This is a genomic window from Streptomyces sp. CB00316 (assembly GCF_001905595.1).
GTDB lineage: Bacteria > Actinomycetota > Actinomycetes > Streptomycetales > Streptomycetaceae > Streptomyces.
Genome location: NZ_LIXI01000006.1, coordinates 113275 through 339709 on the forward strand (window position 1 = coordinate 113275; position 226435 = coordinate 339709).

Genomic DNA, 226435 nt, shown 5'->3' on the forward strand with positions numbered 1-226435 from the left:
TCGGCGGCCTGGGGCACGATCGGACGGCCCGCACCGCTGTCCTGGACGATGAAGTCCGCGCCGACCGACTTGTCGAGCTCCTCGGTGGCCGAGGCCACCATGGAGGACCCGACGACGGAGAGGCAGGCCACCAGGGCGAGCCCGATCATCAGGGCCGCGCCGGTCGCTCCCGTACGCCGGGGGTTGCGCAGCGCGTTGCGCTCGGCCAGTCGGCCGACCGGGCCGAAGAGCCGCAGGAGGACCACGCTGAGGACCCGGACGACGACACCGGCCAGCAGCGGGCCGATCACGATGAACCCGATCAGGGTCAGCAGCACACCGACGGCGAGGAACCCCGAGCCCTCGGTGGCCTTGTCGGCCTGCGTCGTCGCCCACAGAGCGGCGCCGCCGGCCCCCGTGAGGACCAGGCCGATCGCGGCCCTGACCCAGCCGGACTTGGCATCGGCCGGGGTCCCGGCGTCGCGGAGGGCGGCCATCGGGGAGACCCTGCCGGCCCGGCGGGCCGGGATGTACGCGGCAAGGACGGTGACGACGACGCCGAGCACGAGGCCGGTCACGGGGGTCGTCCAGGCGACGGTGAGGTCCCTGGTGGACAGCTCCATGCCCACGGCGCCCATCAGCTTCATCAGCCCGACGGCGAGTCCGATACCGGCGGCGACACCGAGCACGGAGCCGACGATGCCGAGGAGGACCGCCTCCAGCAGCACGGACCGGTTGACCTGCTTACGGCTGGAGCCGATGGCCCGCATCAGGCCGATCTCGCGGGTGCGCTGGGCGACCAGCATCGAGAAGGTGTTGACGATGAGGAAGATGCCGACAAGGAAGGCGATCCCGGCGAAGCCGAGCATCGCGTACTTCATGACGTCCAGGAAGGCGCCCATGGAGTCCTTGTTGGCATCGGCGGCCTCCTGCTGCGTCTGCAGCTTGTACGCGGCGGAGCCGTCGAGGGCCGCGGCCACGTTCTGCTTGAGCCGGGTGTCGCTGACGCCGCTCTCGGCGGTCACCAGGATCTGGGTGAAGACGTCAGGGGCGCCCAGCAGGTGCTTCTGGGCGGTGGCGGTGTCGAGGTAGACGACGGCCGCGCCCGGGTTGGTGACGGTGAAGGACGCGATACCGCTGATCTTCGCCCTGATGTCACCGGTGACGGCTATGGTGCGCAGCTCGTCGCCGATCTTCAGCTTGTGCTTCTTCGCGGTGTCGCCGTCGACCATCACCTCGGTGGGACCGCGGGGTGCGTGGCCGGAGGTGATCTCCATCGAACGCAGGTCGTTGTCGGTCCAGTTGCTCGCGATGGTGGGGGCGCCGGTCTCGGAGCCCATGTTCTTGTTCTCGCTGTCGACGACGGTCACCGCCATGGAGAAGGCGGCACCCTCCGCCTTCTCCACGCCCTCGGCCTTCTCGACCTGCTGGACGAGCGAGGCGGGCAGGGAGGCGGGCTTGCCGTTGTCGGGCTGCTCGTCGTTCTCCTGGGCCTCCTTCGGGCTGACCGTGACGTCCGGGGAGGACACGGCGAAGAGCTTGTCGAAGGTGGTGTTCATCGTGTCGGTGAACACGAGCGTGCCGCAGACGAAGGCCACGGAGAGCAGCACCGCCACCGCCGAGAGGGCCATCCGGCCCTTGTGCGCGAAGAAGTTGCGCATCGAGGTCTTCCAGACAGTCATGACGTCCGCCCACGTGCGTCGAAGTGCTTCATGCGGTCGAGGACCTGGTCCGCGGTCGGGTTGTACATCTCGTCGACGATGGAGCCGTCGGCGAGGTAGAGCACCCGGTCCGCGTAGGAGGCGGCGACGGGGTCGTGGGTGACCATGACGATGGTCTGGCCCAGCTCGTCGACCGACTTGCGGAGGAAGGAGAGCACTTCGGCCCCGGCCCGGGAGTCCAGGTTCCCCGTCGGCTCGTCACCGAAGATGATCTCCGGCTGGGCGGCTAGCGCCCTGGCGACCGCGACGCGCTGCTGCTGACCGCCGGAGAGCTGGGTGGGGCGGTGCTTGAGGCGCTCGGCGAGCCCGACGGTCTCCACGACCTGGCGCAGCCAGTCGGCGTCGGGCTTGCGGCCCGCGATGTCCATCGGCAGGGTGATGTTCTCGATCGCGTTGAGCGTCGGGAGCAGGTTGAACGCCTGGAAGATGAAGCCGATCCGGTCGCGCCGGAGCTGGGTGAGCTTCTTGTCCTTGAGTTTGGTGATCTCGGTCTCGTCGAGGAAGATCTCGCCGGACGTCACCGTGTCGAGCCCGGCCAGGCAGTGCATCAGCGTCGACTTGCCGGAGCCGGACGGCCCCATGATCGCCGTGAACTGCCCGCGGGCGATGTCCACGTCGACGTGGTCGAGCGCGACGACCCGGGTCTCCCCGCTGCCATAGGCCTTGACGACCTGCCGCGCTCGCGCCGCGACGGCCGTACGCCCTCCAGTGCCCCCGTGCCTGGGAATGGTTACAGCCGTTGTCACGGTGTGTCTCCTATGCCAATTGATGACGTGCCGGTCGATGCCCTGCCGGTTGTCGGCCGGACCATGTCGATGGATGACGGGACGTCGTTGAGTACGGTCCAAGTCTGGGTTCAGCAAGCTGTCCGGCGCGATGGTGCCCAGCGCAGTTTTGAGGTGGGGTTTTCCCCACCTTCCCCCCTGCTGCCGGCCCCAGGCGCGACGTAAGAACAGGTTAAGGAAACGCCCCCGCTCTCCACGTCCTCCGCCGGGAGGAAGAGGCCCTGGCCACTATGAGGGGGTGCCCCCTAGGGGGAGTCGTCCTCCGGGGGGAGGCGGGGTCAGGGTCGCTCTCCGGGAACCGGGGCCGGAAGCGTGGCGTCCACCGATGGACATGATCACCAGCGGCCCGAAGGGGTGGGAATGACCGCCACAGCCACCCGCTACCTCCACCTCGTCCGGCACGGCGAGGCGACACCGGACGAGAGCGGACTGACGGAGAACGGCCGCCGCCAGGCCACTTTGCTCGGCCGGCGCCTCCAGGGCATCCCCTTCGCGGCGATCCACCACGGCCCGCTGCCGAGGGCGAAGGAGACAGCGCGCCTGATCGGCGACGAGCTGGAGGGCGTACCCCTGCACCGCTCGTCACTCGCCGGCGACTACGTCCCCCACGTCCCCCACCGGGACGAACTCCCGCCGGAATCCGCCGACCTCTTCCTCCGCTTCCTCGAAGGAGCCGGTGAGGAGGAGCGGGAGCACGGCCCCGCCCTGGCCCACCGGGCGCTGGACCGGTTCACCGGCCCGGTCGACGGCGAACAGGACCGGCACGAACTGGTCGTCACCCACAACTTCCTGGTCGCCTGGCTCGTCCGGGACGCCATGTACGCCCCCAAGTGGCGCCGGCTCGGCCTCAATCACGCCAACGCGGCCCTGACCGTCATCCGGTACGCCCCCGACCGCCCCGCCTCCGTCCTCCTGACCAGCGACATGCGCCACCTCCCCGCCGACCTGCGCTGGACCGGCTTCCCGCCCGAGCAGCACCTCTGACCCCGCCGCTTCGGCGGGCACGCCCTCGCCGCTGTCCCGGGCACCGCACCCGCCTCTCCCACAGGCCCGACCTCACCCGAACAGCCCCACGCCGCCGCCCGGGATGAGACAGTGCCCCGGGAGATACGTGCACAGGGAAGGAAAACCGGTGGGCGGCACGGAAGCCAGGGACGGCAAGGGGGCCGCGGGCAGCGCGGGCGGCACAGGTGACGCGGACAGGACAGGCGGTACGGACAGCCCGGGCGGCCCGGCCTCCCCGGGCGACGCCCCCGTGACGGCGGCCGGGCCGCCCCCCGACGCCCTCACCACCCCGCGCGGCCGCCGCCCCGTCGTCGCGGCCCTCATGCTCGGCATGGCGCTGGCCGCCATCGACGGCACCATCGTCTCCACCGCCGTACCCCAGATCGTCGGCGACCTCGGCGGCTTCACCGTCTTCTCCTGGCTCTTCTCCGGCTACCTGCTCGCGGTCACGGTCACGCTCCCGGTGTACGGGAAGCTCTCCGACACCTTCGGCCGCAAGCCGGTCCTGATCGCCGGGATCGTCCTCTTCCTCATCGGCTCCCTGCTCTGCGCCGCCGCCTGGAACATGGGCGCGCTCATCGCCTTCCGCGTCATCCAGGGCCTCGGCGGCGGCGCCCTCCAGGGAACCGTCCAGACCATCGCCGCCGACCTCTACCCGCTGAAGGAGCGCCCGCGCATCCAGGCCAAGCTGTCCACCGTCTGGGCCACCTCGGCGGTCGCGGGGCCGGTCGTCGGCGGGCTGCTCGCCGGGTACGCCGACTGGCGGTGGATCTTCCTCATCAACCTGCCGGTCGGCGCGATCGCCCTCTGGCTGGTCGTGCGCCACCTCCATGAGCCGGCACGCCCCCGGCCGAAGACCCGTCCCCGTATCGACTGGGCGGGCGCCCTGGCCGTCTTCGCGACCGGCACCCTGCTGCTCACCGCCCTCGTCCAGGGCGGGGTCGCCTGGCCCTGGCTCTCGGCACCCTCGCTCGGCCTGTTCGCGGCGAGCGCGGCGCTGGCCGCCCTGACCGTCGTCATCGAACGGCGGGCGGCCGAGCCGATCATCCCGGGCTGGGTCTGGCGCCGCCGCACCATCGCCTCGGTCAATCTGGCGCTGGGCGCGATGGGGCTGCTGATGGTCGCGCCGACCGTCTTCCTCCCGACGTACGCGCAGTCGGTCCTGGGCCTCGGCCCGATCGCCGCCGGATTCGTGCTCTCGGTCATGACTCTGAGCTGGCCGGTCTCGGCGGCCCTCTCCGACCGGGTCTACAACCGCATCGGCTTCCGGCTCACCGCCATCATCGGCATGAGCGCCGCCCTGCTGATCCTGCTGGCCTTCCCGCTGCTCCCCTACCCCGGTGAGCCCTGGCAGCCCGCCCTGATCATGCTGCTGCTCGGCGCGGCCCTCGGCCTCTTCCAACTCCCGCTGATCGTGGGCGTGCAGTCGACGGTGGGGTGGGCGGAGCGCGGTACGACGACGGCGTCCGTCCTCTTCTGCCGCCAGGTCGGCCAGAGCATCGGAGCGGCCGTCTTCGGGGCCGTGGCGAACAGCGTGCTGGCCGCCCGCCTCCTCGGCGCCCCCGTACCCGGCCTCCCCGACGACCTGGACGCGGTCGCCCGCACCCTGGAGGACCCGGGCGCGCTCTCGGCGGCGGCGACGGACCACCTGCGGCGGGCGGTGGACGCGGCGGTGGACTACGTCTACATCGGCGCGGCCGGGGCGGCGGCCCTGGCCCTGCTCGCCCTCGTCGCCCTCGCCCCGCGCCGCTTCCCGGTCATCACCGAGACGGTCAACACCGAGGCGGGCGGGCACCCGGGCGGTTCCCCCGACGCGAGGTAGGAACCGGACCCCCGGCCGGCGACGACACCTCAGGCGCGGCGGACCCGCCACAGCCATGCCGCCGTAGCGGCCGTCAGGACGAGCGCCGCCAGGTTGACCACGAGGGCCGGGCCGGCACCAGGGCACGGTCATGGATGGGAAGGGAGGCCTCACTCCGCCTAAGCCCCTCGGGTCGTGCGGCGGCCTCTTCCTGGGGCCGCGCCGCCGCCACCTCCGCCCACACGGTCTTTCCGATCGGGTTCCGGGGCTCCCGCCCCCACCGCCTCGCCAGGGCCCGTCCGCCCACGCCGTGCGGCCCGATCGCATCGAACGCACCTGGCCGTATGCGGGCCCCTCTCCTCGCGCGGTGCCGGGCAGCCCGTGCGGCCCCTCAGTCCTCCCCCGCCCCCGCCGTCACCCGGCCTGTCAGCGTCGCCAGCGAGCTGCGGACGTGCGCCATGTGCGCCTGGACCTCCTCGCGGCCCTCCTCGTGCTCCCGCAGTACGCGCTCGGTCTCGCGGACGATCCGCTCCTCGCGCACCCGGGCCTCCGACAGGATCTCGGCCGCCCGCGCCTCCGCGTCCTCCTGGCCGTGGCGGGCCGCCTCCTGGGTCTCCGCCAGGCCGCGGGCCGCCTCCGCGAGCAGGGCCTCCGCCCGGTCGGTCAGCTCCTTGTGGCGCGCCTCCGACTCCGCCTCGGCGGCGGCGATCTCGGCCTCGGCGGCCTGGTGGCGCTCCGCGTGCTCCTGCTCCTGGTGGGACAGCACACTCGCCGTACGGCTCCGGGTCTGCGCCATCGCGGTCTCGGCCGCCCCGCGCACCTCCTCGGCCTCCTTGCGGGCCGCGGCGATCACGCCCTGCGCCTCCCGGACCGCCTCGGCGACCCGCTCCTCCGCCGCCGCCACGGCAGCGGCCCGCACCGCGTCCGCCGCCTCCCGCGCCGCGTCCGCCAAAGCCCGGCCGTCGGCGTCGGCCGCGTCCGCCAGCTCCTGGCCCGCGGCCTCCGCGTCCGCCCGCAGGGCAGCGGCCTGCTCCTGCGCCAGCGCCAGAATCCGCTGCGCCCGCTCCCCCAGCTCCGCGTAATCCTGCTCGGGCAGCCCCGCCACGGTCTCCGCCAGCCGGGCCGCCTCCGCCGCCAGCTCCTGCGCCAGCCGCTCCAGCCGCGCCGTCTCCGCGAGCGCCGTGTCCCGCTCGGCCGACCTGGCCGCCACCACCCGGTCCACCTGCTCCGGACGGTAGCCACGCCCCCGCACGCCGACGACGTCGAACGCGGACACCGGTCCAGCACTCATAGCCTGAAGCCCCTCTACGACATAGGGAATACGGACACACGGACACGCAGGCGCACACGGGTCTCCCCGCGATACGTCAAGGATGCGGCAATTGAGGCCGGAAGTCGGAATCGATCAGGCGCTTTCAGGACGTAAAGCGACCGGCGTCACACGCCCGGAACGCGGTGAGGCGCCCGATCCGTCCCGGACCGGGCGCCTCGTACAACGCTTCTCAGCCAGGGGTACGGATCAGAGCAGACCGTCCCACATCTGCTCCAGCAGCACCGACCACCAGCTCTCGGGCGACGCCAGCGCCGCCGGATCCAGCGCCACCAGCTGTGCCTGGAAATCGACGGTCCACCGCCCCGCCTGCTCCGGGGTCAGCCCGAACCGGAGGCGCCACATCCGGCCCAGCAGTGCCATCGACCGCACGAACTCCGGCAGCCCCGAGTTCACGAACTGCGGCGCCACCGACTGACCGCCCGGACCCGCCTCCACCGGCACGGCCACGATGTTCGCCGTCCCGTACTGGACACAGATCGCCCGCCCGAAGTCCGTACCCATCACCAGGTACGACCCCGCGTCCGGCGCCGCCCGCACCTGCCGCTGCGCCGCCAGCTCGCCCAGCGTGGGCACCACGGGCTGACCCGGCTGCGCCCAGAAGAACGGCCCGAAATCGGCGGGCAGCCCCGCCCACACCAACGTACGGGCGACGATCTCCGGCACACCCTGACGCGACACCGCACGCTGGTCGAACCGCAGGATCCCCTGCGGACCGAACGCCTGCAGCACCTCCTCGGCCACCGCCTCCGGCGGCAGCGCCGGGGCGGGCGGCATCTGCGGCAGCGGCGCCCGCAGCGGAGCCGGCCGCGCCGGGCCGTCCGCCACCTGGTGCAGCTCACCCTGATGGGTGAGCAGGTGCTGCATGCCCTGCTGACGGCTCGCGTGATCGGTGCCGTACGGCGCCACGCTGGTGATCCGCACCTGCGGCCAGGTCTCCCGGATCATGCGGGCGCAGTACCCGCCCGGCAGCTCGCAGGACTCCAGCTCCGTGTGCAGCTCGATCACCTGCTGCGGCGGCACGTTCATCGCCCGCAGCTCGTGCAGCATCTGCCACTCCGGGTGCGGGGTACCCGGCGCCGAACGCCGGATCAGCTGCTGCTCACTGCCGTCCGGCGCCCGGAACCGCAGCACCGCCTGGTAGCCCGGGCCCACGGTCGGCAGACCGCTCGGCTGCTGCGGATAGCCGTACGCCGGGGGCGGCGGGGTGTGCGGGCCTGACGGCTGAGGCGCCTGGGGTACGGGAGCGGGGGCACCGCCCTGCGGAACACCGGGCGGACCGGGAGGGCCCGGAGGACCGGGGGGACCCGGGACCGGGACCGGGCCGGAGTTCGCGAACATCGTCTCGGCGTGGTGCATCCCGCCGCCGGGGGGCGGTGTGGAGCCGGGCGGAGGCCCGGGGGGACCGGGCGGACCGGGCGGCTGCGGGGCGCCGGGGACACCGGGAGGGCCCGGCGGGCGGGGCGCGCCCGGGGACGGGACGCCCGCACCGATGCTGCTGCCGTCGGCGAGCATCGTCGCCGCCTGGTGCACCCCGCCCGGCGGGGGCGTGGAGCCCGGCGGCGGACCGGGAGGAGCGGGAGGCTGCGGGGCGCCGGGCGGCGGGGTGGCGCCGGGCGGGCCGAGCTGGGAGACGAGCTGCGTCGGGATGTACCCGCCCGCCGGAGCGCCGGGCGCACCCGGGCCCGAGGGCGGCGGCGTCGCACCGGGGCGTACGCCGGGGGTCCCGGGCGCACCGGGCGGGGGCGGGGTCGTCGGACCCGCCCCACGCGAACCGCGCGGCGGCACCACGGCCTTGCTGGTGGCCGCGTCCGCGATGTCCCCGGCGCCCTGGGAGGACGAGGAGGACCGGTCGGCGGGCTTGAGCGCGGGGGCCACCTGCGTACGCGGAAGCTGGCTGCCGCCCGACATCAGCGCGGTGGGCGCCTCCGCCGACACCACCGGCGGCGGGGCCTCCTCGTCGTCCGTCCCCGAGAGCGGCGGAGCGAACACCGTCGCGGGCAGCGGAACGGCCCCGTCGTCGGAGTCGGCGGAGTTGGTGTCCGTGCCGGCCCACGGGGTCGCGTGGGCGGGCACGCCGTCGTTGGCGGTCGGCTCGTAGGCCCCGCCCGCTCCGCCCGCGCTGCCGCCCGCGGCGGGCCACGAGGGGGACGAACCGCCGGTGGACGAGGGCGGCGGGGCATCCGCGGGGGCGGGCACCGGCTCATCGGCAGGGGCGGGAACGGGGGCGGCGGCAGAAGCAGGAGCAGAACCGGAAGCAGCCGCGTCCGCCGCCTCCTCCGCAGCCCGGCGCTCCGCCCGGTGGTCCGGGATCCCCAGCTTGTCCGCCGCCTCCTGGAGCCACTCCGGGGGCGTCAGCAGGAACGACGTCTGGTTCAGGTCCACCCGCTGCGGCGGCTCCGGCACGGCGGCCGGCGCACCCACCGGGGTCCCGTACTCCTCCTCGTACCGCCGGATCACCTCACCCACCGGCAGCCCCGGCCACAACGTCGCCTCTCCGCTGTCCCGGGCGATCACCAGCCGCTGGCGGCCCCCGTCCGAGACCGGGCCCTCCGCCCGGTCCTCGGCCCACACCACGAAACCCAGATCGAACTCACGGACCCGGACCTCACGGTGCTGGTACGCGGGCACGTCACCGTTGACCCACTCGTCCGCCCGCTCCTGCGCCTGCGCGAAAGTCACCACCGCGCTCACCCCTCCACCGGGACGGCGCGTGCGAAGCCGCCGTCCACCATCAGGTTCGCCACCGTCTCCAGCTCCGGCGGGTTGCCCGCCAGTCGCTGGAGGAAGTCGTCGAAGTCCGCACCACAGGGCAGCAACAGCCGCTCGACGCGCTCCCGCACGCTCCAGCCGTCCTGGTCCCGGGCATCGTCGTACGGGCAGAACCACACCGAACCGACGTCCTGCCCGCGCACCTTCACGGCCAGGATCCCGCCCTGGACGAAAGCCACGCCCAGGTAGTCCTTGGTGAAGTGGTCCCGCAGACACTTGTTCACATACACCAGGTCGTTGACGGCCGCCTCGTCACGCACCGTGAAGAACGGCTGGTCCACCAGCAGCCCCAACTCGGCGTCCAGCGCGGCCCCCACGGGGGCCGAACCGCCCGCCGCTTTGAGGAAGGAGCGGTAGGCGCCCGGCAGCCGGTAACCGAGGTCCTCCTCGACGCCCTGGATCTGCTGCTCGCTCACCGCGACCGCGCCCTTGGGCAGCCGGAAGTGCACGGGGCGGGTCTCCTGCAACGGACGCGTACCCCGCCGGTTCTGGTCCACCTCGGTCGTCGCCAGGCCGCCGTGATGACGCAGCAGCGCCTTCACCTCCACCGGCACCAGCTCCATGCGCCGGCCACCCGCCACGTGGTGCCAGGTCCAGCCGTGCGGCGTCGCCACCGCCGGAATCGTGTCCCACAGCTCATGGCCGGAGGCCGCCATCGCCGCGTTCGCCGACACGTAGTCGGTCAGCCGCAGCTCGTCGACACCGAACCCCTGCGGGGGATCGGCGATCTCGGCGGCGGCCCGCGCGTACGGCGAGAAATCCGGATGGCCGCTGCCGCCCACGCGCACACCTCTGGGATGGCGGGACGCCCGGACCGGGTCCGGGAAGTGCACGACCTGACCGGCATAGGCCGCGTTCGGTGGCGCGGCTTGCTGCCCGAGCCGACCTGTCGTCATGGCGGTTGCCCCCTGCTGCGTCTGGTGGTTCCGCACAGCCTAAGCGGTGGGGCAACAGGGGGTCCCGCCCCGCCGGTTCCGTCACGAACGGTCACATTCGCGTGACGGTGAGGCGACGGTCCGGCACCTTCCGGCGACACGCGCACACGTTTCCCCCACCCAGCTTCCCCACGACGCGGCACATTTGGCAGGCTGTCCCCGCAACTCGGGGGATTGCAGGGAGGGACGACCGCACCATGCATTCTGCACAAACAGTCACAAACGGACCATCAGGGGACCCGCGACTCAACTGGAGCAGCACCGAGACCAGCCGCACGCCTCACCTGCTCCACCGCCGCGACGGGATCCTCCCCGCCGTGGCCGCCGCCCTGTCCGTACGCGGAGAGACACTCACCTGCACCGCCGGCAAAGGGGACCAGCCGCCGACCCTGCACCCGCTCGTCCAGGACTTCCTCGACACCCTCACCAGCGGCCAGCGCGAACGCTTCACCGGCCGCTGCCCCGAGGCCATACTGCTCTCCCGGCAGCTCACCGCCGCCGAGAGCGGCCGCTCCAAACGTGCCCAGCGAAAACCCCTGACCAACGGGGAAGCCCGCCGCGCGCTCAAGCACTCCCGGCTCACCGCCCGCCGCATCCGCGAGGACGGCGACCCGCTCCACGGCAGCTACGCACCACCGTGTCGATCCTGTTCGGCGCTCCTCTCCCACTTCGGCGTACGCCCCGTCGACCTCACCACCACCGGCGCCGCGACCACCGCCGAGAAGGGCTGACCGCCCACCGATGCACGACCAGCAGCCGCACCTTCCGCATCAGCAGCAACCGCCGCACAACTCCACCCGCTTCCCCGTCGCCGTCGACGCCGCCCTGCGCGCGGCGGGATGGCAGCCCGGGCGATGGGACATCCGGCAGGCCGAGGAGTGGGCCGACGCCCTGCGCGCCCACACCTCGCCCGCCGGGCACCGGCACGCGGTCTTCCCGGCCGCGGTCGAGGCCTGGGCGGAGTTCGGGGCCCTGCACATCACGGCGACCGCACCGGGCCGGCAGATCGCGCCCGCCGCCGTCCACATGGACCCGCTGCACGGGCTGCACCTCGCCCGGACGCTGGGCGACCTGGGACGGGCCCTGGAGACGGAGGTGGCCCCGCTGGGGGCGGAGGGCGAGGAGCAGGCGGTCCTCGCGATCGACACCGAGGGGCGGGTCTACGGCATCGACCACACGGGCGACTGGTTCCTGGGCCGGGACATCGACGAGGCCCTGGCGACGCTGATCACGGGGACGCAGCCGGTGCGCCTGTCGAGCCCGTCCGGCTGACCCGGCCCGTCCGACCGGCCCAGCCCCTCCGGCCGCCTCAGCCGGACGGGCCGGAGACGTCCGGCAGCACCGCCGACACCCGGAACCCGCCCGCGTCAGTAGGACCGGACACGAACACACCCCCCAGCCCCAGCACCCGCTCCCGCATCCCCACCAACCCGTTCCCCCCGCTCGGCAGCCCCGCATCCGCCACCGCCGCGTCCGAAGGACCGTTCTCCACCTGCATCGCGACCTCGGCCCCCCGGTGCGCCAGCCGCACCCACGTCCTCGCGCCCGCCGCATGCTTGTGCACGTTCGTCAGGGCCTCCTGCACCACCCGGAACGCCGTCTGCTCGACCTCGGGCGCGTACGGGCGCAGCTCCCCGTCCACCGACAGCTCCACCACCATCCCCGCCTGCCGCGACTGCGCCACCAGAGCCTCCAGCTCGCTCAGCCGGGGCCCGTCCTCCGACGCCGCCGCGGCGGCCGCCGCGGCCGCCTGCCCCACCGCCGCCAGCGGAACCGCACCGCCACCCGCCGCGACCGGCGCGATCAGCGCGTCCCCGCTCCGCAGCACCCCCAGCATCTCCCGCAACTCCGTCAGCGCCTGCCGCCCCATGTCCCCCACCAGCGCCGCGTTCCGCACCGCCTTCGCCGGGTCCTTCGGGGCGACGGCCTGAAGCGCCGCGGCATGGACCACCATCAGGCTCACCCGGTGGGCCACCACGTCATGCATCTCCCGCGCGATCCGGGTCCGCTCCTCCGTACGCGCCCACTCGGCCCGCTCCTCCGCCCGGTCCGCCAGCAGCGACAGCTCCCGCTCCAGCGAATCCGCACGCTCCCGCAGGCTCTCCATCAGACGGCGCCGCGCCCCTATGTAGAGGCCGAACAGCACGGAGGGGGCCGTCAGGCCCACCGACATGAAGACGGACACCAGGGGCACATACCAGTCCCCCGGCCCGAAATCAGCCTGCTCGGCAACGCTCTGGCGCAGCCGTACATAGGTGACGATGAACGTCCCCACCAACGACATCCCCGCCAGGACGACGGTGATCCGGCGCGGCACCTCGGACGCGGCCAGCGTGTACAGGCCCACCAGGCCCATCAGGAAGCCCATCTCGGCAGGCGTCGTCGCGATCGACACCAGCACCACGGCGATCGGCCACCGCCGCCGTACGAGCAGCACCGAACCCGCGAGCAGTCCGAACACCACACCCGCCGGCGTCGGCAACCCGGTGTTCCCGGCGAAATCAACCCCCTCCAGGCCACACTCCAGCGCCGATACCAGCGCCAGTCCCACGTCCAGGGCGACACCGCGCCGCCGTTCCCACCACCAGTAGCCGCGGGTGGTCGATCCCGCCGCCTCCCGGTCTGCCCCCGTTGCGGTCATGGCATCCAGCCTACGGGCGGCCGCATCCCATTTTCCGGTGACCGGCAACAGCACGTTCCGCGTTCGAACGAGCACGAAACACGCGCCGATCGCCTGAAATGGCGAATCGACCGCGTTTTCGACCCGAGCGTCCGCATACCGGACGACGCTCTCCGTATGACCGAGACCACAAGCAAGTACGCCGACCTCGAGGGCCTCCGACCCAGGCGGTGGCGCTGCGCCGGGAGGGGCTCAGCGTGCGCCAGATCAGGGACCGCCCGAACGCCAAGGACGACCTCAGGGAGAAGGCCCGCGCGCTTCGGCTCCAGGGCATGACGTACGACCAGATCCAAGTGGAGCTGGGGTGGTCGAAGAGTTCGATCTCGCTCTGGGTACGGGGCCTGCCGAAACCGGAGCCGCGCTACACGGAAGAGGAGCGCATCTTCTGGTCGGAGCTCACCGGGGTGCCCCGCAGTGACTTCATGAAGGCGACACTCAAGAAACACGCCCCGAAGACCAACCGCAAGAACACAGGCGAGGCCTACCGCGGCCGCCTCGTCATCTACGTGACCAAGAGTGCGGAGCTCTATCGTCGCGTAGAAGGCGCTTGGTACGGCATAGTGTTGGGTGCCGATCCGGCGAACCGACTCAATGTCCGGTTTAGCAGGGATTAGTCCCCCATGGTGTAATCAGGCAGCACTGCGGTTTTTGGTACCGTCTGTTCAGGTTCAAATCCTGATGGGGGAGCTCGGCACGCGGGCCCCGACCACACCGGTCGGGGCCCGCCCCCGTTTCCGCCGGAAACACCCCCGGTATCCTGCGGATGACCACCACCCGAAGCCGAAGGGCACATCCGTGAGCGCAACCAGCCCGGCAGCCGTCGTCGTCCTCGCAGCGGGTGAGGGCACCCGCATGAAGTCGAAGACACCCAAGGTCCTGCACGAGATCTCCGGGCGCTCGCTCGTCGGACATGTCGTCGCCGCCGCCCGTGAGCTGGACCCCCAGCACCTCGTCGTGGTCGTCGGGCACGCCAGTGAGCAGGTCACCGCGCACCTGAACGCCGGCGACGCCCCTGTGCGCACCGCCTTCCAGGCCGAGCAGAACGGGACCGGGCACGCCGTCCGTATGGGGCTCGAAGAGCTCGGCGGGTCCGTCGACGGCACCGTGATCGTCGTCTGCGGCGACACCCCGCTGCTCTCCGGCGAGACGCTCGGCGCGCTCGCCGCCACCCACGCCGCCGACGCCAACGCGGTCACCGTCCTGACCGCCGAGGTCCCGGACTCCACCGGCTACGGGCGCATCGTGCGCGACGCGGCCTCCGGCGCGGTCACCGAGATCGTCGAGCACAAGGACGCCACCGACGAGCAGCGGGCGATCTCGGAGATCAACTCCGGGGTGTTCGCGTTCGACGGGTCGCTCCTGGCCGACGCGCTGGGCAAGGTGCGCACCGACAACAGCCAGGGCGAGGAGTACCTCACCGATGTGCTCTCCATCCTGCGTGAGGCGGGGCACCGCGTCGGGGCGTCCGTGGCGGGCGACCACCGCGAGATCCTCGGCATCAACAACCGGCTCCAGCTCGCCGAGGCACGCCGGCTGCTGAACGAGCGGCTGCTGGAGCGGGCGATGCTCGCGGGCGTGACCGTCGTCGACCCGGCGTCCACGCTGATCGACGCGACCGTGACGTACGAGCGTGACGCGGTCGTGCACCCGGGGACGCAGCTGCTGGGGACCACCCATCTCGCTGAGGACAGTGAGGTGGGGCCGAACTCCCGGCTCAAGGACACCGTCGTGCACGCCGGGGCCCGGGTGGACAACTCCGTGACGGACTCGGCCGAGGTCGGCCCGGGGGCGTCCGTCGGGCCGTACGCGTACCTGCGGCCGGGGACGCGGCTGGGGACGAAGGCCAAGGCCGGTACGTACGTGGAGATGAAGAACGCCACCATCGGGGAAGGGACCAAGGTCCCGCATCTCAGCTACGTCGGTGACGCGACCATCGGCGATCACACCAACATCGGTGCCGCCAGCGTCTTCGTGAACTACGACGGGGTGGCCAAGCACCACACGACGATCGGCTCCCACTGCCGTACCGGTTCGGACAATATGTTTGTGGCACCCGTCACGGTCGGGGACGGGGTCTACACCGCCGCCGGTTCGGTCATCACGAAGGACGTCCCCGCCGGTTCGCTCGCCGTGGCGCGGGGCCAGCAACGGAATATCGAGGGTTGGGTGGCCCGGAAGCGTCCGGGCAGCGCGGCCGCTCAGGCTGCTCAGGCATCCTCGCAGGGAGCCGACGGCGAAAGCTGACCGGAAACAGGTGCGTCGGTGACGGCGTACCGTGATAGATGCTCACCCATTTCGGCTGGCTCGTTGCACATCGGGACCTATGCGTGCAGCGCCAGATACACGTCTGAGGAGACTGTGCTGTGACCGGGATCAAGACGACCGGCGAGAAGAAACTGATGCTCTTCTCCGGCCGCGCCCACCCCGAGCTGGCCGAGGAGGTCGCACACCAACTGGGTGTCGGTCTCGTGCCGACGAAGGCCTTCGATTTCGCCAACGGTGAGATCTACGTGCGGTTCCAGGAGTCGGCACGTGGCGCGGACTGCTTCCTGATCCAGAGCCACACGGCTCCGATCAACAAGTGGATCATGGAGCAGCTGATCATGCTGGACGCGCTGAAGCGCGCGTCGGCCCGCTCCATCACGGTGATCGTGCCCTTCTACGGGTACGCCCGCCAGGACAAGAAGCACCGTGGCCGTGAGCCGATCTCGGCCCGTATGGTGGCGGACCTGATGGCGACGGCGGGCGCGGACCGGATCCTCACGGTCGATCTGCACACGGACCAGATCCAGGGCTTCTTCGACGGTCCGGTGGACCACCTGTTCGCGCTGCCGATCCTGGCGGACTACGTGGGCGCCAAGGTCGACCGCTCCAAGCTGACGATCGTGTCGCCGGACGCGGGCCGCGTGCGGGTCGCCGACCGCTGGTGCGACCGGCTGGACGCGCCGCTGGCGATCGTGCACAAGCGCCGCGACAAGGATGTGCCGAACCAGGTCTCCGTCCACGAGGTCGTGGGCAACGTCGAGGGCCGGGTCTGTGTACTGGTCGACGACATGATCGACACGGGTGGCACGATCTGCGCCGCCGCGGACGCGCTGTTCGCGCACGGTGCGGAGGACGTCATCGTGACGGCGACGCACGGTGTGCTGTCGGGTCCGGCGGCGGACCGGCTGAAGAACTCGAAGGTGAGCGAGTTCGTGTTCACGGACACGCTGCCGACCCCGGGTGAGCTGGAGCTGGACAAGATCACGGTGCTGTCGATCGCGCCGACGATCGCGCGCGCGGTGCGCGAGGTGTTCGAGGACGGTTCGGTGACGAGCCTCTTCGAGGAGCAGGGCTGACCGGAGGAGCGGGGCCGGCCGCCTGAGAGCGGCCCCCGCTGATCCACTTTGGGGTACGGCCTCCCCGCCGGGTAGACTCACCGAGTTGCTCGGCGAGGGAGGCCGTACCTGTGTGTACGGTGCTCCGTTATCGACGCGCTCTTCGTAGCAGGCCTGTCGTGGGCCGGGTGACCGTTCGAGATCCGTTTCCGACGGTTCCGTCACCTGACGAGGAGTGCAACCATGGCTGAGATCAAGCTCGCCACCGAGGTCCGTACCGAGTTCGGCAAGGGCGCCGCCCGCCGTATCCGTCGTGCCAACCGGGTCCCCGCGGTCGTCTACGGCCACGGCGCCGAGTCGGTCCACATCACGCTGCCGGGCCACGAGCTGCTGCTCGCGCTGCGTACGGCCAACGTGCTGATCGGTCTGGAGATCGACGGCAAGGACGCGCTGGTCATCCCGAAGGCCGTGCAGCGTCACCCCCTCAAGGGCACCATCGAGCACGTCGACCTGCTGACCGTGAAGCGCGGCGAGAAGGTCAACGTCGAGATCGCGGTGCACGCCGAGGGCGACCTGGCGCCGGGCGCCAACCTGCTCGAGTTCGTGCTGAACACGCTGCTCGTCGAGGCCGAGGCCACCCACATCCCCGAGTCCGTGACGGTCTCCGTCGAGGGCCTGGACGCCGGTGACTCGATCGTCGCCAAGGACATCCCGCTGCCGAAGGGCTCCGTGCTCGCCGGTGACGAGGACGCGATCGTGATCCAGGTCGTCGCCGCGCAGGCCGAGGAGCCGTCCGCCGAGGGCGAGACCGAGACCGTCGAGGCCTGAGCCCTCGCCGCTCCCGTTCGACCCGCTTGACGCTTGACCTGCTTGACGTTCCACCTGCTTGACTGACGGGGTGGTGGTTCCCTTCCGGGGGAGCCGCCGCCCCGTTTCGCTGTGCCCCCCGCGTACGACCCGTGACTTCCGCATACGAGGAGACCGAGCGCTGATGTCCGACGCCACCGACCCCTGGCTCATCGTGGGCCTCGGCAACCCCGGCCCCGAGTACGCGGCGAACCGGCACAACGTCGGGTTCATGGTGGCCGATCTGCTGGCCGAGCGGATCGGCGGGAAGTTCAAGCGGGCGCAGAAGGCGCAGGCGCAGGTGGTGGAGGGGCGGATCGGTCCGCCGGGCCCGGGGAGCCGGCGGGTGGTGCTGGCGAAGCCGATGTCGTACATGAATCTGTCCGGCGGGCCGGTGACGGCGCTGCGGGACTTCTACAAGGTGCCGACCGATCACATCGTGGCGATCCACGACGAACTGGACATCGACTACGGGATGCTGCGGCTGAAGCTGGGCGGCGGGGACAACGGGCACAACGGGCTGAAGTCGATGACGAAGTCGATGGGTCCGGAATATCACCGGGTACGGTTCGGGATCGGGCGGCCGCCGGGGCGGATGCAGGTCGCGGACTTCGTGCTGAAGGATTTCGGGTCGGTGGAGCGCAAGGAGCTGGCGTTCTGGGTGGACCGGGCGGCGGACTCGGTGGAGTGTCTGCTGGCGGAGGGGCTGGAGCGGGCGCAGAGCGCGTACAACTCCTGACCGGCCGCGCGGATGGGTGCGACTGTACGATCGCGGCTCATGACACACGTCCGTAGCGCCGCGGTGGTCCTGGTCATCCTGCTCCTGCTTGGCGCGGGAGCCTGGGCCTCGTGGGAGTCGGCGCACCACGTCCTGCTGCCCAAAGGGCGGCAGCACGGTGTTCTCACGGTGGCCGCGTGCGGTGAGCAGATGTGCAACGGCCGCTATGTCCCCGACGGCGAAGGTCCGCCGCGCACGACGGTGACCATCGAGCGGTCGGTGGCGGTTCGGACAGGCCGGGGGCTGCCTGTGGTGGTGAAGCCGGGCACGGAAGTGGCGGTCCGGACCGGGTGGAGTGGAGGTCTGCACGCCTGGTTGCCGCTGGGCGGGGCGATGCTGCTGGCGGCCCCGCTGGCCGCGGGTGGTCTGCGGGCGACGCGGACGGCGTGGTCACTGGCGGGCGCCGGCGGGATGCTCGTGGTGGCGACCTTCCTCGCGGTGTGACCGTGGTCCCCGGGGGGGGCCACGATCGTTATGAACCGGCGGGGCGGGTCGGGTCGGTGGTGCGGCTAAGATGCCCCTTCGCCGCCCTCCACGGCAAATTTCACCTCTCAGATGGACGAGTGCCCATGCAACGCTTCCTGACTCCGTTCGGTGCCCTGGTCGCTGCCGTGACGACCTGTCTCGTGCTGGCCCCGGCCGCCGCAGCCACGGACGGCCCGACCCACCCGACCCTGCGCCAGCAACTTCCTTTGACTGCAGCCGAGTTCGCCGACGGGAAGGCCGCTGAGGAGTGCCCGGGCGTCCCCACCGACAAGGACGGCTGGCACTTCATTCTCCCGGGCAACACCGCGACCTTCACCAAGCTGACGGTCACTTTCGAGCCGGGCGGCGAGCAGGAGATCACGGTCTTCGGTCCGCCGAAGGACGACCACGCCTACGCCATCTCCGAGCCGGGTGCCGAGCTGACCGCGATCAGGGCGGAGATCAAGGGCACGGTCAAGCACAACAAGTTCAACCTGTCGCACACCTGCCCGGCCTCGGTGACCCCGACGCCGTCGGGCACCCCCACCGACACCCCCACCGACACCCCGACCGACACCCCGACCGACACCCCGACGGACACGCCGACGGACACGCCCACGAGCACCCCGACGGACACGCCCACCGACACCCCCACGAGCACCCCGACCGACGAGCCGGGCTCGACCCCGTCGGCCACCGCTCCGGCCACGACCACACCGGAGTCACCGGGTGTGGCTCCGTCCGCCTCGGAGAGCACGGGCACGGGCACGGGCACCGACAAGGGCACCGGCGACCTGGCCGAGACCGGTTCCAGTGTCCCGGTGGGCGTCTTGGCCGCCACCGCCGTCGCCCTCGCTGGTGCCGGCGCCTTCCTGGTGACCCGCCGCCGCAAGACGCAGCAGTCGGCCGCCCAGGGCTGATACCCGGGGCCGAGCACCGCACCGCACCCCACGCGAGGCGCCTCTGAGGCCCCACCGGAGACGGTCTCGAACCGCTCTCCGCCTGCCGGTCCCCTGCCGAGGCGGCACGGGACCGGCCGAGACGCGAGTGCCCCCGCCGACCGGGTCGGCGGGGGCACTCGCGCGTTCCCTGGGTCAGCCGGTGTTGCGCAGGCCCGCCGCGACGCCGTTGACGGTGAGCAGCAGGGCGCGGGCGAGGAGCGGGTCAGGCGCTTCGCCGCGTTCGGCCGCCTGGCGCTGACGGGCCAGCAGCGAGACCTGGAGATAGGAGATCGGGTCCAGGTAGGCGTCGCGGATGGCGAAGGTCTGCTGGAGCGCCGGGCTGGTGCCGAGCAGTTCGGTGGAGCCGGTGACCTTGAGGACTTCCCTCACGGTGAGCGCGTGCTCCGCCTCGATGGCGTCGAAGACGTGCTTCAGCTCGTCGGGGACGAGGGTGTCGACGTAGTGCCGGGCGATGCGCAGGTCGGTCTTGGCGAGCGTCATCTCCACGTTGGAGAGGAAGTTCCGGAAGAAGTGCCACTGCTCGTGCATCTCGTCGAGGACGGTGCCGAGTCCGGCTTCGCGCAGGGCCTTGAGGCCGGAGCCGACTCCGTACCAGCCGGGCACGATCTGGCGCGACTGGGTCCAGCCGAAGACCCACGGGATGGCCCGCAGGCCGTCGAGCGAGACGCCGGAGCCGGGGCGGCGGGAGGGCCGCGAGCCCAGGTGCAGGTCGGCGAGCTGGTCCACCGGGGTGGAGGCGAGGAAGTACGCGGGGAGGTCGGGGTCCTCGACGAGCTTGCGGTAGGCGCTGTGGGCGGCGTCGGAGACGGTGTCCATGGCCGCGTCCCAGCGGGCGAGGGCCTCGTCGGACTGGCGGGGCGCGGTGTGCAGGGCGGAGGCCTGGAGGGTGGCCGCGACGGTCAGTTCCAGGTTCTCGCGGGCGAGGGCGGGGATGAGGTACTTGTCGGAGATGACCTCGCCCTGCTCGGTCACCTTGATCTCACCCTCCAGCGTTCCCCAGGGCTGGGCGAGGATCGCGTCGTGGGAGGGGCCGCCACCGCGGCCGACGGTGCCGCCGCGGCCGTGGAAGAGGCGCAGGCGTACGCCGTAGCGGTGGGCGACGTCGCGCAGCCGGCGCTGGGCGCGGTGGATCTCCCACTGGGAGGTGGTGATGCCGCCGAACTTGGAGGAGTCGCTGTAGCCGAGCATGACCTCCTGGACATCGCCGCGCAGGGAGACGAGGCGTCGGTAGGAGGGGTCGGCGAGCATCTCGTCGAGGATGAGGTCGGCGGCCTTGAGCTCGTCGGTGGTCTCCAGGAGCGGGACGATGCCGATCTTGGCCCAGCCGGCGTGGAGGTCGATCAGTCCGGCCTCGCGGGCCAGGACGGCGGCGGCGAAGACGTCGTCGGCGCCCTGGCACATCGAGATGATGTAGGACTCGATGACTTCGGGGCCGAAGCGCTCGAAGGCTTCCTTGATGGTGTGGAAGACGCCGAGGGTCTTCTCGCCGGCCGCGTCGAGCGGGGCCGGGGTGGGCGCGAGGGGCCGGCGGGAGCGGAGCTCCTTGGCGAGGAGCTTCTGCCGGTAGTCGCGGGGCATGTCGGCGTAGCGCCAGGACTCCTCGCCGAGGCGGTCGAAGAGCTGGCCGAGCGCGTGGTGGTGGGCGTCGGCGTGTTCGCGTACGTCCATGGTGGCGAGCTGGAGGCCGAACGCGGCGAGCGTACGGATGGTGCGGTCCATGCGGCCGTCGGCGAAGAGGCCGCCCTTGTGCTCGCGCAGGGAGGTCTGGATGAGGGCGAGGTCGGCGATGAGCTCGGAGGTGCCGAGGTAGTCGCAGCCGGGGCGGTGGGGGGTGCCCTTGGCGAGGCGCTCGCGGGTGTTGACGAGCTTCTGCCGGATGCAGGTGGCCTTGAGGCGGTAGGGCTCCTCGGCGTTCAACCGCTTGTAGCGGGGGCTGATGTCGGGGAGGCGCTCCAGGTCGGCCTGGAGGGAGGTGAGGAGCTCGTCGGTGGCTCCGGTGTAGCGGATGGAGTTGGAGAGCAGGCCGCGCAGGTAGTCGATGAGTTCGAGTGCGTCGGTGATGCCGTGCTCGTGCTGGAGGATCAGGACGTCCCAGGTGACGGCGGGGGTCACGTTGGGGTTGCCGTCGCGGTCGCCGCCGATCCAGGTGCCGAAGGTGAGGGGGCGGGTGCCGGCGGGGAGTTCGACGCCGACGCGCTCCAGCTCGGCGGCGAGGTCTTCGAGGACGTCGCCGACTGCGCCTGTGTGCAGCTCGTCGAGGTAGTAGATGGCGTTGCGGGCCTCGTCGGCGGGCTCCGGGCGGACGACACGGAGCTCGTCGGTCTGCCAGATGAGGTCGATGTTCTCGGCGAGCCGGAGGTCGTGGCGGCGGCGGTCGGCCTCGATGACCGGCGTCTCCAGAAGCTCGGCGATGCGGCGGAGCTTGTTGAGGACCGAGCGGCGGGCGGCCTCGGTGGGGTGGGCCGTGAAGACGGGCCGGACGTTCAGGTTCTTGACGGTGGCGCGCAGATGCTCGGGGTCGGCGTCCTTGAGCCGGTCGGCGGTGCGGGCCAGGAGCCCGCCCTCGGCGGCGCGGCGGTCGCGCATCTCGTGGGCGCGGTGGACCTGCTCGGTGACGTTGGCGAGGTGGAAGTAGGTGGAGAAGGCGCGCACGAGCTGTGCGGCGGTCTCCAGGTCGGTGTCGCCGAGGAGTGCGGCCGCCGCTTCGCCGTCGGTGCGGGTCAGGGCGCGTACCCGCTCGACGAGGTCGAGGAGTTCCTGGCCTTCCTGGCGTACGAGGGTCTCGCCGAGGAGGTCGCCGAGGCGGCGGATGTCGGCGCGCAGCTCGGGGCTGGCGGCGGGGGTCTGGTCGGCACTGCTCACAGTGTGCGGCTCCTTGCAGTGAATGAGGAGGTGCGTCGCTTCGGCGTCTCCCGGGTGACGGTGCCGATGGGCGGTGGGAGGCGCGTGGCGGGGTACGGGGCCCTGCGGCAGCCAGCGGTGCTGTTGCCACGCCCCGACGAGCGGGTGCGGACCGCGCTGTCCGACCCTTCCAGGATAGGTGTCGTCGCCTTCGGCGTGTCCGCAGCCCTGGTGGGGGCGGAGAACAGCGTCGGCACCGAGTGCCCTACCCCTCGGGCAGGCGGACTACCGCGTACGACGGGCTGGACCGGGTTCTCGTGTTGTGGGTCCCGTCACTGCCATACTTACCAAGCCGTAGGTTACGGAACCGTAGCCATGGCCGTCCGAGCACCACTTCCTCACCCTCCGGGGGACTCCTCTATGCCGTCCACACCCGACGTGATCGACGAGACCGGCCCGTCCACCTCCAACGCCACCACCTCTCCCCTCCCGCCCGCCACGCTGGGCGGGGACAAGAAGAGGTCGATCGAGCAGTTCGCGCTGCTGGCGTTCATCGTGGTGCCGTTCGTGGCCCTGCTGGCGGCGGTGCCGCTGGCATGGGGGTGGGGGGTGAGCTGGTTGGACGTCGGGCTGATGGTGGCGATGTACTTCATCGGCTGCCACGGCATCACGATCGGTTTCCACCGGTACTTCACGCACGGTTCGTTCAAGGCGAAGCGTCCGCTGCGGATCGCACTGGCCGTGATGGGTTCGCTGGCGGTGGAGGGGCCCCTGGTGCGGTGGGTGGCCGATCACCGCAAGCACCACAAGTTCTCGGACGCGGAGGGTGACCCGCATTCGCCGTGGCGGTTCGGGGAGAGCCTTCCGGCCCTGATGAAGGGCCTGTGGTGGGCGCACATCGCATGGATGTTCGACGAGGAGCAGACCCCGCAGCAGAAGTACGCCCCCGATCTGATCAAGGACCCGGCGATCCGGGGCATCTCGCGCCACTTCCTGACCTTCACGATCGTCTCGCTGGCGATTCCGCCGCTGGTGGGCGGTCTGGTGACGATGTCGTGGTGGGGTGCGGCGACGGCGTTCTTCTGGGGTTCGCTGGTACGGGTCGCGCTGCTGCACCACGTGACGTGGTCGATCAACTCGATCTGCCACGCGGTGGGCAAGCGCCCCTTCAAGTCCCGTGACCGTTCGGGGAACGTGTGGTGGCTGGCGGTGCTGTCGTGCGGCGAGTCGTGGCACAACCTGCACCACGCGGACCCGACGAGCGCGCGGCACGGGGTGATGCGGGGGCAGATCGACTCCAGTGCCCGGCTGATCCGCTGGTTCGAGCAGCTGGGGTGGGCGTCCGACGTGCGGTGGCCGGACGCGGCCCGTATCGATGCCCGGCGCACGACCGTACCGGTCGACCCGGCATGATTGACGACGTGGCGACCGACGGCAGCAGCGAGAAGAGCAGGCCCACCGCCTCCCGGCGGGCCCGGCGCGTCCGGATGACCGGCAAGGAGCGCCGCGAGCAGCTGCTGGACATCGGTCGTGCCCTCTTCGCCGACAAGGGGTTCGAGGGCACGTCGGTGGAGGAGATCGCGGCCCGCGCCGGGGTCTCCAAGCCGGTGGTGTACGAGCACTTCGGCGGCAAGGAGGGCCTGTACGCGGTGGTGGTCGACCGCGAGATGCGCCGACTGCTGGACATGGTGCAGGGGGCGCTCACGGCGGGCCATCCGCGGGAGCTGCTGGAGCAGGCGGCCTTCGCGCTGCTGGACTACATCGAGTCGTACACGGACGGTTTCCGGATCCTGGTCCGGGACTCCCCGGTGGCGCAGTCGACGGGCACGTTCGCCTCCCTGATCAGCGATATCGCCACGCAGGTGGAGGACATCCTGGGCCTGGAGTTCAAGGCCCGCGGTTTCGACCCGAAGCTGGCCCCGCTGTACGCCCAGGCGCTGGTGGGGATGGTGGCGCTGACCGGCCAGTGGTGGCTGGACGTCCGCAAGCCGAAGAAGGCCGAGGTGGCGGCACACCTGGTCAACCTGTGCTGGCACGGGCTGGAGAACCTGGAGTCGAAGCCGCGGCTGATAGGGCACCGGAAGAGCTGACCTCAATCACCCCTTCCCCGGCACGTGACCCGCTGTGATGACGGCTGCGGATTCCCCGCCGTAGTGGTCGGCAGGGCAGAGAATCCCGTCCATGGGAGGAACCATGACCGCCGAGCCGACCACCGCGCACAGCTCCCGCTGGCCGGTGCCCCCGCAGGACGGATACACCGTGGACAGCACCGCCGGAGGTGAAGATCCGTCGGGAGATGACCGTGGTACTGGACCGGCTCAATGGACCGGAGCCCGACGTCTCCGTCATTCGCAGCGAGGCTGACACCAAGGGGATGGAGCAGACGTCGTACTCACGCGGCGTCGGCGTCCGGCTCCAGGAACTCCAGGCGGTTGCCCGCCGGGTCGTGGGCGTGGAAGCGGCGGTGGCCGGGGAGGTCGTCGTCCCATTCCGTGGGGATGCCGTGGGCCTCCAGGCGGGCCGCGTACTCCACGATCCCGGTGACGCGCAGGCCCGGGTGGGCCTTCTTGGCGGGGCGGAAGTCCTCCTCGATGCCCAGGTGGAGCTGGACGGGACCGGCGGCGAACCAGCAGCCGCCGCGGGCGGCCAGCACCGGGGGCTTCGGGATCTCGGTCATGCCCAGGGCGTCGGCGTAGAAGGCGCGCAGGGCGGCCTCGGAGCCTGGTGGGGTGGCGAGCTGGACGTGGTCGACGGCGGCGAGGCCTGCGGGGGCGGTCATCGGGTCTCCTTGCGGGCTGGGGCTCGGTCTACGGCTTGCGGGCGACGGCGAAGATGCGGCGGAACGGGAAGACCGTGCCGTACGGGCCCGGGGGGTACGCCTCGTGCAGCAGGTCGCGGTATGCGGTGACGAACGCGTCGCGGGCCTCGGCGTCGTCGGCCAGCGCGGTGAGGACGGGGCGCAGGGCGGTGCCCTTGACCCAGTCGAGGACGGCGTCGTCGCCGTGCAGGGTCTGGAGGTAGGTGGTCTCCCAGACGTCTGCCGTGCAGCCCAGGTCCCGCAGGCGGGTGAGGTAGTCGGCGGGCTCCAGGACGGCGGCGGTGCGCTCGCCGGTGCCGTGGAGGCGGGGACGCCAGCGGTCGGAGTCGCGGAGCTGGGCCAGGAGGGTGTGGCTGGGGGCGGTGAAGTTGCCGGGTATCTGGAAGGCGAGGGTGCCGCCGGGGGCGAGGGCGTCGATCCAGCGGGGGAAGTACGCGGCGTGGCCGGGGATCCACTGGAGCGCGGAGGTGGAGACGATCAGGCCGTACGTCTCGGTGGGCGTCCAGGTGGCGGCGTCGGTCTCGGCGAAGTCGAGGAGGGGCGGGCGGGCGTGTGCGGCGGCCTCGGCGAGCATCTGCGGGGAGGTGTCGTAGCCGGTGATACGGGCCTGCGGCCACCGGTCGGCGAGGAGGGCGGTGACGTTGCCGGCGCCGCAGCCGAGGTCGGCGATGCGGGGCGCGGGGTGGCCGGGGAGGTCGCCGATCCGGGCCAGGAGGTCGTGGAAGGGGCGGGTGCGGTGGTCCGCGTGGCGCAGGTACTGCCGCGGATCCCAGGTGGGTTCGGCCGCGGGCGTCGTGGGTGTCATGGGAGACAGGATCACGCGCAGAATATCTTGATGTCAAGACACTCGAATTCAAGAGACTTCATGTCGACAGACCCTCTACACTGATCCACATGGAGGACGAGGTCGACCGACTGGTCGCAGCATGGCGCCGGGAGCGCCCCGACCTCGACGTGGAACCACTCGAGGTGCTCAGTCGCGTCTCCCGCCTGGCCCGCCATCTCGACCGCGCCCGCCGCATAGCGTTCGCCGAGCACAACCTGGAGCCGTGGGAGTTCGACGTACTGACCTCGCTGCGCCGCGCCGGGCCCCCGTACCAGCTCTCCCCCGGGCAGCTGCTGACCCAGACCCTGGTCACCTCGGGCACGATGACCAACCGTATCGACCGGCTCACCAAGAAGAACCTCGTCGAGCGGCTCCCCGACCCCAGCGACCGGCGCGGTGTCCTGGTCCGGCTGACCGCCGAGGGGCGCGACAAGGCCGACCAGTCGCTGGCCGGGCTCCTCGACCAGGAGCGGGCCATCCTCGGCGAGCTCTCCCGTCATCAACGCGGTGAACTGGCCGGGCTGCTACGCCGGTTGACTGCCCCGTTCGACAACACCCCCGGATAGCCGGACCGCTACGGGCTCCGCCGGACCGACCCCGGCCCGCCGGGCGAGCGCCACGGCGGCCAGCGTCGAGTGGACCCCGAGCTTGCCCAGCACGTTCTGCATGTGGGTGCGGACCGTGTGCGGGGAGAGGAACAGCCGCTCCGCGACCGCCTTCCTCCCCAGCCCCGCCACCATGCAGCGCAGCACCTCGCGCTCGCGGGGCGTCAGGGACTCCACCAGCTGCTCGCTCTCGGTGCGGTGCTTGCGGTCCGTGGTCAGCTCCCGCAGGACCCCGGTCAGCAGGGCGGGCGGCAGATGCGTCTCGTCGCGCAGCACGCCCCGGATCACCGTGAGCAGCCGCTGCAGCGAGCAGTCCTTGGCCACCCACCCCGAGGCCCCCGCCTGGAGCGCCCGGGCGGCGCACCGCGGGTCGTCCTTCTCCGCGAGTACCACCGAGCGCAGGCCGGGCCGGGCGGCGTGGACCACGGCGACCAGCGAGATGCCGTCGACGAGGGCCGCCTCCTCCTGCCGGGGCACGGGGAGCGCCGGAACACCGCCGGTGGACAGGGAGCCGCCGTGGGCCAGGGCGCCGAGCTCGGCGTCGACCAGGATCACGTCGTACGGGCGTGCCTCGGCGGCCGCGCGCTCCAGTGCGCGCAGCGCGGCCGGGCCGCTGCCCGCCGCCGCCACGTCCACGTCCGCTTCGGCGGCGAGGGCCGCCGCGAGCGATTCGGCGAAGATGCGGTGGTCGTCGACCACCAGAACCCGGATTCGAGCCACAGAGAGACCCCCATCTGCGGGGGCGGACAGCCGCGGGTACGGCGTCCGGAGCATCCGGCCGACCCGTGGCCAGCCTTCCGGGTGGACCGTGGTGGGCCGACCGCCGTCGTCCGCACCGCCTGCCACCCCGCTCCGGGCACCGTACCCGACTCTCTCGCCCCCTGATTCGACACCGGCCCCCACCGGTGTTGGGATCAGCGTACGGGCGGGGACCGGAGGGGGAAGGCGATTCGCGGAACTGATGGCCCGGGGCGGATACCGGGGTGTTTATGGTGGGGTTCATGTTCCGTCTTGAGACAGAAGTGGACAAAGAACGTCACCGTCTGCTGAGCAAGCGCCTGCAGGAGGACAACGTCGCGGCCTCCGACGGCCTGCGCGCACTGCTCTCCACCTCCGCCGAGCACGAAGTCCCGCTGGAGGTGTGGGCGTTGGACGAGCAGGGCACGGTCGCCGGCGGGCTGACCGGGCGGACCTGGGCGTACTGGCTCCATGTCGACCTGCTCTGGGTCGACGCCCGCCACCGCGGCTCCGGCCTCGGCTCACAGCTGCTCGCCGAGGCCGAGCGGGTGGCCCGCACGGAGCGGGCCTGTACCCGCTCCCGGCTGGAGACGTGGGACTTCCAGGCCCCGGACTTCTACCGGAAACAGGGGTACGAGGAGATCGGCCGGGTCGAGGACTACCCGCCCGGCGTCACCGAGTTCATCCTGATCAAGCGGCTCTGAACAGCCCCGCCCGTAAGCCGGTTCAGCTCAGACGGCGCGCTCCCGCCGAGGGGGTCGCGGCGAAGATCCCCGGCGCCGCGTGCCCCGCCGCGGCGAACGCCTTCGTGACGGCCTCGGCCACCGCGTCGGCCTGCGCCGCCTCCACCAGCACGATCGCCGAGCCGCCGAAGCCCCCGCCGGTCATCCGCGCCCCGAGCGCCCCGGCCTCCCGCGCCGCCGCGACAGCGAGGTCCAACTCCGGGCAGGAGACCCGCAGATCGTCGCGGAGCGAGCGGTGACCCTCGTCCAGTACCGGGCCCGCCGCCCGCACCTCGCCCGCGTCCAGCAGGGCGATGACCTGCTCCACCCGGCGGTTGTCGCCGACGACATGGGTGACGTACCGGATGACGGACTCGTCCGCCCCGGCCTCGGCGAGCGTGGCCAGGGCCGCGTCGAGACCGTCGTACGGGAGGTCGCGCAGGGTGGGTATCCCGAGGAGCCGGGCGCCCTCCTCGCAGCCGGCCCGGCGCTCCGCGTACGCCCCGTCGCCGAGCGCGTGCTTGACCCGGGTGTCGACGACCAGGAGCGTGAGGCCCTGGGCCGCCGGGTCGAAGGGGACCTGGCGCAGGGTGAGGTCGCGGGTGTCCAGGTGCAGGGCGTGGCCCTCGGTGCAGCAGGCCGACGCCATCTGGTCCATGATCCCGCAGGGCACGCCCACGAAGTCGTTCTCGGCGCGGCGCCCGATCACGGCCAGTTCGGGCCCGCCCAGGCCGAGGTGGAACAGGTCGTTCAGCGCGAGCGCCGTGACGGTCTCCAGGGCGGCGGAGGAGGAGAGCCCGGCGCCGGTGGGGACGGTGGAGCTCAGCGCGATGTCCGCCCCGGTGACCGGGTGGCCGGCCTCGCGCAGCGCCCAGACCACGCCCGCCGGGTAGGCGGCCCAGCCGTGGCCGGAGTGCGGGGCCAGCTCCTCGACGCGCAGGGAGACGACGCCGCCGGGCACGTCGGAGGAGTGCAGCCGCAGGACGCCGTCGGTGCGCGGGGAGACGGCGGCGCGGGCGGTGTGCGGGAGGGCGAGCGGCATGACGAAGCCGTCGTTGAAGTCGGTGTACTCGCCGATGAGGTTCACCCGTCCGGGTGCCGCCCAGACGCCGTGGGGTTCACCCCCGTACAGCTCGGTGAAGGTGGCGGCGGGGACGGGACCGGATGCCTCGGCGGTCGCGACGGTCTCGGTCATGGGGTGGTGGACTCCTCTCGGCGGGCGAACTGCCAGGCGTCGGCGATGATTCCGGCCAGGTCGGCGCGGGAGGGCTGCCAGCCGAGGCGTTCGACGGCGGTCGCGGCGGAGGCGACGAGGACGGCCGGGTCACCGCCGCGGCGCGGGGCGGGGGCCTCGGGGATCGCGTGGCCGGTGACCTTGCGGACGGTCTCGATGACCTCGCGTACCGAGAAGCCGTTGCCGTTGCCGAGGTTGCAGATGAGGTGCTCGCCGGGGGCGGCCGCGTCCAGGGCGAGGAGGTGGGCCTCGGCGAGGTCGGCGACGTGGATGTAGTCGCGGACGCAGGTGCCGTCGGGGGTGGGGTAGTCGTCGCCGTAGACGGAGATCGACTCGCGCTCGCCCAGGGCCACTTGGAGGACGAGCGGGATGAGGTGGGACTCGGGCGTGTGGCGCTCGCCACAACTCCCGTACGCCCCGGCCACGTTGAAGTAGCGCAGCGAGACGGCGGCCAGGCCGTGGGCGGTCGCCTCGCCGCTGATCATGTGGTCGACGGCGAGCTTGGAGGCGCCGTACGGGCTGGTGGGGGCGGTGGGGTCGGCCTCGGTGATGGGGCTGGAGACCGGTTCGCCGTAGGTCGCGGCGGTGGAGGAGAAGACGAGGGTACGGACCCCGTGCTCACGCATGGCGGCGAGGAGGGCGGTGGTGCCGCCGACGTTGTTGACCCAGTACTTCTCCGGGTCCACGACGGACTCGCCCACCTGGGAGAACGCGGCGAAGTGGAGGACCCCGTCGTAGGAGGGGTCGAGGTGGCGGGCGGCGTCCTGGATGCGGCCCTCGATGAACGTGGCGCCGGCCGGGACGCCGACGCGGAAGCCGGTGGAGAGGTCGTCCAGGACGGTGACCGCGTGCCCGGCCTCCAGCAGGTGCTGGGCGACCACACTGCCGACGTAACCGGCACCACCGGTGACCAGGTACTTCTTCTTCGGGTCGCGCACGTTCCGGGGGTTGCTCACTGGCTCGCTACCTCTCGCAGTCGCTGGGCCGCGGCTTCCGGCGGCACGTCGTTGATGAACACACTCATGCCGGATTCGGAACCCGCGAGGAACTTCAGCTTGCCGGAGGTACGGCGAATGGTGAAAAGCTCCAGATGCAGGGCGAAGTCCTCCCGTCCGGGAACCCCGAACGGTGCCTGGTGCCAGGCGGAGATGTACGGGGTCGGCGGCTCGCCGGGTCCGAAGATCCGGTCGAAGCGCCTCAAGAGTTCCAGATAGACCTGTGGGAACTCTGTACGCGCCGCCTCGTCGAGTGCGGGCAGGTCGGGAACGCGGCGGCGGGGATGCAGGTGGACCTCGTAGGGCCAGTGCGCCGCGTACGGGACGTAGGCGATCCAGTGGTCGGTGGCGAGGACGACCCGGGTGCCGTCCTTCTCCTCGCGGGCGACCACGTCGTCGAAGAGGTTGCCCCCGGTCTCCTCGCGGTGGTGGGCCGCCGAGCGGAGCATGAGCTCGGTGCGGGGCGTGACGAAGGGGTAGCCGTAGATCTGGCCGTGCGGGTGGCCGAGGGTGACGCCGATCTCGGCGCCGCGGTTCTCGAAGCAGAAGACCTGGGTGACCTGGTCGAGCGCGGAGAGCGCGGCGGTGCGGTCGGTCCAGGCGGCGAGGACGAGCGCGGCCCTTTCCTCGGTGAGGCCGGCGAAGGACGCGTCGTGGTCGGAGGTGAAGCAGACGACCTCGCAGCGGCCGGAGTCGCCGGCGAGGGAGGGGAAGCGGTTCTCGAAGACGACGACGTCGTAGTGGCTGTCGGGGATCTCGCCGAGGTGCCCGTCCCGCGTGGGGCAGAGCGGGCAGGAGTCGGCCGGCGGGTGGTAGGTGCGGGCCTGGCGGTGCGAGGCGACGGCGACCGCGTCACCGAGCAGCGGGTCGCGGCGGATCTCCGAGGAGGTCGACACCGCGTCCAGCGGGCGCCGGTCGACGGCGTCGCGGACGGTGCCGTCCGCCGAGTCGTAATAGATCAGCTCACGGCCGTCGGCCAGGCGCGTAACCGTCTTCTTCACCAAAGTCCTCCACCCGTCCCCCAACCAACATAAACGCCCATAACAAATCACAACCCAACACTCTCGTCAATGGTCGCCACCGCCACGGGCCACCCGTGACGCCGCCACATGGGATGCCCGGGCATTCCGCCGCACTCGATCACGATCGAACAAGAACCAAACGAGACTGTTCTCGTTCTTCAACGTCCCGATGCTCGCGAGGGAGGGCCCGGCCGCCGTGCCCGCAGGGGCACTACGTCACCCGCTCCGGCCGGGGACGTACGGCCCCTGGCGCGTGCCCCCGTGGTCGCCGTCGCCCGCCGCCCGGTCCAGCAGCCCCGTACGGGCCGCGAGGGCGGCCGCCTCCAGCCGGGAGCCGACGCCCAGCTTCATCAGGACCCGCTGGACGTGCGTACGGGCGGTGCTCGGCGCGATCCGCATCCCGGCCGCGATCAGCCGGGTGTCCTCGCCCTCGGCGACCCGCAGCAGGACCTCCGCCTCGCGCGGGGTCAGCATCCGGAGCAGGCGGCGGCCCTCGTCGTCGGGCCGGGCCGCCGGGTTGAGCAGCTCGGCGAAGGCGCCGTGCAGCAGCTGCGGGGCGACGGCGCTCTCCCCCGCCCGCGCCTTCAGTATCGCCCGCTCGACGCCCTCGATGCGCTCGTCGTGCCGGACGTACCCCGCGGCCCCGGCCGCGAAGGCCGCGGCGATCCCGCGCGGGCTCGGCACCGGGCCGAGGACCACCACCGCCACCTGCGGGCGCTCCTGGCCGATGCGCACGATCGGGTCGAAGACCCCCGGCGCGGCGGGCGACGCCGTACCGAAGAGGCAGACCTCCGGGGCCCTGCTGACCACCAGCTCCGCCGACCCGGACGTCGGGGCGGCCGCCGCGAGCACCCGGTGCCCGCGCAGTTTCAGCGCCGAGGCGAGTGCCTCGGCGAGCAGGCGGTGATCATCGACCACCATGAGCCGCACGCTCATCGATCAAGCTCCCAAGTGCCCTCGTACGCCCTGGATATCGGCCCCCCGGGCTCCTGCCCCGGCAACGTACACGCTTGTTCGACGCCTTGTGCCCCTTACGGGGGAGAAGCTCCCCGGAGTGCCGAATTCTGCGTCATTCGGAGTCACTTGAAGACCGAGCACCTGGCAGAAAACGATCAGCCCTGCCAGTCGGTGATCAACTGGCAGGGCTGTCGGGGAACTTACGGAGTGACGCGGGGCGGTCAGTCGGTGCGGAAGCCCACCGCGAGGTAGAGCTTCTCGTCCGCCTGGCTGTCGCGGCGCTCGCTGATCAGCTGCTTCGAGAGGAAGAGGCGGCCCTCGCCGTAGAGGACTTCGGAGCGGTCGGCGCTGAACGCGGTCTCCGCGTCCCGTACCGACTCGTCGCCCGGGTTCTCCATCAGCAGCGTCTGCTTGAAGGTCTCCCCGTCGATGGAGACGACCTGGCCGCCTTTGTCGTACGGGGGCCGCTTGTACGCGATGACGTTCGTGCCGTCCATCCGGAGCGGGACCAGGCTGTAGCGGTCACCCGCGTCGGCCCGGCCGCCGAGCAGTTTGCCGGTGGTCAGGTCGAAGGCGACGACCTCGTTGGTGTCGCCGTACTCGCTCGTACCGTCGTGGTCCTCGGTCGGCACGTAGAGCCGGTTGTTGCCGACGACCGCCGCACTGCAGCTCTCGACATCGGTGGAGCCGCAGCGCGCCGCGTACTTCTCCGCGTCGGCGGAGATCCGCACGATCAGCTTGCCGGTCGCCGCGTCGATCGAGAAGAAGTCGGAGATGCCGCTGCCGTCGTTGGCGGTGTCGCCGACGTTGGCCGCGACCACCAGCGGCTTGGTGGAGACGATGGACGCGTAGTCGACGCCGGCGGGCATCTGGTACGAGGAGAGCGGTGCGCCGGTCGCCGGGTTCAGCGCCTGGATCTGGAGCTGCGGGCTGTCGTACGAGCCGCACTTGCGCACCACGGCGAGGGCTTCGCCGCCCCCGTACCCCATGTCGTAGCAGCGGTCGGCGCCGACCTTCGGCTTCCAGAGCTCGGCGCCGGTCGTCAGTTCGAAGGCCGCGCCGCCCGAGGTGCCGCCCGCGGCCACGGTGGTCCCGCTGAGCGTGACCTCGTCGAACTGGACCGGCCGGTCGCCGCCGGTGGCGGCGGTGACGGACTTGCTCCACAGGAGCTTGCCGACGGCCAGGTCGACCACGCCGACCTGGTTGCACGCGGGGTACTTCTTCTCCTTGGTCGGCTTGCCCTCCTTGAAGAGGATCGCCGACTTGTAGTCCTTGGTCATGTGGCGGGAGGCGCCGCAGACCTCGCCGGGGACCGGCACGGACCAGAGCTCGGTGCCCTTGTCCCGGTCGTGGGCGACGACCTCGTTGACGCCGGACTTCACGTACGCCTTGTCGGTGAGCCAGGAGCCCTTGACCGAGGTGACGTCGGCGACCTCCGGCTGCGGGAGCTGGAAGGCGACCTTGGAGCCGGTGTTGCCGGGTGCCTTCTCGCTGCCACCGGCCAGGCCGCCGCCCTTGCCCTCACCGCCCGTACCCTCGCCGCCACCGGTGGAGCCGGACGTGGAGGCCTGGTCGCCCTTGTCGCCGTCGTCCTTGGTGGAGGTGTAGACGACGGCCGCGCCGATGATCAGCACCACGGCGACGGCCGCGGCGACGATGATCTGCATCTGGGTGCTGAACTTCTTGCCGCCGTCGCCCGGGCCGGGCTGCGGAGCGCCGTACATCGGCTGGGTGGGGTAGCCGTAGCCCTGCTGCGGCATGCCGGGCTGGCCCGGGTAGCCGGGCTGCCCCGGCTGGCCAGGGGCTCCTTGCGGGTAGCCGTAACCGGGCTGCTGGGCCTGCGGGTAGCCGTACCCGTTGGGCTGCGGGGCCGGCGGGGTCGGGTAACCGCCCTGCGGCGCGCCGTAGCCTCCGGCGGGCGGGGTGGGCGGCGCCGCGGGCGGGGGCTGCTTGGCGAAGGGGTCCGCGGGCGGCGGGGTGGGCTCACCGAACCCACCGGGCGGCGGGTCCTGCGGGGCACCGAATCCGCCGGAGGGCGGGCCGGCGGGAGGACCCGCCGGGGGCTGGTTCGGCGGCTGGGGCTCGTTGGGCGGCTGCTGCGGCGGCTGGGTCATCGCGTACGTACCTCGGAAGATGTGTGGGGGCTGGGTCGCGTCCGGCCGAAAGGGGCCGGCCGCCTTCGGATGCCGTCGTGCGCGGTCACTTGGAGAACACCAGCGCCGTCGCCTGCTCCATCTCGCCGTCGTCGCTGCCGGAGATGCGCTTGGGGAGGATGAAGGAGCGGCCGTCCCGGTACACGGTGTTCAGGCCCCCGAAGAGGCTGTTCTCGATCCGGTTGGTCCCCTCCGGGTGCTGGAGCAGGACGCTGGTGGAACCGCCCGTCGGCGGGATGGTGAGGATGGCGCCGGGCTTGTCGTACCGGGGCTCCGCGTAGAGCAGCACCTTGCCGCCCTCCATCCCGATCGGGCTCACGGTGCGCTCGGCCGGGGCGGGCACCGTCCACTTGGGCTTGCCGGTGTTCAGGTCGAAGGCGACGACCTTGTTCGTCCGCGCGGAGCCGGTGGTGTCGGTCTTGGTGGCCATGTAGAGGGTGCTGGCGTCGGCGGCGACCCCGGAGCACCCTTCGAGCTGCTGGCCGAAGATGCTGAGCAGGCCACCGCAGTTGGCGGTGACCAGGTCACCCTTGGCGGGGCTCATCTGGGACCGGAGCTTGCCGTTGTCGGTGAACGCGGCGACCGACCACTGCTTCTTCTTCTTGTTCTCCAGCGAGACCACGAGCGGGCTCACCGAGTAGGTCTTCTTGATCTCCCAGCCGCGCGGCGGCTGGTAGGTCCACTTGGCCTTGCCGGTGACCGGGTCCAGCTCCTGCAGCTGGTGCTGCGGGTTGTCGACGTCGTCGTTACGGCAGTTGGCGGCGGCGATCAGCTTCGGGCCGCCGGCGAAGGCGAAGGTCCTGCAGTTGCCGGTGGGGGTGCCGAACAGCTGCTTGCCGTCGCTGACCCGGTAGGCGCTGGAGTAGCTGGTCCGCCCGGCGGTGACCGTGTTCCCGCTGATGGCGAGGCCTATGTCGGAGATCAGGTCGAAGGCACCGCTCTTCTTGACCTCGGACTTCCAGCCGGCCTTGCCGGTGTTGAGGTCGATCATCTGCATCACGGAGCACGTGGACCGGTCCGTGGTGCCGTTCTGGATGCCGATGACGATCTTGCCGTCGGGGGAGGTCGTGTTGGGGGTGGCGCAGATGTCGGCGGGGAGCGCGACGGTCCACTTCTTCTTGCCGTCGGCGACCGAGTAGCCGGAGATCCCGCGGTACAGGGCCGTGACCACCGTGTCGCCGACGAACCAGGGGCCGCGGATCTCGCCACCGTTGCGCGGGAGGTCGACCTCGTTCTTCTGGAGCCAGGCGACCTTGGCCTCGCCCGGCTTGCGCCCGGCGTTGAGGTCGTCGTCCGTCTCCCGGCCACCGCCGGTGCCGTCGCCCTCGTCGACGGAGGGGGACGCGCTGGGCGCCTCGGAGCCCTTGGCGTCCTCGCTGGGGCCCGCGACCGGCTTCTTGGGGTCGTCGCCGCTGTCGCTCACCACGTACCAGGCGCCCGCGCCGACGAGCAGGACGACGGCGACCGCCGCCGCGGCGAGGACGCCGGTCTTCCCCTTGAAGGGACCGCCGCTGCCGCCGGATCCGCCTGGGGCGGGAACGCCGGGATACTGCTGCTGCGGGTAGCCGTAACCGGGCTGCGTGGGCTGGCCGTAGGGGCCGGGGGCCGGCTGGCCGTAGCCGCCGGGACCGGGCTGGCCGTAGGGGCCGGGCTGCTGACCGTACGGGCCGGAGGGCTGCTGGCCGTACGGGCCGGGGGCCTCGCCGGGCGCCTGTCCCGGCGCCTGGGGGTAGCCGTAGCCGGGCTGTGGGGCCGGGGGCGTCTGCGGGTAGCCGTACGCCGGGCCGCTCGGGGGCGGCGTCGGCGGCGGGCCGACCGGCGCCTGCGGCGGCTGGGCCGGGGCCGGCGGCTGGTCCTGCGGCGGCTCCTGCGGAGCTCCGAAGCCCCCCTGCGGCGGTTGCTGGCTGGGCGGCTGGCTCATCAGCACGTCCCCCTTCGTGCGGTCCGGTGCCCGATCCGGTCTCCCCCGCGATTCCGGGAGGGTTCAATTCCCCTCGGAAAGGAGCGAATCGGGCATGGCTTCCGCGGTGTTGCGACAGTCGGGCGGGGCTTCTTTGTACCACCCACCCGCTGTCGAACACGGGATCGGTCCACCCCCTGTTCCCAAGGGAGAACCGCGCTGTGATGCGCCCGTTACGACCGGCGGAAAGTGACGGTCAGTCACCGAGGTCGGCGTCGCGCGGACCCGCCCCTCCGTGCCGGGCCGCTCTCAGGCGTCCTCGGCCAGTTCCAGCCAGCGCATCTCCAGCTCGTCGCGCTCGGTGACGAGTTCACGGAGTTCGGCGTCGAGCCCCGCGACCTTCTCGAAGTCCGTGGCGTTGTCCGCGATCCGCTTGTGCAGCGCGGTCTCCCGGGTCGAGAGCTTGTCGAGCTGCCGCTCGACCTTCTGGAGCTCCTTCTTCGCGGCGCGGGCCTCCTGCGCGGAGACGGCGGGTGCCGCCGGGGCGGCGGAGGAGCCACGCGAAGGGGCGGGGGCGGCGGAGGGGGTGGCCTCCTCCTCCATCCGCCGCCTGCGCTCCAGGTACTCGTCGATGCCGCGCGGCAGCATGCGCAGGGCTCGGTCGCCGAGGAGCGCCATGACCTTGTCCGTGGTGCGCTCGATGAAGAACCGGTCGTGGGAGATCACGATCATCGACCCGGGCCAGCTGTCGAGGAGGTCCTCCAGCTGGGTGAGGGTCTCGATGTCCAGGTCGTTGGTGGGCTCGTCGAGGAAGAGGACGTTGGGCTCGTCCATCAGCAGCCGCAGGATCTGGAGGCGGCGGCGCTCACCGCCGGAGAGGTCGCCGACGGGCGTCCACTGCTTCTCCTTGGTGAAGCCGAACTGCTCGCAGAGCTGGCCCGCCGTCATCTCGCGGCCCTTGCCGAGGTCGACCCGGTCGCGGACCTGCTGGACGGCCTCCAGGACCCGGAGGTTCGGGTTGAGCTCGGAGACCTCCTGGGAGAGGTAGGCGAGCTTGACGGTCTTGCCGACGACGACCTTCCCGGCGGCGGGCTGCTCGTCGCCCTGCGTACGGGCGGCCTCGGCCAGCGCGCGCAGCAGCGAGGTCTTGCCCGCGCCGTTGACGCCGACCAGGCCGACGCGGTCGCCGGGTCCGAGCTGCCAGGTGAGGTGGGTGAGGAGGGTCTTGGGCCCGGCCTGGACGGTCACGTCCTCCAGGTCGAAGACGGTCTTGCCGAGGCGGGCGTTGGCGAACTTCATCAGCTCGCTGGTGTCGCGCGGGGGCGGCACGTCGGCGATGAGCTCGTTGGCGGCCTCGATGCGGTAGCGCGGCTTGGAGGTGCGGGCGGGGGCGCCGCGGCGCAGCCAGGCCAGCTCCTTGCGCATGAGGTTCTGCCGCTTGGACTCCTCGGTCGCGGCGATCCGCTCACGCTCGGCGCGGGCGAAGACGTAGTCGCTGTAGCCGCCCTCGTACTCGTGGACCGTGCCGCGCTGGACGTCCCACATGCGGGTGCAGACCTGGTCCAGGAACCACCGGTCGTGGGTGACGCAGACGAGCGCCGAGCGCCGGGTCCGCAGGTGGCCCGCGAGCCAGGAGATGCCCTCGACGTCGAGGTGGTTGGTGGGCTCGTCCAGGACGATCAGGTCCTGCTCGTCGATGAGGAGCTTCGCCAGCGCGATACGACGGCGCTCGCCGCCGGAGAGCGGGGCGATCACGGTGTCGAGCCCGTGCTCGAAGCCGGGCAGGGCGAGCCCCCCGAAGAGCCCGGTCAGCACGTCGCGGATCTTCGCGCTGCCCGCCCACTCGTGGTCGGCGAGATCGCCGATGACCTCCTGGCGGATGGTCTTCGCCGGGTCCAGGGAGTCGTGCTGTGTGAGGACACCGAGGCGCAGCCCGCCGTTGTGGGTGACGCGGCCGGTGTCCGCGTCCTCCAGCTTGGCGAGCATCCGGATGAGGGTGGTCTTGCCGTCGCCGTTGCGGCCCACGACACCGATCCGGTCGCCCTCGGACACCCCGAGGGATACACCGTCGAGCAGGGCACGGGTGCCGTACACCTTGCTGACCTGCTCGACATTGACCAGATTGACGGCCATTTCACTCCTGCCTGGGGGGTTGATCGACCTTCCCAGGGTACGGCGCGGCGGAGGGGGCGAGGTGTGCGGTCTCGCCAGTAGGCACGTGCAGTACAGTTTCCTGTACGTACAGGATGACGTACAGGAGGCGCAGCATGAGGACCATGACCTACACGGAGTCAAGGGCGAAGTACGCCGAGACCCTGAGCGCAGTCGTGGACGACCGCGAAGAGGTCGTGGTCACGCGCGCCGGCCACGAGCCCGTGGTGATAGTGGCGCTCGACGAGTACGAGTCCCTCAAGGAGACCGCGTACCAGCTCCGGAGCCCGGAGAACGCCCGTCGGCTGCTGGCTTCGATCGACCGCCTGGAGAGCGGCGGCGGCACGGTACAGGAGCTTGCGGAGTGAAGTTCGTGTGGGACCAGTCGTCGTGGGACGACTACGTCTGGTGGCAGAGCCAGGATCGCAAGATTTTCAAGAGGATCAACGCGCTGCTCCAGGACATCGCCCGGAACGGCAACGAAGGAATGGGCAAGCCGGAACCTCTGAAGCACGGCTTTCACGGGTACTGGTCCCGCCGCATCACCGACGAGCACCGGCTCATCCACAAGGTGGTCGATGACGAGGTCCGCGTCGCTGCCTGCCGCTACCACTACGGTCGCTGACGCGCGCCCCGCCCCCTCCCCGCCCGCTCCACCAGCAGCCAGCCGCACAGAGTCGTCGCGACGGCGGCCGGGGCGGTGACCGGGACCGCGATGAGCAGGGCCGTGCGGCCCTCCAGCAGGCCGGCGAAGCCGACCATGGAGAGGCCGAGCACGCCGAGCAGGCAGAGCGTCGCGCCGAGGGCGGCGAGGGGGCCGTGGCCCTGAACGCCTGCGGCGGGCGCCGGGCGTTCGAAGGTGCGGAAGGTGGCGACCAGGGCCGCGGTGAGAACGGCTGCGGCGACCAGGCGGAGCGGGGTCTGGGCCCACCAGGCGGCGGTGGCGGGTTCGGGGAGCGGGAGGTCCAGGGCGAGCATCGCCCCGTACACCCCGAGCATCGCCGTGAGGTGCCAAAGGAACGCGGTCATCGCCACCCCGTTGGCGGCCACCACCGTGCGCCAGGCGCGGGGGCGCGCCAGCAGGCGGGCAGCGGGAGCGCGGAGCAGCTCGACCGCGCCGACCAGCCAGAGGCCGTGGCAGAGCAGGGCGAGGGTGGGCGGGGCCATGTTGCTGACCTTCTCGCCGGGCATCCCGACCATGGAGAGCGGGTAGGGCCCGAACGCCACCAGGGCCAGGGCGGTGATCAGGCCGCCCCCGGCGAGCAGGGCGGGGCGGCGGAGGACGGAGAGGCCGGGACCGGCGCCGAGGCGGCCGTCGGCGCGCAGGAAGCCGAGCTGGTGGACCGCGAGCCAGACGAAGGCGAAGTTGAGGAACTCGACGTACGGGACTCCGGCCGCGAACCGGAGGACGTCCACGGCCGCCGCCGCACCCGCCAGCCCGGCGAAGGCGCCCCAGCCGTAACGCTCGTGCAGCCTCAGCAGCGGCGGGGTGAACGCCACCATCGCCAGGTAGATCCCGATGAACCAGAGCGGCTGGGTCACCAGCCGCAGGGTGACATCGGTCAGCCCGCCGCCTCCGCCGAGCAGCTGGATCAGGAGAGCGGCCGCACCCCAGACCAACACGAAGACCATGGTGGGGCGCAGCAGCCGCTGGAGCCGGACCCGCAGAAAGGCGGCGTAGACGGAGTCCGTGGAGCCCTCGGGGCGCTTGCGGAGCAGGGAGCGGTACGACAGCGCGTGCGCGAACCCGCCGACGAAGAAGAACACCGGCATGATTTGGAGCAGCCAGGTCAGCGGCTGGAGCGCCGGGACGACGGCGAGCAGGTTGCCGACCCCGTCCGGGGTGACGGCCGCCATCATCCAGTGGCCGAGCACGACCGCGGCGAGCGAGGCGACGCGCAGCAGGTCGACGTAGCGGTCCCGGGTGGCGGGGGTGGCCTCGGCGAGTACGCGAACTGGTGATCCCATGGTCATACGTTCGCGGCGGGCGGGGGTGGAGCGGCAGGGTACGGGTACTCAGCTCGGCTCCTGAGTACGCGGGATGAGGCGCGACGACGGTGGAGCGGGAGAGTTCCGGGCAGCTCTTCCGCGTACCGCGTGGGAGATCCGGGCAGACCTTCTTCGTACCGCGGATGGATCTGGACGGGTCCGCGCTTGCCGCGTGGACGACGACAGAAGCCACCGCTGTTCCCGAGAAGCGGAGTACCAGCACCGTGCGGATCCCTCGCTGCCTCGCCCCCTCAGCCCTCGTCGGCGTGCTCGCTCTGGCCGGATGCTCGGGTGGTACGCAGACCGACGACAACACACCGGTAACCGCGCCCGCCACCGTGGGGACGACCACGACCACGACCACGGCTACGGCTTCGACCGCCCCCACGGACGCCCCGACCCCCACGTCCGATCCGGCCATGCCCGCCCTGCACGGCAAGACCTACGAGCAGGCGCAGGCGGAGTTCACCCGCCGGGGCATATCCGCCGCACGTCTGACGGCCGCCGCCCAGCACAAGGACGTCGCCCTCCCCCGGGACCACGACAGCTGGTACGTCTGCGAGACCAGCCCCCGGCCCGGCGCCCCGCTCACGGGCACCACCACGGTCACCGTCAGGCTCGCGAAGGACTTCAGCGACTGCACGACGAGCTTCAACGGCTACCTGTACGAGAAGAACGACCCGGCCTCCGCACCCTGAGCGGCTTGCCGGAACGGCAAGTTCTCGCCTGCTCAACCACCTGGCGTACGTCGAGCGCGCGATCTTCCTCGGGGACCAGGTCACCGACTGGCAGGCCACGTTCCGGGCGGCGCCGACGGACAGCGTGGCCGAGGTCGTCGCCCGCTACCGTACGGCGGTCGAGAGCGCGAACGCCGTCCTCGACGGATGCACCGACCTGGCCGCACCGGTTCGCCGGCCGGATTCGGGCAAGCCCGCGCCCAGCGTCCGGTGGGCGCTCGCCCACATGATCGAGGAGACCGGCCGGCACGCCGGGCACGCGGACATCCTGCGTGAACTGGTCGACGGTTCGACGGGCCGCTGAGCGGCCGGCTCCCGCAGGGGCTTACGCCGTCACCACGTGCGCGCCCGGCGCCGGAGCCGGCGCCACCCGCGCGTTCCGGCAGGTCCCCGACGCCAGCAGCGCGTCGGCCACCTTGAGGGCCGCCGACTCGTCCGCGACCAGGAACGCCGTCGTCGGCCCGGATCCGGAGACCAGGGCGGCCAGCGCCCCCGCCTCCGTGCCCGCGGCCAGGGTGGCGGCGAGGGAAGGGCGCAGGGAGAGCGCGGCGGGCTGGAGGTCGTTGCTCAGGGCCGCCGCGAGTGCGCCGGAGTCACCGGAGCGCAGGGCGGCCAGCAGCGCGGGCGAGGCGGTCGGCTCGGGGACGTCGGTGCCGGCCGTGAGGCGGTCGAACTCCCCGTAGACGGCGGGCGTGGAGAGGCCGCCGTCCGCCACCGCGAAGACCCAGTGGAAGGCCCCGCCCACCTCGATCGGGGTCAGCTTCTCGCCGCGTCCGGTGCCGAGCGCGGCCCCGCCGACCAGGCTGAACGGCACGTCGCTGCCCAGCTCCGCGCAGATGGCCAGCAGCTCGTCGCGGCTCGCGCCGGTCCCCCACAGGGCGTCGCACGCGACCAGGGCGGCCGCCCCGTCGGCGCTGCCGCCCGCCATGCCGCCCGCGACCGGGATGTCCTTGGCGATGTGGAGGTGGACGGCGGGCGTGATGCCGTACCGCTCGGCCAGGGCCACGGCGGCACGGGCGGCGAGGTTGGTGACGTCCAGCGGGACCTGGGCGGCGTCCGGGCCTGAGCAGGTGATGCGCAGCTCGTCGGCGGGAGTGGCGGTGACCTCGTCGTACAGGCCGACGGCGAGGAAGACGTTGGCCAGGTCGTGGAAGCCGTCGGGGCGGGCGGCACCCACGGCGAGCTGGACGTTGACCTTGGCGGGAACGCGGACGGTGACTGCGGCGCTCATAGCGACACCTCCGGCTTGTTCTCCGCGATCGCCGCGAACTCCTCCACCGTCAGCGCCTCCCCGCGCGCCTGCGGCGAGACCCCGGCGGCGACCAGGGCCGCCTCGGCGGCCGGCGCGGAGCCGGCCCAGCCGGCGAGGGCCGCGCGCAGCGTCTTGCGGCGCTGGGCGAAGGCCGCGTCCACGACGGCGAAGACCTCGGCGCGGGACGCGGTGGTGTCGATGGGCTCCGCGCGGCGGACGAGCGAGACGAGCCCGGAGTCGACGTTCGGGGCGGGCCAGAAGACCGTACGGCCGATGGACCCGGCGCGCTTGACCTCGGCGTACCAGTTGGCCTTCACCGACGGCACGCCGTAGACCTTGTTGCCCGGGCGGGCGGCCAGCCGGTCGGCGACCTCGGCCTGGACCATGACGAGGGTCCGCTCGATACTGGGGAACCGCTCCAGCATCGTGAGCAGGACGGGCACGGCCACGTTGTACGGGAGGTTCGCGACGAGCGCGGTGGGCGCGGGGCCCGGCAGCTCAGTGACCAGCATGGCGTCGGAGTGGACGAGGGCGAAGCGGTCGGCGCGCTCCGGCATCCGGGCCTGGACCGTGGCGGGCAGCGCGGCCGCGAGCACGTCGTCGATCTCGACCGCGATCACCCGGTCCGCCGCCTCCAGCAGCGCCAGGGTCAGCGAGCCGAGCCCGGGGCCGACCTCGACGACGGTGTCGTCCGGGCGGACCTCGGCGGTGCGCACGATCCTGCGGACCGTGTTGGCGTCGATGACGAAGTTCTGACCGCGCTGCTTGGTCGGGCGTACGCCCAGCTTCGCTGCCAGGTCGCGGATGTCTGCGGGGCCCAGGAGGGCGTCGGGCTCTGTGCTGCTCACCCGGTAAGCCTACGGCCGCAGTGCGGCCACGGACTCGCCCCCCGCTGCACGTAGAGCTTCTTCGCCCGGTACGTCTGCTCGGCGGCGGGCGCGTCCTGGGGCCGCCCGCTGCCGCCGAGGGACTGCCAGGTCCGGGTGTCGAACTGGTACAGCCCGCCGTAGGTACCGCTCGGGTCCACCGCCCCCGGCCGCCCGCCCGACTCGCAGGCGGCGAGCGCCGACCAGTTCAGCCCGTCCGCCCCGGCGACCGAGGCGGGCCGCTGCCGGGTGCCGGTGCGCACGACGCGGCTGACCGGCCGGTGGACCAGCTCCTCGCCGGTCCTGCGGGGCTTCTGCCGTACACCGTTGACGGTCCGGACGGCGTACGTGACGCGGCGCACGCCGTTGCGCCCCGCCCGCTCCACCCGCTCGACGCCCCGGAACAGCTCGGGGTCCTCGCTCCGTTCGACGGCGTACGGGATGCTCTCCTCGCGCACCTCGCGGGAGTCGGTGATCCGCAGGACGGAGACCGTCCGGCCGTCGCGCGGGAAGCTCGCGGGGTCGACGGAGGTGGTGTCCTGGCCGTGCAGGGTGATGCCCGCCTGGGCGAGGGCCTCGCCGACGGTGGCGGCGTTGGTGCGCAGGGTGCGCTCCTGGCCGTCGGCCATGAAGGTCACGGTGCGTTCGGTGCGGACGGTGAGGGTGAGACCGGTGCGGGCGATCCGGGCGGAGGGGGAGGCTGAGAGGTACGCCCCCTCGGCACGGATCCCGAACTCGCGCAGGGCCCCCTCCACGGTGTCGGCGGTCGTCCACACCCGGCGGTGGTGCCCGTCGAGGGTGAGGTCGACGGGGCGGCCGTAGCGGACGGTGACCTCGTCGCCGTGGTCCAGTCCGGTGCCGGGGGCCGGGGAGATGTGGTCGTGGGCGCCGACGGTGACGCCCTCGTCCGCCAGGAGCTCGGTGACGTCGTCGGCGAAGGTGTGCAGGGTGCGGGGCGTGCCGTCGACGTCCAGCAGGACCGCCTTGTCGTTCGCGACGAACGCGGTCGTGCCGCCGGCCAGGAAGGCGACGACGAGGGCCTGCGGGACGAAGCGGCGGAAGGTGTCGGGGTTCGCCGCGAACGTACGGCGGCGCTTGGCGGCCCGCCGGGCGTCGGCGCGGGTGGGGCGTGGGCGGGGCACGACGGACGGCGGCCCGGCGAGCGGGGTGTCGACCACGGTCGGCGGGTGGGCGGCTCGTGGTGCGTAACCTTCCACGAGGACCCCGTCGGCTACCGTCAGCTGCTCGTGGAACCCGCCGGCGAGGGCGTCGGGGAAGGTGTCGGGGAAGGCCACCGGCGCCGGGGCGGGAGGCGGCGGCGCCAGTGCCGTACGCCGTCCGCCGCGCGCCGCCCGGTGACTGCCCTGCGAAGTGCTCACGCCACTCCCGAAGATCCGCCCGCCACCCCCCTGTGCGCCGGGGACGATAGCGGAGCTCCGGTGACTCTCCAAAGCGACACGACTACACACCGTCGCGGAGAGTGTGCGATGCGGGTTCAGAAGTCGAACGCGCGTGCCGTGTTGTCGTAGATCGCGGCGGCCAGCGTGTCCTCGTCCAGCCCCTTCACCTCGGCCATGGCGCGGAGCGTGACCGGGATGAGGTAGGGGGCGTTGGGCCGTCCGCGGTACGGGGCGGGGGTGAGGAAGGGCGCGTCCGTCTCGACCAGGACCAGCTCGGTGGGGGCGACGGCGAGCGCGTCGCGCAGCGGCTGGGCGTTCTTGAAGGTCATGTTGCCGGCGAAGGACATGAAGTACCCGGCCCGCGCGCAGAGCCGGGCCATGTCGGCGTCGCCGGAGTAGCAGTGGAAGACGGTCCGCTCGGGCGCGCCCGCGTCGTGAAGGACCCGCAGGACGTCCGCGTGCGCGTCCCGGTCGTGGATGACCAGGGCCTTGCCGTGCCGCTTGGCGATCTCGATGTGGGCCCGGAACGACTCCTCCTGGGCGGCGATGCCCTCGGGGCCCGTACGGAAGAAGTCCAGTCCGGTCTCGCCGACCCCGCGCACGTGGTCGAGGGCGGCGAGCGCGTCGATCTCCGCCAGCGCGTCGTCCAGCGCCGCCTTGCCGCCGGGCTCCCGGGCCCCCTGCCGCGCGGTGCCGTCCGGGTCGCCGTGGACGATGCGCGGGGCCTCGTTCGGGTGCAGGGCGACCGAGGCGTGGACGGCGGGGTGGGCGGCGGCGGTCTCGGCGGCCCAGCGGGAGCCGGCCACGTCACAGCCCACCTGGACCACCGTCGTGACGTTCACCGCGGCGGCCCGGGCGAGGGCCTCCTCGACGGTTGTGTCCTGCATGTCCAGGTGGGTGTGGGAGTCGGCGACCGGGACCCGGAGGGGTTCGGGCAGCGGCGGGGCTTCGGTACGGCTCATGCGGACGACTCTACGAGGGCCCGGTGCACCGGCGTACGAGGACCGGGGTCCACGCGCGGGGAGGCGCCACCGGTGGCACCGGACCCGGCCCTCACACGCGTGTCACCTGCGGTGGAAGGGGTGGAGCAGGTCGGACAGCCGCCAGTGGCGGTCGGAGGAGCGGGCGGCCGGGACCTTCTCGGCGTCCGGGACCCCCGCGGCGTCCGGGACCCTCGGGGCGCCCGGCTTCGTGCTCCGCGAGCCGTGCAGGAGCTGCTGGGCACCGGCCACCCGGCCGGCCCGCATGATGCGCACCACGTGTCCGTCGCAGTTGGCACAGGTGGGCGTGGAGAGCGGGGACGGCACACGCTCACCGTCGGCCTTGTAGACGACGAACTCGTGACCGTGGACGTCCACGTGGTGCTCTATCTCGTAGGACTGCTCCCAGCCGTACCCGCACCGCATGCAGGCGAAGGCGTACGCCTCATGGACGGTGCTCGCTGCGATCTCGCTCATACCCGCTCCTCTTGTCCGCCGGTCAGGCACTCCGGGGGAGGCCGACCCGCCCGAGGGTTTCGAGCAGGTGGCCCGTTCCTTCCAGTGGACACCCGCGCAGGGGCGGACGCACCAGCTCAGAGCCGATATTGGTGCGTTCTTGGCCTCCTTTGGCCGCCCTTTGCCGCCGCATGGCCCGCGACAGGCCGGCCCGTGACCGAGGACAGGGCAGCCCGTGACCGACGGGCAGGACAGCCCGTGACCCGCGGACCACCGAGCGCCCCCGACGCGCCCGCCACCCGGAGTGAATGCGCCCGCGCACCACCCCCGCCCGCCCCCCGAAACCTCCCGAATTCCCCACCTCTTATCACCCGCTCGCCGCATGAATTCACTATTCAATTGAATCCCCCATTACCACGGATGCCGGACCTCGATTTGCGGCGCCCCCATTTCTCCCTTTCACTCGGAACGTACGTCAAGCGTGACTCGGTACGTACATCAACCCGATTTCCCACCGGATGGGGAGTACCCATGTACACCACGGACACCACTGCCACCGACATCGAGCTCGACCTCGACGCCGCACTCAACCCGGGCGAGGTCGAAGGTCTGTACCGCGACTCCCGCGAGTGCGCCTTCCTCGCGCTTCTCGCCGGCGGCGGCGCCCTGCTGCTTTCGCCTCCGACCCCGCGCCCGAAGAAGGGCTGAACGTCGGAACATGGACCAGACACATGCTTCGTCCCCGCTCGCGGGTGCCGTGCATGACCTGGCGACAGAGGTGGTCCTCGCTCTTCGGAGCGGGGACCACCTCGCCACGGTATGCGGCGCGGCAGGAATCGACGAGGAGAACCGGACCGGAATCGCGGCCGCGCGGGTGATCGGTGCCGATCTGCTGTTGCCGAGCGTTCTGTACGGGCGTCATCCGCATCCCGGGGACGTCGCCGTGCTCGACCGGGCGGTACGGGAATTCCCGCCCAAGCCCGGTGCTCCGGCCGCCACGGCCTGGAGCCACTGGCACATGATCTCCACGCTCCAGCGCATGGCGCGGCCTCCGGGCACGACCGGCACAACCGGGCCGACCAGCACAACCGCGGCGACCGGCGCGGCCGGGACGTACGAGGAGCCCGACGCCGCCTGGCTGGAGCAGGCGCCCTGGCAGTCCTTCACCCACCAGCTCTCGGTCCTCGCCCCCCTCGCCGTGCCGGCCGCCCCCTCGGCCGTGCAGCGGGCCGCGGCGACGCGGGCGGTCGACCTCTCGCGCGGCTTCGTCCGTGCGGTGCGGCGGCGCGACTGGCTCCAGGCGGCGGGCGCGGGCCGCTGGCTCGCGGCGATCGGCGGCGAGCCGGCGACCCTGGGCCTGGAGCGCGGCCTGGACTTCGTCGAGCTGATGGGCGGCCACGATCCCCGTGTCACCCTGCACGTCCGGGCGGCCCGGCTGATGGCCGAGGCGAGGGCGCGATGACGACGACCGCGACGCAGGGGCCCAAGGGGCGCCCGGATCCCGGCAGCCGCCCCGGTGTCCCGCCCCGCCCGGCCACCCACGCCCACCCCGGTCCGGCACACCCCGGCCAGGCCCAGCGGGGCCGCGCCGCCCCCGGCGCCGCGCTCGCCGTCCTCCCGCACGTCCTGCGCACCGCCCTCGCCTGGACCGACGAGCACCGGGCGGAGTTCGCGCTCCCCGACGACGTCCTGGACCCCCGCACCCAGGTCAACGCCACCCTCAAACCCCTCGGCGAACTGGCCCAGCTCTGCTCCACTGTCCGCGCCACCACCGCCCCCGGCACCCCGGAACACGAGGTGGCCGGGGACCTCGTCACGTACGCCTGGGAGCAGGTGTCCCGAGGCGCCCTGCTCCTGGAGCTGCTCCGAGCGGAGCCCTTCGCGGCCTACCCGTACGAGATCTACGCCGCCTTCGCCGGGTACGGGCTGCGCCACGAGGGGTTCGAGGCGCTGGCCCGCCCGCTCACCGCGACCCGCGCCTGGGCCCACACCGAGCAGCACGCCAACCGGCAGCTCGGGCTGATCAACTCCGAGCGTCGGGTGGGAGTGGTGACCCACACGGACGCCGGCGGGGTCCTGTCCCGGACCTGGCTGGGCGGTCTGTCGGAGCCGTGGACGTTCGAGGGCCCGTCCGGCTACGCGCTGACCCACACCGTCTTCCACCTCACCGACTGGGGCCGGATGCCCGACCGGGTGCCGGAGAAGACGGACGCGTACCTGCGTACCTGGCTGCCCGCGTGGGCCGACGGCTGCCTGGAGAGCGGCCAGTGGGACCTCACGGGCGAGCTGCTGGCGGTCGGCGCCTCGCTGCCGGGCCCGGCGCCGCTGGAGCTGCTGGACGCGGTGTGGCCGGTGCTGGCCGACGTCCAGCACTCCACCGGCTGCGTGCCGGAGACCGGCGTACCGGTCCACGAGGACGCGCCGGACCCGTATCCCTTCATCGACTGCTACCACTCCACGCTCGTCACGGCCTTCGCTGCGGCTCTCTCCTCGCGGTCGTTGCGGCGGACGGACAAGACGACTCCCGGCCGGGAAGGGCACACCCCATGACCAGCGGAAACACCGGCATCCAGCAGATCCACGACGTCGGGGCGAAGGCCCTGGGCTGGCTGTACGAGCACCGCGAAGGGTTCCGTCTGGAGACCGACCCGGCCCCGGAGGCGGGGATGCTGGACCGGTTCAAGCCGCTGGGCGAGCTGGCGCTGATCGGCAAGGTCATCTTCCGCGAGGGCGTGGCGGGCTCGCAGCAGTCGGCGCTCGCCCACAAGCTCCTGGACCACGCCTGGCACGAGCTGCTGGGCTCCGGGACCCGGCTGCTGGAGGGCCAGCGGCGCGAACCGCTCTCGCCGGTGCCGCTGGAGGTCTACGTACCCTTCCGGGAGCTGGGCTACCGGCAGCCGGACCTGGAGTCCGCGATCCGCCTCAACCACCGCCTGGCCAGCTGGGCGGGGCTGGAGGTGCTGCCGGTGCGGCGGCTGGGGCTGAGCGCGATCGAGCGGCGGTTCGGAGTGGAACCGAGCGTTCCGGAGACGGCGGCGCTGGCGCACACCTGGCTGGCGCGGCGGCCCGAGCCGTGGACGGTCGAGGGGCACATCGGCTACGACATCACGCACACGGTCTTCCACCTGACGGACTGGGGCGAGAAGCCGGCGGACCTCCCCGTCGACATCGCCGAGTACCTGGAACTCTGGCTTCCGGCCTGGCTGGACGACTGGCTCGACCTGAAGCGCTGGGACCTGCTGGGCGAGTTGCTGGTGGTGGACGCGTGCCTGCCCTCCCCGACGCTGGACACGGCGGCCTGGCAGGGGTTCGCGCAGGCGCAGCAGCCGGACGGGGCGATGCCGGTGGTGGGCGGGATGCCGGAGGGCGACGAGGAGTCGGTGTTCGACCTGGTCTACCACCCGACGCTGGTCGCCGCGTTCGCCTCGGCGCTGGCGATGTCCCGCGCGCTGTCCGACCTGAGCGCCGAACCGGCTCCGGCATGACGGACGTGACGGCGGCGCCGGTGACGGCCAACGGCTCCTCGGCCACCACCGCCCGCCTTCTGGCCGAGGCGGCCGGGCGGATCGACGCCCCGGACGTGGTGCTCGCGATGAGCCGGAGCGCAGTCCGTACGGTCCACACCGGCGGCAGCGCGGAGCCGGGCCCGGTCGCCCGCGAGCGCCTGCACCACGAACTGGGCTCGGCGTCCAAGCCGTTCGCGGGGCTGCTGCTGGCCCGGCTGGTGGCACAGGGCCGGGTACGGTACGAGGACCGGGCGGCGGACCTGCTGGCCCCGGGCCTCCCGGTCCACCCGGCGGTGCGGCGGATCACGCTGCGCCATCTGCTGACCCACACGTCGGGGCTGCCGGGCCTGCCCGCCGACTTCTACCCGCGGGCGGTGCCGCGCTGGTCGACGGACCCGTACGGCAACTACCCGGCGGACCGGGTGGTCCGGGCCTTCCTCCGCGCCCGCCCGCGCCACCACCCCGGCACGCGCTGGCACTACTCGAACTTCGCGGTCTCCGTCCTCGGCCACACCCTGGCCGCCGCCACCGGAACCCCGTGGGAGGTGCTGCTGCACCAGCAGGTCCTGGCCCCGCTGGGCCTGGAGGCCACGCTGCTGCGCCCGGGCCCGGACGGCACCGACGCCACGGGCCACCGCCGCGACGGCACCCCGCTGCCGGCGCTGGACACGGGCGGCTTCACGGCGGCGGGAGCGCTCCGATCGTCACCGCTGGACCTGCTGACGTTCCTGGAGGCGCATGTGGGGGTGGCGCCAGGAGCGGATGTGGGAATGGCGGCCGGCGCTTCGGGCTCCCCGACCGACCCGACCCTGGCCGTCGCGCTCGCGGAGGTGACCCGCCCGGTGCTGCGGCGCGGCTGGCGGCACGCGCACACCCACACGCTGACGTGGTTCCAGCACCCGTCCCCGTACGGCCCTGTCCTCTTCCACGCGGGAGCGACCCTGGGCCAGCAGGCGTTCCTCGGCTTCCGCCCCGGGACGGGCCTGGCGGTGGTGGCGACGGCGACGCGGCGGGTGCACCGGGCGGACACGTTCGTGGCGACGGCGTACGGACTGCTGACGGAAACGCCGTAAGTACGCCGACGGCTAAGGCTTGGGCGGGGCCTTCTCCGCGTTCTTGGCGGCCACCACCGCGTCGAACACCTCCCGCTTGGGCACCCCGGCGGCGGCGGCGACAGCGGCGATGGCCTCCTTGCGCCGCTCCCCCGCCTCCTCGCGCACGCGCACGCGCCGTACGAGCTCCTCGGCGTCCAGCCCCTCGTCGCCGGAGTCGGTGGCACCCTCCACGACGACGGTGATCTCCCCGCGTACGCCCTCGGCGGCCCACACGGCCAGCTCACCGAGCGGACCGCGCTTGACCTCCTCGTACGTCTTGGTCAGCTCACGGCACACGGCGGCGCGCCGCTCGGCGCCGAAGACCTCGGCCATGGCGGCGAGGGTGTCGTCGAGCCGGTGGGGCGCTTCGAAGAAGACCATGGTGCGCCGCTCGTCGGCGTTCTCGCGGAGCTTGGAGAGCCGCTCACCGGCCTTGCGCGGGAGGAACCCCTCGAAGCAGAAGCGGTCGACGGGCAGCCCGGAGAGAGCAAGAGCGGTGAGTACGGCGGACGGCCCCGGTACGGCGGTGACGCGGATGTCCTTCTCGACGGCGGCGGCGACGAGCCGGTAGCCGGGGTCGGAGACGGACGGCATCCCGGCATCGGTGACCAGCAGCACCCGTGCCCCACCGACAAGAGCTTCCACGAGTTCCGGCGTACGGGCGGACTCGTTCCCCTCGAAGTAGGAGACGACACGCCCCGAGGTGTGGATGCCGAGCGCCTGGGTGAGTCGGCGCAGCCGCCGGGTGTCCTCGGCGGCGACGACGTCGGCCCGCTCCAGTTCGGCGGCCAGGCGTGGCGGGGCGTCCGCCACGTCACCGATGGGGGTCCCTGCGAGCACGAGCGTTCCAGTCGTTCCAGTCACATCAGCCATCCTCGCAGCACGCGCAGCACCCTTCGCACAGATGCGTTCCCTACGATGGCGCGGTGACGAGTACCGCACCCGAGACCCAGCGGGGCCAAGACGCCGGGGACCCGCTCGGCGAACAGCCGACCTCCTGGCAACGGCGGCTGCGCCGCTTCGGCCATGTTCCCCGGCCGGAGACCCCTCTCCGCGACCGGCTGGACCCGCCGTACACCCGGCCGGGACGGCAGGTGTGGCCGGTGCTCGCGGTCCCCCCGCACGTGGCCGACCGGCTGGTGCGATGGTCGGCCTGGGGCGGCCCGCTGCTGGTGACCCTGGTCGCGGGCCTACTGCGCTTCTGGCGGCTGGACCAGCCGAACGCGGTGATATTCGACGAGACGTATTACGCGAAGGACGCGTGGGCGCTGGTCAACCAGGGGTACGAGGGGTCGTGGCCCAAGGACGTCGACAAGCTGATCCTCAAGGACCCGTCCTCCGTCCCGGTCCCGACCGACCCGGGCTATGTGGTGCACCCGCCGGTGGGCAAGTGGATCATCGGGTTCGGCGAGCAGCTGTTCGGCTTCACTCCGTTCGGCTGGCGCTTCATGGTGGCGGTGCTGGGCACGGTCTCCGTCCTCCTCCTGTGCCGGATCGGCCGGCGGCTGTTCCGCTCGACGTTCCTGGGCTGCCTGGCGGGGCTGCTGCTCGCGGTGGACGGGCTGCACTTCGTGATGAGCCGGACCGCGCTGCTGGACCTGATCGTGATGTTCTTCGTGCTGGCGGCGTTCGGCTGCCTGGCGGTGGACCGGGACCGCTCCCGCCGCCGACTGGCCGCTGCCCTGCCGGTGGACGAGGAGGGGGTGCTGCGCCCGGACGCCCGGATCGCGGAGACGCTGCGCCTGGGCCGGCGGCCGTGGCGGCTGGGCGCGGGCGTGCTGCTGGGCCTGGCCTTCGCCACGAAGTGGAACGGCCTCTACGTGCTGGCCGCGTTCGGCCTCATGACGGTGTTGTGGGACGTGGGAGCGCGCCGCACGGCAGGCGCGGCACGGCCGTACAGGGCGGTACTGCGCCGGGACCTGATCCCCGCGTTCTTCTCCACGGTCCCGGTGGCGATCGTGACGTACGTGGTCTCGTGGACCGGCTGGATCGTCACGGACAAGGGCTACTACCGCAACTGGGCGGCCACGGAAGGCAAGGGCTCGTCCTGGAGCTGGCTCCCGGACTGGCTGCGGAGCCTGTGGCACTACGAGAACCAGGTGTACGACTTCCACGTCGGCCTGACCTCGGGCCACACCTACGAGTCGAACCCCTGGAGCTGGCTGGTCCTGGGCCGCCCCGTCTCGTACTTCTACGAGGAGCAGACGGGCTGCAAGGAGTCGTCCACGGGCAAGTGCGCCGCCGAGGTCCTGGCCATCGGCACCCCGCTGCTCTGGTGGCTGGCGTGCTTCGCCCTCGCGTACGTGGTGTGGCGCTGGCTCTTCCGCCGCGACTGGCGGGCCGGCGCGATCGCCTGCGGCGTGGCGGCGGGCTGGGTGCCCTGGTTCTTCTACCAGGAGCGCACGATCTTCCTCTTCTACGCGGTGGTGTTCGTCCCGTTCCTCTGCCTGGCGGTCACGATGCTGCTGGGCGCGATCGTGGGCCCGGCGGCGGGCACGGGCGCCCGCGCCGACCTGGGCCTCACGAGCAATGACCCGACGGGCGAACGCCGCCGCACCCTGGGCGCGATCGCGGCGGGCGTGCTGGTGCTCCTGATCATCTGGAACTTCATCTACTTCTGGCCGCTGTTCACCGGGACGTCGATCCCGGAGGACCTGTGGCGGGACCGGATGTGGCTGGACACGTGGGTGTAGGGCCTACTGCACCGACCTCCCGCATGATGTATCCGTGACGCACCGACCGACGTACGAGCGGCATTCCGTCTGTTCGCGTTCCATCTCCGCGACGGCACGTTGGACGTGGACCTGCTCGGGTTCGACTACTGGGACGCGCTTCAGCACGGTCAGACCTGGAAATGGTCTTCGCGGTCTTCAGTAACGTTCTTGAGGTCGACGAGCAGGGCCGGACGGTGAACGAAGGCGACGCCCAATTCCGCGTCGCACAATGGATTCGTGCGCGCCAGGACCCCAGCTACGTAGTGGACCTTCCGTTCGAGCCGTGGGAGACGGAGCTCCATCGAGCCGACGGTCGCACGACGTGCGGGCGGGCCGCGACGAAGATTCGTCGCGGCCCGCCCGCACGCTCAGGATTCTGTTGCGTCAACAGGCTTCCTGGCTCCCTCTAACAACTCCGGCGGTTAGAAGAAGTGCTTGCGTCCGCCGACCGCGCGGCCGGTCGCACCCAGGATCCACAGGACCGCGCCCACGACGATGAGAATACTGCCGATCGTGGTCAGCAGGCCCATGCCGACAAGCAGGCCGATAATAAGCAGAAGAAGTCCAAGGAGGATCATTTTCAGTTCCCATCGTCAAGTTCGGTTCTTAGGCGCGTGTGCGCCTAACTTCACAACGGCCTCAGTTCACCCCACCGGTATGTCCCGGCTCCGATTGGTCGCCAGGACCTCGTTGCGTTGGTCCTAGTGCCCGGCAATTCTTCGTTCACTCACCCCAGCGGAAATTTGTTCCCCGGCCGTGCGCAGGCCCTCGTCGATCAGGCTTCGGCCACCGGTCGTGTCGAGGTCATGGAGCTCTCCGCGCGCCGCTGCCGGGCCAGGAGAATCGGGCCGCCACCTGGGGGTCGTCCGCCTGGTACCGGACCGCCAGCGAGGCGCCGACCGACTGCCTACCGCCGCCGATCACCAGGGACGCACGCGACCCCAAGGTGGTCGCGGCCGGCTTCTGCCGGTCCACACCGGACGCTCCCGCGTCCGTCGTACCGTCCACGCTTCCCGACATCCGCGCCCGCTTCCGTCCGTGTCGGTGACGGTGACGGTGCGGCGCATCCCCCACCGGGACCGCGCCCCGTACCCCCTGCAGATGAGCAGGGTAGGGCTCGACTGCCCTCATGTGCTGATGTCGGCATACCGGGGACGATCCGGCTGCCCGCTCCCGGCAACGGAGGGCCTGGCTCCACCGACACATTCGGGAGAGCACATACAGAGAGCGCTTTCCAGCCAAGCGTTCCGGTCCGGTAACAACACCCTCACCCACCGCACCAACCCCTTAGGGTTCCTCACAGTTGCCCCTTGAACGTGTTCGGGGGCACTCCTGGGAGGGGGACTGCACAGATGCGCAGTGGAGCGAAGGTCGCCGTGGTCGGCGGAGTGTTCGTCCTGGCGGCCGGCGGCATCGGCTACGGGGCCTACAGCGTGCTCGGGAGCGACGAGGGCGGAGACGGCGGCAAGGTCGCCTCCCGGAACGCGACGCCCGAGGTGAAGACAGGGCCGCCGAGCGCGGAGGAGATAGCCGAGACGTCGAAGAGCTTCTTCGACGCCTGGGCCTCGGGGGACGCCGCGACCGCGGCCCTGCTCACCAACAACGAGGCCGACGCGGAGCCCGTACTCGCCTCGTACGGCGAGGACGCCCACATCGGCAAGGTGAAGATCACCCCGGGGGCTGCCGTCGGCACGACGGTGCCCTACACCGTCAAGGCCACCGTCTCGTACGGGGGGAAGACCAAGCCCCTGTCGTACGCCTCCGAGCTCACCGTCGTACGCGGACTGACGACCGGGAAGGCCCTGGTCGACTGGGAACCCGCCGTCGTACACCCGCAGTTGACCGACGGCGCGACGCTGAAGACCGGTGAGTCGTCGACGGCGGCCATCGAAGCCGTCGACCGCAACGGCACGGTGCTCACCAAGGAGAAGCACCCCTCCCTGGGGACGATCCTGGACACCCTGCGCCAGAAGTACGGGGAATCCGCGGGCGGTTCGCCCGGCGTCGAGACCTGGATCGACCCCGCCGAGGACGGGCAGGCCGACATCAACCTGCTGACCCTCGCCAAGGGCAGGCCCGGCAAGGTGCGGACGACGCTCGACGCCGACGTCCAGGCCGCGGCCGAGCAGGCGGTGAAGCGGTTCGCCGAGTCCTCGGTGGCGGCGGTCCAGCCGTCCACGGGCGCGATCCTCGCCATCGCCAACAATCGCAAGGACGGCTACAACGCGGCCATGAGCGGCCAGTTGGCCCCCGGCTCCACGATGAAGATCGTGACAGCGGCGATGATCATCCAGAACGGTCTCGGGAGCATGAACTCCGCGGTGGAGTGCCCGGCCACCGTCGAGTGGGCAGGGGTGACCTTCCACAACCTCAAGGACTTCTCCATCAGCAACGCCACGTTGCGAGAAGCGTTCGCGCAGTCCTGCAACAGCACCTTCATCAAGCCGATCAAACCGCTCGGCGACAGGGCCGGATCGGCTCTGGGCCAGGAGGCCCGTGACTACTTCGGTCTCGGCCAGGACAACTGGCAGACCGGTGTGCCCTCCTTCGACGGCAGCATCCCGGAGTCCTCGGGGACCGAGACCGCGGCCTCGTACATCGGGCAGGGCAAGGTGCTGATGAGCCCCCTGAACATGGCTTCGGTGACCGCCACGGTGAAGAACGGCGGCTTCAAGCAGCCGTACCTGATCGCCCGTGCGCTGGACGACCGGCCGTTCGCCGGCGCCCGTCCGCTGCCGGCCGGTGTGGCCGAGCAGCTGCGGCAGATGATGCGCTACACCGCGACCAGCCCCACCGGCACCGGCACCAAGTCCATGGCGGGCGTCGGCGGCGACAAGGGCGCCAAGACCGGTTCGGCGGAGGTCGACGGGCAGACGCCGAACAGCTGGTTCACCGGCTTCCGCGACGACCTCGCCGCGGCGGCGGTAGTCCAGTCCGGCGGCCACGGCGGCGACGCGGCCGGGCCGCTGGTGGCGGAGGTGCTGCGAGCGGGTGGCTGAGGGCCGGGCCGACGGCGTACGGGGCGGGGCGCGACCGAGGAGCCCGAGTCCGCGTCCATGGGGCGTCGCCTCCGGCCGGTTGCGCGCAGGATCGCCAGCTGCTGGCAGGTGTCGGGGAGCGAGCAGCCCACGGCGAGGGCCAGTTCGGATGTCGTGGCGTAGCCTCGTCGGGCTGGCCCTCTGGGCGTCCGGGGCTCCGGCAAGCGCCCGCACCGGCTCGCGATCGTGGCGGCCCTCGGCACGGGCCTGGCCATCGCCGGGTACACGACGGTCGACGGCGTCGGGGTGCGCGCCTCCGGCACGTCGCTCGGTTACGTGGCCTGGCTGATGATCCTTGAGGGCCTGGCGATCCCGGCGTACGCGTACTACCGCCACCGCGCCGGACCGGCCGCGCAGCTGCGGCCGTTCGCGGTACGGGGCCTGCTCGGCGCGGCGCTCTCGGTGGTCGCGCACGGGCTGGTCCTCTGGGCCCAGACCAGAGCCCGGCTCGCTCCGATCGCCGCACTTCGGGAGTCGTCGATCATCGTGGGCGCGGCGATCGGCACGCTGTTCTTCAAGGAGCGCTTCGGGGCGCCGAGGATCGCGGCGGCGGGGCTGATGGTGGTGGGCATCGGGATGATGCCGCACACGACGAGCTGATGCCCTTCGCCCCCGCCGGACACGGCGGGGGCGAAGGGCATCAGGAGGTATCCGGCTCAGGCCGACGTCTCCGTCTCAGACGGACGTCTTCGACAGCTCCGGGTCCTTGTCCCCGTCCGTTCCGCCGGCCTTCCGGACCTTCACGTACTCGAGGAAGCTGTTGAGCTCGCGCTTGACCACGGGGGCGAGGAGGTAGAGACCGACGATGTTGATGACGGCGAGGGTGAAGAGGACCGCGTCGGCCAGGTCGATGAGGGTCTGCAGGGTGAGCAGGGACCCGGCGACGGCGAACAGGGTGTAGAGGGACTTGTAGACGGTCTCGCTGGTGCGGCTGCGGCCGAAGAGGTACGTCCAGGCCTTGAGGCCGTAGTAGCCCCAGGTGAGCACCGTGGAGAAGGCGAAGAGGATCACCGCGACGGTCAGGACGTACGGGAACCAGGGCAGCACGGTCGCGAACGCGTCCGAGGTGATCGTCACGCCGCCGATGGACTCACCGGCGCGGGCCTCGCCCCAGCTGGCCGGGTTGGCGATGACGATGGTCAGCGCGGTCATGGTGCAGACGACGACCGTGTCGATGAACGGCTCCAGCAGGGCGACCAGGCCCTCACTGGCGGGGTGCTTGGTCTTCACCGCGGCGTGGGCGATCGGCGCCGAACCGAGACCGGCCTCGTTGGAGAACGCGGCCCGCTTGAACCCGATGATCAGCGCACCGAGCACACCGCCCGCGACACCCTGGGGGTTGAACGCGCCCTCGATGATCGTGCCGATCGCGGCGGGTACGGCGGTGACGTTGACCAGGATGACCACGAGACACGCGGCGATGTAGAGGCCGGCCATCGCGGGGATGAGCCGGCTGGTGACCTGGGCGATGGAGCGGATGCCGCCGAGGAGCACGATGCCGACGAGCGCGGCCACGAGGATGCCGAAGAAGATGGCGCCCGCGGAGGAGCCCATGGCCCCGCTCTCGCCGCCGGTGACGGAGACGAGCTGGGCGTAGGACTGGTTGACCTGGAACAGGTTGCCGCCGAAGAGGCCGAAGAACAGGATCATGATCGAGGCGAGGACGGCGAGCACCTTGCCGAGGCTCTTGCCGTTCTTCCCGAAGCGCTCGGCCAGCCCCTTGGGCAGGTAGTGCATCGGTCCGCCGGAGACGGTGCCGTCGGCGTGGACCTCGCGGTACTTCACACCGAGGGTGACCTCGACGAACTTGGTGGCCATGCCGAGGAGGCCGCAGAGGATCATCCAGAAGGTGGCCCCGGCGCCGCCGATGGAGACCGCGACCGCCACACCGGCGATGTTGCCGAGGCCGACCGTGCCGGAGACGGCGGCGGTCAGCGCCTGGAAGTGGTTGACCTCGCCCGCCGAGTCCTTGTCGTCGTACTTGCCGCGCACGACGTCCACGGCCAGGCGGAACTTGCGCACCTGCACGAATCCGAACCAGCCGGTGAAGACCAGGCCCGCCACGACCAGCCAGGTGACGATGAGCGGCACCTCCGCCCCGCCGACGTTGACGGAGTAGAAGACGATGCCGCCCAGCCACTCGGCTATGGGCTCGAAGAACCCGCTGACGGACTCGTCGATGTTCTGGGTGATGGAGTCGAGTGACACGTTGGCTACCTCGATGACGCGGGAACGGCGGACTGGGGGTGCCTTCGCCGGTCGGTGTGCGATGGGGGATGAGCGAACGACATTGTCCGGTTGGCGACCCCCGCGTGTCCCATGGGGCGGACTACGACGGTGATCGCTCTGGTCTGATGCCGGAGGGGGCCCGGCGCTCCGCCTGGACGGGGGTTCCGTCTGCGAAGTTGGGCATTTGTACCACGCCGTTTACCGCATCTTTAGTGACGTAGGTCACAATTGGCGATTATGTGAGTGAAGATGCTGGGTAGGTGACTTCATCGTTATGCGAATTCCCAGGTGTGTTTATCGGACACCTATCGGTGTACCGCCACGGACGCGAGCTACGGTCGCGGCCTCTGTCGCCGGGCGCACGCGGGGACCCGGCGTCTCAGCCCGCCGCGAAAGCCGCGCAGAACTCCTCCACCAGGGCGGGGACCGCATCCGGCGCCTCGTCGAGCAGAAGGTGGCCCGCGCCCTCCATCACCCGGAACTCCGCTCCCAGGCGACGCCGCGCGGACGGGCCCAGGGCGCGCGGGGGCAGAAAGGGGTCGAACCGCCCTGCGACGACCAGCGCAGGTATGGGACGACGCTGTTCGAGGAGACCCGATGGCAGCGGGGGCGGGGCGAGGCTGGTGCGGCAGCAGCGTGCGACCAGGTCCATCCACGTACTGAGGTGGTCGGGTACCTCCCCGCCCCCCGGAGCCGCCATGCGGCGCAGCAACGCCGTCGACCGGGGGACGGAGGGCCGCAGGAGCCAGGGGACGGTCGCGGCCAGGAGGGGGGCGGGAACCCTCAGCCACGTGATGCCGGCGCTGGAGAGCAGTACCCGGCCGACGATCTGCGGGGAACCGCAGGCGAGCGCGACCGCTCCTCCCAGGGAATGTCCCACCACCACGGCCGGCCCGGGAGCGGCCGACTCCAGGGCCTCGCTCAGCCACTGCCCGTACCAGGCCATGCGCCGGACGCGAGGCCGTCCACCCGCGCTGAGCCCCGGCTGACCGGGCAGGTCGAGTACGGTCACGCGCCGTCCACGGGCCAGCGCCCCCACCAGAGGCAGGCACAGGGCGGCGTTCATGTTCGTCCCCGGCAGCAGCACGACACCCGGCTCCCCCTCGCGCGGCTCGTCCCCCGCCCTCACGAAGCTGGTGACTCCTGCCGACGTGACGACCTCGCCACGGACATGAGGTACACCCCAGTCCGCGATCCGGCCCTCACACCAGCGCCGCACCTCCCGTTGTGCCTTCGCGTCTTTGTACACCGAGGTCACGTGAACGTCCTTGTCGTCGTAGGCATCGGGTGAAACACACCTTGCGGTCGACTACGGCCCGTGCGCGGGCCAGTCGAGGATGCGCGCTCCGATGACTGCTGTCTGCAGGGTGTAGCGGTGCCGAGGGTCGGTCGGGTCGGATCCGGTGAGCTGGTGGATGCGTTCCAGGCGGTACGTGAGTGCACGGACGCTCAAGGAGAGGTGCCGGGCCGCCTGAGTGGTCACGCAACCCGCGTCGAAGTAGGCGGTGAGGGTCGCCAGGTGGTGCTCCGGCCCCCCACGGGCCTTGAGGAGGGGCCCGAGGGTGGTCCGGACCAGATCCGCCATGGCCTGACGGTCCCGCGTCAGCACCGGGTAGACGAGAAGACCCGCCGCGTACAGCACCGGGTCGTCCAGGCCGATGCGGCTTGCCACGTCCAGGGCTTGCAGGGCTTCCTGGTACGAGTGGACGACGCCCCCCGCACCCGGGTGCGGCCGTCCGATCGCGGCCCGTCCGCCGTCCGTGGCGGCATAGGCCTGTTTGGCGAAGTGCGTGAGAACGTCCTGCTGGTCCCCGGGCGAAATGCAGATCAGCCGGCCGTCCTTGGTGGTGAGGAGGATGCTGCGCTCGCCGAAACGACCGTTGACGGCGCTCTCCACACGACGGGGGACCGGGTCCCCCTCGGTATAGGGGGCGGGACCTTCGGCGACGGCCACGGCATGGGCGTGGGAGAACCGCAGGCCGAACTGTTCCGCTCGTTCGGCCAGAAACACCGGCTCGCCGCGCCCGTACAGCAAGTCGTCGATGAATTCCCTCCGTGCCGCCTCCTGTTCGCGGACGGCGAGCTGCTGGGCGCGCTCGTAGCCCTCGCAGAGCGCTTCGACGGCCAGTTGCACGGCGCCGAGCACGCGGTCGGCACCTGTGGCCCCGGCCGGCCAGGCGGCCCGGGTCAGGGTGAGATGGTGCACGACCAGGGCCCGCAGCGTGGTGCCGTTGACGGCAGCCTCTTCGCCGAAGGAACGAAGCCGTTCCACCTCGGTCGCGTCGGGCTCCTGGCCCGTTGCCGCTGCCGTGGCCAACAGGGCTTCGTAGCGGGGATACGTCCGGACACGGGCCGACGGGAGGCTCCCCGCTTCCCGCGGTACATACGCGTCAGGCCGTCGCCGGTTCTGAGGCGGCTTCATCGGCCACCGCAGGAACGAGGCCTCTTCAGGGGCGGTGGTGGATGCGGAGATCTCGCGCGCTGGTGCGGGCTTTCGGCCACGACGGACGCCTTCCCGGGGCTCGGCAGGCGGAGGGACGGCCGCCCCTCCGACGCCGACCAGGCTTCCCGGCACACCAGCGCCTGTCGCGACGCGTTGCCCGCATCATAATGGCGGGCGAAGGATCAGCGCCCTGCGGCGTAGGGGACGAATCCGGTCCACGCGGCGGGGGTGACGGTGAGGCGGGGGCCGTGGGGGCTCTTGGAGTCGCGGACGTGGACCGCGTCCGGGGCGGTTGCGACCTCGACGCAGTCATTGCCGTCGCCGCTGCTGCTGTAGCTGCTCTTGATCCACTCCAGCTCGGAAGCGTCCCCGGCAGAGGGCTTCTGGATCATGTCTCTCCCAGCACTTGCTCGATGAAGGCCCGCGACTCCCGAGGGTTGAGAGCCTGCGCCCGGATCATCCCACAGCGCGACTCAATGATTCTGAGCTGCTTCGGGTCGGAGACCGGCCGCCCGCCGAATGCTCCCTCGGACCGTCCCACCGCACTGCCGTCGGGGAACTTCAGCACTTCGATCAGCCCGCCGGTCCCGGGGTGTTCCTCGCGGTCGGTCGGCATCACCTGGATCGCCACATTCCGCATCTCCCCAATCTCCAGAAGGCGTTCGAGTTGTCGGCGCCACACCATTCTGCCTCCGACGGGGCGCCGAATCGTCACCTCTTCCTGGACAAAACTGAGCGTCGGGAGTGGATCACGTTCGAAGATGGACTGGCGGGCGAGGCGAGCCGCCACCATGCGATCCATCTCGTCCGTCGTGTAGGCGGGAAGCCACGAGGCGAACAGGGCGCGCATATGCCCTTCGGTCTGCAACAGACCGTTGATGTTGTGGTTGTGGTAGGCCTCCACCTCAACTGCCCTGGCTTCCAACTTTGCCAAGTCCCGGATCTTCTTCGGGTACCGCACCTCCGCGATGTCCGTCTTCATCGCCGCGAGCTTCCCGGCCGCCCCCAGCACCACGTCCGCCCCGTCCATGAACTCCGGGCGGGGGATGCGCCGGCCGCCCTCCACCTTGTAGATGAGGTCCTCGCTGTACCCCATCGCCGTGCCGAACTCCGCCGCCCGCATTCCCGCCGCCTCGCGCCACGCCTTGATCTGGCGGCCCACGGCGGCGACCACCGCAGCGCCCGGCTCGTCATCCGGGTCGACCTCCCAGCCGGGCTCGTCCACCCCGGCGTCCCCGCGCTCCGTACCGTCGCCAACCACGCTCATGCGAGCCCCACTTCCGACGTGCGTGCCGTTCTTCCCTCAACAGCGACCGTTCCCGGCACGTCACTCCAGACAGCCAGGACAACACGGGACAAGCCCCAGACACTCACCGTACGCAAGGGCTCCGTCACTGTTCACGGTACGCAGAGACGGCCACGCTGAGTGACATGAACCAAGAAGTCCTCCGCACCCAACGCCCCTTCACCGAACGAGCGTTCACCGTCCTGCTCTCCCCCACCCGCCGAGGCGCCCGGCTCGCCCGGCTGCTCACCGTGGCCCATCTCGGCGCCTGGGGGCTTCCCTCGGAGAGGGCCGCACACATCGTCGCCGAGCTGGCGGCGAACGCCTCGGTCCACGGCCGCGTACCGGGCCGGGACTTCCAACTCGGCCTCGCCGTCAGCGGGCAGACGCTGCGGATCGAGGTCACCGACACCCGGGGCGACAGCGTTCCGCCCGGGCCGGGTGCCGTCAAGGCGCCCGAGGACGATCACGCGGAGAGCGGGCGCGGGCTCCTCATCGTGGAGGCCCTGGCGGACCACTGGGGCGTCGTCCACGGCCCCGTACCGCGCAAGACCGTCTGGGCCGAGATCGACCTCGTACGGTGACGATCTCGACCGGGTCGTGCGGCAGCGCGATCCGGTGACCCCGCGAAACCCGCCCACCGGATCGTGCGCGACCGCGACGCGGCGACGCGGGACATCAACTACTCAAAGAACCAGGAGAAAGAACCCCACCCCACCCAACCCGTCCTGCACCTGACGCATCCCGGGGGCGCGTCACCCACACGGGTGAGGTTTGCCAACTCAGCTGGATTTCGCACCGGTTGCCCGGCATATGCTCACGCCACCAGACCAGCACATACGTCGGCCCCCGGCCGGGACTGCAATCCCGATCGAGGGCCTGACCACCAAGGAAGCGATACCTTCCCGATGGATACCCCGCAGAATACTGCGCTCACGCGCGCCCTGACAGAGCTTCCCGGGCCTCTCCCGGCCCGTGGCGTGATCCACGTCGTCATCCGGCACAGCGACCGCTTCACCGTCGTCGGCAACGACCTCGCCCAGCACCCCGGCCTCAGCACCGCCGCCGTCGGTTTCGCCGTACGCATCCAGTCGCTGCCCCAGGGCACCGAGGTCGGCGTCAAGGCGCTCGCCGCCCGCTTCCCCGAGGGGGAGAAGCTCATCGCGGCCGCCCTGCGCGAGTTGGAAGCGCACGGCTACCTGCAACGGGCCCGCACCCGCCTGCCGAACGGCCGGATCGTCACCCGCACCGTGTTCTGCAACCAGCCCGCGGCGCTGCTGCGGCCCCGGGCCACGGCCGCCCCACCTCAGCGGCCGCCCACCGTGAGGGAGATTCCGGCACCGGTGCAGGCGCCGGAAGCCGAGCCGGTGCACGCACCCGAACCGCCCGCTCCCGACCCCGACCCCGATCCCGATCCCGAGCCGCAGCCTCTGCCTCTCCCCCTGCCGGCGTTCGAACTGCCCCCACCCCAGGCACCCGCCCCGGAACCCCCCGCCCGCTCCGCCCCCCTCGTACCGCCCCCCACCGCTCCCAAACCCCGGCGCCCACCCCTCCCCCGACCCCGCGAACTCACCCCCGAACTGGCCCGTATCTCCACCGCACTCCTCAGCGACCTACGCCGCCACTCACCCGACTTCACCCTCTCCGAAGAACACGTCCGGAAGCTCGTCCCCGGAGTCGCCGCCTGGCTCGAACGCGACACCCACCCCGACGCCATCCGCCACACCCTCACCACCGCAGCACCCGAGCCCGTCAAACACCCCTACCAATTCGTCAGACACCGCCTCACCACCCTCATCCCCCCGCCCCTCCCCGGCCCCCGCGAACTCGCCGCCCCCGCCCGCCCACGCGTCACCGTCACCCCCTTCCAGACCTGCGACGGCTGCGAACGCGCCTTCCGCTCCCCCACCCCCGGCCACTGCCGCGACTGCCGCAACGAAGAGACGCAAGCCGCCGCCTGAGGCTTGGAGGCCGTGACCCGGCCACACGGGCGAGGCGGGCTTACCTGTGCCCCTGGGAGACCCTTCACGGCGCTCGCCTGAGGAGCACGACTACCATCCCCGCCCATGGCAACCAGCAGGAACAGCAAAGGCGGGGGCGGGTACGAGATCGACACCGATCCGGACCGCCTCGACGTCGGCCTCGTGCACCACTGGCTCTCCACGGACGCCTTCTGGGCGCTCGGCCGCAGCCGCGAGACCGTCGAGCGGTCCATACAGGGATCACTCAACTTCGGGGTGTACGACGCTGACGGGACGCAGGCCGCCTACGCCCGCGTCGTCACGGACCGGGCGACCTTCGCCTGGCTCTGCGACGTCTACGTGGCGCCCGCGCATCGCGGCCGGGGGCTCGGAGCCCGGCTGGCCACCGCCGTCCGCGACCACCTCGCCCCGTACGAACTCAAGCGGACGATGCTCTCCACGGTCGACGCCCACGAGCTGTACGCGAAGGTCGGCTTCGTCCCCGTACCCGATCCCGGGCGGCTGATGATCCTGCGCCCGGAGCAGTAGACCTCCGGGGGCGAAGCCCGACATCGACACCCTGATCTCCGAGCTGGTGGCCACGGCAAGCGGGGCCGTCGCGCTCGACAATCTGGCTCCCATCGCCCTGCTGCTCACGCAGTGGCGGCACAGCGCCGAGGTCTACGCCGACCCTGCCCTCCTCGCGATCCTCACCCGCGACCACGAGGGCGATCTCGGCCCCGTTCCAGCACCTGGCACCGCCGAGTGAGGCCTAAGCGCGGAGACCGGGCGGCACCGCCACCGGTCGGTGATGAGTACGACCTCCGGTTCGCCAACACCGAGGCCGCAGCGGGCGGGCCAGGGCCGGGACCCGGTCGCGCTGGTCGTCGCGGGGGGCGCAGTCGGCGACCGCCCGCCAGTTGTCCGCGTCCACCTCGTGGAGGGTGACGGGGCGGCCCGCCTTGTCGGTGTGTCCGTACGTGATGATCATGCGGGGAGGGTAGAGCGGTGTGCGGCGCCCGGCCAGGGGATTACGGCTGGGTCATCGCCTGGCGGAAGCCCGTGTTCACCGCGAGGATCCCGCCGTCCACCCGCAGCGTCGTCCCCGTGATCCACGACGCGTCGGAGGAGGCGAGGAAGGCGACGGCGGACGCGATGTCCTCGGGGGTGCCGACCCGGCCGAGCGGGTAGAGCGCGGCCGCGCGCTCCAACTCCGCGTCGCGGCCGGACCAGGCGCCGGTGCGGATCGTGCCGGGCGCCACCAGGTTGACCCGTACGCCGCGCGGGCCCGCGTGGCCCGCCAGCGTACGGGTCAGGCTCGCCAGGCCCGCCTTCGCGGCGCTGTACGCGTGGCCGCCGAAGTCCTGCTCGCCGTTGACCGAGCCGATGGTGACGATCGCGCCCCGACCCGAGGCCACCAGGTGCGGCAGCGCGGCGCGGGCGCAGCGGAACGGGCCGGAGAGGGTGATGTCCAGGTCGCGCTCCCAGGTCTCGTCCAGCTCGTCCTCGAAGAGCTTGGCGTCGTCGCTTGCCGCGTACGCGTTGTTGACCAGGACGTCCAGGCGGCCGAAGGTCGCGACCGCGTACGCCACCGCCGCCTCCACCGCCGTCCGGTCCGCCACGTCGCAGGCCAGGGCGTCGGCCGCGCCGCCCGCCTCGCGTATCGCCGCCGCCGTGTCGGACGCGCGCTTCGCGTCCAGGTCGGTGACGAGGACCGAGGCGCCTTCCGCAGCCAGGCGGTGGGCCGTTGCCGCGCCGATGCCCTGGCCGGCGGCGGTGATCAGGACGCTGTATCCATCGAAGCGGGCTCGTGTCCCGGGCGTCGCAGGTGTCATAGCGCCGACCGTACTGCCCTGACCAGCGCCTGGGCACGGGGGTCGGCCGTGACCCCCTTCTGGAGGCCGTTGGTGACGTAGCCCAGCGCGATGCCCGACTCCGGGTCCGCGAAGCCGAGCGAGCCGCCCCGGCCCGGGTGGCCGAACGAGCCGGGGCCCAGCAGCGGGGCCGCCGGGCCGTGCAGCATGTAGCCGAGGCCGAAGCGGGTGCTGACGACAAGGACCCGGTCGGGGCCCGCAGACTCCTCCGTGCGGGCCAGGGTGAGGGTGGCGGGGGCGAAGAGGCGGCGGTGGCCGTCGACCGGGCCGATCATCGCGGCGTAGCAGTGGGCCAGGCCCCGGGCGGTCGCGATGCCGTTGGAGGCGGGGAGTTCCGCCGTACGGTAGGCGGCGTCGTTCTCGTCGGGCAACGGGTCGATCGCGCCGAACGCCCGCCGGGTGAGGGAGTCCGGGTCGCGGTAGGCCTCGACCACCGAGCGCTTGGGGCGGACGCGCAGGGCGCCGGATGCCTCCGGCGGGGCCGGGGGCTCCACCGGGCCGATGCGGCCGATGCGGTGGGCCTCGTCGGGCGGGAGCCCGAACCAGAAGTCCAGGCCGAGCGGGCGCGCGATCTCCTCCGCGATCCAGCGGCCGATGGTGCGGCCGGTGGCGCGGCGGATCAGTTCGGCGATGAGCCAGCTGTACGTCTGGGCGTGGTAGCCGTGGTCCGTGCCCGGCTCCCACTCCGGTCGCTGCGCGGCGACGGCCGCCGGCCCGGAGACCCCGTCCACGGCCTCGGCGGGCGTGAGGGCGCGGTCCAGGGCCGGGACCCCGGCGCGGTGGGCCAGGAGGTCGCGGACCAGGACGCGTTCCTTCCCGTTCGCCTTGAACTCCGGCCAGTACGTGGAGACCGGGGCGTCCAGGTCCACCTGCCCGCGCTGGTGGAGCAGGAGGGGGACTGCGGCGGCGATGCCCTTGCCCGCCGAGCGCACGATCTGGACGGTGTCGACGGCCCACGGTTCGGTACCGTCCACATCCCTCGTACCGGCCCACAGGTCGACGACCTTGCGCCCGTCCCGGTAGACGGCGACGGCCGCGCCGCGCTCGCCCCGCTGCTCGAAGTTGCGGACGAAGGCGTCCTGGACCGGTTCGAACCCGGGGGCCACCGTGCCCCGTACGTCCACGTCCACGCTCACGTCCACGCCTGTTCCCGTACCCGCCGATGTGCCCGCGCCCGCGCTCCCACTCATCCCCCCATGGTGCACGGCCGGGTGGGGTGCGCGGTCGCCGGGGCGGCGGTGCCTTCAGGCTGTCACGAGCTGTTTACGGCGACGGAACGGTGACCGGTCACGGCGACGGAACGGTCACCGAGCGCGGGTCGAAGCCGAACGGCAGCTCCAGCCGGTGCGCCCGCATCAACTCCTCTTCGCACAGCAGCTCCTGCGTACGGCCGTCGGCCGCGATCACGCCCTCGCTGAGGATCACCGCGCGCGGGCAGAGCTCCAGCGCGTACGGCAGGTCGTGCGTGACCATCAGCACCGTCACGTCCAACGAGCGCAGGATGTCCGCCAGTTCGCGGCGCGAGGCCGGGTCCAGGTTGGACGAGGGCTCGTCCAGGACCAGGATCTCCGGCTCCATCGCGAGGACGGTCGCCACGGCGACACGGCGGCGCTGGCCGAAGGACAGGTGGTGCGGCGGGCGGCCCACGTACTCCTCCATACCCACCTGCTTCAGCGCCCGCAGGACCCGCTCCTCCAGCTCGGGGCCGCGCAGGCCCGCCGAAGCTGGGCCGAACGCGACGTCTTCGCGGACCGTGGGCATGAACAGCTGGTCGTCCGGGTCCTGGAAGACGATGCCGACCCGGCGGCGGATCTCCGCGAGGTTCCGCTTGGCCACCGGGAGCCCGGCGACATGGACCGTGCCGGAGCCCGCCTCCAGGATGCCGTTGAGGTGCAGGACGAGCGTGGTCTTGCCCGCGCCGTTGGGCCCGAGGACCGCGACGCGTTCACCGCGCTCCACGGTGAGGTTCACCCCGAAGAGGGCCTGGTGGCCGTCGGGGTAGGCGTAGGCGAGGCCGCTGACGTCGAGCGAGAGCGGCTCCTGGGCTGCGGGAGAAGAAGTCACAGGGCCCATCCCAGCAGACAGACGGCGAGCGCGAGTACGGGGAGGGCCGCCGCGTACGCCCATTGGGTCCGGTCCGCCGTCACCTCGTCGATCACCGGCATCGTGCCCGCGTAGCCCCGGCTGACCATGGCGAGGTGGACGCGCTCGCCACGCTCGTACGAGCGGATGAACAGGGCGCCCATCGAGGTCGCCAGGACGCCCCACTGCCGTACGCCGCGCGCCTCGAACCCCCGGGAGCGGCGGGCGATCGACATGCGCCGCATCTCGTCGGTGATGACGTCCCCGTACCGGATCATGAACGACGCGATCTGGACCAGCAGCGGGGGCAGCTTCAGCCGCTGGAGGCCCAGCAGGACGGCTCGCAGCTCGGTGGTGGAGGCCAGGAGCACCGAGGCGGCGACGCCGAGGGTGGCCTTGGCCAGCACGTTCCAGGCGCCCCACAGGCCGGGGACGCTGACCGGGACGCCGAGCACGGTCGTCTGCTCGCCGGGCACCACGAACGGCATGAGCAGCGCGAACGCGACGAACGGCACCTCGATGACCAGCCGTCCGAGGAGGAAGCCGGCCGGGATGCGGGCCACCGCCGCGACGGCCGCGAGGAGCGCCGCGTACAGGCCGAAGGCCCACATCGCCTCGCGCGGGGTGGAGACGACCACGAGCACGAAGCCGAAGACGGCGGCCAGTTTGCAGTGCGGGGGCAGCCGGTGGACCGGGCTGTGGCCGTGCCGGTAGAGCTTGTGAACGTGGCCCGCTCCCATGTCAGGCGTTCTCGTGTTCGCGGGACGCCTCGATGGGCGCCTCCTTGCGCCGGCGCACCACCCAGAAGACGCCCGTGCCCACGACCACCGTGGCGCTGACGCCGATCACCCCGGCGAGGCCGCCGGAGAGCCGGGCGTCGGCGATGTCGCCGACCCCGTAGTCGGCGAGCGGGGAGTCGGCCGCGCCGTGCTCCTCCGCCTTCTCGTCGATGCCCTGGTCGGCGGCGACCCGCTCCAGGCCGTCGGGGCTGGCCGAGGCGTAGAAGGAGACGAACCCGGCGAGGAATAGGGCCGAGACCAGGCCGGTGATCCAGACCCCGCGCGTGGACCGGGCGGGGGCGGAAGCGGGCTCCGGTTCGCGCGTCGCGGCCGGGGCGTCGACCAGTTCGCCGTCGATCCGGAGCTTGAGGGGGGCGGTCAGGCCCTGGACGCCGTGGACGAGGTCGGGGCGGACGGCGAGGACGGCGCCGACGGTCAGCGCGGTGATGACCGCCTCACCGATCCCGATCAGGACGTGCACGCCGACCATGGCCGTGAAGACCTTGCCGATCGGGATGTCGGTGGTGCCGCCGACCCGGTAGAGCAGCGTGAAAGCGGCGGCCGACGCGGGTACGGAGACCAGGGCCGCGACGAACGCCGAGGCGGTCGCGGACCGGCGCGTGCGCGGCAGGAGGCCGGTGAGCAGGCGGAACAGGCCGTACGCGACGAGGACGGTGACCACGCCCATGACGGTGATGTTCACGCCGAGCGCGGTGAGGCCGCCGTCCGCGAAGAAGATGCCCTGCATCAGCAGCACCACCGCCAGGCAGAGCACCGCCGTATAGGGCCCGACCAGGATCGCGGCCAGCGCCCCTCCCATCAGGTGGCCGCTGGTACCGGCGGCCACCGGGAAGTTCAGCATCTGCACGGCGAAGATGAACGCGGCCACCAGACCGGCGAGCGGAGCGGTGCGCTCGTCCAGTTCGCGGCGCGCGCCACGGAGGCTGACGGCTACCGCGCCGGCGGCGAACGCCCCGGCGGCGACGGAGACAGGTGCATCGATGAAACCATCGGGTACATGCATGGGGAGGCTCCGCTTCCTGCGGTTCCGCACGGCGTCCGCGTCCGCGTGGACGCGGCTCTGCGGGCGGGGTCATGAACCCATCAATAATAGTGCTCTCCTGCGAACCATATGCAAGAGCTGGCACCCGGCACCTGCGTGGCGTGCACGGTCGATGAGGCCCTGAGCCTCACCTGCTGTCACGGTGAGCGGACGCCCATCGTGCCATTTCCGTAAAATATGGGACATTAGAGGGCAGAAATACACATATAGGAGGAGCCGGCCTATGTCCCCTGTGATCGAAGAACATGCACGCGCCCGGCTCATCACCGATGGCCCTCTGACCCGCCCGGTCCCCGTCGACCTGCGCTACGACGCCGCCGACGATCCGCGCACCGTCCACATCACCCTGCCCGGCGGCACCGACTGGGCGTTCGGCCGTGACCTCCTGGAACGCGGTCTGCGCACCCCGATCGAGCGCGGCGCCGTCCGGGTCTGGCCCTGCGGCCGTACGCAGCTGATCGTGGAGCTGCACTCGACGGACGGGGTCGAGGTGTTCCAGTTCGAGATCAGGACGCTGATCCGCTTCCTCGCCCGCACCCGCGCGCAGGCCCCGGCCACGGCCACGCCGTCGGACGGGACCTCGGAGAAGCGCCCGTCCCGGACCACGACCACCGCCGCCCCCACTGCCGCCACCCGCCCGGAGCAGGGCGCGCCGGCGGCCCGCGGCTGAGGCGGCCGGAGGAAAAAGCACACGGAGAAGGCCCCCGCACGGGGGCCTTCTCCGTGCCCCGGTCCCCCGTCCCCACAGGTAACCGGCGCTCCCGGGGCCGCGCTCCGCTCGGACGCGGTCCCCGGGGGCTCAGAGGGGACTCGAACGGCTCCGCGGAGCCCCCACGTACAGCTGGATCCGTCCAACTGGATCCGTTGGCTCAGACGCGTACGAGCTCGCGCTCGCCGCCGTCACCGCCCTCGGAACCGGAGTCGGCGGGATCCTCCGTCAGCTGCTTCTGCAGCTTCTCGCCCTCCACGTCCACGTTGGGCAGCGCCCGGTCCAGCCAGCGCGGCAGCCACCAGGCCCGCCTGCCCAGCAGGGCCAGGACGGCCGGAACGATCGCCATGCGCACCACGAACGCGTCGAACAGGACGGCGACGGCGAGCGAGAAGCCGATCATCTTGATCATCTGCTCGCTGGAGCCGATGAAGCCGGCGAAGACCGCCATCATGATCACGGCCGCTGCCGTGACCACCCGTGCGCCGTGCTTGAAGCCGGTCACGATGGCCTGGCCGGGGCTCTCGCCGTGGACGTACGCCTCGCGCATCCGGGTGACGAGGAAGACCTCGTAGTCCATCGCGAGACCGAAGACCACCCCGACCATGAAGATCGGCATCATGCTCATGATCGGACCGGTCTGCTCGACCCCGAAGAGCGAGCCGAGCCAGCCCCACTGGAAGACCGCGACGACCGCGCCGAGAGCCGCGACCACCGAGAGCAGGAAGCCGAGGGCCGCCTTCAGCGGGACGAGGATCGAGCGGAAGACCAGCATCAGCAGGAGGAACGCGAGACCGACGACGAGCGCCAGGTAGGGCAGCAGCGCGTCGTTCATCTTCTGCGAGAAGTCGATGTTCATCGCCGTGGCGCCGGTGACCAGGACCTCGGCCCCGGTGTCCGCCTTGATGTCCTTGCCCACGTCACGGATGTCGTGGACGACCTCCTCCGTGGCGTGCGAGGACGGCCGGTCCTTCGGGATGACCGTGATCATCGCGGTGTCGCCGGCCTTGTTGAACGTGGCCGGGGTGACGGCGACGACGCCGATCCGCTCGATCTCCTCGGCGACCCGCGCGGCCGCGGCCTTCGGGTCGGAGCTGCCCTTGCCGTCCGTGACGACCATCAGCGGGCCGTTGAACCCGGGGCCGAAGCCGTCGGAGAGCATGTCGTACGCCTGGCGCTGCGTGGTCGACTTCGGCTGGGCGCCGTCGTCGGGCAGGCCCATCTCCAGCGAGGCGGCCGGTACGGCGATGACACCGAGGCCGAGGACCCCGACCAGCAGGACCCAGACCGGCCTGCGCAGCACGAACCGCGCCCAGCGGGTGCCCATGTTCGGCTTGGCCTCGGGACGGTTCTCCGCCTCGGCGGCCTTGCGCGCCTTGCGGCCCATGACCCGCTTGCCCGCGAAGCCCAGCAGGGCCGGGACGAGGGTGAGGGCGATGACCACGGCGATCGCGACGGTACCGGCGGCGGCGAAGCCCATCTTCGTCAGCATCGGGATGTTGACGACCGCCAGACCCACCAGGGCGATGACCACGGTCAGGCCCGCGAAGACGACGGCGGAGCCGGCCGTACCGACCGCCCGTCCGGCGGCTTCCTCGCGCTCCCGGCCCTCGGCCAGTTCGGCGCGGTAGCGGGAGACGATGAAGAGCGCGTAGTCGATGCCGACCGCGAGGCCGATCATCATGGCGAGCGTCGAGGTGGTGGAGCCGAGGTCCAGGACGTTGGCGAGCGCCGTGATCAGCGAGACCCCGATACCGACCCCGATCAGGGCGGTCAGCAGCGGCAGCCCGGCCGCTATCAGCGAGCCGAAGGTGATGACCAGGACCACTGCGGCGATGGCGACACCGATGATCTCGGCGGCTCCGGTGTGCGGCAGGACCTGGAGCGCGTCACCGCCGATCTCCACCTTCATGCCGCTGCTCTGCGCGTCCGTGCCCGCGTCCTTCAGGGCGTCGGTGGTCTGGTCGGTCAGCTCCATGGAGTTGACCTTGTACGAGACCGAGACGTACGCCGTCGAACCGTCCTGGCTCACGGCCCGCGCCTCGAACGGGTCGGCGACCGAGGCGATCTGGTCCGAGCCGGAGCTCAGCTCCTTGACGATGCCCTGGATCTCGCTCTTGTTGGCCGAGTCGGTCACCTTCTCGCCCTCGGGCGCCTTGAAGACGACCCGGGCGGTGGCCCCGTCGGCACTGGTGCCGGGGAAGCGCTGTTCCAGCAGGTCGAAGGCGCGCTGCGCCTCCGTACCGGGGATGGAGAAGGAACTGGAGGTGGCGGTGGACGCGGAGGCCGCGCCGAACCCGGCGAGCGCCAGCAGTGCCACCCAGACAAGGGCGACATAGCGGCGGCGCCGGAAGGCGAGCCGTCCGAGCTTGTAGAGGAAAGTGGCCACGGGGGCGTACTCCCGGTCAGGTCGTGTGAGTGGAATGGGCGTGAGGAACCGGCCCGACGACGAGAGCGGCGCGTCAGGGGTCAGGTGCAGCGTCGGGGAGAGGGCCGTGCGGGTGGGACGGGGACGTCAGACTCCGAGGGCGGGGAGAACCACGGAATCCACGTAGTCGGTGAGGAACGCCTGGTCGACCGGACGGTCCTCGATCAGCTGTCGGGCCGCCACGGCGCCGATCAGCATGTGCGGGATGTACTTCAGCGCGGGGTTGTCCGCACTCAGCTCACCCCGGGCCACCGCCCGCTGGAGCAACTCGTCGAGACCGGTCATCTCCGGTTCGATCAAGAGCTCGCGCAGGGCCTGGAGCAGCTCGGGGTACTCGTGGACGGCATGGCTCAGACCCCGCATCAGCGCGGCGTCCTTCTCCATCTGGCAGTCGTCGGTCCGGCTCAGCGCGGCGTGGAAGTCCCCGCGCAGCGAACCGGTGTCGATGTCGGCGAGGCTCCCCGGCTTGCTGTGCCGCAGCGCCCTGGCGACCAGCTCGGGCTTGGAGCCCCACTGGCGGTAGAGAGTGGCCTTGCTGGACCGGGTACGGGCGGCGATGGCGTCCATGGTCAGGGCGTCGTAGCCGACCTCGCGGAGCAGGTCGAGGACGGACTCGTAGAGTTCGCCCTCACGCTCGGGGGTCAGCCTGGTGCGTGCCATGTGCCGACCTCCTTCGCATCTCTGCCGGCTCTTTCCACCGGCCCGATGTCCCGCTCACCATCGAACGAAACTGTTTCGTACACCTGAACCGTACCCCTCCCGCCCAGCGAAACGAAATCGTTTCGCTTGTGGGCTGCACCACAAGTTGCCCCGGGCCCCTCGCGCGGAAAGCATTGAGGAGTGAGTGACGACGTCGCGTATCTCCGGTTCCCGCACCTCCACCAGGACATGCTCTGCTTCGCCGCCGAGGACGACCTCTGGGTCTCCCCCCTCGCGCCGGCGGGCCACCGACCGGGACGGGCCTGGCGGGTGACCGTCGACCGCACCCGGGTCAGCCACCCCCGCTTCTCGCCCGACGGCACCTCCATCGCCTACACGACCTGGCGCACGCTCGACCCCGAGATCCACCTCGCCCCGGCCGACGGCGGTCCGGCCCGCCGGCTCACCTACTGGGGCTCGACCGACGCCCGGGTCTGCGGCTGGAGCCCCGACCCGGCCGACGCCTCCCAGATCCTCGCCGTCTCCTCGCACAACCAGCCGTTCTCGTACTTCTCCTGGGCCTACAGCGTCCCCACCGACGGCAGCCCGGGCGGCAAGCTCCCCTGGGGCCCGGTCTCCGACATCGCCGTCGCCGACCTCGACGGCGAGCGCCGCACCCTGCTCCTCACCGGCACGCCCCCGCACGAACCGGCCGCCTGGAAGCGCTACCGGGGCGGGGCCATGGGCCGCCTCTGGCTGCACGGCGAGCGGCTGCTGCCGGACATCGACGGCCACCTCGCCTCGCCCATGTTCGTCGGCCGGCGCATCGCGTTCCTCTCCGACCACGAGGGCGTCGGCAACCTCTACTCCTGCCGGACCGACGGCACCGATCTGCGCCGCCACACCGACCACGACGCCTTCTACGCCCGCAACGCCGCGAGCGACGGCCACCGGGTCGTCTACCAGTGCGCCGGCGACCTCTGGCTGGTCGACGACCTGGAGTCGCCGGACGCCACCCCGCGCAAGCTGGAGGTACGGCTCGGCGGCCCGCGCACCGGCCGGCGCCGCCACCAGGTGCCCGCCGCCAGCAACGTCGACTCACTCTCGGTCGACGAGACGGGCCGGGCCAGCGCCGTCACCGTACGCGGCAGCCTCTACTGGCTCACCCACCGCGACGGCCCCGCCCGCACCATCAGCGACACCCCGGGGGTGCGGGTGCGGCTGCCGGAGATGCTCGGCAGCAGGGGGCAGGTCGCGTACGTCACCGACGCGGACGGCGAGGACGCGGTGGAGATCGCCTACCTGCCGCGCGCCAGCGGCGACCGGGCCCCGCGCCGGCTCGCCTCGGGACAGCTCGGCCGGGTGCAGGAGATGGTCTCCGACCCGGACGGCGAACGCCTCGCCATCGCCTCGAACGACGGGCGGCTGCTGCTCCTGGACACGGGGGAGGGCACGGGCGGGGAGACGGCGGCGGAGCGGGCTTCCAGCGGCTCCACCCGCGCCGACCTCTACGCGGCGACGGGCGCGGCACCCCTGGACAGCGCGGCCCCGGTCGACGAACACCCCGGCCTCACCGAGCTGATCCGCTCGGTCAACGGGCCCGTCCGCGACCTGGCCTTCTCGCCCGACGGCGACTGGCTGACCTGGTCGCACCCGGGCATCGGCCGCTCGCTGCGGCAGATCAAGCTGGCCCGGATCTCCGGCCCCGGCGCCCCGGTGATCGTGGACGTCACCAACGGCCGCTTCGAGGACGAGAACCCGGTCTTCACGGAGGACGGCCGCTACCTCGCGTTCCTGTCCTGGCGGGGCTTCGACCCGGTGTACGACGTCCACACCGGCGACCTCTCCTTCCCGCTCGGCTGCCGCCCCTACCTGGTCCCGCTCTCCTCGGCCACTCCCTCGCCCTTCGCGCTCTCCCCGGACGGGCGGCCGGCGGCGGGCGGCCTGGACCCGGTGGACGTACCGGAGGGAGGGGGTACGGGCGAAGGGTCCACGGTCATGGTCGAGTTCGAGGGCCTGGAGAGCCGGGTGACGCCGTTCCCGGTCTCCGCCTCCAAGTACTCGGCGCTGCACCCGGTGAGCGGCGGCGGGCTGGTCTGGCTGCGCTGGCCGATCTCGGGGGCACTGGGCGAGACGTTCGCGAACCCGGCCGACATGTCGGGGCGGCCGACGCTGGAGCACTTCAACATCGCGAAGGCCCGGAAGACCGAACTGGTCGACCACCTAGACTGGTTCGCGGTCAGCGGCGACTGCTCGCGCCTGGTGGTGATGGACGACGGCGAGCTGCGCGCCCTGCCCGCGACCGAGCCGGGCGACACCGACTCCACCGTCTACCTGGACCTGCGCCGCATCCTGCACGAGGTGGACCCGGGGGCGGAGTGGCGACAGGCGTACGGGGAGGCGGGCCGGATCATCCGCTCCTACTTCTGGGAGCCGGACATGTGCGGCGTCGACTGGGGCGGGGTGCTGGACCAGTACCGCCCGCTGGTCGAACGGGTGGCCTCCCCCGACGAGTTCGCGGACCTGCTGCGCGAGGTGCTGGGCGAGCTGGGCACCTCGCACGCCTACGTCTCCCCCGCCCGCCGCAACGAGGGCCCGCCGCACTACCAGCGCGCGATCGGCCTGCTCGGCGCCAACCTGGTGTGCCGGGACGGCGCCTGGACGCTCCAGCGCATCCTGCCCGGCGACTCATCGGACTCCAAGGCGCGCTCCCCGCTGGCCGGTACGGGGATCAGGGAGGGCGCGGTCCTCACACACGTGGACGGCCGCCCGGTGGACCCGGTGACGGGCCCGTTCCCGCTGCTGACGGCGGCGGGCGGCACCACGGTGGAGCTGACGTTCACCCCGGCGGGCGGCGGCCCCTCGCGCCGGGTGGCGATCATGCCCCTGATGGACGAGCGCCCCCTGCGCTACCAGGACTGGGTGGCCAAACGGCGTGATGTCGTACGGGAGTTGAGCGGCGGCAAGTGCGGCTACCTGCACATCCCGGACATGGGCGGCTCCGGCTGGGCCCAGTTCAACCGGGACCTGCGCCTGGAGGTCTCCCGCCCCGCTCTGATCGTGGACGTACGGGGCAACGCGGGCGGCCACATCAGCGAGCTGGTCGTCGAGAAGCTCACCCGCAAGATCCTCGGCTGGGACCTGACCCGCAACGCCCAAGCGGTGAGCTACGCCTCCAACGCGCCGAGGGGGCCCGTCGTCGCCCTCGCCGACGAGGCGACATCCTCCGACGGCGACATGATCACCGCCGCGTTCCGGCTGCTGAAGCTGGGGCCGGTGGTGGGCCAGCGGACGTGGGGCGGGGTGGTCGGCATGACCGGCCGCCACCGCCTCGGCGACGGCACGGTGATCACCGTCCCGATGAACGCCGCCTGGTTCGACACGTACGGCTGGTCGGTGGAGAACCACGGCGTGGAACCGGACGTGCAGGCACTGCGCACCCCGCTGGACTGGGCGGAGGGCCGGTACGCGGTCCTCGACGACGCGGTGCGGGTCGCCCTGGACCTCCTGGCGGCCCACCCGGCCTCGACCCCGCCGTCGTACGACACCGCCCCGAACCTGCGAAGGCCGCCGCTGCCGCCGAGGAGCGGCTGAGCCCCCGAGCCCCGGCCCCCGCTCCTCAATCGCGGGAGGGGCGGGGGTCTTCCGTCGCCGCTCGTAGTCCGTCACCCGGCGGAGCAGACTCCGGACAGCAAGAAGGAGGCGCATCCGGTCACCCGGATGCGCCTCCTGACGCGACGCGCACGCACGCGCACGGCGCAGCGCGCACGCGTCACACCTCAGCGACCGTCAACGGTCGAAGCGCTCGCGCGCCTGGTCCGTCGCGTCCTGAGCCCGGTCCCGCAGGCCGGTCGACGCGTCGGAGCCGCGCTGCCGCTGGTCGCGGTTGCGGTCGCGACCCTTCGAGCCCCGCTCCTGGGCCTCGTCCTTGCCCTGGCCGGCCTTCTGCTTGGCCTGGTCGGCGAGGTCCTGCGCCTTGTCCTTGAACTGGTCTGCGATACCCATGCTGTTCACTCCTGTGGGATGCCTGGGGTACGTGTGGAATGGCCCCCAACGGGGCCGTGCTCAGCGTTACACGCCCCGACATCCCGCGCATTTCGGACCGCTACCGACCGTCACGGACGGTCAGTACGCCCCGCACGCGCGTCCTGGTCCGCCGCTCCCCCGGCCCCCACCAGCCCCTTCGACACCGTGTGCAGCCGCGGCTCGAAGCGCCGCATCTCGCGCTGTCCGCCGATCGCGATGACCGAGGGCAGGTACCCGCGGACCGACTGCATCCCGCGCAGCCACCACTGGGCGTACACGTGCGGGGAGCGCCGCGCGATCCCGTCCACGATGCGCTCGACGGCCGGGCCGAGCGGGTACGTACGGTTCATCGGCCACGGCAGCCGCTGGCGCAACTCCCGCATCACGTCGTCCTGGTCGGCGCCGCGCACCATGTCGGTGTCGGTCCAGGAGAGGTAGCCGACGCCGACCTTGACGCCCTTGTAGCCGACCTCGGCACGCAGGCTGTGCGCGAACGCCTCCACGCCCGACTTGGAGGCGCAGTACGCCGTCATCATCGGCGCCGGGGTGACCGCGGCCAGCGACGCTATCTGGAGGAAGTAGCCGCGGCTCTCCATCAGCACCGGCAGGAACGCCCGCCCGGTGACCGCCCCGCCGATCAGGTTCACCTCGATGACCCGCCGCCAGGCGTCCGGGTCCGAGTCGACGAACGGGCCGCCCGAGGCGACCCCGGCGTTGGCGACGACCACGTCGACCTTGCCGAACCGCTCCTTGACCTCGCGCGCCACCTGGGCCATCGCCGTGTGGTCGGTGACATCGGCGAACCAGTGGTCGCTCTCGCCGTGCAGCCGCTCGGAGACCTTCTTCAGCTCGTCCGGCTCCAGGCCCACGAGCGCCAGCGTCGCCCCGCGCGCCGACAGCTTGCGGGCCAGCAGCTCGCCCACGCCCCGGGCCGCGCCGGTGACGACGACGACCTGGCCCTCCAGACTCCGCCTGCTGCTCATGCGACATCCTCCTTCTCGGACGTGGCGGCCGTGGGGTCCGTGGCGCCGTCGGTGGCCGTCGGGGCTGCGACGTACCGGGTGGTCAGTTCCCTGAGCTTCGCCGTCACGGCCTCCGGGGCCTCCAACGGCGTCATGTGCCCCATGCCGGCCAGCTCGGTCAGCCCGAGGCCGACCGGCAGCGCCGCCGCGATGGCCCGCGCGTGCACCGGCGGGGTGAGCCGGTCGTCCGTACCGGCGATGACCGCCGTCGGCACCCGCAGTTCGCGCACGTCCGCCGTCACGTCCAGCTCGGCGAGCACATGCCCCCATCCCACCCGTGCGCGGCGCGGACAGGCGTGCACGATCCGGGCGCAGACGTCGACCCGCTCCGGGGCCGAACCGGCGCCCATGGTGGCGTACTTGAGGACACGCTTCGAGACCGGGTTGACCGGCCCCAGCGGCGCCTTCGCCCCCAGGACCGCGGCGGTGAGCCGGGTCCGGAACGCGCTCGCCCGCAGCGGCAGCACAAGGGCCTCGGCGGTCAGCCGGCCGCTGCCGGTGGAGCAGAGGAGGACCGCTGCGGCGTGTTCGCGAAGGCCGGGGCGGCGGGCCGCGGCCATCAGCGTCATCCCGCCCATGGAGTGCCCGGCCAGCACCGCCTTCCGCCCGGGAGCGAGGGTGGCGGCGAGCACCGCTTCCAGGTCGTCGGCGAGCGCGTTGACGCTGTAGCCGCCGGGGCCGGGCTCGGGGGTGAGGCCGTGGCCGCGCTGGTCGTAGGCGATGACGCGGTGGTCGGCGGCGAGGCCCCGGATCTGCGCGGCCCAGAAGTGGGTGTTGCAGGTCCAGCCGTGGGCCAGGACCACCGCGGGGGCGTCCTCGGGGCCGTGCAGCTCGACGTGGATGCGGGAGCCGTCGGCGGACGTGACGAAGAGTTCGCTCGCGGGGACGGGCGGGGCGTCGTCGCGGTGCAGGAGCCGGCTCATCGGGCACCCTCCTCGACGACCGGCCCGCCGGCTTCCACGACCTCGCGCTCACCGCGACCCGGCTGCTCCAGCACGAGCCCGCTCCCGCCCAGCCGCCCGGCGCCCGGCTTCGCGGCCGCCCGGATGACGTCGTACTCCGCGAGGTCCACCGACCGCGTCTGCCGCCGGAACTCGCCCGTCGTGCCCGGCCAGACCGTCGTGTTGCGGCCCTCCGCGTCCAGGTACCAGCTGGTGCAGCCGCCGGTGTTCCACACCGTGCGCTTCATCCGCTCCTGGACCTTGTCGTTCCAAGCGGTGACTGCGGTGGAGCGGGCGCCGAGCGCCGCGCGGCCGCCGAGCACGTTCAGCTGCCGCAGGTAGTCGGCCATGTAGTTCAGCTGGGACTCGATCATCAGGATCATCGAGGAGTTCCCGAGGCCCGTGTTGGGGCCGATGATCGTCATCCAGTTGGGGAACCCGGCGGCGGTCGCGCCGCGCAGCGAGTTCATCCCGTCCTTCCAGGACTCGGCGAGCGTGATGCCCTCCTCGCCGACGACCCGCTCCGCGATCGGCATGTCCGTCACATGGAAGCCGGTGCCGAAGATGATCGCGTCGACCTCGGCCTCGCTGCCGTCGGCGGCGACCAGCGTGCTGCCGCGTACTTCACTGAGCCCGGAGGCCACCACATCCACATTGGGCTGGGCGAGGGCCGGGTAGTAGGTGCTGGAGAGCAGGATGCGTTTGCAGCCGATGCGGTAGTCGGGGGTCAACTTGGCGCGCAGAGCGGGGTCCTTGACGGCCCGCGCCATGTTGGACTTGGCCAGCTTCTCCACCAGGCCGAGCTGGTCGGGGTGCTTGGTGAACGCGCTGACCTGCAACTCCCTTATGCCCCAGAGCAGTCCGCGCCGTGCGGTGCCGGTGGCGGGTATCGCCCGGTGCAGTGCGCGCTCGGCCTTGCTGATGGTGCGGTCCATGCGCGGCATGACCCACGGCGGCGTGCGCTGGAAGAGCGTGAGCTTCGCGGTCTTCGGCTGGATCGCCGGGACGATCTGGATGGCGGAGGCGCCCGTTCCGACCATGGCGACGCGCTTGCCGGCCACGTCGTAGTCGTGGTCCCAGCGCGCGGAGTGGAAGACCTTGCCGGGGAAGGTGTCGAGCCCGGGTATGTCCGGCGTCTTGGGGTCGGAGAGCGGCCCGGTGGCGGAGACGACGACATCCGCGCGCAGGGTCGTGCCACCCGCGCACTCGATCACCCAGTACAGGTTCTCCTTGTCCCAGCTCATCAGCTTCACCTCGTGGTTCAGCCGGATGTGCGGGCGCAGCCCGAAGGTGTCGGCGACGCGCTCCAGGTAGGCCCGGATGTGCTCCTGGCCGGAGAAGGTGCGCGGCCAGTCGGGGTTGGGGGCGAACGAGAAGGAGTAGAGGTGGGACGGTACGTCGCAGGCACAGCCGGGATAGCTGTTGTCGCGCCAGGTGCCGCCCACCGAGTCGGCCCGCTCCAGGACGACGAAATCGGTGATGCCTTCGCGGCGCAGCCGGACGGCGGCCCCGAGGCCCCCGAATCCGGTTCCGATCACCGCCACACGTACGTGTTCCTGCTGGGCCATGCTGCCGCCTCCCCGCGGTACGTTCATGTGATTACGCCAGCAATCACTGGCATGGTTCGGAGAGTAGAGCAGGCTCGTACCGATGGGTAGGGGTCGGACCGAGGAAAGTTACTGGCGGTACAACATAGGGTGCCCCTGTGGCTGAAGGACGCGAGCACCGCGAATACCGCATGGAGGAGCTGGCCAAGGAGGCCGGCATCACCGTGCGGACCCTGCGCTTCTACCGGGAGCGCGGCCTGATCCCGCCGCCGCGCCGCGAGGGCCGGATCGCCTGGTACGACGACCACCACCTGGCCCGTCTGCGGACCATCACGGGCCTGCTGGAGCGCGGCCACACCCTAAACGGCATCGCGGACCTGGCCGCCACCTTCGAGAGCGGGCGCGATGTCGCCGAGGTGCTGGGGCTCGGCGAGCCGACCGAGGAGACCCCGGTCCGGCTCACCCCGGAACAGCTCGCCGACTACTTCGAGGGCGAGGTCACCCCGGAGAACCTGGCCACCGCCCTGGACCTGGGCTATCTCGCCACCGACGGGGACGAGATCGTCCACATCAGCCGGCGCCTGCTGGAGGTGTCGGCGGAGCTCGTACGGGAAGGGGTGCCGCTCGCCACGGTGCTCTCCTCGGGCCGACGCGTCCGCGAGCACGCGGACGCTCTCGCCGAAATCTTCGTACGCGTACTGCATGCCCATGCCGCGGAGACCGAACCGGCCCAACTCCGGCCACTGGCGCGTGCGGTGGTGGACGCGGAGCTGTCGATGGCGCTGGACCGGAGGCTGCGCCGCGAGGACGGCACGCAGCCCCCGAAAGCCGACTGACCGGACCTACCGCTCGTAGACGACCGTCACCGGCGCATGGTCGCTCCAGCGCTCGCCGTGGGTGGCGGCCCGCTCGACCCACGCCTTGACCGCGCGCCCGGCGAGACCCGGCGTGGCGATCTGGTAGTCGATGCGCCAGCCCGCGTCGTTGTCGAAGGCGCGCCCCCGGTAGGACCACCAGCTGTACGGCCCCTCGACATCCGGGTGCAGCTGCCGTACGACATCGACGTACGCGGCCTCCGCGAAGACCCGCGTCAGCCAGGCCCGCTCCTCGGGGAGGAAGCCGGAACTCTTCCGGTTGGCCTTCCAGTTCTTCAGATCGGCCTCCTGGTGGGCGATGTTCCAGTCGCCGCAGACCACGACCTCACGCCCGCCAGCCGCCGCCCTCGCCCTCAGACCCTGGAGGTAGGGCAGGAAGGCCGCCATGAAGCGCTCCTTCTCCTCCTGCCGCTCCGTGCCGACCTCACCGGAAGGCAGATACAGGCTCGCGACGGTCACGCCGGGGAGGTCGATCTCGACGTACCGGCCGCTCCCGTCGAACTCCTCGGCCCCGGGCACGTCGAACCCGCCGAAACCGATCTGGACCCGCTCCGGCGCCTGGCGGGAGTAGAGGGAGACCCCGGCGCGCCCCTTGGCGGCGGCGGGGGCGTGCACGGTGTGCCAGCCCTCGGGGGTACGGACCGCCTCGGCCAGCTGGCCCGGCTCGGCACGGACCTCCTGAAGGCAGACCACATCGGCGTCGGTGCCCGCCAGCCATTCCACGAAGCCCTTCTTCGCGGCGGCGCGGAGCCCATTAACATTCACGGTTGTCACGGTCAGCATCCCGAAACAGTACCCACCTCCACCCCTACCGATAGATATACGATAGTCGGCATGAATATCCGCCCGTCCCGCTTCGACCACCCCGACGCCGTCAAACTCAACGACCAGGTCCAGCTCGAATACGCCGAGCGCTACGGCGACGAGGGCGATGTCACCTACCTCGACCCCGCCATGTTCGAGCCGCCGCACGGTCTGTACCTGCTCGCCTACGACGAGTTGGAGCGCCCGGTGGCGACCGGTGGCTGGCGGACGCAGGACCGCAACCCGGAGGGCTACGCGGACGGCGACGCCGAGATCAAGCGGATGTTCGTGATCCCCGAGGGCCGCGGCCGGGGCCTGGCCCGCCGGATGCTCGCCGCCCTGGAGGAGGACGCCCGGGCCGCGGGCCGGGTCCGGATGGTCCTGGAGACCGGGGACCAGCAGCCGGAGGCCATAGCGCTGTACACCTCGTGCGGCTACACGGTCTGCGAGGAGAAGTTCGGCCACTACCGGGAGTACGAGAGCAGCATCTGCATGGCCAAGCCGCTGCGACAGCCGCTCCAGCAGCCGTGAGCTGTTCTTCTCGCCCGCCTCACTGCGGCGTCGCCAGCACCTGCGTCCAGTAGGGCCCGCGCGGCGAGTCGGCGATGCCCACGCCCACATGCGTGAAGTTGCAGTTGAGGATGTCGTCCTTCCGGCCCGGGCTGCGGTGCCACTGGTCGGCGACGGCGGCCGGGTCGGCGTTCCCCGTGGCGATGGTCTCGCCCACGGCGGTCCACAGGTAGCCGGAGTCGGTCACCCGGTCGCCCATGCCCCGGCCCGTGGAGTCGGTGTGGCCGAAATAGCCGTGGGCCGCCATGTCCTCGGAGTGGCGCTGGGCGACCTCGGTGAGCCGGGGGTCGGTGGTCAGCTGCGGGCAGTCGTTGTGGGCGCGCAGGGTGTTGACCTCGGCGACGAGGCGCGTCTGGGGACGGGGCCGCGCCCGGGGCGCCGGGCGCGGTGACGGTGGCGGGGCCACGGTGGACGGCGAGGCGCCCGGGGCGGAGCGGCTCGGCGTGGGAGTGGGAGTGGGCGTCGGGGACGCGGACGGGGTGGCCGCCGTGGCGACTGGGGGCGGCGCGGGCGCCGGGAGCTGCGTCGTACCCCCCTCGGCGCGGGGCGCGGGCGGCGCGGGCGCCGAGGGCCACAGCAGTACGGCGATCGAGGTCACGGCGGCCGCCGCGGCGACGAGCCCCGCCGCCTTCCCCGCCGAGAACCCGGCCGGAGCCACGGCCGGGGCGACAGCGGCGGCGGCGTGCTGGCCGCCGTCGTACAACGGCACCACCAGAGCGAGCCCCGAAAGCAGCCCCTCCGGCGGTACGAGCCCCGAACTTGTCGCCGAGCAGGAGGCGCAGCCGCGTATGTGGCGGGCTGTGCGCTTGCGCCACAGGGGCGTGGGCGCCCCGTCCCAGTCCTCCACCAGGGCGTCCAGATAAGGGCAGCGGGGTTCGGCGGCCAGCGCCCGGACGACCGCGCGCCCGACGTCGAGTTGGTTCTTGACCCGCTGGACGCGTACGGCGGTGTGCTGGGGTGAGAGCCCGAGGGCGTCCGCCAGCTCGGCCCGGGTGAGCTCGCCGGTCGTCTCCAGCCACCAGAGCGAGAGCACATCGCGTTCCGCGTCGTCCAGCCAGCGGGTCGCCTCGGCGGTCTCGCGCCGCTGGCCGGAGAGTTCGAGGCGCAGGATGGTCAGGTCGACGAAGTCGGCGGCCGGGTCGGCCGGCTCGTCGGTCTCCTCCAGCGCGGCGGGTCGGTGGCCGAGGACGGACCAGCGGGTGCGGACCTGGTTCATGGCGATGGCCACCAGCCAGGACCGGAACCGGGTGGGATCGCGCAGCGAGGAGAGACCCGAGAGCGCGCGGAGCATGGTCTCCTGCACCACGTCGTCCACGTCCGGGTGGCCGTTGAGGGCGCGGCCCACGACGTTGTAGACGAGCGGCAGGTAGAGGGAGGCGAGCCGCTCCCCGGCCGCCTGGTCCCCGTCCCTGGCCGCGACGACCAGTGCGGTGACGTCCACGCCGTTCACGCTGTTCACCACGTGCTCACTTCCTCGGGCCGTGCGGAGGACGCCGGGCAGCGCATCCCCGGAGTGTGGGGCAGGTCACTCCTGGGGGTTTTGTTATCCGGTCCCTTTCCGGTGGTCAACCAGTATGCGGGGACCTTACGGGTGCCCCGCGGCGGGAGTGCCGGGATGGGGGAGGGACATGTCGAGCAGGACGGAAACATGCGTCGGGCTGCCGGACGCCGGGGACACGGAGCGGGCCGCGGCCTCTCGAAGGGCGCTGGAGATCGACGGGGCCGCCACGGAGGCCGACGCCTTCCCTGCCGCCCTGCGGGAGGCGCTGGGCCGCCGCGGCCTCTCCCTGGAGCGGGTGAGCGAACGGCTCAGGGCGCGCGGCATCGGCGTCAGCCAGGCCACGTTGAGCAGTTGGCAGCGCGGCCGCAGTCAGCCGGAGCGGGCCCGGTCGCTGCGGGCCGTGGAGGTGCTGGAGGAGATCCTGGACCTGCCGGGCGGGGCCCTGCGCTCGCTGCTCGGCCCGCGCCGCCCGCGCGGCCGGGTCGCACCGGCCCGCGGCGAGGGGGCGGCTCTCCAGGTGCTGGGCGAGGACTCGGTGGTGGAGAAGGCGCTCGGCGAGCGGTTCCGCCACTTCAACCAGGAGACCGGCTCGCTGCTGATCCACGACGTGGTGACGCTGGGCGCGAGCGGAACGCTGAGCAACCTCACCACGACCAATGTGCTGCGGGCCAATCGCGCCGGAGCTGACCGCGCGCTGTTCGTGCTGAGCTTCGACGACGAGCAGGCGGAGCCGCTCGACATCCGCGTCACCAGCGGCCGGCTCGGCGAGGCGACGTACCTCAAGGGGCTCAAATCCCTCGTGCTGGAGATTCACTTCGGCCGGGAACTCGCCAAACTGGACACGACCGTGGTGAGTTACGCCGTCGATGTGAGCCCGTCGCGGGAACCGGCCGCCCACTACGAACGCTGGTCGCGGGCGAATCTGCACGAATACCTTCAGCAGGTCTTCTTCCATCCGGACGCGCTCCCCTCGGGCTGCCGGCGGTACTTCCGGGACCAGGTGGGCTCCCCGCCCCGTGCGCAGCGGCGTATTTCGATGAACGATTTCCACAGCACCCATGTGCTCGCCTCCCGGTGCAAACCCGGAGTGCACGGAGTGGCCTGGGATTTCGACACGAAGGAATGACGGAAACGGTGGAAACGGTGGAAACGGGAGACCGCCCAGGGTCAGTGGACGGTCTCCCGCGTATGCGGCACCTTCACCCGGTCGGGGCTACTTGGTGTTGAGCGTCAGCCCGTAGTACTTCAGGGCGTCGTCCAGCGGCTGGAAGTACGACGAACCGGGCGAGTTCACCTGGCCGTTGCACCGCTGGCTGATCGGCCCGCCGGAGGTCATCCCCTGGGCCTGGTTGCCGGAGACGTAGGCGCCTCCGCTGTCCCCGCCCTGGGTGCAGACGGTGGAGCTGGCCAGACCGGTCACGACGGTGTCCGGTCCGCCGTTCTGGTCGGTGTAGGTGACGCTGACGTTGTACGAGCCGACCTTGCCGCAGGTCCAGCCGGTGGTCTGGCCGGCCTTGCAGAGCGCCGAACCCTGCGGGGCCCGCTGGCTGCCCCGTACGGCGACGGTGCCCGCCTTGCCGTACGTGGTGATGTCCAGGCCGATGGAGTGGCCGGCATCCACGGTGGCGATGCCCATGTCCACGCTGCGGGTGCCGAGCGCGAACCGGGTGTGGGTTCCCTTGGCGAACCGGGTCCCGTTGTAGGCGAGTGCGGGCAGGTCCTCGATGCAGTGCCCGGCGGTCACGAGCACCTGCTTGCCGCTGCGGTCCTTCGCCCCGTAACCGACGGAGCAGAGGTAGCCGTTGAAGGTCATGCGACTGCCCGGCGGCACGACGGCCTGCGTCTCCAGCTTCTCCTGGCCCCGGACGACGCGTACGGCGTCGCCGTTGCTCCTCGCGGCCTTGAGGAAGGTACGGGTGGCTGCGTCGGAGGCCCCGTTGACCTCGACGGTCACGGTGTCGGACGCGAGGTCCACGGACCACGCCGACACCCCGGCCGGGGCGCTCTTGAGGGCCTTGGCGTCGAGCTGGGCCTTGATCCGGTTCAGCTCGCCCTCGCCACGCTCCGGGACCCGTGCTGCGAGTCCCGCCGCCTTGACCTCCTTCGCCGCCTCGGCGTCGGCGGCGTTGACGACGAGCGTCCCGTCCTTGGCGAAGAAGGCCCCGAGGGTGGAGACCTTCTCGGCCCGCAGCTTCGCGAACCGGTCCTGCTGCCGCGCTTCCTTGTCGAGCCGCTCGACGGCCTCCCGCTCGCTCACGCCCAGGGTGGTGGCGAGAGCCTGGACCATCTCCGGCTGATACTTCAGCGGCGCGGATTCCGCCGTACCGGCGTAAGCCCCTGTGGCGACTCCGGCCGACAGGAGGGCGCCGATGGAGGCCGCCACGATGTATCTGCGCGCGTTCTTCTTTCCGTGCTTCACGCGATTCCTTCCGCTACACGGGCGAAGCGTCCAGACAATGGGGGGGGTGGCCACACCACGCTTGGGGACGCGCGATGTGTTCCATGGACACTGCCCGGCGGCGATGACATGTTCCTGTCGCCGCGCCTCGAACTCTCGCGTAAACGGAACTGCCGCGACAAGGACCGGAGATGGGGCTCTTATCTACAGAACTGGCCGAGAACTGTAGAGAAACACGGCGGAAACACAACGGACGGGGCCCCCGCCCCCCTGCATGAGGTGGCAACTGCCACTCCATGCTCCGGTTGAGGGCCTGAGCTGTCGCTCCTTCGTCCTCGGAAGCCGCGCCATGCTCTCAGCGCCAACCGCACATCGACGCTACCTGTGGGCCGACACCATGTCATGCACGAGGACGCGGCTCGCTGGGCGCCCGGATCGCGTGGTCAACGACCGAGATGCTGGGCCTTGTGCGCGGCCCAGCGCTCCATCAGCGACCCGAACTCCTTCTCGAGGAACTGGAAGAACTCCAAGGTGTCGTTGATCCTGCGCCCCTGAGGGGTTTGGAGCCCGAAGTGGTCCACGCCCTCCCGCATGGTCGCCTGCCAGTTCCTCAGTACGGCGTCGCGCTCCATCAGGGCGCTGTGCCACTGGTCGCCCTGTACGCGGTAGCGCTCACGCCGCGAACCCGGCTCCCTCTCCCGGCTGACCATGTTGACCTGGGCGAGATAGCGGACAGCACCTGACACGGCTGCCGGGCTGACCTTCAGCCGCTCTCCCAGTTCGGGGGAGGTGAGAGCCCCTTGCTCCGAGGAGAGCAGAGCCGCGAAGACCCGGGCCGGCATGCGAGCCATCCCGGCTTCGACTAGCTGGGCGGCGAAACGCTCCACGAACTGCGAGGTGGCGGCCTCGCTGTCGTGGGCCTGCCCACTGCCGTCATCCGCGGGGCCCTCATGTCGCCGCCGCTCACCCATGTCCTGGCTCCCTTTCACATGGCCTGGGCAACCCGGCGCTTCCGGCCTCCCACGGAAGTGTACCGAGCGATTCATACAGTTCCTTAACTTCACACATTTCTGAATTGAGCGTACGTTCAGAATCATGAAGAAGGCAATCACTGTGGTCGGACTGCACAAGTCGTTCGGCCGGACACACGCCCTCGACGGCCTCGACCTGGACGTCGACGCCGGCGAGGTCCATGGCTTCCTCGGCCCCAACGGTGCGGGCAAGTCCACCACGATCCGAGTCCTTCTCGGGCTCCTGCGCGGCGACTCGGGCTCCGCCCAGCTCCTGGGCAGGGACCCGTGGAAGAATGCCGTCGCGTTGCACCGGAGGCTCGCCTACGTACCCGGCGATGTCGAACTGTGGCCCAACCTCACCGGTGGGGAGGCGATCGACCTCCTGTCGAAGCTGCGCGGCGGTCTCGACCGACGGCGACGCGACGAGCTCGTGGAACGGTTCGACCTGGATCCGACCAAGAAGGGCCGTGCCTACTCCAAGGGCAACCGGCAGAAGGTCGCCATCGTCGCGGCGCTCGCCTCCGACGCCGAACTGCTGCTCCTGGACGAACCCACCGCGGGCCTCGATCCCCTCATGGAGGCCGTCTTCCAGGACGTCATCCTCCAGGCGAAGGCCGCGGGCCGGACCGTGCTGCTGTCCAGCCACATCCTGGCCCAGGTCGAGAAGCTCTGCGACCGCGTGAGCATCATCCGGCAGGGCCGCATCGTTCAGTCGGGCACGCTGAGCGAGATGCGCCACCTGACCCGCACGACGGTAGAGGCCGAGACCGAGCGCACGGCCGTCGGACTCGACACTCTGCCAGGTGTTCACGGGGTCCGGGTGCAGGACCGTCAGGTGAGCTTCACTGTCGACGGTACGCACGTCGGCACCGCCATCCGCGGGCTCGGCGAGTTCGGCATCCGCAGCCTGGTCAGTCATCCGCCGACACTGGAGGAACTGATGCTCCGTCACTACAGCGACGAGATCGCTGCCGACGGCCAGACGGGACGCGTCGACGGTGCTGAGAGTTCCGGCACCGTCACGGTCGCACCGGCCCGAGACGGTGACGAGGCCGCCCGATGACCGCCACCGTCGCCGTCTCTCCGGGCCGCCGAACCCCCCTGCCCGGTGCAGGCGCTTTCGTCGGCACCGCGACCCTCCTCCGGTTCGCCCTGCGCAGGGACCGTGCGCGCCTCGCCATCTGGTTGCCGGCGCTCTCCCTGGGCACGCTCGCCACGGTGGCCCAGTACGAGACCCTGTACTCCACCCCCGAGGAACGGACCAGGGCGGCCGCCACCATGGACAGCCCCGCCGCACTCGCCATGACCGGACCTCGCCACTACTTGTCCGACTACGACGTCGGCGCGATGCTCGGGCACCAACTGCTCGGCTTCATGGCGGTCCTGGTCGGCCTGATGAGCGTCCTGATCGTCATCCGGCACACGCGGCACGAGGAGGAGACCGGCCGGGCCGAGCTGGTCCGCTCCACCGTTGTCGGGCACCACGCCCAACTGGCCTCCGCGCTGGCCGTCGCGGCCCTTGCGAACATCGCCCTCGCCGTCCTGCTGGCGCTGGCCTTGATCTCGACGGGGATCGACGGGATCAGCACCGGCGAAGCCTTGCTGTACGGGCTGACGCACACGGTGATCGGTCTCGTCTTCGCCGGTGTCGCAGCGGTCACCGCACAGGTGACCGCCCACACCCGCGGCGCCACCGGTATGGCACTGGCACTGATCGGGGTCGCCTACGCGCTGCGCGCCTCCGGGGACGTCGGCAAGGACGCCCTGTCCTGGCTGACGCCGATCGGCTGGATCCAGCGAAGCTACGTCTTCGTCGACAACCGCTGGTGGCCCCTGCTGCTCTGCCTGGCGTTGGCCGCGCTGACCGCCGCCTTCGGCTTCGTATTGAGCACCCGGCGTGATGTCGGCGCGGGTCTGCGACCCGCCGGGCTCGGTCGCCGTACCGCGTCCGAGGCCCTCACCAGGCCTTTGGGCTTCGCCCTGCGGCTGCACCGGGCAACCCTGCTGGGCTTCTGCGCCGGACTGTTCCTGATGGGCACCATGTACGGCTCCATCCTCGGGGACGCCGCCGACATGGTGAAGAACATCGAACAGGTCCAGGAGGCGCTGGCACAGATCGGCGGCAGCTCCGTCGCCGAGTCGTTCGCCTCGATGGTGATGGTCGTCATCGCGGTCGTGGCCGCCGTGTACGTCGTGATGGCCTCACTGCGGCCTCGGACCGAGGAGAGCGCCGGCCGCGCCGAACCGCTGCTGGCCACCGGCCTCTCGCGCGACCGCTGGCTGGGCAGCCATGTCGCCGTCGCGCTGGCCGGCGGTACGGCACTGCTGCTCACGGCCGGGCTGGGCTTCGGCCTCGCGGGCGCCGCGTCCACCGGGGACAGCGGCCTCGTGGGTGAGTTGGTCGCGTCCGCAGCCGTGTACGCCCCCGCGCTGTGGGTGACGGTGGGTGTGACCGTCGCGCTCTTCGGCTGGTATCCCGGGGCCGGGGTCGCGGCCTGGACCGTGCCGGTGTACGCGTTCCTCGTCGGCTATCTCGGCGCGATGCTCCGGTTCCCCGGCTGGATGAACAACCTGTCACCTTTCGGCCACGTTCCCCGGCTCCCGGCCGCCCAGATGAGCTGGACTCCCATGGTGGTCCTCACCGCGGTCGCGGCCGGCCTGATCCTGCTGGGCATGGCGGGCTTCCGGCGCCGGGATCTGGAGACCAAGTGACGGGTGGACGACGCGGCAGGCTCGGTATCTGCCTCGGCGCCGCACCGGCGTGCTCTGTCCCTCTGCGAGTCAGGCCTCGCGGGCCCCCTCGTACATACCGTCGATGACCTGGGCGTACTCACGCTCCACGACGGGCCGTTTGACTTTGAGGCTCGGGGTGAGTTCGCCGTGCTCGATATCGAGGTCGCGCGGGAGCACGGCGAACTTCTTGACCGTCTGCCACCGCTGCAGGTCACCGTTGACCCGCTGGACGAAGCCGTCGATCAGCTCGTGGACCTGCGGCGAGGAGACGATCTCGGCATACGTGCGGTCGCCGAGGCCGTGGGACGCCGCCCACGACGTGATCGTGGTCGCGTCCAGGGTGATCAGGGCGGAGCAGAAGTTGCGGCCGTCGCCGATGACCAGGATGTTGCTGACGTACGGGCAGACGGCCTTGAAGCGGCCCTCGATCTCGGTGGGCGCCACGTACTTGCCGCCCGAGGTCTTGAACACGTCCTTCTTGCGGTCGGTGATCCGGACGTAACCGTCCTCGTCCACGTCCCCGATGTCACCGGTGCGGAACCAGCCGTCGCTCTCCAGCACCTCCGCGGTCTTCTCGGGAAGGTTGTGGTACCCGCGCATGACGCCGGGGCCTCGCAACAGGACCTCGCCGTCCTCGGCTATGCGGACCTCGGTGCCGGGCAGCGGTCTGCCGACCGTGCCGACCCGGTAGTCGTCGGCGGGGTTGATGGTGCAAGCCGCGCTGGTCTCGGTGAGGCCATAGCCCTCCAGGATGTGCACACCGGCGCCGGCGAAGAAGTAGCCGATGTCGGGAGCGAGGGCGGCGCTGCCCGAGACGCTGCCGCGCAGGTTGCCCCCGAAGGCCGCGCGGATCTTGCCGTACACCAGCCTGTCGGCGACGGCGTGCCGCACGGCGAGCGGCAGGGGCACCTTCCGCCGCCCGGTCGCCGCCCTGCTCTCCTGTTCTGTCCGGGCGTAGTCGCGGGCGACCTTCGCCGCCCAGAGGAAGATCTTGTACTTGGCACCTCCCTCGGCACGCGCCCGGCCCGCGATGCCGTTGTAGACCTTCTCGAAGATCCGGGGCGCCGACGCCATCAGGGTGGGCCGGACGGCGGGCAGGTTGGTGATGATCCGGTCGATCCGTCCGTCCACCGCCATCACATGCCCGGTCCTGACCTGACCGGCGATCAGTGCCTTGCCGAACACGTGGGACAGCGGTAGCCACAGGAACTGCACGTCGTCGGAGCGCAGCAGCCCGCTGGCCTCCTGGGCGACCCCTTGGTACGACCAGCAGTCGTGCACGAGGCGCACACCCTTGGGCCGGCCTGTGGTGCCCGAGGTGTAGATCAGGGTGGCGAGATGTTCCCGTTCGATGGCCCGGACCGTCTCCGCGACCGCGTCCGGGTGTTCGTCCAGGTATGCCGTACCCCGCTTCTCCAGCTCGGCGAGGGAGAGCACCTCCAGCCCCTCCACCCGAGGGAGGTCCGCCGCGGGGTCGAAGAGGATCGCGTGGCCCAACCCGGGCAGGCGTTCGATGTCGGAGGCGACCTTGTCCAGCTGCTCCGCGTTCTCGACGAAGATCGCGCGGCTGCCGGAGTCGGAGAGGATGTACACCGTCTCGTCGGCATGGGTGCTGGGGTAGACGGCAGTGGTGGCGGCGCCCGCGCACATCGCGCCCAGGTCGGCCAGGATCCACTCCACCCGGGTGGAGGAGGAGATCGCCACCCGTTCCTCGGGCCGCACTCCCAGAGCCAGCAGGCCGGCCGCGATCGCATGGACGCGTTCGGCGGTCCGGGCCCAGGTCAGCGAACTCCACTGCTCGGCGCCTTCAGCGCCGTCGTCGGCCGGCACGGGAAACCTGTAGGCCTCCTGGCCGGGCGTGGCTTCGACCCGTGCGAGAAAGAGATGCGCCACGGAAACCGGGCGGTTGTCGACAAGGGACTGCGCGGAACTCACATGGACCTCCGGGCCTGGGGGCGCCCATCTTCGAGTGATTTACTGACAGGTAACTCGCAAGCGGTGGTCAGACTATGGGGAAGTCTGCCTGCGCGTAAGGGGCTGGGAGCGCGCCGGATCGTCCGGGGTCGCTCCGATCCCCGGTCAGAGGCTGAGCACGAGCTTGCCACGGACCTGGCCGGTCCTGCTGATCAGCTGGGCTTCGGCCGCCTTCTCCAGGGGCAGGACGTCCTGGACCTCGACCCGGACCGCTCCTGAGTCGATGAGCTGCCCGATGCGGCGCAGCGCCTCGCCGTCCGGAGCGACGACGACGCGCCGCCCTGTGATACCGGGGATGCGGTACGTCTCGTCGATCGGTTCCGGCAGAGTGATGAGCACGCCGCCCGGACGCAGCGCTCGCCACGACTCCTGCTGCGTCCGGCCGCCGACGGTGTCGATGACGACGTCGACCGGTTCGACGGCGTGCGGATGCTCCTCCGTGCGGTCCAAGGGCTCGTCGACGCCGAGCCGGCGCAGAAAGGCCAGGTTGCGCGGTGAAGCGGTGGCCGTGACATGCGCCCCGCGGGCCTTGGCGAGCTGAACGGCGAAGTGGCCGACCCCGCCCGCGCCACCGTGGATCAGAACGCGCTGACCGGCGGTCAGCTGTGCGGCGTCGAGCGACTGCCAGGCGGTCAGGGCCGCCAGCGGGACGGCCGCGGCCTGCGCGAACGACAGCTCGACGGGCTTGGGGGCGACGGCTGAGACCGGCAGGACCGCGAACTCCTGATAGGCCCCGGCATACGGCAGAGGCAGCATGCCGTACACCTCGTCACCGACACCTGGGCCGTCGGCCGTCGTCGTCGTGACGACCGTCCCCGCCACATCCCAGCCCATGCCCAGAGGGAAGGGGCGGTCCGTACCGACCGCTCCCTCTCGGAACTTCCAGTCGACGGGGTTCACGCCGGCGGCCCGCACCTTGATCAGAAGCTGTCCGTCGGCAGGGTCAGGTACCGGTTGCTCGGTCAGTTCCAGAACGCTTTCGTCGCCGTGGCGGGAGAGGGTTACTGCTCGCATGACCGGTGCTCCAGAGGGAGGGAACGAGCCGGCACCGCTGGCGGCGACGGCCGTGCGCGGTGCGCACTGAGCTCAACCGTGGACCGAGGGGGCCCTGCTGACCAGTACCCCGTCAGTACCCCCCGTCGCAGTGAGGAGCGGGGTACTGACGGGGTACAGGGCAGCGCGTTCCGGGGAGGGCATACTGACGCGGAGGCGCGGGGGCGGACTGCGTCGCGCTGTGCGAAAGGAGCCGGGGGAGCCGTGAAGCAGGCACGTGAGCTGGGCAGGTTTCTTCGTTCACGGCGATCGCATGTGACGCCTGAGGCCGCGGGCGTTCCGGCTCTGGGCCGGCGGCGGGTGCCCGGACTCCGCCGCGAGGAGGTGGCGGGACTCGCCGGAGTAAGCACCATCTACTACACGCGCCTGGAGCAGGGGCGGGCGACCAATCCCTCGGACTCCGTGCTGGAGGCCCTGGCGCGTGTGCTGCGACTGGACGCGACCGAGTGGGCCCATCTGCACGATCTGGCGCACCCTCCGCAGCGCCCGCGGGCCGAGTCGTCGACCCTCGGGGTCCGACGGGTTCGTCCGGATGTCCGTCGGTTGCTGGATGCGGTGGGTGCGGTGCCCGCCTACGTTCTCGACCCCGGCATGGACGTTCTCGCCGCCAACGAGCTCGCTCTGGCCCTGGTGCCCGGCCTGGCCGGTGCCCCGGCAGGCAAACCGAACATCGCCCGTCACATCTTCCTGGACGCCAAGGCACGCAGCCTGTACCCGCAGTGGGATCAGGTCGCGCGTCAGACCATCGGCTACCTGCGCTTCTCCGCCGCACGCCACGTACACCATTCCCGTCTGGGGCACGTCGTCGCCGAGCTCAGTGCGGCCAGCCCCGAGTTCCGGATCCTGTGGGCGGCTCAGGAGGTTCAGGAGAAGACGTACGGCACCAAGAGCTTCGAGCACCCCCTGGCCGGGCGATTCGACCTCGCGTACGAAACCCTTTCCTTCCCGGGCGACGAAGGCCAGTCACTCGTCATCTTCTCGGCCGTCCACGGCTCCGCGCAGAGCGCCTTGAAGCGGCTGAGCGCGTCGCCGATGGAATATCCACAGCGGTAGGAAGCCTTACGGCAGCCCGGCCGCAAACTGCGCGGCGTTCCTCCCGAACTGACCGCTCTCGTCTGCCGATCAGACCTGGGTGAGTTCCGCGGCACCGAAGGAGACACCGAAGCGGGCGCACCACACACTCACGCTGGTGAAGTCGGAGAGTTCCGCGCCGGCGGGGAGGGCGTAGTTCTGGTTTCCCTTGTTGCCCTTGAGTTTGCCGAGGCTGATGTACTTGCCGTCATCGAAGACTCCCCAGCCTCCCCTGCCCGCCTTCACCGGCGCATCGGTCAGCCACACGTGGAGGTCGGGTCCGTTGCTGGTGTCGAGGTTCTCCAGTCGTAGCGTATGCGTGCCATCCGCCAGACGAACGATCTTCACGGCCCCGGTGGTGGCGTGTTCATGACTGATGAACCTCCCCGCCGCGACGGTCACCGGTCCCGTGGGCGGCGCCGGGCTCCCACCGGGCGAGGCCGGTTCCGCCGGCAACGTGACTGCTGGTGAGGGCAAGGACTCCAGCACCGTCTCGTCCTGCCACAACTTCCACGGCTGAAACAGGTACAAACCGGCGACGACCGCGGTGACAACGGCTACCGCGATGCCTGTCACTATCAGCTTGCTCGTTCGCCCTTTGCGCACCATGAGACCGCTCCCTCTTGTTCAGGTGTCCGCCCGAGAGTAATCGCGAGGGGCACGCTCATGTCACCAGGCGTCAACCACCACCTGCACGGCGCGGCCACACTCGCTGGACCAAGATCGTCGGGCGGCTCGGTCGTGTGAGGCGCGGAAGTGCGGCGGAACCGGACCCCGCTCCCTCATATATCGTCTACCGATATCACTACCCGTTACATGCGTACGGCTCTGTCACCTGGGGAGTTGAGCAGTGGGCAAGCAGCCGCCGACCGAGGGGACGCCGCGGCAGTTGCGGCGGCGGCTCGGTGTGTTCGACGCGGTGGTCATCGGTCTGGGCGCGATGATCGGCGCAGGCATCTTCGCCGCCCTCGCTCCGGCGGCGGAAGCGGCCGGAGCCGGGCTGCTGCTCGGTCTGGGCCTGGCCTCGGTGGTCGCCTACTGCAATGCGACGTCCTCAGCCCGGCTCGCCGCGCGCTATCCGGCCTCCGGCGGCACCTATGTATACGGCCGCGAACGCCTTGGCGACTTCTGGGGGTACCTTGCCGGCTGGGGCTTCGTCATCGGGAAGACCGCTTCCTGCGCGGCCATGGCCCTCACGGTCGGCACCTACCTGTGGCCCGGTCAGGCACACGCGGTCGCGGTAGCGGCTGTGGTGGCGCTGACCGCGGTGAACTATGCGGGGGTGCGGAAGTCGGCCTGGCTGACTCGGGCCATCGTCGCGGTCGTCCTCGCGGTCCTGGCAGCACTGGTCGTCGCCACGCTTGCCTCCGGCGAGGCTGACGCCGTTCGTCTGAACAGCGGCTCGGAGGCCGATTTCACCGGTGTGCTCCAGGCAGCGGGACTGTTGTTCTTCGCGTTCGCCGGATACGCACGCATCGCCACTCTCGGCGAGGAGGTCCGCGACCCTGCCCGTACGATCCCCCGCGCCATCCCCGTCGCACTCGGTATCACCCTGGTCGTCTACGCCGTGGTGGCCATCGCCGTCCTGATGGTGCTGGGCCCGGAGAGGCTGGCGGACGCGACCGCGCCGATGTCGGACGCCGCACGAGCCGCGGACGCGGAGTGGCTGGTCCCGTTCGTGCGCGTCGGTGCCGCGGTCGCGGCGCTCGGCTCGCTGCTGGCGCTGATCCTCGGCGTGTCCCGTACGACTCTCGCCATGGCCCGTGACCGGCACGTGCCACATGCCCTTGCGGCCGTTCATCCTCGTTACCAGGTGCCCCATCGGGCGGAACTCGCGGTCTGTGCCGTGGTGGCAGTGCTCGCCGCGACGGTGGACGTTCGCGAGGCGATCGGCTTCTCCTCCTTCGGAGTGCTGGCCTACTACGCCGTCGCGAACGCCTCGGCCTGGACACTCACCTCCGCCGAGGGCCGCCCCGCGCGGATCGTTCCCGTCGTCGGCCTGGCAGGGTGTCTGGTCCTGGCCTGCGCCCTGCCCCCTTCCTCGGTGGTCTCCGGTGCCGCGGTCCTGGCCGTCGGGGCAGCCGCCTACGGCATCCGCCGCGCGCTCGCTTCCCGTCGCACGTCATAGGACCGGACGACGGGCGCTCAACGGGCGGCGCAGGCGGCTCCGGCATGCGTCCTTGCCTGTCAGGCACAGGGGGCAGGACTGGGCCGCATGACGAAGGCCGGCCCCGGACTACCGCTGGGGCGCCGCGCCCGACGAACTCCCCGACGTCATGTGACGGGTCGGCTTCCACTTCGACCATGACGATCCGGAAACGGATCTGTCCTCACCAGCGGCGGTCGCTCCGGTCGAGCACCTGACGGGCGCCACCATCACTCCCACGCTGCTCCGGGCCACGACGCTCACCTGCGCCACCCTACGAATCCGCTGAGTCCATGATCTTGACCGTGCCATTCATGGAGCGGTCTTGGAGTCGGCCCTGGAGCGGACGCGCCGACCCGACCAACCGCTTCGGATGTGACAGGGAGTGGACGGACCCTCCCGGCAAGGACACGCTGTCGGCCGTCTGCGGCGCATCCTCGATCAGCGTCTCCGTCGACGCGGCCGGAGACCTGAGGATCGCAGGGTTCCGGCAGGACAGCCACTACCTCAGATCCGCCTGGGACCGGATCTACAAGCCGATCCGCTCCCACAACGAGGGCCTCAACGGCCGCTGCAAGGGCGCCTACATGGACATCGGCAACCTCATGCACCGTCGAGCACCCGGCCAAGTGGCCCAGAAATCCTCATCACGCTCATGGTGACCATCAAAAACCTGGACATCCTGGAAACCTGGCTCTACGAGCGCCACCCCGAACGGGCAGCGAACGACCCCCGAAACGACGAAGATCTCGCCCGATCTTGCGATCGGACGGGATCTCGTCACCATTCTTGAGCTAACTTGCAGGCGCCGCCGCCGATGTCAGTGGCTGGCAGTTGGAGGAGGCCATGACTGTCCACACGCTGGTGGCCTTGTGCCCGACCCCGATGTTCTGCGCGCCCGCTGTCGGGCACTGGCACTGCTCGATGCCATTCTCGACGCGGACGCTCCCACCCACTCGTTCGTCTCCGACTGGCGCGAAGGCATCGACCTGGCATTCATGGACAACGGTTCTGGTGACCAGTACGCCGTCGTGTTCGATCCGGCCGGGGTATTCCTCTACGGGTTCGATCACGAGAGTGATGCCACGCCATGGCGAGAGTGGCCCCGCGCGCATTGGCCTGGCCTCCTCGACGGTCTGCCCCCGTCGCTCGCGCACTATCCGGCGGCACCGGAGTTCCAATTCGAGGACCGGACTTCTTCGACCATGACGCCGTAGCGGCCATCCTGGCTGGGGCGTCGCTGAGCCACGGGACGGTGACCTCGTTGTCCTCCACGGCCGACTTCGAAACGGTGGTTGTGCAGGCCCGCACGCTGGGCTGTGCCGTCCCGGATCAGCCTGCACTCTGACTCCGTGTAGATTGCCCCTCCCCTACGCGCCACGGTTGGCATCCGGCCATTGAGCTTCTTCGCTCCAGTGTCTTGATCACGTGTTCATGTGGCCGAATTGAATCGGGGCGTCCAGTTTCAGCCCCGTGCTGGCTGGTTGATGCCTGGTGCACGAATATTCCGCATGCAAATGTTTATGATCCGTCTGCACGGGTGCCCTACTCAACCGTCCAATTCGCTCTCCTGCACCAGGTGATGAAATGACGCTGAAGGTACTACTCGCTAACGCCCCCAATCCCACAGACAATAGGAACGCCTCGAACTACGCCTGCTACCCGCACATAGGCATCATCCAACTCGCCACGGCCACGCGAGAGGCCCTGGGGGATCGTGTCGACCTCCGCGTCGTTGATGGAGGCATCAGCAACACCGAGACCGTGCAGCGTGCCGTTCGGGCCTTCGCACCCGATGTCGTCGGCGTCAGCGCACTGACACCGACCTACTCCGAGGCCCTCAAGGTCGCCGAAACCGCCAAGGCCTGCGGGGCCGAGGTAGTCCTTGGTGACGACCACGCGATCTTCTTTCCCGAAATGATCCTTCGCAATCGGCCCCAGGTCGACTACGTGATAGCTAACGACGGCGGCGAGATTCCGTTCGTTGAACTGATCCGCGCCCTGCTCGACGGCACCAGCATGTCGGAGGTGTCCTCGCTCGCCTACCGGCGTGAGGGTCAGGTACATATCAATCCGGCACCGAAGTATGCGCTCTCACTACGCAACACGATTCCGGATTTGTCCTTTATTGAGGACGTGATCGACGTCTATGCCGACAATTACCGAGCACAGTTCGGCCACCTCCACGGTCACCAAGTGCGACCAGTGACCGTGAACAACGCACGCGGCTGCGAGAACGGCTACAAACGCTGCACCTACTGCTCCATCGCAGATTTGACCGTCAACACGGGTGATCCCCGCGAGTTCTGGAAAACAATCGACCAATACAACCGCGAGCACGGAATCAATCTGTTTTTCGAGGTCTACGACAGCTTCACGGCCAGCCCTCGGTACGTGGACGCTCTCATCGACGCCACCCCGCCGCACCTGAAACGCCGTATCGATGACGGCGAACTGCAGGTTATGGTGTACGCGCGCGCCCTTGGGCTGACCAAACGCAACAATGTCGACAAGCTCCGGCGGCTCGGTGTCACACGTGCCAACATCGGGCTGGACGCCGCCGACCCTGAAATGCTCGAGGCGCAGCGAAAGAACAAGACCACCGGCGAAACCAATCTCGAAGCCATCCGCATGCTGAACAAGGCGGGCATCTCGGTGCATGCCTCCTACATAGCCGGCGCTCCGGGAGAGCGACCGGAGACGCTGGACCGCACCATCGCCGGGATCCGGCAGATGCTGAGCGAAGTAGAGCTCTCCTCGGTTGAGTTCTCACGCTTTATTCCGTTGCCGAACAGTCCGGCCTGGGATCTGCTCGTCGACTACGAGCGGCCAAACTTCTTCAAAAGCACCGCCGAGATCGACGACTATTTGGCTGTCCTCGGAATCACCGTGACGCGGGAGGACCGGGAGGAAATGTTCGTCAGGTTCGGTGATCAGGACTTGCTCGACATCGACGAGCTGGGCGCTTTCTGGGCGGACAACTTCACTCACATCAGTGAGAAGTACGCTCTGGGGCGCATCGCTGAAGTAGATGAGATGGTGAGCGCGCACAACGTGCGAACGGGCAACAACGTCGGATAGCCGCCACGCCTGTGGCGCGGCCTCCCGCCGAGCACAGACAGGCGAAGAGAAGGGTGCTGGAATGCTGGGAGTGGAGAATCTGCTGACCTATGCACTGGGCGCGCTGCTGATCATTCTGCTGCCCGGGCCGAGCTCCCTGTTCACACTGTCGATCGCCGCACGGCTGGGTGTCAGAGCCGGCTATCGTGCAGCGGCAGGGGTGTTTCTGGGCGAGACTCTGCTCATGGTGGCCACGGCAGCCGGGCTCGCCTCGCTTCTGCAGACCAACGAGCTGCTGTTCTCCGTCGTGAAGTACGCCGGCGCCGGCTACCTGACCTGGATCGCGGTAGGCATGATCCGGGCAGCCTGGGCGATGTGGCGACGCCGCAACGACACTAGCGCTGAGGGCGCCGAGGCCGCCCCTGACCCGTCATCGGGCGGAAGACTGTTCCGACGCTCGTTGGTGATCACTGTCCTGAACCCGAAAGCGATCTTGTTCTTCATCTCGTTCTTCGTTCAGTTCGTCGATCCCCAGTACGCTTACCCGGCCCTGTCCTTCGCGCTGCTCGCACTCGTCTATCAGGTCATCAGCATCGCCTACGTGACCGCGTTGATCCTCGCCGGCACGTATCTCGCCGCGCAGTTCCGCCGCCGCCGAAAGTTGTCAGCGGGCCTTACGACGGGGGCGGGAGCGCTGTTCCTCGGTTTTGCTGCGAAGCTGGCCACAACGAGCAACTGAACGTGCCCCTGGGCACCCCGGCCGCCCTGCTCGTCGGCTGAGGTCGGCCACGTGAAGAGACCCATGACCGTAGACACCGATACGGCGCCCAATCGAGTCCGAGTGCGGCGAGCGCGGCGAGCGCGGAGAGTGTCCGGGAGCGGTCTTTCTGATCAGCAGTTGGGGTCTTATTGAGCTTCTTCGAGCTGGCCACCGATTGGGTGATGAGCCGGGAACGCAACGAGCGAGGCCCCCGGGCTGTTGATCGAGATGTCTGACGTCTCGATCACCTTGCTCGGGGGCCTCGTTGGTCATCCATCCTGCCGTACTCGACCTGCCGCATGCACTCGTGGAGTGGGTCACCATGCTGATCATCACCCGTCAGGGCGACCGACGCTGCAACGGCCTCGGGGAACAGCGGTACAGCGGTTAACGCTAAGCCGGTGATCATGGGCTCGGTGCAGGTGGGAGCAGGTCTATCGCAGCTCGGCGTTCGGGTGGGGCTGGGCCTGGAGCCGTTCGCGTAGCTCGATCTCCTCGGCGGTGAGCGGCTCTCCGGGCTGGCGGATGCGTACGGGCTTCGGCCTCAGGCGCAGGCCGTCGTCGGCCGCGGTGGCCTCGGCTTCCGCGAGGGCCCGGTAGAGCGAGGCGACCGACGGGGACTTGCCCGCGTTCTTGCCCACCTTGATGGTGAGCTTCTTCGCGATCTCGGGGACGGGGACGCCCTTGTCCTTGAGCGCGACGGCGAAGGTGAGCATGTCGTCGTCGATGACCTTCGGGCGTCCGCCGTGGTTGCCCTTGGATGCGGCGATGACCTGGCCTTCGAGGGTCTTCTCCCGGATGTAGTTGCGCTCGATCTGCCCGGCCACGGCCAGGACGGCGAAGAACATGGCGCCCATGCCGTTGGGGTCGTAGATCCCGGTGAGCGGGCCGGTGAGGAGTTCGAGCTGGATGCCGCCGGCCTGGAGCTCGGCGGACAGTGTCATCAGCTCGGCCGCGTTGCGCGCGAGGCGCTTGAGCTCGTGCACGGTGAGGATGACGGGCGTCTCGGGGGCGGCCTCCTTGAACTGGTGGGCCAGGGCGAGCGCCTTCTCCAGCTCGGGTCGGACCTTGACGCGGGTGCTGATCTGTTCCTTGAAGACCTTGTGGCACTCCGCGCGGTGGAGGGCTTCGAGCTGGCTCGCCAGCTCCTGGCGCGCGGTCGAGGTCCTGGCGTAGCCGATGCGGACCGGGCGCTCGGTGCGGGGTGCGGGCACAACGGCGAGCGCCGGGCACTGCTTCCACGCACGGCCGGGGTGGCGGTCGGCGGGGACGAGGACTTCGAGTTCCTCGCGGAGCGCGGGGACGAGTACGAAGCGGGGGGTGTGGTACTTCGCGGCGGTCTTCCCGCCGCGGGTGCGGCAGGCGGAGCCGGCGGGCGCGTCACAGTTCGGGCAGTCGTGACGTTCTACCGCCGATGCGGCCCGATCGGGCGTGAGATCCATCCTGGAAGTCTCTCAGAAGTGCCTCGCACAACGTGCGGGTTTCGAGAGGACTTTCGCGAACGGCGACCTGCGGAAACGTGATCACTCCGGGGGCTCTCGCAGAACTCTCACAGATGAACATTTATGAGAGGCATCGGAGTCTTGGTTCAGACACCAGCCGCAAGTAGCGAGACGATCACGTGCTCGACGCCGCGGCGGCCTGCTCGTTGTGTTTGCGGAGCATTCGGTTGACGGTGGCGGGTGAGGGGTCCAGCCGGGGTGAGGTCGAGGCCACAACCGCTGGCCGGTGCCGTAGCAGCCTCATCGAGCCGTCGGCCCCGGGGCCCTTGCCTGGATCGTCCGGCCCGTGCGCGCAGGCGGCTTCGGTTCATGGAGGAGCTGGCCCGTTCGGGCTGGAGGGCCATGGGGTGATGGCGGCCTGGGCAGGGCGGCTCCGCCGTGGTTCGCTCGCGGTGGCGTGCGTGGGCCCCGACGGAGCCTTGAGGCCCAGCGGCTAGGACGGCGGGAAGTACGGGAAGGAGCTGTCGAGTGTGTCGCCAAGTTCGGCGATCGACTGGCAGGCTTTGTCCACGGTGCCGTCCGCAGCCTCGATGAGCGCCTTGTAGGCGCTGCCCTTGATGATGGGGCTGTCCGCAGGGTATCCGCAGGCGTTCAGCAAGTCGACGACCTCGATCTCCACCAGCTCGATCAGCTCGGGATTGACCACGTCCACTTTGTTGAGGAATACCACCAGATGCTGAATGCCGACCTGGCGGGCGAGCTGGATGTGTTCGTGGGTCTGCGGCCCAGTGCCGGAGTCTGCGGCCACCACCAGAATTGCGCCGTGCGCCTGCTCCGAGCCTGGTACCAGGGATTCGACGATGTCGGCATGGCTGGGGAAGTCCAGCAGGGTGTAGCGCCGGGCCGTTTGCTCGAAGTCGACCCGGCGCACATTGACGGTGTTCCCGTCGTCCCGCTTTTCCGAGGCGCCGTCAATGTCCGCATAGGACGAGACCTTGCTGCCGGTACGGAGGCCGGCTACTGCGGAACAGGCTGCCGCCAGCGTCGTCTTGCCGTGGTGAATATGCCCGAGCAGCACCACAGTCAGGTTGGGCGTGGTCTGCTCGAAGGACGTGCTTGCCATGCGGGCTTTCTCACTTTCGTCATGGAGCGTCGGGGCAGCCCGACTGGCAGCCCCTGACGCCATACCGCCAGATCGCCTCTGACGAACAGAACGCGCCGGCGGCACGGGCTAGGACGAGCTTCTCGACCAAGGCCGTCCCTCGCCCGGACAACGAATCGGCTCCCGGCAGGAGACGCCCAGCGGGCCGCTACTCCTGGTCGTCCTCATCGAGCCCGAGCCCGGCCGCGTCCGGATCGCGCAGTGGGCGCAGTGCGCCGGCGGCCGAGGTGGAGGCGGTGAAGCTGTAGCGGCCGAGCACGTTGAGGTTGCGGTGCTTGAGCGGGGAGAGCCGGGCGATGTCCTCGCCTGGGATCTCGTGGCCCTCGGCTTTCAGCTGGGCGACGGCGGCGTCGATGTAGCGGGTCGTCCAGAGCACGATGGCGTTGAGGACCAGGCCGAGCGAGCCGAGCTGGTCCTCCATGCCGTCGCGGTACGCCTGGTGGATGGTGCCGCGCTTGCCGTGGCACACGTCGCGGGCGAGCTTGTGGCGGGACTCCTGCACGGTGAGCTGGCGGTTCATCTGACGGCGGTAGGTGTCGTCGACCGGGTCGACCATCCGCAGCAGGTGCTCGGTCTTGGCGATCCGCCCGTACTCCGCGAACGCCTGCCCCAGCGGGGTCGGGTGTCCCTCGCGGCCGAACATCCGCAGCAGGTCGTAAGCGCGGACCTGGTTGGTGACCAGAGAGCCGGCCACCCGGAGCATGTCCGGCCACCACGTCTCGATCTTCTTCAGGTTCACCCGGTTCCGTGCGAGCGGCTCCAGGACTCCATACGTCCCCGTCCCCACGCCGGGCATCGTGGCCCGCCAGAACCTCTGGTCGTCCAGGTCCTTGAAGCGGGGGCTGAAGTTGTAGCCCAGGATCTTGAAGATCCCGAACACGATGTCGGAGTAGGAGGCGTTGTCGGTGGCCACCATCTCCGGCTTGCGCCCGCCGTCCAGGTTCAGCAGCGCGTCCAGGATGTGCAGGGAGTCGCGGGGCGTTCCGGGCACGACCATCTGCCCGATGCCCGCGACCTGGTCATTGACGGCGTTGAGCCAGGTAATGCCGCGCTTGAACCCGAAGTACTTCGGCGACGGCGCCGCGCTGATCGTGCGCACCGGGACGACGAACCGCAACCCGTCGACCGAGGCCAGCAGCCCGTCCCCCCAGAACTGCACGATCGGCACCTCGGACTGGGCCTCGATCAGCATCGCGTTCGCCGCGGCGATCGTGTCGGCGCGTAGGTAGAACTGGTCGACGTGGACCAGGCGGGAGCGGGTCAGGGCTTCGTGGCCGGGGTTGGTGACCGGCGTCATGCCGATGTTGCACGCCTCGCTCACCAGCAGCGCGACGACCGAGGTGGTCAGGTCCTTCATGCGGGTGGTGCCGTCGCCCAGGTGCACAAAGGCGTCGAGGAAACTGGTCCAGGAGTGGACCTCGAAGAGCAGGTCCGGCAGGTCGATCTTCGGAAGCATCTTCTCGACCCGCCCCCGCAACCAGGCCAGCGACTTCGGCTCGCCGAGCGCGCCGAGCTTCTCCACGTTCAGCTTCACCCGGCCGTCTCGCTGGACGTCGAGCGACACCTTCGCGTCCTTGCCCGCCGACTGAAGACGCTCGGCCATCTGCTTCCAACCCGCGTCCAGGGCCCGCACCAGCTCCGCCAGGTGCTCGGTGACGGGCATGTCCAGGCTCAGCCCGGCCAGCACGTCCTCGCACACCGCGTCCCACGCCGCACCGTCCAGAAGCCGGGCGCGCGGGTCGGACCACCGGTGCGACGGGGAGGCGAACACGTTGCGGTTGTTCAGGGCCCGGTGCAGCTGCTCCAGCACGCACACCACATACGCGTCCCGGTCCACCGACCCCTGAGGCAGCTCGGCATTCGCGTACACCGCCTTGCGCCACGCGGCCGGCACCAGCTTGTCGTCCACCTCGCGCGGCAACAGCGGCTTGTCCTTCACCCGCCGCCGCGCCAAAGCGGGCAGCCGCTTCACCCCGGCCAGCACCCGCGCGCCGCCGGTCGACGCCGCCAGCGCCTTCGACTCGCCCAGCAGCGCCAAGAACGGGCGCACCGTGTTGTAGCGGGTGGTCAGCGCCGCCCGCAGCGCGACATCGGCCGAGTCCTCGTCCTCGGGCACCAGGGAGACCACCAAAGCGGCCGCGGTCATCACCGCCTGGCGGGGCGCGACCTCCTCGACCGCCGCCCACAGCGCCGCCGCGTCAAGATCGGCGCCGTGCGTCTCCACCAGCTCCAGTTCCTCGAACAGCACCTTCGCCGCCCGCGCGAGCGTCCGGGACGCCTTCTCCAGCTGCGGCAGCGTGGAGAGGCGCTCCTTCTCCGTGGCCCGCTTCGCCGCGCTGATCAGCCGGGTCGCCATCAGGACCTGGAACAGGTCCAGGGCCTCGTCGATGGCCTTCGCCTCCAGATGGCGCATCACCGCGGTGAGCATCGCGGTGCGCTTGGGCTCCTCCGCGCGCTCCAGGCTCGCCGCCTTCGACCCCAGCCCGTAGCGGGCCAGCGCGGCCAGCCGGTTCGGCGGGACCTGCGACAGCCGCACCCGGCCCAACTGGAATGCGCCGATCTCATCGACCCGCTCCAGTGACCGCGCGAACGCCGTGCCCGTCGTCCGCGTCGGCGGCCGGCGCAGCCGCTCCAGCTCCGAGAACCGAGCACCCTCCGGCGTCACCAGCGTGGCCACCAGGTCCCCGGGCAGCGCAGCGTCCGCCCGGTGCGCGGCCCTGGCGACCGTGGCGTGCAGCCGCTTCTCCGCGACGCTGCGAACCTCCGACACCTTCCGGGCCAGCACCGACACCCCCGGCAGCAGCACCCGGTGCCGACGCAGCCAGCCCACCGCCTGGTTGAACAGCGCCACCGGCCCCTCGGCGTGCGTCCACGCCCGCCCGTGCAGGAACGTACGGAACTTCCGCCCCCACTCCGCATCGTCGTACTCGTGGTACCCGTACGCGTCCCGGATCTCCCACGCGTGCTCGTACGCCGTCGGCTTGCGCTCGGTGTACTGCTTCACGCACGACACGTCCTCGATCCCGAGCTGCTCCGCCAGGTACTCGACCACCACCCACGGAATGTCCAGCGGGTCGTCAGGTAGGAACCGGCCGATGTAGCGCACCGTGCACATCTGGAGGGCGAACCCGAGCCGACTGTGATCACCGCGCCGCTTCGCGATCAGCTTGCGGTCCTCGTCGTCGAGGAAGAAGAACCGCTCCAGCTCCGGCCGGGTCGGCTCCTCGTTGAACCTCCCGTACGAAGCCGCCTGATCGTCGGTCAAGAACTCCACTGGCATGGACCTGACGCTAACGACGGCCGCAGCCCGCTCAACGATCTTCCGCCGAACCCCCGCGCCAAGCCGATCGCCTGTGCTAGAAGCCCATGATCACCGGCTTAGCGTTAACCGCTGTACCGATGTTCCCCGAGGCCGTGCAAGCTCCGTCCGTCCCAGCGCGCGATGGTGGCACTGGTGTACCTGCGCGAGCACACCACACTCGCGAAGATCGCCGTCGGGTTCGGGATCAGCGAGTCCACCGCCCACGCCTACACCAGCGCGGTCGTCGACCTGCTCGCCGAACGTGCACCGGGCCTGCTGAAGACGCTGCGCGAGCACGAACCCGACTTCGTCCTGCTCGACGGCACCCTCGCCGAGTGCGACCGGGTCGGCGACGGCCGGGCCGACTACTCCCACAAACACCGGCGCCACGGCGTGAACGTACAGGTCGTCACCGACCCCGGCGGCCGGCTGCTGTGGCTCTCACCCGTACTACGGGCCGCACCCACGACCTGACCGCCGCCCGCACCCACCGAATCATCCGCATCTGCGAGCGCCAGGGCGTTCCCATCGTGGCCGACCTTGCCTACCAGGGCGCCGGCCCATGGCTGACCACCGGCATCAACCGCAGACCCCTGCAGGAACTCACCCCCACCGGAAAGTCCCGCAATCAGGCACTGGCCGCAGCGCGAGCGCCCGTCGAACGCGGCGTCGCGAGGCTGAAGTCCTGGCGCATCTTCCGCAGGTCCCGATACAGCCCCAACCGCATGACGTCAACGCCAAGGCCATCCTCACGCTGGAGGGGCAACGCTGAAGAAGCTCATTCATCGCTGTTCCACATGACGGGCATGGCGCCGACGGGCTCGAACCGGATCTGCGGGTCGTTGCTCTGGACCAGGCCGATCAGGCGGCGGCGAAGTAGGGCTGCCTGGCGGGCCTGGCCCGGCGATGATGTCCAGGACGATCTGCGCCGCCTCGGGGCAGGTTGTCGTCAACCTGTCGTAGTCGCTGAAGGCGAGGACCAGTCCGGCGCCTTCGGGAGCGTCGTCGTAGCAGGTCACGTCGCCGAGGCAGTCGTTGAGCGCGTTCAGGTTGTGCCCGTAGTAGAGGTCCGGAGATCCACACGACCACCTGAGACATCAGCGCCACAAGCCTGGATTACGCACGCCCGCCGACAGCCCCAGGACGCCGCGCGCATCGGAATCACCTCGAAACCCCGGGTCGACAGCCACCGAACGGCCGTCTCCGGCACAATCCGGGTTCGGACGCAGTCTCGAACAGGCCCTGGAAACGCAGAGATCCCGTCCGATCTGAGTGATCGGACGGGATCTCATGAACTCTTCCTGAGCTAACTCAAGAACAGTCGCGTTGTCGGGTGTTCACGAGTGGGGCTGACCTGCAGCGGTACGGTCCGTTTGGAGATCGTTTCCCGCGTGGCACAAGATCGTTCCCCACCGGCGCAACGCTGTAGCCGGTCGCGGCCGAGAACACAAGGCCGGAGCCGACGATGGATTCCGTCGGCTCCGGCCGGAGGCAGTGATTCTCTACCTGTCCCGCTTACGCGTGTTGTAGTGGATTGCCCCTGCGGAGAGCGCGATCAGAGCGGCAGGGACGTAGTACGGGACAGAAGCCTGTACTCCCCAGGCGACGGACACCACGACCATTGCTGCGATCGCGGCCGCCGCTATCGCGTACGCCAGCATGACGACTGCCTTGCCTTTCAACATCTCGCCTTCCAGGGGTAGGCGTATCCCGTGTAGTAGTAGAAGTGGGTGTAGCCGAAGGTCTTTCGGTAGGTCACCGTCGTGCGACTGTAGATTCTGAGGCACTTGCCGGAGCGCTCGGCATGCCCCGCGATCATTCCAATGGTGAGCGCTGCCGCGGACAGGGCCAGCAGGATCAGCGCCGTCGGCTGGCCCCCCGGAATGAACGCGACGACCCGGGTCTGTCAAACGAGCGGGTCTGTTCCGTAGTCGGTGGTGGCGGTGAGTGCTCGCCTGTGATCATTGAGCGTGCATGATGCGAACACGCTCGTAGGAACGGTGTTTTCGGGGTTGTCGGCGTTGGTCATCGAGGATGTGGCGGACGGTGGCGAGATAGTCCGGGTGACGGCTCGGACCCGGGATGTTCCCGTTCCCTGTCCGGTGTGCGGGGTCGTGACGGGGAGGGTCCACCGGTATCACGGCCGGACGGTGCGGGATGTGCCGGTCGACGGCCGGCAGGTCGTGGTCCGGGTGAGGATGCGACGGCTGGTCTGTCCGGTCCCGGGCTGCAGGCGGCAGACCTTCCGAGAGCAGGTCCCCGGGCTTCTGGAGCGCCATCAGCGCCGCACCACACGTCTGACGGGTCAGCTCTCCGAGCTGGTCAAGGAGTTATGCGGCCGGGCGTCCGCCCGACTCGCCCGATCGCTGGCCGTGCCCGTGTCGTACGCCTCCGCCCTGCGGCTGCTGCGGCGGGTGCCCGTGCCGGCGGTGCGGATCCCGCGGGTGATCGGGGTCGACGACTTCGCCCTGCGGCGCCGACAGAGCTACGCCACGATCATCATCAACGCCGAGACCGGAGAGCGAATCGAGGTACTCCCCGGCCGCGAAGCCGCCACTCTGGAAGCCTGGCTGCGCGTGCATCCGCGCATCGAGGCCGTGTGCCGGGACGGATCGGCCACCTACGCCCAGGCGGTCCGCCGAGCCCTGCCCGACGCGGTTCGGATCAGCGACCGCTGGCACCTGTGGTACAACCTCTCCGAGGCCGTCCGCAAGGAAGTCGCCGCGCACAGCACCTGCTGGGCGAAAGCCGGCCCTCCCCCGACTGAGGGGAGACCGGCCGCCACCACCCGCGAGCGCTGGCAGCAGGTCCACGCCCTGCGCGAGCGCGGAGTCGGACTTCTGGAGTGCGCGCGTCGCCTCAACCTGGCTCTCAACACCGTCAAGCGCTACGACCGTGTCACCGAGCCCGAACGCCTCATCCGCGCCCCCAAGTACCGGCCCACCCGCGTGGATCCCTGCCGCGATCACCTGCGCAAGCGCCGACTGGAGAACCCGGCCGTCCCCGTCACCCATCTCCTGCAGGAGATCAGGGAGCTGGGCTACACCGGCAGCTCGAACCTGCTGGATCACCTCGGCCCAGGCCGAGGACCTGCCCCACCTGCATGCCTTCACCCGGGGCCTCGAAAAGGACCGCACCGCAGTCGACGCCGCCCTCACCCTGCCGCACCACAACGGCGGCACCGAAGGCGTAACCAACAAAACCAAGCTGATCAAGCGCCAGATATACGGCCGCGCGAGCTTCCCCCTCCTACGCCACCGCATCCTCCTAGGCTGACCACACCCTCCGTCACCACCGACTACGGAACAGACCCGAACGTTTTACAGTCCCGGCTCTACGAGCGCACCGGCAGCCGGCCCTACGACACCGACTTCGAGTCCATTGCGGCTGCCCCAGGTTGCGACCTGTCTTCCGTCCCCACGCCAATCGACATGGGGCGGCATCCGCCAGCCAACCTCTGATCGGGCAACGTCACAGCCACACAGCACCATCACCAGCCCCGGGCGACCGGGGCCGGTTCGTATGTCCTGGCAAGGCCCAAGCGTCTGCCCAGCAACCGGCCAGACCCGATACGCCGCCATCCACCACCCCGGACAGCCATCGAACGACCCCTGAATGACGAAGATCCCGCCCGATCTTGCGATCGGACGGGATCTCGTCAACGCTCCTGAGCTAACTCAAGAACAGTCGGTTGTGGACCTGTGGGGATTTGAACCCCAGACCCCCTCGATGCGAACGAGGTGCGCTACCAGACTGCGCCACAGGCCCTTGCGACGAGTGAAACTCTAGCACCCTCACCCGGGTGCTTGGAAATCCGTTCCTCCGCTGGTCAGCGGTGCCGGGGTTCCGCCGGTCTCACTCGTTGGCCGCGCGCGGCCGGTCCTCGTCGTCGTACTGGTCGAAGAGGGGGGTGCGGCCCCGGTCGCGGGTGCGGCGGGACTGGTTGGTGCGCTGGCGCGGTGCCGGGTCCACCGCGGGGGCGGTGGGGTGCGACGTGCCGGTCTGGCTGGGCTCGGCGGTGCTGGAGCGGGCCGCGCTCCAGGTCTCCGGGTCGCCGACCTCCACGCCGCCCGTGGCCCGGGGGGCGACGGGAGCGGTGACATAGGTGGGGAGCGGTACGGGTACGGGCTCCCAGCTGTCGCCCTGGACCCGGCCGCGTTCGCGCTGCTGGTCCACCCACTCCGCGTGGTCCGTCTGCTCGACGAGGGCGCGGCGGCCGGCCTCCTGGGGGGAGACCGTGGGAGTGGGTTCCGGCTCCGGGTGGTGGGCTTCGGAGTCGTCGTCCTGGTCGGCGGGGGCGGCTGGCTGGTGCCTGCGGGGGCGGTTCTCGCGCAGGCGCTGTGCCGCCACCTCGGCCCGGCGGCGGTCCATGGTGAACGCGAACCGACGCCGCTCCTGGGCGCGCAGATGCACGATGTACGTGCTCAGCAGGACGGCGGGGACGGCCGGCGCCCAGAGGAAGCCGAGTCCGCCGACCGCGGCCACGATCGCGCCGAGGGTGAAGGCCAGGAAGAGGACGACCGTCGTCCGCCTGCGCCGGGCCAGGACCTGGGAGCGCTGGGCGCGCCGGGCCCGCTCGGCGTCGCCGACTCCGGTGCGCGGGCGACGCTGGGCCGGGGGGCCGGCGGGCGCGGGGCGCTCGCCGGGCCGGCGGTCGTGCGCCTGGCGATCAGGTGGCTGATGTGCCGGTCGCCTGTCGTGCGCCTGACGGTCGGGGGCCTGGGGGCCCGAGGCACGCTCGGGAGCGTGCGCCGGGTCGTGCACCCTGGCTTCCGTATGCGCCGGAGGCGCGGCAAAGGCCCGGACGTCCACGGAATCCATACGGTCCGTTTCGGCGTCCGGGTCGACGTCGGGCCCCGCCTCCTCGGCGGTGCGCTCCCGCAGCTCCCTGGCGTACCGGCGCTCCATCGCCGCCCGTCCGGACAGCAGCCGGATGGCGGTGCTGAAGCGTTCCGTCGGACGGGCTTCGTTGAGCTCGTCCTGCCTGCGGAGCCACATCGGCACCAAGTAGGCGGCCCAGGCCCCGACGATGACTGCGTAGATGAGGCCGCTGCTGCTCACGCTCACACCGTAGAGGGGTTTGCGCGGAGGCATCCGCCAATTGGCCCGGTGTGTCGCACGATCCGGCTGATATCACGGACTTTTTTTGTGATTGATCGGACCAACAGTCACCGATAGTGCGACCCGTTACTGTCATCCGTCGATCAAATTCGAACACCTATTTTATTTACCGGGCTGTCCGGGCTGTCTGGGCTGTCTGGACTGTCTGGACTGCCCGGGCTCCCCCGGGGCCCGTGGTGCCGCCACCGGCCGCGTACGGCGCCAGCGTCGGAGCATCCCCTCCGGCACCTCCTCAGCCGTGAGCGCGAAGATCAGGTGGTCCCGCCAGGCGCCGTCGATGTGCAGGTAGCTCGGGCGCACGCCCTCGGAGCGGAACCCGAGCTTCTCCACCACGCGTCGGCTCGGCGCGTTCTCCGGACGGATGCAGACCTCGATCCGGTGCAGCCCCACCGAGCGGAAGCAGTGGTCGACGGCGAGCGCCACGGCCGTCGGCATCACTCCGCGCCCGGCGACGCCCTGGTCGACCCAGTAGCCGATGTGACCTGAGCACATCGAGCCCCAGGTGATCCCCGCGACGGTGAGCTGGCCGACGAGCCGGCCCTCGTACTCGATGGCGAACGGCAGCATCCGCCCGGCGTACGCCTCGGCGCGCAGGTGGCGGACCATCTGCCGGTACGTGGGCCGCTGCGCGACCGGGCCGCCGGGCGCGGGCGGCGGGACGGTGGCCTCCCAGGGGCGCAGCCAGTCGCGGTTGCGCCGGTTGACCTCACGCCATACCCGCTGGTCGCGCATCTTTATCGGGCGCAGGACGATCTCGCCGTCGGTCAGCGTCACCGGCCAGGTCGCGATGTTCAGCTCGGGCTCCCCGGTCGGGGGTGGTCGCCGCCGCGGAGCTGGTCGACGGCGTGCACCAGGAGCCGGGACAGGACCGCGAGACCGTCGCGGACCCCGCCGGTGGAGCCGGGCAGGTTGACGATCAGGGTGCGCGAGGCGACGCCGGCCAGGCCACGGGAGAGCGCGGCGGTGGGGACCTTGGCGAGTCCCTCGGCCCGGATCGCCTCGGGGATGCCGGGGATCTCGTGGTCCAGGACGCGGCGGGTGGCCTCGGGGGTGGCGTCGGTGGGCGAGATGCCCGTACCGCCGGTGGTGACGATCACGTCGTACCCGGCGGCCACTCCGGCGCGTAGGGCCGCCTCGACCGGGTCGCCGTCGGGGACGACCTGCGGGCCGTCGACCGTGAAGCCCAGGGCGGTGAGCCCTTCGGCGATCAGGGGGCCGCCCTTGTCCGCGTACACCCCGGCGGAGGCCCGGTTGGAGGCGGTGACGACAAGGGCCGCGTACGGGGCGGTCAGCGCGGCACCCGTGGGCTCGGGCACCTGCGCGGGCTGTTCGTGGCCGAGGGCTCCGGGCTCGGGCGGCGTCACGCGTCCGGCCCCTCCGGCGCGGTGCGCCGGTAGTCGCCGGACTTGCCGCCCGACTTCGCCTCGACCCGTACGTCGGTGATGACCGCGCTCTTGTCGACGGCCTTGACCATGTCGATCACCGTCAGGGCCGCCACCGACACCGCCGTCAGGGCCTCCATCTCGACGCCCGTGCGGTCGGTCGTCTTCACGGTGGCCGTGATATCCACCGCGTCGTCGGCCACGCTCAGGTCGACCTTCACCCCGGAGACGGCCAGCGGATGGCAGAGGGGGATGAGATCCGGGGTGCGCTTGGCCCCCATGATCCCGGCGATCCGCGCTGTGGCGAGGGCGTCACCCTTGGGGACTCCCTCGCCCCGGAGCAGCTCGATGACGCGCGGCGAGACAAGGACCCGGCCGCTGGCGCGGGCGACGCGCGTGGTGACGTCCTTCTCCGACACGTCGACCATGCGGGCCGCACCCGCCTCGTCGATGTGCGTCAGCCTGTTCTGCGTACTCAACTCACTCCGCCTAGCGGTAGGGGCGCCGATCGGCCCGGGCCCGGAGGGGTTCCTCCGGAAGGCACGGCGGCAGATACCGTACCGCCACCGGGCGGCGGTCAGCGGAGCAGGATCACGTCCGTCTCCGTGCCGGGCTCGGCGGAGGTGGTGTCCTCGGGCAGCACGATCAGCGCGTCCGCCTGGGCGAGAGCGGCGATCAAATGCGATCCGGAGCCGCCGACGGGGGTGACGGTGCCCGCCTCCTCGTCGTACGTACCCCGCAGGAACTGCCGGCGGCCTGCGGGCGAGGTGAGCGCCTTGTCGACGGCCAGGACGGCCCGGACGGTGGGGCGGTGGAGATCCGTGCGGCCCATCAGGGCGCGGATGGCGGGGCGGACGAACAGCTCGAAGGAGACGTAACTGGAGACCGGGTTGCCCGGCAGGGCCAGCAGCGGGGTGTGGTCGGGGCCGATGGAGCCGAAGCCCTGCGGCTTGCCCGGCTGCATGGCGAGCTTGCGGAAGTCGATCCCGCTGCCCGGCTCGTCCTCGTCGCCGACGGAGGAGAGCGCCTCCTTGACGACGTCGTACGCGCCGACGCTGACGCCGCCGGTGGTGACGACGATGTCCGCGCGGATCAGCTGGTCCTCGATCGTGGCGCGGAGGGTCTCGGCGTCGTCGGTCACCGCGCCGACCCGGTAGGCGATGGCTCCGGCGTCCCGGGCGGCGGCCGTCAGCGCGTAGCTGTTGGAGTCGTAGATCTGGCCACCCGTCAGCTCCTCGCCGGGCTGGACCAGTTCGCTGCCGGTGGAAAGGACGACGACGCGCGGGCGGGGGCGTACGACCACGGTGGAGCGGCCGATCGCGGCGAGCAGGCCGATCTGGGGCGGGCCGACGATCGACCCGGCGCGCAGGGCCAGATCGCCGGGCATGACATCGCTCCCGCGCTCGCGGACATGGGCACCGGCCTTGACCGACCGGTGGACGCGGACCTCGCCGGTGGCTCCCTCCGGCGCGTCGGAGTGGGCGCGCATGGCGGCGGCCGGGCCCTCCCCCGTACCGCCGTCCGTCCATTCGACCGGGACCACGGCCTCCGCACCGGCGGGCAGCGGGGCGCCCGTCATGATGCGGGCGGCCTGTCCCGGCCCCACGACCTGGTCGTCGGCGAGCCCGGCGCTGCCCGCGGCGACGTCACCGATGACCGTGAGGACGGCGGGGAACTCCTCGCTCGCCCCCTCGACATCGGCGATCCGCACCGCGTAACCGTCCATGGAACTGTTGTCGAAGGGCGGCAGGGCCACCTCCACGACGACGTCCTTCACCAGGACGCAGCCCTGGGCGTCGGGCAGCTGCAGCTCGATGGGTTCGAGCGGCCTCACTGTGGCGAGGATGTCGTCCAGGTGCTCGTCCACCGACCAGATCGTGCGGCTCACGGGGTTACATCTCCTCGGTGACGTACTGACGGAGCCAGGTCTGGAAGTCCGGCCCCAGGTCTTCACGTTCGCACGCCAGTCTGACAATGGCACGCAGATAGTCGCTCCGGTCACCGGTGTCGTAGCGTCGGCCCTTGAAGACGACGCCGTGCACCGGGCCGCCGATCTTCTCGTCCGCGGCGAGCAGCTGGAGGGCGTCGGTGAGCTGGATCTCGCCGCCACGGCCCGGCTCGGTGTGTCGCAGTATGTCGAAGACCGCGGGGTCCAGGACATACCGGCCGATGACCGCGAGACTGCTCGGCGCCTCGGCCGGCTCGGGCTTCTCGACCAGGCCGGTGACCCGGACGACGTCGCTGTCGACGGTGGTCTCCGCGGCCGCGCAGCCGTAGAGGTGGACCTGGGAGGGGTCTACCTCCATCAGCGCGACGACACTGCCGCCCTCCCGCTCCTGGATCTCCACCATGCGGGCCAGCAGAGGGTCACGCGGGTCGATCAGGTCGTCGCCCAGCAGGACCGCGAAGGGCTGGTCGCCCACGTGCGGGGCGGCGCACAGCACGGCGTGGCCGAGGCCGCGCGGGTCGCCCTGACGCACGTAGTGCATGGTGGCCAGGTCGCTGGACTCCTGGACCTTGGCGAGGCGCTCGGCGTCTCCCTTACGGGTGAGCGCGGACTCCAGTTCGTAGTTGCGGTCGAAATGGTCCTCAAGAGGACGCTTGTTCCGACCGGTGATCATCAGTACGTCGGAGAGGCCCGCCGCGACGGCTTCTTCGACGACATACTGGATGGCCGGCTTGTCGACGACAGGCAGCATCTCTTTAGGAGTGGCCTTCGTGGCGGGCAGGAAGCGAGTTCCGAGACCTGCTGCCGGGATGACGGCCTTGCTGATCCTGGAGGGCGACTGAGTCATGCGCAGAACCTTAACGGGTGCACACACCCGGAAGATGACCTTCCGGTTACTTTGCCCTTAAATATGCCCTTACGAGAACTGTGCGAGTCTCCATTGAACCCTGACAAGTCCGGAAAGGCATCTGTGAAGGTGCCCGCGAAAGCCTCACTCCGGCGTGAACTGCTCGCCGCCCGAGCACTCTTGACCAAGGAGGACGCCACGGGGGCCGCAGCGGTTCTCGCGGCCGGCGCGCTGGCTCTCCCCGAACTGGCTGACGCCCGAACGGTCGCCGCCTATGTCTCCGTGGGGCGCGAACCGGGGACCCGGGCCCTGCTGGACGCGCTCCGCGAGCGCGGCGTACGGGTGCTGCTCCCGGTGCTCCTGGCCGACAACGACCTGGACTGGGCCGCGTACGAGGGCGCGGAGCACCTGCTGCCGGCCGGGCGCGGGCTCCTGGAACCGGACGGGCCCCGGCTCGGCCCCGCCGCCGTCGTGGAGGCGGACGCGGTCCTGCTGCCAGGGCTGGCCGTGGACGGGGCGGGCATGCGGCTGGGGCGGGGGGGCGGCAGCTACGACCGGGTGCTGGCCCGGCTCGCGGCGGCCGGGGCCGAGCCGACGCTCATCGTGCTCCTGTACGAGAACGAGGTGGTCGCGCGGGTCCCTGTGGAACCGCACGACCACCCCGTGGACGCCGTGGTCACCCCGGCCGGAGCGCGGCGCTTCACCGCCTGACGGTGGATCAGGCGTCGCGGCGGCCTCTAGGGCTTGAGCGTCAGCGTGTCGACGGTCGACTCGCCGACCGCTTCCGCACCGAAGGACCAGTCGAGCAGTTCACCCTTGGCCCACTTGTCGGTCTGGTCGGTGTAGTGCGCGTTGAACGCGTGCCCGGAGGCGCCGGTGAGGTTGATCCAGCGGGACTTGTCCCAGTCCCCCACGTTGACGACCATCCGCATCGACGGCACCCAGATCACCTCGTAGCCGCTCGCCGCGTTCCAGCCGGTGGCGTTGACCGTCGCCTCGCCGCCGCCGAGGTTCCAGGGGCCGCGGTTGAGCGCCCGCTGGAGCAGGTCGGGCCCTGCGGTACCGAGGGTCTGGTTCTTCAGCATCAGCCGGTGCAGCCGGCCCCAGCTCCAGGTGGAGATGTCCTTGCCGAGTTTGGAGGCCAGCTCCCAGCGCGCGTCGTGCATCGCCTGGGCGAAGAGGTCGTCCCGGCCCTCCAGCGCGGACTCGCGGCCCCTGGCGGGCGCCTTCCACCACTCGTTGTCCTGGTCCTCCACGATGTCACGGACCACCTGGAACCAGCGGTCCCCGCCGTCCGGCTGCGCGGAGTCGCCGTCGCGCTGGCCGCACTCGCGCACGAGCTTCTTCTGCTGGTCGGCCGGGCCGCTGTTCTTGGCCGGCGGCACGTTGATGCAGTCGCCCTTGACCCGCAGCTCCTTGGGCAGCTTGTTGCCGAAGGCGAGCTTGAGGATGTTGCGCCAGACGCCGTTGAAGTACGCGGCGGCGGCCGAGTCGGGCTCCTGGGTGTAGTCCCAGCCCTCCAGCAGCTTCTGCGCCTCACGCACGCTCGGGTCGGAGATGTTGATCTTCAGCAGCTCGGGCACCAGCAGCGCGGCGATCTCGCTGGTGTTGTCCATCTGCAGCTTCTGCATGTCGTCGGTCGAGACCTTCTCGCCGCCCTTGATCTTGTTGGCGAGGAGGTCGTTGATCCGCTGGCTGCGGGCGCCGTAGCCCCAGTCCTTGGTCAGCAGGTGGGGGTACTTGCTCTCGTCGATCACGGCCTGGTTGGCGGTGACGATGTAGCCGCGCTTGGGGTTGTACTCGTAGGGCAGCTCGTCGAAGGGGATCGGGTCCTTCGCCCAGCCGTACGCCGGGTCCCAGCCGGGGCTGGGCAGCGTGCCGTCGCCCTTGAGGCGCACCGGGATCGTGCCCGGCGCCTGGTAGCCGATGTTGCCCTGGGTGTCGGCGTAGATGAGGTTCTGCGAGGGGACCTCGAAGTTCCGGGCGGCCGCCCGGAAGGTGGTGAAGTCCTTGGCCCGGTTGATCGCGAAGACCGCGTCCATGGACTTGCCCGGCTTCAGAGCGGTCCACTTCAGCGCGACCGCGTAACCGTCGGCACGGTCGGGGGCGGCGTTGGAGACGGGCGCCTTCTGGCCGACCTTGTCCAGCTCCTTACTGCGGTCCGAGACCAGGGGCCCGTTGTTCGTCTCGCGGACGGTGATCTTCCGGTCCCTGCCCCCCGCGACCTTGATGGTCTCCTCACGGGTGATGAACGGCTTCACCTCGTTGTCGTAGAGGTAGCCGTCGCCGGAGACCTTCTCCAGGAAGAGGTCGGTGACGTCCGCGCCGAGGTTGGTGAGGCCCCAGGCGATGTCCTGGTTGTGGCCGATGATCACACCGGGCATGCCGGAGAAGGTGTAGCCCGCGGTGTCGTACTGACAGGTCTTCGAGAGCTGTCGGCAGTGCAGGCCCATCTGGTACCAGAGGGAGGGCAGCATCGGCGCCAGGTGCGGGTCGTTGGCGAGCAGCGCCTTGCCGGTCGTCGTGTGGGTGCCCCGGACGACCCAGGAGTTCGATCCGATGCCGTTGCCGTTCGGGCCGAGCAGCGCGGGGATCTTGTCCAGGGTGTCGGAGAGCGCGGAGAGCTGGGTGTTCAGGCCCTCCGTGGCACCCTGCGCGGTCTGGGCGCCGAGGTCGTCGGACGGGACGGCGTCGAGGTCGTACTCCTCGGTGACCGGGGAGATCGCCCCCCGGTCGACGATCGGCTTGTGGGTGTCGTACGGGTAGTCCGGGTACAGGTCCTGGATCTGGTCGTTGTCGAGCCGGCTGGTCAGCAGCGAGCGGTCGATCTCGTCCTGCATGTTGCCGCGCAGGTCCCAGGCCATGGCCTTGAGCCAGGCGACCGAGTCGACCGGGGTCCACTCGCCCGGCTTGTAGTCGTTGGTCAGCCCCAGCGCCGCGTACTCGACGGAGATGTCCCGGCCCTCCTTGCCCTTCAAGTAGGCGTTGACGCCGTCCGCGTACGACTGGAGGTTCTTCTTGGTGTCCTCGTCCAGGACCTTGTCGTACTCCTCCTGCGCGACCTTCCGCCAGCCGAGCGTGCGCAGGAAGGAGTCGGTCTCGACCTGACCGGAGCCGAACATCTCGGAGAGCCGACCCGCCGTCAGGTGGCGCCGGACGTCCATCTCCCAGAAGCGGTCCTGGGCCTGGACGAAGCCCTGGGCGCGGAAGAGGTCGGCGTCGGAGTCCGCGTAGATCTGCGGGATCCCGTAGGAGTCCCGTCTGACCTCGACGTCGCCGGACAGGCCGTCCAGGGTGATCGTTCCGGTGGTCTGCGGGTACGAGGCCCGCACCGTGGAGACGGACCAGTAGGCGCCGAACCCGACACCCGCGACGAGCGCCAGCACCAGGACGAGCAGAAGGAGGCGGACGCGGCGCCCCTTCTTCTTGCCGGGCTTCTTCGCGTCGCCGGAAGGGCCGGAAGAGTCGGTTGTATTGGCGGGCATCGCTGTCCTTCGAGGGGCAGGGTGGTCCTGGGAGTGCAGGAGCAACCATAGGCGCAGCCGGGAAGCCACTCGGACGCGGTATAGGGATGCATCCATTTGCGTGTCCCTCGTACGAACGCGCGGAGCTTTGAAGCGAACACGGAAGCCGTCAAGAGAACGTTAAAGATTAGGTAAGGTAACGAAGTAACTGACTGCCGGAGGCCGATCCGGCGGGCGCACGCAGGGAAGGAACGGACCCTGACTGTCCACGCGCTCAACGAACTCCTGCTCGTCTGCTCGCTCGTCCTGCTCGTCGCCGTGGCGGCGGTAAGGATCTCCTCCCGCAGCGGACTCCCCAGCCTGCTCCTGTATCTCGGTATCGGGATCACCCTGGGGCAGGACGGCATCTTCGATGTCAAGTTCGACAACGCCGAACTGACCCAGGTGATCGGCTACGCCGCCCTGGCCGTCATCCTGGCCGAGGGCGGACTCGGGGCGAAGTGGAAAGAGATCCGCCCCGTCCTGCCCGCGGCCGCGGTGGTCTCCACCGTCGGCGTCGGCATCAGCGTGGGCATCACGGCCTCGGCCGCGCACTACCTCGTCGGTCTGGACTGGCGGCAGGCCCTCATCATCGGCGCGGTCGTCTCCTCCACCGATGCCGCAGCGGTCTTCTCCGTTCTGCGCAAAGTGCCGCTGCCGTCCCGGATCACCGGTCTGCTGGAAGCCGAATCCGGCTTCAACGACGCCCCCGTGGTCATCCTGGTCGTCGCGTTCTCCGCGGTCGGCCCGGTCGAGCACTGGTATCTCCTGATCGGCGAGATCGCCCTGGAGCTGGCCATCGGCGCCGCCATCGGCATCGCAGTGGGCTCGCTGGGGTCCTTGGGGCTGCGGCACGTCGCCCTGCCCGCCTCCGGCCTCTACCCGATCGCCGTGATGGCCATCGCGGTGATGGCCTACGCGGCGGGCGCCATAGCCCACGGCAGCGGGTTCCTCGCGGTGTACCTGGCGGCCATGATCCTCGGCAACTCCAAGCTGCCGCACTGGCCCGCCACCCGTGGCTTCGCGGACGGGCTGGGCTGGCTGGCCCAGATCGGCATGTTCGTGGTGCTCGGTCTGCTGGTCACCCCCCATGACCTGATCGACGACTTCTGGCCCGCCGTCGTGGTGGGTCTGGTGCTCACCATGGTGGCCCGGCCGCTGTCGGTATTCCTCAGCCTGGCGCCGTTCCGGCTGCCGGCCCGCGAGAAGGTCCTGATGTCATGGGCCGGGCTGCGCGGGGCCGTGCCCATCATCCTGGCGACCATCCCGATGGTCTCCGGGGTGGAGGGCAGCACCAGGATCTTCAACATCGTCTTCGTCCTTGTCATCGTCTACACGCTGATCCAGGGCCCGACCCTGCCCTGGGTCGCGGACAAGCTGAGGATCGCCGACGAGGCCGAGGCCGACGACCTGGGCGTCGAGTCCGCCCCGCTGGAGCGGTTGCGCGGCCACCTGCTGTCGGTCGACATCCCCGAGAAGTCCAAGATGCACGGCGTCGAGGTCGGCGAGCTCCGGCTCCCGGCCGGGGCAGCGGTCACGCTGGTGGTCCGCGAGGAGGAGAGCTTCGTGCCCTCCCCCACCACGGTCCTGCGGCGCGGCGACGAGCTGCTCGTGGTGGCGACCGACCCGGTACGCGACAAGGCCGAGGCCCGACTCCGGGCGGTCGGCGAGGGCGGCAAGCTGGCCGGCTGGCTGGGGACGGGCGCCGCGGCCGGAGCCTCGGGTATGCCGCGCAATCCCGCACCCCCCAGGCCCGCGAAAGCCTCGGCGCCGGGCGGATCCGGCGTCCGCCAGGCCGTGAAACCGGTCAGGCCCGTCAAAAGGCTCGGACCGGCCGACGACGCCCCCAGTACGAACGCGCGTCGCTAGTAGTACGCCCACGCGTCACTCGTAGGGCGCGGATCACAGGCCTATCAGGAAGTCCTGTGCGCATTCACAGGCACGCAGGGCTTCCTGCCTGTACGATGAAGGGCACACTGATCGACCAACTCTGTCTGATGCAGAGCTGGCGCGACCGTATGGCGGTCGTGGTGCCTCATAGCCCGGCGTTTCTTCGCCGATGGCAGCGAGTCGCCCGGCATCTACCGCAGTTCCGCGCGAAGAGGACAGCTCTCGGCCGCTTCCGTCCGGCCCGCCCCACAAAGGCGCCGGGAAGCACTGCCACCAGGCGGCAGAAAGGCAAGGACCGTGGCAAACACGGTCACCGACCGCCCCGGATACGGGCAACTGCTCCGCACCCCCGGTGCATGGACCTTCCTCCTTCCGGGCTTCGCCGCACGGCAGCCCTTCGCGATGCTCACCATCGGCATCGTGCTGCTCGTGCAGCACACCACCGGCTCCTACGGAACGGCGGGCGCCGTCGCGGCCGTCGCGGGCGTCTCCATGGCGCTGGTGGCCCCGCAGGGCGGCAAGCTCGCCGACCGGCTCGGCCAGCGGGCCGTCCTACTGCCCGGCGTCCTGCTGCACACCGTCTCCGTCGGCGCCCTGACCGCGCTGGCGCTCGCGGACGCGCCCCTATGGGCGCTGTTCGCGGCCGCGGTGCCCACCGGGGCCTCGGTCCCGCAGGTCGGCCCGATGGTGCGTGCCCGCTGGGCCGCGATGCTGGGGGCCACCCCGGACCGCCCCGCATCCCCGCTGATGTCCACCGCCGCCGCCTTCGAGTCGGTGACGGACGAGTTCACCTTCGTCCTCGGACCGGTCATCGCGACCGCGCTGTGCACCGGCGTGCACCCGGCGGCAGGGCTGATCACCGAGGCCGCCCTCACCCTCATCGGCGGCCTGCTCTTCGCCGCGCAGCGCGCCACCCAGCCCGCTCCCCGCCCCGCCGCCACCGCGGACCGGCCGCACGCCTCGGCCCTCTCCGTCCCCGGCGTCCGGGTGCTCGTCGTCGCCTTCCTGGGCATCGGCGCGGTCTTCGGCGGCATGCAGGTCTCACTGACTGCGTTCTCCCAGGAGATCGGCCACCCCGGTGTCAACGGTCTGCTGTACGGCATCTTCGCGGCGGGCAACATGCTGGCCGGCATCGTCTGCGGCGCCATCGCCTGGAAGAGCAGCCCGCAGCGCCGCCTCGTCGTCGGCTACATGGCGCTGACCCTGATGGCGTCCGGCCTCTGGGCCGTGCACTCCGTACCGCTGCTGGCCGGGCTCGGCCTGCTGGTCGGCCTCTGCATCGCCCCGGCACTGATCAGCGGCTACACGCTGGTCGAGTCGCTGGTGCCCGCCGGCGCCCGCACCGAGGCCTTCACCTGGCTCACGGGCGCCGTGGCACTGGGCCAGGCAGCCGCCGTGACCGTGGCGGGACAGCTCGCCGACGCCCACGGTGCGAGCACCGGGTTCCTGGTCCCGCTGGCCGGTACCGTACTGGCGCTGGCGACCCTGCTGGCCCTGCGCTCACGGCTGGCACCGACGTCCGCGGGCCGGACCGTCGCACGTGGGATCGGTCACCGAGAGCCGGTCATGGTGGACTGATCCCGCGGAATACGTCAGTATGGACCGTCGTTAGCACTCATTGAGTGAGAGTGCCAGGAGGAGCAAGTGCCGACCTATCAGTACCAGTGCACCGAGTGCCGCGAGGGCCTCGAGGCGGTGCAGAAGTTCACCGATGATGCCCTGACCGTGTGCCCGAGCTGCGACGGACGCCTGAAGAAGGTGTTCTCTGCGGTCGGCATCGTCTTCAAGGGTTCCGGTTTCTACCGGAACGACAGCCGCGGCTCCTCGTCGAGCAGCACGCCGTCGACGTCGGCCTCGAAGTCGTCCGACTCCGGTTCGTCGTCGTCGACGTCGACAGGTTCGGATGCGAAGCCGAGTGCCTCGTCGTCGTCCTCGACCTCCGCTTCCTCCTCGTCGTCGGCGCCCGCGCCGGCCTCGTCGTCGAGCGGTTCGTCGGCCGCCTGAGCCGGCGTACGCCCTACACGCCTCACCGGACCCCGCCGATCCACTCGGCGGGGTCCGTGCGATTCCCGGGCGCGGCTCCGCATGCTCCCCCGGATACGGTGACCGCATGGTGAACGCACATACGGACACGAACTCCGGCACAGACATCGCGGGTACGGCGCCGGGGGCGGAGGTCGGGGTCATCGGCGGATCGGGCTTCTACTCCTTCCTGGAGGACGTCACCGAGGTCTCCGTGGACACCCCTTACGGCAAGCCCAGCGACTCGGTCTTCCTCGGCGAGATCGGCGGCCGCCGGGTGGCCTTCCTGCCCCGCCACGGCCGCGGTCACCACCTGCCGCCCCACCGCATCAACTACCGGGCCAACCTCTGGGCACTGCGCTCCGTCGGGGTCCGCCAGGTGCTCGGCCCCTGTGCGGTCGGCGGACTGCGACCGGAGTTCGGCCCGGGCACCCTGCTCGTCCCGGACCAGCTGGTGGACCGCACCAAGGCCCGCGTGCAGACCTATTACGACGGTGAGACCCGCGCCGACGGGACCGTACCCAACGTCGTGCACCTGGGCTTCGCCGATCCGTACTGCCCCGAGGGCCGGAAGGCGGCGCTCGCCGCGGCGCGCGGACGCGGCTGGGAGCCGGTGGACGGCGGGACCCTGGTGGTGGTCGAGGGGCCGCGCTTCTCCACCCGCGCCGAATCCCGCTGGCACGCGGCGATGGGCTGGTCGGTGGTCGGGATGACCGGGCATCCGGAAGCCGTGCTCGCCCGGGAACTGGGGCTCTGCTACACGACGCTGACCCTCGTGACCGACCTGGACGCGGGCGCCGAGGCGGGTGAGGGCGTCTCCCACGAGGAAGTGCTCCAGGTGTTCGCGGCCAATGTGGACCGGCTCCGGTCGGTGCTGTTCGACGCGGTGGGCGGGCTGCCGGACACAGGTGCCCGCAACTGCACCTGCGCGCACGCGCTGGACGGGATCGACACGGGGGTCGCGCTGCCGTAGGGGCGGGTCGCGCTGCCGTTCAGCGGCGGGTCACGGCGGCCGGGGCACCGGATCGGGTGACGGAGTTGTCCACAATCCCGGGGTTGTCCACAGGCCTCAGCGGGATTCGTGCGGACCGTGGATCGTGAGGGGAGTTCGACCGGGATCTCCGGCCGGGCTCCCCTCGTCCGTGTGCATCCGTGTGTATCCGTGTGCATCCGTTGGCATCCGATTGCAGGTGACGCCATGTCCTCGTCCTCGTCTCCGTCCCCGTCTCATTTCCCGGCCCGGCCCCCGGCGCCGCCGCCCGCCCCCTGCGGGGTCGGGTCGTTCGCACCGCTGCGGGTGCGAGGCGGCGGGGCGTACCGACTGCGGCGGATGCTGCGCAGACAGCGGCGTGCGATCGCCGCGGGGATCGCATTGGCGGGTGCGGCACTGGCAACGACGGGCCTGGGCAGCACCGCGTCCGGGACCGCCGCCTCGGACAGCGCCGCCGTGTCCGGTACGGCCGTATCCGATACGGGGGCGGGGTCCGGGCGTCCGTCGGCGCGGCTCGTCTCGGCGCCGGTGCGGATCGCGGACGCAGCCACCGTACGGCTGTTGCGCCCGGGTGACCATGTCGATGTGATCGCGGTCGGCGAGGCGGGGGACGACGCCCGCCTGGTGGCACGCGGGGTGCGGGTGGCACGGGTTCCAGGGCGGATCGTCGATGACGGCGGCCACCGGGGCGGCGGCGGAGAGGTGATCGGCGGGGGCCCGGCACCGGAGGGGGCTCTGGTGATGCTGTCCGTGGAGCGGCCCACCGCTACGGCACTGCTGGGCGCGGGCGCCTCGGGCCGGCTGGCGCTGGCGGTGTCCGATGCGAACTGACACGCCTTCAAGTCACTCGTGGGCATTACCGGATTGGACAGTGTCGTCTTCTCCCGCCTCAGGTGGCGGAGCAGTTCGCTCCCGTCACCGCACTTGCGAAAGAAGGCCCACCTGTGAGCCAGAAGAAGGTCAGTCTGCTGGAGGGCTTCAATGCCTTCCTGATACGCGGCAATGTGATCGACCTCGCGGTGGCTGTCGTCATCGGGGCCGCGTTCACGAACATCGTGACCGCCGTCGTCAAGGGGGGCCGGGACGGGGAGAGGTAGCCCGCCGATCGGCGGTTCAGATGTGGTGGGGCGGCTTCTCGTCGAGGAAGCGCGCGAGGTCGGCGCCGCTTGAGCCGCCGGAGGGCCGCTCGCCCCATCCCCGGTCCGTATCGTCCGCGGACTGCTGGTCCAGCGGATCATCGAAGATCAGAACCGGCTTGGGCTTCGGCTTCGGTTCCTGCGGCGGCTGTGCCGGTGGCTGCTGCTTCGTGTCTCGCGGACCGGGGGCGGGGGCGGCACTCATGCCTCCAGGGTACGGCGGCCGGCGGCGGGGTGCGGGCCGCCGCCGGGCGGGGCGGCTCCCGCGACGGGGTGCGTCCGGCTTCCGGGCCCGGCGGACGTCAGCCATCCTTGGGACCCGTCAGCCGTCAGCGGTCTTTCGGGTCCATCAGCCACAGGCCGAGCACCACGAGGAACGAGAGGCAGAGGAAGCCGGCCCCCCACCAGGCCGTGCCGGTGTTTCCCTCCATCCACTCGTCGATCAGCACGGTCAGGCCCCAGAGCTGGCCCACGACCACGGTCATCGCCAGGACGAGGCGGGCGGTCAGCTTCGAGGAGCGCTCGGGTTCCTGGTCGGTGCCCGCGCCGGGGCCGGGCCCGGTGTGGCGGACGCGCGGGTCTCCGTAACCGCTGGTAGGGCGGATCTGCGGATACCGCTCATGGACAGGCCGGTTCAGCGCGGGGTCGGCGCTGCCCGGGTGGTACGTCGGGTAGTGGCTGCCCGGGGGCGGCTGCTCGGGGTGCGGGGAGTCGGTCATGCCCGCCTGCCGGGGGTCTCGGTGGCATCGGAGGCGCCGGGGCCCGGGGCCCGGGGCGGGGATTCGGCGCCGCCGCCGATGTCGGGGCAGCCGATACGGGCGGCGAGGTCGGGGCGTTCGCCGCCGAGCTGGCGGCAGAGTCCCGCCTCGACGCTCTCGCCGGAACGGGTGGTCCCGACGGCCCAGATACTGCCGTCGGTCTCCTCGATGACCACGACCTTCGGCAGCCCGCGCGGCGGCGGCCCGGCGGTCACCTCACCGGAGCGGGCGTCGAAGACGCCCTCGTGGCAGGGACAGTACAGCTCGCCCTCCCTGCCCCGGTCCTTGCGCCAGAGCACGGCGCAGGCGAGGTGGGTGCAGACGGCGGAATAGCCGACGAGGGTGCCGTCGTCGAGGCGGACGGCGACGGCCCGGTCCTCCTCGCCCGGGTAGCGGAAGGCGATGGACTCGCCGGGCGGGAGCCGCTGGGCGATGCGTTTCGCCTCGGGCCCTTGTCCTTCCTCGCCGTCGCCGTGGCGGTGCAGGATGCCCGCGGCCACGCCGATGCCGCCGACCGCGAGACCGCCGGAGACGGTGGTGACGATCCGGAGGTAGTCGCGCCGGGTGGTGAGGGAGTCGGCGGCGATCCGGTCCTGGAGCGCCTCGCGTGGGTCACCTCCGGCCTGGTGCTCGCCGCCCTGCTGCTGTTCGGTGACGCTCATCGGCGGACGTCCGTCCCGTTGATCTCGACGACGGGCAGACCGCCGGGGACCGGCCACTGCACCTTCTCGGCGGGGACGACCATGGCCACGCCGGTGCGGACCTCGGTCTCGCCGAAGACGAAGGTGTCGACGACCTGGACCCCGGGGCGCTCGGCCTGGAGTTCCTCGACGGTCCCGTAGAAGAGCGCTCCGGTCGGGCAGACGGTGGCGCACATGGGGGCGAGGCCGTAGGCGGTGCGGTCGTAGCAGAGGTTGCACTTCAGCTGGAGCTTCGCCCCGAGGTCGATCTTCGGTACGCCGAATGGGCAGGCGTTGACGCAGTTGGCGCAGCCGATGCAGCGGGTGGTGTCGGCCTGCTGCACCACACCGTCGGCGGTCACCAGGATCGCGTCGGCGGGGCAGACCTCGGCGCAGGGGGCGACCGGGTCCTCGCAGTGCATACAGACGGTGGGAAGGGAGGCGACGGAGTGGCCCTCGTCGGTGTAGTCGAGGTGGATCATCGATTTGCCGCGGTGCGAGTCGCATTCGCGGCAGGCGGAGACACAGGCCTGGCAGCCGATGCAGCGCCCCGGGTCGATGAAGATCGTTCTGCCCATCATGGGGACTCAGCTCCTCTCCGAGGTCCCACGGCCCTGGGGGGCCGTGGGAGGCAGCGGGTCGGTACGGGAGACCTGGGTCTCCGGGTAGGCGACATGGCCGGGGGCGACCGGGGGCGCGGGGACCTCGTCGATCCGGTCGGCGTGCTCGATGCGGCAGGCGCAGACCTTGTACTCGGGGATCTTGGAGCGGGGGTCGAGGGCGTCGATGGTGAGGGCGTTGGCCGCGGTGGGGACGGCCCAGTGGTAGGGGATGAAGACGGTGTCGGGGCGGATCGCCTCGGTGACCAGGGCGGGGAAGACCTCGCTGCCGCGCCGGGTGACGACGCGGACGGGCTCGCCGTTGCGGAAGCCGTGGGAGGGGTGGATCTCGGCCCAGGGGCGCGGGGTCTGTTCGACGAGGGCGCCGAGCCTGCGGGTCTGGTTGCCGGAGAGGAAGTGGGCCACGGTCCGGCCGGTGGTGAGCGACATGGGGTGCTCGTCGTCGTACGGGTCCATCGGCGGGTGCCACTCGACGACCTGGAGGTGGATCTTGCCGTCGGGGTGACAGGTCCTCCCGTCCTCGAAGAGGCGCGGGGTGCCGGGGTGGTCGGTGGTGGGGCAGGGCCAGGCGATGCCGCCGGTCTCCTCCAGCCGTTCGTAGGTGATGCCGTAGTAGTCGTTGACCGTGCCGGCGGAGGCGGTGCGCAGTTCCTCGAAGACCGACCGGGAGTCGGGGAAGTCGAACTTGTCGCCGACGCCCAAACGGCGGGCGAGTTCGCACATCACCCAGGTGTCGGTGCGGACACCTGGGGGCGGGTCCTGGGCCTTGTTGTGCTTGACCACCCGGGCCTCGGCGTTGGCCATCACCCCTTCGTCCTCGGCCCAGGTGGTGACCGGGAAGACCACATGCGCGTTGGCGGCGGTCTCGGAGAGGAAGAACTCGAACTGGGCGTGGAACTCGGTGGCGTCGTACCCCTCCTTGACCACCCGGTAGTTGGGGAGGGAGACGAAGGGGTTGTTGCAGATGCCGATCAGGCCGCGGATCTCGCGGCGCTGCATCTGCCAGACCATTTCCATCATGGAGGTCCCGGCGGGCGGGAGTTCGGACTCCTCGATGCCCCAGATCTCGCAGATCTGACGGCGGTGCTCGGGGTTGGTGATGGAGCGGCCGCCCGGGAGGAGGTCGGACTTCTGGCCGTGTTCGCGGCCGCCCTGCCCGTTGCCCTGGCCGGTGAGGGTGCCGTAGCCGGCGCCGGGCTTGCCGATGTGGCCGGTGGCGGCGCAGAGGCTGATCACGGAGAGACAGTTCTCGACGCCCTGAGAGTGGTGCTCGATGCCCCGGGCGTGCCAGGCCATGGCCCTGGGCGCGCGGGCGAAGGTGCGGGCGACCTGGACGATCTGCTCGGCGGGGATGCCGCAGATGGCGGCGGCGCGGGAGGGCGGATACTCGGCCGCCTCGGCCTTGACCTCCTCCCAGCCGGTGGCGTGGGCGGCGAGGAAGTTCTCGTCGGTGAGCCCTTCCTCGATGACGACGCTCAGTACGGAGGTGAAGAAGGCCGAGTCGGTGCCGGGCTTGAGGGCGACATGGATGTCGGCGGTCCGGGCGATGGCGGTCTCGCGCGGGTCGATGACGATGAGGCTGGCCCCGCGGTCCCGGGCTCCCCAGACGTACTGGGTCATCACGGGGAAGCACTCGCCGACGTTGGATCCGGCGATGAGCAGGCAGTCGGTGAGGAGGATGTCGGAGAAGGGATTGCCGGCCCGGTCGATGCCGAAGGCGAGCTTGTTGGCGGCCGCCGCGCTGACCATGCAGAGGCGGCCGTTGTAGTCGACGTGTCGGGACTTGAGGGCGACCCGGGCGAACTTGCCCACCAGATAGGTCTTCTCGGAGAACAGGCTGGCGCCGCCGAGGAGCCCGAAGGCGTCGTTGCCGTAGGTCTGCTGGATGCGCTTGACCTCGGCGACGGTGAAGTCGAGCGCCTCCTCCCAGGAGACCTCCCGGAACTCCTCGTCGCGGGAGCGGCGCATCAGCGGGGCGGTGAGCCGGTCGGGGTGGTTGACCTGCTGGTAGGCGTTGATGCCCTTGGGGCAGAGCCGCATCCGGTTGATGTCGTGGTTGCGGGGTTCGACGCCGAAGACTTTGCCGCCCCGGTCCACGCGCAGATACATCCCGCACTGGACGCCGCAGAAGCAGCAGTGGGTGGGGACGAGCGTCTCGCCGTACTGGTCGGCGTGCCACTGGTCCGCCGGGATGCCGCCCGCGTCCCGGAAGGCGCGGGTGCCGGGCGGGGCGAGGGAGGGGTCGAGCGGGATGAAGGTGCGGCGGTCGGCGGCGGCTCGCGGTTCCGCGGTCACTTGAAGCCCTTCTTCACATGGGAGAGGTAGGCGCTGCCGCGCAGCACCCGCTTGCAGCGCGGGCAGTACTCGGCCCAGGCGTCGAAGTCGAGCCGGAGGTCGCGCATGGTGCCGCGCAGGTTCTCGACGTACGGGCCGGTGTCGATGGGTTCCTCGCAGCGGCGGCAGGCGAAGACCTTGTCGTCCTGGCGCCCGGTGTACTTGAACAGCTGCATGCCGACCGCGGCCGGGCGCTGGACGATGTGGAAGAACTTGCCGAACGGGATGTAGATGAGAGTGAAGACCACCGAGACCATGTGGAGGATCGCCAGGAACTGGTAGCCGCCGCCGTGCAGGAGGATCGAGGAGAAGGTGAGCAGCAGGCCGGTCACGGAGATGACGATCAGTGCGATCAGCGGCACCAGGTCGTAGGCGAAGCGCTGGCCGGTCGAGGCGCCGCGGTCCTTCATCCGGCGCCACAGGAAGTACGAGGCACCGGGGATGACGAGGACGGCGGCGATGTCGAGGCCGTGGAACATCAGCCAGCCGAGGACGGAGAGCGAGTCGAAGCCGAGGATCCTGATGCCCCAGATCCGCATCTCGTAGCCGGGTCCCGAGCCGCTGCCGGAGGTGAAGGTGAACCAGCCCCAGGTGAGCGGGAAGGTGATCAGGGCGGCGAGGACGCAGCCCCAGAAGACCAGCTGGTGGGCGGCCCAGCGGGCGTGTGACCGTGCGCCGAGGAACTTCTGGAAGCCGAGGTAGGTGGCGATCATCTTCGGCAGGGCGGTGGGAGCCTGACGGAAGTTCTCCATCGAGAAGAGGCTGCGCCACCCCTGTCTGAAGAGGCGTCGGGCGCCGGGGGCGGAGATCCAGACCGTGTAGCGGTAGGCGACACCGAAGGCGAGGAAGACCGTGGCCACGGCGTACGGGAGGAGCGCCGAGTCGAAGTTGCGCAACATACGGCTGCCGAGCACGATCGCGAGGATCAGCAGGGCGGAGACCACCACTCCGGCCAGGGTCGCCCGCGTGGTGGCCGACCGGGGGCCGGTGGCGACGGGGGCCGCGCCGACGGATTCGCCGGGGAGAGCTCCCGCGGAACCGCTGGGGGGATGGGACTCGGCTGTGGCGGGGGCTGCGGGGTCTTCTGGCGGCTCGGTCACTCCGCCACCGTAGGACCGTTTACGGCAATTGGACCCTTTTTGGGCGGTAAGGGGGTGAGCGGGTCGCCCGGACAGGTGCAGGGGGTCGGAGGGGCGGAGCCGAGGCGAGGCGCGTCTCCCGGGCCGGGTGGGCGGACAGGGGCGGGGCTCGCCGGTACGTTCGGAGACTACGTACACGAGCCTGCGCCTGCTCGCGGGTGCCGACCCGAGGAGTGCCCGATGACCGCCGAGGCCCCCCACCCGCCACTGCCGGACACCCCGCCACCGGAGGGTGCCCCGTTGCTGGACGCACTGACCGATGTGGCCGGCGTGCGGGTGGGGCACGCGCAGGTGGGCGGGGACGGGGCGTTGAGCGGGACGACCGTGGTCCTGGCGCCGGAGGGCGGGGCGGTGGCCGCCGTGGACGTACGGGGTGGCGGGCCGGGGACCCGGGAGACGGACGCGCTGGACCCGCGCAACCTGGTGCAGCGGGTCGACGCGATCGTCCTCACGGGCGGCAGCGCGTACGGGCTCGACGCCGCGTCCGGCGTGATGGCCTGGCTGGAGGAGCGGGGCCGGGGCGTCCGGGTCGGCGCCGGACCCACCCAGGTGGTCCCGGTCGTTCCGGCCGCGGCCCTCTTCGATCTCGGCCGGGGCGGCGACTGGCGGGCCCGCCCCGACGCGTCGACCGGGCGGGCGGCGGTGGAGGCGGCAGCCGCTTCCGAACCGGGGGCGCCGGTCGCCGAGGGGAACGTGGGCGCGGGTACGGGCGCGGTGGCCGGGCAGCTCAAGGGCGGTGTCGGCACGGCGAGCGTCCGGCTCGCCTCCGGGGTCACCGTCGCCGCCCTGGTCGCGGTGAACGCGGCGGGTTCGGTGCTGGATCCGCGTACCGGGGTGCTGTTCGGGGAGTACGGGGCCGGGGAGCCGCCCGCGCACCCGGCACCCGCGACGCATGCGGCGGCGGTACGGCGGCTGGCGCGGGAGCGGGAGGCGGCGGAGGCGGCCGGGGGTGCGGCCCCGGCGTTCAACACCACGATCGCGGTCGTCGCGACGGACGCGGATCTCGTCCGGGCCCAGGCACTGAAGCTGGCGGGCACCGCTCACGACGGCATGGCCCGTGCGGTGCGCCCGGTCCATCTGCTGACCGACGGGGACACCGTGTTCGCACTGGCCACGGGGCGGGTGCGGGTGGAGTCGGAGAACCCGGTCGCGGTCAACGAGATCCTCGCGGCGGGCGCCGACGTGCTGGCCCGCGCGATCGTGAAGGCCGTGCGCGCGGCCCGGAGCGTCCAGGGGCCGGGCGGTACGTTCCTCGCCCACGCCGACCTGTACGAGGAGGGGCCCAGCGGCGAGGGCGAGGCGGACGCGTGAACGTAGGCACAGGAGGAGGGACCCCCGGGGCGCGCGGCACGGGGGCGAGGGCGCGCGGGCGCCGACTCGCAACCGCGGCAAGGGAGTTCACCCCCAACTGCCCGAAATGCGCCGGGAACAGACGGGGAACTTATCTCGGCCGCCTTACGTTTTTACGAACCCCGGTCACGATGTCAGACCCAGGGACTACGTTAAGCACGCACCAAGTAACACGCGGCGACGGCCTGGAGACAGCACCTTGAGCGATCCGTACGAGACAACCGAGCAGCACCTCGACCGACTCCTGCGACGCGCCCTCAACTCTTTCGACCTTCCCGACAGCACGGTCGACCTGCTCGGTTCGGCGCTGGCGCACAGCAGTTCACTGCACTCGTCGCACCACAGCCCCGTCCTGCACCGGGAGACCTACCGCCACACCTACCTCCTCGACGACGGTTCCGACCTGACCCTCTGGGAGCTGGTGCACAGCGGTGGCCGGGACGAGCGGGCCCCCCGCCGCCACGAGCTCTACGCCGACGAGGGTGACGCCCATATCGCCGCGGCCCGGCTCGCCGGGAGCTTCTCGGACACCCCCGCCTTCGGCGACGAGGGCAGCCGGGGGGACCTGGAGATCCTGACGGTCCTGATGTCCGCTCCCCCGCCCCCGGCACCCCGGACGTACGCCCCCGACAATTCGGCCGACCACGCCCGCCGGGTCCTGCGCCGCGCGGAGAACGGCGACCGCCCGGACGAGGAGAAGGCGCGGCTGCTCCGGTCCGCCTTCGCCCACCACATCACCCAGATCTTCGGTCGCCAGTGCCAAGTGGACGGACAGGAGGCCGGGTTCACGCTCTACGAGCACGCCTTCCTGCTGCTGGACGGCAGCGAGACGAGTCTGTGGGAGGTCGAGCACACGGCGACCCCCGACGGCCGCCACATGTGCGAGGTCTACGAGGACGAGCACGCCGCCCGTACGGCGATGGAGATCCGCACCAGGATCTGCTGACCGCGCCCCGCGTGTGCGGAGCCGACTGCGGGGGCTCCACCCGTATGCGGATGCCCGCCCACCCCTCACCGGGGGCGGACGGGCATCCGTACGGGGCGTGACCAGGGAACGCCTGGCCGTTCAGCCGTTCAGCCGCTGAGCTGCTCAGCCCTTCAGTTGCTCAGGCCTTCAGCGCCGGCTCCTTGGCGAGCGGACCGTCGTCGGCCGCTTCGCCCTCCACGTGCGCCTTCGGCCGGGCCGGCAGCGCGAACATCAGCAGGAAGATCACCGCGAGCACTCCGGCCACCCACCACAGCGACTGCTGGAACGCGTCCACGAAGGCCGGGCCGACCTCCTGCGGTGCCGTCGGGTCGCCGACCGCGCCGAAGAAGACCACCGACACCAGGCCGAGACCGAGCGCGGTACCCATCTGCTGCACGGTGTTGATCAGCCCGGACGCCGAACCCGCGTGCTCCTTGGGGACCTCGGAGAGGATCGCGTCGGTCAGCGGCGCCACGATCAGGCCCATCCCGACGCCCATGACGACCAGCGGCACCGCCATCTGCCAGGAGGTGATGGCCATGCCGTAGTGCTCGGCCTCCCAGAGGTAGACCAGCAGCCCGGCGACCATCAGGAGCGCGCCCGACTGGAGGACCTTGCGGCCGAAGCGGGGCACCAGCTTCTGCACGGAGATCCCGGCGGCCACCGAGACGGCGACGGAGAACGGGATGCCCGTCGTACCGGCCGCCAGGACGCTCCAGCCCAGGCCGACCTGCATGTACAGGGTCCAGACCAGGAAGAAGATGCCCAGGCCGACGCCGAAGGTGAGCTGCACGGCGATGCCCGCCGCGAAGCTCTTGATCCGGAACAGGGACAGCTCGATCAGCGGTGAGCCGTCGATGACGGCCTTCTGCCGCTGGTGCCGGACGAGGAGCCCGAAGACGAACAGGCTGCTCACCATCGAGAGGTGGCCCCAGAGCGGCCAGTCCAGCTCGTGCCCGCGGGTGAGCGGGTAGATGAGCATCAGCATGGCGAGGGTGACCAGGCCGACGCCCATCAGGTCCAGCCGCATGGCCTTGGGCGCCTTGGACTCGGTGATGAACTTGGCGCCGAGAATCAGACCCGCGACGCCGACGGGCAGGTTGATCAGGAAGATCGGCCGCCATTCGAGGCCGAAGAGGTTCCACTCCGTGAGCAGCGCGCCCACCAGCGGACCGGAGACCGCACCGAGGCCGACGACCGCGCCGAAGAGGCCGAAGACCTTGCCGCGTTCGTGCGCCGGAAAGGTGGCGTGCACGATCGAGAGCACCTGGGGCACCATCAGGGCCGCCGTCGCACCCTGGAGGATGCGGGCGGCGACGAGTATGTCGGGGTCGGGAGCGAGACCGCAGAGGGCCGAGGCCACGGTGAACCCGGCGATGCCGACGAGGAAGAGCCGCTTGCGCCCGTAGATGTCGCCGAGCCGGCCGCCCGTGATCAGTCCGGCCGCGAACGCGAGCGCGTACCCGGCGGTGATCCACTGGATCGCGGAGACGGAGGCATCCATGTCCTGGCTGATGCTCGGTATGGCGATGTTGACGATCGTGACGTCGACCAGGTCCATGAAGGCCGCGGTCATCACGATGGCGAGGGCGAACCAACGGCGCCGGTCGGCAGGGCCGGGCAGGGGCGGTGCGGTGCTGGATGCGGTGCTCGGTGCCGGGTCCGGCAGCGCTGCGGAAGAAGACATGAGAGGAAGCTACGCCCCCATTAGGTCTGATCGTGACCTGATGGGGGAGCATCCTGGATCCCATGACCGACACCCCGGCACGACTGCTGAAACTGTTGTCGCTCCTCCAGACCCCGCGCGAATGGCCCGGCGGGGAGCTGGCCGAACGGCTCGACGTCAGCCCGCGCACGGTCCGCCGCGACGTCGACCGGCTGCGCGAACTGGGCTACCCCGTGGAGGCCTCGCGCGGTGCGCTGGGCGGCTACCGCCTGGTCGCGGGCGCCGCGATGCCGCCTCTCGCACTGGACGACGAGGAAGCGGTCGCCATCGCGGTGGGGCTGCGGGCCGGCGCCGGGCACGCCATCGAGGGCGTCGACGAGGCCTCCGTACGGGCGCTGGCCAAGCTGGAACAGGTACTGCCGTCGCGGTTGCGCCACCGGGTCTCGGCGCTGCAGAACGCCACGGTGCCGCTGACCCGGGGCGACGGGGCCACCATCGATCCGCAGACCCTGACGACGCTGGCCTCGGCGGCCACCGGGCAGGAGGCGCTGAGGTTCTCGTACCGCAGCGGCGACGGTACGGAGACGAAGCGGCGGGTCGAGCCGTGCCGGCTGGTGAGCACGGGGCGGCGGTGGTACCTGGTGGCTTACGACCTGCTGCGGGAGGACTGGCGGACGTTCCGGGTGGACCGGGTCTCCGAGCCGTTCGCGACAGGCGCCCGGTTCACGCCCCGGCCGCTCCCCGGGGAGGACGGCGGGGGCGCGGAGCCGGAGGACGCGGCACGCTACTTCGCCCGTTCGATGGCGGGCGTGCAGCCGGAGCTCCGGCTCGATGTCCGGTTCCGGGCGTCGGCGGAGTTCGTGGCGGCTCGACTGCCGCCGACGCTCGGGGTGCCGGAGCCGGACGGGGAGGACGGCTGCCGGCTTCGGTCCTCGTCCACGGACTCGTTGGAGTGGGTGGCGCTGCGGCTGGCGCTGGTGGACTGCGAGTTCGCGGTGCAGGGACCTCCGCAGCTGGTGGCGTACCTGGAGGGTCTGGGCGCCCGGCTGACCCGCGCCGCCGCGGCCGGAAGCGGAGCGCGGAGTCCCGGGCCGGAAGGGCCGCGGGGGCAGGAGGCACAGGAGCCGGGGGAAGCGCAGCAGGCGGAGCAGGGGGCCGGACATGGATGAGCCCCGGCGCCGGGGGGGGGTGGGCGCCGGGACTCAGTTCCGGGGACCGGTGGGGAAAACCGGTCGGTGACCGGCATGATCCGGTCGGTCAGCCGGTGCGAACCGGCTTGATGGGGAGGTTACGGGTTATTGGCTCACGCCGCAGCGTCAAAGCCCGTGTCGTGAGCCATTCGCTTCAATTCGAGTAGTGCGTGCTTCTCGATCTGGCGGATCCGCTCCCGTGTCAGGCCGTGCTGCTTGCCCACTTCGGTCAGCGTCCGCTCGCGCCCGTCCTCGATGCCGTACCTCATCTTGATGATGGAGGCGGTCCTGTTGTCGAGCTTGCCGATCAGGTCCTCCAACTCCTCGCTGCGCAGGAGGGTCATCACCGACTGCTCGGGCGAGACGGCGGAGGTGTCCTCCAGCAGGTCGCCGAACTGGGTGTCGCCGTTGTCGTCCACCGGCATGTTGAGGCTCACCGGGTCGCGGGCCCAGTCCAGGACGTTGCCCACGCGCTCGGCGTTGGAGTCGAGCTCGGCGGCGATCTCCGCGTGCTCGGGATCGCGGCCGTTTTCCCGGTTGAACTCGCGCTGGACCCGGCGGATCCGGCCGAGCTCCTCCACCAGGTGGACGGGGAGCCGGATCGTGCGGGACTGGTCGGCTATGGACCGGGTGATGGCCTGCCGGATCCACCACGTCGCGTACGTGGAGAACTTGAAGCCCTTGGCGTAGTCGAACTTCTCGACCGCGCGCACCAGGCCCGCGTTGCCCTCCTGGATCAGGTCGAGCAGGGGCAGCCCCGCACGCGGGTAGCGGCGGGCCACGGCAACGACGAGGCGGAGGTTGGAACGGATGAATATGTCCTTGGCGCGCTCGCCCTCGGCGACCAGCGCCTCCAGCTCTTCACGCGTCGCGCCGCGGGCATCACTCTCCACCCCGCCGTCGAGGATCTGCTGGGCGTAGACGCCCGCCTCGATGGACTGGGAGAGGTCGACTTCCTTGGCGGCGTCGAGCAGCGGTGTACGAGCGATCTCGTCCAGGTACATGCCGACCAGGTCGCGATCGGCGATTTCCCCGCCCACGGCGCGAACACTGCTTGCCCGATCGGTCCCACCGGAGGTGGTGGACGAACGACGGGCGACGGCACGGGTTGCCATGCGTGCTCCCTTGCTGAGTAGGTCGCGACACCTTTTCGGGTGCCCTGCATCCGATGGAAACAACGACTGGAATCCGGACAGAATTCCCATGCCGCCCATTCATTTTCGCGATCATCCAGTACCCTGTCCGGCGCCGACCGGCGGAAACCTGGCGCGGATACCCACGTAAGCGCAGGTCAGGCACCGCACCGAGGGTTGTCGGCGGCCCTGGCGAGGAGCTGGCTACCCCGTTTCGGTGAGGCCGCGCTCACAGGAGTCCACACCCTTGGGCCGGACCGTACGGACCTCCGGAAACTCCGGACGTTCCCGACCTCGCGTCTACCCCGGAAGACGACCCGTATCGCCTCGGGGTTGCTCGCGATGTCCGCATTGTCTCCGCGGAGTGCGGGGCGGCGCCCCGGGCCCCGGGGTCGCAGGTCCGCAGATCCGCAGGAGGACGCCTCGGCCGCGGCCGGCCGGGACCTCAGCCCGATCCGCCGAGCCGCCGCCCGCCCCTACCGTGAGGCCCGTGGCGGAGACGCAGCGCAACCCTACGGACACCTCCGGCCTGCTCGACGAGACCCTGGAAGGCATCCACCGCTCGGGGCCGGAGCGCGACGGCCGGCTCAGCAACCACGCACCGATGGTGATCGAGGCGCGCGTACGGGCCCCGCGAGGCGCCACCGATCACGGAACACCTGATCACCGCACAGCACGCACAGGAGGTGTTCGAGCGGGCCGCGGCGCACGGTGGCGATCGCACGATCAAGTTCACCGACGCGGCACCGGACGTAGGTGACGCGGCCGCCCCCGTCGCCGCCGGCCGCGCGATCGGACTGACACGCCGGGCTGGTGAAACGCCCTCAGCCGAACTGCACCGAGCGCTTGGCCAGCCCCATCCAGAAGCCGTCGATGACGCTCCGCCCCCGGTCCAGCTCCTCTTCGGCGGCGCCCAGCGTCACGAAGAGCGGCGCGAAGTGCTCGGTGCGCGGGTGGGCCAGCTTTCCGGCCGGGGACGTGTGCTCGAAGTCGAGCAGGGCGTCGACGTCCTGGGCCCGCAGCGCGCGGTCACCCCAGTCGTCGAACTCCGCCGACCAGCCCGGCACTCCGCCGCCCGTGTGTCGCAGGGCGGCCAGGTTGTGCGTGAAGAAGCCGCTTCCGACAATCAGCACGCCCTCGTCGCGCAGCGGGGCGAGCCTGCGCCCGATGGCCATCAGCTTCCGCGGGTCGAGCGTCGGCATGGAGATCTGGAGTACGGGGATGTCGGCGTCCGGGAACATCTCCACCAGCGGCACGTAGGCCCCGTGGTCGAGCCCCCGGTCCGGCATGTCCTGGACCGGCGCACCGGCGCCGCGCAGCAGCTTGCGGACGCTGTCGGCGAGCTGCGGGGCACCGGGGGCGCCGTACCGCACCCGGTAGTAGTGCTCGGGGAAGCCCCAGAAGTCGTAGACCAGCGGAACCGGCTCGACGGCACCCAGCGCGAGCGGGGCCTCCTCCCAGTGGGCGGAGACCATCAGGATCGCGCGGGGGCGTGGCAGCGTGGCGGACCAGGCGGCGAGCTGGCCGGGCCAGACCGGGTCGTCGGCGAGCGGCGGGGCGCCGTGCGAGAGGTAGAGAGCGGGCATGCGCTCCGCGGTGACAGTCATGGCACTCCCCGTCCACTGGATCTGACATCGGCGCTGGCACTGGCACTGGCACTGGTATGGATCATGGATTCCTGATTCCGGGGGATGGCTCTACAGGGGTCTTGCGGAATCCCACCGGCCAGGTTCTTGAACCTTCAAGTTCCTATCTCCAGAGACCTTAGCCCTATCTAGTTAAACTTTCAAGAAAAGGTCGTACAGTGGAGTACATGACCACGGCATCCACGGCATCCACCGGCGCGACACGCTGGCTCACCGACGAGGAGCAGCGCGTCTGGCGCGCCTACCTGCATGCCACCACGCTGCTGGAGGATCACCTCGACCGCCAGTTGCAGCGGGACGCGGGCATGCCTCACATCTATTACGGGCTGCTCGTCCAGCTCTCCCAGGCACCCCGGCGCCGGATGCGGATGACCGAGCTCGCCAGGAACGTGAAGATCACCCGTTCCCGGCTCTCGCACGCCATCGCCCGGCTGGAGAAGAACGGCTGGGTGCGGCGCGAGGAGTGCCCCTCCGACAAGCGCGGCCAGAACGCGGTGCTCACCGACGACGGTCACGCGATGCTCGGGCGTTCGGCGCCGGGCCATGTCGACGCCGTACGGCAGGCACTGTTCGACCGGCTCACGCCCGAGCAGGTGCAGAGCCTCGGCGACATCATGCGCGTACTCGCCTCCGGGCTCGAACCGGAGGGTACGGACGCGGATCTGCCCTGGCTCCGCTGAGCGGCGGAACCAGGGCAGACCGTGAACCGGGGCAGACCGTGAACCGGGGCAGACCTCGGGAACAACGGTGTCAGTGGGCGACGACCGGAATCCGGAACTCGTCCTCGGCGCCCTGGGCGTCCCCGCCGGACGCACCACCCGTACCGCCGGCCGCACCCGTTCCCGGGCGGCCGGTGTTGATGAGGACGACCGCGATCGCGGAGGCGAGGACGAGGATGCCGACCGCCCACCAGATCGCGCTGGCGAAGCCGCTGACCATGGCCTGGAGCTCCAGGAGCTTCGGGTCCGTGGCGCGGGCCGCGTTGTCGGCGATGTACGCGGTGGTGGCACCGGCCGCGATGGTGTTCAGCAGAGCGGTGCCGATGGCGCCGCCGACCTGCTGCGAGGTGTTGACCATCGCGGAGGCGACCCCCGCGTCACGCGGCTCGATGCCGTGCGTGGCCAGGGACATGGCCGGCATGAAGGCCGTACCCATACCGAGGCCGAGCAGCAGCATCCCGGGCAGGATGACGGCCGCGTAGCTGGTGTTCAGGTCGAGCTGGGTGAGGAGCAGCATGCCGATGGCGGCGACCAGGAAGCCGGGGCCCATCAGCAGCCGCGGCGGGACCCGGGTCATCAGGCGGGTGCCGATCTGGGTGGAGCCGGTGATCATGCCCGCGATCATCGGCAGGAAGGCGAAGCCGGTCCTGACCGGGGAGTAGCCCTTCACGATCTGCAGGTAGTAGGTCAGGAAGAGGAACAGCCCGAACATCGCGATGATGGCGAGCCCCAGTGAGAGGTAGACCCCGCCGCGGTTGCGCTCGGTCAGTACGCGCAGCGGCAGCAGCGGCGACTTCACGCGCGACTCGGTCACGACGAAGGCCAGCAGCAGCAAGGCGGCCGCGATGAACATGCTGATCGTCAGACCGTCCGACCAGCCGGCCGATTCGGCGCGGGTGAAGCCGTAGACCAGGGCGACCAGGCCGAGCGTGGAGAGCACGACACCGGGGATGTCCAGCGGCGAGCGGTTGCGCGAACCGGAGGGCTCACGGATGACGAAGTACGCGCCCGCGGCGGCGATCACGGCGAACGGGATGTTGACGAAGAACGTCCAGCGCCAGTTCAGGTACTCGGTGAGGAAGCCGCCGAGGATCAGCCCGACCGCGCCACCGCCACCGGCGATGGCCCCGTAGATACCGAAGGCCTTGGCGCGCTCCTTGGCGTCGGTGAACATCACGGCGAGCAGGGAGAGGGCCGCCGGGGCGAGCAGGGCGCCGAAGACACCTTGCAGGGCGCGGGAGCCGAACATCATCGCCTCGTTCTGGGCGGCTCCGCCGAGCGCGGAGGCCAGGGCGAAGCCGATCAGCCCGACGACGAAGGTGCGCTTGCGCCCCCAGAGGTCGGCGATCCGGCCACCGAAGAGGAGCAGACCACCGAAGGCGAGCGCGTAGGCCGTGATGACCCACTGCTTGTTGCCCTCGGAGATGCCCAGGTCGGTCTGGGCGGAGGGCAGGGCGATGTTCACGATGGTCGCGTCGAGCACGACCATCAACTGGGCGAGCGCGATGAAGCCCAGGGCCTTCCAGCGGCTGGGATCGGGAAGCCCGGTGTCGGCGATTCTCGACAGCGGGGTGTCAGCGGTTCTTGCCATGGGAGTAGCCACCTAGGGACGTGCGAGGGCGCCGAGGACGTCGCGAGGAGAGTCGCCGGTACGTGCTGGCGTACGCGTGATGGAGGTACGCACGTGAGGAGTACGTGCGTGATGGAGTACGTAAGTGCGTGAACGTAAAAGGACGTTGATCTACGGGGCAGGGGCAGGGGTAGGGGTAAGGGCAAGGACCGGCGTCAGCGGTCGCGGCGCCTCAAGTTCTCCAGGGTTGCCGCCGATCCGGGCAGCACGGAACGGGCCGGGGCTTCCAGCCCGTCCAGGAACAGCTGCAGATGGCGGTGGGTGAAGCGGTCGATGTCCAGGCAGGCGATGCCGGGCAGCGGCCGGGTGAGCTGGGAGAGTGCGACGAGTACGTCACCGACGGCGATGTCGGTACGCAGCCGTCCCGCGGACATGGCGCGCGACACGAGCCCCTCGACAGCCGCTTCGAGGCGGTCGCGCTCGGCGAGCAGGTCGGGGTGGTCCTTGTCGAAGACGCCGGAGAGCATCGGGCACAGGGCGCCGATCCGTTCGTCGGCGGCCGCGTGCACGAACCGGCTGAGCGCGGCGAACGGGTCGGCCTCCGCCGCGGCGGCCTCTTCGGCCCTCGCGGTGGTGCGGGAGGTGACCGCCAGCACGACCTCATGGGTCAGCGCCGCACGGTCGGGGAAGTTCCGGTAGAGCGTGGCGTTCCCGACGCCCGCCCGCCGTGCGACGTCGTCGAGCGGCACATCCGGCCCGAACTCGACGAACAGCTCACGGGCGGCCGTGACGATCCGCTCACGGTTGCGCAGCGCGTCGGCCCGCGGTCGGGGCGTACGGCGCTGAGCTGCCGGTGCGTTGGTGTCGGCGACGGTCTCCACGGCTGCCCTTCCCCTTCTCTGATCGGACGATGTGTAGCTGAGCGCCCCCATCCGCAACCGGGGACCAGATCCCCGTTTCAAGGGGACACCGGTGCAAACGGGGAAAGCCTCCCCGCTTATTTCCGCCCCCACCTGTGACCTGAGTCACATTACCTGGCGGCGAAAACCCTCCGATCGGCGCACCCAGCGAGCGCCCCCCGACCGCCCGGCACAGGCTGATCGCCAGAGCGCAGTCAGGGTCGGCCGGCTGCCGCGGACCCGAAGGCGCCTCTATGCAGCAGCCCCGCCACCGGATACGCAGTCACCGCCGCCCCCTTGCCCTGGCCGGAGCGACCGCCCTGGTCATAGCCGCCATGGCGTCCGCGAGCACCACCCTTCCGGGGGGCGGGAAGGCCACGGCGGGCCCGGCGGCCACCGCCGAGGACTCCGCGGTCGCCCCCTGCCGGATCGCCACGGCCATGGGCGTCCAGATGTCGCTGGGCATGCCCACTCCACCCGGCTACGCGCGCTCCACCGGAGAGGTCAGGTCACTCAACCTGATGATCGACTTCCCGGACGCGGAGGGCACGGAACCGGCGGCGGACCGGTTCGCGGAGTTCTTCCCGCAGACCTCCGACTGGTTCACGACCAGCTCCTACGGCCGCCTCGACTACCGCCCCGAGGCCCCCGTCCAGGAGTGGCTGCGGATGCCGATGCCCTTCGCGGAGTACGGGATAGAACGCGGCTCACCGTTCGAACCGGGCTACCGCCAGCTGGTCGAGGACCTCGTCGCGGCAGCGGACCCGCAGGTGGACTTCTCGGCGTACGACCTGGTCAACGTCCTCGTCACCCCGAACGCGGGCCCCTCCGCCCTGGACACCGTGCTCTCCGTGACCTTCTCCGGCAACGACGACGCCCCGTCCGCGGACGGCGTACCGCTCTCCAACACGTCGTTCGTCTACAGCCGCCAGGACGACGGCTCGGGATCGTACGCACAGACGGGCTACCGCGTCCTGCCGCACGAGAACGGCCATGTCTTCGGCCTGCCCGACCTCTACACGATGGAGGGCGGCGGCTCGGTGGGGCACTGGGACATCATGTCCGAGGACTGGGGCGCCAACAACGACTTCCTGGGCTGGCACAAGTGGAAGCTCGGCTGGCTCGACAACGAGCAGATCAGCTGCGCCTCCCAGCCCGGTGTCAGCGAACACACGCTCGGCCCGCTGGCCACCGCGGGCGGCACCAAGCTCGCCTTCGTCCCGCTCAGCGCCCAGTCCGGATACGCGGTGGAGGTCCGTACGGCGGCGGGCAACGACGAGGCGGTCTGCCGCCCCGGGGTGCTGATCTACAAGGTCAGCTCCGACGTGGACACCGGCCAGGGCCCGGTCTCCGTCGCCGACGCCACCCAGGACAGCGGCGGCTGCACCCGGCGCCCCAACGTGCACGCGGAACTCTCGGACGCACCGTTCCGCCCCGGCCAGACGTTCACGGACCGTGCCAACGGCGTACGGATATCCGTGCTGGACGAGGACGGGGAGGGCGACTACCGGGTACGGATCACCCGGCCGTGAGCGGCGCGGGGTCCTGATCGCGGGCGGGGAACCGGTCCCGGAGCTCGTGCTTGAGGACCTTCCCGGTGGCGTTGCGCGGGAGCGGCTCGTCGGTGAGCAGCACCCGGGCCGGCACCTTGAACCGGGCGAGGGACCGGCCGACGTGCTCGCGCAGGACGTCGGCGGTGACCCCGGCGCCGGTGCGCGGCAGGACGACGGCGACGACCTCCTCCCCCAGCACCGGGTGCGGGACGCCGAGGACGGCGGCGTCGCTCACGTCGGGGTGGTCGTGCAGGACGCCCTCGACCTCGACGCAGTACACGTTCTCGCCGCCCCGGACGACCATGTCCGTGATCCGGTCGACGACCGCGATCCGCCCCTCACGCCGCACGGCGAGGTCCCCCGTACGGAACCAGCCGTCCCGGAACGCCTCCCCGGTCGCGGCCGGGTCGCGCCAGTAGCCGCGGAACAGCGACTGCCCGCGCAACCACAGCTCCCCCACCTCCCCCTCGGGCAGCTCCTCACCCGCCGCGCCCGCGATCCGCGTCTCGGTCACGGGGGTCGGGCGTCCGACGGCACCGGGGTGGGCCCGGTACTCGGCGCCGATGTTCGCGAGGACGCCGCCGCTGGTCTCGGTGAGGCCGTAGCCGTTACGGGGCTCGACGCGTTCGCCGCAGTGGGCGGTGAGGCGGGCGACCAGGCGGGGCGGGGCCGCGGCGCCACCGGTGCTGAACAGGGTGAGGCTCGCCAACTCGTCCCCCGTACGCTCGGCGGCGTCCATCAGCTGGAGGGCGGTGGTCGGCACCCCCGCGAAGTGAGTGACGCCGTGGACACGGATGAGCCGGAGTGCCTCGTCCGCATCCCACTTGTCCATGAGCACGAGGGTGCCGCCCGCCGCGATCACCCCGTAGAAGCTGGTGAAAGCGGCGACGTGGAAGAACGGGAGCGTCATCAGGGAGACCGGCACCGGCCCCATCCCCGGGACGGCCTCCCTCCCCAGCGCGGAGGCGGCCGCCTGGTAGCGGGGATTGAGCGCGGCCCCGGCCTGGGCGAGATGGGTGGCCACCGCCCCCTTGGGCCGGCCGGTGGTGCCCGAGGTGTAGAGGATCGTGGCGTCGTCCTCGGGCCGGGGCTCCACGTCGGGAGGCGCGGCCAGGGGGTCGGGCGCGGGAAAGTCCTCGTACCGCTCGACGCGTACGCCGTCCGGAAGCGGTCCCTCCCCGTGCCGCCCCTGGAAGAGAACCACACGCGCCCCGGCCCGCCGCGCCCACCCCGCGACCCGCTCCAGCCGCTCACCGTCGACGAGCAGCACACCGGGCTCGCAGTCGTCGAGGGCGTGACGGAACTCGCCCTCGGTCCACCAGGAGTTGAGCGGTACGGCGATGAGCCCGGCCAGCTGGACGGCCCAGAAGGCGATCTGCCACTCGGGCCGGTTCCGCATCGCGACCACGGCCCGGTCACCGGGGCGCAGCCCGTACCGCTCACTCAGCCGGACGGCCAGGGCGGACGCGGCGGCGAAGAACTCCCCGTACGAGTAGCGGCGTTCACCGGCGACCAGGAACGGCGAGTCACCGTAGGCCCAGGCCGCCTCGACGAACTCCCGGAGCGTACGCGGCCCGTCGGCGTACTCCAACGCCCCCTGCTCCCCCCGGACCACGGCGAAGGGCGCGCCGGGGCCGGTGAGGAGGGCGTGGATCCGTTCGGCGCGTTCGGAGTCCTGGGGCCCGGTCGGGGGCGGGTCGGTGTGCGGCACGGGCTGCGGCCTTTCTCGCGCTGGCTCGGTAGGGGTGACGTTATGCGGGCGGCGCGGGGGCGCCAAGGCGGCGGGGAGCCGCAGGGGGCCGCCCACCTGTCATCCTGCACACCTACGGAAAGAAGCCGCAGCTCAGACCTTGCCTGAAGGCGGGGAGACCGCAGCCCGCCCCTACACCGGCTCGGCACCGGCACAGATCCGCTAGGCTGTCCATGGCCGGACATCAGCACGTCCGGCCATGCCTTCGTAGCTCAGGGGATAGAGCACCGCTCTCCTAAAGCGGGTGTCGCAGGTTCGAATCCTGCCGGGGGCACAAGCAAAAAGGCCACCTAGGAACGTTCCTAGGTGGCCTTTGACATCCACTCCTGACATCAACGGCGGCGGTCACTCACGGCCAGGACGCCTCTTGAGCAGCCGGTCCATGTGGCTGATCGCCTCGCGCTGCGTGTCCTGAACGACGTGGGTATAGACATCCATCGTGATGCTGATCTGGCTGTGCCCGAGGATCTCCATCACAACGCGAGGAGCCACCCCGGCCGCGGTGAGGATCGTGGCGCAGCCGTGCCGAGCATCGTGCAGGCGGATCACTCGGAGGCCGGCGGATTCGGCAACGCGGGTGAACGAGCGGTAGACGTTCCGGGGCTCCACCGGGCGACCGGTCCGCGTGACGAAGACATGCCCGCCTTCCTGCCACGCTTCCCCAGCGCGTGCCTTGGCCTCAGCCTGTCGCATGCGGTGCCACCGAAGGGGCGCGATGCACATAGCAGGAAGAGGCACAGCCCGGCGGCGGCGTCCCTTGGGATCATCGTCGTAGAGGATGCCACGCCGCCTCTGAGTCTGCTGGCGGACGTAGAGAACCCTGCGGTCTAGGTCCAGGTCGGTCCACCGCAGCCCGACCAGCTCCCCGCGCCTCAGACCCATGGTGATGGCGAGGACGAACGCGGCATAGAGAGGGTCCTTGCGGGCCGCAGCCAGGAAGATCAGGGTCTCATCCAGGGACCACGGGCTCAGCTCTCGCGACTTCGCACGGGGCGGTTCAACGAGGCTGGCTACGTTGCGCGTGATCAGCTCTTCCCGACAAGCCGCGGTAAGGGCTGTGCGTAGGACCCGATGCGCTTCCTTGGCGGTAGCCGCGGTGGTCTTCTTCTCCAGCTGGACGAGGCAGCGCCGGACGTCAGCGACACCGAGCGACTCCAGCCGCTTCCCTCCGATCATGGGCACCAAGTACAGCCGGACGTGCGCTTCGTACTTGTCGTACGTGCTGAGCTTGCGCCGAGGCTTCACCACGTTGTCGAGCCAGTAGGGCAGCCACTCGGAGAGCTTGGCCGACCGCGTGGGCACGGGCACACCCTGGTCCACCTTGGCGAGCAGGTCACGGCGCTTGGCGTCGCACTCGGCCCAGGTCTTGCCGTAGGCGAACTTACGGGCCCGAGTGCCGTCCGGCTGGAGGACGTAGACCGCGGCCTGAAAGCGGCCGTCCTTGCGCTTGGTGATGGTGCCCGCACCGTTGGGGTTGCGCTTGCGCTGGGGAGGCATCAGGCGGCTTCCTCGATCTCGTTGACGATGAAGTCCCGTACAGCGTCGGCGGGGATGCGACGGGCCCGGCCGATGGTGATGGAGACCAGCCGGCGGGAGCGGATCAGGTCGTAGACGGTGGAGCGTCCGAGCTTCAGCCGCGCCATGACCTCGGGCACGGTGAGGAGTTCGGCGGTGGCCGTGGTCACGATGCGGCTCCTTCCAGAGCAAGTTGGTCTTGCAGTGCGGCGCGGTGTTCGCGGGCGGTTTCGCGGTTGTGTTGGATGTCGCGGTGGATGTTGGCAGCGAGCCAGGATTCGCCGGGGGTGTGGCCGTTTCCGGCGTAGGCCCAGTGCGCGAGCGTGAGCGTGGTGGCCTCGGGGTGGTCGTCGGGATCGGGGAGGCCGAGGGAGGCGCGTTGTTCGGCGGCGCGGTAGTCGGCGCGGACCTGGCGGAGTGCACCGAGGGTCGTGGAGTAAGCGCGGGACTTGGTCGAGAAGTGGCCCCGAAAACCGAGCATGTGTGCCCAGTCGCGGAGCTTGCGCTCTGGGTAGGCGTGGTGCAGGTCCAAGCACGCTTCGATCAGCCGGCGCGGGTGCTCGGGCACATCGAGGAGGACGAGGGCTTCCTTGTTCCCGATCCGGTGGTCCACGGTCCGGGTCGTCTCTGCCGCCTTGGTGGCGTACTTGGCGACGTACGAGGCCACGGCCTGTTCGGTGAGGTCTTCGCCGTTGCCGAACGCGCCGATGGGCTGCACGTCGAGCTGCATGCCCCACCGCAGCGTCCAACCGTCCCTGACCCCGGCTTCCGGGTTGGCCGGCACGTCGACTTGGACGCGGGCGGCGGCGGCGCGGATCGCGTCGTCCAGGAGGCCGAGGGTGGCCCAGGCCGGGGGCGGGGTGTCCGGGCCTTCGGGTCCGTCGAAGCGGATCACCGCGTGGAAGTGCACGGCCCCGCGCTTTTGGTACTCCGCGACCTTCCCGAAGGACACCTTGGACTGCTCACGGGCGGCTTTCTGGGTGAGTCCGGCGCGCTTGGCGATCTCGCGGCGGAGGTAGATCGTGAAGTAGCGCCAGAGGTCGGAGGCGTGGTTGTTCCACAGCACCGCCCCCGCGTAGTCGTACCGGTCGGGGTCGAGCGGCGTGCCCAGCTCCGGCGCGTCCTCAGAGTGCCGGACACCGCAGCGGCAGGGCCGGTTACCGGGCCGGTTGTGGACCGGACCGAACGACGGGGCCGTCAAGGTGGCGAAGACTCGGGGGTGATCCCGGATCGTCGTAGGGGTGCCTTTGTCGGGGTCGCCGGTGAGCCCGGCGCGGATGAGGTGGTAGGTGTCGCCTGCGTAGGTCCAGGCGCAGGCGGGGCAGCGGGAGGCGCGGCGGTTGCCGCAGGCGATCCGTAACCGTCCCCCGGGCTCGGTATCCGTCGAATAGTGGTGCAGCAGGGTGCCGGTGGTGCGGTCGATGGTCTTGGTGGCTCCGGTGAGGTGGATGGGCTGGGAGCAGCCTCCGGTGCGGCGGAGCTGTTCGGTGAGGCGGTCGAAGCCGGGAGACCCGGCCACCCTCAGCAGGTCGGTGAGGGTGGCCGGGTCCAGGCCCGCCGTGGTGGCGGTATTACTCACGCGGCCACCTCCAGGCGGGAGGCGAGCAGGGCGGTTGCGATGTGGTGGGTGTAGGCCGGGGGGATGCACTCGCGGATGCCGTCGCGATTCATCCAGCCGACGCCCATGTCGGTGCGCGCGTCGGCGACGCCCGAGAAGTTGCCGACGTAGTGAGCGAAGTGGCCGGCCGCGCGGGGGCGGCCCATCTTGGTCAGGGGTGCGAGGTGGGCGGGGTGGCGGGGCGGGGTGAAGGTGAAGCCGCCGCCGGTCTCGAAGAGGCGGTGGCGGTAGGTCCGCATTCCGAACGCGGCGGCGCACAGGGTGACCGGGTTGCGGAGTTCACGGTGGGCTTCTTCGACGTTCTCGATGACCCAGGGGCGGCCGGTCGCTTCGAGGGCGGCCCGGGTAGGGGCGATGAGGTCGGGGTGGTCGCGGTGCTGGATCTTTTGGGCGCGGCTGTAGCGCTGGCACGGGGGCGAGGCGTGGATGAAGTCGAACTCCGCCCCGTGCTCGCGGACGTAGTCGATGGCGTCGGCCTGGATGAAGCGGAAGGGGTAGCGGGGCTGCGGAGCCAGATCGATGCCGGTCACGTCGAAGCCGGCGCGGTGGTAGCCCATGGCGGCACCGCCCTGGCAGCAGAAGAGGTCCAGCACCCGGAGCCGGTTGGTGATCATCGGCGACCACCACCGTCGCCGTGAGCCGGGCCGTGGTTCGCGGCGTAGCCCTCAACCAGGGCCTTGACCTGGCTGTCGCCCGTAGCGGTCGCGGAAGCTCCGCAGTGGCAGACGGCCGATCCGGTGGCGGGGGTATTGGGGGACGGCTTGCTGACGTGGAGGCCGGGGCGGTCGGGGGTGGGGGTCAGGTCGGCCATGGGGCTCACGCCCCGATCCGGGTGCGGGAGCGGTCGGCGGCGGGGGCGGTGGTGTGGCCAGTGCCGTGGCAGGCGGGGCAGTTCGCGGTGATGGTCTGCCGCTGGCCGTCGGGGGTGCGGGTGCCGGTGGTGATGGTGACGGTGGGGAAGCCGTCGCAGTGGCCGCAGATCGGCCGGGGCCGGGTGTGCTGGGGCATGATGGGATCTCCCTTTCGGGTCCGTTGGATCGGGAAGGTGGGAAGCGCCCGGGGCGGCGGAAACTTGGCGGTTGAGGCCGCCCCGGGGGCTGTCAGCGGTTGTTCGGCCGGTTGAGCAGCGAGCGCAGGACCACGGCGCAGATCGCGACCGACGCGGCGGTGATCGCGGTGGCCAGGAGCATGGAGACCAGGACCGTGCCGATGACCAGGACCATGGCGGTCCCGCCGGCGGCGGCGACGACCAGCGCGCCCGGGGTGAGCTGAACGGCCGGACGGACGGTCGGAGCAGCCGGGACCGGGGCCGAGCCCGTGGGCGCGGCGGGGGTGTGCTCGCAGGTGCAGGCCGGGGTGTGGACGAGGCCGGTGAGCGGCGGGACGAGGGACGTGCCGGGGGTGGGTGCGGTGTCCGGGGGCGGGATCTTCGGGGTGAACACGGGCGGAGCCTCCTTGTCAGGGGTTGCAGCGGTGGGTGCGGGCGGCGAGTTCGGCGGCGACGCGGCCGTGGTAGTCGGCGGAGAAGTCGCAGCCCGGGGCGGTGCAGGCGGCGACGTGCTTGGTGCGGCCCCGGCCGTCGTAGTGGGTGCCGACCTGAACGGGGCCGATGCGGAGGACGTTGGTGAAGCGGTTCGGACGCGGCATAGTTCAGCCCTTCCGGCGCAGGCCGCCGGGGAAGTCCCGGGCAACGGTGGCGTTCTCGGCGGGGGTGTTGGCGCGGTGGTCGGCTTCCTCGGCCAGCAGGGAGGCCAGGCCCGGGTTCCCGGCGTCCAGTTCCTCCCGGGCGGCGGCGAGGTAGTCACCCCGAGTCGGGTTCGAGTCCATGACGGATTTCCTTTCTGATCAGGCGAGTTGGGCGGTGATGGCGTCCGCGAGTGGCGCGGGGACGCCGAGGCGGGCGCGCAGGGTGGCCGAGTCGATCCGGGAACCGGTCGTGGCCTGGTGGGTGTCAGCGAGCTTCCGGGCGTGGTCCAGCAGTGCCGGCGGAACCGCCGCCGGGGTCGGAGCGCGGGCAGGTTCGGGTGCGGGCTCGGAGGCCGGTGCCGGGGGGAGTTCTGGGGCCGGTTCGGGAGCCCGCTCCACCGTCACGTCTGGGACCGGATCAGGGGCCGGGGCGACCGGCGGTGCGGGGACCGGAAGAGGCTCGGGCTCGTTGGGCGCGGTGGTGGGTGTGTGGACGAGGAGGGTGCCGCCGAGGAAGGCGAGGGCGGGCCAGCCGGCGACGAGGATGCGCAGCCAGGCCGGGACGTCGCCGAGGTCGAGGAGTCCGGCGGTGGCGACGTTCGCGCCGAGCGATGCGGCCAGGGCGATGACGAACCAGACCCATGCGGCGCGGTTGTTGGCGGTGGTACGCATACGCCGCCAGGCGGCGACCAGGAGCAGGTCCACGCTGACCGGGTAGGCCCAGGCCTTCCATCCGTCCTGTCCGGCGGCTTCGGCCAGGTCGTGCAGGTGCGCGAAGGACAGGGCACCGGCGATGACGGCCTGGACGAGCACGGCGTCAATGCGGATGCGGGACATAGGGGTTCACCTCCTTTCGGGGGTGGGCCGGTGCCGGGCGGGGAACGGGGCCGCCGCCGGGCACCGGGGCGAGGAGGGACGGTCAGGCGTCGTGGTCGGTGCCGGATCCGAGGCAGTTGAGGCAGAGGCCGTCCTGCTGTCCGACCGGGCGGCGCTTGCGACCGACGCGGACCGTGATCGCGACGTTCCCGGTGCCGCCGCACGGCTGACACGGGGCCGGTTCGACCGGGGCGGGGGCGGTGGTGGGCGGGGGTTTGGTGGTGGTCCGTCGGGTGGCCATGGCGGGGGTTCCTTCCGGTTCCGGGCATGGGCGGGGTAGGGACCTGGCGCGAGGCGGTCACGCCGACCGGGTGGAGCAGGGGTGTTACTCGGTGACCGGGCGCGGCTTCAACAGCGGCATGGCCGGTGCCGGCGCGGCGGGCACGACCGGGCGGAACGGTGCGAGAGCGGCGAGGTGCGGGGTGAGGTGCGCGAACTCGTGGCAGACGGCCACGGCTTGGGCGGGGGTCATGGCGGGGGTGCGGATGCGGGACCAGCCGCCGGAGGAGTCCCCGGCCACCGCGACGCCGGGGCGGTCCGGGGGGATGGTGGTGGCGGCGAAGACCGCTTCGGGGGCGATGTCCCCGAGGGCCATTTCGGCGGTCTGCTTGTCGTTGACCCGGTGCACCACACGCCCGGTGAGCTGAGCCCGCAGGGCGGTGGCTCCCTTGCCGAGATCGGAGCCGAAGCGCTGCCCGCACACCTCCAGGAAGATTCCCACCGCGCGGGCCATCTGAGCGAGGCGGATCATGCGCATCACCATCCGGTCCCGGCGCTCCTCGTCCTTCTTCGCGGCGACGAGGAACAGCTCCGCGACCTCATCGACCAGAACGACCAAGGGCACCGGCCGCAGCTTCGCGGGCAGGCCCCACATGTCCGGGACACCGTGAGAGCTGAGGAGGTCGAAGCGCTCTTCCATCTCCCCTACAAGGGCTTCCAGCAGGCCGTCCGCTTCATCCGGAGTGACCGCCAGGGCAGAGAGGCGGGGCGCGTACCCGCGCTGTTCGACCCCCCGCTTGCAGTCAATCCCGACCAGACCGACGGGAAGCTTCGCGAGTCCGGAGATGAGGTTGCGCTGATACATCGACTTGCCCGACTGGTTCGCACCGACCGTCAGGGCGTGCGGGACCTTCTGATAGTCCCGGACGAACGCCGTTCCGTCCTCCCGCAGGGCCACCGGCACGACCAGCGGACCGGCGGTGATGTTGCGGGGCAGGCGGCGGGGCATCTTCACGCGGCGCAGAACGTCGTAGCCGGTCATCCGCAGTTCCACGAACCCGGGCTTCACCTCGACCACGTGGACGGAGTGGACGCCCCAGGCGTGGCGGAGCCGTTCGCAGGCGGCGGACACGTCGGCAGGCTCCAGACCAGCCGGGAGGCGAAGCGTCGCCCGCATCCCGGTCGAGGAGTAGCGGACCCGGCGGACCTGCGGGGGAACGGGCTGGACTTCCTGGCGGGCCACGTTGCGGACCATGAACGCCCGCAGGCGGGACGGCTGGACCGTCAGCCCGCACACATCCATCGTCGCCCGATACGTGACCGAGAAGCGGACCCGGGCGACCGGGGCACCCACCAGCGACCAGAACACCCGCGGGGACCGGGCTTTCGCGTAACCGAGGCCACCGGCAGCCGATAAGGCCCCCGCAACCTCGATCACCGTGGACAGGTCCGACATGATCAGGCCCCCAGCGGGGTCACAGCAACCGCGCGGAAGCTGATCCCGTGCCGGGTCTGACCGTTGAACGTGTTCTCCCAGTCCCGGGCCTTGAGGCCGATCACCGTGACCGGGGTGCCGGGGGCCAGGTTCTCCGGGACGCCCGTGTTCGGCACAGTCACCTGGTACAGGTTGCCCTCCCCATCGTCCGCGACCAGCAGGCCCACCGTCGCGAGCGGGGCACCGGTCTCCCGGTCGATGGCGATCTCACCGGTCTGCTTGCTCACGAGCTTCGGCGTCGGAGGCGTCGCCACGAACACGACAGCGGTCGAAACATCGATCTTGAAGGACGGCATGAGCGTCTCCCTCATCGCGTGGGGCAGCACGAGAAGCGCCAGCCCCAACTGGCTTGAGCCACTTACTGGCTTAAGCCAGTTGAGCACGTCACGGGAAGCGTCGTCAAGCTTCTGGCTTGAGCCAGTTGGTACGCTGTCGACATGAACCCGTCCGAGCCCCCTACTCAGCAGCCAGCAAGCAGACGCATCGCGGAGGAGCTTCGCCGACGGATCCGCGACGGAGAGATCCCGGCCGGGGAGAAGTTGCCCTCGGAGCGCGCATTGGCCGAGGAGTTCGGGGCCGCCCGCAACACGGCGCGCGAGGCTGTGCGACTGCTCGCGGAGCAAGGTCTCGTGACTGCCAAGCACGGGCGGGGGGTGTTCGTCCGCGAGCCGCAGAAGTTGTTCAGGTTCGGGAGCGATCGGTACTCAATCAAGAACCGGGAGACTGGGCTGACCCCATTCCGACTAGAGGCGCAGCGTCAAGGCAAGGTGCCCAGGATCGACGTGCTGTACATCGAGCGCGAGACCCCGCCGCTCGACGTGGCGGAGCGCCTCGGTGTGCCCTCGGGCGAACAGAGCGTCGTGCACCGGGAGAACCACTACTTCGCCGACGACGAACCTGTTCAGATCGTCTCGACGTACCTCCGATGGGACGAGGCGCAAGGCACCCTGCTCATGCAGCCGAAAACCGGCAAGGACGGAATCTATGGGCGGCTTGAGGACCTAGGGCACGTCATGACGCGGGTCCGTGACGAGATCAGCGCGCGGATGCCAACGCCAGAGGAAGCCCGGTTCCTCCAATTGCTGCCAGGCGTGCCGGTTCTGGAGGTGCTCCACACCAGCCTTGATCAGGACTTGCAGCCGTTCGAGGTGTCTAGGTACGTACACCGAGCCGACCAAACAGGACTGCTCTACGAACTGCCGGTTGAGTAGACCGCAATGGAGGGGGAAACGCATGTCAACGGCCACAGTTCGCCCGCGTGAGGCACGTGACCTTGCGGAGGCGGCAACCGTTCTCACCGCCGTACACGAATCCGACGGATACCCAGTCGAAGGGGTGAAGGACCCGGAAGCCTGGCTATCTCCAGAAGGACTTCTGGCGGCATGGGTCGCGGAACTCGATGGACATGTGGTGGGGCATATCGCCATCAACAGCCCGCAGCCGGGAGAAGAGGTGGCCCGACTCTGGAGGGAAGAGAGCGGTGACGGCAACTCCCACATCGGGGTCCTAGCCCGACTCTTCGTGGCGCGTGAAGCGCGTAAGGCGTCCGCCGGTAAACGCCTCATGGAAGCCGCTACGGCCTACGCCCGAGAGAGGCACCTGCGCTTGGTGCTGGAGGTCTTGACGAAGGACGCAGCCGCGATCCGCCTCTATGAGCGCCTTGGCTGGCAACGCATCGGGGAGGCCGTCCACACCTTCGGCGGCAAGCAGGTCGACGCCGTTTGCTTCGTGGCACCCGCCTGACGACGAGAGCTGTTACAGGTTTCTCTACCTCATCAAGGCACCCGGCTGCGCTCCGCTCCGCCGGGCGCGCTTCCCGGCTCTGGCTGCGCCCGCGCTCCTGCCTTCGGCCCGCTCGGCGCTGCCGCCGCCGACGCGCGCCCGCAGTGGATAGGCCCGAGGGGCATGAGACGAGAACCAAGCCCGCGGCTTCACGACGATGCCTCCGGCGGGGGCGCTCAGACTCCGGGATGGACGGGGCGCCGTTCGCGAGTGCCGGCCGGAGCGTGGCGAGCGTCGTGGGGCTCCCATCCCGACCACCTTCGACCCAGGCAAAGCCGAGCAGTCGCGGCCCAGGGCGTCAAGGTCGTTCGTACAGTGGCGCGCTCCACCTTGACGCCCTGAACCACGACCGCTCCACGGAGTGTGGGTCGAAGGCGGACGGGATGGGAGCTGAGGTAGGTGTTGGTGGGGGTTGGCTGATCTCCATGGGCTTCAGCTCATGCAGGTCGTACGAGCACATGCGAGCCTCATGAGTGTCCAGGCAACCTCATGTGGGTCGCAAGACCTGCATGAGGCTACTCTTGACCACCACAGTAACCAGGAGGTAGGTCAGTGACAGAGAACGAGCTGCATGACTTGCTAGCGAAGCTTCGCCGCTTCGGTGGGGATCACTTCACTTGCGAGGTCAAGCGCTCTCAGGGTGGCCTGCCAACCTCTATGTGGGAAACCGTGAGCGCTTTTGCGAACGCGCAAGGCGGGCTAATCATCCTTGGCGTAGACGAAAAGTCCGACTTCACCGTTGTCGGCGTGAATGAACCCGCAAAAGTCGAAGCGCATCTCGCTGCAGTATGCAGCGAAATGGAGCCGCCGGTACGCGCCGAGATGGCCACCGTAGAGATTGACGGCTACCACGTGATTCTCTGCCAGATCCCCCCTACGCCGCGAGACCAGCGCCCATGTCACAAAAAGGATCGAGGCCCTTGGGCGGGATCCCGGCTCCGCGTAAGCGATGGTGACCGCAAGCTAACGGACTATGAGGTATCCGTCCTCCTTTCAAACCGCAGTGAGCAGCGGCAGGATCTACGCCCAATTACAGAAGCTGCACTATCCGACCTCGACGAAGAAACAATTCGTGGATTTTTGCGTCGAGTGCGCGAAACGAAGTCTCAGATCTTCACCAGGATCAGCGACGAAGAAGCATTGCGAATGCTCAATGTCCTCGTTAAGCACGAGGATACGCTAGTCCCGTCCTTGGCCGGGCTTCTAGTATTCGGGTCCTACCCTCAGCAATTCGAGCCTCAGCTCGATATCACCTTCGTCGCCTACCCAACGCCTGAGGCAGGCGTTCTTGGGCCATCAGGTGAACGCTTTACGGAGAACCGCTCAATCGACGGACCCATCCCGCAGATGGTAAGCGAATGCATTCGCATCCTTAAACGCAACATGAAGCGCCGAAGTATCGTTTCCGGACTATACCGCACAGACGAGTGGGAATATCCAGAAGAAGTCTTGCGCGAAGCCTTGGTGAACGCGCTGGTGCACAGAGACTACTCCGAGTTCGCTCGGGGCATGCAAGTGCAGGTAGAGATGTACCCGGACAGGCTTGTGATCCGGAATCCCGGTGGACTCTATGGCCCCGTGGAGGTAAACAGCCTGGGCACGGAAACTGTTTCCTCCTCACGGAATAAAGTGCTGCTAAAGATCCTGGAAGATACCCCTTACAGCGACAACAGAATGGTCTGCGAAAATCGAGGTAGCGGCATTGCGCGGATTCGCATTTCGCTGACCGAGGCAGGCATGGAGCCTCCGCGATTCATCGATGATATCTCCTCCTTTACGGCAGAATTCCCTAACCATACTTTGATCGATGATGACGCACTCGCCTGGCTGGGGAGTCTGGGCACAGGCCCGCTATCCAGGCCTCAGATGACTGCGCTTGTGATGATGCGCAACGGCCAAACGATGACCAACAGCTCATACAGAGCCGCGACCGGCGTCCACGACAGTAGGGCTGCCAGCCGAGATCTAAAGGACCTCGTCGACAGAGGGATCGCTGAGCAGTTCGGAAATCGCGGCTCCGCCTTTTACGCACTTGGGGCCGGGCACCACCCAGACCCCGAGGAAGACCTCTTTGGCAGCCTAGCCGAAGGGGCAGTAGTCCCGGCTGCGCCCGCAAAGCCTGAGGAGATCGAGGCGGCCACAGCCAACCACGCCCGCCCGAATTTGACCGATCTCCAGAAAGCGGTCCTCGCATCCCTCTCCGAGGGAGATCTACAAAGGCACGAGATCGAGTCGAAGACCGGCTTCGATGCCGTCCAAGTACGGGGGGCACTCCAAGCTCTTCGCGAGAAGGATCTCGTGGTGTTGGTAGGTAAGCCTCGGTCGCGAAATGCACGCTGGCAGGCGCGGTGAGCATGACCACGCCCGCGCGCAGCAGCGCTCAAGCACAGATTGGACGTAACTGCGTGCGAGAGGGGGATGGCTATGGTGACTTCCCTGAAGGTTGCTGGTCGCCAAGTGGTTGCTGACTCCTATGAAGGCGTCGTTGGCAGGTTTTTCTTCGCCTTGATGACGGGTGCAGCAGTGCCGGGCTGAGTGCATCGCTCCGTGCTGAGCTGACATCCGCCGCTGACATCAACAGCGACGGATGTCAGCGTTCTCCCGCAGTTGTATAGCGAGGATGCGGCGGCCCCGTCGCCGCAGTAGTTGAGTGGCCGATCGAACTCCTAAAGCGGGTGTCGCAGGTTCGAATCCTGCCGGGGGCACCAAACGCATGGCCCTGACCTGGGGTTTCTCCTCAGGGAAGGGGCCTACTCGGCCCCGGACGTCCCGTCCGGGGCCGTTTGTGTGCGCGCTGCGTGAGCGGACGGGGTGGCAGCCCCCGAAATATCCCCCAACCGATCAGCACCGTCCGGCACGTCGCGAGGGGCGCGTGCACGCGGGACGAGACGGGCCGCAGCCTCGGCGATCGCGAGATCCGCCTCGGGGAGCAGGCTCGTGTACGTGTCGGCCGTGATGGTGATCGAGGAGTGGCCGAGCATCTCCTGGATGTCCTTCAGGTCGGCTCCGGCCGCGTGGGCGAGGGTCGCCGCGCCGTGGCGCAGGTCGTGGAGCCGGACCGGAGGCAGGCCGATCTCCTCGTACAACTCGATGAAGCGGCGGGTGACGTTGGCCGGGTGGAGCAGTTCCCCGTTCTCCCGCGTGAAGACGCGACCGGTCTCCACCCAGGCGGTCTTCCACTCCGCACGCGCTTCGTCCTGCCGAGCACGGTGTCGTCGTAGGACCTCGACCGTGTCCGCGTCCAGGGCAATGGTGCGCGCCCCCGCGTCGGTCTTGGGGTCGTCCTCGTAGACCTCCCAGCCGTCGACGACGAGCTGCTTGGCGACGGTGAGGAGACCCGGCGTCCAGGTGGGTGTCGGTCCACTTCTGCCCGCACGCCTCGCCGCGCCGGAGCCCGCGGAACGCGATGAGGTGGAACAGGGCGTACAGGTGGTCGTCCGCCGCGTGGTCGAGGAAGCGGCCGGTGTGTTCCGGCGTCCAGACCATGACGGGCGAGGACTTCTCGCCGGTGCGCTGCCAGTGCAGGACGCGTTCCTCGGTCCACACGAGCGCCTTGGGGCGCTTACCCGCCTCCAGCTCGACGTGCGCGGCCGGATTGAAGGTGATCAGCTGCTGCGCGATCGCGGCGTTCAAAGCGGCACGCAGGGTCGAGCGAACGCGCTGGCGCGTGGCCGGTCCGACGATGCGGCGGTATGGCTCCATCTCGGCGATGGCCGCCTTCATGGCCTTGCGGCGAGCACGCGGATCGTGCCCCTTCCACGGGATCCTGGCCAGCTCCTCGAACGCCTTGCGTCGGGCGGCGTTGCCCTCGGCGATCTCGACGTTGGCCTCGGCGATGGCCTCGAACATCTCCGAGAGGTGAGACACGCGGAGGCGGTCGAGTCGCAGGTGCCCGATCCGCGGCTTGAGGTGGACGCGGATGTTGCTCTCGTCGCGGCTGATGGCGCTCTGCCGCCCCTTCTTGCCGGCCAGCCAACTGTCCAGCCACTCACCGACTGTGAGCCTGCTGGTCAGGTCCAGGCCGTGGATGAGGCGGCGCCGGGTCGACTCGATGTTCGGCAGCGGCGCCTTCTCGGCGGCCACGGTCTCCAGAAGCTCGGCGATCCGGGCCAGAGCCTCGGGGTCGTCGGACTCGGCGAGCCCCAAGAGGGCGCGCACGTGGTCGAGGTCGGCCTGGGCTTCCTTGAGGGTCTCGTAGCCGGCACGGCTGAAGGAGCGGCGGGTTCCGTCCTCGCGGGGCGGGAGCTCCTGGCGTATGGAGTAGGAGCCGTGCTTGCGGCTGGAGAACTTGGGGCAGTTCTTGCCGAGCGGCTTGCCGGTCTTGGGGTCGCGGCAGTAGCAACGGCGGTGGGTGGAGCCCTTCAAAGGCGTTCCTCCGGTGTGGTGTTGGGGTCGGTTTCGGGCGGGTCGACATCGCCCAGTGCGGGTGGCAGGTCTGGTGGGGTGGCTCCCTCCTCGCGGATATCGCGGCGGAGGTGGCGGAGGTTGTACTTGGCGGAGATGGCCTGGTCGGCGTATTCGGTCCGCCTGCGTTCGGCTTCTTCCCGCTGGGCGCGGCTGGTGGCCGTCTTGGCGGCGAACCGTGCCCGTTCTTCCTCTTCGAGCGCGGCGAGCGCGGTGCGCGTGAGTCTGGCGTGCAGCTCGAAGTCGGGGACCATGCCCGCGTCGCGTTCGGGCACCTCCTGTTCGCCGGTGAAGCGCCGTAGGGCGTCCCAGGTGGGGACGAGCCTCTGGAACGGGAGTTCCTGGGTCTGATCGACGTACCCGACCGGGAAGATCAGGCAGACCGGGTACGTCTCCAGGGCGGCGGCCAGGACGATGACGTCCACCAGCGGAAGGTTGGCCCGGCGTCCTGACTCCATGTTGGCGATCACGTTGCGCGGGATCGGGTGTCCGAGCCGCTCGCACTGGTCGGCCAGGTCATGTGCGCTCCATCCCATCTCCTTTCTCCGTCGCCGGACCTCGCCGGCCACGTTGGCCTTGATCCGGTCCACCCACTCCGGGAAGTCGTCGTCCTCTTCATCATCGAAACCGTGTTGTGTCATGTAGACACAGTAGCTCGCTCATGATGGTTCCTAGCCGCCTGGAGCCGGACGTGTTGGTCATGTTCGCCGAGGGCTGTGACGAGAGGAGCGCTGCGTGCGCGATGAGGCGATGACCGGGCAGGCGAAAGGCATGACTCGCGAGGAACTGCTGTCCCTTCCTGTTGCCGTTGACCTGGACACAGGCAACCGCGCGCTGGGGCTCGGGCGGAGCAAGGGCTACGAGCTGGCCAAGCGGGGCGAGTACCCGTGCAAGGTCCTGCGCCTGGGGAAGGCGTACCGCGTGGTGACGGCGGACCTGCTCGACCTGCTGGGGCTGGCCGCGTGAGGGTGAAAGAAGATAGCAGGCAGTTCTGCGCTGAGCTGACACAGAATCGCTGGACTGTCTCGGCGGCTGGACGTACGGTTCGTGGTCGCCCGCCCGAAACGGGCCTGACGAACGGGCAAACCGTCGACGCGCAGGCGCCGCAAGACCCGAGCGACATCCCTCTCACCCCACCAACACCCCGGCCGGTCAGCGCTCGCCTGCGCGGCCATCAGCGAGGAGCTGCTTCTTGGAATCCCCGACGCCCCTGCCCTCTTCCGATCCCACCGTCTGGCCGCCCGTGGCGGTCCCCGGCCAGCCGACCGTCCCCCCGCCCGCCGCGGACCCCGAGGGCGTAGAGGTCCTCGACCAGCTCCGGGAGGCCATCCGGCGCTACGTCGTGATGCCGAGCGACGAAGCGCTGACCGCGACCACATTGTGGGCGGCGGCGACCCACCTGCAGACGGTGTGGCAGCACGCACCGCGCCTGGCGGTGGTCGGACCGGCGAAGCGGTGCGGGAAGTCGCGGCTGCTCGAGGTTCTGATCGAGGCGGTCCACGAGCCGCTGATCACAGTCAACGCCTCCGCTGCGGCGATCTTCCGGTCGATCGGCGAGGGCGACCCGCCCACGCTCCTGGTGGACGAGGTCGACACCATCTTCGGGAGCGCGAGGGTCGCGGAGAAGAACGAGGAGATGCGCGGCCTGCTCAACGCCGGCCACCAGCGCAACCGGCCGACCCTGCGGGTCTCCGGCCCCAACCACGAGGTGGTCAAGTTCGACACCTTCGCCATGGCTGCCCTCGCCGGCATCGGGGACCTGCCCGACACGATCATGGACCGGTCGGTCGTCATCCGGATGCGCCGCCGAGCCGAGACCGAGAAGGTCAGCTTCTGGCGCTACGGCCGCGACGACCTGGCGGTACGCGAGCTCCGCATACGGCTGGCGGCCTGGCTGGCCTCCGTACGCGAACAGGCACTCACCCTGGAGCCGAAGCTGCCGGTCGAGGACCGCGCCGCCGACACCTGGGCCCCACTGATCAGCGTCGCCGACCTCGCCGGCGGACACTGGCCCCTCCTGGCCCGCACCGCGTGCACCGCCATGACCGACTACGAATCCGGGCGCGACGAGGACGGCGGACTGAAGATCCGCATCCTCGCCGACATCCGACGCGCCTTCGCCACCGAAGGCGACCAGCCGGCACTCCGCACCGGCCGGCTCCTGGAGATCCTCAACCAGGACCAGGAAGCGCCCTGGGCCGAACACAGCCCGAACGGGCTCACCCCGCGCGGCCTGCAGATCCTGCTCCAGGACTACGGCATCAAGTCGGCCAACCGCCGCTTCCCCGGCGGCACCCAGGCCAAGGGCTTCACCCGCGCCCAGTTCACCGACGCCTGGACCCGCTACTGCCCGCCCGAGGCAGCCCCCACCCTCCCGGTCGAGCCCGGCGCCTGACCCTCCCCGACTCGTCCCACCCGTCCCCGCGCAGGTCAGCGCGGGGACGAGTCACCGACCCGCAACGAGTCGACCCGACATCAACGCCCCACCCGTACCTGCCCTGACCAGCGACGGGACGAGTGGGACGAGTCCCCGCCGCCCACGGCCGCCCACACCCCGGCGGCCACGCCCTTCCCCACCCTGGAGACCGCCCCCTTACACTTCCCTGCCCCAAGCGTCCCGGCAGCCATACGCGGCATCCGCGCCGGCATCGCGCGGCTCACCTCGGCCGCCGAGGACGAGACCCTCAACCAGAATGACGATCCTGACGACGCTCGCCGAGCACCCACACCCGCTCGAGGGCGTCGCGTGAGCCGCGCGGGACGCTTCATCCTCGTCCTCGGTCTGGTGGCCGTCGTCCTCATGGCCTTCCGGGTGTCGTGGAACGCACTGTCCGACGTGGCCCGCGCCACCGGCGCCGACTCCACCGCCGCCCTGCTCTACCCGATCGTCGTCGACGGCCTGATGGCCCTCGCGCTGATCGCCACGCTCGTGCTGACCGGCCCCGACCGGACTTTCGCGCTGCGGGTCCTGGCGACCTACACGATCGCCAGCCTCCTGCTGAACTACGTGCACGGCCTCGTCCCGGCCCTGCACACCGACTCGATCCGGTGGGGCCGACTGACCGACTGGGACTATGCGAACTGGGCCCTCGTACTGCTGGCAACCTCACTCCCAGTCGGGTCGATCTACTTCGGCTCGGACCTCGTGGCCAAGGTGCTGCACCACAACCCCGAGTCGGCCGACTCCCCCGAAGCGGCCTCTGCCCAGTCGGCCGGCGACCAGGCCCCACGGTCGACGCCTGACCGGCCCGAATCGGCCTCTGAGCAGCTGACCGAGTCGGCCCCCACGGAGGTCACCGAGGCACCTGCCACGGGGCCGACCGAGGGAGCCGAAGCGGTCCCCGCCACCCGACCGCCTCGACCGCCTCGACCGACCACGGTGGCGGAGTCGACCGAAGCCGCCCCGCGTCGGGCGACCGGTCGGGTCCCCGACGCTGCCAAGCCGACCGCCGACCGCACCCGCACACCCGCCGAAGTCCTCAACAGGGCCCGACTCCTGACCGCCGACTGGAGCGACGACCAGCTGACCGCCGAGCGTCTGCGCCGCGAACTACGGATCGGCCTGCCCCGGGCCCGCGCCTTGCGCGACCAGTTTCAAGCCGAGCGCACCGGCCAGGCCCAGCCCGCCACGGGCGACGGCTCCAAGGCCGCACCACTCGACGGACTGAACGAAGCCGCCTCCCCCGTCGGCACCGGCTGACCCTCACAGAGCCCTGCCCCGCCCTCCGGCGCATCCCGTGTCCCCGTGCAGCCGAGCACGGGGACACGGAGGCCGCACACAACCAAGCACCCAACGGAGAACCGATCCATGCACGACCCGAACCACGAACTCCCCACACCCCAGGAAGAGATGACTGCCGGCCTCAACGGCGCAGCAAGTTGTCGGGTAAGGAGTCCTTACCCGACCTCCGCCCCGGGGGAGGCGGAGGCTTCCGGCGCCGAGGGGGCGCCGATGTCGGCCGGCCCGGGGGAGCCGACTCGGGGAGATGCCAAGCAGTCGCCCACACCGCACCGCCGTCTGCGTGAGCCCACGCTGCGTGAGAAGCGCGTCCACCCGCGCTACAGCCACGCCGAGTTCACTCTCCTCGCCACAGCCGCCGACCTCAGCCAGATGCCGGTCGGCGGCTACGTCGCCGAGACGTCGCTCGCCGCCGCTCGCTCCGATGACCCCACCGCCGCGGTCGCCGACTACCGCGCCATGGTCAAGGCGCTGATGGCCGCCAACGGGCAGCTCGCCAAGATCGGCAACAACCTCAACCAGCTCACCCGCTTCCTCAACCAGGACGCCCCCTGGCCCGAGGCAGACCTCGTATGGCGGCTGCTGCGCCACATCGAGGCGTCAATCACCGACGTGGACATGGCCGTCGCCCAGGTGACCTCGGGACGGTGACCACGTGATACCGAAGATCATCCTCGGCAAGGGCGACCGCGCCACCCGCCGCCTCATCGGCTACCTGTACGGCCCGGGCAGCGCCAACGAGCACACCGACCCGCACCTGGTGGCGTCCTGGAACGGCTTCGCCCCCGACCCCGGCCGCAGCCCCCACCGCAACCCCAGGGATGTCGAGGCCCAGCTCGCCGCGCAGCTCGACCAGCCCGTGAGGATGGTCGGCGACAAGGCACCGGCGACCGCGGTGTGGCACTGCCCGGTCCGGGCCGCGCCCGAGGACCCGACCCTGACCGACACCCAGTGGGCGGACATCGCCCGCCGGATCGTGGCCGCCGCCGGCATCGCCCCCGAAGGTGACGAGGAAGCCTGCCGCTGGGTCGCCGTCCGGCACGCCGACGACCACATCCACATCGCCGCCACCCTCGTACGCCAGGACGGCCGCCGCCCCCGCCGCGACCACGACATCCGCGCCGTCCAGCGCGAAGCCCGCAAGATCGAGATCGACTTCGGCCTCCGCCGCCTCAACCCGGGCGACGGCACCGCCGCCAAACGACCTACCAGCAGGGAGCACTTCAAGGCCAGGCGCCAGGGCCAGGACACCACGACCCGCGAGATCCTGCGCATGCGCGTACGCCGCGCGGTGGCCGCCGCGTCCAGCGAGACCGAGTTTTTCGCGCTCCTTGAGGTGACCGGCGTGAGCGTGCGCCCCAAGAGCGGACCGTCCGGCGACGTCCTCGGCTACAGCGTCGCCCTGCCCGGCGACCTCAACATGCACAGCGAACCGGTCTGGTTCTCCGGCTCCACCCTCGCCGGCGATCTCTCCCTGCCCAAGATCCGCCACCGCCTCACCGCCACCGGCCCCGAACCGATATCCGCCCGGCCGGCCGACCCCTGGCACCAGGCCACCGCCGCCACCGAACGTATCCCCCACCACCTGACCCACAGCAGCGACCACATCGCCCAAGGCCAGCTCGTCGCCCTCGGCGGAGCACTCGACCTGCTGCCGCTCACCGCACCGGCCGAGGCGAAGCGGGAACTCGATCGGGCCGCCGCCGTTTTTGAGCGCGCCACCCGCTCCCGCATCACCGCCGACCTCGACAGCGCCCGCGTCCTGCGCCGCAGCGTCCAGACCATCCTGCGCACCCCCACCGCCACGGGCGACGGGGCGGGGCTGGCGATGCTGCTGGACGCCGCCCTTATCGCCGTGGCCTTCGCAAGGCACTGGCACCGCACGCACCAGCACGCCCAGCAGGAGGCAGCAGCCCAGCAGGCACTCGTTCATCTCCAGACCGCGTACGCACACGTCGCCGTTCCCGTCCTGGACGACCTCGCCCGCCGCACGCCCGGCATCCAGACCAAGCACCGCTACGCCCGCCACCTCCAGCAGGCCGTCCCCGAGCACGCCGACCGCATCCTGAAGGACCCCGCCTGGGACGCCCTCGCCACCGCCCTCGCCGACGCGGAAACAGCCGGCCACAACCCAGCTGCGGTCCTCGACCAGGCTCTCGGTCAGCGCACCCTCGACGACGCCCGCAACCCCGCCCGCACCCTGACCTGGCGCATCCACCGACTCGGCCAACGCCACACCCCCAGCGCCCGCGCCCAGGCAGCCATGGCCCGCAGCACCACACGGCTCCCCAACAACCCAATCCCCCCAGCGGGGGTCACACCGGCTGCTCCACAGCAGTCGCCACACGTGCGGCGGCGTTGATCGACCCACGTGTTCCCCGAGGGAACAGCGGAGCGTTCCCTCGGGGAACACCCCGTGCGTTCCGTGAGGGAACAAGGCGAAGCCGTTCAGTTTCTGAACAAGATGGCCGCCCCGGACACGAGGTCCCACCGGGAGAGGCCAGTGATCCTTGTGCGTCTGAGCGGCCGACTCCCGTATCGTCGCCTGGGTGACCGACGCGAATGTGGCGGACAGGACGCACCTCCCCGCAGATGATCTGGCCGACCTGATCGGGGCCTTCGACATCGGTGAAGTGCTGGATCGGCAGCACTTGGCCGATGGCCTCATGAACGTGAACTGGCGGCTGGACACCCGGGTCGGGAGGTTCGCCCTCAAGCGGGTCACGGACGTGCCGCTCGATCGACTGCGTCGCAACCTCGCAGTCCTTCCCGTCCTGGCTTCGTACGGCGTCCCCGTATGCGCCCCGCTCCCCACCGTGGACGGCGCTGTGAACGCCGAGGTCCGTGGTGGCGTCTACTGCCTCTTTCCCTGGTCGACCGGGGAGCACGTTCGCGGAACCGACCTGTCGCAGGCGCAGACGTCCGAGCTCGGTGTGCACCTCGCGGGACTCCATACGGCACTCGGCCGCGCTGTCGATGAGGCCGGGATGCCCGCCGTGCCGCCATCGGTCACCGCTGAGGCGACCGAGGCCGGACGAGCTGTCCAGAAGGCCGACCGGCTTGCCGGAGCCGTGTCGGCCCGAGGTGCGGGAGACGCATTCGACAGGGCTGCGGGTGCTGCCCTCGAAGAGCGCAAGATCCTCCTCGACAAGCACGCTCACCTGCGCCCCGAGGGAGACACCCCCGCAGGCCCGCACGGCTGGACCCACGGTGACTTCCAGTACCGGAACCTCCTCTGGACGGACGGCGAGCTGACCGCCGTCCTGGACTGGGACCGGCTGGACATCCGCCCGTACGCGGAGGAGGTCGTCCGTACCGCGCAGGTGCAGTTCGGTGTGGAGGGCGTCTTCGACCTGGAGCGGGTGTCGGCCTTCGTGAGCGGCTACCGGTCGGTGGTCCCGTTGGAGCCGGCCGCGCTGCTCGACGCCGCGCGGCGCCTGTGGTGGAAGCGGATGACGGACTTCTGGCAGCTCGAATTTCACTACGACCGGGGCGACCGCTCCTGCGACGACTTGTTCATCGCCGACGAGGCGCTCCTTCACTGGTGGACGGAGCGGCTCGACGAGGTGGAGCGAACGTTCGTCGGCGCTCTCTAGAACCCAAGCTCACGGAGCTCCGGCAGGCACGGGCGGGTGAACCGCGCCGCTCTGGTCCGAGCTCGCTCCCCCAGGGCTTCAGGTTCGATGTCTCGGATCGCTCGTGCCCACGCCTCGGGGCCAGCGGTGGGGGGCAGGACGATCCCGGCGTCACCGATGGCTTCGGGGATGCCGCCCCGATCGGTACCGATGCTCGGTACGCCGTGCAGGGCGGCCTCGACGATCACTCGGGGGAAGGCGTCTTCCACGGTGGACGGGACCAGCAGCAGTCGGTGGCTGCGGTACAGCGGCTCCATGTCGTACACGCGGGGCACGTACGTGACGTTCGGATAGGCCGCGAAGTCGGCTGAGGTGTCCCACCAGCCTTCGACGAGCGTGAAGCGCTGCTTCGGCATGAGACGGATGAGCTGGTGCAGGAGCTGCGAGCCCTTGGCGGGGATGGGGTTGATCATGAGTACGGCCCGGGTGCGCTCCGTGTCCGTGGCCGGTCGTGGGCGGGCGAACGGCGGGTACACGACGCCGATGCGGGTGCCGGTTGTGTGGGGTGCTCGATTGCGGACGAACTTCGACACGGCAAGGCCGTAGTGGGGGCGGCCGGCGAGCACGCCCAGGCCGGTGGCGGAGACCGAGTGCAGCAGGCCGGCGACGAGTGCGGTCGGCCTGGCCAGCGCCGCCAGCCGCGCTGAGCCTTCCTGGGCGGTGAACACGATGTCGGGGCGGAGAGCTCTCAAGAGGCCGCCGGAAACGTGCTCCACGTTGTTCTGCATCAATGCCGAGCAGTCGACCCCGTTCCACTGGTAGAGCAGGGCTCCTTCTGCCTCGTCGTACGGGACGCGATGGGCGTCCAGGTGGGCGCGCATGCCGGGGAGCTGGGTGGCTCCGTTCCAGGGGGCCTCGTGCGAGCCGAGGTAGGAGACGTGCCAGCCGGCGGCGGCGAGTTCTTCGGCGAGGAGTTGCTGGGTGACCTCGGCGCCGCCGATGAGGAAGGGGGCGGGGTGCGGCGCCAGGCGAAGAGTGCGGTGGGCATCGGCGGTCACCTCGCCCAGAAGGTGACGAGGGCTTCCACGGCCTGGGCGACTTCGTCCGGTCCGGCGTCGGCGGCCAGGACCGTGAGCTCTCGCGTTACGGGCCGCCGGGGCGCGTGGACGAAGTAGTCGCGGGCGTGGTCAAGGAAGCCTGGCTCGTGGAGGAAGTACTCGGACTCGGCGGCGGTGTGGCCGGCGTTCTTGCGGCGGAGGTGGAGCGTCTCCGCCGGTACGTCGAGGTAGAGGGTGCGGTCCGGGCGCAGGAAAGGGAGCTTCTTGAGCCGGTCGCGGAGCTGGTGGTGGACGCCGTACCGGAATAGTGCGTCCAGGGCGTACGCGTGGGCGAGGAGGGTGTCCACCGAGCGGTCGAGGATGACGAGCGTCCTGCCGTTCGCGGCGGCTTCGGCGACCCGGGTGGCCTCGATCTCCATGAACCGCTCGAAGGCGGCGAGTTGGGCTGCCGCGGAGTCGGTGCGGGCCGGAGGGATGTCGTCGCGGTGGGCGATGTGCTTGACGTAGCAGTGGGAGACGAAGGCTCGGGCTCCGAGGGCGGTGTGGCGGAGGTGACGAATCGCCGTGGATTTCCCGGCGTAGGAGGGCCCTTCCAAGGCGATGATCAGCACGTCGGCTCCGTTCGGTAGAAGCGTTCGGCGTAGAAGCCGGTGGAGTCGACGAGGTCGGCCGCCGTGGTGAAGGCGTGCCGGATCGGGCGGTACATCTTCCGGGCCGGGTGCATCTGCGAGCCGTGCATCCTCAGGACGGTGACCTTGTCCAGGACGACGTCGGTGATGTCGACCAGCTCGGGCCGCATCGTCGCCCCCGTACGCGTACGGAAGAGCTGCTGGTCGCAGCCGACGAGCGCGTACGTCGCCCAGAAGGCGAGGTCCTCCCAGAACCAGGTGCACCCGAGGCGGACAGCTGCCTCGTGGACGAGGAGGTGGTCGGGGTGGCGGGTGACGGTGGCGGGCGCAAGAAGTTCGGCGCCGAGGTGAGCGGCGGCGATCCGGCGGAGCTCGTCGGTGATCTGGTCGAGCACCTGTGGGTCGTAGGTCCGGTACGGGGGCTCGGCGTCCTTGTGGCCGAGGAGGTGCCGGCGGGCGGCGAACAGTGCGAGCGCGGCGGCGCCTTCGCGGTCGCGCAGCTCGGACACCGTGTCGACGTCGGTGTACGTGGCTTCCAGGGCGGGGTGGACACTCCGGGACCTGGTGAAGACGGTGGCCACGGTCAGCGGTCGGGGGTGGGCCAGGAAGGTGCCCGAGGCGGAGAGGGCGAAGTCGTCGTGGTGGGGTTCGATGACGACGACCGGGCGGCCGGAGGGGCTGCGGGCCTCGATGTAGTACGGGACGCGGGTGTGAGGTGCGGTCACCTTCAGGACGCGGTGGTCGTGGGTCCGGTGGCGGGCGGCGAGCTGCTGGTTGTGCGTCTGGTGGGCGCGGTGGAGGTCGTCGGGGAAGGTGTAGATGCCGTGCCCGTCCGGAACCGGCAGGTCGGCCAGAGGCTGGGGCTGGGGCTGGGGCTGGGGCTGGGGCTGGGGCTGCACAGGAGTCTCCTTCGTCATCGCACGGTCGTCTCGTACCAGTGGCGCCACATGCGGGGCGACCGGAGGCGCAGGCGGGCGGTCACGGGGTTCTGCCACCAGAGCATCCGAAGGCTCGACCACTGGTCGTAGCGGCGGGTCGACGGGCGTACGCGCAGTTCGTCGAGGATCGTCACCGGCCGGCCCGTGGCCTGGCCGTGGTCGGTGAGGCGGGCGAAGAACTCCACGTCCTCGCTCATGAACAGGTCGTCCCGGTACCCGCCGACGTGGTGGAAGGCGTCGGCGGTGCAGAACTGGTTGACGCCCTGGGCTCCGCCGCGCCGGGTGCGGTGGTGGTCCCAGTAAGCGCACAGGAGGCGGGCGCCGAGGCGTTCGGGCGTGTAGAGCGGCGGGATGGCGCCGCCGATGGCCCCGTCGTCCATGGCGGCAGCAGCGGCGGTGACCGCCTCCAGGGGCAGCGCCACGTCCGCGTCGGTGAAGAAGAGGCGTCCGCTGCGGGCGGCGCTCGCTCCGGTGTTGCGTACCCGGCCGATATTGCGGACGGCTTCGCTGACGACGCGGACGCCGAAGGAGGCGGCCATGTCGGCGGTGGCGTCGGTGCTGGCGTTGTCGACGACGATCACCTCCCCCGTGCGGCCGGTGACCTCCTCCCAGCGGGCGAGGGAGACGAGGACGGAGGGCAGATAGCGAGGCAGGTAGGCGGCCTCGTTGAAGGCCGGGATCACTACCGACAGGGCAGGGGTGCTCATCGGTACGTCCTTTCCGGACGGGAAGTGCGGAAGAGATGAGGGGTCCGCCTGCTGAGGTGATCCAGGCGACCAGCCCAGAGGGCGCGGTCGTCGCCCGGGGAGGAATGGGCCCAAGAGCGCGTGGTGTGGAAGACAGCCCATGCGGCCAGCAGGTGGTGGTCGAGGGCGAGGGGGTAGGCGTCGGTGACCGTGCGGGCCCGGAGGGTCGAGAGGGCGTCGGTCATGACCAAGGTCTGGGCCACGTCGGATTCGCGGGGGCCGGCTGCGGCGTCGGTGAAGTCGACCAGGTGGCGAACGGCCCGGGTGCCGGCGATCACGATGTTGTCGCCGTGCAGGTCGCCATGGCACCACACGGGCGCCGTGTGGGCGGCGTCGGCGATGACGGCCAGGGCGGGCGCGATGCGGTCCAGGCCACTGGGCGGACAGCGGCGGCCGAGTGAGGTGACCTGCTCGTAGATTGGTCGACGTGGCGCGAACGACTGGACGGGGGCCCGGTGCAGGCGGCCGAGCAGGCCGGCCAGGTCTTTCAGGGCTCGTTCCTCGGAGATCCGGCCGGAGCGCATGGCGCTGCCGAGGGTGAGTGGACCGAGGTCGGTGGTGATGAGGGCGGTTGCCTCGTGACCGGGGATGTGGCCGTATCCGACGACGGTCGGCACGGCGACATGGTCGGCCACGGCCCGGATTGCCGCGCTCTCCGTGATCGCATTGCGGCGGGCGGTGGCCGCATACAGCTTGATCACGACGCTCCGACCGTCGGCCAGTCCCGCCCGGTACACGGCCGTGCGCGAGCGTGCGGACAGGCGACGTGCGGTGCGGGCCGGTGCTCCGGTCAGGGCGATAGCGGCGCGCGAGACGGCAGGCGGCATCCCCGCCGTCACCGCACACCTACCGGTTCCACGCCGACGGCGCCGAGACGACGCACGTGTCGCAGGGTGCGCATCAGGTGTCGGCGGTACTCGACGACATCTTCCGTGACGGGGCAGTCGGCCTGCCACGGCTTCTCGGGACCGACGAAGTGAACGAGGGCGGCGGCCGGATCGGGCTTCGGCGACCGCGCGACGACCCGTCGTACCCAGTTCCCGCGCTCAAGGAACCGGCCGGCCTCGAACCGGTTGAAGCCTCCGGCCACCGGCCGCACCCGGCCGGATCGCAGGAGCCACAGGTTCAGGGCGTCCTGGTCGTTGTGGAGGATGTGGCGCCGGGCGTGGATCAGGGCCTGCTCGACGCCTCGGCGGATGCGGGGCATGTGGTCGGTGTGGGTCCAAAGCACGCCTGCATTGAAGTAGGGACGTCCGCGCAGGTGAGGCCAGCGCTCGGCGGCTCCGGGCAGCGCCGGGCACTCGCCGACGGCCGGGTTGAACTCGTCGCGCACGGCGCCGGTCTCGTACGGCCCGAGGGAGCCCAGCGGGTCGGTGAGATCTCCGCGTACGAGGACGTCGGCGTCCACGTAGATCAGGTAGGGCTTGCGGACGAAGTCCGAGGTGAACTCGAACCGTAGGTAGGTGGTGAGGGTGATGTAGGAGGCGTCGGCCATGCGGGAGGTCCGCAGCGGGGAGCAGTGGCGGAGGTCGAAGGAGCCGAAGCCGACTCGCTTGGCGAAGTCGGAGAGGAGGAGGGCCTGGGCACGGGTGAGGTCGAGGGTGAGCACTCGCACGGCGCCGTTGCGGCGGGAGGCCGGGGTGAGGCTGTCGGCCAGGCCGCCGAGGGTGGCGAGGCCGGGGACAAGGTACTGCTGGTCGATGCAGAGGCCGAACGCGTGCACGGGGGCTTCGCCTTCCGTACGTGGTGCGCGGACATGACGGAGGGCTCGACGGCTGCCGAGGGAGTCGGTCTCCCAGTAGGGACCGCCGCCGGTCGGCGGTCGAAGCACCCACACGGTGCCGCCGGCTCGGACGTCGGTGACGATCGCCCGCCGCCCGCTTCCGTCCCTGACAAGGTCACCGACCCACGCCCGCTCCCCAGTCACGAGGTGCCTGCCTCGGGCGAATCGCCGTGCGGAGCCCACCCGGAGGCCGTGTCCGCAATGTCGCGGCGTCGACGACGCTGGCCGGGAGTACGACGGACTGGCGAGGCGCCCGAGGCATCCACGAGGAATCCGCCCCGTTCACGGATGAGGACGCCGAGTCTGGCGAACTGGGCCGCGTCGGCAGCGACGTGGGTGAGAGCGCTAACGACGATGCCCCGGATCATCCCGGCGGCGAGGGCGGACGTGACGGCCTGCCAGCCGGGCCGTTCCGTGAGCGGCAGCACCGGGTCGAAGTCGGACCAGGCGCCGGCCACGTGCCAGTGGCGAGCGTCGGCGTAGTAGCGGCCCCGCTCCTCACCCTCACGGATGGCGGTGGAGGTGGTGGCGCAGGCGTAGACGGCGATGGGCACGTGCCCGAGGCCGCCGGGCGGGTTGATCGGCATGCCCACAAGGCTGCTGCGCTCCCGTGCCTGGGCCCAGGCACGGCCCGTGACGTCGAGGGAAGTCCGTACCTGGTTGCTGTGCCACGCCCCGTGGCAGCGGGAGAGAGCTCGCGCCGGGGCGTGCAACGACCCGTAGCGATCGGGCTGGTGGCAGCCCTACGACTACTACGGACGGTTGCAGCACTGACGAGGGTCAGCGCACCCCGAGAGGAACGCCCGCGGAGTCGGCGAGCCCTCGCAGCCGGTTGACAGACACACCGGCGAGCCGACTGATGATGACGCCGGGGAGCATCTGATGGCGCACCCATCCCGGGGCCATGGTGCAGACGGCTTGGAGCGTGTCGGCGGCGGCATCCCAGCGCCGGCATTCGACCTGGGTGAGGGCGACGTCCAGGCCGTAGCGGGCGCGGGTGGCCAGGGGGACGGTGTCGTCCAGGCGGACGGTGTCCATGAGCCGCAGCGCTCCGGCCGTATCGCCGAGCGCCACGGCGATGCTCATGGCCTGTGTGGCGGCGTACATCGGTCCGTACGGCTGGGCGTGGAAGCCGCGGGCGTGTTCGTCCCCTATGCGGGCGGCGACGGCATGGGCCTGGGAGAGGTACTCACGGGCGTTGTCGGCGTTCGCGCCGCCCCTGGAAGCGGCGACGGCGGCGTTCGTGACGAGCTGCCCGTACACGCTCAACCGGTCCGGGTCGTGCTCGCTCATCTTGGGTTCGATCCGGTCGGCCTGGGCGGCGGCGAGGAGGAACCCCTGCTTCGTACGGCCGTCGCGGAGGTTGACCCACGCGGTCGTGGCGGCGAGGTGGGCGTCACGCAGATCGTCGCCGCCCTGCGCGGCGATCTGGCGTCCGTACGTCAGAGCCGCATACGCGAGGTCACGGGAACCGAGCACGTTGGCGGCCATGCCCGCGGTCTGGAAGGTGTCGATCAGGACGCTGGCAGCGGCCTCCCGATCGGTGGCGCCGGCCGCGTCGAACCTGGCCCGCGCCTCGGGAAGCAGCCGACCCAGGAGCGTGCCGAGCTCGGTGTACCGGCCTCCCCAGTAAGCGGCGTCCGCACGACGGACGACGGCACGGAGCTCTTCGACGGTGCCCGGCTCGACATCGGCTGGGATGCCGATGGCGGCGTCATGGGTGGCCGCGGAGACCAAGCGCAGAGCGGCCCGCTCGTCACGGTCCATGGACCGTCGTGGCGCCTGCTGGCCGAGGAGCACGGCGATGTCCGTACCGAGCGAGTCTGCGATCGACAGCAGGGACGGCAGGGAAGCCGTCCCGCCGCGTTCGAGCTTGCGGACCACGCCGACGGACACGCCGGCCGCCTCCGCTAACTGCTCCTGCGTCATCCGGCCGCGCAGCGCCTTCAGGCGCTCAGAGGTGGTGTACTCCGACCACTGCATGATCTAGAACCTCCGCGTGATGGCCCCCACACGGACAGTACTGGCAGGAACGGCGGAGCCGACAGCCTTTGATCAGACTGCAGTTGGACTCACGCGGCGAGCACCGCCGTGACACCGAGAAGGGCCTCCAGCTCAGCCACGGCCGTGTCCTCGTCCGTGACATGGACGGTGGCGATGCCCAGATCGGCAGCCGGCGGAAGGTTCACCGCGTGATCGTCCACGAAGACGCACCGCTCGGCGGGCAGCCCGATGCGCTCCAGGGCGAGTTCGTAGATCGCTGGATCGGGCTTGGCCATCCCGACCAGCTCGGACACGACGTGCACGTCGAACAGGTCCCAGATGCCAATGTGTTCGTACGGGTTGAATGGGTCGAGGCCGAAGCTGTTGGACAGCAGGGCGAGCCGGTGACCGGCTTCGCGCGCGGCACGCGCGAGCGCGACCATCCGGCGGGCCGCCGGCACGTTGGCCCAGGCCCGCCCCATTAGGTTCACCGGATCCACGTGCGCACCCAACAGGGCTGCCGTGCCCTCGTTCCACTCGGCCTGCCCGATCTCGCCGATCTCCAGAGCCGCGTACAGACGCCGGCCCTCAGGATGATCGTTGAGAGTGCCGCGCCACGCGCCCGAAGCCAGTCCTTCCGACACGCACCAGGCTCGGTGAACATCGATCGGGCTGGCGGTAAGCACCCCGGCGAAGTCGAGGATCAGACCGCGCTGCTCATCCCCGTCGGCGGTGACCATGCTGTACGACATGCGGTATCCGTCCCTACGCGATTAGTCTCATGGGGACGCTATCGCGCACCGAAACGTCTTAGAGAGCGCTGAGTCGGGGATCAGCCGTCAAGGACGCTTGTTGTCGCACAGTTCAAGCAGGTCGCAATGATGTCGCCGGCACTCTCGCCGTTCGGCGTCGCTGGCAGCTGGGTCCCCGCCCTGCGCCCGCTCAGATGAAGTGGTCGCGGGTCCTGCGGTCGTGGGTGTACCGCATCGCACCAATGTCTGTCCCGGACGCCCTCGCCTCCGTCACGCGGCGGGCACTGCCAAAGGACCTCTCAGGCCCCGACAGCGCCACGCCACCGGGGCTCCAGCCGACGCCGCCCTGTGGATCGAGCTCTGCCCTGGTGATGACCCCGACGTGGAAACGGCGGGTGAATCGTTGTGACTGGCCTTCATCGCCGCGTTGCAAGCGTACGCCGCACCCTGATCCTGCGGGACGTCCTCGGTTTCTCCGCCCCGCGAAGCAGGCGGACGAGAAGCCGCGCGGTCGGGGCACCAGTTCCCATAATCCGTCAGAAGCCATCCGTGCGCAGATCAGCACTCACGACCGCTCATGATGCCGAATCAGCCGTACGCCACAAATGAGCCATTCTATTTAAGTCACACCGGACCCACTCGCCTGATCATCTATGATCAAAACATGACAGCATACACAGGTGCAGCCCCAGGGGTTCGCAAGCTTTCCAGACTGACCATCAGGAAGGTCTCCGTAGGACGTGGTGACAACAACTGTTATCTGCTGCAGTGCCATTCGACCGGGCAACAGTTGATGATCGACGCAGCGAATGAACCAGAAGTCTTGCTCGATTTCTGCGATCGTCGCTTGGACGCTGTCGTGACCACTCATCAACATTGGGACCACTGGGAGCATGCCCTTGCAGCAGTAGTTGAGGCCACAGGCGCCACGACTTTCGCCGGCGAGCCTGATGTACCGGGTATCGCTGTACCCACTGACGTTCCGTTGCACGACGGCGACATCGTAACCTGTGGCGCGTTCGAGTTGAGGGCAATACGGCTGACCGGCCACACCCCGGGGAGCGTTGCGTTGCTGTACGACGACCCGGACGGTCATCCACACCTCTTCACCGGTGACTCACTGTTCCCTGGAGGGTTGGGAAACACTTTCGGTGACGCCCACGCATTCGCCTCCCTCTTCGAGGATGTCGAGGGAAAAATCTTCAATAATTTGCCCGACGAGACGTGGGTTTACCCGGGACACGGCCGGGACACAACACTCGGCACGGAACGGCCTTCACTCGCCGAATGGCGGGCACGCGGCTGGTAGGCGCTCCTCACATTTCGAGGAACACTGGGGCACCGTGAGACCATTGCCCGGAAGATGACCGGACCCTCGGCAGAGCCCTTCTCCTGGTAGCCCCCTTTGAGATTATCTGTCGAAGGCAGGTTCAATGAGATTTCTGGTGCTCGGACACCTGGACATACGAGCGTCTGAGCGTCAGCTCCCCCCGCTCCGCCCCCGCCACGCGCGATTCCTGACGCGTCTGCTGCTGAGCCCGAACGCATTCGTGTCAATCGGTGCGCTCGCAGAGGCTCTCTGGGACGGTGCGCCGCCCGCATCAGCGGAACGGCAGGTCCAGAACGTGGCGTCGCAACTGCGTCAGGCGTGGGTGGGGGCCGGCGTGACCGAGGCAAATGAGGTCATCCGAACCGGTCGGGCCGGATACACCCTCGCCGTTGATCTGGAGCATATAGATCTCCACGTCTTTCGCGGTCTGGTCGCCCAAGCCAGCAATCATACCAAGACTGGCGATCCACACGAGGCTGCCGGAAAACTGCGGCAGGCGCTAGCCCTATGGCGTGCACATGCCTTCGCCGGCATCGACAGTCAGGTCATCCAGGGAAACGCCGTTCTTATCAACGAGGAACGGCCAGCAGCCTGGGAAGAATGCATGCGACTGGAGCTGCAGGTTGGCCTTCACGGTCGCGCGGTAACCGAGCTAGCCGCACTGGTCGCTGAATTTCCATTCCGCGAGCAACTCGCCGGACTTTTTATGACGGCACTGTACCGTACAGGCCAGCAGACGGCCGCACTGCAGACCTATCAGCAGGCACGCGCCCGGCTGAATGACGAGTTGGGCATCGATCCCGGCCCCGCATTGCAAGAGCTCCACAAGAGAATCCTGCAAAGCGATCCGACCCTATTGGGGCCAACGGCAGAAGAGGCGATCACAGTCGCTGCGCCTCCCGTCAACACAAAGCACTCACCGCCGATACCGAGCCAGATTCCTCCCGCAGACGGCTCTTTCACTGGGCGACAAGAGGAATTGACCCTGCTCTCGCAACACTGCGGGGAGGCACAGGTACTCGCAGTCGCTGGCGTGGCCGGCATGGGCAAGACGTCGCTTGTCGTGCAGTGGGCGCATCAGGTCCGGAACAACTTCCCTGACGGCCACATATTTGTCGACCTGCTCGGGCACAGCGCGGATGAGAGTCGCTCGGCAGGAAGCGTGCTCGAACACATCCTGGAGAGCCTGAACCTACCGCCGCAGAAGGTACCCGGCTCGCTAGAGAAGCGAATTGCCTTGTACCGCTCGATCGTGGCCGACAAGAAGCTACTGATCATTTTGGACAATGTTGGCACAATCGATCAAGTTCTGCCGGCCGTGCCGCCCAGCGGCCGCTCGCAACTGGTGGTTACCAGCCGCAACAACCTTGCAGCCCTCCACACCCATGTCGCGGTCAGGGGACTGGCCCTTGGCGGACTCGGCCGAATGGAAAGCCGTTCCATCCTCACAAGAGCCACGGACGAGTCACCGGAAAGCCTCAGTGCGGCGCTGGAGAGCCTGCTGGATCTGTGCGACGGGATGCCGCTGGCACTGCGTATCCTCGCCGCCCGGATGATCGCGGACCGCTCCATGACGGTCAATCAGCTAGCTGCCGACCTGTCTCGCGACGGTGCGCCGCTCGACGGGTTCACCATCGATGGCGACACGCGCAGTGTCCGCTCAGTTCTGGCCAACACCTACGCAACGTTGTCAGCGGATGACGCACGGCTCTTTCGACTGCTGGCGATTCACCCCGGGCGCCGGGTGCGGGCGGAGTCAGCGGCGGCAATCGCGGCGGTTCCGCTGTCGGCCGCGCGGCGCAGCCTCACCAACCTGATCGCGCTGCACCTGCTCACCAAGACCGGCGACCACTACCTGGCCATGCACGACCTGGTCCGATCCTTCGCCGCGGAACGCCTGGATGCCCAGGCCCGAGACGACCTGCCGGCCAAAGCTCTTGATCGTCTCTTGAGCTGGTATCTGTCAGTGGCTGCCATGGCCAACGGCGTATTGCGGCCCGATCGCGACGCTTTCGCCGACCGGGGAGCGCTGATGGAGACCTTCATCGGACAGTTCGCCAAGGATGTCGACGCCATCAAGTTCCTCGACCAGGAGAGAGAGAACCTGGCACCGGTCACTGCTGTCGCGGTCCGCCACGACATCGACCGGGCAGTGGAGCTGCTCTATCACCTGCACAGCTACTTCCTCCGAACCGGCTTCTCCACCGCTGACGTGGACGCCTGGAAGCAGTGCGGGGAGAAGGCCCACAGGATCCACGATCCGCTGCTCCGGGCCCACCTGCACCATGCACTCGGCGGTGCGCTCGTGGTCACGCATGAGCTCGACGTCGCGATCGAGCACCTCCTCCTGGCGGCCGAGCTCCATGAGCGGGAAGGGCAGCCGGGCGGCGCCGCCGGCTCGCGTCTCGGCCTTGGTTTCGCCTACGAGTTGCAGGGCCGATACCACGACGCGCTGGCCGAGCACGAGTTGGCACTCGGTCTCGCCGAGGCAGCACAGAACACCACGCTCATCGTGCACGCACTCAACAACTCGGCGGACGCGTTGATGGCCCTCGGCGACATCGAAGCGGGGCTGGAACGGCTGCAAGCCGGACAGGAACTTGCCCGGGAACATGGCCTCCGGCACCACGAGGCTGCGATTCTCAGCAGCATCGGTGCGCTGTTCATCCGCAAGCGGGACTATCCGGAGGCCCTGGCGCACTTGCACGAAGGACTTGCGCTGATGCGGAAATCCGGGTTCCGGACGGCCGAGGCGGACACCCTCGCCCGCATTGGGCATGCGGTTCTCGGCTCCGGCGACCATGCCGTTGCAGTCGAGTGGTTCCGCAAGGCCCAGGACGTCTACCGCCAGAACAACGACGTGACGGGCGAGGCGGAGATGGAGCGCCTGGTCGGTGACCTGGACGGCGATCGTCAGCCGGCGTGAATTTACTTCTCATGGCTTCGCCCGATCGTCTGCATGCCTCGCTGAACGCCCGTCCGCTCTGGTCAGCACCGGTGGATGAAAAGTGGATGAAGGCGCGATGCAAGCTCAGACGAAGCTAAGCGATGACGGACCGAGAGGGCGGAGCGTGATGGGGAATCCATCACCTTATGCCTGATTCGTTCGATCGCGCATGATTCGGGCATTTTCGAGAGGAGAAAGTCATGGAGCAGGTTGCGGAGATCATCGAGATCATCGAGTCCCTCGACGAGTCCGAGGACGGCCTGGACGCGCTGACGTCCGTGCAGGCGGGCGAGACCTGGACCTGACAGGCCCGAAAAACCCAGGCACTGCTAACACGGGAAGGAGGAGCACCGCGATGGAGCAGGTTACGGAGATCATCGAGGTCATCGAGTCTCTCGACGAGACCGAGGACGGCCTGGACGCGCTGACGTCCGTGCAGGCGGGCGAGACCTGGAGCTAAGAAGGCATCTGGTCTCTTGCCGGCACCCGGCCCTATACAGGGCCGGGTGCCCTTCGACTGTCTAGGGAGGGCTCGGGCATTGGCTGCCGACACTCATTATCTTGCCGAGGCCGACGAGTTGCACACGGCTGCTGCACAGGCAGTCCGCAAGTACGGCCCGTCGTCACAAGCCGTAGTCTTCCTCAAGTATGAGGAGCTGATCCGACTGTGGCACGCGCACTTGACCATCGGGCCCACCCATGACCTGTGCGACCGGCTGGCCCGTACCGCTGAGGACATCCGCACCGCCTATGCGCGGCAGCTGACAGTTCGCCATGATCACCCCACTCGTTTGGTGCAAAGCGACCCGCTGATCATCGAGTTCGATCGCGGCGTGTTCCAGGACCGCTACGGTGTGGCAGCCGCCACGGCGGTCAAGCAGACGTGGCATGTCCGTTCCGCCGAGATTCCGGCCGACTTCGTCACGGGCGCGCCGCACATGTTCGTGATCGACGATGAGGGACGCCTGCTCATATGGCGACGCCGGTTCAACCTCCGTGAACTCATTTTCGGGCGCGCGAAGTCGCACGTCGACGGTGTCCCCGTGGCCCACCCCATGCTCGTGCCGGACCGGCTACGTGTACGTGCGGCAGGCGAGATCGTGCTGATCGGCGCGCCACAGGTGCACGCGGTGGTGGCGAACACCAAGTCCGGCCACTTCCGTCCGCCGCCCTCAACGGGCGCCGTCGTGCGGGAGGTGTGCGCTGAATTGTTCGACGTACCGACTCATCGAGTCGATGTTTTCACCCTGGGGGGCCTCTCCGACCAGGGGTACGCGAACTCGACCCATCGACTTGTGGAGGCTACGTCATGACGGACCTAAAGCGCATTCTGCGGATACCGCGAGTCGGCGTGGAGCACGAATACCGGTGGGTGGTGCCGGCGCCCTCACTGGCCGACACCGCTGCACGCGACAAACTGCGCGGCCAACTGATCGAGATCTCTGGATTGCGCCTTGCGGATCAGGCATCGATCCTGCAACACACACTGTGCTTCGACGACAGGGAATGGTCGTTGTCGATGGCCAACTGCTCCCTGACTGCTCTGGTCAACAGGGGCCAGGGCCCGTCCTGGCTGGTGGCGAAGGAGACCATCCAGTGGGTGGACGGGCGCCGCGATGTGTTGGAGATGTCCGAATACATTCCAGATGCGAAGACCCTCTCAAGTGCGGACGCGCTCGCTGGAAGGCCCGGGCAGCACTTGTCGCGCAGGGTGCCCAAGGCAGGGGAGATGCGGGTCTTCGGGTATCTCTCCCAACGGCGCACCAAGGCGGCCTTGCTTACCGACCAACAGGCGACCGTCGGACTCACCTGCGATGCAGTCGAACTGCGGGATGCCGCGTCGCGGCTGGTGGACACGTTTGCAGTGGTGGAAGTGGAAGCGAATCAGGCGAGCCGACTGGACTTGGACGAGCTAGCCGGCGTCGCCGAGCGGTTCTCCGCGCACTTTGGGTGTCCCCCTGCACAAACAACGAAACCTCAGTTCGCCGCTACCCGGCTTGGTTGGAGCCGATCTTGACTCCCAAAGCCCCGGCGGCCACGGCCGACGTTCCGGTTCAGGCAGGATTCAACCCATGGCAGAAGTGGCGCATCCTGTTCCTCGCGAACGCATGCTCGCTGCTCGGCAACTACACTCAGAATCTCGCACTACCGCTATGGGTGCTGTCGGTGACCGGGTCCTATACGGCCACCGGCATCACCTTTGCCGTTGGCACCCTGCCAGTGGTCCTCTGCGCGCCAATTGCAGGACGGATCGTCGACCGGTACGACCGACTGCACGTGTTCATCACCTGCGAGGTACTCTCCGCGCTGCTGGTTCTGATCTTGGTTGTGGGGGTACGTGCAGAGAATCTCGCCGTCGTATACGTCATCTCGGCTCTTCTCAAGGCAGTCGGGAGCGCGTCGGTTCCCGCAGTACAGGCGATGCTCAAGGAACGACTTTCCGCCGAAGAAGCCCGCCCGGTAATCGCCAAGTTCGAGGTGGTCTTCGGTGCCACCATGAGCCTTGGACCGCTGATCGGCGCCGCGCTCTCGACGGGGATAGGTATCGAAGCGGCGTTGTGGGTCAACCTCGCATCGTTCGTCGTTTCCGGGCTCCTTGCGATGTTGCTGCGGCCGTCAGCAGCCAAAATCAAGAAGAGTCGATTGGCGCGGTCCGGCGACGACCGGCCACAGACACGACTGGAACCTGTGCGCTTGCGTAGCATCGCACCACAACTACGCCGCGTGGCGCTTGCCGAAGCGTCGTACTTCCTCTTCCTCGGCTCTGAAGTAGTCATTGCCCTGGCGGTTTTCCAGCAGACGCTGGGCGTTGCCGCGGCGGCCGTGTATCAGACACTGACGGGCATCGGCTGGATTGTCGGGTCATACCTGGTCGTTCGCAGGTTCAACCGGCAGCCACTCATCATTTGGATGGGAGCCGTGGTGTCCATCGTGGCAGCTGTCGCGTTGGTGCTCAGCGGCCGATCCTGGAGCTGGGCTGCGGTAGTCGTGGTCGGCATTCTCGGCGGAGCTGGCAATGTGATGATCGCTGGAGCAGCGACCGTGGTCTATCAAGCGTTGACGTCCAATGACGCCATCGGTCGGGTTTTCGCGTTGCGTCGCGCAATGCTGAACTTACTCATGACGGCGTCCTACGTCGCCATCCCGTTCATCGGGGATCTGACCAATCATCCTGCACCAGTCCTGTTGGTTGCGGGTGCATTGAATCTCATAACCACCACGCTGCTATTGCTGCCGCACTACAGAGCGAGCATGGATGGCAAGAGTGACTAGCTTGGTGTCTCTAGGGCGAGTGATCGCCACACCACCCGTTCCCTCCGTGGTGCGGTGGATCCCGTGGGGCACGGCTACCGAGCCGCCGGCCGCACCCGGGCTGACGGCCTTGACCTGCGCCGCTCTCTTCGGTGTCGACGCGTACCGGGTGGGTCTTCACTGCTCGGCGGTAAGAATGCCTTCAAGAACCACCCGAGATCTGCTGAACCAACGGCTGAGCAAGGTTGATCTTGGCGCCCTCCGGCGCACGCTCATCACGCGGCGGGCCCACCGAACGAACGATCGCGGCCGGCTGGTCCAGCGCGCACTTCATCTGGTGGCCTGGGGCGATGCCTGCGTGGACGCGCTGCCCAGCGCGGCCGCAGCAGCTGCCATCACCGACCAGCAGATCGTCGAGCATGCTCACGACGTCACGGAACTCATCCACACTGAAGCACATCCGGGCGAATGGCTGGATGCGCTCGCCTGGCGGGGTGGCCTGTACTACGGCGCCCGCGACCTGCAACGACTTGCCATAGGAGTGCAGTTGCCCTGGCCCGACGGGATCGGCGGAGCGGAGTCCGCGCTGATCGCTGCGACATATCTGGGACGCGTGGGTGCTCCTGGCAGCCTTGTCCAAACGCTCGCGCACCGCAAGGTGCCGTACTACGCGGCAGCTGCGATGCCTGTCCAGGAGCACGGCACCGCCTGCCTCAGCATCGGCCTCAGTACCGTTGCCGACCACGTGGTCACGCTCCTCGAAGCCGTGCGAGACGAACTGCGCCACATCCGAGACTTCGGGATCCCCGACACGCGTGTGCCCTACCTGCGGGCAAGCGCCACGCTCTATGAGGCGATCCACCCGTCGGAAGATTCCTTTCAGGATTGGGCAGAAGAACCTGCCGGACCCGTCGGCCTGTCTGCTCCAGCCGTCGCCGTGGTCGGCCGACTGCCCGAAGCGACCGTTACCCAATTGCGCGAGGCCGTTCGTGAATGGTGAGATCTTTCAATTGCCGGGCGAGGGCGGCAGCGCGATTGTCGTGCATCGGCCGGGTTCTCCGACGACTTCCGTGATCGCCACCTATGCGCTCGGATTCGGCCACGATCCCACGGACGCGCCAGGCGTGGCTCACTTGTACGAGCACCTGTATCTGGCGACACTGCGCGCGATCATGACAGCGCCGATCGTGGCACAGGCTCAGACCCACGCGGACACGATGAGTGTCTCGGCAACGGTGCTTGCCGAGGCGGACCGCGAGCTGGTCACGGCGCTGACCACCACCCCCCAGATGCTGGCTGAAGGGACGATCGATGATGACGTCCGGCTGCGGGAATGCCGTGCAATCGATGTCGAACTATCCGAGTGGTTCGGAAATCCGCTGCTCGTTGCCGGCCACAAGCTCGCGGCGCTGGCCACTCGGCGGCCTCAGCCGGCCCGTTTCGACGAGTGCCGCATTGGAACGAGTTCGACCATAGCAACGCAGGACCTGCAAACACATGCAGCCCTGCAAGGTGCTGCCTTTCCTGAGCGGATCGTGATCGTGAGTCCGAGGCCGGCGGAGGAGTGGCTGCTCCTGGCGCAAGTGATGAGACCGCCCGCCTCGGCCGTTGTTCCAGCCACTTCTCACATCGGATGCGGACGTCTCGGATCAAGAGGCGGCGTGCCCGGTGCCGACAGCCGGGTCTACATCGGCATCCCGCTCCACCTGAGTAACCCGGAGAAAGCCGAGGCCGTACAGCTCGCCGCTCAAATGTTGCTGCATGGGCAAGGCCCGCTTGCCGAAGTCGGCGACCGTGTCGGGGTTCGCTTCCGAGGCGGCTCCGTCGTTCCTACTGCCGGTTGTGTTGTGGTCACCGGCAGCTGGGTCATAGAGAACTCCCGGCAGCGGGAAGCGATAGGTGTCGCAGTGAGCCAACTCAGGGGGCAAATCTCACCGGCCCTCATCACAGCGCAGGCATCACTTGTACCGGAGCGACGCTGCGCCGTCGCAGCCACGTCAGCGACGTTGGCCACTGCGATCGACGATTGGCAGTCCGGATACGGCATCAGTCCGACTGCTGTCGGCACGCCCAGCGTTGACGAGATCGACTACATCATGTGCGCCGGTTGGAAGCGGTCGGTGCTCGTCGGAGCCCACCCCGCCCGCAGTGGGCCGTTCTGATCCCCGCATTCGGGACGTGTCCCGGGCCGCGTACGTCGCGGATACCGTCGCCGTACTCGAACAGCTCGGCCTCCAGCAACCCGTCCTGGTAGGCCAGTCGCTGGGCGGTCACACCGCTATGCTCGCCGCGGCCGCGCACCCCGGCCTCTTGCATGCGCTCGTCCTAGTGGAGGCCGGGCGGGGCGGGCCGAACCGTAATGTTCAGGCGGAGATCGGGGGGTGGATCGATTCCTGGCCCGGTCCGTTCCCGTCGCGGGAGGCTGCCGTCGAGTTCTTCGGCGACGGTCCTGTCAGCGAGGGCTAGGCGGTCAGCCTGGCGGAAGTGGAACGCAACGGGGACTGGTAGCCACGCTTCGACTGCGACGTGATGTACGGGTCGCTGGCGAAACTGCCCAGCGGTCCTTCTGGAACGAATGGTCGGAGGTGACCTGCCCGACCCTGGCCATACTCGGCCAGTCCGGCATCATCCCCCGAAGAGATCGACGAGATGCTCCGGCGACGCCCAGAGACCGTGGCCTTGACTATCCCTGGGACGGGACACGACGTTCACCTGGAGCAACCGGCCGCCCTGTGGCACGTCCTCCGTGACCCCCCTTCGAGGAGTCACCTGACCTGTCACCAGCCGGGCGACCCGATCACGTTCCGCTCACTGGCCGCTGCTCTCGGCAAGCGTGTACGCAACCAGGGCGTTGGCATGGCCGTGTCCCAGGCCGTGCTCGGACTTGAGCCAGGAGACAAGCTCCATTTACTTGGTCATCGGGGAACAAGTTCAGTTACTCCCCCGGCCACCGGCGGACGAGCCCGCTATGGTGACGCCGCAACAGCCCATCGGCCGGGGGAAGAACCATGATGATCTGGGTTTCAGAGGCAGTGCTGACGGACTTCCAACAGAACCTCGTCATCGCCCTCGCGGGGGCGATCGTCGGTGTTCTCGGCGCCATGGCGATCGAGCGCATGAAGTCTCGCCGGGAGGCCACCAAGCGGCTCTCCTGGGACGCCGATACCCGCACAGCCGTCATCTCCACAGATGAGGCGATACGACCCCTGCTCCAGCTCTCGTACAACGGCGTCACCGTCGACGACCTCAGCTCCGTCGAGTTCCGCGTGGAGAACACCGGCAACCGCGTAGTGCAACAGCAACAGCTGCGCTTCCGGTTCCCCGAGGGCACCCAAGTCCTGGAAGCAGCTGTTTCCTCCCGGCCCGAGCAAGAACTGGGTGTGGCCAGGTGCCCGGAGCGCGAGGAGTCAACCGGGAGGCCGTGTTCACCATTGGCCACCTCGAACGCGGCCAAGTCGTTGCCTTCCGGATCCTCGCTTCAGGTCGGGATGCCGGCAACTGGGAGGTCATACCTCACAACGCAGGCGGGGACGTCGGCTTCCATGAGCGCTCCGCCGAGCGCAGAAGGGACGACCGGGAACACGTGCCCGCTTTCCTCTCCCTGACGTTCCTGCTCTTCAGCATCCCGCCCCTCTTCGCCTTCTTCGGGGACATCGGCGAAGTCGCTGCGTTGATCGTCAGCATCGCTTTCCTCGCCAGCATCGCGCCCCACCTCACCCCCACGGCGCGCGCCCTGCGGGACTTCCTCACGCGACCCCCGTCAGGGTCCGCGATCACCATCAGCCACGCCCAGTCATGTGTCCTCGCGTTCGGGGACACTGCGCATATCAGCGACGTTTCCTTCGTTCCCAACCAGCCAACCGCTGGACCCACTGATCCGGCGTGACCCCTCCCCGTAGTGCGAAACGGCGCGAGCCCTGACCTGTCGCTCAGGGCCGCTGAACACGAGAGCCAAGGTCGGCAGGCTCGAAGTGCGTGCGCGATGCGTGAGCGGACGGGGCGGCAGCAGTCGTCACATGCACGACGGAACAGCGTGCCGCGTGGCGCTGATCAGGCAGAACAGCACCACGCGGCACGGTCTGGAACCGCCCGGCAAGGATCCAATCCCACTCCTAAAGCGGGTGTCGCAGGTTCGAATCCTGCCGGGGGCACAACGCATTACCGCCCTGACCTGGGGATTCTCCCTCAGGGAGGGGTTCTGTTCGGCCTCGGACTTCTCGTCCGGGGCCGTTTGCGAGAGAGCCAGCACCGATAGGCGCCGGCAGACCCGCAGGGGCTGCGTCCGTCCGGGAGAACCCCTGCGCCGAGGCCGCCCGAAACCGACGAATTCTGCGCGGACCGTGCCCTCGGGTCGCCACCCGACGGAACGGTCCGCGCGCTCGTTCCCCTGGCGCCGGACAAAGCCGCCATCCAGGTCAGAGGTCCTTCCGTCACCGCGCCAACGGCGACTGGGAGTTCGTCACCGGTGGCCGGGGGGGCTGGAGGGGGCTGGAAGGGCTGGCCTCCAGGATTACGGCATCGAGGTGGAGTAGTCCCCTACTTCACGGAGGTGGAGTAGGGGACTACTTCACGCACGTCTCGTCCTTCCCCGGCAGCCTGCCCGTCTCCAGGTACCGGTTGACCTTGGTGTCCACGCACGCGTTCCCGTACTCCCCGTACAGCGCGTGCCGGTTGGCACCCTTGAGGGTGAGGAGCCGGGAGCTGGGGAGCTGGTCGTGGAGGGCGACGCTGCCCCGGTACGTGGTGCGCGGGTCGCCGGTGGCGGCGACGATCAGGGCCGGGGCATCGTGACGTATGCGGGTGGGGTTCTCGCGTGGGGCGTCCCAGAACGCGCACGGGCCGATGTTCTCGGTGAGCGGGCCGAACAGCGGGTGGGCGGCGCGGGCACGTTCGATGTCGCGCCAGTAGAGCTCGGGGTCCCGTGGTGCCGGCCCGTCGCCGCAGAGGATCGCCATCTGGACACTGCCGGAAGGCGAGCCCTCGCCGGTCAGCGCGAAGCGCAGTTGCTCGCTGAACCCCTTGGAGAGGGGCACCTGTTGGCCCTTGGCCGCCTTGGACAGTACGGAGACCTGCTCGGCCAGGGACGCCCGGGACGCGTCGGTGTCGTCGGCCACGCCCATGAAGAGGAGCGTCGGTATGTGGGTGTCGTCGACCCGGAAGGTGTCCGGCGCGGTGCCGACCGTCAGGGGGCCGCGCCCCGCCCTCACCATCACACGGTCGATGGTGGCCAGCACGGCGGTAGGGGTGCGGCCCAGGCCGTACGTCGTGTGGCGGCCGGCAGCCCAGACGGCCCACGCCGAGAGTGCCTGCTCGTTCTCCCGTACCGCGCCCTTCAACAGCCGGGGACCGTAGGCGCGCGGGTCGATCCCTCCGTCCAGGACCACCCGGTCGTAGCGTCCGGGGAACATCTGCGTGTAGACCGTGCCCAGGTACGTACCGTACGAGTAGCCCAGGTAGGAGATCTTCCGCTCGCCCAGCGCGCCCCGGATCACGTCCATGTCGCGGGCGGTGTTGCGCGTGGTGACGTGCGGGAGGACCGAGGCGTTGGTGGCGCGGCACTTGGCGGCCAGGCTCTTGCTCAGGGCCACATGGCGGTCGAAGCCCGCCCGGCCCGCCCCGGCCGAGAACCAGGGGAAGCTGACGGGCCAGCCGCAGTCCAGCGGGGTGCTGCGGCCGACGAAGCGCGGGTCGAAGCCGATGATGTCGTAGCGGGCACCGGCCTTCTTCATCGCCGTGCGTATGACAGGCGGGGACTCCACCGCCGTGCCGCCGGGGCCGCCGTTGTTGAGGAGGATCGCGCCTATACGGCGGCGGGTGTCGGTGGCCTTCAGCCGGGACACCGCGACCGTGATCGTGCGGCCCCGAGGAGCGGCGTAGTCCAGCGGGACCGTGACGTTCGCGCACTGCACGCCCGCCTCGTCCAGGTCCCTGCCCGTCGCGTCGTCGGGGGACTGCGCGCACGTGCCCCAGGACAGGCGTTGGTCGTAGTAGCGGTCGAGTCCGTGGTGCGGCTGAGCCCCGGCCGCCGTCGTCTCGGCGGTGCGTGCCGCCGCTGCGGGGGGCGCCAGGGCTGGTGACGCGGGGGGCGCCAGGGTTGGTGAGGCGGGAGCGGCCAGGGCTGGTGAGGCGGTGAGGCCTACGGCGAGTGCGAGGCCTGCGGCCGCGGCGCTGCGGGCCGCTCGGCTGTGGGTGATCTTCTCTGCGTATCTCACACAACAGACGCTAGAAGTCACGGCGTTCGCACTCACTACGGCTGGCACCCCACTTCGCAGGGGGGCCAGCTCCTCCTCGGCCCACCCCCTGGCCGGTCACCCGGCCAGGAGCTCCCCGATCACCCACCACGCGTTCCGCGCCATCGCCGGGTTCGACTCCCGGTAGGCGGCGAGCTCCATCACCGCGATGGACAGCGCCCAGCCACGCCCCCGCTCCCAGCTCGCGTCGTCGGCCCCGACCGCCGTACGGAACGCCTCCCTGGCCCCGGCCGGCAGCAGGTACCAGGCGGCGATCAGGTCGACGGCGGGATCGGCCAGCCCCATGCAGGCGAAGTCGATCACTCCCGTGAGGCGGCCGTCCGCGACCAGGACGTTGCCCGGCTGGAGGTCCCCGTGCACCCAAACGGGCGCGCCCGTGAAGGCCGGGGCGGCCAGCGCCTTGTCCCAGGCGGCGGTGGCCGCCCCGGCGTCAAGGACGCCGTCCAGCCCGGCGATCACCTTGCGCGTCTCCGCGTCCCGGGAGGCCAGAAGTTCGCCGCGGTAGGCCGGCGGGCCGTCCACCGGGTCGATGCGGCGCAGCGCGAGAACGAACTCCGCCAGGTCCGCGGCGAAGAGCTCCGGCGCCCATGTGCCGTCACCGGGCAGCGGGTTCGTCCCCTCCAGCCATGTGCAGACCGACCAGGCCCAGGGGAAGCCCTCGGCCGGAGCCCCCTGAGCCAACGGCGCCGGGACCGGTACGGGCAGCTGCGCGGCCAGCCGGGGCAGCCAGAGGTGCTCCGTGGCGACGTCGGCCGCGCTGCCCTCCGTACGCGGCAGCCGTACCGCCTTGTCGTCGCCCAGGCGGTAGACCGCGTTCGCCGTCCCACTCGCGTCGACCGCCTCCACGGGCAGGTCCGCCCAGTGCGAGAACTGGGCAGCGATCAACGTGCGGACGAGTGTGGCGGAGTCGAGGAGCGTGGAGTCGAGGGTCACCCGGGGAGTGAACCAAGCGGTTCCGCGGCGGCACAAGGTCATTCCCGTCCTGTGCCCCGTGGCCGGTCCACCACTCCCGACCTGCGAAAGGCGGAGGGCCGATGGACCGTGGTCGAGGCCAACGCCGCCTGGGGCAGCGGATGTGACGACTCCGACCCCGGACGGGCCCTGGACACCGCGCTGCGCGCCGCCGGGGCGGCCGGCGAACCGGCCCCGCACGAGCCCGCCTTCATCCGGCGAAAACCGTGACCGCGAGGTCCCTCATTGGCACACCACTCTCATCTGCGCCGCCGCGTGGTGTGCCCCCACCCGGTCCGACGCGCCCCAGTCCCGGCCCCGGTCGATGAGCAGCACCGCGAACGCGTCGCCCTTGACCGGGTAGTTGCCCACCTCGACCGCGCTCCCCCGGTGCTGCGTCTGGCGCACCGCGAACCCGGTGTACGCGGAGTCCGCGTCGGCCGGGTCGGAGAGCACCCGGTAGACGGTCGGGTCGCCCGCCACGTCGCGGGCGCGCCCCTCCGGCACGAACACCGTCAGCGCGCACTCGCGGAAGCCCTCGCCGAGGTGCCAGGACCAGGTTGCGGTGGAGCCGCGGTCCTCTGTGGGGCTGCCCGACATCGGGACGGCGCTGAACCGGCCGTCACAGCCGCCGCCGGTGAATCCGCCCGAGGCGACCGCGTACCAGCCCGCCTCACCCCGCTCGAAGCGGCCGTACTCCCGGTACTCCCCCGCCGTGCAGCCCGGGCCCGCCCACTGCGTGAAGCGGCGGCCCCCCTCGTCCGGTGAGTCCGGGGAACCCGGGGAGGCCGGAGGATCCGGAACCTCCGGCGCTTCCGGCGCCTCCGAGGTCGGCTCCTCGGGCGTGGGCGCGGCGGGGGCGTCCTCCCCAGGGCCGATACGGGTGGGGGCCCCGCCCCCGATCCGGTCCGGCAGCGCGCCCGCCCGGCCCGCCGCGTCCGTACGGCTCGGGCCGCCGGCCACGTTCCCGCCGCCCGACAGGAGCAGCGCGGCCACCGTCGCCAGACCTCCGGCGGCCACCACGACTCCCGCCGCCAGTAAGGCTTTACGTCGTCGGGGCAGGGTCGAGACGCGGCCCGTCAGGGTCTCGTGCGCGACCCAGGAGCTCTCGCCGGCCGCCATCCGGGAACGGGCCGATCCGCAGCCGGGGCAGACCATCCCCGGCAGCGCGCCGCGTTGACCACCGCAGTGTTGGCACCTCATGACAGGACACCTTGCCAGGGCGGCGGCCCCAGAGGGAGGGCCCACGAACGATGGCCCGTACAGGGATCGGTTTAGAGCCGGGCGCAGAGTGCGTACAGCCGTCATTTCCGCAACGTCCTTGCACAAGAGCCCGGTTCAGCTCAGCTGAGCTCCTCCGGACACGGCGTCCCCGGCTGCAGCTGGTACGGCGCAGCCAGCCGGTACACCCCCGGCTTCGGCGCGAGGAGCTCGGTCCACTCGTCGCCGTACGGGCCCTCGTCCACGATCTTGTTCAGGCAGCCGTGGAGGTTGTCGAAGGTCTTGGGGGCCGTCTCGTCCTCCTGCGTCCGCAGCTTGGACTCCTCGGTCTCCTGCGGCCGCTCCACGCCCTTGCCCTGCTCGTCGACGACCGCGAGCCAGCGCGAGTGCGGGATCCGGATCAACACCCGGCCCGCCGACTCGACCCGGATCGTCAGCTCGTTCGCCCCCGCCTTCTCCACCGTGGCGGGCGGATCGGCGAGCGGGGTCGGCTCCAGGACCCGGTAGAGCTTCCAGTTCTCGTCGCTCCATATCTCGCGGAGGTAGGGGAGCCCCTTCCCCACGAGCTCCGTCTCCCGCTCCGCCCCGCCGTCCGGCCTGCCGGTGGGCAGCACCACGTAGTGGACCGCCCAGCGGTCCAGCCACTGGCGGTAGTTGACCGCGTCCAGGGTGTCGTCGTAGAAGAGCGGGTTGCGCTTCATGTCGGCCTGCCGGTTCCAGCCGCGGGCCAGGTTGTACGTGGCCAGCGCCGAGGCCTCCCGGTGGCTGCTCGCGGGGACCACCTCGACCCGGCCCCGCTCGGCCCCGACCTGCTGGAGCTGGTTGACCAGGGGAGCCAGAGAACGGGCCCAGGAGGCGTCGGGGGTGGTGCGGACGATGTCGTCGACGCCCTTGAAGCCGATCCAGAAGTTGAGCCCCGCGAACGCCAGGACCAGCGCGTACCAGCGGCGGCTGCGCGGCACCGTGTACGGCAGGGCCGCCAGCAGCACGATCCCGGCGAACAGCATCGCCATGCGGGTCACGTTCGACCCGATCTGCGAGTCGACGAAGTAGGTGAGCACGGTGCCGAAGCCGTAGACCGCGGCCGCCGTGCGGACCGTGCTCCAGTCGCGCGGTACGAGGACGAAGACGAGGACCGAGAAGAGGAACGGCAGCGACACCGTCCCCAGCGACATCGGCTGCGTACCGGAGAACGGGAAGAGGAGGGAGGACAGCGCCACCACGGCGACCGGGGCGAGCCCGATCGCGTACGCGCCGGGGCGCCGCTTGTGGAGGAAGAGCGCGGCCGCGACCACCCCGAGGAAGAGCCCGGCGACCGGGCTGGAGGCGGTGGCCAGTGCGGCGAGCGGAGCGGCGACGGCCGCCTTGGCCCACCGCTTGTACCGCCAGCGGTGGGGCCAGCAGAAGACGGCGGCGACGGCACCGACGGCGAACATCATGCCGAGCCCGAACGTCACCCGCCCCGACAGCGCGTTGCACAGGTAGGCGAAGACCCCGGCGAGCGAGCAGGCCAGCGGATTGCGCACGGCCCGGACCCGGACCAGGATCAGCGCGGTCAGCCCGGCCGAGACCGTCCCCACGAGCATCATCGTGGAGCGGACGCCGAGCACCGACATCAGATACGGCGAGACCACGCTGTACGAGACGGGGTGCATGCCCCCGTACCAGGCGAGGTTGTACGCGGTGCCCGGGTGCCGGCCCACGAACTCGGCCCAGGCGTCCTGCGCCGCGATGTCGCCGCCGCTGTTGGCGAAGAAGAGGAACCACAGGACGTGGGTGACGGCCGCGGCCGCCGTGGCGATGGTGACGGGGTGGCGCAGCAGCCGCCGGGCCGGGGGGACGGGCGGTTCGGAGGCGGCGGACTCCGGGAAGGGCTCCGGCGTCCCGGGCTCCGGCGTGCCCGGCTCAGGCCGCTCCGGCGTACGGGGGGAGGGCAGCAGGGCGCGCGGGGCGGCGCCGCCGGCGGTCTCTCCGGTGCTGCTGTCCGCCTCGCGGCCGGGTCTCGGCTCCGCGGTGGTCACTACGGCTCTCCCCGTCCTCCGCCGGCCCCGTACGCCTTTCAGGACGCGTCCCGGCGTCCTTCAGTTGTCCGGGGACGCTAACACGTACCTCCGACACACACCCGTGACATGGAGCGGGGTGAGCGATGCCGCTCACCCCGTCCCACGAACGCGTCCGTGCCTCTGTCCGCTCAGCCGATCCTGGTCAGCTTGTCGCCGAAGGCCGGCTCGGTCAGGTCGCCCTGCAGCACCACCGGTGCCGTGACCTTTCCGTTACCCGTGCCCACGGTCACCATGCCGACCTCGCTGCCGGCCGTCGCGGAGTGCGCGATGCCCTTGCCGTTGTCGGTGACCTTGAGCTCGACCTCCAGGCCGGGCCAGCCGACCGCCTTGAGGTTCTTCGTCGCTATCACCGGGGTCCGCGCACCGAAACCGTTGTCCACGTACCCGACCACGTCGCCCTTCTTCACCACCGTGGCGGAGGTGGGTGCCTCCTGCGCGTCCTTGATCAGCTTCAGGCTGTTCTGCAGGGACAGCTCCAGGCTGTCGTAGAGCCGGCCCGTACCGGCCTGCTGGCCCATGACCGCTCCGTAGATCCAGAGCACCTTGCCGTCGACCTTGGTGTTCGCGGACCAGAGCAGGTTGCCGCCCGCCGGGGTGGAGGAACCGGTCTTGATGCCGCTCACACCGTCCTGCAGAAGCAGATTGTTGTTGTTGTAGATCTTGCCGACTATGCCCTTGATCTCGATCTCGGGCATGTCCACGACTTCCCGGAACACCTCGTTCCGCATGACCGCCTGGGCCAGCTTGAGCTGGTCGGTCGCGGTGGAGACGGTGGTCTTCTCCAGGCCGCTCGGGTCCGTGTACGTCGAGTTGGTCATCCCGAGGTCCTTGGCCGCGTCGTTCATCTTGTCGATGAACGCGTCCTCGCTCCCCGCGTCCCAGCGGGCGAGCAGCCGCGCCGCGTTGTTCCCCGAGGGGATCATCAGCAGCTGGAGCATCTGCCGCTGGGTGAGCTGCTGCCCCTTGGTCAGGGGTGCCGTCGACTCTTCGGGGCGCTTGGACTCGTCCTCCGCCTTCTGGTCGACGGTGATCGTCTCGCCCTCCTCGTCATCCTTGAGGGGGTGCGCCTGGAGGATGACGTGGGCGGTCATGACCTTCGCGACGCTGGCGATGGGTGCCGGCTTCTGCGCCCCCTCGGTACCGAGCGACCCGACGCCGTCCACCATCACGGCGGACTGTCCCTGGCCCGGCCAGGACAGCTTCGTCCCGCCGCCCTCGAAGGTGTACGTCGGCTTCGCCGTGAGCTCCAGGACCGGCTCCGGTAGCTGCCGCATCACCTGCACGATCGCAAAGACGATCAGCAGGAGGAGGACCAGCGGGGTCCAGATCTTGACCCGCCGCACCGCCGTACGGACCGGGGTCTCGGCCGGCGGCGGGGTGTTCGTCAGCTCGGCGAGCAGGTCGAGCGGCGGCTTGGGCGGCAGCGGCTGCTGCCGGGTCCGCTCGGCCGCCGCCCATGACGGGGCGGCCGGGGCGGACGGAGCGGCCGATGCCGGGGTGGGGGCCGGGGTCCGGGCCGGGGTGGGGGCCGGGGTCCCCGAGTCGTCCGGCGTACCCGTCGGCGCCTCGGTCGCCGGCGCGCGGGGCGCGGGGGCGGGCCGTACGTCGTCGGAGCGCAGGGGCACGAAGGTGCTCGGGCGCTCGACGGCGCTCTCGGGCTCGCGAGCCTTGTCGCCCGCAGCCTTGTCGCCCGCAGCCTTCAGCTCTTCGCGTTCCTGCGGCGAGAGCTTCAGCGCGGTCGTCGGCTGGTCGACCCTCTTGGCGGGCGCGACCGCCTTGAAGACGGCCGTGGGCTGATCGATTCCTCGCAGGTCGGAGCCGGTGCCGGCAGCGGGAGCGGGGCCCTCGCCGTCGTCGGAGTCGGAGTCGGAGTCGGCCGCAGATTCCGCCTTCTCGGCTTCAGCCGCGGTCGCGGTCTTGGCCTCGGCCTCCGGCTCCTCAACAGACGTGCGCTCGGCTTCGGCTTCGGCTTCGGCTTCGGCTTCGGCTTCGGAGTCGGAGTCGGAGTCGGAGGCAGGCTCGGCGTCGGAGGCAGGCTCGGCGTCGGAGGCAGGCTCGGCGTCGGAGGCAGGCTCGGCGTCGGAGGCAGGCTCGGCGTCGGCATCCGCGGCCGGCTCGGCCTTCGCCTCGCCCTTCGCGGGGCCGTCCGCCTTGTCGTCCGCCTCGCCCTCGCCCTCGACTGCCGCATCGACCCACGCGGCCACCGCCGCGCGCAGCCGTACGTCACCGGGCTCCGGCTCACCCGCAGCGGCGTCGGACGCGTCGGACGTGCCGTCCGTGTCGCCCTCAGGGGCCTCCGCCGCCGCGTCAGAGCCCTCGGGACCCTCAGAGGTCGCTGCGGGCTTCTGGGGCGTTATAGCGCCCTCAGGGGCCTTCGCGGGCTCCTCTTCGCCGGAAGCGGGCTCCTCGAGGCCGGAAGCGGACTCCTCCGGCGCACGCCCGGCCTCGTCCTCCGGGAGGCGGGGACGGAAGACGGCCGTAGCCGTGTCCGACGCCACCCGGTCCGGCGTCGCCTCGTCGGCAGCCGCATCCTCAGCCACGTCCGCACCGGGTTCGCGGAACACCGCGCAGCGCGGATCGCGTTCCTCCGCAGCCGTCCCCGACGACTTCCGCTGCTCCGTTTTGTCGGGGGACTCGCCCGCCACCGATGCCTCCTCATGCGCCGCGGGGCAATCCCCGCGCTGTCCGAACCATCTACCAGTGTCCTGTGTGAACCCCTGGCCGAGCTGCTAGACGAGAACGACATACCTACCGGTTCCCGCACAAAGCAGTCAGGCGCTCTCGACAGATGAATGTGAGAGGGGTCACCCTGTCAGACATCCACGCGGGGAGGCATGGATGGGCAGGAGCCGCAGAACAATCCCGGAGGAGCTTCTGTTGCTCGCTCTGGACCCGACCACGGGTACCACAGCGCAGCCGCAGTCGCTCGACCTCGGCCTGGCCGGGGCACAGCTAGTGGAGCTGGCTCTGGCAGGACGGATAGCCCCTGACGGGGATCGTATCGCCGTGGTGATGCCACGGCCGACAGGAGATCCGACACTGGACTCCGCACTGGAGCTGCTGCGCCGTCGTGGCAGCCCGGTCCGGGCGGTCCACTGGATCGGCGGACCCCGGCTGGGGCTGCGCCAGATCTATCTCGCTCATCTGGAGCGGTGCGGCATGGTTCACGCCGTGGCGGGCCAGATGTGCGGAGTGCTGCCGACGACTCGCTACCAGGCGACGGAGACAGCCATCAGCCGGGACATCAGGGCCCGGCTGGACAGTGCGATCCGCACCGGCGTACCGCCGGACCCGCGGACCGCGGCGCTCGCCGCACTGGCCCACGCGGTCGGACTCGGCAAGCACCTGTACCCCGGGAACGAGGGGCGTTCATCGCGCTCCCGGCTCCGGGACCTGATCAGGCACGACCCCATGGGCGGCCTCGTGGCGCACGCCGTGATGGACGTCCAGAACGGAGTGGCGGTCCAGCCACGCCGTACGCAGCAGGCGGCGGGCGTTCCTTTGCAGCCGCAAGCACAGGCACGCCGGGACAGCATGGCGCACACCGCCGCGAGCTGATCCGGAGCACCTGAGCAGGACCCGCGCAGAGGACCGCGCGGACAATCGCACACCGCCGTACCGTCGTCACAGGACCCGGTTCGGGAGCCGCACCACGCACGGGGCAGCCGGTTTCGACCGGCTGCCCCGTGCGCTTGCGCGCCGTATCGCACGCCCTGTCACGCGCCGGTGCGTACTCCGGTGCGCGGCCGGGGGCTCATACCGCGGGCACCTGCGTGTGGCCGTTTCCCAGCGCGCCCGGGGCAAGGGGTGGCAATCTGCTGAGCAGTAGATACGCACAGCTACATAGCCGGAGGTGCACTTTCCGTGCCGTCCAACGTCAATCCCACAGTCAGGCGACGCAGGTTGGGCCAGGAACTGCGCCGCCTGCGCGAACTCAAAGGCATGACGGCCGAGGAGGTGGCGGAGCGCCTGCTGGTCTCGCAGTCGAAGATCAGTCGCCTGGAGAACGGCCGCCGTTCGATCAGCCAGCGCGATGTGCGTGACCTCTGCGGGGTGTACGAGGTCGAGGACGTCCGCATCGTCGACTCGCTCATGCAGATGGCCAAGGACTCGCGCCAGCAGGGCTGGTGGCACGCCTTCGGCGACATCCCGTACAGCGTCTACATCGGCCTGGAGACGGACGCGGAGTCCCTGCGGGTGTACGAGCCCCAGATGGTTCCGGGCCTGCTCCAGACCCGGGCGTACGCCGAGGCGCTGATCAACGGCGCGCTCCCCGAGGCGCCGCCGTCGGACATCGAGAAGCGCGTCAACGTACGGTCGCGGCGCCAGGACCGGGTCAACGCGCCGGAGAACCCGCTGCGGCTGTGGGCCGTGATCGACGAGTCGGCGCTGCGCAGGCGGGTCGGTGACAACCAGGTGATGATCGACCAGCTGGAGCACCTCGTCGAGCAGTCGCAGTTGCCTCATGTGACCGTGCAGGTGCTGCCGTTCGACATGGGGGCGCACCCCGGGATCAACGGGCAGTACGCGATCCTGGAGTTCCCGGACACCGCGGACTCCAGCGTCGTCTACATCGAGGGCGTCACGAGCGATCTCTACCTGGAGAAGGCGAACGACGTGCAGCGCTACAGCGTGATGTACGAACACCTGCGGGCGCAGGCGCTGAACGTGGAGCAGACGCGGGAGTTCATCAGCAAGATCGCCAAGTCGTACACCAGCTGAATCAGGACACCGCACCGTCCGACTGGTGAACACCGACGGACTCAGAAGGTCGTCGAGTGAGCGGCGGCGGCACCTTACACCGCCGCCGACTCGCAGCGTAAGAGTTCCTAGCAGAATGACACCCGGTCGAGTGAACGGCCATCTCATGGGCAGGGCTTGGCGAGTAGCGTCGATCACGCCAACCGGAATCAGGTTGGTGCGACTCACCCAACTCTCTGAACCGGAGTGAACATGGCAATTCTTCAGGGTGCTACGGATATGTGGACGAAGTCGTCGTACTCCGGGGGCAACGGCGCGTGCGTCGAGGTCAAGTCCCCGGTCGCACTGTCCATCGCCGTGCGTGACTCGAAGGCCCCCGAGGGCCCCTCGCTCACCTTCGTCCCCGGTGCGTGGAACGCCTTCGTGCGCGATGTCGCGACGGGCCCGGTCGACGCCTGACCGCAACGCACCACAGCATCGCCGCACCACAGCATCACCGCACCACCGCACCACCTGATGGAGCCCTCTCGACCGGTTCGCCGTCCTGGCCGAGGGGGCTCGGCATGCCCCCCCCTCACCCGGTGACCGTCACCTCAACCGGTCGACGTACCGGTCGGTCCCCGGCACCGTCGGGATGAACGGCGCGACCAGCTCGACCCGCCCGAGCCCCGTCTCCGCGACCGCCGCGTCGAGCCCCGTGAACCGTGCCTCCCAGCAGGTACGGGGGTCCTCCTCAAGGAACCACAGCAGCGTCAGCCGGGTCCCCACCCCCTCGACCTGCTTCACGTACGTCATCCGGTCACCGGGCAGGGGCGTCGGCCGGAAGACGGTCACCATGGCTGCCGGCGACCCGCTCAGCCGCTTCGGCAGATGCCGGGCCCTCAGCCACTCCAGCAACTCGGCCCGTCGCTCGGGACCTTCGGCGTCGACGACCTGGAGCACGAGCCCCGCGTACGGGTGGTCGAGCGCGTGGAAGTCCCGGGGCCCGGCGGCCCCGTCGCGGTAGACCGTGGCCTCGTGGCCCTGGAAGGCCGTGAAGACGTGGGTCCGGTCCTGGTAGACCCGGCCGTCCCGGTTGAGCCGCTTGTTGATGACGACGGTCCACTTCATGTGCTCGTCGTAGCGGCCCTCGGTCACCCAGTACGTCGACAGGTAGCACCCCGCGCCGACGGGCCGGGCGACCGCCGACTCCTCCGGGTAGCGCAGCTCCTGGAGGTCCTTGGTCGCCACCCAGCGCCGCCCGGCGAACATCCACGGCATGGCCGTCGCCCCGGCGTAGTAGTGGTCGTCCTCGTACCAGCGGTTGTACGCGTACTCATGGCCCGGGTGCGGCTCGACCATCGTGATCAGGGCGTGCCCCGGGCGCACCCCGTACGGCCCCACCGCCGCCAGCTCGGCATAGCTCCCGCCCCGTGTCCCGCCGTCGTCCACCATGTCTCCCTGTCTCCCTCCCCCTCGCCCTTCCCCTTCCATCGGGGCCCGCGGAAACCTACTCTGACGCTTCGTCAGATAAACTTCCAGGGCCGGGAGGCACCGATGTCGCTCGCGGGGAAGACCGTCGTCGTGTCGGGCGTCGGCGCGGGTCTCGGACGCCGGGTCGCAAAGACCGTCGTACGGGACGGAGGGCGTGCGGTGCTCGGGGCGCGTACGGCGGCGCAGCTGGCGAAGGTCGCGGCGGAGATCGACCCGGAGGGCCGGCACACCGCCCATCTGCCGACGGACATCACCGACGAGGGGCAGTGCGAGGCGCTCGCGGCCCTGGCGGCCGAACGGTTCGGCCGGATCGACGCGGTGGTCCATGTGGCCGCCTGGGACAGCTGCTTCGGCGGACTCCAGGACGCGGACTTCACCACCTGGCAGTCGGTCATCGATGTGAACCTGCTCGGTACGCTGCGGATGACCCGGGCCTGCCTGCCCGCCCTCAAGGAGCGCGGCGGCTCGGTGGTGGTGATCGGTACGCAGTCCGCGGTGGCCGCGCCCTCCCAGGTGCGGCAGGCGGCGTACGCGGCGTCCAAGGGGGCGCTCACCTCGGCGATGTACTCCCTGGCGAGGGAGTTGGGGCCGCACCGGATCCGGGTCAACACCGTGCTGCCGGGGTGGATGTGGGGGCCGCCGGTGCAGGCGTACGTCCGGTTCACCGCCGACTCCGAGGGCGTACCGGAGTCCGAGGTGCTGGCCCGGCTCACCGAGCGGATGGCGCTGCCGGAGCCGGCCACGGACGGGGACGTGGCGGAGGCCGTCGCCTTCCTGGCGTCCGACCGGGCACGGGCGATCACCGGCCAGTCCCTGCTGGTCAACGCCGGCGAGCTGATGCGCTGACGTAGGCCGCCGTCAAGGACATCGTCACCGTGATCAGGTGGGTCGCCGGTCTGGTGGAGCCGATCGCGATCCCGTTCATGGCCGGCCTGCTGCGCCCGTTCCGTAAGTCCGGACCGACGGCGGCGCCGGTCAGCTGGGGAGCGGGCCTGCTCGCGTTCTGGCTGGTCAACCACGACGACGGTGACGGTACGGCGACGGCCGCCGCGATCCCGCCCAGGACGGAGGTCCGACCCCGGCCCCTCAGCCGCGCGGGTAGCGGGCCAGCCATCCCGGGGCGGCGGCCGTCGGGCTGTGCAGGGCCGGGCCCTGGGTCATCTCCATCGCGAAGTCGTCGGCCAGTTCGAGGAGCGTGGGGCGCCCCTCCAGCTCCGCGAGCCAGGCCGGCGGCAGCGCGGTCTCGCCGTGCAGCACACCGAGCAGCGCCCCGCAGACGGACCCGGTGGCGCGGGACGGCCCGCCGTGGTTCACGGCCAGCCGCAGCCCGTGCCGTACGTCCTCACTGACCAGGGCGCAGTACACGGCGACGGCGAGCACCTCCTCGGCGGCGTCGCTCGCGCCCAGCGCCTCGATGAGGGCGGGACCCGGGATGCCCTGCCGTACGGACCCGAGGGCCCGCTGGAGGGCCTCGGTCACCGGCTCATGGCCCGGGCGCTCGGCGAGCAGCGCCATCGTGTGCTGCACGGAGCCGTCCAGGCTCTCCCCGCGCGCCAGACCGTGCACGAGTACGGCGAAGGCTCCGGCGGCCAGCTGGGCGGCGGGATGCCCGTGGGTCTGGGCCGCGCACTCGACGGCCAGCTGGAGCACGAGCTGCGGCTCCCACCCCACGAGCAGCCCGAACGGCGCGGACCGGGTCAGCGCGCCCGCGTCCCGGGCGGCGGGGTTCTTGGGCCGCTCCAGCGTCCCCATGACGGTGTCGCCGAAGCCGCCCAGGCACTCCCGGCTGGGCCCCCGGCGGACGTACAGCCACTCCTCCGCGGCCAGCCACCCGTTGTCCTCGCGCCGCTCGTCGGGCCCCCAGTCGTGCTGGGTCGCGGCCCAGCGCAGGTGGGCCCGGTGCACATCGGTGGGCGGGTGCCAGGCGCCGGTGTCGCGGCGGACCTGGGCGCGGATCAGCCCGTCCACGGTGAAGAGGGTGAGCTGGGTGAGGGCGGTGACGGCCCCGCGTCTGCCGTGCGCGGGAACGTAGTCGGTGACCCCTTCGGCCCCATGGGCCTCCCGGATCTCCTCCAGCGCGAGGCCGCTGACCCCGGCCCCGAGCGCGTCCCCGACGGCCCCACCGAGCAGCGCCCCGCGTACCCGACTGCGGAAGTCCTGCTGCTCGGCCCGCCCCCAGACCGCCGTGGTCCCTGTGCTCACCTCGCCCCCTCCCCGTCACCACGTGTCGCCCGCGCGGTCCTCTGCGGGCGACCGCGCAAGCACTGTAATCGAACGGGAACGGGCGGTAGAGGGGGCGACCTGGGTACGTACGGGTATGTCGACGGACGTCCCGCAGGTCGCTTTTGGGCCGCCGAGGCGCTCCGAGCCCCGCCGCCGTCCGCCCGCACTGTCCCGATACACGCGCAATAGCCCGGCGGTGCGACGGAGACACGGCGTCGATATCCCGCTCCTGGAAGCTCATCGCAGTGCTCGGGAAGCCGGGCTCGACGAGGCGGGGGGAAGCAGCGCGTGAGTACGCAAGGCAGCGGTCCCACGAGCGACGTGGTGGTCCAGAAGTACGGCGGGAGTTCGCTCGCCACCGTGTCCCAGGTACGTCAGGTCGCCGACCGGGTCGGCTCGCTCGCACGCTCCGGTCGGCGCGTGGTCGTCGTGGTCTCCGCACAGGGCGACACCACCGACGAACTGATCGGCCGGGCCGACGCGGTCAATCCGCATCCGGCGGGCCACGAACTCGACCAGTTGCTCGCCACCGGCGAGACCGCCTCCGCGGCGCTGATGGCGATGGCGCTCCAGCACAGCGGCCTGGCCGCGACCGCGCTGTCCGGCTCGCGCAGCGGCATTCTCGCCACCGGACCGCACGGCGCCGGAGTCATCGTCGCGATCGACACGGAGCAGTTGCGCACGCTCCTGGACGCAGGCCGGACCGTGGTGATCGCCGGTTTCCAGGGCGTCACCGCCGACGGCGACATCATCACGCTCGGACGCGGCGGCTCGGACACGACGGCCGTCGCGGTCGCGGCCGAACTGCGGGCCGGCCACTGCGAGATCTACAGCGACGTGCGCGGTGTCTACACCGCCGACCCACGCGTCGTCCCCGACGCACGGCTCATGCCCGACATCGACATCGACGTGATGACCGAGATGGCCTTCGCCGGAGCGCGGGTCATGCACTCGCGGGCCGTCGAACTCGCCGCCCTCTACGACGTAGACATTCTCGTGGGCCGGTCCACGGCCCTCCAGACCGGCACCCGTATCCACCGACGAGACGGAAACGACATGCTCGAGGACAGGACCGCGGTCATGGCCGTCGTCCACGACACCGACATCGCCCGCATCACGCTGCGCACCCATGACACACCGGACCCTTCCCCCGCCGTCTTCAGGTTCCTGGCCGAGGAGTCCATCCCGGCCGACATGACCACGGTCTCCTCCGCGCCCGGCGGCGGCTTCTCGCTCGGACTCACGGTGCACCGTTCGCACGCGGCGGACGTCAGCAGGTCGTTCAGCGACCTCATGGCGCCGCGCCGGCACGGGGTGGAGGTCGAGGACCAGGTCGCCAAGGTCTCGATCGTCGGCCAAGGCCTGCTCAGCCGGCCCGAGTACGCGTCCCGGATGCTGGCCTCGCTCGTCGGCTCCGGCATCAGCGCCCGGTCTCTGTCCGCCTCCCAGCTGCGCGTCTCGGTGACCGTACCGAGCTCCGACGCGGTCCGCGCGGTCGGCCTGCTGCACAGCGAGTTCGGCCTCGGCGCCGAGGCCGGCGCGATGCCCGCGAGCCTCTCCCCTCGGCCCTGACCCCGGCCAGAGGCACCGACCCCGCCGACACCAGACAGGAGCACCGATGGCCCCGAACGCGCCCTTCGCCAGGAGTCTGCGACTCCAACGGCTCCATCACCACGACCCCGAGCGGCTGTTCATCGTCCCGCTCGACCACTCGATCACCGACGGTCCGCTGACCCGCGCGCACCACCTGGACACGCTCGTCGGCCAGCTGGCCTCGCACCATGTCGACGGAATCGTCCTGCACAAGGGATCGCTGCGGCACGTGGACCCGGAGTGGTTCACGCGGACCTCGCTGATCGTGCATCTGAGCGCCAGCACCGTCCACGCCCCCGATCCCAACGCCAAGTACCTGGTGTCGAGCGTCGAGGAGAGCCTGCGGATGGGCGCGGACGCGGTGAGCGTCCACGTCAATCTCGGCTCCGACCAGGAACGTCACCAGATCGCGGACATGGCGGCGGTCGCGGAGGCCTGCGACCGCTGGAACGTACCGCTGCTGGCGATGATGTACCCACGCGGTCCCAAGATCGATGATCCGCGCGATCCGGCGCTCGTCGCACATGCCGTCCAGGTGGCCGTCGACCTCGGCGCCGACCTGGTCAAGACGCTGTACGTCGGATCGGTCGAGGCGATGGCCGAGATCACCGCGTCCTCGCCGGTTCCGGTCGTCGTGGTCGGCGGACCGCGCGACAGTGACGAGAGCCGGATCCTCGCCTACGTCGACGACGCGCTGCGCGGCGGCGCGGCCGGTGTCGCCATGGGCCGCAACGTCTTCCAGGCCGCCGATCCCGGGGCGATGGCGGACAAGCTCTCCGACCTCATCCACAACAGCGGCGGCAGGTCCACGTCGCCGGCGCGAGCCGGCGCGACGGCCGGCGCCGCCTGATCCGCCTGATCCGTCCCACCGACCAGTCCATCGATCAGTCCATCGCTTCTGAGGAGTTCTTCGCATGTCTTCGAAACTGACCTGGCTCGACATCCGCTCCGTCGGTGAGGCCCGTGCCGCCATAGTCCAGGAGGCCCTGCACCACAAGGTGGAAGCGCTGGTCGCCGACAACCCCGCCGACCTCGCGGACCTGCCGCCGACCGTGACCAAGGTCCTGCTCGTGTCCGGCCAGCAGATCCCGGAGGAGTTCGGCGAGGCCACCGTCGTCATCGTCGACCCCTCGAAGCACGGGGTGACCCCGGCCGAACTGGCCGTCAAGCACCCGGGGATCGAGTTCGGCCGCTTCGTGGAGATCATCGACGCGCCGACGCTGGAGGACGCCTGCGAGTCCTCGCGTACCGAGAAGTGGTCCGTCCTGCTGTTCCGCGACCCGACCAAGATCCCGCTGGAGATCGTGATCGCCGCCGCCGCGCGCGCCACCGGTTCGATGGTGACCATCGCGCAGGACCTGGAGGAGGCGGAGATCCTCTTCGGCGTGCTGGAGCACGGCTCGGACGGCGTGATGATGGCCCCGCGGACCGTCGGCGACGCCGCCGAGCTCAAGCGGATCGCCGAAGCCGGCATCCCCAACCTCAACCTCACCGAGCTGCGCGTCGTGGAGACCAGCCACATCGGCATGGGTGAGCGGGCGTGCGTGGACACCACCACGCACTTCGGCGAGGACGAGGGCATCCTGGTCGGCTCGCACTCCAAGGGCATGATCCTCTGCGTCAGCGAGACGCACCCGCTGCCGTACATGCCGACCCGGCCGTTCCGCGTCAACGCCGGCGCCATCCACTCGTACACGCTCGGCAAGGACGAGCGCACCAACTACCTCAGCGAGCTGAAGACCGGCAGCAAGCTGACCGCCGTGGACATCAAGGGCAACACGCGGCTGGTGACGGTGGGCCGCGTGAAGATCGAGACGCGGCCGCTGATCTCCATCGACGCCGAGGCGCCGGACGGCCGGCGCGTCAACCTGATCCTCCAGGACGACTGGCACGTCCGGGTCCTCGGTCCCGGTGGCGCGGTCCTCAACAGCACCGAGCTGAAGCCCGGCGACACGGTCCTCGGCTACCTGCCCGTCGAGGACCGCCACGTCGGCTACCCGATCAACGAGTTCTGCCTGGAGAAGTAGGCTCCGCCCGCGAGTCCCGCTCCTCGGCCCCGGCCGCGCCGCCCCGCTCCTTGCCGGCGGCGCGTCCGGGGCCGGGGCGTGTGCGGGGCGCCGCGACGGCCGGCACCAGGAGCACGGCCGCGGCTCCGAGGACTCCGCCGGCCGCGAAGACCAGGAACCCGCCGCTCTCCAGTCCACGGCTGACCAGCGCGCCGCCGAGCCACGGACTGACGACCGCGCCGAGCCGGCCGACGCCGGTGACCCAGCCGAGGCCCGCGGCGCGGTCGGCCGCCGGATAGAAGCGGCCGGCGACCGCGTAGACCATGGTGCTGGCGCTGAACAGCCAGACGCCCGTGAAGGCGACGACCGCGTACGTGAGGCCGAGCGAGGGTCCGGTGGCGAGCAGTGCCAGTCCGGCCGCCGTCAGGAGGAACCAGCAGGTGGCGACGCGGACCGCGCCGAACCGGTCGGCGACGCGTCCGGCGACCAGCATGCCGACGATGCCGCCGGCGTTGATGACCATGAGCAGGCTCACCGAGGTGGACAGACCGTGACCGGCGGAGCGCATCAGCTGCGGCAGCCAGGTGGAGATGCCGTACACGAGCAGCAGTCCGCAGAAGGAGGCGGCCCACAGCAGCAGCGTCGCCAACGCCCGCCCGGGCGCCACGAGTTCGCGTGCGACACGCAGCCGTCCGGCGGCTCCGGCGGCCGGCGCGTCATCGGCGGACGGCGCCGGCAGCCCGTACCGTTCGGCGGTCTCGCGCGCCTGCTCGAATCGGCCGCGCGCGTAGAGCACGCCGGGCGACTCCGGCATATGGCGCAGGAGCAGCGGTACGGCGACGAGCGCGGGCAGCACACCCGCGGCGAACGGCCACCGCCAGCCGTGGTCCGGGGCGAGCGCCAGGCCGAGGCCCGTCGCCGCGATGCCGCCGGCGTGGTAGGCGGTCATGAGCACGCCGGTGGCCAGCGCCATCCGGCGCGGCGGCGAGAACTCCGCCACGACGGTCAGGCAGATCGGCATCAGGCCGCCGAGACCGAGACCGGCCAGGAACCGGCCTGCTCCGAACTGGACCGGATCATCGGCCAGCGCGCAGACGCCGGATCCGGCGGAGAACAGCAGCACGCACCAGACCAGGACGGTGCGTCTGCCGATCCAGTCGGTGACGTTGCCCGCGGTCAGCGCGCCGATGAGCATGCCGAAGGTGGTCCAGCTGCCGATCCGGCCGGCCGCGGCGGCGTCGAGCCCGAAGGCGGTGTCGTCGAGCATGTACGGCATGACGGCGCCGTAGATCGTGACATCCAGTCCGTCGAAGAAGACGACGAGCCAGCACAGAGCGAGTACCACGTACACGGTGTCTCTCCTGATTCGGTGAGCAGGTGCGCAGGTGAGCAGGTGAAGTGTGGTGCGGTGCGGTGCGCACAACGCGGCGGCGCCGGACAACGGTGATCCGCTGTCCGGCGCCGCCGCGTCGGTCTACTGGTCGTAGGTGTAGAACCGCGTGTGGTCGAGCAGGTCCGCCGGCGTCTTGGTGTGCCACGGCCCGAGCGGGGTGTTGATGTCCGGCACGTCCTGGGTCGGCGCGGTCGGCAGGTAGTGCGGCACATCCGGATGGCGCGCCTGCCACAGGGCCCAGCAGCGGTCGATCATGCAGTGGTTGAGGAAGAACACCGGATCGTTCGGCGAGCCGATGTACATCATGTGGCCGCCGGTCCACACGTGCGCGGCGCCGTGCAGCTTGCCGAGCCGGGGCTCCCAGGCGAACTTGGTGTAGCCCTCCAGGTGGTTGCGGAAGCTCTCGTACGGTGGCGTGCCGCCGGATGTGTGGTTCCACGGCGGGCAGTCGTAGACCGTGAGGTCGAGCGTCTGCTCCAGCTCCTGCGGCGTAGGCAGGTCCGGTGTGAGCGTGCCGAAGTCCCGTACGAGGTAGTCGCGGTCGTCATGCGTGTAGTTGCCGTTCAGCGCCGGATCCTCCGGGCCTTCCGGGATGACGCTGATGTTCAGCTTCCAGCCGTTGCGGCGGGCGAACGGTCCGGTCATGACGCGGCGGTCGCCGGGCCGGCCGTTGCCGCCCATGAAGTCCTTGGACCACAGCGGCGAGTCCTCGCCGTGGTCGGTGGTCCAGTCCCAGTACGGCAACGTGACGCGCGGATCGACCTTCTGCAGGGCCTGTTCGAACTTCAGGAGGTACTGCCGGTGCCACGGCAGGAAGCCGGGATTGACATGGCCGAGGCGCTTGCCGGTCTCCTTGTCGAGGTAGTCGGTGGAGTTGACCTGTATATGAAGCTTGACGAACCGGTCGTAGATGCCGCGTCTCTTGATCTCCAGGACCGCGTTGACGAAGCGTCGCTTCTCCTCGGCCGTCATGTTCAGGTGGTTCTTGCGTACGTGGACCATCGCTGGAATTCCTTCGCTCCGGGGCCGGTTCAGAGGTGCCGCACATGTCGGGGTGCCGCGGGTGTCAGAGGTGCGTGACGTGGGTGCCGTGCGTGGAGGGCTGGAGTGCGGCGCCGCGCAGTTCCTCGACGGCGCGGCGGGCGGCGTCCAGCGGGGTCGGGGCCATCTCGTAGTGGCACATGGAGCTGAGGTAGGCGTCGTCGGCGAACTTCATGAGGTGGAGCGGGCGGCCGTCGATGTAGACGCCACCGCCGTCCGCCGCGGTGGCCACGCGTATGGTGCGGCCGAGATAGCGCTCGGTGTGCTCCTGGCCTGCGGCCTCCGCCGGTACGGCGGCCTCGGCGGCCGCTTCGGCGTCGCCGCCGCCGCTCAGCAGCGGAACGGCGGCCGCGGCGGCGACGAGCGCCGCTCCGGTGGTGGCCACGACCATTTCTCGCCTGTTCATGGGCATGCGCATTCCCTTTCTCGCGGTCTTGTGCGTTTCGGTGGTGGCGGGCCGAGCGAGGACGTCAGCGCTGGGCCACGACGCCCTTCGGTTCCAGGAGGAACTGCGTGTAGTTGTCGTCGTGCGGGATTCCCGGCGTCGCGGTCCACGGCAGGACCCGGCCGCGCGTCACCTTGCGGACGCTCGGCTCCCGTACCGCGGCCTCCACCAGGTCCTCGCGGTCGGTGAGCAGGTTGAGGACGAGTGAGTCGCGGAGCGGCTCCACACCGTCGGCCTCCGTCCACGGAGCCACCACGACGAACGGGAACGGGAGTTCCGTTCCGACCGCCGGATGGTCGGCGCGGTCGGCGGAGAGCACGACCGGCCGCAGCAGGAACGATCCATCGACCAGCTCCACGACGGTCTCGTGCTCGCCGGCGCGTGCGCTGTGGTCCGTGAGCGAGGCGCGGAGGGCGGCGACCTGTTCGCGCAGCCGCTCGGCGCGGGCCCGGTTCACCACCAGGAGCGTCGCCGCGTCGTCGGTCACCGGCAGTGACGGCAGCTCCGCGAGCCGCTCCGCGAGCCGGTCGGCGACGTCCTCGACCGCGCCGGTGGTCAGGACCGCCGAGAGGTTGGTGCACCTGGTGCCGCCGTCGAAGGAGGCGGAGAGGGCCAGGTGGTCGATGACGGCGTCGTCCAAAGCCACGTCCAGGAGCGCCTTGGTCCGGCCGGGACCGCGCACGGCCACCGATTCGCGCTGGTGCCAGGCGGCGACGGCGCTCTCACCGCCGTAGATGATGCCGCGGTCCGCCTCCCGCAGCAGATACTCGCCGACCTCGCGCGAGCACGGCAGGAACGCGGCCCTGGCCGGCTCCAGGCCCGCCGTGGCCAGTGCGGCCAGCAGTCTCGCCGGGGTGAACGGATCGCGGCTGCCCGGCTTGACGAGCACGCTGTAGCCATGGAACAGCGCGTGGGCCCAGGAGATGTTCGGCACCGGGTGGTTGCTCGCCATCACGGCGGCGAAGACGCGGCCACGCGGCACCCAGCGGGTGTCGAAGCCGTCGCCGAAGCCGGTGGCAGGGAGTTCGGCGGCGGTGGTCACCGGCAGCGCGCGCAGTTCGTCGGTCAGGTCGGCGACGGCCTGTCCGACGGCGGTGGCGGTGAGGCCGGTGGCGTGGCAGACGCGTCTGGCGTACTCCTGCGGACTCTCGCCGTCCAGCGTCGCGGTGGCGAAGAGCTCGGCCGCTTCGGTGAACACCTCGAAGGCCGGCGGTCTGCCGTCCGCGTGCGCGCGGATCTCGTTCAGCGCGGCTACCGCGAGGAGCCGTGGCGCGGTTCCGATGTCGGCGAGATCGCCGCCGAGGACGCTCGGCAGCCGGGAGCGGTCGGAGCTGGCGACGCGGCGGCCGCAGACGCTCGGGTCGAGGACGACGGTGGCCGGCGCGGCGGTGCTCATCAGTAGACCCCTTCGATGATGGCCACGTCGTCGAGGGTGCGGTAGGTCTGCACATCGGCGAGGCCGTCCACGGCGGATCCGTCCTGCGGCTCGATCCGGATCGCGGTGTCCCGCTCCAGGACGTTCGGCAGGAACATCTCCTCCGAGACCAGGTGGAGCCGGACCCGGCCGCGTTCGCCGTAGGCCACCGGCTCGCCGGCCTCGTCGACGAGGTGGAGGCGCGTGGTCGCCGGGAACGGCTCGAAGACGCACGGATAGGCGTCGCCGGACCGGGCGGGGCGCTGCGGCGCCACGCCCATCAGGCTGTTGCCGTAGACGCCGACCACGTTCGCCGCCGGGAAGAAGACGTCGCCGAGCTGCTTCAGGCTCTCGCGGCTGATGGACGTTCCGGCCCAGATGACCGCGCGGACCTGGCTACGCACCAGCTCGTACAGGCGCGGCCTGGCGCAGATCGCCTCCAGGAGCGGCGGCGTGGTGTTGAGCACCGAGACGTCCTGGCTCTCCAGCACCGTCTCCGCCTGGTCCAGCAGGTGCTGGATGTAGGCGTCGGCCTCCTCGCCGCGTCCGTCCGACAGGAGCCTCTTCACCCAGCGCGGATCGAGGTCGACGGTGTAGAAGACGCCGCCGCCGAGTGCGGCGTAGCGGGCCGTGTCGAAGCCGATGACATGGGGACCGCTCGGTCCCAGGTGCAGCCAGTTCCCGTCCGCCGGAACGCCGCTCGCGATGAGGCGGCTCCGCGCCCACTCGGTCACCTGCGACCGGTAGGCGCTGTCCACGATGCGCTTCGGCGACCCGGTGGTGCCGCCGGAGTCGTAGACGCGGAACGGGCGGTCGGACAGGCCGCGCGGAATCAGGTCCTGCGCCGGTACGGAGCGGAGTTCGGCGCTGACGTCCGGAAAGCGCGTCAGGTCGGCCAGGCCCTGCACCTCGCCGACCGGATCGAACCCGAGCCCGTCCAGCTTTCCGAGCCAGAACGGCGAGCCGGTCTCGGCACCGAAGTGCCACGCCATCAACTTACGTGTGTGACTGTCGAATTCGGGATCAATGATGTGGCTCATGACGGTCTTCCGCTCTCCTGATCACGGGGCAAGGGCGGTACGGGGTCCATCGTGCTGGCGAGGCCTATCGGTGACGTATCACCTGCGTGTCGCGGAACGCGTCCGCCCGCACGGCGCCGTCTAGACGGTGCCGTGCGGGCGGACGGTCTGCGCGGGCTTCCCGGCGCGCCTAAGGCGTGCGCCGGGACAGGGTGAAGGCGACCAGTGCGGCGATCAGCGGGAAGAGCGCGACGACGCCGAGCGCCGTGGAGAGCGACATCGACTTCGCCAGCGCGCCGGCGGTGGCGCTGCCGACGCCGCCGCCGACGAAGAAGGTGAGGTTGAGCAGCCCCATCGCACCGCCGCGCCGCGCCGGTTCGATGTGTCCGGACATCAGCGCGGTGGTGAAGACCTGGGTGACGGAGAAGGCGGAGAAGCCGAGCGAGGCGCCGAGGATCAGCAGCAGGACGCCGGGGCCGGTCAGCGCGCCGGCGAGCGCCGCCGCGAAGGCGAGGGAGACCGCGCCGAGAAGCAGGTTGCCGTGGTCGCCCGCGGTGAGCCGGCCGGCCAGCCGGGAGAGGACCGCGCCAACGACCGCACCGGGCAGGAGCCAGACGCCGACGGCCAGGACGCTCCAGCCGTGGTCGCGGACGAGGAGCTGCGGTACGGCGTACATCGCGGCGAACAGACCGCCGTACACGCCGATGCCGATGACGGCGGCCTTCAGGAAGACGCGGTCGGTGACGAGCGCGCGCGGCACGAAGGAGGTCTCTCTGCTGCGCGTGCGCCAGGTGAGTCCGGCGGCCGACAGGAGCAGCACGACGGCGGTGGCGGTCACCAGCGGTGTGCTCAGCGCGAGCGCGGAGGACTGGATCAGCACGAGGAACGACATGGCGGTGAGCGTCAGCAGAGCGGCTCCCGGCAGGTCCATCGATCGGCCGGAGTTCTTCCGCGCCGGTGCCCCGGCCAGGCACAGAGGCACGATGAGCAGGGAGAGCGTCGGCAGGACCAGAGCGATGCGCCAGGTCACCCACTCGGTGAAAACGCCGCCGGCCAGGGTGGCGCTGGCCGAGAAGATCGCCATCGTCGCACCGAATCCGGCGAAGACCTGCGCCCGCCGCTCCGCCGGTACGGAGGCGGTGAGCGCCATGGCGCAGGCGGCCATGGCGCCGGAACCGGCGGCCTGCACGAAGCGTCCGGCCACCAGGACGCCGAGGTTCGGCGCGACGAGGCAGATCACGGCGCCGCCGGCGAGCGCCAGCGAGCCGAGCAGCAGTGCGGCGCGCACGCCACGGGTGTCGGCGAGGCGGCCGAACAGCGCCGTGCCGACGCCCAGCGCCAGCGCGTGCGCGGTCAAAACCCAGGCCGTGGCGGTGGCCGAGGCGTCGAGCGAGGACGCCACGTCCGGCAGGGCGACGCCGGCCGCGGTGACGCCGAAGACGACCGGGCCGAACAGAGCGCCGTAGCGCAGCCCGTCCGAGCGGGCTCCGGGAGAGGGGACGGTAGCGGCGGCCGCGGGGGACGCGGCCTCGTGCGTGGTCACGATGAACTCCAAATATGGACGAGAACCTGCCAAGAGCGAGCGGCTCGCGAACCGGGCCGCCGGGGCCCGAGAAGCCGCTCGGAGCGCCGGACGAGCGGTGGCCGCCTTACGGAAGCGGCGCGATGTTGTGGTTGAGCCGGAAGAGGTTGTCCGGATCGACCGCGGCCTTCACCCGCGCCAGCCGGCTCAAGGTCTCCGGAGCGAAGCACTCCGCCGCCGATCCGGCCGTATCGGCGCCGGCCAGGAAGTTCAGATAGCGGCGGCCCGTGCTCCACTCCTCCATCGCCCCGAGGACCACGTCCGGCGAGCCGGGGGACGAGAGCGTGGAGAGCGTGTACGCGCCTTCGCGGACGCCGACCGCGTTCGGCACCTCGGCGGGCCGGGCGAGCGCGCCGCCGAGGTGGCGCACCTCGACCATCAGGTCACCGCAGGACGAACCGGCTCCGGCCAACCGCAGCAGCGCCTCCATGGCCTGCGAGCCCAACTCCCGCAGCACGATGTTGCGTTCGTGGTACGAAAGTGGATGCGCCGGATCCTGGTGGATGTCACCCACCGCGGTGTACGGCATCTCGGCGACCGAGTCCGCCAGCGGCGTGCCGCACTCGCGCAGCGGACGGACGAGCCGCTCGCCCTCCTCGGCGCGGCCGGTGAAGGCGATCCGCACATGCGCGGCGAACACTCCGCGCAGGAACTCCGGCACGTCCGGCACGTCCGGCAGCCGCAGCAGCGAGACGGAGGAGGTCATCTCCTCCGGCACGGTCGCGGACCACTGCCGCCAGGTGTGGAGCACCTGCGCCGCCTGCTCACCCGGGAAGTAGATGCCGCCGCCGTAGAGCCGGCGCACCGGCATCAGGCCGAACCAGAGACCGGTGACGATGCCGAAGTTGCCCTTGCCGCCGCGCAGCGCCCAGAACAGGTCCGGATGCCGGTCGCGCGTGACCTGCCGGACGCCGCCGTCGGCGGTGACCAGCTCGATGCAGGTCACGTGGTCCGCCGCGAAGCCGTACTGCCGGCCGAGCGGACCGAGGCCCCCGCCGAGCGTGTAGCCGACGACGCCGACCAGCGGCGACGAGCCGTTGAGCGGCGCGAGACCGTGCGGCGCCGCCGCGGCGATCACCTGGTGCCACTGCGCTCCGGCCTCGACGTACGCCGTACGAGTGAGCGGATCGACGGCGACCGCGTTCATGCGGCGCGTGGAGACGAGGACGCCTCCGAACGCCGGAGCGGCGATGCCGTGGCCGGTCGCCTGGACGGCGACCGGGAGCCCCTGCCGAGCGGCGAAGGACACCGCGGCGGACACGTCCTCGGCCGACTGCGCGGCGACGACCACATCCGGCCGGTGCTGCCCGATCCGGTTGAAGCCCGGCAGTTCCCTCGCGTAACCCGCGTCCTCCGGGGTGAAGACCTCACCCTTGAGCCGCGCGACGAGCCCGTCCATGGCGCTCTCGGCGATGTCCGCGTGTCCAGGTTGTCCTGCCACGATCATGTCCTTCCTCCCGGGCCGCACGACGGTCTCGCCAGGCGCGGCGGCGATGAGGAGCAGTCTCCTCGTCCGCCGGGCCCTCTCCCATCCCCTGCTTAGGGGGTATGGGGAGGGGCTGGTGCCGCGTGGAGGCTTCGGCACCGCGGCGTGCGGAACACGGGACGGACAGGTCGGACTGGACGGTGGGTGCCGGTGGATATCGGTGGGTGCCGGTGGGTGTCAGTGGGTGTCAGTGGGTATCGGTGGGTGCCGGTGGGTGTCGGTGGCCATGGGTGGCCATCGGTGCTCAGCCGGGACGTACGCTCGCGTCGCGCAGATCCGCGATCTCGCGCTCCAGCAGAGCGATCCGATCCTGCGGTCCGGTGGCCGCCGCGGCACGGCCGGACATCGACGCCGCCGGTACGAGCGTCAGTGAGAGCTCTCCGGCCGAGCGGCCGTCCAGGATCATCCGCTCCATCATGCGCAACTTCTCACTCGGCTCAAGCCCCAGCTCACGCGCCAGCCTCCGGCGCGTGTCCCGGTAGACGGACAGCGCCTCCGCGGTCCGGCCCGACCGGTACAGCGCCAGCATCAGCTGAAGGCACAGCGACTCCTGGAAAGGGTTCTCCGTCACATGCCGGGTGAGCTCGCCCAGTATCTGGCGGTGCCGGCCCAAGGCCAGTTCGAGCTCGATGTGGTCCTCGATCGCGGACAGCCGGTCCTCGTTCACCTTCAGGGCCACGGTCTCCAGGAGTTCGCTGTCGAGCCCGGCACCGACCGGCCCTTGCCAGAGCTGGAGAGCCTGCTGGAACAGGACGACCGCGTTCTCCGGCGACGCCGACCGCGCCTCGGCCCGCGCCCGGCTGAGCAGGTCCTCGAAGTGGGACAGATCGAGATGCGCGCGCGGAACACGGATCAGATAGCCGGAAGGATGCGTCTCTATCTGGGCCGCGACGCCGGCGGCCGAAAGAAGTCTTCGCAGACCGGACACGCATATCCGTAGCTGGCTGCGGACCGTCGCCGGCGGCGCTTCCCGCCAGATCGCCTCGATCAGCCGGCCCACGCCGATCACCCGGTTCGCCTCCAGTAACAGCAAGGTCAGCAGGATTCTCTGCCGATTACCGCCGAGGCGCACGGGCCCGTGCGCTCCCTGGACGACGAGTGGACCGAGAACGGAGAATTGATGGTGCGTAGACATGTGTGAACGCCTTCCTGAAACTCAACCGCAATGTCCGGGAGATCACCAACTGGGCATGAACTTGAAGCTCCAGCTCTCGCTGAGCTGAAGCCGCTCTCCCACCTCCTGCCCCAGCCGCCCCATGCCTTCCAGCACCCAGGCGTTGTCCAGCCCTCCGGCGTCGAAGGCGCGCAGACCGGACCGGTCGAACAGCTCCACTACGGCCACCTTGGCGCCTTCGTCATCGGCGGCGACGAACACGTCCACCGGAAGGCCCTCGCTGTACCCGTTGTGCAGCGCACCGGCGTCGGCGGTGGTCAGAGCCTTGACCCACCGGACCCGCGGTGCGAGACCGACGAGCTGGCGGACCGCGCTCGACTCCGGGTCGGTCCGCGACGGAATGCTCAGGTCCACCACGGCCTTGCCGGTCAGCAGACCGGCGTGCAGCCTGGTCAGCTCCAGAGCCTGGGGCCACCGGATCGCGAAGATCACGATCTCCGGCCGGAGCGCCGCGGCCAGCGTCGTGGCCACCACCGTGCCGGCCGACTCCGCCGCCGTCGCCTCCGCCGCCGCCACCCGGGCCTGTCCGATGCTCCGGTCCGCCAGCAGGACCGCCGCGCCGGCCAGCGCCGCCCGTCTGGCGACCGCACGCCCCAACATTCCCGCTCCGATAATCCCAATGCGCATGAACAGCACACTTGCGGGATACGGGCGCGGTTCCCATCCCGCAATCAAGGGGGGCCGGGCGCGGCGGAGAAACGGCGTGAAAGGGCCGCCTCCCTCAGGTGAGGGGTTGGAGGGGCCCGCCGGAACTGGCACATTCAAGGGATGACCAGTTCGACGATCTCGCGTATCTCGGTCGGCCGGGCGGAACTGCTCTCGCGGTCCGCGAAAGCCACCGACGCGCTCAGCATGTTCGCCGAGGCGTCGACGCAGCTGCGACGGCTCATGCCGTACGACGCGGCGGTATGGCGCGTCACCGACCCCGTGACCGGCATGATGACCGCGCCGATCCGGGCGGAGAATCTGGACGAGGGCGGCTGCGCCGTCTACTGGGAATCCGAGCTGTTCACCGAGAACGTCAATCTGTTCCGCGACCTGGCGCAGGCCGCGGTGCCGGTCGCCGGACTCCGCCAGACCACCAACGACCTGCCGGCGCGCAGCACGCTGTACCAGACCTTCATGCGGCCGCGCGGACTCCAGGACGAGCTGCGCGCGGTCCTGCGGGTCGGGGGCCGTCCTCAGGGCCACATCAGCCTGTTCCGGGCCGAGGGCCGCGCGGCCTTCGACGACGCCGAGACGCAGCTGATCGCCTCCGTCCTCACCCCGCTCGCCAAGCAGCTGCGCTCGTTCGCGGAGCCGTCGGCGCAGCCGCTGCCGGACGCTCCGTACGGTCCCGGGCTCCTCCTCTTCGACGCGAGCGGTGCGTTGATGTCGGTCAACGACGACGCGCTGGCCTACCTCGATACGCTTCCCGAAGGCCCCGCCGTGCCGTCGCCGCAAGGCCTCCGCGTACCGGCCTGGGTCCAGGCGACGGCGATGAAGGCGCGCGCCGTCGCGCAGGAGCGGGACCGCGGCCAGGCGCGCGCCCGCGTACGGAACCGTGCCGGCCGCTGGCTGGTCTGCCACGCTTCCTGCCTGCGCGAGGCGAACGGCGGACTCGGCGCGTCGGCGGTGGTGATCGAGCCGGCGAAGACCTCGGAGATCGTGCCGCTGATCGTGGACGCGTACGAGCTCACCGACCGCGAGACCGAGGTCACCCAGTACATCGCGCGCGGCCTGCCGACCGGCGAGATCGCCGCCCAGCTGCACCTGTCGCCCCACACGGTCCGCGATCACATCAAGGCGGTCTTCGAGAAGGTCGGCGTCTCCAGCCGCGGCGAGCTGGTCGGCAAGCTGTTCACCGAGTACTACGCGCCGCTCGCGGAGAAGAACATGACGCGGGTCCACACCGGCTGACCCATGACCCGGGTCCACGCCGACCGGCCCACCGACCGGCCGACGGACAACACACCGAAGCAGCGACACCACTCCCCCATTCGCCCCCGGTCGCGCGTGCGGGGCACTCCTGAGAACGGTGCACGCCTTCGGCCTGTTCTTCAGCCGTGACGGCAGGGAATCGGACCATCGCGAATAGGCGCGTAGTTGCCCCATCCCACTGGTTCCACCGCATTGAACAAGCCGTCAGGTCAATTCCACGCACCACAACTCGCCGGGATGACCGTAAAAGGCCCCCACCATTGCTGTCCCGACCGATGCCCGCACCCAGGCGAAGCATTTTTCGGCCGAATGCCCGCAACGGCCGTTCAACCAATTCGTCCGAATGTCGGTGAGGTACGAGCGGCGCCGGAGGGACAGGCCGCGCGGGCCGGACGGATCCGTGGCCTCCGCCGGTCAGCGAACCTCGATATCCGGAAGCCGCTGCCCCCGGCTGTGCGCGACGAGCAGCACGTCCCGCAAGGACAGCACGGCCTGCGTGAGCGCGAACCGTACGGTGACCTCACCGGCCGCCGCGCCACCGCCCACTGGCTGCACACGGCACAACTGGCCGCCCGCTACCCGAAGGTGCAGGTCGACGACTCGGTGCTGTACGTGGACGACGGCGACGTCCTCACCAGCGCCGGCCTGACCGCCGGACTGGACCTCTGCCTCCACCTCGTACGCCGCGACCTCGGCGCCCACGTGGCCAACCAGCTGGCCCGCCGCATGGTGGTACCGGCCCACCGCCCCGGCGGCCAGGCGCAGTTCATCGACCAGCCCATGCCCGCCACCGACGACCGAGCCCTGGCGCCCGTGCTGGACTGGGCCCGGGAACGCCTCGACGAACCGCTGACGGTCGAGGACCTGGCCCGGCAGGCCGCGATGAGCCCGCGCACCCTCTACCGGCGGCTCCAGGCGGCCACCGGGGTGACCCCGCTGCAATGGCTGCTCAACCAGCGGCTGCGGCGGGCCCAGAGCCTGCTGGAATCGACGGACCTGCCGATCTCCAGGATCGGGGAGCTGAGCGGCCTCGGTACCGCGAACAACCTCCGCCACCACTTCCTCAAGCAGATCGGGGTGTCGCCGAGCGACTACCGCCGCGCCTTCCCTCTGGCGTGAAGGCCTGGGAGCCCTTCTAGGCCCAGGGGTCGAAGGGGATTCCGGCGGGCTTGGAGTTGTTGAGCAGGTTGCGGAAGCGGTCGTCCTTGTCGGTGACCTTGATGGTCGCGGACCCGAAGTCGGCGTTCATGAGCTTGTCGCGCAGGGCTGTGCTGGGGAAGCCGTTCCAGTCGACGATCGGCGGGTAGCGCCAGTTGCCGTAGTGGTTCTCAGGCGGCTCGTCGTTGTTGTTGGCGAGGCGGAAGAAGTGCGTGCTGAGGCCGTCCTTGTGGTAAACGGCCTTGGGGTGCGAGCCGTCGAACCGTACCTGGGAGCGGGGGTAGGTCTTGACGGTGCTGTGCTGGGTGGTCGAGACGTAATCCACTCGGTTCGACGCCTGGTTGACCCAGGAGACGACGTGCTCGAAGCCGTGACGGTGCCCGCCGAGCCCACTGCCGTGGACGGCCTGGTCCTTCTCGAAGTAGCTCGCGTAGACGATGCCGCACCAGCCGTTGTTGCACTTGGAACGGGCGTACGTCTGCGAGTTGTCCAGGTCCCACCGGTCCCGGCAGCTCCCGTTGATCGCGCCGGAGGTCTTGAGCCCGGGAGCGAGGGTGCCGTCCGGGCCGATGGCGGGGGTGGCGTAGCAGCCGTCCCCGTCGTAGTCGAAGGCGGGCGAGAAGGTCTGCTCGTATCCCCCGGCGTTGTGGGGAAGGTGCTGCGGCGGATCGGCGTAGGCGGCCGTCGCGGTACCGAGCACGAGGAGGCCGGCGGCGGCCAGGACGGCGGCGATGCGGGGGGCGCGGCGGTTGCGTAGGGAAAGAGAGGCGTTCGAGTCCGAGGGCGCCTCACGGCGGACTTTGCGGGCGAATGCCGGTATCAGCGGGGTTCGCATGATTTCTCGCTCCTGACTCAGCAGCACGTAACGGCAGGGGTGACTCCCGCAAGAGTTGCCCGGGTCATGACAGAAAGAAACGGAGGACCGCCTCTCGGGCCCCGCCCCCGCACAGGCCTGGCACCCGTTCAGCAAACGGGGACCTGATCGTCCACAACGACGTCCTGGGGGCGCTGGGAAACCTGGCGTACGGTCTGCGGCAGCAGTTCTCGACCGCGCCCGACCACGCCCGGCAGAACACCTTCGACGCGTCTATCCAGCTCTTCAACGACGGACTGGACATGGGCTCCGCCCTGACCGAACTGCATGACGCCTGGAACACGAAGTCGGGAACGCTCAAGCAGGCCTGTGCGCACATCCCCAACCCACCTCGACTACTCGCGCGCCGAGCACGCGAAGGACGAGGTCAAGATCGTCACGGACATGCGCACCGCCGGCGGGGACGACCTCTCCGTCTCGCGTATCCGCGACTACTACACGTAACCAGTACGGCGAACCACGGGGGCGAACCGCATGGTCACCTTCCAAGAGCTCAACGATCTGCGCCTGGGCAATCCGGCACCCGCCGACATCGGCGGCGGTGCCACCATCGCGGACCACGGGGCGATGGCCCTGCAGGCGTGCACGTACAAGGGCGAGAAGATGCGGTACGTACTGTCCATCGACGGCGTGGAGGACCCCAAGGACACCGCAGAACGCCGTCGCCTACTCGAAGAGTTTCTGCGCTCCCAACTGCCGATCGCCATGGAGGCCGAGGGCTGCCGCCCGTAGCCCCCGGGCCGGGGGGAGCGGGGGCCGGGACGGCGCGCCCCTGCCCCCGCGCCCCCGGCCGCTCCTTCAGCTAGGCAGCACCGGCAACAACTCCGGCAGGTGGCCGTCCGAGGCCGTGGCCGCCGCCACTCGCTCGGCCGGGACCTCGCCGTACAGCGTCGTGCGGGGGCGGGACGGGCGGCCCGCCAGATCGGCGATGGCCTTCAGGTCCTGGATCGAACGGTACGAGCCGTAACTCGACCCCGCCATACGGGAGATGGTCTCCTCCATCAGCGTGCCGCCCAGGTCGTTCGCGCCCGAGCGGAGCATCTCCGCCGCGCCGTCCGTGCCCAGCTTCACCCAGCTCGTCTGGATGTTGGTGATGTGCGGGTGGAGCAGGAGCCGCGCCATCGCGGTGACGGCCCGGTTGTCGCGGTCCGTCGGGCCCGGGCGGGCGATGCCGGCCAGGTAGACCGGGGCGTTGGTGTGGATGAAGGGGAGGGTGACGAACTCCGTCAGCCCGCCTGTCTCCTGCTGGAGTCGGGAGAGCGTACGGAAGTGTCCCAGCCAGTGGCGGGGCTGGTCCACGTGCCCGTACATCATCGTCGACGACGAGCGCAGGCCCACCTCGTGCGCCGTCTTGATGACCTCCAGCCAGGTGGCCGTGGGCAGCTTGCCCTTCGTGAGGACCCAGCGGACCTCGTCGTCCAGGATCTCCGCCGCCGTACCGGGGATCGAGTCGAGCCCGGCCTCCTTGGCCGCCGTCAGCCAGTCGCGGATCGACATGCCGGTGCGGGTCGCCCCGTTGACGACCTCCATCGGGGAGAACGCGTGCACGTGCATGCCGGGGGTCCGCTCCTTCACCGCTCGCGCGATGTCGAAGTACGCCGTGCCCGGCAGGTCCGGGTGGATGCCGCCCTGCATGCAGACCTCGACCGCGCCCACGTCCCACGCCTGGGCCGCCCGGTCCGCGACCTGGTCCAGGGAGAGCGTGTACGCGTCGGCGTCCGTACGGCGCTGGGCGAAGGCGCAGAAGCGGCAGCCGGTGTAGCAGACGTTGGTGAAGTTGATGTTCCGCGTGACGATGTACGTGACCTCGTCGCCGACCACGTCCCGGCGCAGCGCGTCCGCGATCCGGCACAGTTCGTCCAGTGCCGGGCCGTCCGCGTGGAGCAGGGCGAGGGCCTGGTCGTCGGTGAGCTTCGTCGGGTCGTCGGCGGCCTGGCCCAGCGCCTGGCGTACGTCGGCGTCGATGCGGGACGGGACCATGCCGGGCGCCGCCGCCTCACGGAGCGCCTCCCAGTCCCCGTACACCTCGTCGAAGTCGTTGCGGCGGTCGCCGGTGCGGCCCTCGGTGTCGATGGTGGCGTGGAGGTCCGTGCGGCCGGAGGAGGTGAAACCCTCGTCCGGCTCCTGCCAGGGCAGGCCGACGGGGAGTGCGTCCTCGCGGGCCAGGCCCGTCTCCGGGTCGGCCAGGGCGCGGACGTGCGGGAGGAGTCGGGGGTCGAGCCAGGGCTCACCGCGCTGGATGAACTCCGGGTAGATGGTGAGGCGTTCGCGGAGCGTGAAGCCCGAGGCCGCCGTCTTCCGCGCCAGTTCGTCGATGTGCGGCCACGGGCGTTCGGGGTTGACGTGGTCGGGGGTGAGCGGCGAGACCCCGCCCCAGTCGTCGATACCCGCGCCGATCAGCAGCGCGTACTCGGCGTCGACCAGGTTCGGCGGGGCCTGGATGCGGGCCGAGGGGCCGAGGATGTGCCGGGCCACCGCGATGGCGGCCGCCAGCTCCTCCAGCTCCGCGTCGGGCATCCCGCGCATCGCCGTGTCCGGCTTGGCGCGGAAGTTCTGGACGATGACCTCCTGGATGCCGTGGTAGGCGCGGGCCGTCTTGCGCAGCTCGAAGAGGGCGTCGGCGCGCTCCTCGTACGACTCGCCGATGCCGATCAGGATGCCGGTGGTGAAGGGGACGTTGGAGCGGCCCGCGTCCTCGAGGACGCGCAGCCGTACGGCCGGTTCCTTGTCCGGGGAGCCGTGGTGCGGACCGCCCGGCTCGGACCACAGGCGGGTCGCCGTCGTCTCCAGCATCATCCCCATCGAGGGCGCGACGGGCTTGAGACGCTGGAGGTCGGTCCAGCTCATCACGCCCGGGTTGAGGTGGGGCAGCAGGCCCGTCTCCTCCAGGACCCGGATCGCCATCGCCCGTACGTACGCGAGGGTGTCGTCGTACCCCTCCGCCTCCAGCCACTCCCGCGCCTCGGGCCAGCGGTCCTCCGGGCGGTCGCCGAGGGTGAACAGCGCTTCCTTGCACCCCATCGCCGCGCCGTCGCGGGCGATCTTCAGCACCTCGTCGGGCGAGAGGAACATCCCGTGGCCCGCGCGGCGGAGCTTGCCGGGGACGGTGACGAAGGTGCAGTAGTGGCACTTGTCCCGGCAGAGGCGGGTGAGTGGAATGAAGACCTTGCGCGAGTACGTGATCACGCCCGGCCGGCCCGCCGCCGCCAGGCCCGCGTCCCGGACCCGGGCGGCCGACGCCGCGAGGTCCGTCAGATCGTCGCCGCGCGCCTGGAGCAGGACGGCGGCCTCGGTGACGTCGAGGGCGACACCGTCCCGGGCACGTTTGAGCGCGCGCCGCATGGCGTTGGAGGTGGGACGTCCGCTCTGAGGATCGGTCATGAACCGAGCATACGAGCGAGGCACGCGCGCCGGACCAGGGCCTCGGGGTCGGAACGCCGGGCCCGGGTGCTCAGGGGGACGCGTACCCCTGCCGCCTTCACTCGTGCGGGCCGACTCACCGAATGAGAGCCCTGCCACGGCATCCTCACGCCTAGTGTCGGCACGGTGATGGAAACGATCGTCCTCGGCATCGGCGAAACCCTCGTACGCGACGACCGCCACTGGGCCTCCTGGGCCAACTGGCTCGGCGTGCCCGCGCACACGCTCAGCGCGCTGGTGGGCGCGGCCGTCGCCCAGGGCCGCGACGCCACGGACGCGCTGCGGGTGCTGCGGCCGGACATGGACGTCGACGAGGCCTACCTCGCCCGGGCCGCCGCCGGGCGCGGGGAGCACCTCGACGAGTCGGACCTCTACCCGGACGTGCGGCCGGCGCTCGCGGAGCTGCGGGCGGCGGGGGTGCGGGTGGTCGTGGCGGGGAACGGGACGGTGCGGGCCGGGGAGCTGCTGCGGGCGCTGGACCTGCCCGCGGATCTGGTGGTGGCCTCGGACGAGTGGGGCGTACGGAAGCCGGACCCGGCCTTCTTCGCGCGGGTGGTGGAGGCGGCGGAGGCGGAGCCGTCGGCGACGCTGTATGTGGGCGATCACCCGGCGGACGACCTGTTCCCCGCCGCCGCGGCGGGACTGCGGACGGCGCATCTGCGGCGGGGGGCGTACGGGCACTGGTGGGCGGAGCATCCGGATGTGGTGGGGACGGCGGACTTCCGGGTCAACGCGTTGACGGAGCTTGTGGGGGTGGTGGGCGCCGAGGAGGGCCGCCATCCGGCCCAGCCGGCGGTGGGGGCCGGGCGGCCTGCGAGGGTCTCGTACCTGAGGGGCCTCTGAGCGCCGGGCCCACCCCAGCAAGGGTTCCGTCCTCGAACGCCGGACGGGCTGGGGTGCCGGTCAATCCCCGGCGCCCCGGCGCTACTTGCCCAGCGCGGCCTCCATCACCTTCTTCGCGATCGGGGCTCCGAGGCGGCCACCGGAGATGTCGGAGCGGGAGATGTCCATGTCCGTCGGGTCGATGAAGACGGCGACGGCGACCGAACGGCCGTCGTCCGTCTTGCCGTAGCTGACGAACCAGCCGTACGGGACCTCGTCGCGCACGTTCACGCCGCGCTGGGCGGTGCCCGTCTTGCCACCGACCGTCACACCGTCGATCAGGGCGCGCTGCGCGCTGCCCTCCTTCGCGGTGTGCTCCATCATCTCCTGGACCTTCTTCGCCGTCCCGGGCGAGACGGCCTGGCTCATCTCCGCCGGTTCGTTCGTCTCCAGCGTCGACAGGTCCGGGCCCTTCAGCTCCTCCACGATGTACGGCTGCATCAGCTTGCCGTCGTTGGCCAGGGCCGCGGTCACCATCGCCATCTGCATCGGGGTGCTCGTCAGGCTGCCCTGGCCCATACCGGTGAGGGCCGTGCCCGGCTTGTCGAGCTCGGCCGGATAGAGGCTCTTCGTGGCGAGCATGTCGCCGAAATCCTCCGCGTACACGTCCTCGTTGAAGCCGAACTTCTCCGCCGTCTCCCGCATCCGGTCCTCGCCCAGCTCGGCGGCCGCGTCGAGGAAGACGTTGTTGCAGGAGTACTGCATGGCGGTCTTCATGGACGCCTTGTCGCAGACGGCGTCCCCCGCCTCGCTGCCGATCTTGTTCCGCGAGAGCGGCAGCGGATACGGCGAGACCGCTTTGGTCGGGGCGTCCACGTCCGAGACCACGCCGTGCTCCAGCGCCGCCGCGGCCGTGAGGATCTTGAAGGTCGAGCCGGGCGGGAAGGTCTCACGCAGCGGGCGGTTGGCCAGCGGCTTGCTCTTGTCGTCGAGGAGGGCCTTGAAGCGGTCGCTCTCCTTGAACGAGATCCCGGCGAAGACCCCCGGGTCGTACGAGGGCGTCGAGACCAGGGCCAGCACCTTGCCGGTGCGCGGGTCCAGGGCGACGACCGCGCCCCGGGCGCCCAGGTCGGTCAGCCCCTTGTAGCCCGCCTTCTGCGCCTTGGGGTCGATCGTGGTGATCACGCTGCCGCCGCGCCTCGGCTGCCCGGTGAGGACGTCCTTGGCGTGCCGGAAGGCGAAGCGGTCGTCCTGGCCGCTGAGGACGCTGTCGTACGTCCGCTCCAGCAGCGAGGTGCCCTGGGCCTGGGAGGCGTACCCGGTGACGGGCGCGTACATCGGGCCTTCCTTCCAGGTGCGCCGGAAGGTGTAGTCCCTGCTCTCCGTCTCCTTCGAGCCGGTGATCGCCTTGCCGCCGACGATGATGTCGCCGCGCGGGGTGGAGAACCGCTCGAACCGCACCCGGTGGTTCTTCTCGTGCTGGGACAGCTCCACGCGGTCGACCTGCTGGAGCCAGTTCGCCCGCAGCAGCAGCCCCAGCATCAGGAGCCCGCAGAAGATGGCTATGTGCCGCAACGGCCTGTTCATTCCACTCCCCACCCAGGCGGGCCCACCGCCCGCACGTCTTCGATCCCCGGGCTAAGGATGCCCTGTCGGAGGCCCCGGTTCCACGGGGCCCACTCCCAGGCCCCACATCGTTCGGAGCCGGTGGGCGCATCCTCGGGCTGTGGGGCGGCGCGGGCGCCGAGCGTCAGATGTACGCCCCTCACCGAGATCAGGTACCGCGGCGTGAGCGACAGGCTCAAGGGGCCTTCCCGACGCCGTCACGATCACCCCTCCGGGACGCCGCGGAAGCTCCGAGGGCGGCGGCCACTCGCTCTCACTTGGCAGTGATGACTATGGCGTTGCCCACACGGCGCTCTTCGCCCACGCCGTCGGAGGGATGGTTGACCACCGCCCCCTTCACCCACATCGTCGACGAGCCGCCGCCATCCAGATTGATGGCATCAGCCGCACCCAGGTTCTTCATCGCCTCCGCCAACTGCGCCATTGTCAGACCGTGGGCAGCGTCCTTCGGACCGGACTTCTTGTCCACCACCACGAGCACCAGTTCCCTGCCGGCGGTGATGCCTGCCGCGGTGCGCGCGTTCCTCGGGGCGAGATAGGCGTACTGGGGTGTGGTGCTGCCGCTGAAGTCGAACGGTCCCACCGCTCCGTTCTTCACCAGCCGCGGACCGCCGTTGACGGTCGCGTCATCGGCGCCGGGAAAGTGCACGGGAGTCTCAGCCGATGCGCCCCTCTGGACGGCTGCGGCCGGAAGCGACATCGTCGATCCGATGACGGCGTCGGCCTTCAACCATTCCGCATGCGAGCCTGTGGCGACGACCACATGTTCCCCCGGTGCGGCCACCATGCCGTCGGTCGTGTCCGAGACCCTCTTCACCGTCCGGTCCACACCGATCAGAACGGCCCTGACCGTCCCGGCGAGGAACGGCAGAGCACCGAACTCCTCCGTGAAGAGGATGGTTTCCTCACTGTCCAGGCAGTGAATTCCCACCTGCGGCATACGCGGGTCGATCAGGTTTTTCGCGTTGGCATTGGAAGCAAGATCGCTCGGGCAGTCGGCCGGTGCAGATGCCGTCGAAGCCGAAGGGACCTGACACGCAGACGCGAGGATGGCGAGCCCGAAGGCCATCGGCAGAACGGAACGCAGAATCCCTCTTGACACGAGAAGCCTCGATCTACTGTTGAAGCAATGAATGGTGCGTCGGTATGGACGTGCGGTGGCCCCCTCTGTCCTCTTCACTCCGGCCCTCATGGAAGTGTGGGCGGCCAGGACGTCGACGGCCTCGCACGACGGGGTGGGGTTGTCGGCCCGCAGGGTTGTACACGCGGCTGATGGGTGACCGGCCGCCGAGTGCGGTGTGGTGGCGGCAGGTGCGGAAGAAGTCTCTCAGAGCGTCTGCGCGTTCACAGAAGGCGCCTTGTCCGGATGGGCAGAAGCCCCCGACAGCGTCCATCGCCCCAGCTCGGAGGGCGCTCCCGCGTTACCGCGCAGAAGCTGGCCCCGACCAGGTGCAACGCCGACGCTAGAGGTACGCCGCGTACCCGTCCAGGACCCGCAGCACCTCCGGCTCGGCGGCCGGGGGCAGTTGGAGCACGACCTCCTCGACGCCCAGCTCTGCGTAGTGCGCGAGCTTCCCGGGGTCGGGGAGGACGGCGTACGGCACCACCTGGAGTTCCTTCGGGTCGCGCCCCGCCTCCTCCCAGGCCGCCCGCAGCTTCGGGACGGACTCCCTCAGGCCCCGGCCGCCGATGGGGAGCCAGCCGTCCGCGTGCTCCGCGATCGCCGCGAACAGCTTCGGGCCCGCCCCGCCGCCGATCAGTGTGCGCGGGCCGACCACCGGCCCGCGCGGCGCCTGCACCGGCTTCGGGAACGCGAAGCTCGCCTGGACCGACCCGAACTCCCCCTCGTATGCCGTCGGTCCGGCCGACCACAGCGCCCGCATCAGCGCCATCCGGTCGCGGGCGAGCTCCCGGCGCGTGGACCACTCGACCCCGTGGTCGGCGGCCTCCTCCACGTTCCAGCCGTAGCCGACACCGAGCGTGAACCGGCCGCCGGAGAGGTGGTCCAGGGTCGCCACCTGCTTGGCCAGGTCGACCGGGTCGTGCTGGGCGACCAGCGTGATCCCGGTGCCGAGCGTGATCCGTTCGGTGACGGCCGCCGCCTGGCCGAGCGCCACGAAGGGGTCCAGGGTGCGGCCGTACTCGCGGGGCAGGTCACCGCCCGCCGGGTACGG

At 70.5% G+C, this 226435-nt stretch carries 201 protein-coding genes, 3 tRNA genes and 15 pseudogenes (2 of these 219 running past the window's edge); 96 read left to right on the forward strand and 123 right to left on the reverse strand.

Annotation, left to right across the window (positions count from 1 at the left end):
* A protein-coding gene (locus tag AMK21_RS18750; protein WP_073879382.1) for an ABC transporter permease crosses the window boundary here: on the reverse strand, window positions 1–1661 show its 5' portion. The gene continues 925 nt to the left of window position 1, outside the view; only the first 1661 of its 2586 coding nucleotides appear in the window; it begins with the start codon at window positions 1659–1661; the stop codon falls past the left edge of the window.
* Complete coding sequence (locus AMK21_RS18755) at window positions 1658–2446, reverse strand: ABC transporter ATP-binding protein (protein WP_073879384.1); 789 nt, start codon at window positions 2444–2446, stop codon at window positions 1658–1660. Before AMK21_RS18755 ends, AMK21_RS18750 begins: the two co-directional genes overlap by 4 nt.
* Before the next feature lie 399 nt (window positions 2447–2845).
* Between AMK21_RS18755 and AMK21_RS18760 the strand changes: the two genes are divergently transcribed.
* Together AMK21_RS18760 and AMK21_RS18765 are read left to right on the forward strand one after the other, a co-directional pair.
* Window positions 2846–3469, forward strand: a complete 624-nt coding sequence (locus AMK21_RS18760) for a histidine phosphatase family protein (RefSeq protein ID WP_073879386.1) — start codon at window positions 2846–2848, stop codon at window positions 3467–3469.
* 103 nt (window positions 3470–3572) lie between these two features.
* Window positions 3573–5312, forward strand: a complete 1740-nt coding sequence (locus AMK21_RS18765; protein WP_374198611.1) for an MFS transporter — start codon at window positions 3573–3575, stop codon at window positions 5310–5312.
* Between the two features lie 184 nt (window positions 5313–5496).
* Here AMK21_RS18765 and AMK21_RS37120 read toward each other — a convergent pair.
* The 4 genes and pseudogenes from AMK21_RS37120 to AMK21_RS18785 form a co-directional block, all read right to left on the reverse strand.
* Window positions 5497–5583, reverse strand: a pseudogene (locus AMK21_RS37120) (ATP-binding protein); the annotation flags it as partial.
* A 99-nt stretch (window positions 5584–5682) separates the two neighbouring features.
* A complete protein-coding gene (locus AMK21_RS18775; RefSeq protein WP_079181199.1) occupies window positions 5683–6582 on the reverse strand; it encodes a cellulose-binding protein in 900 nt (299 codons plus the stop codon).
* 228 nt (window positions 6583–6810) lie between these two features.
* Entirely contained in the window at window positions 6811–9306 is a 2496-nt protein-coding gene (locus tag AMK21_RS18780; RefSeq protein ID WP_420712514.1) for an SUKH-4 family immunity protein, read from the reverse strand.
* Between the two features lie 5 nt (window positions 9307–9311).
* Window positions 9312–10289, reverse strand: coding sequence for an SMI1/KNR4 family protein (locus AMK21_RS18785; RefSeq protein WP_073879394.1), 978 nt, complete (start codon window positions 10287–10289; stop codon window positions 9312–9314).
* Between the two features lie 236 nt (window positions 10290–10525).
* Here AMK21_RS18785 and AMK21_RS18790 point away from each other — a divergent pair, with 236 nt between their 5' ends.
* Together AMK21_RS18790 and AMK21_RS18795 are read left to right on the forward strand one after the other, a co-directional pair.
* A complete protein-coding gene (locus AMK21_RS18790) occupies window positions 10526–11059 on the forward strand; it encodes a YwqJ-related putative deaminase (protein WP_073879396.1) in 534 nt (177 codons plus the stop codon).
* A 10-nt stretch (window positions 11060–11069) separates the two neighbouring features.
* The gene (locus AMK21_RS18795; protein WP_073879398.1) at window positions 11070–11600 is read left to right on the forward strand and encodes an SUKH-3 domain-containing protein; all 531 of its coding nucleotides are present in this window, start codon (window positions 11070–11072) and stop codon (window positions 11598–11600) included.
* Window positions 11601–11637: 37 nt separating this feature from the next.
* On the opposite strand, the gene AMK21_RS18800 is transcribed toward AMK21_RS18795, so the two are convergent.
* The gene (locus tag AMK21_RS18800) at window positions 11638–12969 is read right to left on the reverse strand and encodes a sensor histidine kinase (RefSeq protein ID WP_073879400.1); all 1332 of its coding nucleotides are present in this window, start codon (window positions 12967–12969) and stop codon (window positions 11638–11640) included.
* Window positions 12970–13125: 156 nt separating this feature from the next.
* Here AMK21_RS18800 and AMK21_RS18805 point away from each other — a divergent pair.
* The 8 genes and pseudogenes from AMK21_RS18805 (at window position 13126) to AMK21_RS33765 (ending at window position 19337) form a co-directional block, all read left to right on the forward strand.
* Window positions 13126–13622: pseudogene (locus tag AMK21_RS18805) on the forward strand (hypothetical protein).
* Window positions 13623–13695: transfer RNA gene (locus AMK21_RS35135), tRNA-Gln, on the forward strand. It begins immediately after the preceding pseudogene.
* 108 nt (window positions 13696–13803) lie between these two features.
* A complete protein-coding gene (gene glmU / locus AMK21_RS18810) occupies window positions 13804–15252 on the forward strand; it encodes a bifunctional UDP-N-acetylglucosamine diphosphorylase/glucosamine-1-phosphate N-acetyltransferase GlmU (protein WP_073879882.1) in 1449 nt (482 codons plus the stop codon).
* 119 nt (window positions 15253–15371) lie between these two features.
* Entirely contained in the window at window positions 15372–16349 is a 978-nt protein-coding gene (locus tag AMK21_RS18815; protein ID WP_015609053.1) for a ribose-phosphate diphosphokinase, read from the forward strand.
* A 222-nt stretch (window positions 16350–16571) separates the two neighbouring features.
* Entirely contained in the window at window positions 16572–17156 is a 585-nt protein-coding gene (locus AMK21_RS18820; RefSeq protein ID WP_073879402.1) for a 50S ribosomal protein L25/general stress protein Ctc, read from the forward strand.
* Between the two features lie 163 nt (window positions 17157–17319).
* Window positions 17320–17913: an aminoacyl-tRNA hydrolase gene (gene pth / locus AMK21_RS18825; RefSeq protein ID WP_073879404.1), complete on the forward strand. Its 594-nt coding sequence runs from the start codon at window positions 17320–17322 to the stop codon at window positions 17911–17913.
* A gap of 39 nt (window positions 17914–17952) precedes the next feature.
* Window positions 17953–18396, forward strand: coding sequence for a hypothetical protein (locus tag AMK21_RS18830; RefSeq protein WP_199863231.1), 444 nt, complete (start codon window positions 17953–17955; stop codon window positions 18394–18396).
* Between the two features lie 125 nt (window positions 18397–18521).
* The gene (locus tag AMK21_RS33765; RefSeq protein WP_079181201.1) at window positions 18522–19337 is read left to right on the forward strand and encodes an LPXTG cell wall anchor domain-containing protein; all 816 of its coding nucleotides are present in this window, start codon (window positions 18522–18524) and stop codon (window positions 19335–19337) included.
* Between the two features lie 174 nt (window positions 19338–19511).
* On the opposite strand, the gene ppc is transcribed toward AMK21_RS33765, so the two are convergent.
* Window positions 19512–22241, reverse strand: coding sequence for a phosphoenolpyruvate carboxylase (gene ppc / locus AMK21_RS18845; RefSeq protein WP_073879409.1), 2730 nt, complete (start codon window positions 22239–22241; stop codon window positions 19512–19514).
* A 399-nt stretch (window positions 22242–22640) separates the two neighbouring features.
* Between ppc and AMK21_RS18850 the strand changes: the two genes are divergently transcribed.
* The 3 genes and pseudogenes from AMK21_RS18850 to AMK21_RS36125 all read left to right on the forward strand — a co-directional run.
* Window positions 22641–23633, forward strand: a complete 993-nt coding sequence (locus AMK21_RS18850; RefSeq protein WP_073879410.1) for an acyl-CoA desaturase — start codon at window positions 22641–22643, stop codon at window positions 23631–23633.
* Entirely contained in the window at window positions 23630–24310 is a 681-nt protein-coding gene (locus AMK21_RS18855; RefSeq protein WP_015609059.1) for a TetR/AcrR family transcriptional regulator, read from the forward strand. Before AMK21_RS18850 ends, AMK21_RS18855 begins: the two co-directional genes overlap by 4 nt.
* A 103-nt stretch (window positions 24311–24413) precedes the next feature.
* A pseudogene (locus tag AMK21_RS36125) lies at window positions 24414–24612 on the forward strand (Uma2 family endonuclease); the annotation flags it as partial.
* On the opposite strand, the gene AMK21_RS18860 reads toward AMK21_RS36125, so the two are convergent.
* Both AMK21_RS18860 and AMK21_RS18865 read right to left on the reverse strand, forming a co-directional pair.
* Entirely contained in the window at window positions 24613–24999 is a 387-nt protein-coding gene (locus tag AMK21_RS18860; RefSeq protein ID WP_073879412.1) for a VOC family protein, read from the reverse strand.
* A gap of 28 nt (window positions 25000–25027) precedes the next feature.
* Entirely contained in the window at window positions 25028–25843 is an 816-nt protein-coding gene (locus AMK21_RS18865; protein WP_073879414.1) for a trans-aconitate 2-methyltransferase, read from the reverse strand.
* Between the two features lie 89 nt (window positions 25844–25932).
* Between AMK21_RS18865 and AMK21_RS18870 the strand changes: the two genes are divergently transcribed.
* Window positions 25933–26430 (forward strand): MarR family winged helix-turn-helix transcriptional regulator, encoded by a 498-nt coding sequence (locus tag AMK21_RS18870; RefSeq protein WP_073879416.1) that lies wholly within the window; start codon window positions 25933–25935, stop codon window positions 26428–26430.
* Here AMK21_RS18870 and AMK21_RS18875 read toward each other — a convergent pair.
* Window positions 26389–27189 carry a LuxR C-terminal-related transcriptional regulator gene (locus AMK21_RS18875; protein ID WP_073879418.1) on the reverse strand — a complete coding sequence of 267 codons (801 nt, stop codon included), beginning with the start codon at window positions 27187–27189 and terminating at the stop codon, window positions 26389–26391. The genes AMK21_RS18870 and AMK21_RS18875 overlap by 42 nt on opposite strands.
* 281 nt (window positions 27190–27470) lie before the next feature.
* On the opposite strand from AMK21_RS18875, the gene AMK21_RS18880 reads away from it, so the two are divergent.
* The gene (locus AMK21_RS18880; RefSeq protein WP_073879884.1) at window positions 27471–27911 is read left to right on the forward strand and encodes a GNAT family N-acetyltransferase; all 441 of its coding nucleotides are present in this window, start codon (window positions 27471–27473) and stop codon (window positions 27909–27911) included.
* A 22-nt stretch (window positions 27912–27933) separates the two neighbouring features.
* Here AMK21_RS18880 and galK read toward each other — a convergent pair whose 3' ends face one another.
* From galK to AMK21_RS18915, 7 genes are all read right to left on the reverse strand, one after another.
* Entirely contained in the window at window positions 27934–29124 is a 1191-nt protein-coding gene (gene galK / locus AMK21_RS18885) for a galactokinase (RefSeq protein ID WP_073879420.1), read from the reverse strand.
* Window positions 29121–30119: a UDP-glucose 4-epimerase GalE gene (gene galE, locus AMK21_RS18890; RefSeq protein WP_383853864.1), complete on the reverse strand. Its 999-nt coding sequence runs from the start codon at window positions 30117–30119 to the stop codon at window positions 29121–29123. Before galE ends, galK begins: the two co-directional genes overlap by 4 nt.
* The gene (galT, locus tag AMK21_RS18895) at window positions 30116–31159 is read right to left on the reverse strand and encodes a galactose-1-phosphate uridylyltransferase (protein WP_073879422.1); all 1044 of its coding nucleotides are present in this window, start codon (window positions 31157–31159) and stop codon (window positions 30116–30118) included. The genes galE and galT overlap by 4 nt, the downstream gene beginning before the upstream one ends.
* A 237-nt stretch (window positions 31160–31396) precedes the next feature.
* The gene (locus tag AMK21_RS18900; RefSeq protein WP_073879424.1) at window positions 31397–32116 is read right to left on the reverse strand and encodes a response regulator transcription factor; all 720 of its coding nucleotides are present in this window, start codon (window positions 32114–32116) and stop codon (window positions 31397–31399) included.
* 242 nt (window positions 32117–32358) lie between these two features.
* Complete coding sequence (locus tag AMK21_RS18905; protein WP_073879426.1) at window positions 32359–34251, reverse strand: PQQ-binding-like beta-propeller repeat protein; 1893 nt, start codon at window positions 34249–34251, stop codon at window positions 32359–32361.
* An 85-nt stretch (window positions 34252–34336) separates the two neighbouring features.
* Window positions 34337–36211, reverse strand: a complete 1875-nt coding sequence (locus tag AMK21_RS18910; RefSeq protein WP_073879888.1) for a PQQ-binding-like beta-propeller repeat protein — start codon at window positions 36209–36211, stop codon at window positions 34337–34339.
* A gap of 288 nt (window positions 36212–36499) precedes the next feature.
* Window positions 36500–38323 (reverse strand): ABC-F family ATP-binding cassette domain-containing protein, encoded by a 1824-nt coding sequence (locus AMK21_RS18915; RefSeq protein ID WP_073879428.1) that lies wholly within the window; start codon window positions 38321–38323, stop codon window positions 36500–36502.
* Between the two features lie 134 nt (window positions 38324–38457).
* Here AMK21_RS18915 and AMK21_RS18920 point away from each other — a divergent pair, with 134 nt between their 5' ends.
* Entirely contained in the window at window positions 38458–38709 is a 252-nt protein-coding gene (locus AMK21_RS18920) for a type II toxin-antitoxin system Phd/YefM family antitoxin (protein ID WP_006125193.1), read from the forward strand.
* Window positions 38706–38966 carry a Txe/YoeB family addiction module toxin gene (locus tag AMK21_RS18925; RefSeq protein WP_073879430.1) on the forward strand — a complete coding sequence of 87 codons (261 nt, stop codon included), beginning with the start codon at window positions 38706–38708 and terminating at the stop codon, window positions 38964–38966. Before AMK21_RS18920 ends, AMK21_RS18925 begins: the two co-directional genes overlap by 4 nt.
* Here AMK21_RS18925 and AMK21_RS18930 read toward each other — a convergent pair.
* Window positions 38954–40309: an acyltransferase family protein gene (locus tag AMK21_RS18930; RefSeq protein ID WP_073879890.1), complete on the reverse strand. Its 1356-nt coding sequence runs from the start codon at window positions 40307–40309 to the stop codon at window positions 38954–38956. The genes AMK21_RS18925 and AMK21_RS18930 overlap by 13 nt on opposite strands.
* 245 nt (window positions 40310–40554) lie before the next feature.
* Here AMK21_RS18930 and AMK21_RS37125 point away from each other — a divergent pair, with 245 nt between their 5' ends.
* Together AMK21_RS37125 and AMK21_RS18940 are read left to right on the forward strand one after the other, a co-directional pair.
* Window positions 40555–41028: a PASTA domain-containing protein gene (locus AMK21_RS37125; protein WP_107429949.1), complete on the forward strand. Its 474-nt coding sequence runs from the start codon at window positions 40555–40557 to the stop codon at window positions 41026–41028.
* Between the two features lie 28 nt (window positions 41029–41056).
* A pseudogene (locus AMK21_RS18940) lies at window positions 41057–41371 on the forward strand (DUF664 domain-containing protein); the annotation flags it as partial.
* 21 nt (window positions 41372–41392) lie between these two features.
* On the opposite strand, the gene AMK21_RS18945 reads toward AMK21_RS18940, so the two are convergent.
* The 5 genes from AMK21_RS18945 to AMK21_RS18965 form a co-directional block, all read right to left on the reverse strand.
* Complete coding sequence (locus AMK21_RS18945) at window positions 41393–42298, reverse strand: 4-(cytidine 5'-diphospho)-2-C-methyl-D-erythritol kinase (RefSeq protein ID WP_073879434.1); 906 nt, start codon at window positions 42296–42298, stop codon at window positions 41393–41395.
* Window positions 42295–43167, reverse strand: coding sequence for a 16S rRNA (adenine(1518)-N(6)/adenine(1519)-N(6))-dimethyltransferase RsmA (gene rsmA, locus AMK21_RS18950; protein ID WP_073879436.1), 873 nt, complete (start codon window positions 43165–43167; stop codon window positions 42295–42297). The genes AMK21_RS18945 and rsmA overlap by 4 nt, the downstream gene beginning before the upstream one ends.
* Entirely contained in the window at window positions 43164–44480 is a 1317-nt protein-coding gene (locus tag AMK21_RS18955) for a resuscitation-promoting factor (protein WP_073879438.1), read from the reverse strand. The genes rsmA and AMK21_RS18955 overlap by 4 nt, the downstream gene beginning before the upstream one ends.
* A 200-nt stretch (window positions 44481–44680) precedes the next feature.
* The gene (locus AMK21_RS18960) at window positions 44681–45547 is read right to left on the reverse strand and encodes a TatD family hydrolase (RefSeq protein ID WP_073879440.1); all 867 of its coding nucleotides are present in this window, start codon (window positions 45545–45547) and stop codon (window positions 44681–44683) included.
* 102 nt (window positions 45548–45649) lie between these two features.
* Entirely contained in the window at window positions 45650–46042 is a 393-nt protein-coding gene (locus AMK21_RS18965; protein ID WP_073879442.1) for a hypothetical protein, read from the reverse strand.
* 510 nt (window positions 46043–46552) lie between these two features.
* Here AMK21_RS18965 and AMK21_RS35450 point away from each other — a divergent pair.
* Genes AMK21_RS35450 through AMK21_RS18985 form a run of 5 tightly spaced genes read left to right on the forward strand, consistent with a single transcriptional unit; the run spans window position 46553 to window position 50600 of the window.
* Window positions 46553–46729, forward strand: a complete 177-nt coding sequence (locus AMK21_RS35450; protein ID WP_199863232.1) for a hypothetical protein — start codon at window positions 46553–46555, stop codon at window positions 46727–46729.
* A 10-nt stretch (window positions 46730–46739) separates the two neighbouring features.
* Complete coding sequence (locus tag AMK21_RS18970) at window positions 46740–47483, forward strand: hypothetical protein (protein WP_073879444.1); 744 nt, start codon at window positions 46740–46742, stop codon at window positions 47481–47483.
* Complete coding sequence (locus tag AMK21_RS18975) at window positions 47480–48571, forward strand: DUF6895 family protein (RefSeq protein WP_073879446.1); 1092 nt, start codon at window positions 47480–47482, stop codon at window positions 48569–48571. Before AMK21_RS18970 ends, AMK21_RS18975 begins: the two co-directional genes overlap by 4 nt.
* Window positions 48568–49506, forward strand: coding sequence for a DUF6895 family protein (locus AMK21_RS18980; RefSeq protein ID WP_073879448.1), 939 nt, complete (start codon window positions 48568–48570; stop codon window positions 49504–49506). The genes AMK21_RS18975 and AMK21_RS18980 overlap by 4 nt, the downstream gene beginning before the upstream one ends.
* On the forward strand, window positions 49503–50600 hold the full coding sequence (locus tag AMK21_RS18985) for a serine hydrolase domain-containing protein (protein WP_073879450.1): 1098 nt from the start codon (window positions 49503–49505) through the stop codon (window positions 50598–50600). Before AMK21_RS18980 ends, AMK21_RS18985 begins: the two co-directional genes overlap by 4 nt.
* Before the next feature lie 12 nt (window positions 50601–50612).
* On the opposite strand, the gene rsmI is transcribed toward AMK21_RS18985, so the two are convergent.
* The gene (gene rsmI, locus AMK21_RS18990) at window positions 50613–51494 is read right to left on the reverse strand and encodes a 16S rRNA (cytidine(1402)-2'-O)-methyltransferase (protein ID WP_199863233.1); all 882 of its coding nucleotides are present in this window, start codon (window positions 51492–51494) and stop codon (window positions 50613–50615) included.
* A gap of 53 nt (window positions 51495–51547) precedes the next feature.
* Here rsmI and AMK21_RS18995 point away from each other — a divergent pair, with 53 nt between their 5' ends.
* Both AMK21_RS18995 and AMK21_RS37130 read left to right on the forward strand, forming a co-directional pair.
* Window positions 51548–53314: a dolichyl-phosphate-mannose--protein mannosyltransferase gene (locus AMK21_RS18995; protein ID WP_073879454.1), complete on the forward strand. Its 1767-nt coding sequence runs from the start codon at window positions 51548–51550 to the stop codon at window positions 53312–53314.
* Window positions 53315–53475: 161 nt separating this feature from the next.
* Window positions 53476–53745 (forward strand): DUF7677 family protein, encoded by a 270-nt coding sequence (locus AMK21_RS37130; RefSeq protein WP_420712515.1) that lies wholly within the window; start codon window positions 53476–53478, stop codon window positions 53743–53745.
* A 12-nt stretch (window positions 53746–53757) separates the two neighbouring features.
* On the opposite strand, the gene AMK21_RS34365 is transcribed toward AMK21_RS37130, so the two are convergent.
* Together AMK21_RS34365 and AMK21_RS19000 are read right to left on the reverse strand one after the other, a co-directional pair.
* Complete coding sequence (locus AMK21_RS34365; protein WP_107429945.1) at window positions 53758–53913, reverse strand: hypothetical protein; 156 nt, start codon at window positions 53911–53913, stop codon at window positions 53758–53760.
* Between the two features lie 226 nt (window positions 53914–54139).
* A complete protein-coding gene (locus AMK21_RS19000) occupies window positions 54140–54355 on the reverse strand; it encodes a hypothetical protein (RefSeq protein WP_073879456.1) in 216 nt (71 codons plus the stop codon).
* A gap of 332 nt (window positions 54356–54687) precedes the next feature.
* Here AMK21_RS19000 and AMK21_RS19005 point away from each other — a divergent pair, with 332 nt between their 5' ends.
* Together AMK21_RS19005 and AMK21_RS19010 are read left to right on the forward strand one after the other, a co-directional pair.
* Window positions 54688–56334 (forward strand): penicillin-binding transpeptidase domain-containing protein, encoded by a 1647-nt coding sequence (locus tag AMK21_RS19005; RefSeq protein WP_079181203.1) that lies wholly within the window; start codon window positions 54688–54690, stop codon window positions 56332–56334.
* Between the two features lie 160 nt (window positions 56335–56494).
* A pseudogene (locus AMK21_RS19010) lies at window positions 56495–56973 on the forward strand (EamA family transporter); the annotation flags it as partial.
* Between the two features lie 75 nt (window positions 56974–57048).
* On the opposite strand, the gene AMK21_RS19015 reads toward AMK21_RS19010, so the two are convergent.
* From AMK21_RS19015 to AMK21_RS19035, 5 genes are all read right to left on the reverse strand, one after another.
* Window positions 57049–58581, reverse strand: a complete 1533-nt coding sequence (locus AMK21_RS19015; RefSeq protein ID WP_073879458.1) for an alanine/glycine:cation symporter family protein — start codon at window positions 58579–58581, stop codon at window positions 57049–57051.
* A 400-nt stretch (window positions 58582–58981) separates the two neighbouring features.
* Window positions 58982–59860, reverse strand: a complete 879-nt coding sequence (locus tag AMK21_RS19020; protein ID WP_073879460.1) for an alpha/beta fold hydrolase — start codon at window positions 59858–59860, stop codon at window positions 58982–58984.
* A gap of 51 nt (window positions 59861–59911) precedes the next feature.
* Window positions 59912–60919 carry a PucR family transcriptional regulator gene (locus AMK21_RS19025; RefSeq protein ID WP_374194603.1) on the reverse strand — a complete coding sequence of 336 codons (1008 nt, stop codon included), beginning with the start codon at window positions 60917–60919 and terminating at the stop codon, window positions 59912–59914.
* A gap of 308 nt (window positions 60920–61227) precedes the next feature.
* Entirely contained in the window at window positions 61228–61437 is a 210-nt protein-coding gene (locus AMK21_RS19030) for a DUF397 domain-containing protein (RefSeq protein WP_073879462.1), read from the reverse strand.
* Window positions 61434–62312 (reverse strand): helix-turn-helix domain-containing protein, encoded by an 879-nt coding sequence (locus tag AMK21_RS19035; protein WP_073879464.1) that lies wholly within the window; start codon window positions 62310–62312, stop codon window positions 61434–61436. Before AMK21_RS19035 ends, AMK21_RS19030 begins: the two co-directional genes overlap by 4 nt.
* Window positions 62313–62476: 164 nt before the next feature.
* On the opposite strand from AMK21_RS19035, the gene AMK21_RS19040 reads away from it, so the two are divergent.
* The 4 genes from AMK21_RS19040 to AMK21_RS19055 all read left to right on the forward strand — a co-directional run bounded on the left by AMK21_RS19040 (window position 62477) and on the right by AMK21_RS19055 (window position 65060).
* Window positions 62477–62914: an ATP-binding protein gene (locus AMK21_RS19040; protein ID WP_073879466.1), complete on the forward strand. Its 438-nt coding sequence runs from the start codon at window positions 62477–62479 to the stop codon at window positions 62912–62914.
* A gap of 324 nt (window positions 62915–63238) precedes the next feature.
* Window positions 63239–64291: a hypothetical protein gene (locus AMK21_RS19045; protein ID WP_073879468.1), complete on the forward strand. Its 1053-nt coding sequence runs from the start codon at window positions 63239–63241 to the stop codon at window positions 64289–64291.
* 105 nt (window positions 64292–64396) lie between these two features.
* Window positions 64397–64840 carry a GNAT family N-acetyltransferase gene (locus tag AMK21_RS19050; protein ID WP_073879470.1) on the forward strand — a complete coding sequence of 148 codons (444 nt, stop codon included), beginning with the start codon at window positions 64397–64399 and terminating at the stop codon, window positions 64838–64840.
* Window positions 64841–64886: 46 nt separating this feature from the next.
* Window positions 64887–65060: a hypothetical protein gene (locus AMK21_RS19055; RefSeq protein WP_234421976.1), complete on the forward strand. Its 174-nt coding sequence runs from the start codon at window positions 64887–64889 to the stop codon at window positions 65058–65060.
* Window positions 65061–65147: 87 nt separating this feature from the next.
* Here the strand turns inward: AMK21_RS19055 and AMK21_RS36135 are convergent.
* The 6 genes and pseudogenes from AMK21_RS36135 to AMK21_RS19085 all read right to left on the reverse strand — a co-directional run.
* A pseudogene (locus tag AMK21_RS36135) lies at window positions 65148–65282 on the reverse strand (GNAT family N-acetyltransferase); the annotation flags it as partial.
* Between the two features lie 40 nt (window positions 65283–65322).
* Entirely contained in the window at window positions 65323–66126 is an 804-nt protein-coding gene (locus AMK21_RS19065; protein ID WP_073879472.1) for an SDR family NAD(P)-dependent oxidoreductase, read from the reverse strand.
* The gene (locus AMK21_RS19070; RefSeq protein ID WP_073879896.1) at window positions 66123–67289 is read right to left on the reverse strand and encodes a serine hydrolase domain-containing protein; all 1167 of its coding nucleotides are present in this window, start codon (window positions 67287–67289) and stop codon (window positions 66123–66125) included. Before AMK21_RS19070 ends, AMK21_RS19065 begins: the two co-directional genes overlap by 4 nt.
* A gap of 163 nt (window positions 67290–67452) precedes the next feature.
* Entirely contained in the window at window positions 67453–68238 is a 786-nt protein-coding gene (locus AMK21_RS19075; RefSeq protein WP_073879474.1) for an energy-coupling factor ABC transporter ATP-binding protein, read from the reverse strand.
* On the reverse strand, window positions 68226–68987 hold the full coding sequence (cbiQ, locus tag AMK21_RS19080) for a cobalt ECF transporter T component CbiQ (RefSeq protein ID WP_073879476.1): 762 nt from the start codon (window positions 68985–68987) through the stop codon (window positions 68226–68228). The genes AMK21_RS19075 and cbiQ overlap by 13 nt, the downstream gene beginning before the upstream one ends.
* Window position 68988: 1 nt before the next feature.
* Window positions 68989–70050, reverse strand: coding sequence for an energy-coupling factor ABC transporter permease (locus tag AMK21_RS19085; protein WP_073879478.1), 1062 nt, complete (start codon window positions 70048–70050; stop codon window positions 68989–68991).
* A 262-nt stretch (window positions 70051–70312) separates the two neighbouring features.
* Between AMK21_RS19085 and AMK21_RS19090 the strand changes: the two genes are divergently transcribed.
* Window positions 70313–70759 carry an SsgA family sporulation/cell division regulator gene (locus AMK21_RS19090; protein WP_073879480.1) on the forward strand — a complete coding sequence of 149 codons (447 nt, stop codon included), beginning with the start codon at window positions 70313–70315 and terminating at the stop codon, window positions 70757–70759.
* 199 nt (window positions 70760–70958) lie between these two features.
* Here AMK21_RS19090 and AMK21_RS19095 read toward each other — a convergent pair whose 3' ends face one another.
* Entirely contained in the window at window positions 70959–73187 is a 2229-nt protein-coding gene (locus AMK21_RS19095; protein WP_073879482.1) for an MMPL family transporter, read from the reverse strand.
* A gap of 126 nt (window positions 73188–73313) precedes the next feature.
* Window positions 73314–73886 carry a TetR/AcrR family transcriptional regulator gene (locus AMK21_RS19100; RefSeq protein ID WP_073879484.1) on the reverse strand — a complete coding sequence of 191 codons (573 nt, stop codon included), beginning with the start codon at window positions 73884–73886 and terminating at the stop codon, window positions 73314–73316.
* A 180-nt stretch (window positions 73887–74066) separates the two neighbouring features.
* On the opposite strand from AMK21_RS19100, the gene AMK21_RS19105 reads away from it, so the two are divergent.
* On the forward strand, window positions 74067–77459 hold the full coding sequence (locus tag AMK21_RS19105; protein ID WP_073879486.1) for a S41 family peptidase: 3393 nt from the start codon (window positions 74067–74069) through the stop codon (window positions 77457–77459).
* Window positions 77460–77654: 195 nt separating this feature from the next.
* On the opposite strand, the gene AMK21_RS19110 is transcribed toward AMK21_RS19105, so the two are convergent.
* The 4 genes from AMK21_RS19110 to AMK21_RS19125 all read right to left on the reverse strand — a co-directional run bounded on the left by AMK21_RS19110 (window position 77655) and on the right by AMK21_RS19125 (window position 81422).
* The gene (locus AMK21_RS19110) at window positions 77655–77870 is read right to left on the reverse strand and encodes a hypothetical protein (RefSeq protein WP_073879488.1); all 216 of its coding nucleotides are present in this window, start codon (window positions 77868–77870) and stop codon (window positions 77655–77657) included.
* Window positions 77871–77980: 110 nt separating this feature from the next.
* Complete coding sequence (locus tag AMK21_RS19115; RefSeq protein WP_073879490.1) at window positions 77981–78874, reverse strand: SDR family oxidoreductase; 894 nt, start codon at window positions 78872–78874, stop codon at window positions 77981–77983.
* Window positions 78871–79836 carry an alpha/beta fold hydrolase gene (locus tag AMK21_RS19120; RefSeq protein WP_073879492.1) on the reverse strand — a complete coding sequence of 322 codons (966 nt, stop codon included), beginning with the start codon at window positions 79834–79836 and terminating at the stop codon, window positions 78871–78873. The genes AMK21_RS19115 and AMK21_RS19120 overlap by 4 nt, the downstream gene beginning before the upstream one ends.
* The gene (locus AMK21_RS19125; protein ID WP_073879494.1) at window positions 79833–81422 is read right to left on the reverse strand and encodes a flavin-containing monooxygenase; all 1590 of its coding nucleotides are present in this window, start codon (window positions 81420–81422) and stop codon (window positions 79833–79835) included. The genes AMK21_RS19120 and AMK21_RS19125 overlap by 4 nt, the downstream gene beginning before the upstream one ends.
* Window positions 81423–81592: 170 nt before the next feature.
* On the opposite strand from AMK21_RS19125, the gene AMK21_RS19130 reads away from it, so the two are divergent.
* On the forward strand, window positions 81593–82237 hold the full coding sequence (locus tag AMK21_RS19130; RefSeq protein ID WP_073879496.1) for a MerR family transcriptional regulator: 645 nt from the start codon (window positions 81593–81595) through the stop codon (window positions 82235–82237).
* Between the two features lie 6 nt (window positions 82238–82243).
* Here the strand turns inward: AMK21_RS19130 and AMK21_RS19135 are convergent, their stop codons facing one another.
* Window positions 82244–83059, reverse strand: a complete 816-nt coding sequence (locus AMK21_RS19135) for an exodeoxyribonuclease III (protein WP_073879498.1) — start codon at window positions 83057–83059, stop codon at window positions 82244–82246.
* 51 nt (window positions 83060–83110) lie between these two features.
* Here AMK21_RS19135 and AMK21_RS19140 point away from each other — a divergent pair, with 51 nt between their 5' ends.
* Window positions 83111–83611, forward strand: coding sequence for a GNAT family N-acetyltransferase (locus AMK21_RS19140; protein ID WP_073879500.1), 501 nt, complete (start codon window positions 83111–83113; stop codon window positions 83609–83611).
* Between the two features lie 19 nt (window positions 83612–83630).
* Here the strand turns inward: AMK21_RS19140 and AMK21_RS19145 are convergent, their stop codons facing one another.
* The gene (locus tag AMK21_RS19145) at window positions 83631–85112 is read right to left on the reverse strand and encodes a sigma-70 family RNA polymerase sigma factor (protein ID WP_073879502.1); all 1482 of its coding nucleotides are present in this window, start codon (window positions 85110–85112) and stop codon (window positions 83631–83633) included.
* 166 nt (window positions 85113–85278) lie between these two features.
* Here AMK21_RS19145 and AMK21_RS19150 point away from each other — a divergent pair, with 166 nt between their 5' ends.
* Window positions 85279–86277 carry a helix-turn-helix domain-containing protein gene (locus AMK21_RS19150; protein ID WP_073879504.1) on the forward strand — a complete coding sequence of 333 codons (999 nt, stop codon included), beginning with the start codon at window positions 85279–85281 and terminating at the stop codon, window positions 86275–86277.
* 87 nt (window positions 86278–86364) lie between these two features.
* Here the strand turns inward: AMK21_RS19150 and AMK21_RS19155 are convergent, their stop codons facing one another.
* A complete protein-coding gene (locus AMK21_RS19155) occupies window positions 86365–87570 on the reverse strand; it encodes a S1 family peptidase (protein WP_073879506.1) in 1206 nt (401 codons plus the stop codon).
* 422 nt (window positions 87571–87992) lie between these two features.
* Window positions 87993–88520: a GbsR/MarR family transcriptional regulator gene (locus AMK21_RS19160; protein WP_073879508.1), complete on the reverse strand. Its 528-nt coding sequence runs from the start codon at window positions 88518–88520 to the stop codon at window positions 87993–87995.
* Window positions 88521–88644: 124 nt separating this feature from the next.
* Here AMK21_RS19160 and AMK21_RS19165 point away from each other — a divergent pair, with 124 nt between their 5' ends.
* Window positions 88645–89625, forward strand: coding sequence for an ABC transporter ATP-binding protein (locus tag AMK21_RS19165; RefSeq protein WP_073879510.1), 981 nt, complete (start codon window positions 88645–88647; stop codon window positions 89623–89625).
* Entirely contained in the window at window positions 89622–91274 is a 1653-nt protein-coding gene (locus AMK21_RS19170) for an ABC transporter permease (RefSeq protein ID WP_073879512.1), read from the forward strand. Before AMK21_RS19165 ends, AMK21_RS19170 begins: the two co-directional genes overlap by 4 nt.
* 69 nt (window positions 91275–91343) lie before the next feature.
* On the opposite strand, the gene AMK21_RS19175 is transcribed toward AMK21_RS19170, so the two are convergent.
* Window positions 91344–93230 carry an AMP-dependent synthetase/ligase gene (locus AMK21_RS19175; protein WP_073879514.1) on the reverse strand — a complete coding sequence of 629 codons (1887 nt, stop codon included), beginning with the start codon at window positions 93228–93230 and terminating at the stop codon, window positions 91344–91346.
* A 144-nt stretch (window positions 93231–93374) separates the two neighbouring features.
* Window positions 93375–94283 carry an NADP-dependent oxidoreductase gene (locus tag AMK21_RS19180; protein WP_073879516.1) on the reverse strand — a complete coding sequence of 303 codons (909 nt, stop codon included), beginning with the start codon at window positions 94281–94283 and terminating at the stop codon, window positions 93375–93377.
* Between the two features lie 243 nt (window positions 94284–94526).
* On the opposite strand from AMK21_RS19180, the gene AMK21_RS19185 reads away from it, so the two are divergent.
* A complete protein-coding gene (locus tag AMK21_RS19185; RefSeq protein ID WP_073879518.1) occupies window positions 94527–95375 on the forward strand; it encodes a helix-turn-helix transcriptional regulator in 849 nt (282 codons plus the stop codon).
* 69 nt (window positions 95376–95444) lie between these two features.
* On the opposite strand, the gene AMK21_RS19190 is transcribed toward AMK21_RS19185, so the two are convergent.
* On the reverse strand, window positions 95445–96002 hold the full coding sequence (locus AMK21_RS19190) for a DM13 domain-containing protein (protein WP_073879520.1): 558 nt from the start codon (window positions 96000–96002) through the stop codon (window positions 95445–95447).
* Window positions 96003–96243: 241 nt separating this feature from the next.
* Here AMK21_RS19190 and AMK21_RS19195 point away from each other — a divergent pair, with 241 nt between their 5' ends.
* The 6 genes and pseudogenes from AMK21_RS19195 to AMK21_RS34370 all read left to right on the forward strand — a co-directional run.
* The gene (locus AMK21_RS19195) at window positions 96244–97521 is read left to right on the forward strand and encodes an APC family permease (protein ID WP_073879522.1); all 1278 of its coding nucleotides are present in this window, start codon (window positions 96244–96246) and stop codon (window positions 97519–97521) included.
* A gap of 332 nt (window positions 97522–97853) precedes the next feature.
* Window positions 97854–98201 carry a hypothetical protein gene (locus tag AMK21_RS19200; RefSeq protein ID WP_073879523.1) on the forward strand — a complete coding sequence of 116 codons (348 nt, stop codon included), beginning with the start codon at window positions 97854–97856 and terminating at the stop codon, window positions 98199–98201.
* Window positions 98202–98411: 210 nt separating this feature from the next.
* Window positions 98412–98756 (forward strand): hypothetical protein, encoded by a 345-nt coding sequence (locus AMK21_RS19205; RefSeq protein WP_234421977.1) that lies wholly within the window; start codon window positions 98412–98414, stop codon window positions 98754–98756.
* 370 nt (window positions 98757–99126) lie between these two features.
* The gene (locus tag AMK21_RS19210) at window positions 99127–100620 is read left to right on the forward strand and encodes a B12-binding domain-containing radical SAM protein (RefSeq protein WP_073879525.1); all 1494 of its coding nucleotides are present in this window, start codon (window positions 99127–99129) and stop codon (window positions 100618–100620) included.
* Window positions 100621–100681: 61 nt separating this feature from the next.
* Window positions 100682–101338 carry a leucine efflux protein LeuE gene (gene leuE / locus AMK21_RS19215; protein ID WP_073879527.1) on the forward strand — a complete coding sequence of 219 codons (657 nt, stop codon included), beginning with the start codon at window positions 100682–100684 and terminating at the stop codon, window positions 101336–101338.
* Between the two features lie 286 nt (window positions 101339–101624).
* Window positions 101625–101738: pseudogene (locus AMK21_RS34370) on the forward strand (IS5/IS1182 family transposase); the annotation flags it as partial.
* Between the two features lie 55 nt (window positions 101739–101793).
* Here the strand turns inward: AMK21_RS34370 and AMK21_RS19225 are convergent.
* The 3 genes from AMK21_RS19225 to AMK21_RS19235 form a co-directional block, all read right to left on the reverse strand.
* Window positions 101794–102801, reverse strand: coding sequence for a recombinase family protein (locus AMK21_RS19225; protein WP_073879529.1), 1008 nt, complete (start codon window positions 102799–102801; stop codon window positions 101794–101796).
* A 493-nt stretch (window positions 102802–103294) separates the two neighbouring features.
* On the reverse strand, window positions 103295–103924 hold the full coding sequence (locus tag AMK21_RS19230) for a GTP-binding protein (protein WP_073879531.1): 630 nt from the start codon (window positions 103922–103924) through the stop codon (window positions 103295–103297).
* A 187-nt stretch (window positions 103925–104111) separates the two neighbouring features.
* Window positions 104112–107243 (reverse strand): Tn3 family transposase, encoded by a 3132-nt coding sequence (locus AMK21_RS19235; protein ID WP_073879533.1) that lies wholly within the window; start codon window positions 107241–107243, stop codon window positions 104112–104114.
* Window positions 107244–107372: 129 nt separating this feature from the next.
* Here AMK21_RS19235 and AMK21_RS19240 point away from each other — a divergent pair.
* A pseudogene (locus AMK21_RS19240) lies at window positions 107373–108036 on the forward strand (transposase family protein); the annotation flags it as partial.
* 10 nt (window positions 108037–108046) lie between these two features.
* Here the strand turns inward: AMK21_RS19240 and AMK21_RS19245 are convergent.
* The 3 genes from AMK21_RS19245 to AMK21_RS35140 form a co-directional block, all read right to left on the reverse strand.
* Window positions 108047–108283: a hypothetical protein gene (locus AMK21_RS19245; protein ID WP_234421978.1), complete on the reverse strand. Its 237-nt coding sequence runs from the start codon at window positions 108281–108283 to the stop codon at window positions 108047–108049.
* A 483-nt stretch (window positions 108284–108766) separates the two neighbouring features.
* On the reverse strand, window positions 108767–108949 hold the full coding sequence (locus tag AMK21_RS19250; protein ID WP_073879535.1) for a hypothetical protein: 183 nt from the start codon (window positions 108947–108949) through the stop codon (window positions 108767–108769).
* Entirely contained in the window at window positions 108943–109083 is a 141-nt protein-coding gene (locus tag AMK21_RS35140) for a hypothetical protein (RefSeq protein WP_158070724.1), read from the reverse strand. The genes AMK21_RS19250 and AMK21_RS35140 overlap by 7 nt, the downstream gene beginning before the upstream one ends.
* A gap of 151 nt (window positions 109084–109234) precedes the next feature.
* Between AMK21_RS35140 and AMK21_RS19255 the strand changes: the two are divergent.
* Window positions 109235–110540, forward strand: a pseudogene (locus AMK21_RS19255) (ISL3 family transposase).
* 418 nt (window positions 110541–110958) lie between these two features.
* On the opposite strand, the gene AMK21_RS19260 reads toward AMK21_RS19255, so the two are convergent.
* The 7 genes from AMK21_RS19260 to galU form a co-directional block, all read right to left on the reverse strand.
* A tRNA-Ala gene (locus AMK21_RS19260) sits at window positions 110959–111032 on the reverse strand.
* 87 nt (window positions 111033–111119) lie between these two features.
* Window positions 111120–112358: a gephyrin-like molybdotransferase receptor GlpR gene (gene glpR, locus AMK21_RS19265; RefSeq protein WP_073879537.1), complete on the reverse strand. Its 1239-nt coding sequence runs from the start codon at window positions 112356–112358 to the stop codon at window positions 111120–111122.
* A 129-nt stretch (window positions 112359–112487) separates the two neighbouring features.
* Window positions 112488–113159, reverse strand: a complete 672-nt coding sequence (locus AMK21_RS19270; RefSeq protein WP_073879539.1) for a GNAT family N-acetyltransferase — start codon at window positions 113157–113159, stop codon at window positions 112488–112490.
* A gap of 17 nt (window positions 113160–113176) precedes the next feature.
* Entirely contained in the window at window positions 113177–113677 is a 501-nt protein-coding gene (locus AMK21_RS19275; protein ID WP_073879898.1) for a MogA/MoaB family molybdenum cofactor biosynthesis protein, read from the reverse strand.
* A gap of 68 nt (window positions 113678–113745) precedes the next feature.
* On the reverse strand, window positions 113746–114246 hold the full coding sequence (gene moaC, locus AMK21_RS19280; protein ID WP_073879541.1) for a cyclic pyranopterin monophosphate synthase MoaC: 501 nt from the start codon (window positions 114244–114246) through the stop codon (window positions 113746–113748).
* A 98-nt stretch (window positions 114247–114344) separates the two neighbouring features.
* Window positions 114345–115655, reverse strand: coding sequence for a gephyrin-like molybdotransferase Glp (gene glp / locus AMK21_RS19285; protein ID WP_073879543.1), 1311 nt, complete (start codon window positions 115653–115655; stop codon window positions 114345–114347).
* Window positions 115656–115659: 4 nt separating this feature from the next.
* On the reverse strand, window positions 115660–116562 hold the full coding sequence (gene galU / locus AMK21_RS19290; RefSeq protein ID WP_073879545.1) for a UTP--glucose-1-phosphate uridylyltransferase GalU: 903 nt from the start codon (window positions 116560–116562) through the stop codon (window positions 115660–115662).
* A gap of 93 nt (window positions 116563–116655) precedes the next feature.
* Here galU and AMK21_RS19295 point away from each other — a divergent pair, with 93 nt between their 5' ends.
* On the forward strand, window positions 116656–117273 hold the full coding sequence (locus AMK21_RS19295; protein ID WP_199863234.1) for a 5-formyltetrahydrofolate cyclo-ligase: 618 nt from the start codon (window positions 116656–116658) through the stop codon (window positions 117271–117273).
* Between the two features lie 26 nt (window positions 117274–117299).
* Here the strand turns inward: AMK21_RS19295 and AMK21_RS19300 are convergent, their stop codons facing one another.
* Window positions 117300–120047 carry a penicillin acylase family protein gene (locus AMK21_RS19300; RefSeq protein WP_073879549.1) on the reverse strand — a complete coding sequence of 916 codons (2748 nt, stop codon included), beginning with the start codon at window positions 120045–120047 and terminating at the stop codon, window positions 117300–117302.
* Between the two features lie 297 nt (window positions 120048–120344).
* Here AMK21_RS19300 and AMK21_RS19305 point away from each other — a divergent pair, with 297 nt between their 5' ends.
* The 6 genes and pseudogenes from AMK21_RS19305 to AMK21_RS19330 form a co-directional block, all read left to right on the forward strand.
* Window positions 120345–121934 carry a potassium/proton antiporter gene (locus tag AMK21_RS19305; RefSeq protein WP_234421979.1) on the forward strand — a complete coding sequence of 530 codons (1590 nt, stop codon included), beginning with the start codon at window positions 120345–120347 and terminating at the stop codon, window positions 121932–121934.
* Window positions 121935–122252: 318 nt separating this feature from the next.
* Complete coding sequence (locus AMK21_RS19310) at window positions 122253–123533, forward strand: MFS transporter (protein WP_073879553.1); 1281 nt, start codon at window positions 122253–122255, stop codon at window positions 123531–123533.
* A 66-nt stretch (window positions 123534–123599) separates the two neighbouring features.
* Complete coding sequence (locus AMK21_RS19315; protein ID WP_073879555.1) at window positions 123600–123959, forward strand: FmdB family zinc ribbon protein; 360 nt, start codon at window positions 123600–123602, stop codon at window positions 123957–123959.
* Between the two features lie 106 nt (window positions 123960–124065).
* Complete coding sequence (locus AMK21_RS19320) at window positions 124066–124950, forward strand: S-methyl-5'-thioadenosine phosphorylase (protein WP_073879557.1); 885 nt, start codon at window positions 124066–124068, stop codon at window positions 124948–124950.
* A gap of 324 nt (window positions 124951–125274) precedes the next feature.
* Window positions 125275–125799 carry a hypothetical protein gene (locus tag AMK21_RS19325; RefSeq protein ID WP_199863243.1) on the forward strand — a complete coding sequence of 175 codons (525 nt, stop codon included), beginning with the start codon at window positions 125275–125277 and terminating at the stop codon, window positions 125797–125799.
* A gap of 113 nt (window positions 125800–125912) precedes the next feature.
* Window positions 125913–126044 (forward strand): annotated as a pseudogene (locus AMK21_RS19330) (MscL family protein); the annotation flags it as partial.
* 37 nt (window positions 126045–126081) lie between these two features.
* On the opposite strand, the gene AMK21_RS19335 reads toward AMK21_RS19330, so the two are convergent.
* The 6 genes from AMK21_RS19335 to AMK21_RS19360 form a co-directional block, all read right to left on the reverse strand.
* Window positions 126082–126309 (reverse strand): hypothetical protein, encoded by a 228-nt coding sequence (locus tag AMK21_RS19335; protein ID WP_073879561.1) that lies wholly within the window; start codon window positions 126307–126309, stop codon window positions 126082–126084.
* Window positions 126310–126433: 124 nt separating this feature from the next.
* Complete coding sequence (locus tag AMK21_RS19340; protein WP_073879563.1) at window positions 126434–126823, reverse strand: hypothetical protein; 390 nt, start codon at window positions 126821–126823, stop codon at window positions 126434–126436.
* A complete protein-coding gene (locus AMK21_RS19345) occupies window positions 126820–127524 on the reverse strand; it encodes a ubiquinol-cytochrome c reductase iron-sulfur subunit (protein WP_073879565.1) in 705 nt (234 codons plus the stop codon). The genes AMK21_RS19340 and AMK21_RS19345 overlap by 4 nt, the downstream gene beginning before the upstream one ends.
* Window positions 127521–128123, reverse strand: a complete 603-nt coding sequence (locus tag AMK21_RS19350) for a 4Fe-4S dicluster domain-containing protein (RefSeq protein WP_073879567.1) — start codon at window positions 128121–128123, stop codon at window positions 127521–127523. Before AMK21_RS19350 ends, AMK21_RS19345 begins: the two co-directional genes overlap by 4 nt.
* A gap of 6 nt (window positions 128124–128129) precedes the next feature.
* Window positions 128130–130457 carry a molybdopterin oxidoreductase family protein gene (locus AMK21_RS19355; RefSeq protein WP_073879569.1) on the reverse strand — a complete coding sequence of 776 codons (2328 nt, stop codon included), beginning with the start codon at window positions 130455–130457 and terminating at the stop codon, window positions 128130–128132.
* Window positions 130454–131596 (reverse strand): MFS transporter, encoded by a 1143-nt coding sequence (locus AMK21_RS19360; protein ID WP_073879571.1) that lies wholly within the window; start codon window positions 131594–131596, stop codon window positions 130454–130456. The genes AMK21_RS19355 and AMK21_RS19360 overlap by 4 nt, the downstream gene beginning before the upstream one ends.
* Before the next feature lie 219 nt (window positions 131597–131815).
* Between AMK21_RS19360 and AMK21_RS19365 the strand changes: the two genes are divergently transcribed.
* Both AMK21_RS19365 and AMK21_RS19370 read left to right on the forward strand, forming a co-directional pair.
* Complete coding sequence (locus AMK21_RS19365) at window positions 131816–132946, forward strand: P1 family peptidase (protein ID WP_234421980.1); 1131 nt, start codon at window positions 131816–131818, stop codon at window positions 132944–132946.
* 238 nt (window positions 132947–133184) lie between these two features.
* Window positions 133185–133931 carry a DUF6227 family protein gene (locus AMK21_RS19370; protein WP_073879573.1) on the forward strand — a complete coding sequence of 249 codons (747 nt, stop codon included), beginning with the start codon at window positions 133185–133187 and terminating at the stop codon, window positions 133929–133931.
* A gap of 160 nt (window positions 133932–134091) precedes the next feature.
* On the opposite strand, the gene AMK21_RS19375 is transcribed toward AMK21_RS19370, so the two are convergent.
* A complete protein-coding gene (locus AMK21_RS19375; RefSeq protein WP_073879575.1) occupies window positions 134092–135639 on the reverse strand; it encodes an MFS transporter in 1548 nt (515 codons plus the stop codon).
* Between the two features lie 62 nt (window positions 135640–135701).
* Between AMK21_RS19375 and AMK21_RS19380 the strand changes: the two genes are divergently transcribed.
* Window positions 135702–136787: a helix-turn-helix transcriptional regulator gene (locus AMK21_RS19380; protein WP_073879577.1), complete on the forward strand. Its 1086-nt coding sequence runs from the start codon at window positions 135702–135704 to the stop codon at window positions 136785–136787.
* Between the two features lie 134 nt (window positions 136788–136921).
* Here the strand turns inward: AMK21_RS19380 and AMK21_RS19385 are convergent, their stop codons facing one another.
* Complete coding sequence (locus tag AMK21_RS19385; protein WP_073879579.1) at window positions 136922–137923, reverse strand: sigma-70 family RNA polymerase sigma factor; 1002 nt, start codon at window positions 137921–137923, stop codon at window positions 136922–136924.
* Between the two features lie 842 nt (window positions 137924–138765).
* Window positions 138766–139548 (reverse strand): dioxygenase, encoded by a 783-nt coding sequence (locus AMK21_RS19395; protein ID WP_073879581.1) that lies wholly within the window; start codon window positions 139546–139548, stop codon window positions 138766–138768.
* A gap of 197 nt (window positions 139549–139745) precedes the next feature.
* On the opposite strand from AMK21_RS19395, the gene AMK21_RS19400 reads away from it, so the two are divergent.
* Window positions 139746–140267 (forward strand): MarR family winged helix-turn-helix transcriptional regulator, encoded by a 522-nt coding sequence (locus AMK21_RS19400; protein WP_079181206.1) that lies wholly within the window; start codon window positions 139746–139748, stop codon window positions 140265–140267.
* Window positions 140268–140337: 70 nt separating this feature from the next.
* Here AMK21_RS19400 and AMK21_RS19405 read toward each other — a convergent pair whose 3' ends face one another.
* On the reverse strand, window positions 140338–141897 hold the full coding sequence (locus tag AMK21_RS19405) for an MFS transporter (RefSeq protein ID WP_199863235.1): 1560 nt from the start codon (window positions 141895–141897) through the stop codon (window positions 140338–140340).
* Between the two features lie 194 nt (window positions 141898–142091).
* Window positions 142092–142757, reverse strand: a complete 666-nt coding sequence (locus AMK21_RS19410; RefSeq protein WP_073879583.1) for a TetR/AcrR family transcriptional regulator — start codon at window positions 142755–142757, stop codon at window positions 142092–142094.
* Between the two features lie 272 nt (window positions 142758–143029).
* Here AMK21_RS19410 and AMK21_RS19415 point away from each other — a divergent pair, with 272 nt between their 5' ends.
* Window positions 143030–144307 (forward strand): M6 family metalloprotease domain-containing protein, encoded by a 1278-nt coding sequence (locus AMK21_RS19415; protein ID WP_073879585.1) that lies wholly within the window; start codon window positions 143030–143032, stop codon window positions 144305–144307.
* On the opposite strand, the gene AMK21_RS19420 is transcribed toward AMK21_RS19415, so the two are convergent.
* A complete protein-coding gene (locus AMK21_RS19420) occupies window positions 144294–146039 on the reverse strand; it encodes a class I adenylate-forming enzyme family protein (RefSeq protein ID WP_073879587.1) in 1746 nt (581 codons plus the stop codon). The two genes, AMK21_RS19415 and AMK21_RS19420, sit on opposite strands and share 14 nt — an antisense overlap.
* 240 nt (window positions 146040–146279) lie before the next feature.
* Here AMK21_RS19420 and AMK21_RS19425 point away from each other — a divergent pair.
* Window positions 146280–146352 (forward strand) — tRNA-Arg (locus AMK21_RS19425).
* A 71-nt stretch (window positions 146353–146423) separates the two neighbouring features.
* Here the strand turns inward: AMK21_RS19425 and AMK21_RS19430 are convergent.
* From AMK21_RS19430 to AMK21_RS19485, 13 genes are all read right to left on the reverse strand, one after another.
* A complete protein-coding gene (locus tag AMK21_RS19430; RefSeq protein WP_073879589.1) occupies window positions 146424–147575 on the reverse strand; it encodes a tyrosine-type recombinase/integrase in 1152 nt (383 codons plus the stop codon).
* Window positions 147575–147763 carry a helix-turn-helix domain-containing protein gene (locus AMK21_RS19435; RefSeq protein WP_030118376.1) on the reverse strand — a complete coding sequence of 63 codons (189 nt, stop codon included), beginning with the start codon at window positions 147761–147763 and terminating at the stop codon, window positions 147575–147577. Before AMK21_RS19435 ends, AMK21_RS19430 begins: the two co-directional genes overlap by 1 nt.
* On the reverse strand, window positions 147760–149172 hold the full coding sequence (gene repSA, locus AMK21_RS19440; RefSeq protein ID WP_073879591.1) for a replication initiator protein RepSA: 1413 nt from the start codon (window positions 149170–149172) through the stop codon (window positions 147760–147762). Before repSA ends, AMK21_RS19435 begins: the two co-directional genes overlap by 4 nt.
* Complete coding sequence (locus AMK21_RS19445; protein WP_073879593.1) at window positions 149169–149825, reverse strand: DNA cytosine methyltransferase; 657 nt, start codon at window positions 149823–149825, stop codon at window positions 149169–149171. The genes repSA and AMK21_RS19445 overlap by 4 nt, the downstream gene beginning before the upstream one ends.
* A complete protein-coding gene (locus AMK21_RS19450; protein ID WP_073879595.1) occupies window positions 149822–150022 on the reverse strand; it encodes a hypothetical protein in 201 nt (66 codons plus the stop codon). Before AMK21_RS19450 ends, AMK21_RS19445 begins: the two co-directional genes overlap by 4 nt.
* A 5-nt stretch (window positions 150023–150027) precedes the next feature.
* Entirely contained in the window at window positions 150028–150219 is a 192-nt protein-coding gene (locus AMK21_RS19455) for a hypothetical protein (RefSeq protein WP_073879597.1), read from the reverse strand.
* 92 nt (window positions 150220–150311) lie between these two features.
* Window positions 150312–150653 (reverse strand): SpdD protein, encoded by a 342-nt coding sequence (locus AMK21_RS19460; protein ID WP_073879599.1) that lies wholly within the window; start codon window positions 150651–150653, stop codon window positions 150312–150314.
* A gap of 16 nt (window positions 150654–150669) precedes the next feature.
* Window positions 150670–150858 (reverse strand): mobile element transfer protein, encoded by a 189-nt coding sequence (locus AMK21_RS19465; protein ID WP_073879601.1) that lies wholly within the window; start codon window positions 150856–150858, stop codon window positions 150670–150672.
* Window positions 150859–150861: 3 nt separating this feature from the next.
* Complete coding sequence (locus AMK21_RS35455) at window positions 150862–151038, reverse strand: hypothetical protein (RefSeq protein WP_199863236.1); 177 nt, start codon at window positions 151036–151038, stop codon at window positions 150862–150864.
* Between the two features lie 18 nt (window positions 151039–151056).
* Window positions 151057–151734, reverse strand: a complete 678-nt coding sequence (locus tag AMK21_RS19470; RefSeq protein ID WP_073879603.1) for a DUF2637 domain-containing protein — start codon at window positions 151732–151734, stop codon at window positions 151057–151059.
* 82 nt (window positions 151735–151816) lie between these two features.
* Entirely contained in the window at window positions 151817–152014 is a 198-nt protein-coding gene (locus AMK21_RS19475) for a hypothetical protein (protein ID WP_073879605.1), read from the reverse strand.
* An 84-nt stretch (window positions 152015–152098) separates the two neighbouring features.
* Window positions 152099–153448, reverse strand: a complete 1350-nt coding sequence (locus tag AMK21_RS19480; RefSeq protein ID WP_073879607.1) for an FtsK/SpoIIIE domain-containing protein — start codon at window positions 153446–153448, stop codon at window positions 152099–152101.
* Between the two features lie 2 nt (window positions 153449–153450).
* Window positions 153451–153783: a hypothetical protein gene (locus tag AMK21_RS19485; protein WP_073879609.1), complete on the reverse strand. Its 333-nt coding sequence runs from the start codon at window positions 153781–153783 to the stop codon at window positions 153451–153453.
* Between the two features lie 141 nt (window positions 153784–153924).
* Here AMK21_RS19485 and AMK21_RS19490 point away from each other — a divergent pair, with 141 nt between their 5' ends.
* From AMK21_RS19490 to AMK21_RS19500, 3 genes are all read left to right on the forward strand, one after another.
* A complete protein-coding gene (locus tag AMK21_RS19490; RefSeq protein ID WP_073879611.1) occupies window positions 153925–154698 on the forward strand; it encodes a GntR family transcriptional regulator in 774 nt (257 codons plus the stop codon).
* 22 nt (window positions 154699–154720) lie between these two features.
* Window positions 154721–155230 carry a GNAT family N-acetyltransferase gene (locus AMK21_RS19495; protein ID WP_073879613.1) on the forward strand — a complete coding sequence of 170 codons (510 nt, stop codon included), beginning with the start codon at window positions 154721–154723 and terminating at the stop codon, window positions 155228–155230.
* A 591-nt stretch (window positions 155231–155821) separates the two neighbouring features.
* Window positions 155822–157621 carry an ATP-binding protein gene (locus AMK21_RS19500; protein ID WP_073879615.1) on the forward strand — a complete coding sequence of 600 codons (1800 nt, stop codon included), beginning with the start codon at window positions 155822–155824 and terminating at the stop codon, window positions 157619–157621.
* A gap of 398 nt (window positions 157622–158019) precedes the next feature.
* Here the strand turns inward: AMK21_RS19500 and AMK21_RS19510 are convergent.
* A pseudogene (locus AMK21_RS19510) lies at window positions 158020–159634 on the reverse strand (site-specific integrase).
* Complete coding sequence (locus AMK21_RS19515) at window positions 159631–160314, reverse strand: helix-turn-helix domain-containing protein (RefSeq protein WP_073879617.1); 684 nt, start codon at window positions 160312–160314, stop codon at window positions 159631–159633. Before AMK21_RS19515 ends, AMK21_RS19510 begins: the two are co-directional and overlap by 4 nt.
* A gap of 130 nt (window positions 160315–160444) precedes the next feature.
* On the opposite strand from AMK21_RS19515, the gene AMK21_RS19520 reads away from it, so the two are divergent.
* The 6 genes from AMK21_RS19520 to AMK21_RS19545 all read left to right on the forward strand — a co-directional run bounded on the left by AMK21_RS19520 (window position 160445) and on the right by AMK21_RS19545 (window position 167008).
* Window positions 160445–160639, forward strand: coding sequence for a hypothetical protein (locus tag AMK21_RS19520; protein WP_107429952.1), 195 nt, complete (start codon window positions 160445–160447; stop codon window positions 160637–160639).
* 226 nt (window positions 160640–160865) lie between these two features.
* Window positions 160866–162068, forward strand: a complete 1203-nt coding sequence (locus tag AMK21_RS19525) for a DUF3631 domain-containing protein (protein WP_073879621.1) — start codon at window positions 160866–160868, stop codon at window positions 162066–162068.
* A gap of 351 nt (window positions 162069–162419) precedes the next feature.
* On the forward strand, window positions 162420–163373 hold the full coding sequence (locus AMK21_RS19530; protein ID WP_073879623.1) for a DUF2637 domain-containing protein: 954 nt from the start codon (window positions 162420–162422) through the stop codon (window positions 163371–163373).
* Between the two features lie 252 nt (window positions 163374–163625).
* A complete protein-coding gene (locus AMK21_RS19535; protein ID WP_073879625.1) occupies window positions 163626–164063 on the forward strand; it encodes a plasmid mobilization protein in 438 nt (145 codons plus the stop codon).
* Window positions 164064–164067: 4 nt separating this feature from the next.
* On the forward strand, window positions 164068–165774 hold the full coding sequence (locus AMK21_RS19540) for a mobilization protein (protein WP_073879627.1): 1707 nt from the start codon (window positions 164068–164070) through the stop codon (window positions 165772–165774).
* 187 nt (window positions 165775–165961) lie between these two features.
* Complete coding sequence (locus tag AMK21_RS19545) at window positions 165962–167008, forward strand: phosphotransferase (protein WP_073879628.1); 1047 nt, start codon at window positions 165962–165964, stop codon at window positions 167006–167008.
* Here the strand turns inward: AMK21_RS19545 and AMK21_RS19550 are convergent.
* The 9 genes from AMK21_RS19550 to AMK21_RS19590 all read right to left on the reverse strand — a co-directional run bounded on the left by AMK21_RS19550 (window position 167005) and on the right by AMK21_RS19590 (window position 174876).
* Window positions 167005–168045, reverse strand: coding sequence for a glycosyltransferase (locus AMK21_RS19550; protein ID WP_107429946.1), 1041 nt, complete (start codon window positions 168043–168045; stop codon window positions 167005–167007). The genes AMK21_RS19545 and AMK21_RS19550 overlap by 4 nt on opposite strands.
* Complete coding sequence (locus AMK21_RS19555; RefSeq protein ID WP_073879630.1) at window positions 168042–168656, reverse strand: hypothetical protein; 615 nt, start codon at window positions 168654–168656, stop codon at window positions 168042–168044. The genes AMK21_RS19550 and AMK21_RS19555 overlap by 4 nt, the downstream gene beginning before the upstream one ends.
* Entirely contained in the window at window positions 168650–169528 is an 879-nt protein-coding gene (locus AMK21_RS19560) for a PIG-L deacetylase family protein (protein ID WP_073879906.1), read from the reverse strand. The genes AMK21_RS19555 and AMK21_RS19560 overlap by 7 nt, the downstream gene beginning before the upstream one ends.
* 59 nt (window positions 169529–169587) lie before the next feature.
* Complete coding sequence (locus AMK21_RS19565) at window positions 169588–170319, reverse strand: glycosyltransferase (RefSeq protein ID WP_073879632.1); 732 nt, start codon at window positions 170317–170319, stop codon at window positions 169588–169590.
* Window positions 170316–171185: an aminoglycoside phosphotransferase family protein gene (locus tag AMK21_RS19570; RefSeq protein ID WP_234421981.1), complete on the reverse strand. Its 870-nt coding sequence runs from the start codon at window positions 171183–171185 to the stop codon at window positions 170316–170318. Before AMK21_RS19570 ends, AMK21_RS19565 begins: the two co-directional genes overlap by 4 nt.
* Window positions 171186–171193: 8 nt before the next feature.
* Entirely contained in the window at window positions 171194–172081 is an 888-nt protein-coding gene (locus AMK21_RS19575) for a glycosyltransferase family 8 protein (RefSeq protein ID WP_073879908.1), read from the reverse strand.
* Between the two features lie 200 nt (window positions 172082–172281).
* Window positions 172282–172728, reverse strand: a complete 447-nt coding sequence (locus AMK21_RS19580; protein WP_073879910.1) for a hypothetical protein — start codon at window positions 172726–172728, stop codon at window positions 172282–172284.
* 193 nt (window positions 172729–172921) lie between these two features.
* Window positions 172922–174124, reverse strand: coding sequence for a helix-turn-helix domain-containing protein (locus AMK21_RS19585; RefSeq protein WP_073879636.1), 1203 nt, complete (start codon window positions 174122–174124; stop codon window positions 172922–172924).
* 89 nt (window positions 174125–174213) lie between these two features.
* The gene (locus AMK21_RS19590) at window positions 174214–174876 is read right to left on the reverse strand and encodes an HAD family hydrolase (RefSeq protein WP_073879638.1); all 663 of its coding nucleotides are present in this window, start codon (window positions 174874–174876) and stop codon (window positions 174214–174216) included.
* Window positions 174877–175540: 664 nt separating this feature from the next.
* On the opposite strand from AMK21_RS19590, the gene AMK21_RS19595 reads away from it, so the two are divergent.
* The 8 genes from AMK21_RS19595 to AMK21_RS36905 all read left to right on the forward strand — a co-directional run bounded on the left by AMK21_RS19595 (window position 175541) and on the right by AMK21_RS36905 (window position 184871).
* A complete protein-coding gene (locus AMK21_RS19595; RefSeq protein WP_073879640.1) occupies window positions 175541–176185 on the forward strand; it encodes an MBL fold metallo-hydrolase in 645 nt (214 codons plus the stop codon).
* A 316-nt stretch (window positions 176186–176501) separates the two neighbouring features.
* The gene (locus AMK21_RS19600; RefSeq protein WP_073879912.1) at window positions 176502–179132 is read left to right on the forward strand and encodes an AfsR/SARP family transcriptional regulator; all 2631 of its coding nucleotides are present in this window, start codon (window positions 176502–176504) and stop codon (window positions 179130–179132) included.
* A gap of 560 nt (window positions 179133–179692) precedes the next feature.
* Window positions 179693–180466, forward strand: coding sequence for a hypothetical protein (locus tag AMK21_RS19605; protein WP_073879642.1), 774 nt, complete (start codon window positions 179693–179695; stop codon window positions 180464–180466).
* Window positions 180463–181170: a hypothetical protein gene (locus tag AMK21_RS19610; protein ID WP_073879644.1), complete on the forward strand. Its 708-nt coding sequence runs from the start codon at window positions 180463–180465 to the stop codon at window positions 181168–181170. The genes AMK21_RS19605 and AMK21_RS19610 overlap by 4 nt, the downstream gene beginning before the upstream one ends.
* A complete protein-coding gene (locus AMK21_RS19615; protein ID WP_234421982.1) occupies window positions 181167–182426 on the forward strand; it encodes an MFS transporter in 1260 nt (419 codons plus the stop codon). The genes AMK21_RS19610 and AMK21_RS19615 overlap by 4 nt, the downstream gene beginning before the upstream one ends.
* Before the next feature lie 19 nt (window positions 182427–182445).
* Entirely contained in the window at window positions 182446–183405 is a 960-nt protein-coding gene (locus AMK21_RS19620) for a hypothetical protein (protein WP_234421983.1), read from the forward strand.
* Window positions 183395–184567: an insulinase family protein gene (locus AMK21_RS35460; protein WP_073879650.1), complete on the forward strand. Its 1173-nt coding sequence runs from the start codon at window positions 183395–183397 to the stop codon at window positions 184565–184567. Before AMK21_RS19620 ends, AMK21_RS35460 begins: the two co-directional genes overlap by 11 nt.
* Before the next feature lie 16 nt (window positions 184568–184583).
* Window positions 184584–184871: an alpha/beta hydrolase gene (locus AMK21_RS36905; protein ID WP_324613911.1), complete on the forward strand. Its 288-nt coding sequence runs from the start codon at window positions 184584–184586 to the stop codon at window positions 184869–184871.
* 342 nt (window positions 184872–185213) lie between these two features.
* Here AMK21_RS36905 and AMK21_RS19635 read toward each other — a convergent pair.
* A pseudogene (locus tag AMK21_RS19635) lies at window positions 185214–185312 on the reverse strand (DUF4287 domain-containing protein); the annotation flags it as partial.
* A 101-nt stretch (window positions 185313–185413) separates the two neighbouring features.
* Here AMK21_RS19635 and AMK21_RS34880 point away from each other — a divergent pair.
* On the forward strand, window positions 185414–186010 hold the full coding sequence (locus AMK21_RS34880) for a hypothetical protein (protein ID WP_143194871.1): 597 nt from the start codon (window positions 185414–185416) through the stop codon (window positions 186008–186010).
* The gene (locus tag AMK21_RS19645; protein WP_143194872.1) at window positions 185989–186291 is read left to right on the forward strand and encodes a hypothetical protein; all 303 of its coding nucleotides are present in this window, start codon (window positions 185989–185991) and stop codon (window positions 186289–186291) included. Before AMK21_RS34880 ends, AMK21_RS19645 begins: the two co-directional genes overlap by 22 nt.
* A 676-nt stretch (window positions 186292–186967) precedes the next feature.
* On the opposite strand, the gene AMK21_RS19650 is transcribed toward AMK21_RS19645, so the two are convergent.
* Window positions 186968–188617 (reverse strand): alpha/beta hydrolase, encoded by a 1650-nt coding sequence (locus AMK21_RS19650; RefSeq protein ID WP_073879658.1) that lies wholly within the window; start codon window positions 188615–188617, stop codon window positions 186968–186970.
* A gap of 96 nt (window positions 188618–188713) precedes the next feature.
* Window positions 188714–189631: an aminoglycoside phosphotransferase family protein gene (locus AMK21_RS19655; protein WP_234421984.1), complete on the reverse strand. Its 918-nt coding sequence runs from the start codon at window positions 189629–189631 to the stop codon at window positions 188714–188716.
* A 9-nt stretch (window positions 189632–189640) separates the two neighbouring features.
* Between AMK21_RS19655 and AMK21_RS34380 the strand changes: the two genes are divergently transcribed.
* A complete protein-coding gene (locus tag AMK21_RS34380; protein ID WP_199863237.1) occupies window positions 189641–189838 on the forward strand; it encodes a hypothetical protein in 198 nt (65 codons plus the stop codon).
* Window positions 189839–189850: 12 nt separating this feature from the next.
* On the opposite strand, the gene AMK21_RS19660 is transcribed toward AMK21_RS34380, so the two are convergent.
* The 3 genes from AMK21_RS19660 to AMK21_RS19670 form a co-directional block, all read right to left on the reverse strand.
* The gene (locus AMK21_RS19660; protein ID WP_079181208.1) at window positions 189851–190729 is read right to left on the reverse strand and encodes an adhesin; all 879 of its coding nucleotides are present in this window, start codon (window positions 190727–190729) and stop codon (window positions 189851–189853) included.
* Between the two features lie 221 nt (window positions 190730–190950).
* Window positions 190951–192849, reverse strand: coding sequence for a hypothetical protein (locus tag AMK21_RS19665; protein WP_073879664.1), 1899 nt, complete (start codon window positions 192847–192849; stop codon window positions 190951–190953).
* A gap of 170 nt (window positions 192850–193019) precedes the next feature.
* A complete protein-coding gene (locus AMK21_RS19670) occupies window positions 193020–195536 on the reverse strand; it encodes a D-alanyl-D-alanine carboxypeptidase family protein (protein ID WP_073879666.1) in 2517 nt (838 codons plus the stop codon).
* 193 nt (window positions 195537–195729) lie between these two features.
* Between AMK21_RS19670 and AMK21_RS19675 the strand changes: the two genes are divergently transcribed.
* The 3 genes from AMK21_RS19675 (at window position 195730) to AMK21_RS19685 (ending at window position 198051) form a co-directional block, all read left to right on the forward strand.
* Entirely contained in the window at window positions 195730–196449 is a 720-nt protein-coding gene (locus tag AMK21_RS19675; RefSeq protein ID WP_015609174.1) for a GOLPH3/VPS74 family protein, read from the forward strand.
* Window positions 196450–196755: 306 nt separating this feature from the next.
* Window positions 196756–197613 (forward strand): helix-turn-helix domain-containing protein, encoded by an 858-nt coding sequence (locus AMK21_RS19680; RefSeq protein WP_073879668.1) that lies wholly within the window; start codon window positions 196756–196758, stop codon window positions 197611–197613.
* Between the two features lie 231 nt (window positions 197614–197844).
* Complete coding sequence (locus AMK21_RS19685) at window positions 197845–198051, forward strand: DUF397 domain-containing protein (RefSeq protein WP_026242170.1); 207 nt, start codon at window positions 197845–197847, stop codon at window positions 198049–198051.
* Window positions 198052–198180: 129 nt separating this feature from the next.
* On the opposite strand, the gene AMK21_RS19690 is transcribed toward AMK21_RS19685, so the two are convergent.
* Window positions 198181–199026, reverse strand: coding sequence for a hypothetical protein (locus AMK21_RS19690; RefSeq protein ID WP_107429947.1), 846 nt, complete (start codon window positions 199024–199026; stop codon window positions 198181–198183).
* A gap of 102 nt (window positions 199027–199128) precedes the next feature.
* Between AMK21_RS19690 and AMK21_RS19695 the strand changes: the two genes are divergently transcribed.
* A complete protein-coding gene (locus AMK21_RS19695) occupies window positions 199129–199911 on the forward strand; it encodes an SDR family oxidoreductase (RefSeq protein ID WP_073879670.1) in 783 nt (260 codons plus the stop codon).
* A 14-nt stretch (window positions 199912–199925) separates the two neighbouring features.
* Window positions 199926–200081, forward strand: a pseudogene (locus AMK21_RS37135) (Na+:solute symporter); the annotation flags it as partial.
* 70 nt (window positions 200082–200151) lie between these two features.
* On the opposite strand, the gene AMK21_RS19700 reads toward AMK21_RS37135, so the two are convergent.
* Complete coding sequence (locus AMK21_RS19700) at window positions 200152–201267, reverse strand: ADP-ribosylglycohydrolase family protein (protein WP_073879672.1); 1116 nt, start codon at window positions 201265–201267, stop codon at window positions 200152–200154.
* Window positions 201268–201576: 309 nt separating this feature from the next.
* Between AMK21_RS19700 and AMK21_RS19705 the strand changes: the two genes are divergently transcribed.
* The 3 genes from AMK21_RS19705 to griH all read left to right on the forward strand — a co-directional run bounded on the left by AMK21_RS19705 (window position 201577) and on the right by griH (window position 204908).
* Window positions 201577–202860, forward strand: coding sequence for an aspartate kinase (locus tag AMK21_RS19705; RefSeq protein WP_199863238.1), 1284 nt, complete (start codon window positions 201577–201579; stop codon window positions 202858–202860).
* A 46-nt stretch (window positions 202861–202906) separates the two neighbouring features.
* Window positions 202907–203731 (forward strand): 2-amino-4,5-dihydroxy-6-oxo-7-(phosphonooxy)heptanoate synthase, encoded by an 825-nt coding sequence (gene griI, locus AMK21_RS19710; protein WP_073879676.1) that lies wholly within the window; start codon window positions 202907–202909, stop codon window positions 203729–203731.
* A gap of 64 nt (window positions 203732–203795) precedes the next feature.
* Window positions 203796–204908, forward strand: coding sequence for a 3-amino-4-hydroxybenzoic acid synthase (griH, locus tag AMK21_RS19715; protein WP_073879678.1), 1113 nt, complete (start codon window positions 203796–203798; stop codon window positions 204906–204908).
* On the opposite strand, the gene AMK21_RS19720 is transcribed toward griH, so the two are convergent.
* The 9 genes from AMK21_RS19720 to AMK21_RS19760 all read right to left on the reverse strand — a co-directional run bounded on the left by AMK21_RS19720 (window position 204883) and on the right by AMK21_RS19760 (window position 215068).
* Window positions 204883–206238, reverse strand: coding sequence for an MFS transporter (locus AMK21_RS19720; RefSeq protein ID WP_073879680.1), 1356 nt, complete (start codon window positions 206236–206238; stop codon window positions 204883–204885). The genes griH and AMK21_RS19720 overlap by 26 nt on opposite strands.
* A 123-nt stretch (window positions 206239–206361) precedes the next feature.
* On the reverse strand, window positions 206362–207282 hold the full coding sequence (griF, locus tag AMK21_RS19725) for a grixazone synthase (RefSeq protein ID WP_073879682.1): 921 nt from the start codon (window positions 207280–207282) through the stop codon (window positions 206362–206364).
* Window positions 207283–207346: 64 nt separating this feature from the next.
* A complete protein-coding gene (locus tag AMK21_RS19730) occupies window positions 207347–207727 on the reverse strand; it encodes a tyrosinase cofactor (protein WP_234421986.1) in 381 nt (126 codons plus the stop codon).
* A 64-nt stretch (window positions 207728–207791) separates the two neighbouring features.
* Window positions 207792–209162, reverse strand: a complete 1371-nt coding sequence (locus AMK21_RS19735; RefSeq protein WP_073879686.1) for an aldehyde dehydrogenase family protein — start codon at window positions 209160–209162, stop codon at window positions 207792–207794.
* Window positions 209162–210220: an AMP-binding protein gene (locus tag AMK21_RS19740; RefSeq protein WP_073879688.1), complete on the reverse strand. Its 1059-nt coding sequence runs from the start codon at window positions 210218–210220 to the stop codon at window positions 209162–209164. Before AMK21_RS19740 ends, AMK21_RS19735 begins: the two co-directional genes overlap by 1 nt.
* A 169-nt stretch (window positions 210221–210389) precedes the next feature.
* Window positions 210390–211742 (reverse strand): MFS transporter, encoded by a 1353-nt coding sequence (locus tag AMK21_RS19745; RefSeq protein WP_073879916.1) that lies wholly within the window; start codon window positions 211740–211742, stop codon window positions 210390–210392.
* A 106-nt stretch (window positions 211743–211848) separates the two neighbouring features.
* Entirely contained in the window at window positions 211849–213228 is a 1380-nt protein-coding gene (locus tag AMK21_RS19750) for an FAD-binding oxidoreductase (RefSeq protein WP_234421987.1), read from the reverse strand.
* A 283-nt stretch (window positions 213229–213511) separates the two neighbouring features.
* Entirely contained in the window at window positions 213512–214402 is an 891-nt protein-coding gene (locus AMK21_RS19755) for an AfsR/SARP family transcriptional regulator (RefSeq protein WP_073879690.1), read from the reverse strand.
* Window positions 214403–214444: 42 nt separating this feature from the next.
* Entirely contained in the window at window positions 214445–215068 is a 624-nt protein-coding gene (locus AMK21_RS19760; RefSeq protein WP_073879920.1) for an NADPH-dependent F420 reductase, read from the reverse strand.
* A gap of 141 nt (window positions 215069–215209) precedes the next feature.
* On the opposite strand from AMK21_RS19760, the gene AMK21_RS19765 reads away from it, so the two are divergent.
* Both AMK21_RS19765 and AMK21_RS19775 read left to right on the forward strand, forming a co-directional pair.
* The gene (locus AMK21_RS19765) at window positions 215210–216340 is read left to right on the forward strand and encodes a helix-turn-helix domain-containing protein (RefSeq protein ID WP_073879692.1); all 1131 of its coding nucleotides are present in this window, start codon (window positions 215210–215212) and stop codon (window positions 216338–216340) included.
* A 534-nt stretch (window positions 216341–216874) separates the two neighbouring features.
* Window positions 216875–217480: pseudogene (locus AMK21_RS19775) on the forward strand (helix-turn-helix domain-containing protein); the annotation flags it as partial.
* Between the two features lie 16 nt (window positions 217481–217496).
* Here the strand turns inward: AMK21_RS19775 and AMK21_RS19780 are convergent.
* Window positions 217497–218354: an NPP1 family protein gene (locus AMK21_RS19780; protein WP_073879694.1), complete on the reverse strand. Its 858-nt coding sequence runs from the start codon at window positions 218352–218354 to the stop codon at window positions 217497–217499.
* A gap of 143 nt (window positions 218355–218497) precedes the next feature.
* Here AMK21_RS19780 and AMK21_RS19785 point away from each other — a divergent pair.
* Both AMK21_RS19785 and AMK21_RS19790 read left to right on the forward strand, forming a co-directional pair.
* A pseudogene (locus tag AMK21_RS19785) lies at window positions 218498–218837 on the forward strand (hypothetical protein).
* 30 nt (window positions 218838–218867) lie between these two features.
* A complete protein-coding gene (locus AMK21_RS19790; RefSeq protein WP_234421990.1) occupies window positions 218868–219125 on the forward strand; it encodes a hypothetical protein in 258 nt (85 codons plus the stop codon).
* A gap of 66 nt (window positions 219126–219191) precedes the next feature.
* Here the strand turns inward: AMK21_RS19790 and AMK21_RS19795 are convergent, their stop codons facing one another.
* Window positions 219192–221774: a bifunctional FO biosynthesis protein CofGH gene (locus AMK21_RS19795; RefSeq protein ID WP_073879696.1), complete on the reverse strand. Its 2583-nt coding sequence runs from the start codon at window positions 221772–221774 to the stop codon at window positions 219192–219194.
* 168 nt (window positions 221775–221942) lie between these two features.
* On the opposite strand from AMK21_RS19795, the gene AMK21_RS19800 reads away from it, so the two are divergent.
* Complete coding sequence (locus tag AMK21_RS19800; RefSeq protein WP_073879698.1) at window positions 221943–222656, forward strand: HAD family hydrolase; 714 nt, start codon at window positions 221943–221945, stop codon at window positions 222654–222656.
* 81 nt (window positions 222657–222737) lie between these two features.
* Here the strand turns inward: AMK21_RS19800 and AMK21_RS19805 are convergent, their stop codons facing one another.
* The 3 genes from AMK21_RS19805 to AMK21_RS19815 all read right to left on the reverse strand — a co-directional run.
* Window positions 222738–224222 carry a peptidoglycan D,D-transpeptidase FtsI family protein gene (locus AMK21_RS19805; RefSeq protein ID WP_073879700.1) on the reverse strand — a complete coding sequence of 495 codons (1485 nt, stop codon included), beginning with the start codon at window positions 224220–224222 and terminating at the stop codon, window positions 222738–222740.
* Window positions 224223–224514: 292 nt separating this feature from the next.
* Window positions 224515–225330 (reverse strand): phosphodiester glycosidase family protein, encoded by an 816-nt coding sequence (locus tag AMK21_RS19810; RefSeq protein WP_158070725.1) that lies wholly within the window; start codon window positions 225328–225330, stop codon window positions 224515–224517.
* Window positions 225331–225724: 394 nt separating this feature from the next.
* Window positions 225725–226435, reverse strand: the 3' portion of a protein-coding gene (locus AMK21_RS19815) for an LLM class F420-dependent oxidoreductase (RefSeq protein ID WP_073879704.1). It continues 135 nt past the right edge of the window; only the last 711 of its 846 coding nucleotides appear in the window; its start codon lies beyond the right edge, outside the window; its stop codon occupies window positions 225725–225727.

What these genes read in the sequence shown, in the direction of transcription:
- glpR (WP_073879537.1), bottom strand. Translation starts at nt 112,358, where the DNA reads ATGCCTCCGCGCAAACCCCTCTACGGTGTGAGCGTGAGCAGCAGCGGC.
- AMK21_RS19040 (WP_073879466.1), top strand. Translation starts at nt 62,477, where the DNA reads ATGAACCAAGAAGTCCTCCGCACCCAACGCCCCTTCACCGAACGAGCG.
- AMK21_RS18930 (WP_073879890.1), bottom strand. Translation starts at nt 40,309, where the DNA reads ATGGGATCACCAGTTCGCGTACTCGCCGAGGCCACCCCCGCCACCCGG.
- AMK21_RS19160 (WP_073879508.1), bottom strand. Translation starts at nt 88,520, where the DNA reads ATGGGTGAGCGGCGGCGACATGAGGGCCCCGCGGATGACGGCAGTGGG.
- AMK21_RS19045 (WP_073879468.1), top strand. Translation starts at nt 63,239, where the DNA reads ATGGATACCCCGCAGAATACTGCGCTCACGCGCGCCCTGACAGAGCTT.
- galK (WP_073879420.1), bottom strand. Translation starts at nt 29,124, where the DNA reads ATGACCGAGACCGTCGCGACCGCCGAGGCATCCGGTCCCGTCCCCGCC.
- AMK21_RS19430 (WP_073879589.1), bottom strand. Translation starts at nt 147,575, where the DNA reads ATGCCTCCCCAGCGCAAGCGCAACCCCAACGGTGCGGGCACCATCACC.
- AMK21_RS37130 (WP_420712515.1), top strand. Translation starts at nt 53,476, where the DNA reads ATGGTCTTCGCGGTCTTCAGTAACGTTCTTGAGGTCGACGAGCAGGGC.
- AMK21_RS19050 (WP_073879470.1), top strand. Translation starts at nt 64,397, where the DNA reads ATGGCAACCAGCAGGAACAGCAAAGGCGGGGGCGGGTACGAGATCGAC.
- AMK21_RS19730 (WP_234421986.1), bottom strand. Translation starts at nt 207,727, where the DNA reads ATGAACAGGCGAGAAATGGTCGTGGCCACCACCGGAGCGGCGCTCGTC.
- AMK21_RS18790 (WP_073879396.1), top strand. Translation starts at nt 10,526, where the DNA reads ATGCATTCTGCACAAACAGTCACAAACGGACCATCAGGGGACCCGCGA.
- AMK21_RS19585 (WP_073879636.1), bottom strand. Translation starts at nt 174,124, where the DNA reads ATGCAGTGGTCGGAGTACACCACCTCTGAGCGCCTGAAGGCGCTGCGC.
- AMK21_RS19415 (WP_073879585.1), top strand. Translation starts at nt 143,030, where the DNA reads ATGCAGCAGCCCCGCCACCGGATACGCAGTCACCGCCGCCCCCTTGCC.
- AMK21_RS19235 (WP_073879533.1), bottom strand. Translation starts at nt 107,243, where the DNA reads ATGCCAGTGGAGTTCTTGACCGACGATCAGGCGGCTTCGTACGGGAGG.
- AMK21_RS19350 (WP_073879567.1), bottom strand. Translation starts at nt 128,123, where the DNA reads ATGATGGGCAGAACGATCTTCATCGACCCGGGGCGCTGCATCGGCTGC.
- AMK21_RS19485 (WP_073879609.1), bottom strand. Translation starts at nt 153,783, where the DNA reads ATGCCGTCCTTCAAGATCGATGTTTCGACCGCTGTCGTGTTCGTGGCG.
- AMK21_RS19395 (WP_073879581.1), bottom strand. Translation starts at nt 139,548, where the DNA reads ATGACTGTCACCGCGGAGCGCATGCCCGCTCTCTACCTCTCGCACGGC.
- galU (WP_073879545.1), bottom strand. Translation starts at nt 116,562, where the DNA reads ATGACTCAGTCGCCCTCCAGGATCAGCAAGGCCGTCATCCCGGCAGCA.
- AMK21_RS19180 (WP_073879516.1), bottom strand. Translation starts at nt 94,283, where the DNA reads ATGCGAGCAGTAACCCTCTCCCGCCACGGCGACGAAAGCGTTCTGGAA.
- AMK21_RS19675 (WP_015609174.1), top strand. Translation starts at nt 195,730, where the DNA reads ATGGGCAGGAGCCGCAGAACAATCCCGGAGGAGCTTCTGTTGCTCGCT.
- AMK21_RS19200 (WP_073879523.1), top strand. Translation starts at nt 97,854, where the DNA reads ATGGAGCGGTCTTGGAGTCGGCCCTGGAGCGGACGCGCCGACCCGACC.
- AMK21_RS18775 (WP_079181199.1), bottom strand. Translation starts at nt 6,582, where the DNA reads ATGAGTGCTGGACCGGTGTCCGCGTTCGACGTCGTCGGCGTGCGGGGG.
- AMK21_RS19125 (WP_073879494.1), bottom strand. Translation starts at nt 81,422, where the DNA reads ATGGCCCAGCAGGAACACGTACGTGTGGCGGTGATCGGAACCGGATTC.
- AMK21_RS19790 (WP_234421990.1), top strand. Translation starts at nt 218,868, where the DNA reads ATGGTCACCTTCCAAGAGCTCAACGATCTGCGCCTGGGCAATCCGGCA.
- AMK21_RS19135 (WP_073879498.1), bottom strand. Translation starts at nt 83,059, where the DNA reads ATGCTGACCGTGACAACCGTGAATGTTAATGGGCTCCGCGCCGCCGCG.
- AMK21_RS19810 (WP_158070725.1), bottom strand. Translation starts at nt 225,330, where the DNA reads ATGGCCTTCGGGCTCGCCATCCTCGCGTCTGCGTGTCAGGTCCCTTCG.
- AMK21_RS18860 (WP_073879412.1), bottom strand. Translation starts at nt 24,999, where the DNA reads ATGACCGCCCCCGCAGGCCTCGCCGCCGTCGACCACGTCCAGCTCGCC.
- AMK21_RS19760 (WP_073879920.1), bottom strand. Translation starts at nt 215,068, where the DNA reads ATGCGCATTGGGATTATCGGAGCGGGAATGTTGGGGCGTGCGGTCGCC.
- AMK21_RS19030 (WP_073879462.1), bottom strand. Translation starts at nt 61,437, where the DNA reads ATGATCCAGAAGCCCTCTGCCGGGGACGCTTCCGAGCTGGAGTGGATC.
- AMK21_RS19565 (WP_073879632.1), bottom strand. Translation starts at nt 170,319, where the DNA reads ATGAGCACCCCTGCCCTGTCGGTAGTGATCCCGGCCTTCAACGAGGCC.
- AMK21_RS19110 (WP_073879488.1), bottom strand. Translation starts at nt 77,870, where the DNA reads ATGGGTATCGCAGACCAGTTCAAGGACAAGGCGCAGGACCTCGCCGAC.
- AMK21_RS19795 (WP_073879696.1), bottom strand. Translation starts at nt 221,774, where the DNA reads ATGACCGATCCTCAGAGCGGACGTCCCACCTCCAACGCCATGCGGCGC.
- griI (WP_073879676.1), top strand. Translation starts at nt 202,907, where the DNA reads ATGGCCCCGAACGCGCCCTTCGCCAGGAGTCTGCGACTCCAACGGCTC.
- AMK21_RS19320 (WP_073879557.1), top strand. Translation starts at nt 124,066, where the DNA reads ATGGTGAACGCACATACGGACACGAACTCCGGCACAGACATCGCGGGT.
- AMK21_RS19150 (WP_073879504.1), top strand. Translation starts at nt 85,279, where the DNA reads ATGTCGAGCAGGACGGAAACATGCGTCGGGCTGCCGGACGCCGGGGAC.
- AMK21_RS19085 (WP_073879478.1), bottom strand. Translation starts at nt 70,050, where the DNA reads ATGCATGTACCCGATGGTTTCATCGATGCACCTGTCTCCGTCGCCGCC.
- AMK21_RS19405 (WP_199863235.1), bottom strand. Translation starts at nt 141,897, where the DNA reads ATGGCAAGAACCGCTGACACCCCGCTGTCGAGAATCGCCGACACCGGG.
- cbiQ (WP_073879476.1), bottom strand. Translation starts at nt 68,987, where the DNA reads ATGGGAGCGGGCCACGTTCACAAGCTCTACCGGCACGGCCACAGCCCG.
- AMK21_RS19780 (WP_073879694.1), bottom strand. Translation starts at nt 218,354, where the DNA reads ATGCGAACCCCGCTGATACCGGCATTCGCCCGCAAAGTCCGCCGTGAG.
- AMK21_RS19805 (WP_073879700.1), bottom strand. Translation starts at nt 224,222, where the DNA reads ATGAACAGGCCGTTGCGGCACATAGCCATCTTCTGCGGGCTCCTGATG.
- AMK21_RS19535 (WP_073879625.1), top strand. Translation starts at nt 163,626, where the DNA reads ATGTCGGCCGGCCCGGGGGAGCCGACTCGGGGAGATGCCAAGCAGTCG.
- AMK21_RS18850 (WP_073879410.1), top strand. Translation starts at nt 22,641, where the DNA reads ATGCCGTCCACACCCGACGTGATCGACGAGACCGGCCCGTCCACCTCC.
- AMK21_RS19495 (WP_073879613.1), top strand. Translation starts at nt 154,721, where the DNA reads ATGTCAACGGCCACAGTTCGCCCGCGTGAGGCACGTGACCTTGCGGAG.
- AMK21_RS18820 (WP_073879402.1), top strand. Translation starts at nt 16,572, where the DNA reads ATGGCTGAGATCAAGCTCGCCACCGAGGTCCGTACCGAGTTCGGCAAG.
- AMK21_RS18915 (WP_073879428.1), bottom strand. Translation starts at nt 38,323, where the DNA reads ATGGCCGTCAATCTGGTCAATGTCGAGCAGGTCAGCAAGGTGTACGGC.
- AMK21_RS18910 (WP_073879888.1), bottom strand. Translation starts at nt 36,211, where the DNA reads ATGAGCCAGCCGCCCAGCCAGCAACCGCCGCAGGGGGGCTTCGGAGCT.
- AMK21_RS19685 (WP_026242170.1), top strand. Translation starts at nt 197,845, where the DNA reads ATGGCAATTCTTCAGGGTGCTACGGATATGTGGACGAAGTCGTCGTAC.
- AMK21_RS33765 (WP_079181201.1), top strand. Translation starts at nt 18,522, where the DNA reads ATGCAACGCTTCCTGACTCCGTTCGGTGCCCTGGTCGCTGCCGTGACG.
- AMK21_RS19210 (WP_073879525.1), top strand. Translation starts at nt 99,127, where the DNA reads ATGACGCTGAAGGTACTACTCGCTAACGCCCCCAATCCCACAGACAAT.
- AMK21_RS19170 (WP_073879512.1), top strand. Translation starts at nt 89,622, where the DNA reads ATGACCGCCACCGTCGCCGTCTCTCCGGGCCGCCGAACCCCCCTGCCC.
- AMK21_RS19655 (WP_234421984.1), bottom strand. Translation starts at nt 189,631, where the DNA reads ATGACCTTGTGCCGCCGCGGAACCGCTTGGTTCACTCCCCGGGTGACC.
- AMK21_RS19490 (WP_073879611.1), top strand. Translation starts at nt 153,925, where the DNA reads ATGAACCCGTCCGAGCCCCCTACTCAGCAGCCAGCAAGCAGACGCATC.
- AMK21_RS19475 (WP_073879605.1), bottom strand. Translation starts at nt 152,014, where the DNA reads ATGGCCACCCGACGGACCACCACCAAACCCCCGCCCACCACCGCCCCC.
- AMK21_RS19075 (WP_073879474.1), bottom strand. Translation starts at nt 68,238, where the DNA reads ATGGGCCCTGTGACTTCTTCTCCCGCAGCCCAGGAGCCGCTCTCGCTC.
- AMK21_RS19580 (WP_073879910.1), bottom strand. Translation starts at nt 172,728, where the DNA reads ATGCCGATCAACCCGCCCGGCGGCCTCGGGCACGTGCCCATCGCCGTC.
- AMK21_RS18960 (WP_073879440.1), bottom strand. Translation starts at nt 45,547, where the DNA reads ATGAGCCGTACCGAAGCCCCGCCGCTGCCCGAACCCCTCCGGGTCCCG.
- AMK21_RS18945 (WP_073879434.1), bottom strand. Translation starts at nt 42,298, where the DNA reads ATGAGCGCCGCAGTCACCGTCCGCGTTCCCGCCAAGGTCAACGTCCAG.
- AMK21_RS19445 (WP_073879593.1), bottom strand. Translation starts at nt 149,825, where the DNA reads ATGATCACCAACCGGCTCCGGGTGCTGGACCTCTTCTGCTGCCAGGGC.
- AMK21_RS18795 (WP_073879398.1), top strand. Translation starts at nt 11,070, where the DNA reads ATGCACGACCAGCAGCCGCACCTTCCGCATCAGCAGCAACCGCCGCAC.
- AMK21_RS19740 (WP_073879688.1), bottom strand. Translation starts at nt 210,220, where the DNA reads ATGAGCCACATCATTGATCCCGAATTCGACAGTCACACACGTAAGTTG.
- AMK21_RS19005 (WP_079181203.1), top strand. Translation starts at nt 54,688, where the DNA reads ATGCGCAGTGGAGCGAAGGTCGCCGTGGTCGGCGGAGTGTTCGTCCTG.
- AMK21_RS19755 (WP_073879690.1), bottom strand. Translation starts at nt 214,402, where the DNA reads ATGTCTACGCACCATCAATTCTCCGTTCTCGGTCCACTCGTCGTCCAG.
- AMK21_RS18800 (WP_073879400.1), bottom strand. Translation starts at nt 12,969, where the DNA reads ATGACCGCAACGGGGGCAGACCGGGAGGCGGCGGGATCGACCACCCGC.
- AMK21_RS34880 (WP_143194871.1), top strand. Translation starts at nt 185,414, where the DNA reads ATGATGATCTGGGTTTCAGAGGCAGTGCTGACGGACTTCCAACAGAAC.
- AMK21_RS19230 (WP_073879531.1), bottom strand. Translation starts at nt 103,924, where the DNA reads ATGGCAAGCACGTCCTTCGAGCAGACCACGCCCAACCTGACTGTGGTG.
- AMK21_RS19695 (WP_073879670.1), top strand. Translation starts at nt 199,129, where the DNA reads ATGTCGCTCGCGGGGAAGACCGTCGTCGTGTCGGGCGTCGGCGCGGGT.
- AMK21_RS19345 (WP_073879565.1), bottom strand. Translation starts at nt 127,524, where the DNA reads ATGAGCGTCACCGAACAGCAGCAGGGCGGCGAGCACCAGGCCGGAGGT.
- AMK21_RS19130 (WP_073879496.1), top strand. Translation starts at nt 81,593, where the DNA reads ATGGAGGAGCTGGCCAAGGAGGCCGGCATCACCGTGCGGACCCTGCGC.
- AMK21_RS18765 (WP_374198611.1), top strand. Translation starts at nt 3,573, where the DNA reads ATGAGACAGTGCCCCGGGAGATACGTGCACAGGGAAGGAAAACCGGTG.
- AMK21_RS19450 (WP_073879595.1), bottom strand. Translation starts at nt 150,022, where the DNA reads ATGGCCGACCTGACCCCCACCCCCGACCGCCCCGGCCTCCACGTCAGC.
- AMK21_RS19690 (WP_107429947.1), bottom strand. Translation starts at nt 199,026, where the DNA reads ATGGTGGACGACGGCGGGACACGGGGCGGGAGCTATGCCGAGCTGGCG.
- AMK21_RS19090 (WP_073879480.1), top strand. Translation starts at nt 70,313, where the DNA reads ATGTCCCCTGTGATCGAAGAACATGCACGCGCCCGGCTCATCACCGAT.
- AMK21_RS19250 (WP_073879535.1), bottom strand. Translation starts at nt 108,949, where the DNA reads ATGTTGAAAGGCAAGGCAGTCGTCATGCTGGCGTACGCGATAGCGGCG.
- AMK21_RS19590 (WP_073879638.1), bottom strand. Translation starts at nt 174,876, where the DNA reads ATGTCGTACAGCATGGTCACCGCCGACGGGGATGAGCAGCGCGGTCTG.
- AMK21_RS18920 (WP_006125193.1), top strand. Translation starts at nt 38,458, where the DNA reads ATGAGGACCATGACCTACACGGAGTCAAGGGCGAAGTACGCCGAGACC.
- AMK21_RS19515 (WP_073879617.1), bottom strand. Translation starts at nt 160,314, where the DNA reads ATGACACAACACGGTTTCGATGATGAAGAGGACGACGACTTCCCGGAG.
- griH (WP_073879678.1), top strand. Translation starts at nt 203,796, where the DNA reads ATGTCTTCGAAACTGACCTGGCTCGACATCCGCTCCGTCGGTGAGGCC.
- AMK21_RS19140 (WP_073879500.1), top strand. Translation starts at nt 83,111, where the DNA reads ATGAATATCCGCCCGTCCCGCTTCGACCACCCCGACGCCGTCAAACTC.
- AMK21_RS19300 (WP_073879549.1), bottom strand. Translation starts at nt 120,047, where the DNA reads ATGCCCGCCAATACAACCGACTCTTCCGGCCCTTCCGGCGACGCGAAG.
- AMK21_RS18975 (WP_073879446.1), top strand. Translation starts at nt 47,480, where the DNA reads ATGACGACGACCGCGACGCAGGGGCCCAAGGGGCGCCCGGATCCCGGC.
- AMK21_RS19800 (WP_073879698.1), top strand. Translation starts at nt 221,943, where the DNA reads ATGGAAACGATCGTCCTCGGCATCGGCGAAACCCTCGTACGCGACGAC.
- pth (WP_073879404.1), top strand. Translation starts at nt 17,320, where the DNA reads ATGTCCGACGCCACCGACCCCTGGCTCATCGTGGGCCTCGGCAACCCC.
- AMK21_RS18865 (WP_073879414.1), bottom strand. Translation starts at nt 25,843, where the DNA reads ATGACACCCACGACGCCCGCGGCCGAACCCACCTGGGATCCGCGGCAG.
- AMK21_RS18830 (WP_199863231.1), top strand. Translation starts at nt 17,953, where the DNA reads ATGACACACGTCCGTAGCGCCGCGGTGGTCCTGGTCATCCTGCTCCTG.
- AMK21_RS19115 (WP_073879490.1), bottom strand. Translation starts at nt 78,874, where the DNA reads ATGAGCAGCAGGCGGAGTCTGGAGGGCCAGGTCGTCGTCGTCACCGGC.
- AMK21_RS19735 (WP_073879686.1), bottom strand. Translation starts at nt 209,162, where the DNA reads ATGAGCACCGCCGCGCCGGCCACCGTCGTCCTCGACCCGAGCGTCTGC.
- AMK21_RS19470 (WP_073879603.1), bottom strand. Translation starts at nt 151,734, where the DNA reads ATGTCCCGCATCCGCATTGACGCCGTGCTCGTCCAGGCCGTCATCGCC.
- AMK21_RS19035 (WP_073879464.1), bottom strand. Translation starts at nt 62,312, where the DNA reads ATGAGCGTGGTTGGCGACGGTACGGAGCGCGGGGACGCCGGGGTGGAC.
- AMK21_RS19750 (WP_234421987.1), bottom strand. Translation starts at nt 213,228, where the DNA reads ATGATCGTGGCAGGACAACCTGGACACGCGGACATCGCCGAGAGCGCC.
- AMK21_RS19335 (WP_073879561.1), bottom strand. Translation starts at nt 126,309, where the DNA reads ATGAGTGCCGCCCCCGCCCCCGGTCCGCGAGACACGAAGCAGCAGCCA.
- griF (WP_073879682.1), bottom strand. Translation starts at nt 207,282, where the DNA reads ATGGTCCACGTACGCAAGAACCACCTGAACATGACGGCCGAGGAGAAG.
- AMK21_RS18900 (WP_073879424.1), bottom strand. Translation starts at nt 32,116, where the DNA reads ATGAGCGTGCGGCTCATGGTGGTCGATGATCACCGCCTGCTCGCCGAG.
- AMK21_RS19375 (WP_073879575.1), bottom strand. Translation starts at nt 135,639, where the DNA reads ATGTCTTCTTCCGCAGCGCTGCCGGACCCGGCACCGAGCACCGCATCC.
- AMK21_RS19610 (WP_073879644.1), top strand. Translation starts at nt 180,463, where the DNA reads ATGACGGACCTAAAGCGCATTCTGCGGATACCGCGAGTCGGCGTGGAG.
- AMK21_RS19380 (WP_073879577.1), top strand. Translation starts at nt 135,702, where the DNA reads ATGACCGACACCCCGGCACGACTGCTGAAACTGTTGTCGCTCCTCCAG.
- AMK21_RS19100 (WP_073879484.1), bottom strand. Translation starts at nt 73,886, where the DNA reads ATGGCACGCACCAGGCTGACCCCCGAGCGTGAGGGCGAACTCTACGAG.
- AMK21_RS18785 (WP_073879394.1), bottom strand. Translation starts at nt 10,289, where the DNA reads ATGACGACAGGTCGGCTCGGGCAGCAAGCCGCGCCACCGAACGCGGCC.
- AMK21_RS18980 (WP_073879448.1), top strand. Translation starts at nt 48,568, where the DNA reads ATGACCAGCGGAAACACCGGCATCCAGCAGATCCACGACGTCGGGGCG.
- AMK21_RS19165 (WP_073879510.1), top strand. Translation starts at nt 88,645, where the DNA reads ATGAAGAAGGCAATCACTGTGGTCGGACTGCACAAGTCGTTCGGCCGG.
- AMK21_RS35455 (WP_199863236.1), bottom strand. Translation starts at nt 151,038, where the DNA reads ATGGACTCGAACCCGACTCGGGGTGACTACCTCGCCGCCGCCCGGGAG.
- AMK21_RS19520 (WP_107429952.1), top strand. Translation starts at nt 160,445, where the DNA reads ATGACTCGCGAGGAACTGCTGTCCCTTCCTGTTGCCGTTGACCTGGAC.
- AMK21_RS19465 (WP_073879601.1), bottom strand. Translation starts at nt 150,858, where the DNA reads ATGCCGCGTCCGAACCGCTTCACCAACGTCCTCCGCATCGGCCCCGTT.
- AMK21_RS18905 (WP_073879426.1), bottom strand. Translation starts at nt 34,251, where the DNA reads ATGACCCAGCCGCCGCAGCAGCCGCCCAACGAGCCCCAGCCGCCGAAC.
- AMK21_RS19570 (WP_234421981.1), bottom strand. Translation starts at nt 171,185, where the DNA reads ATGCCGCCTGCCGTCTCGCGCGCCGCTATCGCCCTGACCGGAGCACCG.
- AMK21_RS18965 (WP_073879442.1), bottom strand. Translation starts at nt 46,042, where the DNA reads ATGAGCGAGATCGCAGCGAGCACCGTCCATGAGGCGTACGCCTTCGCC.
- AMK21_RS35140 (WP_158070724.1), bottom strand. Translation starts at nt 109,083, where the DNA reads ATGATCGCGGGGCATGCCGAGCGCTCCGGCAAGTGCCTCAGAATCTAC.
- AMK21_RS19595 (WP_073879640.1), top strand. Translation starts at nt 175,541, where the DNA reads ATGACAGCATACACAGGTGCAGCCCCAGGGGTTCGCAAGCTTTCCAGA.
- AMK21_RS18760 (WP_073879386.1), top strand. Translation starts at nt 2,846, where the DNA reads ATGACCGCCACAGCCACCCGCTACCTCCACCTCGTCCGGCACGGCGAG.
- AMK21_RS18870 (WP_073879416.1), top strand. Translation starts at nt 25,933, where the DNA reads ATGGAGGACGAGGTCGACCGACTGGTCGCAGCATGGCGCCGGGAGCGC.
- AMK21_RS19365 (WP_234421980.1), top strand. Translation starts at nt 131,816, where the DNA reads ATGACCGCCGAGGCCCCCCACCCGCCACTGCCGGACACCCCGCCACCG.
- AMK21_RS19765 (WP_073879692.1), top strand. Translation starts at nt 215,210, where the DNA reads ATGACCAGTTCGACGATCTCGCGTATCTCGGTCGGCCGGGCGGAACTG.
- AMK21_RS19480 (WP_073879607.1), bottom strand. Translation starts at nt 153,448, where the DNA reads ATGTCGGACCTGTCCACGGTGATCGAGGTTGCGGGGGCCTTATCGGCT.
- AMK21_RS35450 (WP_199863232.1), top strand. Translation starts at nt 46,553, where the DNA reads ATGTACACCACGGACACCACTGCCACCGACATCGAGCTCGACCTCGAC.
- leuE (WP_073879527.1), top strand. Translation starts at nt 100,682, where the DNA reads ATGCTGGGAGTGGAGAATCTGCTGACCTATGCACTGGGCGCGCTGCTG.
- AMK21_RS19065 (WP_073879472.1), bottom strand. Translation starts at nt 66,126, where the DNA reads ATGACACCTGCGACGCCCGGGACACGAGCCCGCTTCGATGGATACAGC.
- rsmI (WP_199863233.1), bottom strand. Translation starts at nt 51,494, where the DNA reads ATGGCTGATGTGACTGGAACGACTGGAACGCTCGTGCTCGCAGGGACC.
- AMK21_RS19190 (WP_073879520.1), bottom strand. Translation starts at nt 96,002, where the DNA reads ATGGTGCGCAAAGGGCGAACGAGCAAGCTGATAGTGACAGGCATCGCG.
- AMK21_RS18855 (WP_015609059.1), top strand. Translation starts at nt 23,630, where the DNA reads ATGATTGACGACGTGGCGACCGACGGCAGCAGCGAGAAGAGCAGGCCC.
- AMK21_RS34365 (WP_107429945.1), bottom strand. Translation starts at nt 53,913, where the DNA reads ATGATCCTCCTTGGACTTCTTCTGCTTATTATCGGCCTGCTTGTCGGC.
- AMK21_RS19225 (WP_073879529.1), bottom strand. Translation starts at nt 102,801, where the DNA reads ATGGATCTCACGCCCGATCGGGCCGCATCGGCGGTAGAACGTCACGAC.
- AMK21_RS19340 (WP_073879563.1), bottom strand. Translation starts at nt 126,823, where the DNA reads ATGACCGACTCCCCGCACCCCGAGCAGCCGCCCCCGGGCAGCCACTAC.
- AMK21_RS19385 (WP_073879579.1), bottom strand. Translation starts at nt 137,923, where the DNA reads ATGGCAACCCGTGCCGTCGCCCGTCGTTCGTCCACCACCTCCGGTGGG.
- AMK21_RS19000 (WP_073879456.1), bottom strand. Translation starts at nt 54,355, where the DNA reads ATGTCGGGAAGCGTGGACGGTACGACGGACGCGGGAGCGTCCGGTGTG.
- AMK21_RS18985 (WP_073879450.1), top strand. Translation starts at nt 49,503, where the DNA reads ATGACGGACGTGACGGCGGCGCCGGTGACGGCCAACGGCTCCTCGGCC.
- AMK21_RS18880 (WP_073879884.1), top strand. Translation starts at nt 27,471, where the DNA reads ATGTTCCGTCTTGAGACAGAAGTGGACAAAGAACGTCACCGTCTGCTG.
- AMK21_RS19120 (WP_073879492.1), bottom strand. Translation starts at nt 79,836, where the DNA reads ATGAGCCGGCTCCTGCACCGCGACGACGCCCCGCCCGTCCCCGCGAGC.
- AMK21_RS19660 (WP_079181208.1), bottom strand. Translation starts at nt 190,729, where the DNA reads ATGGCGGCCGGCGAGAGCTCCTGGGTCGCGCACGAGACCCTGACGGGC.
- AMK21_RS18970 (WP_073879444.1), top strand. Translation starts at nt 46,740, where the DNA reads ATGGACCAGACACATGCTTCGTCCCCGCTCGCGGGTGCCGTGCATGAC.
- AMK21_RS19455 (WP_073879597.1), bottom strand. Translation starts at nt 150,219, where the DNA reads ATGCCCCAGCACACCCGGCCCCGGCCGATCTGCGGCCACTGCGACGGC.